Here is a 230,686-nt window from a genome sequence, read left to right on the forward strand (position 1 = left end):
AGGGTATCCTAAAATCTTAGGAGGAAACTTAAACACCAAACCTTTTAGAAGCTTCCATTTCTATAAGTGGGAGTAGTTCACTTACCTCATGGATAGATAGTCCTTTACTATATAGTCTAGCTATTGATACATTTCCATCTAGAACTATTCCCCCTCCTGTCGGATTGGGATCTCCACCAATAGCAAAATGAATATTAGGACTACTTACATTTCCAGTTGTAAAAGATGAGTTAATCTTTTTACCATCTAAATATATACTGACTTCTTTTCCATCATATGTAGCAACTATATGATAGTATTTATTTGCTTCTAGTTTGACCCCTACTCTTTTATAACTTCCACCTATATGTGCCCATATCTCTACTAATCCAGAACTAGTGGATTCAAATCCTATTCCCCCACTTTCAGTATTCATTAATATTCCTTGATTCTTTATCTTGTTCATTTTAAATACAGTTTCTAGACTAAATTGCTTTGATATTTTATCTCTTAATTCTTTAGGAAAAGGTACTTTAATTATATTGTTATTTTCACCATTAAATTTAGCAACTTGTTTCTTCAATTCTTCATCATATTCAACCTTTACATTTCCCATAGTCTCAGCTTTAATATTTGATGGAGAAGCATCTGTCACTTTGCCATCTAAAAAATCAAAATCAAATACATCAGCTTTAGGTTTTTCTACATTGTCGTCAATTATATCTCTACTTGTTTTGAATGTAGCTTTTAACGGTATCTCGCTTTCCTTTCCAAATGATTCTATAGCAGTTATAACAATATCGTAATCTGTATCTGCTTTTAAACTAGATATATTAAACGATAGTTTTTCTAGTACAGGATCAAAATAAAACTCTGAAAAAGCTAAAAATTCCTTATCAATTTTTCCTGTTATCTTATTTATGGCTTGTACTTTATAAGAGTGAACTAAATCCTCATGTTTTGCTTGATCAAAAGTTATCTTTATAGAATCTGGTTGAATATCTGATACTTGTACTTTTGCGTTACTATCAAAATAAGGCTTACTTCTCAAGTTTTTACGTGCATCAGTATATTCAAATTTACTTTTATCAAAAGGTGACTTTATTATCCATTTATCTTTTATATGTTTGTCATTGTGAAAGTCTATACGTTCTACTATTACATTATTATCTCCATCAACTTCCACCATGAGCCCTTGACTGAAGTTTCTAGCACCATTTGGAACACTTCCTTGTATTTTCCCTCCTTCAAGTTCTATATAACTTAACGAAGCTGTTCCTATAGATGTAAAATCTTTCTGATGAATTGATCGTTCGTCATTTAAAGGATAATGAGAATGTCCAGAAAAAGTAATAACCTGAGGATAGTCTTTTAAAACACTGTATAGTGCTGAATTTCCCCAAGCATCACTGCCATAAACTGTGTCTTTTATATGTTGATGTACTGTTAAGAAAATTGGTTTATTTGGATCATCTTTTTTGGCAATTTCTAATTGTTCCTTTAACCATTTCAACAGGTTTGAACCAAAAACACCATGGGTAGCCGATCCTTCTGTACTTACTTGGATAAAGTGATATCCCTTAATAACTTTATGCGAATTTATTTTCTCTCCTGTTTTTTCTTCAAATCTTTTTTGAGCATTGATCTCTGACAGTCCATTCCAATAATCATGATTTCCCATAACAAAAAGTTTTTCTGCATTCTTATTTGAGTATTGATTATAAATACTATTAAAGCGATCATATTCTTCTGATAGTCCATAGTCAGTTAAATCTCCAGCGATAACTAAGGCATCTAGATTTGGTGATATTTCATTTATTTTGTTTAATGCTTTTTTAAACTTTTCGTCCTCAACAGAATAATCCTTTTTTAAATGAACATCACTTATTACTGAAAATTTAATTTTACTTGAATTCGTATCTAATTCTGCATTTGCTAACCCTTGAATTGGAATAAAAGTTGTCATAATAGTACATAAAGTTGCCTTTGCTATAATTCTTAATAACATTTTTGATTTTTTAATCATTTTCTTCCCCCTTTCTTTTATAACCAAATATTAACATTTAAATGTTAACCTAATATTTATACTATGTTAAATAAATTAACCATATGTAAAATAACTTTAATAAATAAAAAATTATTAGCATCTCCATCTACTGTATCAACATTTCCACCTAATAATTTTTTTATTTTATATTTACTTGTTTTTATAAAAAAGATATTAAATAATCTAATAGGGTAATAATCTATTATAGTTCAAATTATTAAAGGGGGAACTCAAATGAAAAATGATCTCGAAAACAAAAAATGTGAGCCATGCTCACTAGGAACTGATTCATTAAAACACGATGAGATAGTATCTTTCATGGAGCTACTTAACAAAGATTGGGAAGTTATAGACGATGTAAAAATAAAAAGAATTTTTAATTTCAAAGACTTCAAAGAAGCTTTAACTTTTACAAACAAGATTGGAGATCTTGCAGAAAATGAAGGTCATCATCCTGACATTAGACTTTCTTGGGGAAAAGTTGTAGTTTATCTAACTACTCATAAGATAAAGGGATTGAGTGAAAATGATTTTATAATGGCAGTAAAGATTGATAAACTGTAAGTTCATATTTATATAATTAATAAGACCAGACTTCTTTTTTCCAAAGTAAGTCTAGTCTTATTAGTTATAAGTCATATTCTATTCTTTTTCATCTTCTTTTGTTTCATCACTTTTAAGTCCAAATCCATAACATTCAATAACAGGAACCACAAACATAAATCCTGTATTAGGATTTTTCATATAGTCTAGTTCCTCTTTTATTATATCTTTAGCTTTTTTTAGTTTTTCCTCTTGCTTTATAACACTTATAATAGTTTTATTAAAAGGTCTATCTCCATCTATTATTTTTCTTATGCTAGAAAATATAGGTAAGTCTCTATTACTTTCTGAAAGCATTTTTCCCATTCCTACAGTATCAGCAACTGTAGCTCCTACTCCTATTTCAAAAAGTTTTTCAAGTATTAAATCAAGTTTAGTAGTATCATTTAAAATTAAAAACAACGCATACATATGTCATCACCTTTTTCTAAAATATATTTAAAACATTATTTTTATATATTTGCTTCTCCAGACTTTATAATAGCATTCTTTGTAGCTATTGGTCCTAAAATCTCTGTAATAATTGTAGTTGCAAGAAGAATAGTTATAACGATGCTTCCTAAAGATGTTCCTGCAAATTCATTGCTTACTATAATCGCAAGTCCAACTGCAACTCCTACTTGAGATAGTAGTCCAAATCCTATATATTTTTTTACAACTTCAGGTGCATTTGAAATTTTTGCTCCTAAAGATGCTCCTATTATTTTACCAATAATCCTAAACACTAAGTAAAGTATACCTATTAGTCCTATCTTAGGAAGTAATCCTATTTGTAGTCTTGCTCCTGCTAAGATGAAGAAAACATTTATTATTGGTGGTGAGAAACTTTCTAAAGTTCTAAATACCTTATCTGATCTTGTAGAAATATTAGCAACTGAAATACCCATAGACATAGCACTTAATAAAGGAGATAATTGAAATTTTGTTGATAATCCTACTATTAATAGAATAGAAGCTATAGAAAATGCCAACATATCTGTTTCTTTTTTAGCTTTCTTTAGAAAATATGAAAGAACTATTCCTAAAATCATACCCATAATTATAGAAAATATTATTTCCCCTAAAGGATTAATTAGTATCTTATATAAAGTAACTTTTTCATGCTTTATAAATACCTTTGCTATAGATGCAGATATTGAATATATCATTAGACATATTGCATCATCTACTGCAACTACTCCAAGTAACGTACTTGTTAAACTTCCTTTTGCTCTATATTCTTTTAATACCATAACTGTAGCCGCTGGAGCAGTTGCTGAAGATACAGCTCCTAAAATAAGTGACATTGCTAAGTCTTTTGTTACTACAAACGTTACAGTAGTTACTAGTATAAATGCTCCTAAAGCTTCACATAAAGCTATTATAAAAATAGATTTACCCAATTTTTTTATTTCTGAAAACTTAAGTTCACTTCCTATATTAAAAGCTATTATTCCAAGAGCAAAATCACTTATAAATGATAACTTTTCCAGCAATGCTTGATCTATTAATTTAAAGGTTGATACTCCTATTATTAATCCACCTATAATATATCCTGCTACTGCTGGTACTTTTAGTTTATTCATAAACTGAGCAAATAACACCCCTATTATAAGTGCGATTCCAAGACTAATAAATGGATTTAAGTGACTTGCCAAATTAAAATTAAACATCTAAACACCTCTTTTTAATATTAAAATAAGTTTAAACTATAACTTTGACTTTTATAATGGCAATTCAAACAAGTCATTAAAAGTTTTTGATTTTACTTTTCATATATAATTTTAACGCTAATTTACTAATTATACAAATTTGAGTATAGTACCTTCTTGTTTTGGATTTTTTATATATAACAACTTTAATATTAGTTTTAAGTTATATCAGAATGAATTTTACTAAATTGATATATATACCATATTATGATAAAATCTAGAATTAATAGAAGTTTTAAAATTTACAGATAAAAAGGTGATAATATGATATTTAAAGAAGCTTACATTATACAGGTTCCAGATGCTGACAGATCGACCCATAGAACTGTAATTGAAACTGAAACATATAAACTTATTGCTGTTTTAGTAAAAGATCAAAACCAGGCTTTAGAAGAAAGCTTAGAGTTAGTCAAAAACGAAGATGTTAATTGTATTATATTATGTGCAGGATTTTCAAATGAAAATGTAGGTGAAATTTCAAAAGCTGTAGGTGAAAGTGTTGCAGTTAACGTAGTTAGAGGAGATGGAAGAAGTAATCAAATAGTTGCCAACTGTATAGAAAAAGCAGGTTGGTTTTAGACTAAATTATGAGTAAAATACTATCCAATATTGGATAGTATTTTTTGTTATATAACTTAGAATTATTTACCAATATTTTTTAGACTATATCTTTCAACAAAAGCCTTAAAATTAGGACTTTATTCATCTATATTTGTTTTGATAACTATGTAGAAATATGCAATAATGTAATTATATAGTTATTTTTGCCGATAAATATCTATATGATAAAAAATAAATATGGGGGGAAATCATCATGAAGAAAGAAGTAATATAATCTTTTATAAAAATTTATTAACAAATTTATAGTCATTGGAGGGAACAAAGTGAACAGTATAAAGACTAAAGTTATTGCATATTTTCTATGTACCGCACTAGTAAGCTATATTATATTAGGTTTTTTATCAATAAATAAATCCTCTGGTGCAATCATAAAAAACACCGATGAGAATTTGAATGCACTATCTATTCAAACAAAAAAGCTAGTTGAAGAACGTATTAGTTCAATTTTAAATAACTTAGAAAAAGTATCAAACTACGAACAAATAAAAAATCCTAATATTCCATTAAAAGAAAAGTTAGATGTATTAACAAAAGAGTGCAAAGATGGAGGCCATCTATTTTTAAGTATAATTGACCCTAATGGAAATATGACAGATAATAAAGGTTCAACTGTCTTAATAAAGAATAAAGAATACTTTAATCGAGCAATGAACGGTGAATCCGTAATGTCAGAACCATTTAATAGTACTGCTGTTAACAAAACTGTTATTACATATTCAGTTCCAATAAACTATAATAATCAAGTTATTGGAGTTTTACAAGCTACAAGGGATTCAGTTGGACTAACTAATTTAATAAAAGATATTAAAATTGGTAAAAGTGGCTATGCTTCCGTAATTAATAATGATGGTACACTTATTGCACATACAGATCAAAAGTTATTAAAACAAGGTTTTAATCTTTTTAAATCAAATGATAATTCAAGTGGACTTTCTAATATAGCAAAAAAAATTAAGAACAAAGAAAAAGGAATTGATGAATATACTTTAGATGGAGTTAAAAAAATAATGGCATTTGCACCTATAGATAATACAAATTGGTCTTTAGCTATAACTGTACCTGAAGATGAATTATTATCTTCTGTTGATAGCCTAAAAACTACGATGTTTATATTAATAAATATATTTGCATTAATAACATGTTTTATAGCAGTGTCCGTAGTGAGTAGAATTGTAGGTCCTATAAAAAAATTAGCTCAATATTATGATAAAATGGCTGCTGGAGATTTTACAATTGAAATGTCTGACACTTTAATATCTAGGAAAGATGAACTTGGAAATCTTGCTTTATCTTTTAGTACGATGGTAAATAACTTAAAATCATTCGTAAGCGATATACAAGATTCAGCAAATTATGTTGCCAATTCTTCTGAAGAATTAGCTACTACCTCAAATGAAGTAAGAATTGCATCAGAGGAAGTTGCTAGAACTATAGAAGAAATAGCTGGCGGAGCTACAGAGCAAGCTAAAGATACAGAAGTTGGAGCAGAAAAAGCAAGTGAGCTTGGTAATCTTATAAAGTTAAACCAAGATAATATGAATATGCTAAACGAAAATACTGATATCGTAGTCAATTCTGTAAAAGAAGGATTAGATGTAGTAAAGAAACTTACAGATAAAACAGAAGAAAGTGAAATTGCAATAAATGAGGTATATAACGGAATACAAGAAACTAACAAAAGCTCAGAAAATATTAGTAAAGCCAGTGAAGTTATCGCTTCAATTGCAGAACAAACTAACTTATTAGCATTAAATGCTGCCATAGAAGCTGCAAGGGCTGGTGAACATGGGAAAGGATTTGCAGTAGTAGCTGATGAAATAAGAAAACTAGCAGAACAATCAACTAATTCAACTAAGATAATAGATGTTGCAGTAAGTGAGTTACAATCTAATTCAGCTAATTCAGTAGAAAATATACAAAGAGCATTAGAATTAGTTAAAGAAGAAACTGAATATGTTATAACTACTGAGAAAAAGTATAATGAAATCTCAGAAATTATTAATATATTTGTTTCAGAATTCAACAATTTAAATAAATCAAGTATAGAAATGACAGAAAAAAGAGATGAAATATTAGGGGCAATAGAAAGCCTCTCATCGATTGCACAACAAAATGCAGCTAGTACTGAGGAAGTATCTGCATCTACAGAAGAACAATTAGCATCTATAGAAGGAATGCAAATGTCTTGTGAAAAGCTATCAAGTATAGCAAAAGATTTAAAAGACTCTACATTGAAATTTAAATCTTAGTAACTTTAATTTTACATAATAGCATAAAAATAAATCACTTAAATTACATATATAGCAATATATACTATTCTATTTTCATAATCAAAAAATACTATCAATATTATTGAGCTTTAATAATATTGATAGTATTTTTAATACTGTTAAATATCTAAGTAATATAATAGGTTAAGTTTTAACTAAATACTTTGATAACATTTCACAAATCATGTCAATTACTTCTTCTTCTTTATCATCAGAAAAATTTTCTTCACTTAAAATAGCACAAACTATCGCTCTAATCATTGCAAACATAATGGTACTGTCAACTTTTATTATGAGATCTTTTTGTTTCCACACTTCTATAATTTCTTGTGCAAAATCATAGTCTTGTTTATATAAATTATCTAAGCTTTCTTTTTCTATGACTTTAGCTGCCAGTTCTAAGTCTTTACTTTTAACATTATTAAACATTAATGAATTTATTGCTATTTGAAATGCTATTTTAAAAAATTCCTTAAACTTTTTAATATCTCTATCATTAATCTTTTTAGCTTCTAGCAATATCTTTTTTCTAAACTTTTTTTCTTCCTCATCAAAAATGTTTAATAGCAATTCTTCTTTATGATTAAAGAATTTATAAAAAGCTCCTGTTGATATTCCAACAGATTTCGTAAGCATATTAATAGAAGTCTTTTTTAATCCATATTTTTTAAAAAGTTCTCTTCCTTTACTAATAAGCTCTCTTCTAATTCTTCTTCTTTCTTGTACTGTAAAAGACTTCATATATACCCTCCCTATCTATTCCCTATTCTTTAATACTTCTGTAGCATGTATATTTAATATCTCTTTTTTTACTATAAAGTTACTTATAATATAGCTTATAAATATAAAAGTAAAAGCGATTAATATATTAGATTTATAAATATGTGCTTCAATGAATATGGAAAGGCCTTCTAATATCTTTTTGCAAAATATATTTATTAAAACTTTACATATAGGAATAGCCATTAAAAATGATACTATAACGAATACTATATTTCCCTCTATAAATAATCTACTTATTTCATTATTGTTGTATCCTAATATTTTAAAAAGTGATATACCTATTTTATTTTTTTCTATAACCATACTCATAATTAAATAAATTATTCCTATAGTTATAACAATTGAAACAATAATTAGAATATATATTATTATTTTAAACATTTTCATTAACTCTTCTGTAGAAGTTACTATCATCTTTTTTTCAATATCAGTAAATACCATTTTTTCATCTAAGTTTAATTTTTCATTACTCATTAATCCATTAAAAGAATTTTCTTTATTTAATAATTTATTCAACTTATTTATAGGCATAAAAATAAACTGTCCATTTGTATATTTAACTATTTTTTCTGCCTTTATAAAATAGTATTTATCTTCTATTTCATCATATAAAGTTATCTTATCTCCTTTATGTATGTTTAATTTTTTAGCAACTGTATCGGCAATCATAACTTTATTATAATTTATAGATTTCCCTTTGGTATCTTTCAAATCTAAATATCTAGAATCTTCTTCGATTCCTTGAATTGTAACTTTACTATTTTTAAGTTTAAGTTCTTTTATTAGAGTTTTTTCTCCTTCTTTTCTATCATCAATTGTTTCCGTTGTTATAAAATATAAATATTTATAATTTATATCTTCTTTAATATTTTTTACATATTTATTTATTGAATCCTTTAATCCAAATGATATAAGGATTATTAATGATGACAAAAATATTCCTAAAGTCAGCACTATTATACTTTCTATATCTCTAAGCATTCCTTTAATTCTAAATCTCTTATTAAACTCCACATTTTCAAACCTAAATATCTCCTCTAACTTATTAATCTTATTTGATTCTAAGCTATATAACAAATTTAATGGTTTCTTAGATAAGTCTTTTCTTATAATATGAATATTAACTACTAAAATAATAACTATTGGAATTATTAGTCCTTTTAACAATAAGTTATTAAAATTACTTAAAGTAATAATAGGAAAATTATATTGATTTGATTGTGTCATAATGAGTGGTTTCGAAATAATTATTCCTATCACATATCCTATTAAACTTCCTATTACCGATAATAAAATTGGTATTTTTATATAGTGAATTAATAGTTCTTTTTTATTATATCCTAGAGAATAAAGTGTCCCTATGATACTAGATTCATCTTTTATTCTTTTCTTAATTGATAAAGCTATTACAAATGCAACTACTATATTAAGCATTGTACATATTATCTTAGATAGTTCTTTTGGTCCTTTCAAATCATTTATTACATTATTTATTCTAGAATTGTCCTCTTTATTTATCCAATCTAATAATGTATAGTTTTCTTTTATATATTTTTTTAGCTTTTTTCTCTCTTCTTTACTAGATTTAAAAGAATAATAAAATTTAGTATCATTAAAATTTTCAAAATCATCTTCACTTACATAAGCAATCCCAAAATATTTTGGATTAAATAAAAAGTCATATTTTGTTTTCAATGTATTTACATAATCAGGGCTTATTGCAAATCCTTTTAGCTTATAACCATTTTTATTTATTTCTATTGTATCATTAACTCTGTAGTTATGTTTCTTCGCAAACCAACTGTCTATTAAAATTTCTTTTTTGTTTCTTAGTTTTTTCCCTTCAGTTACTTGATATCTATTTATGTTTTTTCTTTCTTTAAAAATCCTTATAGTTTCATTATCAGATAATTTATAATCATAATACTCCATTTTTTCAATCTTTATATTGAATTTATCCAAAATGTCACTAGCATCTATATCTTCCAACACAATAAATTGACCATCTTCGACGTTATATTGTTTATAAAATTTATTTATACTATCTATACTACCGTTCATAGATCTATTGAATCCTATAAGAAGTGATATACTTAAGATTATCAATAATGTAAATATAAGGTTTTTTATAAAATTTTCTTTTAAATCTCTTATAACTTTTTTATTTATTATCAATTCATTTCACTCCTACCATTGTATGTTCTGAGCTTCCTTTATTATTTTATTGACTTCATTTAATACTAGTTCTCCACTTCTTAATCTTAAAACTCTATGAGATATATCTTTAATTGATTCGTTATGAGTTATCATAATAATTGATGTATCAAAATCTTTATTTATTCTTTTCATTAAATCCAATATTTCAATAGATGATTTAAAATCTAAAGCTCCTGTTGGTTCATCACATAATAATAGTTTTGGATTTTTTACTAATGCTCTTCCTATAGCTACTCTTTGTTGTTGTCCGCCTGACAATTCCTTCGGAAATTTGTTCTTTTCATCTTTTAATCCTATACTTTCAATTATAAAGTCTATATCTAATGGATTTTTTGATATATTAGAACATACCTCTATATTTTCTTTCACTGTAAGATTTGGTATTAAATTATAGAACTGAAATACAAATCCCAAGTTATCTCTTCTATATCTACATAGTTGCTTATCACTTAGATTTGAAATATTTATTCCATCAACTTCCACTTCTCCAGAATTAATACTATCTAATCCTCCTATTATATTTAATAATGTAGATTTTCCAGAGCCTGATGGCCCTAAGATTACACAGATTTCTCCCTTTGTTATTGAAAAGTTTATGTTCTTTAAAGCATAGAATTCTTTATTTCCTACCGTATAAACTTTATTTAGGTTCTTAACTTTCACATGCATTGTACTCACCTCTAAATATGAATGAATTTATAATATTATTTACTGCATTTTTTTAATGTTATCAATGTTATTAGTAATCTTCAATTGGCTATTCAATTGCAATTCTCTTTTCTTGATTGTTTTATGTTAGATTTCGTGTGAATACATTAGCAAAGTATTCATTGTTAAATAAAACAACTAATACTTTCTAAATAATAAAGAGCTATCAATTGATAGCTCTTTAGAGTAATCGTTATTTAAATCTATTATCTGATAATTTAGTTTTTGCATTTTTAGATACTTTATCTAGCCATCCTATTTCAATATTTGTTTTAGGAATATCAAAGTCCGGAACAAGTGGCTTGATATCAAGTAGGGGAGTATTATCTAGGACATCTATATTTTTAATGAATATATTATTATCTTCTATTTTTTCTATCTCTACTACAGAAATTCCTATATGGTTAGGTCTTAAAGGAGATCTTGTTGCAAAAACTCCTCGTTCTACATCGTCAAGAAAAGGCTTAACAGTCAGCTTAGTTTTTTTAGCCTCATGAAAATTATATATCAGTATCAAATGAGAAAATTCTTCTAAATCTTTTATTCCTTCTACAAACTCTTCGAATATTTCTATTCTTCCTTGCGACGCTTTTTCCCCTATTGGTTGTATAGGCATATTTTCTAAGTTACAAAAATCAGTATGTATAATTCCAATTGAATTAAGACAAATCATTGAATCCATTTTTATCCCTCCAGATTTAGCTTATAATAAGTGCTAAGATGAATTTTAAAAGTATTCATCACATCTTAAAAGTAAGTAATCTACTCTTTTTAATTCTATTAATTTATATATAGCTTATAAGAAAATATTTATAAAATAAGCAACTCATTAGCTATAATCTCTTGATAAAATCATTAGAAAAGTCAGATAAAATTAAACTTATATTACGTTCTAATACTCTTCTTCTACTTTCGTACACAACAAATTCATATACTTTAGGTATAGTTATAAGTTCTTTCCACCCCATATAAATTCCTCTTACAAATTCTTCTCTCCACTTACTAGTATCACTTAATAATGGGCAATCATGAACTTGGTCTTTCTCTACCACTAAAGAAAGTGTATCATCTTCCAAATGAGGTTCAAATGGATAAGTTCTACATTGTATAGGCCTATACTCTCTAAGACATTTGCTTTCTACTCCACAAAAAATATAATGTAAAAACTTTATTTTTTTAGATATAAAGTAGTCTTTTGAGCTATGTTTTTCAACTTTTACTCCTTCTAAAAATCTACTATTTCTTAACATACTCTCATATTCATAAGGCATTAAATATATTCCTAGCTTCTCTCCGTCTGAATCAAAATCTCTACAACAATGATAATTACATAGTTCTCCACAATCACCGTCGATTATAGAATTATCCATATAGTCATAAGCCAACTTATAAATCTTTTTATAGTCCAAAATTCACATCTCCTTATTTAATTAAACAAACATAATAGAAAGATATCTACTTTAAATATCACACATTTCTTAAATACTAATATATCTATTTTACACTATATTAATAGATTTTTTGCCAAACTTAATAGGTCTTCCTACTAAAAATGTTTTATCTAATCCCTAATCTAGAACTAGTAAAAAATTATAACATATAACTTATATAGATAACATCTTTGGAATAGTAAAAAAACTAATAGAGTATTAGATTTTTAAATCTATCATGTATTAGTTTAATAAATTTATAAATAATTTCCTTAAATAAATATAAGGATGCATCAGTTTTAAATGATGCATCCTATTCTTATGCTAAAAGAAATATTTTCTAGTAATTCTCGTGTTAAGCTCCTATAACTTTATTCTCTAAGTTTTCTATTTCGTTACGTTCTTTTTCTTCATCTGCTAGTGTCTTTTTAGGCAATACTATATTTAAAACAAAAGCTACAATAGAAGAAATAACAACAGCAGATGTTCCAAATACAGTTGTTACCCATTGTGGGAATTGAGATAGTATTTCTGGAACTTGTGTAATTCCCATACCTAAAGCTATTGCTAATCCAACAATAGTGACATTTCTGTTAGAAAGTTCATCTTGTATTATTAGTTTAATTCCTGTCATAGTAATCATTGCAAACACAGTAATTGTAGCTCCTCCAAGAACACTTTGAGGAATTGTAGTCATTAATGCGCCAAATTTTGGTATAAAACCTGCAAGAAGGATAAATCCTGCTGCAATTGCAATTACAAATCTACTTACAACTTTAGTCATAACTACAATACCTACATTTTGACTAAACGTTGCTGTAGGTAATCCTCCAAAGAAAGATGTAACTACACTAGTCAATCCATTTCCGATAATACCACCAGATAATTCTTCGTCTTTAACTTCCCTACCTAATCCTCCAACAGTCGTTGAAGATAAATCTCCAACAGCTTGGACAGAGTTTACTATATAAATGATAACCATAGAAATTATAGCAGAAGGATAGAACTCCATTCCAAAATGCATTGGTTTTGGAAGTGCAAACCAACCAGCTTCAGCCACCGGTGAAAAATCTACAATGCCTGCAATTAAAGCAACTATATATCCAGCAACTATACCTACCAAAATTGAAGCAAGTTTAAAATATCCTTTAGTAAATTGATTACAAAATAGTACTACTGCTAATGTTATAACAGCAATACCTATATTCAAATAAGAACCAAAGTCGCTAGCTCCTGCTCCACCCCCGATATATTTAGTAGCTACAGGGTATAAAGAAAGACCAATAGTTAAAACTACTGTTCCAGCCACGATAGGTGGAAAATACTTTCTAAGTGGTTTAATAAAAATACCCACTAAAATGGCCACAATTCCTCCAATCAACTGAGCACCAAAAATTCCAGCAATCCCATAACTTTTTCCTAAACTAATCAGAGTTGGTACATATGCAAAGCTTACTCCCATAACAACAGGAAGTCTTGCACCGATTTTCCAAAGTGGATACAATTGAATTAGTGTTGCAATACCTGCAGTAAACATAGCACACTGTACAAGAAGTGTTCTATCTGAACTGCTTAATCCTACTACTCCAGCTACAATAATAGCGGGAGTAATATTTCCAACTATCATTGCTAATACGTGCTGAATTGCTAATGGTGTTGCTTTACTAATAGGTGGTTTTCCGTCTACATCAAAAACTGACTTACTTTTGTTAATGCTCAAGATAATCCCTCCAATAGTCTCATATTGTATTTGGCACCCCAAGACCTTCTTGTGAATACTTAGTATGTCCTTTACTCCCAATCTTGTGAAACTCTGAAGTATATTAAAATACTTCCAACTAACGCTTTAAGATTAGGAAATAAATATGTACTAGAGATACACTATGTACTCTCAATTACAACCTACTTATGCCAAACTCGACCAATTTAACAAAATCATTGCCAATTGTTTTTCTAAATTGTTTGCTCGATATCTGGCATTTGTCAGTCTTGCTTGTTTTGTCAAGGAGATTAAAACTATTAATAAGCGTTAGTGTAATACTTTGATTCATTATTATTATAACACCTAATTTTATTCATGACAACGTTTTCCCGGCATGAATTATAAATTATTTTGTAGTTTATGTTAATATTTGGTATTTTTCAAATTATCAATAAAATATATTATATTCTCATTATTTTACGTTTATTACTATTACTTAGTAAGATGCTATTATCGCCTCTTAATTAATTTCAGTTATTTCATTAAAATCATAGATAGTTTCTATTAGTTCATTTCCAGCGGTATCATCTATTTCTATACGTTTTACAATAGCTTGTCTCTTGCCGTCATATAGAGTAATACTATCATTTGAACTCTCTTCTAAAATTATTTTAGTACTATGTAAAAAATCTTCAAAATCTTTATTATGTACTATCCCTAGTTTAGTTATTTTAACTCCATTAGATGATAATTTCATAGTTCTATCTATTTTTCCTATTAACTCTACTACATTCATTCCCTCTTCTTTAGCTAAAAGAAAAGCTTTTAGAGATACTAGTTTACTTATAGTTAATACTGCTTTGTTTTCTTTTTCTGTTATAGCTAAATCAACAAGAACAGTATTCAGTTCTTTCTTTGGATAAGAAAAATTATTATTATTTATAATAGCATCATCTTCACTTAATGATAAACTAAATTCCTTTTTCAAAAAATCTAAAGCCTCTGACTTTTTACCAAATTCAAGTTCTCTAATTACTTTTGCCATTTTACGTTCCTCCTATATACAATATAACTTTATCAGTTTTTCAATGAATTTAAACCTTTAAATTTATCGAAGATCTTTTTCTATGTATATTTACTAGTAGGTCTAAAAACTTTACCGTAATAAACTTTATAACATAAGCACTAAATTATCAACTGCTATTTAGTCCTACTTTTGATACATTTTTTGTTTCTTTTAAAAATAATTTTCTAATAGTTATTAATTAAGAAAAAATGATAGATCATTTAATAGACAATAAAAAACCTCTTAAAGAATAATTCTTTAAGAGGTTAAGTACTCATTACTAGATAATATTAATATTTTCAGCTTGAGGTCCTTTAGGGCCATCAACTAAATTAAAAGTAACTCTTTGACCTTCTTCTAAAGTTTTGAATCCATCTCTATTAATTTGTGAAAAGTGAGCGAACACGTCTGTTCCATCTTCTGAAGTGATAAATCCAAATCCTTTGTCTGAGTTAAACCATTTTACTGTACCATTCATATCTTCATACCTCCGAAATTTTATTTTCTTTAATTCTCTGTAAAAAATGTCACCAATAAAATTTCAGAAATAACTACATCAAATTAAAAACTCAGCAATTATTGAAATATATCCGTGTAATAATAATTTACTTTTGAATTAAAGCTTACTATAGTAGTATACACTTTATTTAAAAATATGCAACCATTTTTCAAATTTTATTAAATTTATATTTTTTCTTTTAGTAATTTGATATCTAAAATAATTATTTTAGATATCAAACTCTTTACACTACCTAGTATGTGAAACTCAATTCATTTGAATTAATCAGGTAACTATAAAGTTCTTACCCCCTACTTAATAGAAGTGGAATATTAGGATCATTAGGTATAGGATAAATTTTCTTATTTATGTGCAAATTATAATACGATAAAACTATTGACTTTAAACTTCACTATAACAATATTAAAACGTAGGAATTGTCTATTAAAAAACTCTATAATGCACTTGAAATTTTATAGATATTGAGTTATAATGTTTATTATATTATAGATATGTTAAGGATGTGTTTATATGATAAATGTTTCAGAATTATTTTGGAATGCATCATTAGATGAACTAAAGCGTGGATATATTGAACAAGATGATTGTTATATATGCCTACTATGTGGCAAAAAAATTGAAAAAGGGATTATCTACCCTAATAAAGGTATTCTTTATGAAGCTGAAAGATATATACGTATTCATATTGAGGAAGATCATCAATCGGTGTTTGAATATCTAATACAACTTGATAAAAAACTTACGGGACTTACTGACCATCAGAATAATCTTCTTAAACTTTTTTATCAAGGAAAAAATGATAAAGAAGTTCAAAAAGAAATGGGTATTGGTAGTGCTTCTACAATTAGAAATCATAGATTCGTATTAAAAGAGAAAGAACGTCAATCAAAAGTATTTTTAGTAATGATGGAGCTATTAAAAGAAAAAGATAAACATTCTCCTACCTTCTTAGAACTTCATAAAACAGCAACTATGATAGATGATCGTTATAATATTACCCAAGAAGAAAATGAAGAGATATTGAAAAAATATTTTCCTAAAGGCACAGATGGTCCCTTAGACACCTTCCATTTGAAGGAGAAACATAAGTTAGTTGTTCTAAGAGAAATCATAAAAAAATTTGAAAGTGAACGAATCTATAGCGAAAAAGAAGTTAATGAAATATTAAATACTGTCTATGATGATTATGTTACCTTAAGACGTTATCTAATTGAATATGGCTTTTTAGATAGAAATCCTAATGGAAGTAAGTATTGGGTCAAAAAATAGTAATGGAAAGGAAAAGAGAAATATGGATCGAAAAAAAGAACTAAAACAATTATATAAAGAAATGAAAGTTGAAGCTGGAGTTTATCAAATAAAAAGTATCAAGAATCAAAAAATTCTTGTAGCAAGTAATGTTAATCTAAAAAATTTGAATGGTAAGAAGTTTCAATTAAAATCAGGATGCCATGATAATGAAATGCTTCAAAAAGAATGGAATGACTTTGGGGAAGATGCCTTCGTCTTTGAAGTGTTAGAAGTCTTAAAAAAGAAAGAAGAAGGATATTTTAACCTAAAAGAAGAGTTAAAAAAACTTGAAGAAAAATGGATAGAAAAACTTCAACCATTTGGTGAACGTGGATATAATAAATTAAAATCTGATAATGATTAATTATTTATTGTAAAATAATGTCAAAGACAATATAGCTAGTTTACTGCTAGTTATAGGAATAAATATATTGAAGCCCTGATATCAGGGCTTTAATAATGCAATTTATATTTTATCAAATACTTTTTATCATTCTTCTACATATCGTTTCAAAACCTTTATTTTCGTATAAATCTAAAGCACCTTTATTAAATTCCCAAACATATATCTCTATTTCTTTTATTCCTTTTTCTTTTAACCAAGTTTCAACAGTCTCAATTAGCTTTTTAGCAACTCCAAGTTTCCTGTATTCTTCTTTTACTATCAATTTATCTATTAGAGCATACTCTCTATTTATGAGAATAGGATTTGAAGGATTCTCAGTTATAATAACTTCAATTACACCTATGATTTCTTCCTCTAATTCTGCAATAAAAAAAGTTGGATTTTGTTTTTCTATACTATTTGATATGTATTCTCTTATATGTTCTATATCTTCTGATATTTTAAATATATTTGGTAATGCATTACCATGTAAATTTTCTAGTTCTTTTAAAAAAATTATTAGTCTTTCAATATCCACACTATTAATTCCCCTTATATTCAAGCTTTCCATAATAACACTCCCTTTTTATTCATTACAGTAAAGCTATATACTAACTATAGATCTTAATGTATTAAAGCAAATTATATATTCTTCATATAAAATTTGCAATTTTATTCTTATAATTTTAATCTTGATAATTTCTACTTTCTGAAATATACTTTATATTGATTTTTATTTCAAAAAATTACATTAAGGTGATATATATGAATAAAAAAAAGAAAGTAGCAGTAGGTCTTAGTGGAGGAGTAGATAGTGGAACTACAGCTATGATTTTACAAGAAAAAGGATTCACAGTAGTTGGAGTAACTATGAGGCTTTTTGATCATCAAGATAAAGAAATAGAATCTGCAAGACTTGTAGCAGATACTCTTGGAATAGAACATCATGTAGTAGATTTTAGAGATGAATTTGAAGATGTTGTTATAAAGTATTTTAAAGAAACTTATGAAAAAGGCAAGACTCCAAATCCTTGTTTAAAGTGTAATAAGTTTTTTAAATATGGTAAGCTAATGGATTTTTGTAAGAGCATAGGTTCAGATTTTTTTGCAACTGGTCATTATGCAAGAAAGATATATGATGAAAAAACTGATACTTATAAATTATTAAAAGCAATAAGTAGCAGAAAAGATCAGTCGTATAATCTATTTCAATTATCTCAGGAAGATCTTAAATATCTTATATTTCCTATAGGAGAATTTAACTCTAAAGAGGAAGTTAGAAAAAAGGCTCTAACTAAGCTAAATATAGTTTCTAAAAAGAGTGATAGTACTGGAATTTGCTTTATAGAGCATAAAAAGCTTGGAAGATATTTAAAAGAAGTAAATAGTTCTTCTGTAAAAGAAGGTAATTTTGTAGATAAAGAAGGAAACATTTTAGGTACACATAAAGGTCTAGCATATTATACAATAGGTCAAAAAAGAAAACTCGGAGAAAATCTTTCATTTAACTATGTAGTTACAAAAATAGATTCAGAGAAGAACGAGATAATTTTAGGTTCTGAAAAAGACTTAATCACAACTAAGCTAGTTCTTAAAGATACGAATTTTATAAATCCGAATATTGTTCTTCCTTTTGATTCAGATATAAAAGTAAGTCAGTGGTCTGAAGTCTATAGAGGAAAAGTTCTTGAAAAAGATGGTGATATAGTTATAGAATTTTATGACCCAGTAAGAGCTCCCGCACCTGGACAAGCTGCTGTATTTTATATAGGAGATGAAGTTATTGGTGGAGGATTTATAAAGTAAAGCCCTAAAAAACATCTAGGGTTTTATTTTATAATACTTATCTTAACTTCATTTCAGTTATTTTAACGTTTGGATTTGTATATCTTCCCTTTTTTTCTGTACTCTTTCCATATTGAATTGCATTAACAGGACACCAATTGATGCATCCCATACATTGAACACATTTATCATTCCATGTAGGTTTCCCATTGACTTTAATACTATTAACAACACATATACTCTCACATAATCCACAAGTTGTACATTTATCATTAACATGAAACTTTTTAGTGTTATTTAAGGCAAACTTATTAAATAACGGATATATTAATTTACTATAAAAACCATCTGAAAATTTATTAATATCAATAAAGACGTTCTTTTTCCTTTCTTCAATTACTTTGTTTATGTCTTCTAGTAATTTTTCTGCATCTTTAAGTTTATTATGTTCCGATGTTTTATCGTCAACATCAAACATCAAAAGATAATTATTAGGCATCCTTATAGAAAATCCACTATCCAAATTAAGTTTTCTATTCTTTAATTGTTTTTCTAATAATTTAAGTGTATTTCCTGTGTTATCACCACAAGTTGCTACCGCAAATATATAATTATCATTATAGTTTTCAAGTTTTAAAATATCTATAAAATCCAGCACAATCTTAGGAGGACCCCAAGCATAAACAGGAAATACAAATCCGATAGATTCACTTTCTTTTAAAATATGTTCATATGTTCCTTTTCCACTATTCATTATTGACGCAATTGAACTAATATTTTCCTCATTATACTTACCAATTTCTTTTGCTATGTGTAGAGAATTACCTGTACCTGTGAAGTAAAATATCACAATATCACTCCCTAAAAAATTATCATAAGAATTAAGCTTCATTTTGTTTATTATTTTATATTATTACACTTAATTTAGATTAATCCTTTTTTACTTAATAAATTTATGTATCTCTATACAATTTGTAACTTGTTGTTTTTTATACTCATACAATATATTGTGCTTGATTTTTATCAAATATCTTAATGGCAAGTTAGATTTAATATTCAAGACCTTAATACTATTTAATTTTGGAGGTTTTCATAATGCTTAGTCCATCTACTAGAATTTATTTTTGGTCTGGTATCATGAGAGATCATGCAGAATTTTTTTTAACTTCACTATCTTCTAGGGAAACAGAATTTATCAACGCAGCACATTTTTATAAGACAGCATTTATTAATATAAGAAAAGAAGCAAAAATGCTAAGAAATAAATGTGATTCTATAGCAACTAAAGCTTTAGTTAACAAAGTAATTTCCCTTCTTTCAGATTTTATAAACTTTAAAAGACTTGCTACAAGAGAGCTTCTCCAATGTAATATTGAACTTGGATTACCTCCTACATTTGTTAATCATATGATAAATGAAGCTATGGAATTTTATAGAGAGCTTAACATAATGAAGCTAGGTAAATCCATGAATTCTGTAGAAGAAAATATTTTACTTCACAAAATATGGCTTCCTGATGCAGCAGGTCATGCTTCATCAATAGCAGCAGAGTTGGATCCTACTGAAACAATTATGATAAAAGAAGCTGAAAAATTTGAAAAGACTTTTAATAATTTATTTATTAAAGCAAGAGAATTAGGTCAAATGCTAGAAAGAACATGTCTTAAAAATGGTTCTTTAGAATGGCTTAACAAAGAAGTTGAAATAGAAATTAATAATTTTATATGTTTCCTCGATAAAATTCGAATGTTAAGAGAAGAATGTAAGTTATTAGGCACTTTAAAGCCTCTCATACCAGATCATATGATTCGAGAAGAAAAATACTATTTATATAATGTTAAGAGTTTAAAACGAAAATAACTAAAAGACTGTAAGAAGTTTTATGAGTTTAGCAAAACTTCTTACAGTCTTTTAATATAAATATATATCTGAAAATTCGATATTAACACTTTCAATAATTTTATTTTCTTCAACTAACTCATCTGTGGTAGCACATACTTCATCGTAATAATCAGTTTTTGGAAAAGTAATCATGAATTCGCTTCCTTCACCAATTTTACTTTTTAATGATATATTTCCGTTCTGAAGCTCTACTAACGATTTTACAAGTGATAAACCAAGCCCACTTCCTTCACACTTTCTTCTTAAAGACTTATCTACTTGAGAAAATCTTTCAAAGATCGTATCTTGTTCATCGTCTGGAATGCCAATGCCATCATCTTTTACATTCAATATAACTTCATTATCTCTATCATAGATATCTACCGATATATTTCCATTTTCTTTTCCATATTTAACTGCATTAGATAGTAAATTTAGGATAATTCTTTCTATAAGATTTGGATCGCATAAAACATAACTTTCTTCAACACTAGTATCAAATACTATATCTATATTTTTACTTTTAACATAAAATGAAACAGAAGATACTATACTCTCAACTATGTAAACTATATTATGGTGTTTCATACATGGCTTAAAAAGTCCAGTATCTATTTTTGTAATATCTATTAGATTGTTACACATTCTAAGAAGTCTATAACAATTTTGTTTTACTATTTCATTATATTTTTCAATTCCACTAATATCATTCTTTTTAATATATATATCCTCTAGCTGTAATGCACTATATATTACATTTATCGGAGTTCTTAGTTCATGAGATAAATTAGCAAAAAATTCAGTTCTAATTTTTTCACTTTCTATTTTTTGATCTAATTCAGCCTTTAATTCATAAAATTTCTTTCTCTCTGACATATTTCTTATAACCATTAAGTTACATAATTTATTTTCAAATACAGTTTCTATTTCGCAAATTTCAGTATCCAATCGATTACCATCTAATGTCATAAGTTCTAAATTAAGAAAACGCTGTTTTTTATTTTCAACTGTAATAAAGTTTTCTTTAAACTCATCAATATACTTATCATGTATTATACTAAACATGCTATTTCCGATTATTTCACTTCTGTTCTTTGCATTAAGTAAATTTACTGTAGCATTATTTACAAAAACTATTTCTTCTCCACATCTAATAAGTATTGAATCTGGTAAGGATTTAACCAGCTGTTTGTATCTTTCTTTACTTTTTTCGAGTCTATCTCTTGTGGTTTCTAACTGATTATTTTTAATATTTAATTCCTTATTTATTTCTTCCAACTTACACGTTCTATCGTTTAATCCTTTAAAAAGTATATTATATGGCTCTCTTAATACTAACTTCATAATTGATTTATATAAAAAGTAAAAAGATAAAACCCTACATACATGAGCCAAAAATGCTATGATACCATTTGGATCAATATAAAAGATTAGGAATACTCTAGACAGTACCGTAAAAATCATGGAAAGAATAACTGTGTAATTATCCTTTTCAAAATCTAATTCATTTTTATGTTTATAAAGTAAATACGTTGGGAAAATAAATATTAAACAAGAAAAGATATTAATCCAATGATTAAGAACAGTTTGACCATATCCTTCTAAATAAAAGGCTGGAGATATATCCAACGTATATGTTACTAACGTTATAACTGTTATTGCAGTCATGTATATATAAGTGATTTTCCTACAATCAACTTTTTTATTAATAAACTTAAATGCAATTGCCATAGAAATAGCTTGGATATAAGTTGATATAGCACCTAGCTGAATAGATATGTTCAACGAACTTTTAGAGATTATGTTTATACCTTCATAGTTTATTACATGCAATAAATTAATAGCTCCTACATATCCAAAGCCTATTGCTAAAAAAGAAAAAAATCCATTTTCTGAAGCCTCAGAAACATTTGTAGCTACAACTAGCATAAGAAATCCAATCAAAACTGTATAACTCTCAGATAAAAAGTGAAATAATAATTTATTATACGAATATACTAAAGTACAAATCATTGTTATACCTAATATTAGTAATGTATTTTTGATATTAAAAGCTTTGCGAATATTTATATTAATCCAACTTAGTATGTCATTTAATCTCAAGATGTACACCTCCTTGTAAATAATAACATATTATGTCATTATTTTGTATAAAATTTTGTAAATATATTGTCATTATTTTTACTATATTGGTAAATAATAGAACATATATCTACTTTCAATCGTTTTATGTAGTTTTTTATTTTATATATACTTTATAAAATAAATATTTCCTCTATATAAAATAAAAAAGTCCGCTATTAATTATAGCAGACTTGATTAAAAAACATATATCATTTTTTTAATATACTATATAGCATTTAGAAATATCTTTACAACTCATCTATTATTTTCTGAAACTTTTTAGGATTAAGTTCATGTGTTATAAACTTTCCTCTATAAAAAAGTGAATAATTTGTACATGCACAAGGACTATCTATAGCCTTCTCTCTACTATCTAGCTTAATAGTTTCATATGTAAATCCTTTTTCTAGTGCAATTTGACTTTGAACAGTATTAATATAGTAATCATTAAAAGGACAAGTATCAGAGTAGTATACTTTAAATCCTCCATTATCATCACATATTCCATTTTTAACATTAGGCAGAAATTTAGGTATATCCGTATCATCATTAAATCTTAAATACAATAATTCAAAATAAGGTTCGGCTGTATCAGCTACTAAAAATCCATTTTTAATAAAAAAATTCTTATCACTCAAATATGGTCTTTTCTTATTACTACTAAGTACAATTATTCCATTCTTACCTTTGGATTTTGAATCAGTTATACATCTATTTAATAATTCTTTGCCATAACCTTTTTTAGAATATCTTCCTGATACCCAAAAACAGTTTATTACCATATAATTTACTGCATCTACTGGAAGATATGCTATTTCTGATGGACAATATTCTATAAATACCTTCGCTCTTTCATTTAATTTAGTAAATACATATCCTTTTTCAATTTCTTCTTTTAGCCAACTTTTTTTTGATTCATATCCATTTTTGCATTTTCTATCAGATATTGCACAGCATATATGTTCTTTATCTATATTTTCTGTTGTTAATGTAATAAAGTTCATCGTATTACTCCTCACCTATCTTTTCTTTTACAGGATGTCTTATAATCGTTCTTAATTTTTCAGGCAAAGTCTTTCTTGGATCTGACAAGTAAATCTCATGATGTTTGCCTCCATCCATAAGTCTTTCTTCTAAGTTATTTTCTACCATAAACGCTTTCATTTTTTCAACTGTCTCAGGCTCATTTTTATATGATCCTCTATGCATGGCTTGTACACATAATCCTTCATTATAAGTCTCAAATGATACTTTTGATAAATCTATAACTCCCTTTTTTCTCTTATATTCATTACAAGCCCATTGAAAAACACTATCTGTAACAAATTCAGGTTGTCTTATCATTATAGCCCAAACCCAATTATCTCTTTCTCTAAAACTAAATTCTCCATCCTCTATCCACCATAATCCTTCAAGAGGAGGCATTACATATTCAAAATATCCTTCTGGTTGATTCCCTTTCATCTTACTCATTTTTATAGTAAAGCTAAGTCCATAAAGAAGTTCTACAGCCTGTTGAAAAACCTCACTATTTGGATCGCCTTTTCCAGATACCATAATAAAATTCATTTCTGGAACATTGACTATAGATGGTTTAGATTTAGGTTGATATAAATCTTTGTATTCCTTCTTATAGTCTAATTTTTTATTCATTTTGATTTACCTCCTAATTGATAATATATGTTATACCCCTTAGTCTCTTAATTATATTTCATATATTTTAGTCTTATCTTAAGTTTATATTTTTAGTTGTTGCCACAATCTTATCAGAACAAACTTGACAACAGTATGTCATATTTAGAAACTATTTTTCATAAACTTCTATAGCTTTTCTCATTCTATCTATAACAATTTCTCTTATATGTTCTGGTTCAATAACCTCTACAGAATTTCCAAATGACATAATATAGCCATAAACCCATTCATCTTCTGGCAATGTCACTGTTACAATGCAAGTACCATCAGTATTCTTACTTATATACTCCTCATCATAATAATCAAATACACGATTTAAAACTTCTGGCTGAAAATGCAGTTTTAAGGTTACAAGAGACTTTGGCTTATCTACATATTGTCCTTTGTGAACTTCTTCTGTTTTTCTACGTTCAAAAGTTTCTTCTGTTATAAGTAAGTTTTTAATCCTGGATATTCTAAAAGTACAAAAACCTTGACGCTTTCTACAATAACCCCATAAGTACCATGCCTGGCCTTTGAAAATAAGTCTCATAGGTTCTATATAACGTTGACTTTTAATGCCTTCAGAATTTATATATTCAAAATAAATTACTCTTTTTCCAATTATGGAGTTTTTAATATCTATAAATTTATTATTTTCGTTAGGACTGCTTCCCCAATGAGAAAAATCAATATATACCCAATCATCTATATTTATGTTTTTAAATAACGCTCCTATCTTATCAAGTACGATATTAATTTCTGGATAGTTCGTTGCTTGTAAAGTTTTTAAGGCTAGTATTAGACTTTCACTTTCCTGATCATTTATAAGTGTATTATTAAGAGAATAATTATCTAGTAAGGATATTCCTCCACCATTTCCTTTATTAGTATAGATAGGTATTCCAGCACTAGATAATATATCTATATCTCTATATATAGTCCTTGTAGATACTTCAAATTTTTCTGCAAGCTCTTTAGCTGTTATGGTTCTTTTATTTAATAAAGTCATAACTATCTCAAACAATCTATTTATTTTCATTATTCTCACCCAAAAATAGTATATCAATCAAATATGACATCATAAAGTCATATTTGATCTTTAAAGTCAATTTTGTGAAAAAACTATTTATAGAATTATCTATTTTTTAATGATTCTTAAAATAATTTCATATATTAAGTTATTTTAATTAAATATAATGAATCAAATAACATTTAAAATCATAAAAAAATAGCTAGATGTTCTAGAACATCTAGCTATTTTTTCTTTCGGTATTCTATTTATATTAATATATAAGTCTTTAGAATCATTATAATATATCTATATTAATAGTTAGTTTGAAGTTTTATTAATTTGATATCTTATTTTTATCATCTATAGTAACATATTTACTATTTATAATTTATTCGATTTAATATTTCCACTATCATTTCAATTCTATCAAAAGGAGTTATAAAATATAAACCATCAACATGTTGTTTTATTTTATTAGCTATTTCTATTGCTATCTCAATACCAACTTTTTCTCCTTCTTCTCTTGTCATATTTTTATGAAATCTATTGACATATTCTTCAGGTATATGAATTCCTGGAACCTCGTTATTTAAAAACTGAGCATTTTTATAAGTAACTATTGGCATAATACCACCGAGTATCTTCACTTTATACTTTTCTCTTGTCTTTGCTAAAAATTCAACTGTCTCATCCGAAAAAATTGGCTGTGTAAAAAATGTATTGGCTCCTTTATCTACTTTCTTTAACATTCTATTTATCTCTGCCTCTTTATTTGGAACGTTTAAATTTACAGCTCCACTTATGTTAATCTTATCTGATTTAAATATTTCTTTATTCATTTCAGATATAAGTTCTATTAGCCTATATGAATTTAGGTTAAATACACTTTTAGTTGAGATTTTATCTATATCCAAAATAGGATCACCTGTGATCACCAACATATTTCTAATATCTTCAATGTGAGCTGCTAATAACCCTGATTTTAACGCATTTAAATTCTTATCTCTACAACACACATGTGGCATTACATCTATACCAACTTCTCTTTTAATTTTTGCAGCAATCATAATAGAATCTACCCTTGCTATTGCTCTAGGAGAATCTGCTATTGTCACAATATCTACTCCATGTTCTTTGCATGTTCTAGCATTTTCAATCATTCTTTCTATAGATGTATCAAATGGTGGATCTAATTCAACTGCTATTATAAAATCTTGTTTTTCTATTTTATCAACAAAATTATTTTCTTTTTTATTTTCAGATATTAATTTTGTTCTTTTTGTTTCAACATGTATATTTTCATCAGTTGTTTTTATTTTTAATCTTTCCACTAAACTTTTTATGTGATTTGGTGTTGTACCACAACAACCACCTATTATTTTAGCTCCTAGTTTACTAATATCTACTACAATATCTCCAAAATATTCAGGGTTATTTACATAAACCATTCTTTCATTTATGATTTCTGGATAACCAGCATTAGGTAATGCCGAAATTGTATCACTAAAAATATCCATATTCTTTAACAATCTATATAAGTGAGTAGGTCCTGATCCACAATTAAATCCATAAGCATCTATGCTTTTTATTAATTTTAATTCATCTATTATACTTTTGATACTAATACCTTTTCTAGTAAATCCATCTAGTGTAACTGCAAATTGAGTTAATATAAAAGCATCACTATTTTTACTTTTTATATATTCAGATATCTCTTTTAGATAATCTATCGTACCAAAAGTTTCAAAAACAAATATATTTTCTCCTAACTCCATAAATGTATCTATAATGAATTTATATTCGTCTAAAATATCTATATCATCTTCTTTTTTAAATCTAGATTCATGAATAGGACCTATACTAGCACCTATAAATACATCTGTTCCTTCTGTAGCTTTCTTAGCTATTGTATATCCTTTTTCTATTATTTCTTTCACCTTTTCTCTAGTTACTCCTAAAGATATTGTGTTAGCAGAAAAGGTATTAGTTCTAATTAATTTAGCCCCTGATTTAATGTAGTCTACATGAATGTCTCTTATCACTTGCGGCTTATTTATATTTGCAAACTCGCAGAAGGATACTTTATCTCCTGTTATTTCAGAATAATATGTTCCCATAGCTCCATCTGTAATTAAAATGTTTTCTTTTAAGTATTCCTGAAGCATTTGTTTCTCCCCTTTTTTAATAGTTAATCTTTAGCCTTTATCGATAATTTATAAATAATAGTAAAATAAAAAACTCTTTCAAGATGAAAGAGTTTTATTATCAAATGTATTTCACCTCATCTTCCGACAAATATCGCAGGATTTAGCACCACGTATCTAAATAGATACAGGTTGCTGGGTTTCACAGGGCCAGTCCCTCCACCACTCTCGATAAGAGATTTGTATTTTATTGTTATTTATTTATATCAAATTATAACATATGTCTGTTAAGTGTCAATAGTATTTTTCACTTTTCATGTATAATTAAACAATTATTATATTAGATATCTTCTTACTATATTAACAATTCATACCCATATTTCAAGTTTATAATCTGTAAATATTATAGTTTTCTTTTTAGTTATTTTGAATATATATACAATATATTCTTAGATCTTTCATATATCTATCTTTGAAATTTTTACTTTTAAAGTTCTTATAGTATATTCATTAAAATTAGTACTACTTTTATAAAAACAATATGTAATGTCTACTTGACATCAAAACAGAGTGATGATATATTCACATGTAAGGTTAACATTACAGAGGTGGTATTAATGAAAAATAGATTAAAGGAACTTCGTGAACGTTATGGATTAACTCAAGAACAATTGGGAGAACTTATAGGAGTATCAAGACAAGCAATTAACGCTATTGAAACAGAAAAATTTGAACCTTCTATATGGTTGGCTTATGATATTTCTAAGATATTTCACTGTTCCATAGAAGAAGTTTTTCTTTTTGAAGAAAGCGAAAAAAAATCAAGATCACAGCAAAGTAGAGGTGTCGTTTAAATGGCATTTAGACAAATTAGACTTTTTGATGACGAAATATTAAGGAAAAAAAGCAAAGAAGTTGAAGTAGTAGATGATAAAGTAAGACAACTACTAAATGATATGGCAGACACTATGTACAATACAGAAAATGGTGGAGGATTAGCTGCCCCACAAATAGGCGTATTAAAACGATTAGTTGTAATAGACATGGGACAAGGACTTATAAAATTAGTTAATCCAAAGATAATTAAAGAAGAAGGAAAACAGAAAGTTATAGAAGGATGTTTGAGTATTCCTAATACATGGGGAAAATTAATAAGGCCAGCAAAAGTAACAGTACAAGCATTAAATGAAAATGGTGAGGAGATTATACTAACAGGTAAAGGAGATTTAGCAAAATGCTTTTGCCATGAAATAGACCATTTAGAAGGTATTCTTTTTACTGATTTAGTCACTGAATATATAAAATAACTCTATTATGTTCATTAAAATTAGTCTATATCAATGAAATTACTAGTAATATCAAGAAAAATCACTTATGAATTTTATTCTAATTCATAAGTGATTTTTTAATGTTATTTATTAAATTTATGTCTCAAAATGAAATCCATTACTTACATAGATAACTTATTAAAAACTTAAATTTACTTATCTTTTCTTTTTACAGGCACTTGGACTTCAGTTAGCCAGTCCTCTTCCTTATCTTTATTCCATATACCGTCAATATATGATTCTCTAGGGTTATCAATGACCTCATACTCATTATCCTCGATCCATTTAAAAGCAAATGAATATGCAGATCCGATAGTTGCGTAAGAACCTTTATGCAATACACATACAGCAGTAGGAACGGCTTCAATTGTTTTAAATTTTAGTATATCTGTGTTTTCTTTTAGTTCTGTTATAGCTTCACATATTTCTACATCTATGTCTTTCTCCTTGTATTCACCATCGTGATAAATATTAAAGCAATAATTTGGAGTATCACATATACATCCAACTCTCTCCATCTCTTTTGCCATAACATTTGGACATAGTTCATATAGTGCATGGTAACTTGGTATTACTTGTCTCATAGAAGCTACTATTACCTTAGGTAATTCTTTGATAATCGCATTATACATAGAATACTTTTCTCCTTTCATACTACTTAGATAACTACGAATCTGTAAAAGCTTTGCTTTTTCGGCTATAATATTTTTTAAGATATCTTGTTCTTTTAGTTTTAAGAACACTTCGATTGTAATAGGATTATTTATCACTTCTTTTATTTCATCCAAAGATAGTCCCATTTGTTTTAATGTGATAATTTTATGAAGTTTGGGTAATTGTTGTGAAGTATAATATCTATATCCTGTAAAATCATCAACATGTTCTGGCTTTAGCAAACCTATTTCATCGTAGTATCTCAATGTTTTTGTAGTAATTCTATTAATTTTTGAAAATATACCTATTGAAAACATCAATATCACCTGCGCATTTGATTTGATATTTTAAGTATAATCTTTTCCCTAAGGTAAAAGTCAACTAACTAATTTAAACTTTTTATAAAATCAAAGTTATTATAATTTATTGTAACTCTTACGATTTCGATGGATCTTATTTATTTTCTTTTGTTCATTAAGAAACTTAGAGTAACACCCATAAACTAGTTTTTGTTTTTCAGACGACACACCAATAATAAAATACTGAAATACTTTAAGCCACTGTTTAAAATTTAAATCAGTTGGACTATCTGTAATTTTAAATTCTATATTTTTTGAAAGACGTTTAAGTTGTTCATTGGAAAAAATGTATTTAAGTCTTTCTCTTAGATTTCTCCCTTTCATTTTGAAAATATATGATATAAAGTCTTTGTATAAGTCAGTTTCCTGAATCTCAACTAAAGCATTACTTCTTTTCTCAATATGAAGCATAACACTATTAACTTTTGGAACAGGAGTAAAGTCAGTATTTTTAAGTCTATAAATAATTTTCAAATCAAAGTATGGTTTAAGAAGTAAAGATCGCATACTTTCCTTATTATATGGATCTCCAGCATATTTTCTTGCTGCTTCTTCTTGAAGAATAATATATGAATCCTCAGGAATATTAGATACTGATGTTAGTCTTGATAAAATTTCTGCTGTAATATTATATGGAATACTTGAAAAAACTTTATATTTATCATTACTCGGTATATCTGTTTTTAAAAAATCTCCATATATAATTTCAACGTTTTTTGTATCACCAAATAAATGTTTAAGCTTCTCATACAAACAAAAATCATATTCTATTGCATATACTTTCTTGCATTGTTTTGCAAGTTGTTTAGTTATAATACCTTTACCTGGACCAATTTCAATTACAGTATCATCTTTATTTATACTACTTTTTTGCAATAAATCAGATACTAACTTAGTGCTATGAAGAAAATTTTGTGAATGCCATAATTTTTTGTTATTTCTTAACTTTTTATTTTTATTAACCATTTTAGAATCCTCCACTATTTATAAAATTTAAATAATAATTTAATGAGGATTCTTGTATATAGACAATCATATAATATAACTCTTATAAATAAATTCTTGTAATGTTTATTTTACTTAATCAAGTATTATTTGTTTTCTTGGCTACTTCTTTATCTTTACACGAATTTAAAAACTTTTTAATTAATGTAAGGAAGTAAAATCAAAAAAAGGCTATAGATGAACAAACTATTCATCTATAGCCTTTTAAAATTAACTTATATCTACAAACCCTAAAAATAGACATAAAAATATCGTGGTCAGAGAACACGATTCAAAATTAAAATATATAATATAAACGTATGAATGTTCTTTACAAGAATCCCCTGAAATAAGGTACAATAAAATACACCTAAAATTCTAGGCACAATATACCTTACAACATATTTTATTGTTTTTATTCAACAATTAAAAAACGAATTCTTATAAAAAAAGTTCCCACACGCAATTCTCCTTTCAATAATAATAAGCAAATTATAACATAAGTGTTTTTGCTTATCAAGTAATGAAATATTTATTATTTTTATACAATTCACTTGTATTTCTTATTTTTACTAATAATTATAATATCTGATATTAAAAAAGGGGTTGAACTTAAACTCCAGCCCTTTTAATATGAGTTATTTACCTTCGTCTTGTGCAAAAATTTTAACTATAACATGTATTGTTAAATCTTAATTATAACTTTTATTCACATTTTTCATATTTATAATATTCACTGCGGTAACACTTTGTCATAATTCCCTCTTCACCATCTGATTTTGTAACCTTGTATTTTTCTCCCTCAGAAAAAAATCCTGATATATCTTCTAATGTATAATTCATGGAAAAAAAGTTATGAGTTTTAAGTTTTCCTGTAAATGTCTTACTTAACTTTCCACAATCATCATCAACAAATCTTGCTTTCCTAAATAAATGAATTTCTCCTTTTTTTATATCGAATTTATACATTTCCTCCATGTTAGACTCCTCCTAAGATTATTAGTATAAATACATTTTGTAACTATTATATAATATTTTAACAATTAAATATAGATATAATTGTCCATTTATAATTTATTTTGTCATTGATTGAAATATTTCAGAATTTAGCGTATATTTATTCAAGATAAACTTTCTTAAAAATATCTGTAACACCATGCTTTCTTGCAGTTTGTTTTATCTTATAATTTAAAAAAGCTGCTAAAGGACGATAAATAATTTTTGGAATTCTTAACGTTAGCAATTCCTGTGGTTTAGAAGATATTTTTTTCCCTTGAAAAATATCCTCTAAGGCAAGTTTAAAAGCTGAAGTAATCTTCTTTCCCTTCCTCCCTAGATTCTCTAGAAGTTCTCCATCTATTATTGAACCTCCTCCATAACTTAAGCCTCCTAGCCAATTCATACCAACAGTTTCAGCAAAATACCTGCAGGATTCAATCATAGGTTGACAAAGAGTTATATCTGGAAAACCACACTGCCCTATCATAAAAAAGTCTTTTCCCTGTTGTTCATTTTCTAATTCTTGATACAATTTATCAAAAAGCCAAATGTTAGGATACGGAAGTGTATCTACATATAAAGGCGCTACTAAGCCTATAACATCACTTGTTAAAATACTTGCTTTTAATTCATCCAATGTATACTTACCATCAAAATAATCAATTACATGAAAAATCTCAACGACACATCCTATATCTTCAGCTAGATTTTTAATTGTACGTGCAAAGCTATAAGAAGTTTTATTTTTTCGAGGACTACCATTTAAAAGAATAAGCTTTTTCCTGTCTAACATTTCGGTACCTCCTTTAGCATATTCAATATTTCATATTCAATCTCTTGATTTTCCTCTGACTTATTAAATATTAATGCTTTATGGTAAGGACACTGCATATTTAATGCGTTTCTTTCTAACAACAATCTAAAGTTTTCAGTCTCTCCTTTAATGTTCTTTTCTGTAGTTCCAATACTTATTATTGATTTATAACCGTAACGTGTAGGATGCAGTAGATGTCCTTCCTTCACAATAAATAATGGTACAGCCATCAACGAAAACTTATCAACTGCCTTTTTTAGTTGAAAGGAATATCCGCCAAAAACAATAGGTGTAAGAAGTACTATACAACTACTTGAAGCTATCGCTCTGATTATATCAGGCATGTTATCATCTACAATACATTTTCCTGGTGTATGGTAAGCACAAGCTCCACAAGACCTACATGGTAATATATTCATATCATTAAGATTAAAATAATAATAACTATCCCCTCTTTGTTTTATCATTCTTGTCAAAATATTTTTTATATTACTTATACTATCATTCTTACTTTCAGATCCATCAAGTATCACCCAATCCAAAATTATCGCCCCTTTTATATAGTCCATTTGGCTAAATCTCATATCTTTTAAACTATAATCTCTCATAGATACTTCATAACTTACGCCATTCAAATATATACTATTAACTCGTATATCTTCTACTTCTTTATATATTTAAATAAGTAGTCACATCCATTTCAATTATTAAGGCTAATACTATAATTAATGTTCTTCTAAGTTTCTTTCTAGTTATTTCTTGTCTGTCCCACTTTAATAAGAAATTCTATCTCATCTTTAATAGAATCAATCATATAATCTAGCTTTTCTATATTTCTTCCTTTTAAGAAAAATAAAAGCTTTCCATGAATGGATGATGCTATTAGATCTTCTAACAATTTAATATTCTCTTCTGCTATATAGCCTTCTTTAGCACATTCAACTATTGTTTCATGAAGAAGTAAACCAACTGAAGGCTTCATATCATTTTTTATAATTTCTTTAGGTGCTTCTCCAAATTCTTCTAGAAATATAAGCTGAAACATATCGGGATTTTCAGCAAAATATTTAAAATATGCTACACCATATATTACAATCTGTTCCCTACAATCTTCTGAATCATTTTTAAAACTTAATATATATTTATAACAATCTTCAAGAAAATCAAAAACACAATAGGCAAGTAGCATATTTAAATCATTAAAGTAGTTATATATAGTTGCATATGAATATCCCGCTTTTTCGCCAATTTTTCTAGCTGTAATTCCTTTTATTCCTTCCTCCTTAATGATCTCCTTTGTAGCATCTATAAAATATTTCATCATTCTCTGTTTTTGTATTTCCTTTCTATCCATTAGTAACACCCATTTCATTTATTTTATTTGTTATTCTCTTTATTGCATCATAATCAACTTTAGAATAACTTTCTTTTATCTTAAATATGCTTTTTAAAAGAAACTTTTCTAAAAAGTTCATTTTTTCTAGATTAATTTCATGTCCTAGATGTTCTTTTATAAATGCTTTTTGAATAATCAGGTCTGGAATATTATATTTCATATATTCAAGTGCCTTTTCTTTTTCTTCTTTGCAGCAAATAAACAGTCCTAAATTTTTTTCAAGCAAACATTCTTTATTGTCTTCGACAAACTTTCTTACTTCACTATGCAGTTTACCTGCATAAATAGCACCACAAATTAGCACAGTATCATAATTATCTACATTTTTACACTTCTGATTTTTTAAATTTATCATATTAACTTTGCCTTTTAAGTCTTTCATAATAAGCTCTGCACATTTTTTAGTAGATCCATACTTAGAACTAAATATAATTAGAGTTTTCATAAACTCACCTCTTTATGTTATTAACATAGTTAATTATATTAACATTGTTAATATAATTATATTTCATACTTCATTTTTGTCAACAATATATTCCATATAATATAAAAATGCAGAGAAAAGATTCTTTTCTCTGCTATGATATCGCTAAAAATAACACTAATAAAAATACTTGTTACTTATAATTTTCTATAATATATTCAACTCCTTTTAGATATAATAGTATTAATAAATATATAACAAAGCTATTTAAAACATACTTGAATTTCATTTTAAGTCATTAAAATTATATTGTATATATTTTAAAGCTTACAGCTTATATTATAAGCATAACTACTGTTACATCTAGTTATCCACTATATAATATTAATAGACACGTTCTGACAAACGTGATAGAATAAAAATATATTTTAGGTGTATCTTCCTTACATTTAATGTCTTCTTTTCAACCCTTTTGTATAAAATAATCTTTGTAGTATTTCCTGTAAATTGTGACTATTTTATAATTTATTAATAATAAAATTTAAAATGAATTGGATGGTGTCTAAAGTTGTTTGAGGATATTTATAAGAACCTATCAAATAAATTAAATCTCAGTAAAGATTCAGTCTTATTAACCATTATGGATCCTGTCGACGAAAAAAGTGGCTCTATTTCAGATAAACTTATTTTAACTGGAGACAATTTAGAATATGACTTTTCTTCCATTAGTAAAGATGAAAGTCTTAATCAAAAAATACCTTACTCTTTAGAAACAGGTAATGTTCAACTTATTAATACTCAAGATGAAAAATTAGTTTTAGTTGAACCTTATTTTCCTGATCCACGTCTAATTGTCTTAGGCGGTGGTCACATTGCTAAGCCTTTAGTTGAGTTTGGAACTAAATTGGGATTTTCTGTTACCGTTGTAGATGACAGACCTTCGTTTGCAAATTCCAATCGTTTTCCTGATGCAGATAAAGTTATATGTGAAAGCTTTGAAAACTCATTTAATTTAATTAATATAAGTAGATCTGACTTTGTTGTAATTGTAACAAGAGGTCATAGGCATGACGGTATTTGTTTACGTAAATCATTAGATTGCAATCCAGCATACATTGGTATGATAGGATCAAAACGACGAGTAAAAGGTATGAAAAATGAATTACTGAATGAAGGTTATACAGAAGAACAACTTAATAAACTTAATGCTCCTATAGGATTAGATATAGGCGCAATTACTCCAGAAGAAATAGCTCTTTCTATAATAGCTCAGGTTGTTAGTTTTAGAAGAACAGGTAGAAGTAGTTTAGATAGTAAAGCTGATAGAAAGAAATTTAATTGGCCAGAATTTGATAGTATCGTAATAGATGAAATGGCTAAAGGAATAGAAGAGCCTAAAGCACTTGTTACTATAATCTCTGCAAAAGGTTCTGTCCCTAGAAAAGCAGGCGCTAAAATGATTGTTTGGGGTGATGGTAGGACAATTGGAAGTATCGGTGGAGGTTGTAGTGAGGCAAGCGTAATAACTACAGCACGAGATGTTATATTAGATAAAGGATATGTCATTCAACATGTTGACATGACAGGAGATGTAGCAGAAGAAGAAGGTATGGTCTGCGGTGGAATAATGGATGTACTAATTGAATCTTTCTAGATTGATATATATCTAATTATAAATTATAATTAAAATCACATCTTAATGGATGTGATTTTTTTATCAATCATTATTATCTGCTTTACATTTTATGATCATTTAATTCATCTGTTTAATGTTTGTCAAAACATCTAAGAGTTTGTGAAAAAATACGCTGGCTTAAGAATTTTTAACATCTCAGCCAGCATATATAGAAGTCACACTATTTCATTATTTTACAGATACTATTTGTAAATTCTACAGGATCATTAACTGGTAATCCTTCAATAAGAAGTGCTTGATTATATAATAAATTTGTATAAAGATTTAATTTTTCTTTATCCTTTTCGTAAGCATCTTTTAATGATTTAAATACATCATGATTAATATTAATTTCCAATATCTTATCAGCTTTAATATTCTCATCATTAGACATTGTGCTTAGTACTTTTTCCATTTCTATTGAAATCTCACCATCATTTGAAAAACATACAGGATGGTGCTTCAATCTTTTTGATGCTCTTACATCTTTTACTTTATCTGATAATATATTTTTCATATATTCAAAAAGTTCTTTACTATCTTTTTCATTAGAGGAATTATCATTTTCGTTCTCTTCCATTTCAATTCCTAAATCACTACTTGATACAGATTTAAATTCTTTATCTTTATATGACATTAATACCTTAATTGTAAATTCATCTATATCATCAGTAAAATACAATATTTCATATCCTTTTTCTGCAACTAATTCTGTTTGTGGAAGCTTATCAATTCTTTCATTTGATTCTCCAGATGCATAGTAAATATATTTTTGCTCTTCAGGCATTCTTGAAATATATTCATCTAAAGTTACTAGTTTTTTCTCTTTAGACGAGTAGAACATTAACAAATCTTTTAATGTATCTTTATTACTTCCAAAGTCATTATAAACGCCATATTTTAATTGTCTGCCGAAAGATTTATAAAACTCTTCATATTTTTCTCTTTCATTCTTAAGGAGATCTAACAACTCATTTTTTATTTTATTTGTAATGTTTTTCGCAATCAGTTTAAGTTGTCTATCATGCTGTAGCATTTCTCTAGATATATTAAGAGATAGATCTTCAGAATCCACCATTCCTTTAACAAAACTAAAATAGTCTGGTAATAGCTCTGAACATTTATCCATTATAAGTACACCGTTAGAATATAACTCTAAACCTTTTTCATATTCTCTTGTATAATAATCAAATGGAATTTTTTCTGGAATAAATAAAATTGCGTTATATCTTACAAGACCTTCTGCTTTTATATGAATATGTTTAACTGGTTTATCAAATCCATAATGTTTTTCAAAATAGAATCTTTCATAATCTTCTGAAGTAAGCTCACTTTTATTTTTCTTCCATATTGGAACCATATTATTTATGGTCTCTTCCTCTATATACTCTTCGTATTCACTATCACTATCTTCTTTAAGCTTACTCTTAGTTAAGTCCATCTTTATTGGATATCTGATAAAATCAGAATATTTTTTTATAATGTTTCTTAATGTGTATTCTTCTAAATACTCATCATATTTTTCATCTTCTGTATTCTCTTTTATCTTCAATATAATCTCAGTACCAACTGAGTCTTTTTCACATGGCTCTATAGTATATCCATCAGCCCCTTGTGACTCCCATTTATAGGCTTCATTGCTACCTAAAGCCTTACTAATAACTGTAACAGTTTCAGCTACCATAAAAGCTGAGTAAAATCCGACACCAAACTGTCCAATAATATCATAACCATCTTTTAACTCAGTTTCTTTTTTAAAAGCTAATGATCCACTTTTAGCAATAGTTCCGAGACTATCTTCAAGTTCTTCTTTCGTCATACCTATTCCAGTATCAGAAATCTTTAGTAATCGATTTTCTTTATCTGAAACTACCTTTATGTAATACTTATCTTTATCAAAACTAAGACTATCATCTGTTAGAGCTTTATAATACATTTTATCAATTGCATCACTAGCATTAGAAATAAGTTCTCTTAAGAAAATTTCCTTATGAGTATAGATTGAATTGATCATTAGGTCTAATAATCTTTTAGATTCTGCTTTAAATTGTTTTGTTTCCAATTAAATCTCCCCTTTTAAAATATTAAAACTAGACTTGTATTTTATAGTTCATTTTTTATTAGCACTCTACATCATTGAGTGCTAGTCCTTATTTTTTATATATCACATTATATTTATTATGTCAATTTCTTTTTAGGATTTTTATATAGCTTATTAATTTATTAAACAATAAAAAAGAGTAATCTCTATCTTTAGGTAAATTACTCTCTATTCATTGAATTTTATTGAATTAAGTATAAAGTATTTTCTATATGATTACTCATCCTTATTCAGTATCAACTTCTTTTAGAAATTTCCATGTTAAACCTAAGTCATCCGAGGTATATAATGCATATCCTTCTCCTTCTTTATGATCGAGTTCCCAATGAGGTTGTTTGACTTGAAGATACCATTTTCCATTTCTAATATAAGGAGATTCTGCCTGAGTAAAAGGATATATATTAGACTTTTTCTTAAGTACTTCGCTTTCTATTTTTACTCCATATTTCTCAACTTGAACAGGACTCCATGATTTTCCTCCATCATCTGTTCTATATAAACAACCTCTATCATCTATTCCCCCATAACTGACAAAACCAATATCAGGATTTATGAATCCAACGGAGTGTATAATCCACGATTTAGGCAATATGCTAACTTTATTCCATGTTTTTGATGAATCTTTTGTCTTATAGACAGTGATTTCTTCACTGTGCATAGCATAATCACTAGCTATAAATGCATAACCTATTTCTTTAGTTGGAAAGCTTTTAAACTTTACATCAAGTCCCTCTAAACTAGTTAACTCTTCTTTAAAAGTTTCACGTTTTATTTTATCATAATCATTTGATTCATACTGATCATCTTGATCATCTCGATTATTTTGATTATCTTCTACTTTTATTCTATTACCTTTTTCATCAAAATAAATTGTTTTTTGTGGGTCATGTCCATACTCTGTATCAAATGGATCATATCCTCCTTCTCCATAATATTCTTCTGTCAAAACTGGCTTACCCATAACAAATAAATTATGATAGGAGTGATAATACACATTTACACTAAAAAAACTATTTACAACTGCAATCATCTTTTTATTATCTTTAATAATAAGATGTTCTGGATCATAACTAGATACTAAAATATAAAGTGATATAAAAAATACATATATACTTATAATAACGCATAATAAGGGACTTAGTGAAAAAATATATTTGACATACTTCTTCTTAGAACTCACTTCTTTGTATTCTTTATATGATTGTTGTAAAACAATAGCTAATAATATTAGAATAGCACATACCCCTATTACTCCAATCAAAGCTACAGCTAATCCAACCCATGGACGAAACATTAAATTGTATTTATCAAGTATTATTCTTCTTATTAGAAATATTCCTGAAAGAAGTATTAATATAGATAATAATAAAAATATAATTTTTATCTTTTTAGTTTTTAATATTCATAGCACCACCTCTAAATACATCTAATATAGATTGTCCCAATAGAATAATTACAGTTCTCTTATGTCCTGGAAATTTTAAAAATTAACTATAATTGTCTATAATTTAATTCATTACGGTTATTGTTGAACATAGTTTATAAGTCCTAACATCTTTTCTGAAACAAAACCATCACACATAAGTAAACTTTGTACCTGCTAAAAATTAGTTATACTATTTCAAGATTATATCATAATGAGTATAGAGAATATACCAAATAATTCCTCTCTTTAAAAACAAAGATACTTTTTATCTCAATGATAAAATCGAATATATAAGTCGAAAAACTTAAATTTACAATGAAAATTTATCTTGAAGCAATATATGAATTTTCAGATAGAGAAAAGGAAGTATGAGTAACAGATATTTCTATCATTCAAAGATTCATGAAAACATACAAAAATTAAAAAGTCCCCCTAATATAATTCATGCTCTATAATAGGAGGATTTTTTCTTTTAGTATCAGTTTTTTATATTTTTTATTACTAAAAATATTAAATTAATTAAAAGCTTTACTATAAGGAACACACATTGGAGTATTATATATTGGATCTTTTATAATCATACAATCCATATTAAAAACGTCTTTTACAGTCTCTTTTGTAATTACATCATCAGGTTTGCCCTTTTTATAAACCCCTTTATTCTTTATAGCAATAATATGATCTGCATATCTACAACTTAAATTGAGATCATGCAAAACCATAACTATAGTTTTTTTCTCATCCCTATTGAGTCTATATAATAAATCAAGAACTTCTATTTGATGCGTCATATCCAAGTAAGTAGTTGGTTCATCTAGAAGTATAATATCTGTTCCCTGTGCCAATACCATAGCAATCCATACTCTCTGTCTTTGTCCACCAGATAAAGAGTCCACATTCATATCTGATAATTCTAAAGTCTGAGTAGATTTTAAAGCTTTGTTTACCATTTCCTTGTCTTCATCTGTGTGTTTATTCTTCCAACTTTGATATGGATGTCTTCCCATTTCTACCAATTCTCTAACTGTAAGACTACCTGGAGCCATAGGACTTTGAGGTAGTATGGCTAGATTTTTAGCAATTGTTTTAGTGGGAATTGAAGCTATATCTTCACCATTTAAAATAATAGAACCATCTATTGGCTTAAGTAACCTAGCAAATGATCTTAGCATTGTAGACTTACCACATCCATTGGAACCAATAAATATACTTATTTTATTTTCAGGTATTTCGAAACTAACTTCATCTATAATAATGGAATGATCATATCCTAATTTTAATTTCTGTGCTTCAATTGATTTCATCTTAATTTACCTCCTGACTTTTGATGAAGAATGCATTAGCCATAAAAAGTAAGGACCACCAATAACAGCTACAACAAGTCCAGATGGGACTTCACTTGGATAAATTACTACTCTTCCAATAAAATCAGAGACTAGTAGTATTATTCCTCCAATAAGAGCCGTTAATATAATAACCTTTCTATGTTTTACTCCTACTAACATTCTTGACATATGTGGTGCTAATAAGCCAATAAATCCAACCGTACCTACAGTAGAAACTGCAACTGATGCTAATAAGATACCTACTAAAGATGTTAAAAGTCTTATTTTAGGAACATTAGTACCTATTCCAGTAGCAACATCTTCTCCTAACATAACAGCATCTAAATCTTTACTAAGGATCCACGATATTGGAAAAAATATTATTAGTGAAACTCCGAGAACAATAACATTACTCCATTTGCTTCCATAAGTACTACCTGCTAACCATGTTAATGAAGCTGCAGCACCTACTTTTGTATTCACTATTATTATGTTCACACCTGCAGAACATAAAGCTGTAACAGCCATACCTACTAACACAAGCATAGCTGGATTGAATTTTGATTTACGTGAAATTATAAAAATCACAGTAGCAGCAATAATTGCACCTAAAAATGCACTTATTGTTATTAAATAATTAGGAGAATGAGGAACAAAGTACATAAGTACTAAAGCCCCTAGTGCAGCACCTGGAGTAACTCCTAAAATTGAAGGATCTGCTAAAGGATTATTAAGTACAGTTTGAAGTAGAAATCCACTTAATCCTAGTACGATACCTGCTAGTAGTGCTGTAATCACTCTAGGAAGCCTAATATGATTTATAGTAAGATTAGAAACAGTATCACCTTTACCCATTAAAATAGAGATTATTTCTTTATAGCTGTATTCAACTCCACCAAATCTCAATGACATAAGTAAAGTTATAACCAATACTATTAGTCCTATCATTATAAGTAATTTATAGGAAATCTTAGTCTTGGCTTCTACGACATTCAATCCCCTAGATGAGTTTCTTAAATTTTTACCAGTTTTATATGCAAGATACATAAGCCAAGGCGCACCTAGTAAAGCCGTAAAAGCACCAACTGGAAGTTCATAACTACCACTTGTAAAAATTCTTGCAAGTATATCTGAGCCAATTAGTATAACTCCTCCCCATACGAAAGAAAGAATCGTATAATGGATATGTTTCTTAAATCCTAGTCGCTTAATTATATGTGGAGAAGCAAGTCCAACAAATCCAATAGGACCTACTACAGTGATAACAGCTGATGTAATGATAACTCCAATCATTATACCTACATATCTGTAAGATATAACATTTAGGCCTAAAGAAGTAGCAACATCATCTCCAAGTTCTAAAATATCTAGTTTTGAAGATATTATTATTGCACTAATAAGGCAAATCAAAACTATTGGAAAGCTAAAGTTAACACCACGCCAGCTACTTTGAGCTAAAGATCCCGATCCCCATAGAAATAGTCCAGATGTTTCCTTTTCAAATAATATCTGAAGTGCAGCCGTTATCGATGAAAAAACAAGAGATATTGCTACGCCAGCTAAAGCCATCTGTATAGGATTTGACTTTCTACCGCCTCCAAGATTATATACTATAAGTGCTGTTCCAAGTGCTCCTAAAAGTGCTGGAAAAAATGCAATTTGTATTAAGTTTGACGGTATAAATATTGAGAAAAATATTACAGCAAGATAAGCACCAGCGTTAATACCTAGTGTAGATTCAGATGCTAAAGGGTTTCTCATTAAGCTTTGAAATAGTACTCCACTTACACCTAAAGCTCCACCAGCAATAATACCAATAGCTAGTCTTGGTAATCTTAAATCTCTTATGAGATGGTGTTTCATAGTATCTTTCGGATTTAAAATAGATTCAATAATTTCTTTGAATGATATAGGTATAGACCCTTGATTAATATGAACAACAGATAATATCCCTAAAATAAACAAGCCTCCTATTAACATAGCTAATAGGAGAGTTTTTTCTTTCTTTAAAGTTAGATTATTCATTGTTTGTAAACCTTTCTACTACAGTATCAACAAAAGTTAGAGTTGATAGTGGTCCAAATGGCGAAGCATTTTTACCAATATAATATATTTTGTTATTAGCATAAAAACCTAAGTTATTTAATACATCTTTAGAGATCAGATTAGAATTAAAAACATTTGATTCCTTGTCTGCAATAAATATCAAGTTATGCTTATCTAGTCCTACTAAGTTCTCTACATTAATATTTGTCTGTCCATATTCCTCAAATTTATCTGGTTTGTATAAATTTTTGAATCCAATTTTCTCTAAAATAGCAGTATGAAGTGATGTATCTGTAAATAAATATAATGATGCAGTATCTTTTGTAGATAAATCTATAGCTTCAATATAATTAAAATCTATATCTTTTTGTTCTAACTTATTTTTTGCATCTTTATATGCCGTTTCCAATTTTGAAATAACCTCATCTGCCTTTTTCTCTAATCCTAAAGCAGTACCCATAGTCTTAAGTGATGAAATCATATGTCCATATTCACCTTCTCCACCTTTTTCTGGATAAGGATTTAGAATTATTGTAGGTGCTATTTTACTTAATAGCTCATAATCATATTCGTAATAAGATGCGCTAACTATTAAATCCGGCTTAAGTTTAGCTATTTCTTCTAAATTTGCAGCACCTCTTGTTCCTAAGTTAACTACTTCAGGGCTTAGTTTGCATCAATGTTAACCCATTCTTTAAATCCAGGAATGTCTGTCATACCTACAGGTTGAACACCTAGTGACAGTAAGTTTTCACCATAAATCCATTCCAAGACAACAACTCTTTTAGCTGGAGATTCAAGAACCGTAGTACCTGCTTCATGTTCTATTGTAATAGAACCTTCTTCTTTTTTAGACGTACATCCAACTAGAGATATTATTAAAATAATTAGTATAAATAAACTTGCAAACTTTTTCACGTCATTCCTCCTAAATAAGTATTCATATTATTGCATTTTAAGATATAATAAAACCATGGAAATGATATTCATTATCATTTCCATGGTATCATAAGAGAATATTCATGTCAATAAATTTAGTACTACTCTAGTACCTACCTTCTATTGCTAAGATTTCATATATTTTCTAAAACATCAATTTTTTTCATAGTACTTATCTCATACTGAATTTTCTAAATATCTCCATATATAAACATACTTAGAATAAAAATTAAATTAGAAATGATTATCCACTAAATCTGATGCCTTTTTTAAAAAATTCTCAATAATTTTAAGTTCTTTTTCATTTAAGCTATCTACATATTCAAATAAAGGTTTATCATATTTTTGATGATATTCATTATGAAGTCTATATGCTTCCTGTCCTTTAGAAGTTAAATATAGCTTCAATCTTTTTTTATCTTCTTCATCTTCTACTTTTTCTATCAATCCTCTTTTTTCAAGTTTCATTATAGTCTTTGAAACTACTGCTCTTGTTATATTCAAGTTTCTAGCCATTTCAGAAATATACACACCTGGAGCATCTCCTATTAATTTAATCATATGGATTTCTCCTCTATAAAAGCACATATCTTCCGATCCAAAGTCAAGAATATTAGTCTTTCCATTTGAAATTTTTTCTACCATTTTTATAAATTCACCTATTACTTTATTTGTTTTTTCCGTCATGTGCTTTTCCTCCTAAATTATTTATTTTTTTGATAAAACTCCCCTTGTATTCTTGATGTAGTTTCTTTAGAAATATCTTCTTTAATCTTTGTAAAACCTACCTTTTCTAAAGAATCTACTACTCTTTTCTTAGTAAGAAGTATGTCTAGTCCTTCCAAATGACTGGATAACCATCCGACAATAGCTTCTTTTGGTTTTAAATAATCCTCACTCACTTCATGGGATACTAGGTAAATAAGTCCTCCTGGATTTAATGCATCATACATCTTTTTAATTAGAACTTCCGGATTATTTCCTGAAAAATCTATTATTCCAGATGCTATAATAAGATCATATCCACTTCCAATATCATCTTTATTGAAATCTCCAGAAACTACTGTTACCTTATCCCCTATATCTTTTTCTTTGATTAATTGAAGAGGTACTTTTACAACTTTAGGATGTTCAAATATTACACCTTTTACTTGAGGATATTTATTTACAAATTCTATAGCCATGATACCTGATCCTCCTCCAAGGTCTAGAGCTTTCCCTATCTTATTATTAGAATATATCTTTTCTATAGACTTTAAAAAAGATTGTATTCTACCTGAATATATATCATTAACAGAAAGTCTTGCAAACTCTGAAAAATCATATGCATCTACCCCTTCATTTGTTTTCTCTAAAGCTTCCTGTGAACCTTTTATTATAAGTTCTTCGATATTATCAAGAGAAGTCATTTTTTCTCTAGAAGACCTATTGAAGCTAATGTATTTAAATAAAAACCCAAGCTTCTTTTATTATATCCAGTATTCATAGCAATCTCTTCTGCTGAAATAAATTCACTTAATTCTGAAAATATATCTAATCTTATTGCACTAAATAATAATTGAGTTTCTTTATAATTTTGAACCATATTATAGTAAGGTTTTGGATTGTATTTTATATCTTCCATATATAAACCACCTTTCTTTTTGTATGCCAGGATTACATTTAAAATATATATTAATTATGGTTGTATGTCAAGCATACAATCTTTGTATAGTTTTTATGTCAAAATAATCCTTATATACTAAATATAAAAATATACTCCAACTTACAGTATTCATTAGAAATTGATATTGAACTATAAAAAACATTGAAACTAGTTTTTATAAATCAAATTCTAAATGCTAGGTTACAAGCAAAATTCCCCCAAACATCAACCTGAGGGAATATAGAACACGCTTCGATTTTTACTTAAAAGTCAATAGGCTATTTATTTCTATGTTAATAAAATTCTAGAAATCTTATAAAATCTCTTTTTCAACTAAACGCTCTTTTTTTGTAGTTTCTTTTTTAATTGCATGTAATTCATCATATTCGTCAAGTATTTTACGGACTTCTTTAGATAATAGGAATAATGCTATTATGTTCGGTATAGCCATAATACCCATGAACATATCTGCTAATTCCCATACAAATGTAGCATCTATTAAAGTACCTATTACCAAGGCTATTATAGCTAAAACTTTAAATGTTCTTAGTGTTCTTGCTTTAGAATTAAATACAAATTTGACATTTGACTCAGCAAAGAAATACCATCCTATTATTGTTGTAAGTGAGAAAAATGATAAACATATTGATAAGAACATTCCACCAAATGTACCAAATCCTGATGCAAACCCACTTTGTGTCATTATAGTTGCTGATTCAGTCATTTTAACTGCTGATATGTTTGGGTTGTATGATTGTGATGTAATATTAACCATAACTGTTGATATACAAATCAAGAATGTTGATATAAATACCCCTACCATAGCAGTGAAACCTTGTTCGGCAGGATGGTCAGTATTAGCCACTGCATGTGAATGTGGAGTTGAACCCATACCAGCTTCATTTGAAAAAAGTCCCCTTGACAAACCATATCTAATAGTTTGTTGAACTGTGATACCAAGTGCTCCTCCACCAATTGCTTGTGGGGAAAACGCTCCCACAAAGATGCTTTTTATTGCAGGGATAAGGTTTTCTATATTAAAGAAGATTATTAACAAACTTCCAAGTATATATGCAACAGCCATAATTGGTACTACTGTTTCTGCAAATGATGCTATTCTTCCCATACCACCCATTAATATAAGTGTCACAACAATTGTAAGTACAATTGTAATAGCAATCTTTGGCACTCCAAATGCATCACTAACTGAACCAGCTACTGAGTTAGATTGTACCATGATACCAACTATTCCCAGTGCAAAGATACAAGCTATTGCGAAAAACATAGATAATCCTTTAGACTTTAAACCATTTTTTATATAGTAAGCAGGTCCACCTACTAGTTGTCCATCTTTAGTTTCTCTATACTTTTGTGCTAAAACTGCTTCACTAAATATAGTACTCATTCCAAAGAATGCAGATACTAACATCCAAAATGCTGCTCCAGGTCCTCCAGCAGCTATAGCCGTAGCTACTCCTACTATATTTCCTGTACCAACTTGAGCTGCTACTGCAGTTGATAGAGCCTGAAAAGGTGTCATCTTTCCTTCTTCTACTGTCTCCTTATTTTTTAATTGGGAAAACATTTTCCCGAGGGATGGAAATAATCTAGTAAACTGTAAAAACTTAAGTTTCACAGTCATAAAAATACCTATACCTATTAAAGCAACTACTAGTACATAATCCCATAAGACTGTGTTCACAGAACCAACTATCATTTTAATTGTTTCCATAGTATCACTCCTCCTCTATTTTACAAACTTAAAATAAATTGTTGTGAAATGTAAATTTAATTATAATTTACGACCTTCGGAAAACTTTAAAAAGTTTCAAAAATTAATTAAAATATTTATAATTTTTTTAGTTGATCTTACAATAATAAAAAAAGGTTGGATAAAAGTATCTACTTTTATCCAACCTTCTCATTCATTTTCATTACTATAAAAAATCAATCCATCAATAAATTTCTTTAAATTTACCGTTCCCCTTTTCTTGCTTTTACCTCTTATGTAATCCATCTCTATTTTTACCTGTTCAAAGTTATATAATCCATTGGAATATTCATAATATATTTCATTGGTGTAATCCTCAATTCCCATGTTTGCAAGATTTATCATTCCAACAGTAGCTGTTCTTCTAATTCTTTGTTCCATAGTTTTAGGTTGATCGGTGAATTTACTACAAAGCTCCTTTACAGTAAATTCAAATATACTTTGTTTTGTATCAATCAAATATTTTGTTATATTGATGATATCTTTACTTCCTGATTCACCTATAATTCCAATTCTCTGCATTATTTTTTTTATTTTTTCAACTCTATTACAGTCTTTTTTACCTTCCTGATTATTGTTGTCCTTAGTAAACAGACTTTGAATTTGATTTAATTTTTGATTCATATTTATTTTATCTTGTACCTTATGAATAACACTCTCAATCTCAATAGCATTAATAGGTTTTGAAATAAAGTACTCTACTCCACTTTGATAGGCCTTACCAATCATATCTTTAGATGACACTTGAGATATCATAATAAACTGTATATCAGGATATATAGACCTTGCCTCTCTTACTAAGCTTATCCCATCCTTACCTGGCATCAGTAGGTCTACTAGAACAATATCTGGTTTTTCAGTTTGTATTTTTTCTAAGCCAGTCATTCCATCATTAGCATAGCCTATTAGTTTGCCTAACTCTCTATCTCTTATTATTTTTTCTAGAATTCTAATAATGTTATTATCGTCTTCAATGATAAATATGTTCACTAAAATTCACCTCCACAGAGTTTCTTGGTATATAAACACAGAATGTTGTTCCTTTACCTTTTACGGAGTTTACAGTAATTCTACCTTCAAAATGTCTTTCAACCATTTCTTGAACTACACTTAAACCCAATCCTCTGTTAATTTGACCTGTACTATAATTTATCTTAGTTGAAAATCCAGGTGAAAAAATATGTTTTAAATCTTCTTCATCTATTCCACAGCCAGTATCAGAGATTATAAAAACATGCTGTTCCTTCTCAGTTTTATGAATAAAGCTAATCTTAGCAACTTTGCCTGAATCAGATATTGCGTCTATTGCATTTATAATAAGATTTCGAAATACTGACATAAGATAATAGTGTTTTGAAGTATAAAAATTTTCTCCAACTTCGAATAATAACTCAATATTTTTGCCCAAATGTCTTATTTCCCTTTTCATGGTTTCATCTAGTATAGTAATAATATCTTTAAAATTCATTCCTTCATCTTGAAGCTTATTTTCTGTAAGTTCTTTTATACCACGAATAGCTAATTCATATTCTTTTTTTATCTCATGAACATCCTTAGCAATAGTTACTGCCCTATCTGCCCAACTATTTTCATCTTCTTTAAGACCAATCTTTTCAAATAGTTCATAGGAGTTAGACATAATCCTTTCTATGTTGACCATATTCTTTTCCATCCAATACATTTCCGATTTTAGCTGTGCAGTCAACCATAAAAGCTTTGTATATCTTTTCTCATGATCTTCCTTCATAAGAAGCATTCTATAGTATCTAAGCCAACTTAATAAAAACCATACTATAACAGAACGTACTATAGCTACAAGTAGTAATGTTATAATAATTTCCCTATGAAAATGAGAATCTCCTACCATAATTCTAACAAATATTTCTATTAAGTTAGCACATAAGTCACTGGCAATCAAAATAAACACTAACTGATTGAGGTTGTCTCTATTACTTCTTCTGGTTAACAATGAATAAATAACTCCATAAAATGTATAAAATAATATCTCTAATTGATATGAAAATATGACCTCACTAAGATTACCTTTTCCTGCAAGGCAGATTATTAACCTAAGAAGATAAACAGCTATTCCTGATATTAATCCCATCAGAACTGGCTTTAAATCTTTATATTGAAAAAGGAATAGTACAAAAAATATTATACCTGCTGAAACTCTAAAATCTGTATCAAGTATTCCAATATTGATTTGTGAAGCTAATGCAACTATAGCTGAAGCACCTAATATCTTTTTCAAATGTTTCAAGTTACTCACTTCCAGTCTAACACACAGTGTTTTGATAATTTTTCTTATAGTCTATCACAAAGATTAATATAAAAAAAGCGATTAGTTACACTCATTTTCAAAGTCATTTCTAATCCTTTTATAAATATTCTTATATTATAAAAAACAAATTTTATTTATTCTAAAAAGCCTATACTATTTTATCCTATATAGAACTAAAATATAAATAGAGTAAATAAAGTGATTCAATACAATCTCTATTATAAGGATTATACATAATAAGACCGCCTTTCCAAAATGGATTAGCGGTCTTATTTATTATTCGGAACGTAATGCTTCAACAGGATCCTTCTTTGCGGCCATTTTTGCTGGAATAGCTCCTCCAAGCATTGTCAGTAAAACGCTGATAATAACAAGAAGAATAGCGTGAAGTGGATTGAGTTGTGCTACATTAGCTAAATCTGTAACATTTTCAAGTACTGTATTAATTGGGAATGTCAATAAATAGGCAATTCCTATTCCTAACAATCCTGAAAAAGTACCAACAATAAACGTTTCAGCATTGAACACACGGGTAATATCTTTCTTTCGTCCACCAAGAGCTCTTAAAATACCAATTTCTTTCGTACGTTCAAGCACAGAAATATAGGTAATAATGCCAATCATAATCAATGATACAACAAGAGAAACTGCTGCAAAAGCAATTAGTACCAATGTAATAGCATCCATAATCCCACCGGAAAGAGTCGAAAAAGTGTGAGCCATATCTGTATATATGATTTTATCATTATCAGATTTGCCTTTGTTCCAATCATCAAGATAGTTAAGAACATCTTCTTTTGCAGTAAAATCTGTAGGATATAATGATATCAAGTATGGAGTTCCCTTTGCTCCCAATACAGATAACATGCTGTCTTTTGTCATTGGTTTATTGATATTTCCAGTCATAGGATTATTACCTGATTGAACAGGCTGAGCAGCGTTAGCTGAATTATCAGAGAAACTTTCTCCAGTAAGAACATTGTAATCTGCACTCATTTGAGCTTTAACGATAGAAGAATTTTTTGCATTCTCTATAAAAAACTTAGAAAGCTCATCAGAGTAAGCAACTCCAGCTGAAAGAGTTTCTATTTTAGTATCTTTGTTTGCACGGATTATACCTGCAATTTTTAGTGTAATCGTATTTTCGTTGTCATATAATTTTTTCAATGCATCAGGTGCTACGTTTGTTACAAAATGAGAGCCATTTTGAACATAAAAATCATCATTTAAAACAACTTTAAGTTCACGTCCAATGATATCATCAAAACTAATGCTTTTTGTGTCACTATTGAGACCAAGTTCTTTTAAAACAGAACTATCAATTTTGTTATAACTGTCAGCAATAAGTACTAGCTCTTTCATATCTCTTGGATATTTTCCAGCAAGTAAATCATAATTTGTTTCAAGATAACTTTTCTTATTTTCATCAAGATTTGTAGGGTATGCTGCAAAATTAAGTGAAGATGGGTTTACAACAGACACTTTGTCTCCATCCTTACGAAGCATATTCATATTTACAAGTCTTGTATAAGAAATACCAGATAAAATTGAAGGATCTATTTTCTCAATATATTCTATATACTTATCTGTAAATACATTAGTATGAGTCTTATTGTTTTTACTAGGATCGTATGGATAGATCACTTTATCAGCTGGATATTTACCCTCTTTTTCAGATTGACCAAGCCTTTCTTTATTTTGCTCTCTCATTTCTTCCATATTAATATCTGTAGTTGACTGAGTAACCATAATAGGAAATCCTGATAAAGTACTAGACTCAAAGTTGTTTATTTGCTTATTGAAACCATTAGACAAAGACAATACTAGAGCAATACCAATGATTCCTATACTTGAAGCAAAAGCAATTAAAAATGTACGTCCTTTCTTTGTACGTAAATTTTTGAATGAAAGATTTAACGCCGTAAAAAAACTCATACTTGTTTTTTTCAGATTGAATTCGTCAGACTTTGTATCTTCCTGATATGGATTTGTATCTGATATAATATGACCATCTTTGAAACGTATTGTACGATCTGCATACTGTTCTGCTAACTCAGGATTATGAGTAACCATAATAACTAAACGGTCTTTAGCTACTTCTTTAATTAAATCCATAATTTGAACACTAGTCGCAGTATCCAACGCCCCAGTAGGTTCATCACATAGTAAAATTTCTGGATCATTGGCAAGTGCACGGGCAATGGCAACACGTTGCATTTGTCCACCAGAAAGTTGATTTGGTTTTTTATGAAGATGATCTTTAAGCCCAACCTGTTCCAATACTGTAATAGCACGTTCATGTTTTTTCTGTGCAGAAACACCACTTAACGTCATACCTAATTCAACATTGGCAACAATACTCAGATGTGGGATCAAGTTATAGCTTTGAAATACAAAGCCGATAGAATTGTTTCGATATGCATCCCAGTCTTTGTCTCTAAAATTTTTAGTTTTCTTTCCTTTGATAATAAGATCACCGGAATCATATCTATCTAGTCCTCCGATAATATTCAAGCATGTTGTTTTTCCAGAACCACTTGTACCGAGAATAGCTACAAATTCTTTTTCACGAAATGCAACACTGATGTCATCTAGTGCCTTTGTTTCGATATCACCTATTTTATATGTCTTTTTAATATTCTTAAGTTCTAGCATACGCATCTATCCTTTCTAATTGTATTATCAAAAGTGCATTGATCTATTTAACGAAATGATTGTGGGCACCATCACTGCGTTTTCGATGCTATGCTAAATTATAATTCATAAAGTTAAACTGAATATAAACTAAATAAAGATTCTTAATCATATTCTTCAATTGGGAGTACTATTTTAAAACTGGTTCCTATATGAGATCGGCTTTGAACTGTAATAGTCCCTCCACACAAATCAATAATACGTTTAACAAGAGCAAGACCAAGTCCATTTCCTTCTGTAGATCTATCATGATTTCCTTGATAGAATTTTTCAAAGATATGCTTTTGTACTTCTGCTGTCATGCCAATACCTGTATCAGAAATAATAACAGATATTTCATGCTGGGAAGCAATTAAGTCAGCTGAAATTGATCCAGATTTCTTGGTGAATTTTATTGCATTTCCAATGATATTTAACCACACCTGCATCATTAAATCAGCATTTCCATAATAGATAGCTGGACTCAATTCTGGATATATTTGAATATTCTTCTGACTCCATTGTGGCTCCAATATTAAAAATGCCTGTCTAATTTGCTCATCGAGTTGGAATGGATGTTTTTCTATTACAATTTCTTGATTCTCCAATTTAGACAGATTTAATATGTTAGAAGAAAGCGTAGAAAGCTGTTTAACACTATCAATAATCATTTGTGTATATTCATATCGTTCCTCAATTGAAGTATTTTCATCTTGAAGAAGGGTAGCATAGCCTTCAATGGAAGCAATCGGTGTTTTAAATTCATGAGATACATTAACAATAAAGTCTGACCGCAATGTTTCAATTCCTTTCAATTCTCTAGCCATTTTATTAAAATCTTGAATCAAATGATCAAAACTCGTATGCACACGATATTCAGGTACAGAAACATCAAAATTACCTTTTGCAATTTCCTCGGTTGCTTTTGTTAACAGAATAATAGGTCGCATGAATCGTTTTCCAACTATGGACGTTATAACTGTCCCAAGAAGAATACTAGTCATAGTAAATGCAATGATCACGACAGCAAAGTTTGGTTCTCCCACTGTGAACAGCTTAAGCTTTAAAAGTATAGTCCCAATTCCAGCCATAATCATCATTGACAATATCATTAGTATAAAGACATAACCAACCAATGTCAGCCACCAGTTAGCAAAAACTCTTTTAAATAGCCTCATTCGGATTTCACCACCTTATATCCTAGACCACGAACAGTTATAATCTCAAATTTTTTACATTCTTTAAAGCGTTCCCTAAGGCGATTAACATGAACATCAACTGTTCGTATATCTGTTTCAGAGTCTGGGCCCCAAATTTCATCCATTAGTGTCTGTCTTGTAAAAATTTTATTAGGATAGGACATCAATTTATATAAAAGTAAAAACTCTTTTTGTGGAAGGACAAGTTCCTCTTCATTTAAACATACTGTAAATGTATCGTAATTCAAAGTTGATTCTCCGAATGTTAATTTATGTTCATTTGTGATTTTTGCCCTACGAAACAAAGCTCCTACTCTAAGAATCATTTCATTGACATCAATAGGCTTTACCATATAATCATCCGTTCCAATGAGGAATGCTTTCTTTTTATCATGAAAAGACTCTTTTGCAGTTACTATCAAAATCGGCATATTATAATTTGCCGATCGCAAACTTTCGGCTAATTCATATCCATCCATATTCGGCATCATGATATCAGAAATAATCAAATCAATATACTGCTTGTCTAAAATATCAAGTGCCTCTAATCCATCCTTTGCAGGAAAAGGTTGATATCCATTTTTGCTTAGTACAGTACACATTAACTTTCTTAATTTATGATCATCTTCTACAACAAGAATATTGAACATTTTATTACCTCATTTTATTTTAAATTTATTAATTATTTTACTATGGTTTTATAAACTGAATATAAACCATGAATACCCTTAAAGTTTTTATATTTTTATCTTTTTCGTTCATTAAATACTATCAGATTTTCCTATTCATTACTTTTATTATATCATGCCTGTTTCTCTATAGTTATGTAAGTATCGCTAGTGAGTATAAAGGCTATTGTTTTAGATACCAATTTTTCAATACAAAAAACTGTCCTTTATAATCTCAAGGACAGCTCTTATATATTATTCTATTTTTAAAGATTACACTCCTTTAGTAATTCTTTATGTGTACCAGTCTTTATAACTAGATAGATTTAAGATGGTTGAACTTATTTCAAAAAAACATCATGTAATAAAACAATCTTTAACTGAAATTCTGAATATAGACTCTTCAGTGGCTGAAACTGATGCTTGTGCAATAGAACATGTAATAAGCAATAAATCCATTTCTGATATTCGAGAATTCATGAGAGCATACAAAAAATAAAAATCTCCCTAATATAGATTTCTATTATAATAGGAGGATTTTTTATTAAGTTATCTAATGTAAAAGCTGTTCTTCTGCCTTCCACATGCTGTAATATTTTCCTTTTTTTCTAATCAATTCTTCATGATTTCCTTCTTCTGAGATTTTTCCATCCTTAACTACAAGAATTTTATCTGCATTTTTAATGATTGAAAGTGTATGAGCAATCATAATAACAGTTTTCTTCCTCTTTAAAAGATTTATAATTGCATTTTTTACTGCTAATTCATTTTCAATATCTAAAGAAGCAGTTGCTTCATCTAATAGCAATATTGGACTATCTCTTAAAATAGCTCTTGCTATAGAAAGTCTTTGACGTTCTCCGCCTGAAAATTGATTTTCATTTTCACCAATTGTCGTATCATATCTTTTGTTCATTTTTTGAATAAATTCATCACAGTTTGCATGCTGTGACTATTTCATCATCTGTCGCAGATATACGGGCATATCGTATGTTATTTTTTTCTCCTATCTTCTCTAGGTGGGAGATGGATAATACTAATTTAGTAAATACTAGATGTATTTACTAAATTGCGACATTATAACTTCAATAACAACTAAAAACTGAATATATAGAGTTGCTATAAGAAATGCTCTATATCGTAAAATATTCAAGCACTCGCCCAGTTGGTATAGCGAAAACCAAGCATATATGCCAATATAGAAGTTCTTATGTTATATTTCGAGGTTGGTTCAACCTTTAGAGCCTAGATAAACTTGTCTCATTAGAGATATTGACTAGGAAGCCATCCACTTCTATAAGTGGTGGTAGTTCACTATTATTATAATAAAGATAAAATATTACATTTTAGATAAACTCTATAACGAGCATTCTAAAAAATTACTTTCTTGTATATCCAAAACTAACTTATTTATAGAAAAATTTTAAAAGAGCCTAATATTAAATTTAATATTAGGCTCTTTTCATTGTTTAGCTACATTTCTTCTTTAGAAAATCTATAACAATTATGCATTTGTCTTAAAAAAACTATATTTTTACTATGTTTCCTTGACTATCTACTTTATCTAAAGATTCAACATTTAACTTCATTTCATTTATTATATTTGATATAGTTTAATCACATTGTTTAATTTGTATCTCTTTTATAGAAAATACTTTCATATAATTTTGTATTTTTTATAACCCAATCATTTTTTTCTTACCTCTTACTATTATTTAAATCCCATTTATTAAATCTTCTAAAAAGTTATTAATTATGTTTAACTCTTCTTTATTATATCTATTTAAGATATTTACGAATTTTTCATTTTCTGCTTCATGAAGCTTTTCATGTATTTCAAAAACCTCTTTTCCTTGAGATGTTAGCGTGTAATAAATTTCTTTTTTATTGTTTTCTAAACGATTTTCTCTTATTAAATCTTTTTCTAATAATTTAGTAGTTATCTTCGATATAGCACCTTTAGTCATACTTAATTCTCTTGATATAAATGTTGTATTTGACAATTGGTTCTTTCCAATACAATCAATTACATGAAATTCTGAAAGCGTTAAGTTTTTATCATAAATATTTTTATAATTATATTTAATTACCAAATCCTTTAAAGACTTTTCATGAACTTCATCAAAGTTATTTAAGTAATTAAATAATGATAACAGTTTATTTAATATCATATCTGTCTCTATTTTGTTATGATTTTTCTTCATACTTCAAAACCCTTTCTATATTTATTACCTAGGAAACAATCATAGTATACCACAATTACCACATTAAGAACAATTTTTTTAAAAAATTGTTTACAAAGAAACAATTTCATGGTATTATATTATTGTTTCCTAGGAAACCAAATATGTTCTAATGGAGGTTTTGAAATGAAAATTGATTTGAGTTTTAAAGTAGAAAAAACAATATTGGACGAGACACTCGGTGCTCTTAAACAAGGTGATAAAAATATCGAAAAAGCTGGACACATAGGCACTCATTTTGATGTAATGAACAAGGAATTTTCTCTAGAAAATATCATAACAAATGGAAAAGTATTTGATATAAGTCATATTAAAACTAGACAAATTGAAGTAGAAGATTTAGATCTAAGTACAGTACAAGAAAATGATTTTGTAATGTTTTATTCAGGGATTTTAAAAGAACATAAATATGGTACAAAAGAATACTTTTCAACATATACAGAGTTATCTGATGAATTGATTAACTATCTCATTGACAAAAAAGTGAGCTTTATAGGAGTAGATATGGCTGGAGCAAAAAAGCCAGATGATCATCTACGTATTGATCAATACTGTGCTGATAGAGGTGTATTTATTATTGAGAATCTTAATAATTTGGATTTATTATTAAAAGAAACATCAGGCAAACCATTTACAGTATACACTTTTCCTGTAAATATGGGTGGATTTTCAGGACTTCCTTGCAGAGTAGTAGCTGAATTATAAAAAATAGCTATTAATTCACTATTTAATAAAATTGGATAACTTATATTTTTACATCATTTGATACATGCTGGAATAGTTTTTTGTAAAAATCATCAATAATATAATAAAGTTAATTCAATATATTATTATATAATTATCATGAATTATAACAAAAAACAAATCACGTATTAAAATATGTGATTTGTTTTTTTATTATTATTTATAATACATTTTATGATTCTATACTCCATCGACTTGATTTTTGTTGTACTGTCCAAAGATTATAATAAAGTCCTTCTTTAGAAATGAGCTCTTCATGTGTTCCTTCTTCAACAACTTTTCCTTCATCTAAAACAATAATATTATCAGCATTACAAATAGTTTTAAGTCTATGAGCAATGACTATAACAGTTCTTCCTTGGATAAGTTCATTAATTGCTTTTTGTATCTCTACTTCATTTTCTGGATCTAACGATGCAGTAGCTTCATCTAGAAGCACTACTGGTGCATCCTTTAGAATAGCCCTAGCAATGGAAACACGTTGTTTTTCTCCTCCTGAAAGAGTACAACCTCCTTCTCCTACCGGTGTATCATATCCTTTAGGAAGCTTCATAATAAAATCATGACAACATGCTCTCTTTACTGCTTCTTCTACTTCCTCTTGAGTTGCACCCTTTTTTCCAAATCTTATATTGTTTCCAATTGTATCTTGAAAAAGATATACATCTTGAAATACCATTGAAACTTTTTTAAGAAGGGCCTCCGGTTCTATACCTTTCATATCCTCATTTCCTATAAGGACCTTTCCTTCTTGTGGATCATAAAAACGAGCTATTAACTTTAGAATAGTGCTTTTTCCACTTCCAGAAGGTCCTACTAATGCTGTCAATGAGCCTTCTTTCATATCTACAGAAACATTTTTGAGAACCTCTGTATCTCCATATCCAAATGTAACATTCTGTAACTGAATATCATGTCCTTCTGGTGGCATTTTTTCTCCTGATAAAATAGGTTCTTCTAAAAGATTTACTATTCTTTCTCCTGCTTGCTCATCATAATATATTTCTGAGAAGTTCCCAAGAGCAGCCGTTAGAGGATCAAATACTCTTGTACCTACAATTAAGAACGTAACAAATGTTATAACATCTAATTGTCCTCCTAATAGTAAGTTAGTTCCAATAAACACCATTATCGTAAGTCCCGATCTAATAAGAGCTATAGCCGTTAATACTATAGGTTGCAAAAGTCCCTCAATTTTTATACTTTCAATCATAAATCTCTTAAAAGCTTTTTCAAGACGAACAAATCTTTCTCCAGTTAAATTATATGCTTTAATAGTACCTATTCCATTTAAATATTCTTGTAGCCTATTAGCAGCATATGTTTTAGATTCCATATGTTTTTTACCTACTTTTCTTTGTAGCTTCAGAGTAACCATTATGATTAAAATAGCTATAGGCAATGATATAAACATAGAAAGTGCCATACGCCAGTTAATAAACAGTAGTCCTACAAGGGCAATTACTGGCATTGCTAGACCTCCTATAAGTTGAGGCATAAGGTGTGATATACAATGTTCTATTAATGTAAAATCACCCATCATCATATTTCCAATATCTCCTGGATCCCTACTTGTCAAATATCCTAATGGTAGTTTTCTCAAATGCTCAGCTAATTTAGCTCTACCTTCAGCAGCAACCATATATGCACCTCTATAAGAGGACTTGTAAGCAGGTATTTCTCCTAAAAACATTAATATCATTGACAATATTAGCCTTCCACAAGTTAACCATAACTTGTGTATATCAATAGCTTCCCCAGTTGAAAAAGATTCAAAAATTATCTTCATAGCTTGAATTGCTAAAGCAAAAGGTAAAATATTTATAATATTAGATATAATTGAAAGAATAATAGGCTTTCTTAACTTCTTTGGATTTCCAGCAGTTATATTATAAAGAAGTTTCATCTATACTACCTCCTTTTTGAATCTTCCATTCTCCTGCGTCAGTATATGCGTCCCACATTTTCTTGTAGAGACCATCAGTAGATGTTAGTTCTCCATGTGTACCTTTCTCTACAATCTTACCTTCTTTTAAAACAATAATCTGATCTGCATCTTGTATAGATGAAAGTCTATGGGCAATAATTATAACAGTTTTATCCCTCATTAGTTCTTTAAGAGCTAATTGCATCTGATATTCGTTTTCTGGATCAGCAAAAGCTGTTGCTTCATCAAGAACTAAAATAGGAGCATTTTTAAGTATAGCTCTTGCTACAGAAAGTCTCTGTTCTTCTCCTCCAGAAAGATACGTTCCTCCTTCTCCTATTAAAGTGTCATATCCATTTGGTAATCTCTGTATAAATTCATGGCATTGAGCAGCTTTCGCAGCAGCATATACCTCTTCTTTTATTGCATTTGGTCTTCCTACTAAAATATTTTCATAAATAGTATCATAAAACAAGAATGAATCTTGAAAAACAAAAGATACTATATCCATTAAATCTTCTGATCTTATATTTCTTATATCAACATTTCCTATTGAAATTGAACCTTCTGCAACATCCCAGAACCTAGGAATGAGATTCGCTATTGTTGATTTTCCAGAACCAGATGGGCCAACAAGAGCGGTAACTTTTCCTTGTTTTGCAGTAAAGTTCACATCTGAAAGTGCTTCTTTACGTGTTGAAGCTTCTTCTGAATTATAAGCAAAAGATACATTATCAAATGTAATATTAAAACTTTTTGGAGTCTTAGAATCTTCTACTTCTTGTATTGGAGTTTGACTTAAAATATTATCTATACGTTCAACTCCCTCTGAAATATCTCCTATCATTGAAGCAAAGTTAGTAAACTTAAACATAGGAACTGATATTCCTGGAGCCATAATTAAAAAGAAAAGTAAAGTTAGTGAAAAAGCCATATTTTGGGGATTTCCACTCAAAAAATATACTCCCACTGGTAGAATAAAAGTTAATAGAGAACCTAAAATTACTTTAAACAAAATATAGCTATTTTGAAACTGATCTGTATATTTTACACAATAATCTCTATAACTTATCATATCGTCGTAAAACTTTCTAAAAGAATGTACTGTTTGTCCAAAAACTTTTATAACAGGCATTCCTCTTACATATTGAACTGTAGAAGCATTAATTTTTTCTAAATAGTCATGATAGTTCCTTAAGTTTTCTTTAGATTTTTCTCCCATTCTTGTAGCTGATTGAACAAGAAAACCTAAAATAATTGGTATAATACAGGCAATAGCCAAAAATGGATTAAGATAGAACATTGCTATTACCATTATTATCGTTGTAGCTAAAACATTAATTAAATCTGGTAATTGATGTGCAACAAAATTTTCAATTTTCTCTACGTTTTGTTCCATTATTTTTTTTATTATTCCTGTAGATGTATTTGTAAAATATCCAAGTGGTAGTTTCCCTATATGATTTGAAAGTTTTACCCTCAAACCGTATAATATGCGATAGGCAGCCGTATGAGAAATTAGTCCAGACAAATACATAGTTATAATTCCAAGTATTAATCCTATTAATGCTATAATACCCCACCTTAGCATTAAACTTTTATTAACTAATGCTGGATTTGAAACGTTTTTCAATAATTCAGCTAGAATAAAATAAACTGATACATAAGGTATAAGCATACAGACAGCACTAATAGATGAAAAAGTTCCAGAGAGAACTAATAATCCTTTTTTTTCTCCTGCAATTTCTAATAATCTTGGTATTCCTTTTTTATTATCATTCAAGATATTACCCCCTTTATGTTAAATATATTTCTCTTATCATAGCTACTTTTAATCTAAAAGAAATCAATATTAAGATCCTGCGATCTAGTTTAGATTACTATATTAAATTTAATCTACATTATTAGAAATTAATACTTTACTAATTAAAAGAAGTTATTGAGAATCATTATCTTTAGTAAACATTATAAAATAAAAAATCCTTATATCTCTACTCATATAAGGATTTTAAATGATGAAAAAAGGATAAAAAAACTGCTGTTAGTAATTATACTAATCAGCAGTTTTAAATAATCTATAATCTAATGTCTAACTATGTTTCTTAAATATTCTCCTGGGTTAATACCAAATTTTTTACGAAAAGCTAAAGCAAAGTGACTAGCGTTAGCATATCCTATTTTACTTGCTACATCACTAACTTGCAAATTTTTTTCTTCTAATAGTAACCGTGCTGTTTCTAATCTCTTATCCATAATGTAAGCATAGACTGTCTGGTTAAATATTTCTTTAAATCCATTTTTTAATTTAAATTCGTTAAGACATATCATTCTAGACAAAACAGTTAATGTAGGAGGATTTACTATATTATTATCTAAAATTTCTTTGGCTCTATAAATACTAGTTATATCTTCATTAGAAAGTCTTACTGAATTATGAGTTTTTTTCTGATAAATCATTTCATTAAAGTATATAGCGAAAAGTTCAAGTATCTTACCTTCCATATAAATATTTTTCAATCCTTTTTCATATGGACATTTAATTATTTGTTGCAAAATAACATTTATAGATGGAGTAATTTTATATCTATAAAATATGTCATCATGTTTCTTATGTGAAAACATGTCCCATTCTTTTTTAATATTTTCTACAATCTGTTCAAATTTTTTCGGATGTATCTTAATTTCCATAAAGTGAAAATTTCGTTCTGGTAAGTAAATGCATCTCTTGATATTCTCTTTGCTTTCAGCTTTAGCAAAAAGACTTTCTCCATTTAGAAGTTCAAAGTAATCACTTTTTCCTCTAAACTCCCATCCTATTTCATCTCCAATACAAAAAAACATATCAATATGAGAGGTATTTGATATTCCTTGAAACTCTACTTCTCTACTAAAAGTCATATCAAAGTCTACAATTTGAATATCTTTACAAGAAATAATTTGTCTAATATGCCCACGTCCAATTTCCTCAGGAATTTCGAATTGATACCTAGAAGTCTGTAAATTGTATACATTACTAAGTTCTTTACAAACAGGACAACTTTCATGAACTAGATTCTTTATTTCATATTGTTCTATTTTTCTATTAATCATGTTTCCTACACCTCCCCACACTTACTTTTTATGAATAAAATCATAAATAGAATTGTAAATTGAATGATTTGCTTAAAAACAATCAAGGTATTACTTTATTTTAACATTAGACTTATCTATAATTATAATTTACTTGATAATGATTAACATTATCATTCTAAGTTATTTCAATTTAACTTTAATACTATATAGTAGATTTGTCAAATTATACATTACTCTTTAAAATAGTATAAATTTAAAATACATCTACAAATTAATTTGCAGATGTATTTTAATAACTAGTTTTATTCTACTCTATTCCTTTTTTCTCCTTTTACAAAAGCTTCTATATTTAAGTTAACCTCATTTATTAGCTTAACTCTTGCTTCAAAACTAGCCCAAGCAATATGGGGTGTTATTAAAAGTTTATCTTTGTTCTTTATTCTTAATAATGGATTTTCTTTATCTATAGGTTCTTTTTCTAAAACGTCTAAACATGCTCCCATAATAAGATCTTCATCTAATGCCACACTTAAATCTTTTTCATTTATAATTTTTCCTCTAGCTGCATTAATAAGAAAAGCACTCTTTTTCATCATTTTAATCTTTTCAAGTGTTATTAAATTTTCTGTTTTAGAATTTAAAGGACAATGTATAGAAACTACATCACTTATACTTAAAAGCTCATCTAGGTCCTTTCTCTCATAACTAGAAGAAGTATTTCTTCCAGAAGTAGAATAGTAAACTACTTTAGCTCCAAAACTTTCTGCAACCTTTGCTACTCCTCTTCCTATCTCTCCAAGTCCAATTATTCCCCATGTTTTATTTTCAAGTTCGTAATACACTCTTGATATGTTTGTAAATATAGGACTATTTGAATATTCGCCATTTTTTACATATTCATCATAGTATTTTAGAGAATGAGCTAAGTAAAATAACATAGCAAATGTATGTTGAACAACACTTTTAGTAGAATATCCAGCAACATTTGTAACTGCTATATTTCGTTCTTTTGCATACTCTGTATCAACATTGTTTATTCCTGTAGCTGTTATACAAATTAATTTTAAATTCTTAGCTTTGCTTATGACTTCTTTATCTAATATAACTTTGTTAGTTAGAACAACATCTACATCTTTTGTTCTTTCAAAAATTTCTTCTCTTGATGTTGTTTCATATAACTTCACTTCTCCAAATTTATTAAAGCAGCTTAAATCAATGTCTTCCCCAAGAGTTTTTGCATCTAAAATTGCTATCTTATACATAGTTATCCTCTCCTTTTATCTTTTATATGATATTAGATTAACATATGTAAAATTAAAATAATTCATTAACTACATTTCATTTATCTTGAATCTTGATTATTTATAGTATATGTTTTCTTGTCTATGTACTTTATATGTAACTAAGTGTTACAAAGTCATTATATAATATTTTATTTATATTGTCTGCTTAAGTTAAAAACTCTTACTACAAATATGATGCTAGATTTTTCACTTAATAATCATCCTGAATATTTGACATAGTATAGATATTTTTATATAATGTCTATTAATGTGTAAACATTTATTTATTATGTTTACATTTATCTTTAATGTTTTATAAAAACTTATAAATTAGAATGTTGAAGAAAAAACACCTATGAATCTGTCATTTTAATTTTTCATAAGATTTCTAGATTGATGTATGACTGTTATAATATCATCCAAAAAAATATAAAATCAATATTCAATTAGTCTTTAAAAGAGCATTAAACAATCTTTTTAAATCAACAGTTTTAGAAAAGAGGTATATAAAATGACTAATAATAAAAAAGAATCAAGCTTTAATAATGCTAAGAATAAAAAAGTTGTTATTAAAACGACTATGGATACAATAGATGGTCATCTATTCCAATTAGAGCATGACAGTCTCGTTACTCTACAAGAAATTGCTAAGCTATTTAAGATTGGACTCATCTATAAAGAAAAGGAAGTTAATCAGATACTGCAAGATGTTTATGATGATTATGTTACTTTAAGAAGATATTTAATCGAACATAAATTTCTAGAAAGAAAATCCGATGGTAGTCAATACTGGCGAAATAAATAGTAACAAATGAAAGGGAGTATAATAATGAAGATAGTTGCAATTAATGGAAGTCCCAAAGGTATAAACAGTAATACTAATGTAATAGTTAGTTCTTTACTAAAGGGAGCACAAGAAGCAGGAGCAGAAACTGTAAACATCCTTTTAGCTGAAAAAGAAATTAAACACTGTAAAGGTTGTCACTCTTGCTGGTTTAATACCCCAGGACAATGTGTAATTAAGGATGATATGATGGAAGTTCTATCACTTGTAGGAGGGGCAAATATTATTATTTTAGCTACTCCTATATATTTTGAAAATATTTCAGGTATGCTAAAAGTCTTTATGGATCGATTAACGATGACGGGTAATCCTCATTCACAGGAAAATATAAAAAGTGAAAATCAAGATTTAAGACCGGCGGAAATACAACCTCCTAAGTTAATGATGATATCTAACTGTGGTTTCCCTGATAAATCTGAATTTGAAGTAGTTTCGCACTGGTTTAAAAAGGTAGTTCTTAAAATGCATACAGAGATTGCTGGGGAGATTTATGTTACACAAGGAAAATTCCTTACTTCTCAAGAAGAAAAACTATCATCTATTATATCTAACTATATAAATCATCTTGAAAAGGCCGGTAAAGAAATAGCTACCAACATGAAATTATCTGAGTTAACTAAAAAAATATTAGAACAAAATTTTATAATTAATTAAATGTTTATTCAAAAATTTATAGTAGTTTTAACATTAAAGAATCCACCTCTAATTAGAGGTGGATTATCTTTACACAGTTTTTTTAAGTAGATTTATAGTATTATCATAATATACATATCTACACAATTTCTTATTTATAGTTTTTGACTGCTAACAAATCTTTCTATTCTCTTTAAAGCCTCCGTAATATTTTCCATAGAAGATGCATAACAAGCTCTTATAAATCCTTCTCCACATTCTCCAAATGCATTTCCTGGAACTGCAAGTACCTTTTCTGATTTAAGAAGCTTTTCACAGAATTCATCTGATGTCATGCCTGTTGATTTAATACACGGAAATACATAAAAAGCTCCTAAAGGTTCAAAACAGTCTAAACCTATTTTTCTAAATCCATTTACTAATACTCTTCTTCTTCTATTATATTCCTTAACCATTTCATCAACACTGTTGTCACTATTTTTTAATGCCTCTATAGCGGCATACTGTGAAACTGTTGGAGAACACATTATAGCATATTGATGAATTTTCTTCATTGCTTCTATTAAAACTTTATGTGCACATACATATCCAAGTCTCCAACCTGTCATCGCATATGCTTTAGAGAATCCATTTATAACTATAGTTTTTTCCTTCATTTCTGGAAAGTTTGCTATAGAAACATGTTTACCATAATAGGAAAGTTCTGCATATATTTCATCAGATATTACGATTATATCTTTATCTTTCAATACTTCTACAATTCCACTTAAATCCTCTTTAGTCATAATAGCCCCTGTTGGATTATTTGGAAATGGAATTATAACTACCTTAGTCTTTGGTGTAATAGCTTCTTCTAACATTTTAGGAGTAAGTTTAAATTCGTCTTCTGCTCTAAGTTTTAATACTTTTGGAGTAGCACCTGTGAAAGTTGTGCATCCTTTATAAGCTACAAAACTTGGTTCTGGAATAATAACTTCATCTCCAGGGCCTACCAAAGCTCTAAGTGCTATGTCTATACCTTCACTACCACCTACTGTAACTATTATCTCATCTTCTGGATTGTATAAAAGATTAAATCTTCTATTTAAGTATTTTGAAATTTCATCACGCAATTCAATGAACCCTGCGTTAGAAGAATAATGAGTAGATCCCTTTTCAAGAGAATATATTCCAGCTTCTCTTATATTCCAAGGAGTAACAAAATCTGGTTCTCCTACCCCTAGGGATATTACATCATCCATTTCATTAATCATATCAAAATATTTTCTTATACCAGATGGAGGCATGTTCTTTACATTATCTAAGATCATATTCTCTATTATCATATAAATATTGCCTCCCTCTCATCCACTTGCTTTGTCTTAAACATTGTACCATGATCCTTATATTTTTTAAGGATGAAATGTGTACTTGTACTAAGGACATATTCCTGTACTGCAAGCTTTCCTGATACAAAAAGTGCTACTTCTTTCATGGTCTTTCCTTCAACAATAACTGTTAAGTCAAATCCTCCTGACATTAAATAGCAAGCCTTAACCTCTGAAAATTTATATATTCTTTCTGCTACTTTATCAAATCCTACTCCTCTTTGTGGAGTTATCTTAACTTCAATTAAAGCAGTAACTGTCTCTTTACCAGTATTTTCCCAATTTATAAGAGTAGTATAACCAGCTATTATACTTTTTTCCTCAAAATCTCTAATAGTCTCTCTTACTTCTTCTACTGTCTTTCCTGTCATAAGAGCTATTTCCTCATCTGTATATCTACTATTTTTACCTAAAACTTCAAGAATTTCTTCCATTCTAAAACCCTCCTATTCTTTAAAATAAAAAAATCCTTCATCCCAAAAAGGGACGAAGGATTTACTTCGCGGTACCACCCTAATAAGCAATAAAATTGCTCACTCAGAAGAATGTATAATTACATTCTATCCTTTATAACGCAAGGTAACGTCATTATCTACTTTAAGAGTATACACTCTTATTTCTCAATATGAGATTCAAAGGCTGCTTCCATAAAGTTCCCTTACCAAAGTTTCACCAGTCTTCAGCTCTCTAAAAAGTTCCCTTAATGTACTCTTCCTTATCATTATCTTTAAATATTAGTATTTTTTATATTATAATCATAATAGAGATCTAATTTCAATAGTTTTTCATAAATATACTAAAATTTCACTTTATATTAAGCTATAAATAGATCATATTAGCAAATAAGCAGACAATTGAATTAATCGCAATAATATTATCATAAATAGTAGATTTTCTTTTTTATTTAAGTCTTTTTCTATTTAAACTTTTTATTTTTAGTATACTTAACATAAAAAATTTAAAATAGTTATATTTTTTACGTTAAATCTGCTCAATTAAAAAGCTATAGATTCTTTAGAATCTATAGCCCTATTCTTAATATGTCTCAACAAATACTTCAAAGTAATCTATTGGATGAGCACAAGAAGGACAAACTTCTGGTGCACTTTTACCCTTGTGTATATATCCACAGTTATTACATTTCCATTCTACTTCTTCATCTTTCTTAAATACTCTGTCATTTTCAATATTACTTAGTAATTTTCTAAATCTAATTTCATGTCTTTCTTCTACTTCTGCTATCTCTCTAAATACATAGGCTATTTCAGGGAATCCTTCTTCATCAGCTATATCAGCAAAAGATGGATAGAGCTTAGACCACTCATCATTTTCTCCTTCTGCTGCCGCTTTTAAATTAAGTTTAGTATCTCCTAGAGCAACAGGATATGAAGCCTGTATTTCTACTTCATCTCCAGGTAAACTTGCATTTAAAAACTTATAGAACCTTTTAGCATGTTCTTTTTCATTTTCAGCTGTTTCATAAAAGATATTTGCTATTTGAACATATCCTTCTTTCTTTGCTTGTGAAGAATAGTACGTGTATCTAGTTCTTGCTTGTGACTCCCCTGAAAAAGATCTCATTAAATTTTCAGCAGTTTTTGTACCTTTTAAAGATTTCATTAATTATACCCCCTGTGTACTTTTAGTTTACAGCTTTTACTAACATCTAAGATTCTAAGTAAAAAATTATACTTTTACATTAAATATTCATCATTTATCATTATTTCCCTTTTTTTATTTATTATAATTATATTTTTAATATTATGGATATTGTATGTTTATTTGTAAATGTTTTACAATACTAAAAATATTGTATAATGCACTTAAACAGTTATATAGCGTAATTAATAACTTAATAATACTTATCTAAAAAGTAAAGGGGCGTATAAACATGAAGGAAAAGTTAGTTTTTATAGTACTAGTTATTTCAATGTTCTCATCTAACAGTATTGTCTTTGCTGAAAATGATATAGAAAGTCAAGTTTTACATAATTTATTTACTTATGACAATAGTGATATTAAAAGCTTATTCTCTCCGGAGTTCTTAGAGCAAGTTCCCATCAACACTATGATAGAGTATGTTGATTTTTATAAAAATAATCTAGGAAATTTTAAAAAAGTAAACAAAGAAAAAGATAATTATACAGCTTTATTCGAAAAAGGATTTGTAAAAATTAAAGTAGCTTTGAATAGTGATAGCAAAATTATAGGTTTATACTTTACAGACTATAGTTTAAATGATGATAATTTCGAAAATATTATATCAGAATTTAAAAAACTAGAAGGTTCTGTGTCTATATCTATTATAAAAAATAATAAAGAAGTGGTATTTGGATATAATGAAAATACCCCTATGGCAGTTGGATCAGCATTCAAGCTTTATGTTTTAAATGCTGTTTATGATAATGTTGAGTCTGGAAAGATATCATGGGATGATATAGTTTTGATAAATAATAACAATAAGTCCTTTCCTTCTGGAATACTACAAGATTGGAAAGATGGTACACCAGTTACATTAAAAACTTTAACAAATCTGATGATATCGATTAGTGATAATACAGCTACCGACCACTTAATAGATTTTTTAGGTAGAAAAAATATAGAGAAGTATGTATCAAAAATAAACAAACCATTTTTAAAAACAAATGAAGCTTTTAAGATAAAAGATGCTAACGTATTTTCTAAACAAAAAGAATATATAAATGGCAATATTCTTCAAAAAAGAAATTTGCTTAAAAGTTTAGATAGTATAGATACAAATAAAGTTCAATTACCATCTTCACCAAATCTAATCAACGAAGTTGAATGGTTCTTTACTACAAATGAGTTATGTAAAAAAATATATAGTTTAAGAAATTCTGATGAACTAAGAATTAATCCAGGACTTGTAGCGAAAGAAAACTGGTATATTGCTGGATATAAGGGAGGCTCAGAGCCTGGAGTACTTAACTTTACACATTTATTACAGAAAAATAAAGATAGTAATATATATGCTATATCAGTCACTGTAAATAACACTGAAAAAAATCTAGACACAAGTAAAGTAGTAGATTTAACCAAAAGACTAATTTCATTGATAGAAAAAGAAAGTCTATAAATTTATAAATAAATAAAAATAACAGAGATTAATCTCTGTTATTTTTATTTATTTATAAATTATCATTGTATATTTGAACTATCTAAATTCTGATTAACATTATTTATTATTTCACCATCTTGTATAGTCACACATACATCAGCTATAGCTGCTATACTATCATTATGTGTTATCATAACTAAAGTTTGTCCAAATTTTTGAACACAAAATTTTAAAAGATTAATAACTTCATCTGTAGTTTTACTATCTAAGTTTCCTGTTGGCTCATCTGCAAATATGATTTCTGGTTTATTTGCTAAAGCCCTTGCTATAGCTACTCTTTGTTGCTGTCCTCCTGAAAGTTCATTTGGAAACTTATTTATCTTATCTTTAAGTCCTAGTACATCTATTATTTCTGATATATACTTAGTATCTATCTTTTTATTATCTATTGATACTGGTAATGTTATGTTTTCATATACATCTATAACTGGTATAAGGTTGAAACTTTGAAATATAAATCCGAACTTTTGTCTTCTTAATCTTGATAATTCTTCTTCTGATAAATTAAGTATATTTTTATCATTTAACATTACTTTTCCTGTTGTTGGATTATCTAGTCCTGCTGCACAATGTAAAAATGTACTTTTTCCTGAACCACTAGCACCAACTATAGCTGTAAACTTACCACTCTCTATAGATAATGAAACATTTTTTAAAGCTTCTACCCTATTTTCACCTTTTCCATAAGTTTTGCTTAAATTAATTATTTCAAGTTTATTCATATTTAAACATTCGCCCCTTAAAATATTTTTTTATTCTGTCACTTTTAACCCTTCTACTATATTCATTTTTTCTATCTTTCTTTTAGATATATAAGCTACTATTATGCAAATTATTATTGTAATCGTAGTAAATTGTAATATTTCCACTATAGGTATATTGAATTGTGATATATTTTCTATATTAAATGCTTCTTTAATTTGATTATTATAAAATGATATAACTTCATAATACTTATATGATCCTACTATAGCAGCTACTATACTACTTAATATCCCGTATATTAATGTTTCTTTTATTATCATATTTCTAATACGTCTATTTGTCATACCAATAGCTCTTAATAGTGCAAACTCATTCGTACGTATTAGTAAACTTGTTTTTATTGTTCCAAATATATTTATTCCTGCTATAAAAAGAATTAATGCAACTATAACTTGATATTCTCGTTTTCTTTCATCTGGCCCTTGCTGATCAATCTTTTGTTCTTCTGTCTTACTTTCTATTTTTGCAAGTGGCTCGCCTTTGAATTTATCTTTTAACTCATTGTAAATATCATTTTCTTTTTCCTTTTCAGTTTCTAAGAAAATTTCATTGTATGTGTTCTTATTTGATATATCTGATACATATTTATCTGGAACTATAATTTCAAAATAACTTCCAAAAGAACTATCTCCTTCATAAACCCAGTTATCTTTTAGAAAAGCTCCTACTCTAACCTTCTGTTCTTTATATGAAACTTTTTCTTCTTCAATGACTGGAACTTTTATAGTCAATATGTCTCCTATTTTTAGATTCTTTTTGGTTTTGTCAGGTTTACTTGTTTTTCCATTGTAATAGTAATTACATACTACAGCATTAGGATATTCTTCCTCTCTATATTCTGGAACTTTACCGTTTTCAGTATATTTTTTCAACTTATTCCATGATTTATTATCGTATCCACTCATCAACATACCTATTTCTACGTTATTGTTAGCATTTTTAGGATCAAGGCGATATTCGACATAGTTTTCTTCTAAATTCTTAACTTCTAACTTTAAAAATCCGCGTAAGTTAATTTTTGTTTTTATATCCTTTACTCCATCCATTTTAGCCATTTTCTCTACATCTTTCTTTGTATATCCTGTAAAGTTATCATCTGAATTCATATCACTATATAACGTTAGTGAATAATGTTGCATTCTTAAATCTTTCGATCTTGTATACATATATGAATCATTACTAAGAACCGCCATATTATTTATGAATAAGATTCCTCCCATACTTATAGCTATAATAGATACTAGAGCCCTAAATTTATTTCTACCAATATTTCTATATGCCATTTCTCCTGTAGTTCCAAATAATTTTCTAATTGCTCTATGGTAGAATCTTTTCTTCCTATACCTAGGTAATTTATCCGTTTTTCTAAGTGCCTCTAGTGGAGATATTCTTCCTGATATCCAAATTGGAACTATACTTGATAATAATACTGTTATTGCACTAATTTTTATTGCTTTAACTATATGCTTCATACTCACATACATATCTGATCTTGATATATGTATATCTATAAAATTGCTATTGAACATTTTTATTCCGAAATATGAAAATGCTAGTCCAAATATTAATCCAAGTAAGGTTCCTATAATAAATATAACTACACTTTGAATTCCAATTATAAGCCTTATCTTCCTCTTAGATATTCCAACTACTCTAAATAACCCTATCTGCTTTATCATATCCATTAGAGATATATTAAACATGTTGTATATCAATATAATAGATGTAACTACAATTATTCTTTTTATGTTTTTGCTAACGTCATTTTCTCCAGATAAGCTGTATTCTGATAAGGCCATAACAAGTATCTCATTTTCAGTTAAATCTTTTGGGTTAATCTTATACTCTCCTAATATTTTATGTAATATTTTTCTCGCATTTGTTTTAGACTTTAATTTAACTATACTCTCATAACTTATAAGCTCTTGAGGTAATATTGATGTTTCACCTTCCTTAAAGTATGTAAAACCTCTAAATTGATACCAGTTTTTATAATAGTAATCTGGTTTACTTATTATCCCAACTAACTTAAATGACTTTGTTTCCATAAATATTTGATTAATGCCATTTTCATCTTTATATTCTTTTTTTACTTTAAATTCAATGTTCTGATTTAACTTTTCTTCTAACTTCATATACTTCATAGCTTGAGATTCTAGTACAATTTCATCATTTTTACTAGGCAGTCGCCCTTTTTTAATACTATATCCTGTCATTTCTATATATTTTTTATCAGATGAGTCTAATTTTATAAATGTTCCGTTTTCTGATACAATACTTCCAAGACTAGCAACTCCCGATGATTCCTTTACATCTTTGTCATTCTTTATTTTCTCTAATTTATCTTTACTTAAATTGCTATAAGTACCATCATATCCTCCATACATATGATATATCATTTTTAATTGTTTCTTACTTTGACTTTCATTTGTTACGTCAAATCCAAATACTAACATAACTGCCAAAGAAACTCCAAGAACCATAGCAAATGTTCTTCCCTTCTGTTTCTTTAAATATGCTAAAGCTAATTTTACATATGTCCTCATTTTTTCCTCCTTTATATAAATAGTTTACTATTATAGTCTTATAACAATAAAACCTTATGTTCTATAGTAATAATACTTCCTTTACCTTACAAATCGCTTTAATATTCCTTACAGTTTTGTAAAGTCATAAAAAAATAAAGGAAACTTAAATTAAGCTTCCTTTATTCAACATGTCTTATAGCTTCTGTTACTTCCATCTTATTAACTTTTCTTTTTGGTCCTATTGTAGCAATATACCCTATAAAAAGATTTATAAATATAACCACTAGGTAATCCCATGGATTTATAAAGAATTTCTTAAAAGAAAGTGGATTTTCGTAAATATATGCCCAATATATAAAAATTGATAATTGTATTATAAATATTACTATAACTGTAAATATAGAAGAAATAAGTCCATAGAATATACCTTCAAATACTATCATTTCCTTAAATTGTTTTGTCGTAAGACCTACTGCCTTCATAATTCCATGCTCTCTTACCCTAGACATTAAATTGTAGTTTATATTATTAAATATACTTAGTCCACTTATTATTATTAGAACTATAGTAGTTGAGTTCTGTATTAAATTATATGTATTTACAGACTTTTCAGTGGATACGTTAAAACCATATCTATCATCTAGCTCTGTTCCTGGTATAAGCTCTGATATTTTTTGAACTTCTTTTCTCAATTTTTCATATTCATATTTACTAGTCCTATTTTTGGCATATAGTCTAATAGTTCTATACTTATCTATACCTGAAAACTCTTTAAACATATTTTCTGATATTATGACATATGGTGATCTAGTACTATGCAACCAGGAAATATCTTCATCTGGGAAATACTCTATTATACCAACTATATTAAATTCTTTCTCTATATATTGTGACCTATATTTTTCGTGTTCATTTAAGAGTATGAGATTATCTAATGATTTATCGTATCCTTTCTTAGGTATAGTTAATTTCAATTTATCTCCTATGTCAAAGTTAAATACAGGTTTTAATTTATTATCTCCCGGTTCCCTATATAGCCTACCATTCTTATTTGACTTTGGAATATATATTATAGCTGAAGGCTCGTTTTTCATCTTTTTTAAATCTATACTTCCTTTTTCAAGTACTTGCTCTAATGATCTTAAGTCATTATCAGATAGTCCCAAAACTATATTCCTAACTAATATTTCCTCTTCATCATCTCCATTAAAAGCAAATCTCCCCATATCTTGAGGATGCCCCCCATTGTCCATATATTTTATATAGTTTTCTCCATTTATACCATTCATATATTTCTTATTTAGCTTTATTTTAGAGTAAAGTATTTGTTTGAAAGAAACAGATTTAACTTGTGGTAACTTTTTTATATCCTCTATTTGTTCTTTAGTATAGCCTTCTTTCATAGGAGTTTTGTCATTCAAGTCTAATCTAAAATCAGTTACTTCAAGTCTACCTGTATCTATTTGATAACTATGCTCTCTATCAAAAAGCTCACTTCTAAATCTTTCTGCCATAAACATGTTACAACCTATAGCCATTGAAATTATAGTAAAGATAACAGCTTTTTTATTTCTCTTTAAGTTCTTGTATGCAACTTTTTTCGATATCATTAAATGTTTTTCTATAAAACTTTCTTTTTTATTAATTTTTATATGTTTATCTTGAGTTGCTTTATTTATAGCTTCTAAAGGAGACATCTTATTAACAATCAATACCCCTCTAATAGCTGCAATTCCTATAGCTACAAAGTTCGTTATCATAGATAATATAATTGAAAAAGATGATATTACTTTTATATCTAGCTTATAAATTCCTTCTACAAATCTACTTGTAAAACTACCTTTAAAAAAGTAAAGAACAGTTGATCCTAATATTATTCCTAAAATCATTCCTATAATATATATAATTCCTATCTCTGAAAATATAATATATACTACTTGTTTATTTGTAGTACCTATTGATCTCATTATTCCGAATTCTTGAATCCTTTTAAGCACTGATACACCATATATGCTATATATCACCATTCCTCCAATGATCATTAATGTAACTGATCTTTTAACTAATTCCCAATCTATAGCATTTAATTGTCCCATGGCTCCAAGTAAATCTTTATTTAATATTATTTGATTTCTTCTTTTGATACCTATTTCTTTTCCTATTCTATTTGCTTCATTTCTATATTCTGTTTTATCTTTAAATTCTACATAAGAATTTATATGATTTTCTCTATTTATTAGATTTTCTTTATTAAATCCTACAAAAGCTTCAAGTTGTCCTTCTTTTTGTTTACATAATCTATTTTTTACTATTCCGACTATTTTAAACTTTCTCTGTCCATTTTCTTCTAAATTCATATTTAAAGTTTGACCCAGTTCATGTTTAATATTTAACCTATCTAAAACCCATTTTTCTATGGCAATTTCATTAGGTTCTTTTGGAAATCTACCTGATTCTAATTCTGTACTTTCCATATACAAAATCTTTTCGTCAGCTCCTAACATTTTAACTGTTAGTTTATTTTCAGTATTCCATGTATCATAGTAAAATGATGATGCTAATGTCCTTATATTTTTATTTTCTTTGATTTTTTCTATTTGATTTAAATTAATTTCATCATATATAGTATGATAAACTCCACTAAACTTTTTAGCTTCATTTACTTGTACTACTCTTGAGCTTTCCCATACAGATCCTGTAAATATTACTAAAACTGAACTTAAAACTATACTTAAAATCATAGAAATTGATCTTTTAGGATATTTTAATATGTATTTTAATGATAACTTAATGTATTTTAGCAAAGTTCGACCTCCTTATAACAAAGATACCAAATTTACCTTACAAGTTACTTTAACATTTCTTACAGTTTTGTAAAGTCACAGTAATAAAGGAAACTTAAAATAGTTTCCTCGAGCTGTATTCATCTCATAAATATCATAAAAAAGACTTATCAATTGACAAGTCTTTATAATTATCTTTTTTATTAAGTTTATATTTCTTAGTTTCTTTAATTAAAAGTAATTATGATAGTTCTTATTTTATCACTTTGAAAAGTATTTACTATATTAATACTTGTATATTTTTTATATTCTATTAAAATAGTCTACTAAATTCGTCTTGAATACATTTAATCTGTATTTTAAATAGTATAAATATCTATTTCGTTTTTTCATTACTTTTTCATATTTCCTACATAAGACCGTATTCCACCAGAAACATTAATCACATCAAATCCCATATCTTTTAATTTACTGCAAGTTTTTGTACTTCTTCCTCCTGATCTACACATAATATAGTATTTTTCTTCCTTGTTCAAGTATTTTTCAGGATTGGCTAATAAGTTATTCATTGAAATATTTTTTGCACTTTCTATACTTCCTTTACTATATTCAGATGGTTCTCTAATATCAATTAGATTTATTTTTCCTATTAATGAATCTATATTATTAATATTGATTTCTTTTTTATTGTCTTTTTTAAATAAATTAAACATACTGTATCACCTTCACTATTTCCAAATTTTGAATATCTAGTTATACTATTTTTATTATTTCTTCATAAATCTTTTAATATTCGTATTTATAAAAAAGACATGAGATAACATGATAGCTACGTTCTATAGTATAAACTACATTATTTTTGTTTACAATTTCAGTTTCTTTTAATAAAAAATATTGTTATATACACAATTTTTTTATTTTTTACACTCTAGCTTCAGAATCTGCTCTTCGAATTATTTCATCTACAGTCTCTTCTGGAGTTAAATCAGATGAATCCAACCATAATCCAATATGCGGTGTTTCTTTATGAAATGCATCATTAAGTTCATCGACAGTCCATGTTGTATAAGCTGTCTTGTTTCTTTTTGCTTCTCTTTCTGCTACTACATTAGCACTCGGACAAAGTACAATAATATACAATGGTCTACTTTTTATCATTTCAATGAATGTTCTCATTTCTTTTCCTAAATACGTGTCTTGTACTACTACTGTAAATCCAGCATTGTGGTATGTATCTGCTGTTTGTGCTGCAAGTTTATACCTTAATAATAGCTGATCAACTGCCTGTTGTTGAGCGTCAGGTGTCATATCTACACTTCCAGAAACGATCATTCTTCTAAATATATCTCCTCTTACATGAACTCCTTTTTCAAATCTTTTTGCAAGTAAGTCTGCTACTGTAGATTTTCCTGCTGCCATAATACCTGTTATTACAAAAACACCTTTTTCAAGTTGATTTTGTTTTTCTAATTCGTGTGATAATTTGTTCATATCTTTCTCTCCTAAATTATTTAACTTTATCTCTAACTTATAACAAAGTATTCGATAATAAAATTTTTAATTAATAGCTTACTGGAAATTATCTATCTTCTTAAAATTCTATAAAAGTTTCAAGCTACCTTTCACTTTTATTATCCAGTTTGTTTTTTATTATTCCTGCACATCTTCTATAAACAAAAGAGTCAAGAAAATCTTGACTCTAGTTTATATCCCCATGTAATTCTTCACTTAGTTCTTCTGCTACTTTATTATTTTCATCTAATATCAATATCTTAGGTTTTAGACTTTTTAATTCTCTTTCATCTATATAACAATAAGCTATTATTATAACTATATCTCCAGGTTCTACTAACCTTGCTGCTGCACCATTTAAGCATATAACTCCACTGTCCTTTTCTCCTTCTATAACGTAGGTTTCAAGTCTAGCACCATTGTTATTATTCACTATTTGAACTTTTTCTCCTGGAAGTATTCCTGATTTTTCTAACAAACATTTATCTATAGTTATACTTCCAACATAGTTAAGGTTAGCCTCTGTTACTATAGCTCTGTGTATTTTTGCTTTTAACATATTAAGTAACATTTTATACCTCCAGATAGATATTGTCTATAAGTCTAGTCTTCCCAAATTTAACTGCTAATGCTATGATAGTTTTGGTCTTTATGACATCTATTTCCTCTAAAGTTTTAGCATCTAGTATTTCAACATAATCTATCCTAGCTAAATTTTTAGAATTTATTTTATTTTCTATGAATTCCTTCAACTTTTTAGCGTCTTTTTCTCCATTTAAATATAACTCCTTAGCTTTAAACAATGACTCTGAAAGTATTAGAGCTTGTTCTCTTTCTTCTTTACTCAAATAGACATTTCTAGAACTTAGTGCTAGTCCATCATCTTCTCTTACTAATGGACAAGAAATAATATTTATATCAAAGTTTAAATCTTCTACCATTTTTTCTATAATTGCCACCTGCTGTGCATCTTTTTCTCCAAAATATGCATTTTTAGGTCTTACTATATTAAATAGTTTTGCAACTATAGTTGTAACTCCTTTAAAATGTGTTGGTCGAGATAGTCCACATAGCTTCTTAGTTAAATCTCCTTCTACATTTACAAAGGTACAACTATTTTTTGTGTATATCTCTTCTACTTCAGGATTAAATACAATATCTGCTCCTGAATCAACAGCCAGTTTAAAATCTCTATCTATATCCTTAGGATAACTATCTAAATCTTCATTTTTTCCGAATTGAGTTGGATTCACAAATATACTTACAACTACCAAATCATTATCTTCTCTCGCTTTTTTAATAAGAGACAAATGTCCTTCATGTAAATATCCCATAGTAGGAACAAATCCTATATTTAGAATTTTTCCATTTTGTATGTTTCTAATTTCGTTTTTTAATTTATCTATAGTTTTTATTAAACTCATTTCCGCACCCCTTAATAAAGCTTCTCTAAAATTCTGTTATCTACAGAAAAAGTATGTTCCTCACTTGGAAACTCTTTATTTTTAACTTCTTCTATATATCTTCTAACACTATTTTTAATATCATCTTTTAGATTTGCGTATCTTTTTACAAATTTAGGTGTAAAATCAGTATTCATTCCTAACATATCATTTATCACTAAAACTTGTCCGTCACATCCACTTCCGGCACCTATTCCTATAGTTGGAATGTTAAGTTTTCTAGTTATTAAATCAGCTAAGTCTTTTGGAATACCCTCAAGGACTATACCAAATACACCGGCTTCTTCAAGGCTTATTGAATCTTTAATTATTTTCTCGGCTTGACTTTTACTAGTACCTTGAATTTTAAATCCTCCAAACATATTTATAGATTGAGGAGTTAATCCTATATGACCTAGTACAGGTATTTTTGCATCTATGATAGCCTTTACTTTATCTATTATTTCTACTCCACCTTCTAGTTTAACACCTTGAGCAAATCCTTCCTTTACTAATCTACCGGCATTTTTAACTGCTTCTTTTGGACTTACATGGTAAGATAAAAACGGCATGTCCCCTATTATAAGGGCATTTTTACTTCCCTTAGAAACAGCTTTTAAATGATAAATCATGTCATCAATAGTTACTTGAAGAGTAGAATCATGTCCTAAAACTACCATGCCAAGGGAATCTCCCACAAGGATACATTCTATTCCAGCTTCATCTACAAGCTTTGCCATTTGGTAGTCATACGCTGTTAAAACTGTTATTTTTTGATTTTTCTTTTTGGATTCTAGAAAAGATTTGACTGTAAACTTAGTTTCCATACACTTCACCTCATAATATTATTATGATGGTAAGTTTCAAATAGAAGAGCATATCAGGGGTGTTTAAAATCTAAAAATCCTCTTTTTCTTATGACAAAAAGAGGATGTGATCTTCAGTTTTTTCTCTGTCTCAGTCTTAAAAGCTCTAAGCAGAACATTTATAAATACTAAACTTTTACCTGATAAGTGTACAGCTCTTAAAGATACCATCACTTAAGGCTATTATATACATGATTATGACTATATGACAAGAACTTTAAATAATTATATAAAATACCATATCGATATTGTATTTTTAATATATCCTTAGCATTTTTTATCTTTTATTAGGTTGTTGAATAATTAATTTTTTCTGAGTATAAGTTTCACTAACATAAATTGATTCTTATTTATTCCAAGGAAACTTATTATACTTAGCCCCTTGTTCTTTATCGAGTAATTTTTCAATTAAATACAATAGTAAAGTCCACATTACATGTGACTTATATTTATTAAAACCATATTATCCTATACTCATTTTTAATCGAACTATATGACTTAGCTTTACGAAGATTTATATCTGTAATTAAATTAATGGACATTTCATCACATAGCTTAAATAATTTCACACTATCATAAGAGTAAGACGAAGATGTTATGATTATATAATTGTTTAACTAGTTGCTCACAATTACTATCATATACATTAGCTGTTTTAAATTCTAAAGCTAAAGGCACTAAATCAGTAGAAGTAACTAAATGTAGCTTATATCCCTTATACCAGCCTAAACGAATTGACTTTCTTGATTTAGCTTGTGAATCAAATCTAGAACTAATACTGTAATTTCGATTTCTTTTAGTCTAATACAGAAAGTTGAATGATCTGGAATATCAGAAAGGCCTATAATGTTAGCAGATAAAATATCATTTTTTAAAGACTATTCTAATTCTCTAAGACAGTATATCTTATTCATTTAAAAAAGCGCTGATATTAAATTGCAATATGTATTACAATTTTTTTATTTTAATGTATCTATTTTTAAGAAAATAAAAACCACTTAACAAAAGTTAAGTGGTTAAAGTAGTATATAATTATTTATTCAAAACTCCAACTGCTAATTGTCCATCTTCTGAGTAATCAACTGTGAAGTAAATATCACTATCTTCCTTTGAAAATTCAAGATATTTTTTATTTGTGTCAATATTGATCCCATCTTTTTCCGCTGCTTCTAGTTTTTCATTTGGAATTTTATCATAAAAATCTTTAAACTCATAAGAATACGAATCAATATCTGAGTAAAAGCTTCCAATCATTGCTTTTGCTTGAAGAACAATATCTTCTTTACTCATTTCATTATAGTTTTCATCCCAGTTATATCTGCCAAAATGATGAAATTCACCTGTTACATTATCAATATCAAATACAAATTTAAGACCATCTTTTTCTAATTGAATTGAACTCCAATTCATTGTTTCATAATCTACTCTTCCTTCACCTGACTTAATACCTGTAATATCAAATTCTTTTAATTCGGGGAAAGCTGTATAAACTTTGTTTAAAGCTGTTTGTTGAACAGAAGTAAGGTTAGAACTATCTGGAAGATATTCTGACAATTTCATATCAACATTTTCCTCTTGAATAGTTACTGTTTTAAACGCTTCAATAACATGTGGTGCTGCGAGTGCTCCTAAAGGAAGTATTACTGCTATTGCTAAAGTTGTGGTACTTAACATAAATCTCTTTTTCTTTTTCATAAATCTTTGCTCTCCTTTTTTAATAATATTATTTATATACAAGTTTCGTGTTTTAAAATATGCTTGCTCAGGACACTCTATGCTATCAGCATAGTTTGACAATTGTTCTTTTAATTTCCTTTCAATATCCATTTTTTATTTTTGCGACCTCCATCCACATTATTTATTAAATCTATCCGCCTTTTTAACTGCTTCAAAGCTAAGTGATGTCTTGACTTTACAGTTCCCAAAGGTATTTCTAATATATCTGCAATCTCTTGCAATGAATAATCATAACAGTATCTTAAAACTATTACTGCTTTTAGTTTATCTGATAAACTATTAATTAATTCCATTATTTCACTTTCTAATTCAGAGTGAATAATGTTTGGCTCATAACTCATATCCTCTCTGCTTAGCATTGAACATTGTTTTTCAAAAATCCGAAAAATACGCCAATTTTTTCTTTTAAAGTTACTAATTTGCCGAACAGTTATTCCATGAAGCCATGCTCGAAAAGGTTTATCTAAATTATAATTATTAATTGAACTCCACAACTGAACATAAACTTCATTCATAATATCCTCTCTATCCATGTTATTATAAACAATCATTGAAATTAATCTATAAACATCACTACTGGTTTCATTATAAATAAAGTCAAAAGATTCGATTGAGCCATCTCTCATCTCTTTTATATGCTTATAAAGCTCGTAGTCTTTTTCTTTTGACTGGTCTGACAATATTTTTTCCTCCTCTCTAATCATTTAATTTGTAAGCTGCTTACATAATGTATTGGTTCAATTTATATGAAAGGTTCACTTTTTATTTATTTTTTATAGGTTATTGAATAATTAAATTTTTCTGAGTATAAGTTTCACTAATATAAATCAATTCCTATTTATTCAAGGAAACTTATTACACTTAGCCCCTTGTTCTTTATCGAGTAATTTTTCAATTAAATACAATAGTAAAGTCCACATTACATGTGACTTATATTTATTAAAACCATATTATCCTATACTCATTTTCGATCGAACTATATGACTTAGCTTTACGAAGGTTTATATCTGTAATTAAATTAATGGACATTTCATCACATAGCTTAAATAATTTCACACTATCATAAGAGTAAGACGAAGATGTTATGATTATATAATTGTTTAACTAGTTGTTCACAATTACTATCATATACATTAGCTGTTTTAAATTCTAAAGCTAAAGGCACTAAATCAGTAGAAGTAACTAAATGTAGCTTATATCCCTTATACCAGCATAAACGAATTGACTTTCCTGATTTAGCTTGTGAATCAAATCTAGAACTAATACTGTAATTTCGATTTCTTTTAGTCTAATACAGAAAGTTGAATGATCTGGAATATCAGAAAGGCCTATAATGTTAGCAGATAAAATATCATTTTTTAAAGACTATTCTAATTCTCTAAGACAGTATATTTTATTCATTATTTTGTATAGAAAGCATTGAATAATCTGCAAATCAGAGTACTTCTTAGGTATCCCGATTTGTGGGAACTTAATATTATTAGCAACTTTATCAAATATGTCTTGTAGTTTTTTACAAACAGCAAAAGGGATTATCTTTTATCATATTAAATGTTACAATCATTTTATGGTCATCCTTTCTAGGTGATTGTTTTGTGTGCGCTTAACATGATACTAGAAATTAGACGATTTTTTAGTGGTAGTTTTAGTTATTTAACAACCTATTTTATAATAAAAATCACTTCAATTCACATTAACCTACAATACAAATGATGAATTGAAGTGATTTTAAATAATATATCAAAATAATTCTATATTAAATGTTATATAATATTTTTATCTTTAAATATCTGCAAGTACAATTTCTCTATTAAGCTTTGTTTTTTTTACATCAATAATACGTTGATTTTCAGAACCTCTAAGCTTTAGCATCAGATTTTTCTTTTCAATTTCAAATTTTCCGTCTACAAGTACGTCTATATTATCAAGCAACTCTGTCCATCCATTTATTTCAGAAGAATTCCTCTCTATAAATTCGTAAGTATATCCAGTATATGTAACAATACTGTATCCCAATTTTTTTACTCGTTCTGCTAACTTTGCAAGAGGTTTTGCTTGTTCAAAAGGTTCTCCACCACTTAACGTTATACCATCTAACAGTGGATTTTCTTTTATCATCTTAATAATACTCTCAAAATCAACTAATTTTCCTCCCTTAAAAGAATGAGTATGTGGATTATGGCATCCTGTACAGTTATGTTTACAACCTTGTGTAAAAACTACAAGACGTATACCTGGCCCATCTACAATGGAATCTTGAACTATTCCTGCAACTCTCAACATGTTATCCATCTATATCACCTTACATTCAATAAATAAAATCTTCTATATCATTGATGCATGTTTTACTCTATCTCTTTCCTCAGATCTTTTAGCATCATTGAATCTCTCTAATGTTCCTACCAAATATCCTGTTATTCTTCTAATTCTTTCAAACTTTATATTGCCTTCTTCTCTACCACAGCCAGGACATTCATCTCCAATTATTCCAGAATAGCCACAAACAGGGTCTCTATCAACCGGATGATTTATAGAACCATATCCTATTCCTGTTTCTTTCATAGCTCTTATTATTTTTTCAAAAGCATCAATATTTTGTGAAGGATCACCATCAAGCTCTACATATGTTATGTGTCCTCCATTTGTAAGCTCATGATATGGTGCTTCCGTCTTTATCTTATTAAATGCAGTTGTATTATAGTAAACAGGTACATGGAAACTATTAGTGTAGTATTCTCTATTTGTAACTCCATCTATTTCCCCAAATATCTCTCTATCAATCTTTATAAATCTTCCAGCAGTACCTTCAGCGGGTGTAGCTATTAATGAAAAGTTCATCTTATAATTATTCGCAGCATCGTCCATGCGCTTTCTCATGTGCTCTATTATTCTAAGTCCAAGTTTTTGAGATTCATCTGATTCTCCGTGATGCTTTCCAGTTAAGGCTTTAAGACATTCTGCCAGTCCTATAAATCCAACAGTTAATGTACCATGCTTTAATACTTCTCTAATTTCATCTTCCCAGCTAAGCTTTTCAGAGTCAATCCAAACACCTTGCCCCATAAGGAATGGGAAGTTTTTAACCTTTTTTTCTGCTTGTATTTCAAATCTGTCTAATAACTGCTTTATTACAAGATCAATTTTTTCATCAAGCTCTTTAAAGAAATTTTCTAAGTTTCTATTACTCTTTAAGGCTATTCTTGGTAAATTTATTGTTGTAAAGCTCAAATTTCCTCTTCCATATACAACTTCTCTTGATGGATCATATACATTCGTCATTGCTCTCGTTCTACATCCCATATATGCTATTTCAGTTTCAGGGTGTCCTTCTTTATAGTATTTCAAGTTAAATGAAGCATCTATAAAAGAGAAGTTAGGGAACAGTCTTTTAGCACTAACCTTGCATGCAAGTTTAAATAAATCATAGTTAGTATCACCTGTATTATAGTTCACTCCTTCTTTCACTTTAAATATTTGTATAGGGAATATAGGAGTTTCACCATTTCCAAGACCTGCTTCCGTAGCTAAAAGAAGATTTCTAACTACCATTCTCCCTTCTAATGATGTATCTGTACCGTAATTAATAGAACTAAATGGTACTTGTGCACCTGCTCTACTATGCATCGTATTTAAATTATGAATAAAGGCCTCCATTGCCTGATATGTACTTTTATCAGTTTCAGTATATGCTTTATCTCTTGCAAATTTCTGAGCTTTTCTTATAACTTCTACATTATCAAAGTATTCTAATAAATGTTTCTCTTCAATTTTTACATATTCTTTCTCCATTTTTAAATTAGGCTCTACATTATATAGCTCTTTAATATCTTTAAAAGTTTTTTTTACTAACATCTCTGTATCAGTATTTTCTGTTAGTAACTCTATAGTATTAATAAGATTCTTAGTATAAAATTTTGCATAAGTTTTCGCAACACCAGGAGCTATACCATAGTCAAAGTTTGGAATACTCTGACCTCCGTGTTGGTCATTCTGATTTGATTGAATAGCTATACATGCAAGAGCTGAATAACTTTGAATATCATTTGGTTCTCTTAAATGACCATGACCTGTGCTGAAGCCTTTCTTAAATAACTTTTCAATATCAATCTGGCAACATGTAGTAGTAAGAGTGAGAAAATCAAGGTCATGTATATGTATATCTCCATCTTTATGGGCCTTTGAATATTCAGGTTTTAAAATAAACATATTATAAAACTGTTTTGCTCCTTCTGAACCATATTTGAGCATTGTACCCATAGCTGTATTACCATCTATATTTGCATTTTCACGTTTAAAATCATTATCCTCAGCTTCTTTGAAGGTCAAATCTTCATATATCTTCATAAGCTTAGTATTCATTTCTCTTAACCTTGTTCTTTCTGCTCTATATAATATATATGCCTTAGCAGTTTCAGCCCATCCATTATCTATGAGGACTTTCTCAACAATGTCTTGTATTTGTTCAACTGATGGAATAGTATCAGCAATCTCTTTTTCAGTGTATTCTACCATCTTTTCAGCCAGCCTGAAAGCAGCTTCATAATCTTTTACTCCTACAGAATTTGAAGCCCTAAATATAGCATTTGCGATTTTTTCAATATTAAAGGGTACTTCCCTTCCATCTCTTTTTTTAATCTTTGTAATCATTATAAAGAAATCCTCCTTAGGCTTTGTGATTAGTAATATTAGTATAAGTTCAAAATAAAACCTCCTGTTAAAATTCTCAGGAGGATGAATATATCCAAGTATATAACTTATAATATTCAATACCTTCCTATTCTCCGTAGGATTTAGGTATATAAAATATAGGCAGGTATTCTGACTCTGGCTCATGAATGTTTTACACCTTCCCGGAATACCAGTGGTAAAAGTAAAACATCTCCCCATTACAGCGGCGGGACCGTACAGGACTTGCACCTGATTCCCTTTTAAGTTGCATTTATAATGCAGCCACCTATATTTACACTATATGTTGTGTACTTAGTTTATCATATACTATATCTAGCGTCAACTAGTAATTCTTTTTCTATAGAATTATAATTTATTTATTTTTTAAGAGCCCATAAACATTAAATTTAAAATGAATTTGCATAAAATAGTCTCAAAAAATTAACTATATAATACATGACAAGATTCTATAATTTTCTTGTATTATATAGTTAATTTGCAAATTATTTTTTTATAATATTATCTCGCACTTCATATTTTATATCATTAAATATAAGTTGTACACATCCTATTGAGGGCAAAATGTTAAAGCTTTTTTCAATATAACTTTATAACTCCCAAATTCTATCTTTGATACATTATTTAAAATAAATCTACAATTAATAACATGATTATATATAAAATTAATATGGAATATCTAGCTTAGAGTTATTTTTTGATCTATTCTTATAATTAGCACAAATAGCTTATTTTCTTACGTTTAATGATAATATACCCATATACTAGCCTTCAAATCTTTTTATTTTAACAGACTGTGTGGAATTCTCCCATCCTCTCTAGGTGGGAGATGGCTAATACTAATTTAGTAAATACTGGATGTATTTGCTAAATTGTGATATTATAACTTCAAGAACAACTAAAAACTGAATATATAGAGTTGCTATAGGAAATGCTCTATAGCATAAAATATTCAAGCACTCGCCCAGTTAGTATAGCGAAAACCAAGCATATATGCCAATATAGAAGTTCTTATGTTATATTTCGAGGTTGGTTCAACCTTTAGAGCCTAGATAAACTTGTCTCATTGAGATATTGACTAGGAAGCCATCCACTTCTATAAGTGGTGGTAGTTCACGTATTCATCTTGAAGAATTCCCATATGAATTATATCATGCCATGTTCCTTCTCTAAAAAGACTTTGACGAGAACTTCCTTCGTATTTAAATCCTAATTTTTCATATAATTTGATTGCATTGTTGTTAAAAGAAAAAACCCTTAATGATACTCTGTGAAGATTCATTTCGAGAAATGCATAATCAAGAAGAAGTTTTAACGCTTCTGTTCCATATCCTTTTCCCCAATAATCTTTTTCCCCAATGTCTATAATACATTCGGCATTACGATTTTTATAATCTATATTTATTAATGAAGTAATTCCTATTGGTGTATCTGATTTCTTTTCTACTATAATATAACTTTTAGACGAATGAGATCCCAAAATAACTTGATTAATAAATTCCTTTGTCTCGTCTAAATCATATACATCCAAAAGTGGGTTAGTTGATTGCATAATTTCTATATTATTTCTCCATGAATGATAAAGTTCTGCATAGCTTGATGTCATTTTTTTTAAAACAATTCTAGAAGATTCAAACAACATAAAAAACACTCCTTTATTTTTCTATAATTGGACAAAGCATTTCCTTTAATGAAAAAACTAATACCTTAAGCTGATCATTTACTTTTGTTCTCTCTATACCTAAGTGAAATGTATCTAACATTAATCCATCTAAAAATGAGATAAGATAAAGAGCAATTGATTCTGAGGATAAACGAGGTTGAAACTCTCCTCTTTCACTTCCTTTTTGGATAAACTTTTTTATAGAATTCACTAATTTTTGGTACCGTTCAGTTACATAAGAATGGTTTCCCCTATTTCCCAAGTAATAAGTTGTTAAAAAGAACTCTGTCTTACATATCAAAAGAGATTCATTAATAGTCTCAATGTTTCTCTGTTGTGATTCAACCCAGTTTGTCAGTTGTTTCCAAAAATGAGTTTGATCATCTTCTTCAAAGAAATGAATATCTATTTGATCCTCAAATTTAAGAACTTCCATAAAAACATGCTCAATATTATCAAAATAGGAATATAAGGCTCCTCTTGATACTCCTGCTTCATCCATAATGTCTTGCATAGTAGAATGCGTATATCCTTTTTTGATAAACACTCGTCTTGCTGCTTTTAACAACTCGTTCTTTTTTTGTTTCTTATAGTTCTCACTTACTTTTGGTGCCATAATACATTCCTCCTCCGGTACAAATATCATAATAGAAATTACAACTGTGAATGATCATAAAGATTTATTTTTTTACATCTGTAAAATATACATTGGTGTCATTTTAGATTATATTTTCATTATAAACGACACCAATGTCGTTTTCAAGTTTTACTTTGGAAAATAATTAGTTAAAACATAGTTATTCTTTGATTTCATGATAAAGAAGTCACTATAAATAATTCAATTTTTAAGTTAGTTATGCAAGCACAAGCCTATATGTATTCCCTTACTCCACAATATTTTCACGGATTTCCGACCTTGAATGTAGGATTGAAGGATTTTTGAACTTTCACTTAATAATTTTTCCATAAAAAAAGGTACTAAAGTTTAGTACCTTTTTCTTTACTATTATTTATGTTTAATTAATTTTTTGAATAAATGTTAAGTTCTACATTTTTCTTATTAAAAAGTCCTTATTTTCAAAAGATGTTTTTTTGAATTATACAATTTATATTCTTAAAAAAATTCATGAATATTAGAAGTATTTTCATCTTCAAATCTATTTTCAAGCTTTATATTATTCAACATATATGCTATTTTTTCTGATTCTTCACGATATTCTTTTCGCCAATTTAAACTTCCCTATAGAAGTATCTACTGTTCCTGTTTTAGATATCGTCACAATTTATCACATTATATTTAGTGCTTTACAAACCCTATTTCGGGATAACGCTCTGATATATCTTCCATATTAATAGAATTATCTCCTTTGACATACTTATCAAAAAACGAAAGACTGACATCATTGATAATATGGTGGACATACCGTGGATCTTCATCTTTCAATTTTAGCAATGGAGAGATCAACTTGAGATCAGTATAACTCATGTGATCCGTATTTGGAATCGTCAGAGAGTAACCACCACCCGCCATAGCAAGCTGTCTTCGTCGTACTAATTCGTTCCATATATCCTCATGGCTACCTGTAGGTAAATCAGATTGTTTCTTATTAGCCTCTATATAATAATCTTCAGTGTCCTGTGTATCCATCATCATAAACGGCTTAGCAAGCCCCTTCTTTGGGGCAGACTTTCCATACAGACCACCATCCATATTAATTCCTGCTTTCACTCGATCATCTTCTAATAGTATCTGCATAGCTGTTGCTCCTCCATATGAATGACCGAACATGCCAATCCGTTTCATATCAATAGCACCATAAAATCGGTTGTTCACATCATTTCGATTCAACTGCTCCAATTTGTCTAGAACGAACTTCACATCTTGAGTCCATAGAGATATATGTTCGTCTAGTACTGGAAGACCGTCATCTAACTGAGACCGGTTAAGCGCAGTTCGTCCATCTGGAAACACAGTAGCAGCTGCATCATAAGTATGGTCAATCGCTGCTACTATATAGCCGTTACTTGCTAGTTCCTCCATCTGAAACGTATTTTGATTACGGAATTGATCCATACCATGGGAGAATATTAACAATGGCCAAGATGTCTTCTTTTCGAACAGCATTGCTTCCTGATGAGAATGAGTTTTCACCTGTCCTAGATGCTCAAAAGTGAATGCTGGAAACGGTAGCGTCAATGCTAAACCTGAAGCTAATTCTTTAGGATTAGCGATATAAGGAGCGATGGACTCATCACTTCCTGTCCTAGCAGGATACCAAAGCTGGACCATAAGTTCCCGCTTATCCTTTGGATCTTCAGTATATTCCTCTAATCGTTTGTTATCTATGAAATGAAACGTAGTTGTTCCTACTTCATAGGCTCCAGTAGGTTTGTTAAATGAAAATATCGGCATAAGAAGTGGTAGAGTAACTGCAGCAGCCAAGTATAAGCCTATGAAACAGCCCTTAAATATGCGTGTTACTAAAGAAGTAGAAGCTACATGTTTACGAGGATATATGAAAATTTGTAATAAAAGCACCATTAACACTGAATATGCAGGAATCATTTGCCATCGGTATCCTTCAAGAAACAGTTGTAATGATGTAACTACACTAGAAACTCCAAGCAGAATAATATTGTTACGAGTCAAACCTCTCCTAAATAGTAAGACTCGAATCAAAATTAAAAAATTTATTATAATAACAAAGAATTCTATAGTTCTCATAAAGCTTCCCTCCATTCTTCTACTTTTTCACCTACAATGATTCAGACTTAAAACTCAAACTCTAATGTCTTAAGCTTAGACTCAAACTTAAATCCCAGCTTTTCTCCTAAACTAATCGACTCAACATTTGTTTCAAGTGTTGACCAATGCGGTATTATCACATTTTTAATACAATGCTCCAAATACGCTACACATGCCCAAGTCGCTAATCCTTTATTCATTTCTTCTTCATAGTATGTTTCAACATTAATCTCATGCTCATTTTTATTTACGCAACAGGACAAGCAAGTGCTAATCAATCTGTTTCCCTTCATTATACAATAGCCAAATCCAAACTTAAGAAAATCATCTATTGAATACCAAAATTCACCTAAAACTTTAGAAATAATTTTATCAGGGTCATTGTTTATAATCTCAGAGTTAATTCTTTTAATCTGATATCCATTAGGCAAAGGCTTATAACTACGCTTTAATAAATTGAACCTCTCAGGATCAAATTTATAATAATACTCATAATCTGTTTCATACTTTCTGTGTGATATTACCTCTTCCAATGCTCTTTCCCAACTTTTATCATTTATGACCGTGATAAAATAGGTTCCACCGCATGATTCATATGTGTCTATTTTCAACTGATTATCAATAAATTCACGTAAACAAGAAGTAAATTCTTCATTATATACATCTCCAATGAAAATGCTACTTATTCCAACAACATCAACCAACGCTGTTCGTGGATACTCTAAATTATCAACATATATATTACCTCTATTCGTACCACTAATAATAGCATTTAGAGTTAGATCGTTGATTTGGTCTGGTGTTCGTAAGATTGTTCTTATCTTATGATAATCTTTTTTATCAAGTTTATAAATCATTATGTAAACCCCTCCTATTTAAAAACATTTTTTACTACAGGTTATACTCATCCACTGGAGTTATAGTATTTATAATTCTCAAACAGAGTTATCATTCAGCTACCAGAATCTTTAATTTCAAACACATATTAATGGTAAATAAGTAATCCTCACCTATCTTTCTTAATCCTCAATAAAGGGGTAGAATCGACTACTAAGCTTATCAAAATCCTTAAGTCGCTTTTGAGCATTCTCTGCATCCATCATCATCACACCGTTAATTAATATTTCCATTACAGAGAAAATCGTAGTTATCCCTTTTACATATTCTGGTTTAGGAGCATTCACTCTTATCATTAAGTCAGCTTCCGAAGCAATGGGAGATAATTCTCCATCAGTAATGGCAATGATTTTAGCTCCAATTAGTTTTGCTTCTTTCATAAAGGTAAGTGTCTCTTTTCGATGACGTGAGAAAGAAATTAGAATAACTAACCATTCTGTCTCTTTTTCAGTAAAAAAATAATTAGCATCATCCATCGCACCTGTATATAAATAGGTATTTCCCTTAATTGTATTCAGTATTGAAGAAAGCCATCTTGCTGGAATGTTAGCAGACATAAATCCAGCCACCATTACTTTCTCAGCATGGATAATCATTTCTATAGCCTTCTGATATATTTCTTTGTCAAGTTCGTATAAAACTTGCTGAATTGCGTCTATTTGAGTTTTCAAGGTATATTCAATAAAATTTTCTTTGTTCATCTTATTGATTGTAGAATTATGATACTTCTGAACCGGACCTTCTTGATGATTACTTGTAAGCAAAGACTTCTTGATATCCATTTGAAGACTACTATATCCTGAGTAACCAAGAGCATAGCAAAATCTAATTACTGTAGTCTCACTTGTATTTGTCATCTCTCCAATCTTCTTTGCTGGATGAAGTGCCACCAAATTAGGTTTATCCAATACAAACTTTGCGATATTTTTTTGACTCATCGTAAGTGTCGCATATTGCTTTCGAATTTGTTCTCTAAAATCAGACTCCAGACTCATAGATTAGCTTCCTTTCAGATAAAATTAATCTAATTATATTATTGGAAGTATTTATTGTCAATGTAAAATGCATAATGAAGTGTACACTTCATTATGCAGTAACCAAGAATTTTATTATTGAAAAATAAATACGAATCTTTATAGCGAAGATAAAATTTATATAGGAATTGAAGATAGAAGAAATGAGATACTTGAAAAAAGAATTTGAAAACTTATTTGAAAATTAAGTTTTTCAAGTTTAGATAGATTGTAATAATTCGAATAATATAAATAATATCATTACTTTGTACTAGTCTATGGATTTCTTTGCTCTTATGAATAAAAATTGGGGTCTTTTGGTTAATCTATCGTATATCTTAGGCTGTTCCATTTTAAATTGTTCTGTTGGCATAGGTTCTAATAATTTTTCTATTGTAAATCCTCCATCGATTACAGGTGTAATAACTTCATTTAGAGGTCTTGTATAGAACTGTACTTTTACTTTTCCGTTATTCGTTTCCCATTCATCATTCAATAACTCCGTCAAAAAATAATTTTCTCTATTAAATTCTATAAAGTCCGTAAATGGATGATGGACTGAAAAAATCAGTTGTCCTGATTTTTTTAATATTCTATTAAATTCATTCATAACAAAAACCCAGTTTTTAACGTAATGAAGTGCTAAAGATGACAAAACGATATCAATTGATTCATCTTTAATAAAATCTAGTGGCTCGTTTAAATCAGCTCTTATAACATTAGCTTTATTTCCAACTCTTTTTTTAGTTATTTCTATCATTTTAGGACTAAAATCTATTGATGTAACACTGGCACCTTTTTCTAGCAGGTATTTGGTATACCAGCCTGCTGCACATCCTGCATCTAAAACTGTCTTTCCTTTCACATCTGGAAGCAGTGATACAGTAGCCGGTCTCTCATAATAAGCATTAAATGGTTTTGTATCTACATATTCAAAATAATATTCTGCCATTTTCTCATAGGAATCAAGCGAAACTGAGTCCTCATTTATTATCATCTCTTTCTCTATTTTATCATTCAATATAACCCCTCCTATAAAAAATTACTTTTTAATATAACATATAAAATTAATATTATATATTGTCTAATCAATCATAATTTCTATATTATACATAGTACCAGATTTATTAATAAGTATTTGTCTTACTTTGTAAAGTCTTTAAAAAAATAAAACACCGGTTAGGATGGTTCATGCCACCTAATCCGGCTTATTTTTTACTCTTTTAAATCATGACAATTCCAAAACCTTTTTAGTGAAATATTCCTAGAGCTCCTGTCACTAAAACTATAACTGCAAATATCATTCTATATATTGCAAATATTTTCATTGGCTTTTTCTTTAAGTATGAAATAAATTTATTAATTACTGCTAAAGCCACTACAAATGAAACTAAAAATCCAACAGCAAGAGAAATCAATTCTACGGATGTAAGACTAAGTATACCTCCAACTTTTAAAATCTTTAAAAAGCTCATTCCAACCATAACTGGAATTGCTAAGAAAAATGAGAATTCAGCAGCTGCAACAGTAGAAAGCCCTGATACCCATCCACCTATAATTGTTGAAGCTGAACGTGACATTCCTGGAATTATAGCTAAACATTGGAATAGTCCGATTATCACTGCTTGTTTTACTGTAACATTTAATTCTTGTCCTTTTAAATTATTATTTCTGAATTTCTTTTCAGCATACATCATCCATATAGCACCTAAAAATAAAGTTGCGGCTACAGATACTGGTGTAAATAAGTATTTATCTGCTAAATCATCTAATAATATTCCAAAAACACCGCCAGGAATACAAGCAATAAATATCATAAACCAAAACTTAAATCCTGATTTTTCATATCCAACTTTTTGTGGAAAAAAATTCACAAGAGTTTCTTTTATCTTTTTCCAATAAAGTATAACTACCGCTAGTATAGCTCCAAGTTGTATTACATATGTGTACATCTCAACATACTTTGGGTTTATTCCTTTAAATCCTATTAAATTTTGAAAAATAACAAGATGTCCTGTAGAAGAAACTGGCAAGAATTCTGTTATCCCTTCTACAATTCCTAATATTATGGATTTTATTACTAAAGATATTGTCTCCATTTTTTAATCACCCTTTCTAAGTCTTATCATTTTTGTCTAAATCCTTATCTCCATCAGTTAATATCTTCTTTTTTAAAATAGACTATAGTTGCTATAAATCCAATAATAGACGTAACAAAAATTGAAATATAAGAATACATTAAAGGATATTTTGAAACAAATGTATTGTCTGTTATAATAACCGTCGCTGACCATGGAAATAAAGCAACATATCTTGAATTTGTAATCAATACATTCACCATAGTTATACCAATGGTAAATACAATAGTAGGTACAAAATTTTTAAATAAAAATGTTACAAATATAACTGGAGTTGTCAAAAGAAAAAGAAAGCTACCTCCTATAATATAATTTTTAAATGAATTTATCAATACTTTAATACTTAAACCTTCAAACTGTCCTATTAGTCCAAAAACTAGAGTTAATATCCAAGAAACTATAGTTAATACCATAATCCAGATTAATAGCATAATAAACTTACTAACAATGAAGCTTATTCTTGATACAGGAATAGTCAATAAGCCTTTTAATGTGTCTTCTATATACTCTCTATTAAATATATAAGCAGTAATTACCCCATATAGAAGTATTCCTATCAGTACAATGAAATAAAAATTTGTATCAGAAAAAAACTTCTTAAATAGAATAGGTATATCCGGTCTTTCCTTTCTCATACTTAGACGTTCTATAAAACACATAAAGGGGGTTACTGAAGCTCCAATAATACTAATTAAAAACATTTTAGATCGTTTAAGCTTCAAGATCTCTGTATATAATAAATTAAGCAATAGTACCACCCCCTATTAAATTTACAAAATAATCTTCTAATCTATCTTCACTCATATTAATCTTTAGTACTTCAATATCATTTTCTACAAACATTTTATTAATTTGTCCTTGCTGACCTAAATGCGAGTACACACGAATGTTTCCTTTTTCACGAACTTCATAATCATTAATATTAAAATGTTTTTCTATAAGCATAACTGCTTTATTCTCATTAGATACTTGAAATTCTATATACTTACGATTTCTTTTTCTAAGATCCTCAATAGTGATTTCTTCTAGTAGTTTTCCTTCATGAATAATTCCAATAAAATCTGCCAGTTGTTCAATCTCTGTAAGAATATGACTTGAAATAACAATAGTAACATGCTTTTCTTTACACAAATTCTCAAGAAAACTTCGCATTTCCTGTATTCCAATAGGGTCTAGACCATTAATTGGTTCATCTAAAATCAATAGTTCTGGCTCATGCATAATAGCAGCTGCAATTCCTAAGCGCTGTTTCATTCCTAGAGAATACTGAGATACTATTTTTCTAGGTTCTTTATCAAGACCTACTCTTGAGAGAGCATATTCTATAGCATCTGAACGATGGATTCCACGTAAACGAGCTAATATTGCGAGATTTTCTCTACCTGTAAGGTTTTGATAAAATCCTGGTGTTTCAATAATTGATCCAATACGGGGATAGATTTGTTTCTCATTTCCATTCAGTTTTTTTCCAAATACCTCAATTTCACCCGAAGTAGGTTTAACTAAATTCATAATCATTCGTAGTGTAGTAGTTTTACCTGCACCATTACGTCCCAAAAGACCATAAATAGATCCTTTAGGAACATGAAGATTTATACCATCAACTGCTACTTGTTCATCAAATTTTCGTGTAAGGTCTTTTGTTTCTAAAACCCAATCTTGCATCCTCATCGCTCCTTGTCTTACTTGTTTATTTTGTCTATATACTTATTCTAACCAGTAGATCTGACATGGAGCTTACGTGTTTCTTACTTTTTCTTACTTTTTGGAAGAGACACTCTCACAAAAGTTTTAATATAAGGAGTACTTTCCATAGAAATTTTTCCATTCATCTTCTGTACAAGCTCTTTTGCAATAGTCAGACCTAATCCATGGCCCTTCGTTGATCTTGAAGAATCGCCCTTATAAAGACGTTCAAATACTCGCAATATTTCATCTTTAGAAAGTCCAGGTCCCTTATCCCACACTTCAAAATAAACACAACTATCATCAGACCATGCAGATACTCCAATAAAATGATTGCACTTTCCATAACGCAAAGCGTTTTGAAGTAAATTACTGAAAATACGCGTTAATGCATGTTGATCTCCCATTACGAAACATTCTTCATCTGGAATTTCAATTTCCATGGTAATATTTTCTTTTTGTAACTGAGGAATCCAACCTATAAGCTCACTACGTAAGAGTTCAAATAGGTCAATATTCTCCATATTAAACTGCAATTCATCTGCATCTATTTGAGCAATAGTAAATAGTTCATCAATATACTCTTTTAATGCATAAGCTTTATCTTTTGCAATATGCAAATATTCATCTGCTTCTTGACCAGCCATTCCTTCACATAATGCATCTAAATAACCTAAAACTGATGTCAATGGTGTACGCACATCATGGGATAAATTAGATAGCATCCTTTTTCTTGCCTGCTCTGCTTGAAATGCATTTATTTTATCGTTTTGATAAGAATCTACTAGCTGATTGATTTTAAATATTAAAGGAGCAATAGGCTCTTTAGCTCCAACATGTATTTTAAAATTTTCATTACCTGAAATAATATCTTCTAATGTACGTAAAGTCTCACGAATTCGACAACGATACTTCCATTCACGATAAAGGAAAAAGACAATTACTATGATTAGTATTATGATAAACCAAATACTATCCCTATTCATTGCCCACATCTCCATTAAATTTATAACCCATCCCCCAAGCTGTTAAAATGTATATTGGATTTTCTGGGTCTGGCTCAATTTTTTTGCGTAACCTTCTAATGTGTACCATTATATTATTATCATCATAAGCATATTCATCTTGCCATACATTTTGATATATCTGTTTTTTAGTAAAAATTTGTCCAGGGTTAGATGCTAAAAAGTATAATAAATCATACTCTTTTCCAGTAAGTGAAATATCTTTTTTATTGTAAGTCACACGCATATATGAAGGATCAATAACAAGAGAGCCAAAAACCATACAATGTGGTTTTTTAGGTTCAGCACCAAGTACAACGTAACGACGAATTAATGATTGTACTCTTGCAGTTAGCTCAGACAAGCTAAAGGGCTTAGTTATATAGTCATCTGCTCCTAATTTCAATCCTAAAACTTTATCCATTTCATTATCTTTTGCTGTAAGCATTAATACAGGAGTGTTTTTCGTTTCTCGTATATGAGTTAAAGTAGAAATTCCATCCATCTCTGGCATCATAATATCTAGTATAATCAACTGATAGTCCTGGGTATTAATTAAATTTAAACCCTCTATGCCTGTATGAGCCACATCTGCATTGTATCCTTCAGTTTCCATACATTTTTTAAGCAATCTACATAATTCAATATCATCATCTATAATTAGAATACTCTTTTTCATATAATCTCCCCTATCTAAAGCAATTTGACTTTTTTCAAGCATATGACATTTTTATAGCATACAAAAAATTCAGTAAATATAAAGGTATCAAATAAAAAATATATTTAAAAATTTCTATTGTCATTTATACTTTTTTGAAAAAGCTGTTATAAATAAAACTAAGATTCATATTTAAATTAGACTTACAATATTTATTAAACCCTTAAAATTATAGTATATCTGTTTCATGTAATTTTTAGTAACTAGTAAATCCTCAAAACATAATAAAAACCCTCTAGTCACGTTTTAATTTTATCACAAATGATAGAGTATATCTTCCAATTCAATTCTTATGATGACGACAATCATAGTACCATATAAAAAATAATCCTCTTTCCGTTATTTTTAATCCCTATATAAGTAGATAGCATATAGAAATTTTTTCTATAATTGATAAAGATAATTACTATTAGAATACCCTAAAAATTATCATATTGCTTTGAAAGGAGGTAAGAATGCTTTGGATAAAGCTATAAATAAAGATTAGAATTTAAAGCTTAAACTTCTAATCTAAGAACATTGATACTAAACCATTTACGGTATTTACTTTAGATAATTATTTTATATGAATTAATCTAAGAAAAGGAATGATATTTGTGAATAAAAATCGTGAAGAATTAATTAATGGTAATATGTTTAAATTGCTTTTAAAGCTTTCTATTCCAGGAATTATAGGAATGTTAGTCATAGGATTATATAATTTATGTGACGCTATTTTTGTAGGAAAATTAGTAGGAGAGACTGCCTTAGCTGCTGTAAGTGTATCCTCTCCATTTACTTTTATAAATAATTGTATTGCTGTACTTATAGGTGTTGGCTCATCTTCAATTTTGTCTCGTGCCATTGGAGCTAAAAACAATAAGGTGATCGATAAAATTTTAGGTAATTTAATAATATCTATATTAGTATTATCATTAGCTGTTACTATATTAGGATGTCTTTTTACAGAAAACTTACTTAGATTTTCAGGAGCCAAAGGAGATATATTAAAATTAGGAATAAATTATTTAAGAATATCATACATTGGATCATTTTTTGTTAACTTTTCACAAAGTGCCAATATGCTCATAAGAGGCGAAGGAAAAATGAAAGAAGCTATGAGTATTATGGCATTAGGTGCAATATTAAATATTATCTTAGATCCAATATTTATAAAGGTTTTAGGTTTAGGTGTTGAAGGTGCTGCTATTGCTACAGTAATTGCTCAAATAATCCAGGCTTTAACTACATTTATATACTTTAAACGTAATAAATCAATAATACCAGTTAATAAATTAAAGTTTGCCTTTGATTTAATGCCAGAGATATTATCTGTAGGAGGTTCAGCAGCTATGATGCAACTTATGTATCTAGTACAACAAACTGGACTATATAAGCTTGCATCAATATATGGTGGAGATGAACAATTAGTATTAATGGGAGTAGCTCTTAGAATTTTAATGTTTACATTTATACCTTTATGGGGAATGGGACAAGGGCTTCAACCTATAGTTGGAATGAATTTTGGAGCAAAGAAGTATGATCGTGTTAAAGATGCAGTTAAAATATTTAGTGTAGCTTCTGTATTATTTATAGGGATATTATGGGGATTTTACATGATTAAACCTACAGTTGTTTTAAGCTGGTTCCTTAATGATAAATCAGTAATAAAAAATGGATATAATTTGTTTAGACTTATGTTTTTAGCCTTTCCAGTATCAGGAGTTATCGTTATGTCTATGACATTCTTCCAGTCAATAGGTAAAGGCGGGAAATCTTCAGTAATAATTCTTTTAAAACAGGTAGTACTTTTTATGCCTTTAGCTATAATGCTTACTAAAGTTATTGGAATTAAAGGAACTTGGGTCTCTTCTACAGTCACAGACTTAATAGTATTTTTAATTAGTCTTGTTCTTTTAGCAATTGAATTTAAAAAATTAGATAATGTAAAATTAGAGAAATCTTCTGTATTAAAATAGAATTTTCATAAAAATTTCTTGTAGAATTTAAATAATATCAAATAGAAAAGGTATGAAAGTTATACATAACTTTCATACCTTTTAATATTAAAACATACTTACAACAGACTATAATTATATAATTTAATATTTCTTAACATTAGCCACAGCATTAAATTTTCTTAAACAGCATTAGGGGTATTTTTAAATTGACTTTTGTAAAGTTCAGTATAAAATCCTTTTTTATTTATTAGTTCTTCATGATTTCCCCTCTCTATTATTTCCCCGTCTTTCATTACTAATATTAAATCAGCATCACGAATAGTTGAAAGCCTATGTGCTATAACAAAACTTGTTCTATCTTTCATCATAGAAAGGAATGCACTTTGTATTTTCATTTCAGTTCTTGTATCTACACTACTAGTTGCTTCATCAAGTATAAGCATTGGAGGATCTATAAGCATTACTCTTGCTATAGTTAGCAGTTGTTTTTGACCTTCTGAAAGATTTGCTCCTGCTTCTGTAATAACTGTATCATAGCCATCTGGGAGTCTTTTTATAAAGCTGTGAATATGTGCTGCTTTAGCTGCATCTTCAATTTCCTTTTGAGTTGCATCCTGCTTTCCATAAGAAATATTTTCTCTTATTGTCCCTTCAAAAAGCCAAGTATCTTGAAGAACCATTCCAAATAATGATCTAAGATTATTTCTTTTTATTTCATATATATCTATTCCATCAATTAAAATCTTACCCTTAGTTATATCGTAAAATCTCATAAGTAAATTAACCATAGTAGTTTTTCCTGCACCTGTAGGTCCAACGATAGCAATAGTACTTCCTTTTTTTATTTCTGCATTAAAATTATTAATTAAAGGAACTTCTTCTACATATGAGAAAGATACATTATCAAAAGTCACATTACCCTCACAGTTTGTAATTTCTTTAGTATTTTCTAAATCTTTTGGCTCTGGTGTTTCATCTATTATTGCAAATACTCTTTCACAAGATGCAAGTGCTGCTTGAAGTTGTGTTGCAACACTAGTTACATTATTTATAGGTTGTGAGAATTGTGTAGAATACGTTAAAAAACTTGATATTGTTCCTACACTAAGCCCTCCCAAAACTGACAATAGACCACCAACTACCCCAACTAATACATACGTAACGTTATTAATAAATCTAATTGAAGGATTCGTAAGTGATGAATAAAATTGTGCTTGTTGACCACATTTATAAAGTCTATTATTAATTTCTTTGAATTTTGCCTCGGAACGTTTTTCATAGCCAAATGCTTTAACAACTTTTTGATTTCCTATCATTTCTTCAATATATCCATTTAATTCACCTACAGTTTTTTGTTGTTCTTTGAACATTTTATTTGATCTATTTGTAATAAAAGAAGCTATTATAAAACATAATGGAGTCATAAACAATATAACTAAAGTTATTTTTACGCTTAAAGCAAACATCAATACAAGAGAACTTATTATAGTTATAATTCCAGGATAGAATTGAGTTATGCCTTGAAATAATCCTTCAGAAATAGCATCAATATCATTTGTAAGTCTACTCATTATATCTCCATGTGCATTTACATCAAAATATTTAAGTGGAAGAGTACTAATTTTGTCAAAAGCCTCATTCCTTATATCTTCAACAGTTCTAAAAGCTATGATATTTGCTATAATTGTAAATATCCACATAAACAATGAGCTAACTATATATACTATTGCCAAAATAATTATTATTTTTAATAAATTATTAAAGTCTACCCTTCCCCTTCCTATGATTTTGTCTATTCCCTTTCCTACAATAAAAGGGATAAAAGCTGTCAAAGCATTACTGATAAGTGCACATATAAGAGATATACTCATGTATATTTTATAATTTCCAATATACTCGAATAATCTAAATAAACTATTCTTTTTCAACTTCATCACTCTCCTTTGAAAGTTGTGAATTACATATCTCTTTATATACACTACAATTGTCAACCAATTCTTCATGGGTTCCAATACCTGCAACTAAGCCATCATCCAAAACTATTATTTTATCTGTAGTTTTTATTGTACTCACTCTTTGACTAACCATAATAATAGTCATTCCTTTTGTATTCTTCTTAAGATCACTTCTAAGTGCCGCATCAGTAGCATAGTCTAACGCACTTAAGCTATCGTCCATAATTAGTATTTCTGGTCTCCCTACAAGAGCTCTGGCTATAGTAAGTCTTTGCTTTTGACCTCCTGAAAAATTAACTCCTCCTTGAGATACATTAGTTTCATACTTTAATGGAAGCTTTTCAATAAATTCTGCAGCTTTACCGATTTCAGCTGCTTTTTTAACTTCCTCTATACTTGCATCTTCTTTTTCCCATCTTATATTCTCTGAAACCGTTCCAGAAAATAAAATTGCCTTCTGTGGCACTATCCCTATTTTATCTCTAAGTTCTTCTTTAGAATATTCTTTAACGTTAATTCCGTTAATTAGAACTTCTCCCTTACTAACATCATAAAGTCTAGGAATTAAATTTATAAGTGTTGTCTTACCTGCACCAGTACCTCCGATTATTCCAACTGTTTGTCCATGATCTATTTCAAAAGAAACATTACTTATTGAATATTCTTTTGAATTTTCATATGCAAAAGATACATTTTCAAATTTTATTAAGTTAACCTTTTCATCTGACTTCTTATCAGCTGAAAAATTATCATTATATTCTATACTTGGATTTGTATCAAATATTTGGTTTATACGTGAAGCACTCGCCACAGCTTTAGTAAATATTATAATAAGGTTAGCAACAATAGTAAGTGCTGATAAAATTAAAGTTGTATAATTTATATAAGCTATAATTTTTCCTCTTGTAATTGCACCACTATTTACTCTAACACCTCCAAACCATAATACAAATAAAACTGAAAAGTTCATTATTATACTTGTAATTGGAGACATTAAGGCTGAGATTTTGCCTACTTTAATTGAAGTATTTGTTTGATCTTCATTTGATTTTTGAAATCTCATTTTTTCATATTCCATTTTTGAAAATGCCCTTATAACTCTTATTCCAGATAAATTTTCTCTTAATATCAATGCTAATTTATCTAGTTTCTTCTGAACTGTTTTGTATAAAGGAAGTGATCTGCTCATTATCATATACAAAACAAAGGCAAATATAGGAATAGATAAGTACATTATTGTTGAAAGCTTAACATCTAAAAACATTACCATTATAATTCCGCCAATACATAAAAAAGGAACTCTTATAGCTAAACGAATAAACATCGCTAACGCTAATTGAAGTTGATTCACATCATTTATTACACGATTAATTAGTGAGGCTGTGCCAAACTCATCAATTTCACTATAAGATAGAGTACCTATTTTTTCAAACAACTCTTCTCTTAAAATTGTTCCGAATCCTTGAGATGCTATAGATGAATAATATTGACATATAAAAGAAAATATAACTCCCATTGTAGCAATAAGAAGCATTATACCTCCTATTTTCAGTATGTATGGTGTACTTTCCATCTTTATACCTTTATCCACAATCAAAACCATAATTGTAGGTATTGATATTTCAAGTATGGCTTCTAATAACTTAAAAATTGGTCCTAAAATAACTTGTTTTTTATATGGTTTAATGAATCTAAATAATTTAAACAAAGTCTAATCTCCTTATAATATAATTTATATTGAATTCTTTTTATATTTCGCCTATTATTATATCAAGCATAAATGTATATTAAAAATACATAATATGTATCGATTATATACAATTTTTATATGGGAAGTGGATATTATGGACATTAAGCAATTAAAATATTTTTATACAATTGCAGAAGAAGGGCAAATAACTAGTGCTGCAAAAAGACTTAATATTGCACAACCTCCTTTAAGTTACCAATTAAAAAATCTTGAAAATGAATTAGGAGTAAAGCTTGTTGAAAGAGGAAGTCGTAATATTAAGTTAACAGATGCAGGACTTATGCTGTATAATCGTGCAAAACAAATATTAAATTTAACAGAAACAACTATAGATGAACTAAAAGATTTTAAGAAAGGGATTCAAGGTACTTTATCTATAGGAACAGTATCATCTTCTGGTGCTGCACTACTAACTGATAAATTAAATATATTTCATAATAAATATCCATTTATAAACTTTGAAATATATGAGGGAAATACCTATGAATTATTAGAAATACTGAATAGAGGTATAATTGAAATTGCAATTGTTCGTACACCCTTTAATACTGCAGATATAAGTCATATTTACTTACCTTCAGAACCAATGGTTGCAGCGATGGTGGAAAGCTTAAATTGGGATAATAATAAAATTATTGATATAAAAGCCCTAATGGATAAGCCTTTAATAATATATAGACGATTTGAGAAATTAATATTTGATGAATGTCATAATTCAGGGTTTGAACCTAAAGTTTTTTGTAAAAATGATGATGCACGAACCACCTTATTGTGGGCAAATGCTGGTCTTGGTATAGCTATTGTTCCAAAATCAGCACTTAAACTTATAGGTTCATCAGATTTATTATATAAAGAAATTAATAATAAATCTTTATCTACTCAAATAGCTGCAATATGGATGAAAAATGGTTATCTTTCATCTGCTGCGAAGAACTTTTTAAATACTTTTGATAATGGATAATTATAAAAGACCTACAAGAGTAGCTATTTGTAGGTCTTTTTAATTAAGTACTTTTTAATCTATTCATTTTTTTATTAATGTAGTAATTACGTATGACTAAAATTCCAGTCTTTGTTTCTTCTCTTCCTCTTATAATTTGTTGTTTACATTTAGTTGTATTTTAAAAATTATCTTATACTCGGAAGTTTAATAATTGCCTTCATTCCTTGGTTATAATTGCTTTCTAATACAAGTTGTCCTTTATGAGCTTGTATGATTCTTGAAACCATTGGCAATCCCAGCCCATGTCCATTAGCAACAGTATGTCTTCTTTTTGATGAATATGGAAGCTCTATCAAATCTAAAAGTTTATCCTGCGGTATTCCTTTTCCATTATCAGATACAATTAAGTAGCATATCTGACAATCTGACGAAATACATGTTTTTAGGAGAATTTCACATCCATTTGGATTATGTGTAATGCTATTTTGCACCAAGTTAGTAATAGCACGAAGCAATAGTTTTTCATCAGCCTTTACCTTTACATCTTCATTGGAAACATCTAAGATAATTGTAAATCTTTCATCCAGCCCATTGTTAATAAACTCTGAAGCAATCTGTCGTACAAGAACAGACAGACGTATGATTTTTAAGTTTAATGGTTGCATTTCATATTCTAGCATAGATACAAGGTTTAAGTCATTAACAAGGGATCGAAGCTTTTCTGCCTGCTGTCGAATAATACCAGCTTGCTTCCGTTGCTCCACAGGTATAACCATACTTTCCTCCAACTGACTTGCATAACCAAGCACCATAGAAAGCGGAGTCCGGCTGTCATGAGATATACCTGCAATCCAGTTAGAACGTGCTTCATCCCGTTCCTTGAGTGTAGCATTTTTTTCTTGCAGTATATTGGAAGTATGGTTGATGCTTTTTGCAAGGTCACCGAAAATGTACTTTGATTTAACGTATACATTCTCCTCCTTGGCAAGAGCATGAATTCCGTCTACAAGAGATTTTATAGATTTAATAAGCCGTGTACCTATTAAAATTGATAAAAGTAAAGCCAATGCAATATTGCCTATTAATAAAGCAACTAACCGTATTGGTAAAGAGCTTATCCAACTAACAGGAAAATAAAACTGATATTTACCATAGCTGTTCTTTGGATAGCCAACAACTACAAGACCATCGTCATGCTCCCAAACAAAAACAGGGTAGTCCATTAAATAATTTCGTGAAAACTTTGCTACATCGTTTATGGTATAAGTAAGAGGAATTTCTTTAGGTAATCGGTAATTCCAGACTACCTGTCCATTATTGTCTAGAAGCATTGCCCATGCGTTATTTTGAGCTAACAGCTTTTCAGCAGACTCACTCAGATAGTACCTTGTATCCTTTAATTTAAGATTTGTTGCTACATTTTCGAGTACAGCTTTAGAAGAGTATTTTTCGTTCATTCCATTAAAAATAAATGAACCAAGTAGAATATAATTCAAAACCAGAATAAAAACAGATATTATAATTGTCGCACCTAGAAATCGTCTTAAAATCCGAATAACACCTTCCACTTTCTTACTCCTCCTTTATTATCAGCTTGTAACCCAGTCCTCTGACAGTAATAAGACTTTCTGGTTTTGAGGGATCTGTTTCTATCTTCTCTCGAATGCGTCTGATATGCACCATAAGAGTATTTTCATAACTATATAAGTCATCACCCCAAACTGCTTGACACAGAGCATCACTAGTCACAATACGTCCTTGATTTTCATACAACTTCAAAAGAAGCCCGTGCTCCTTTGCAGTCAATATCTGTTGTTTTTTATCTCTATATACTATAGCGCCTTCCAAATCAACAATACATCCTTTCAACATAAAAATTGGCAAACGTTCTGGCATTGAAGTAATATAAACACGTTTGAGTATAGCAGTCATCCGAAGAAGAAGCTCTCGAGGTAAAAAAGGCTTGGCAATATAATCATCTGCACCTAATCCAAGTCCCAATAAACGATCTTCATCCTCATTCTTTGCTGATAGAAAAAGCACCGGTATCTGTGAAAATTGTCGTATAGAAGAAAGCAACTCAAATCCGTCGCCATCAGGTAGCATAACATCTAAGATTGCAACATCAGGTTTATCTGAACGACAAATCTTCAAAGCCTCTCCACAATTTGCAGCAGAATATATTCGATAAAATCCTTCTTTGCGTAAAAAACTATCTATCATATTTCTAATTTCAAGCTCATCATCCACGATAAGTATTTTTTTGTTTTTTATATTTTCCATATCAAATCACCCATCTTTATTATACTTTACATTTATAAGATTTTTATTAATTCTTAACTTTTGCTTTAGATTTAAGGTTGCTGTAAGGTTTTCGTTAGCTTCAATAAAGGTACCGATGTTATGATGGTTTTCAAAATAAAAATTTAGATTGGAGTTGAAAATAAGATGAATACAGTTGTAGCAACCCATAAGCTGTCGAAACACTATGATGACATTTGTAGGGTGAACAGTATAAATTTGATGGTTCACGAAGGGGATATATACAGTTTTCTTGGTCCTAATGGAGCAGGAAAATCCACTACACTTAAGATGCTCTTAGGGTTGGTCAAGCCAACAGAGGGTGAAATTATGATTTTTGGAAAGGATTTTCATAAAAATCGTCAGTCCATTTTGAGCCAAACCGGGTCACTTATTGAGTCACCTTCGTATTATGGACATCTAACAGGTTTGGAAAATATGCGTGTTATGCAGCGCCTACGTGATGTACCAGACAAAAAGGTGCAAGAAGCTTTGGAAATCGTTCATCTGGAAAATCAGAAAAATAGAGAAGTTAATCACTATTCACTAGGCATGAAGCAACGTCTTGGAATTGCCATGGCACTGATTGCTTTTCCAAAGCTTTTGATACTGGATGAACCTACCAATGGACTTGACCCTGCCGGTATTGGAGAAATCCGTGAGCTTATCAAGTCATTACCTAAGCGTTATGGTATTACCGTTTTGCTCTCCAGCCACCTGCTCTCCGAAATTGAACAGATTGCTACCTCGGTTGGTATTATAAGCAATGGAAATCTTCTATTTCAAGGTAGTATGGACTTATTGCAAGCAAAAAGTAAAGCCTGTATTTCTATAAAAACGCAAAATGATAAAGTAGCAGAAAGGTTGCTACTAAGCAGGGGATATATGCCTGTAAAAAATAATGATTCCCTAATTTTAGAAAATCTAAAGGATGCACAAGTAGCACAGGCAAACAAGACACTTGTGAATGCGGGTATCGATGTCATCCGTATTGAGGAGCATAAAAAGAGTTTAGAGGATATATTCCTTGAACTTACAGGAAAGGAGGGAAACCTTTGATGAAAGTTTTATCTTTAGAATTTTTCAAACTTCGTCGTAAGTGGATATTTGTGATGATTACCCTATTTCTAGGCGCAGAAATTTTATGGACTTTTATATCCGTTGGCATGTCCATAGCTCGTCATCCCGACAGTACAGGATGGGAGGCACTTCTTGTAACTCTAGCCTCTATGAATGGGCTGTTTTTTCCTATCATTTCAGCTATTGTGGTTTCCCGTATCTGTGATATGGAACATAAAGGTAGCACTTGGAAGCTTTTAATACCAGCATCTGTAAAACTAAAAGATATTTATGCTGCCAAATATGTGTGTGCTTGTATATTGATGTTATATGCCGTCGTTTTACAAGTCATTGCTATAACAATCTTTGGCATTACAAACAGTTTTTCTAGTCCAGTGCCTTTATCTTGGCTTTTGCAATTCATAGTGGGGACAATGTTTACCAATATGACTATACTTGCATTGCAACAATGGGTATCACTGTCAGTTAAAAATCAAGCCTTTGCTCTATGTTTAGGAATGCTCGGTGGCTTCATTGGTATGACAGCAGACCTTTTTCCTACAGTGATAAGCCGTATCTTCATTTGGTCTTACTATACAAAGCTATGTCCTGTGACATATCACTATATAAATAATTCAGCTAAATATATTACTCAACATCTGAGGCTAGGTACGTTGACTGTAGTTTTCCTAACGGGAATAATCTTTTATATTGCTGGAAACCTTCAGGTTTCCAGACAGGAAATGTAAAGGAGGAATTTATATGCTGAAAAGAAGTATTTCTGCTGAATGGCTGAAACTACACCATTCTCGTATATGGCTTATACTCATTATGCTTCCCATTCTAAGTATATTGATTGGTTGTGCTAATTATTATTTCAATCAAGGTGTATTGCAAAATGAGTGGTACAGTCTTTGGACGCAGGTAACCCTATTCTATGGTGAATTTTTCTTGCCCATACTCATTGCCATTTGCTGTGCTTATATATGCAGATTGGAACATATGAACCAGAACTGGAACACCATAATGACAGCTCCTATATCCACTGGAAGCATTTTTATTGCTAAACTCATTGTTGTTAGTATACTAATTTTCATTGTGCAAGTTTTCTTTCTACTTATGTATTTTTTTGCAGGAAAATTTTTTGGACTATCATCACAATTTCCTATAAAAATCCTTGGGTGGATACTTAGAGGCTGGTTGGCTTCCGTAACTATCAGTACTATACAACTTGGACTATCTATACGTATTCGTAGCTTTGCAACTCCTATTGGACTTAGTCTTTGTGCTGTGTTTATGGGTTTAGGAATGTACGTAGCGAAACTAGGAATGTTTTTCCCCTACTCTCTTTTGACAATCGGGATGGGCGTACTAAGTCAGAAAGGATTAGCAGGTGATGAAAATATACTATTTCTCGTGATAAATATTCTATTTACAATTCTATTTTCATCATTTGCAATTCATAAGTTAAAAAAATCTGATGTAACAACTTAAATGCAAAAGGAGGAACTTTCTATGAAAAAAATAACTACAGTATTTAGTTTACTTTTAGTAATACTTGCTGCATTTTCAATTTTCTTTTTTAATCCGAGGATGCTAACCCCAGAAGACCCTACTGGAAAAACAATTTATTATACGATGATAGAAAGTGAAAATGTGAAACTAAACGATGAAAAAAGATACGAATACACCCTCAATTCATATGATGAGAAAGGTAATGAGAAAAAGCTTAATTTTACTGCAAGCAAACAGTTGCGTGAAGGTGCTTATCTGGAACTGTATGTAGCTACCTTCCGTGGCGTTACTTACTGGCAGGAGGTGAAATATGAAGAATTACCAGAGGTGATTCAAGAAATCTATAACAAATAAGACATAAAATAAAGGTGGAAGATTTCTACACAATCTGCCACCTTTGAATATTTACCTTATTAAAAAACAAGAACCACATTCTAACATACAGGTAAAAGCATATTTTCTGCTGTATTTTTCTCTTTTTCCATCATCACGGCTGTCACGTTTTTTATTTCTTCGTTTCAAGACTTCCTGTGTCTTTTCAAAGGTTTCCTCGCTACTAAGAACGGCGTCAGTTTGAAAGCAAAGTTCAAAAACACCATTGATAAAATCATTCTTTCATCCACAAATTTTGATGATTTCCTAAATCAGATGGAAGCTGCTAGATAGAAATAAAGAAAGGTAAATATATCTTTCAGAACAGCAGGATATGAGTATTTCACCCGTGCAAAGATACTGGGTGAGAATTAATACTGAGAAACGTACTTCAGCGCAAATACAGGACAAAACGCAAATTGTTAACTGAACCTAATAAGCTATATTATAATTTGTATATATCTATATAAACATAATACTAAAGATTTACTTCTAACCTACGTTATCATAAAACAAATGTATTATTAATTAACTATTTATTTAAAAATAATTATCATATTTTTTCCTATATCTATGAATTATATAATAAAAAAATCCCTGTAAGTAAATAACCCACAGAGATTTTCTATAACCGTACTTTACAAAATTTATTTTTTATTGATAAATACAAGTCAAAATCTTTTAAACATAAAAGCTTTAACACAAATTTCATCATAAAGTTTATAAAATTAAGCAAAGGATGTCATAGTTATATTAATAAAAAGCATTCTTTAATACTTTTTTGTAAAAATAATTCTATTAAAATACTCTCTATTTATCTCAAAATTTATTCAAAAAATGCCTTTGGATAAGTAACTTCTCCACTTACTCCATCTAAACCGCCATCTTCTAATTCTAATGCCATAAATGATTTTTCCGGTACTTCGAAAGGTGAAGTTATGTTCCAATAACTTGCCGGTCTAAATCCAAATTTAGGATAATACTTTTCATGTCCAAGAACAATGATGGATTTAAATTTCATCTTTTTAGCTATCTTTATACTTTCGCTAATTAGAGCACTCCCTATTCCTTTATTTTGGTACTCTGGCAAAACAGAAACAGGTGCTAATGCTAAAGATTCAAAAGCTTTCTCACCATTATTTATTGTTATTCTGCTCAATAATATATGTCCCACTACTTTTCCTTCTACTTCTGCTATCAAAGACAGCTCAGGAATAAAGTTCTCAGTTTTTCTTAATCTTGCTACAAGATATTGCTCCATATGGTCAGTAAATTCCATTTCTCTAAATGCTTTTTCAATAACATCTTCTGTAATACTATAATCTTTTTCAGTTTCTTTTCTTATTTTTATATTCATTTTTTACTCTCTTTCTATTGTTTTTTTAATATCAAAACATATATTTAAAGCTATATTCTTAAGTTATCAATATATTATGAATAATATTAATATCAATTATAAAAAGATCCTCTACTTCATTTTGAGTTTAACAGAAGTATTTATCATTAATATCAGTTAATTTCTCATAATTATTTTAGATTTAAAGGCACAATTACTCTTCTACTAATTATATCAGAAAAATAATTGTGCCTTTTAGTATAACTAATAATTTATTTTATTATTTCTCAATGTCTTTCCTCTGGGTTAAGTTATTCTTTATGTTAAAATAACTCATATTTTTATTGTTTTAAACTTAATCATCTATTCCATCAAATTCTACATATATTTTATCAACTACTTTATCTACGTCCAAATCTTGACTTATAAATTTTATTTTTTGAAGGTCATTGAAATTTTTTATTAAAGATTCTTTTCCCTTAACAACTGATGGAACAAAATTATATGTCTTTAAAATTCCCGAATTAAATGTTGGATCTCCCAAAGCTACTAATTTTTTGTCTATTTGAATTTGTGCTACTTCTTCTGGATTATTTTGTACATATTCTCCTGCTTTTTTCATAGCTCTAACATATTTTTTAGCTATTTCTGGATGCTCTTTAACGAAATCAGGTCTTAAAACTAAAACACAACAATACTCATTTTTATATTCTTTATCTACTCCATTATCTAGTATTATCTTTGCATCTCCACTATTTACAACTAAACTAGCTGATGGATCACTCATCCCTATAGCATCTACTTGTCCATTCTTTAGTGCAAGAGGCAACTCTGGTTGATTATATACTACAAACTCTACTTCCATATTTTCAGGTGAAACACCTATTCCAGCTGCTAGTAGTGCTCTTTGTGCTATTATAGTTTGTGAACTAGCTAGTCCCGGAACACCTATTTTCTTCCCTTTTAAATCTTTAACACCGTTTATTGGAGAATCAGGTTTAGTAAGTAATTTAAGACATCCTGTATGAACCCCCATAGCTATCCTAGCGTCTAAACCATTATCTATCTGCTGTATCATAGCTGGTAACATTTCTAAAAATGTATCTGATTTACCTGACATCATAAGATCCACACTTGATTTATCCGATTTCAATAGCTCATATTTTATTCCTTCTTCTTTTAAAAATCCTTTTTCTACCGCCATTTGAAGTGGTGCAGCACACAATCCTGTACCATAAGATATTTGCATAACATAATCATCATCTAATTTGGATGTCTCTTTCAATTTATCCTTACTTTTCGAACAACCAACTAGCATAGCAACCGATACTGATACTACCAAACAAAATATTCCAAGTTTTTTTAACTTTTTCAACCTAGATCCCCCCTCTATTTTAATCCTTTAAACTCAACATACACTTTATTTACTATCTTATCTATATCCAAATCTTGACTTATCAGTTTTAAACCTTGTAAATCTTTAAAGTTTCTCTTTAGCGCTTCTTTTCCACCATCAATAGAAGATATAAAGTTGTAGGATTTTAAAAGAGCAATATTCATCTCTAAGTCATCATTAGAAACTAACTTATTATCTATCTGAAACTTTGCTACTTCTTCTGGATGCTCTTCTACATATTTAGCCCCTTTCATAAGTGCTTTAGTATATTTTTCTGCAAGTTTTGGATGTTCTTTTACAAAATCCGGTCTAAGCAAAGAAACACAACAAAATTCATTCTTGTACTCTTCATCTACTGTAGTATCTAATATTACCTTTCCTGCTCCATTTTTAGCTACAATAGCTCCAATAGGATCACTTGCAGCTATAGCATCTACCCTACCTTCTTCTAAAGCAAGTTGTAGCTCAGATGGAGTAAATACTAGAAACTCAACTTGCATATTTTCTGGTGTAGTACCTATTCCTTTTGCTGCCAAAGCTCTATAAGTTATTATAGCTGGTGGAGTAGCTAGACCTGGTACTCCTACTTTTTTTCCTTTTAAGTCTTCTATCTTATTTATACCTGAATCAGCTTTAGCAACAACTTTGAGACATCCTGTATGAACTCCTACTGTCATATTTACATCTACACCATTATCTATCTGCTGTATTACTGATGGCAACATACTTGTAAAAGTATCTGCTTTCCCGGAAGCTATCAAGTCACTAGAATATCCTTCAGATTTTATAAGTTCATATTTAAGTCCCTCTTTTTCAAAATAGCCAAGTTCTAATGCCATTTGAAAAGGAGCTTGGCATAATCCTGAATTGTAACTCATTTTAACTACATACTCATCATCTTTAACGACGTTTTTGGTACCAGTTTTTTCAACTTCTTTATTGCTACAAGCAGATAAACTTATAGCAAGTAACCCTAGTATCAGACATCTCTTTATCAGTTTCATTTTCCCCATTTTTGAACACCCCTTATTTTAAAATCCATTAATTATATTAAGTATTTCACTTCTCAACTCTAAGAACTCTTTACAGTCTCTGACTCTTGGATAAGGCAGTTTTATATCTACTATTTTGTGTATTTTTGCCGGTCTAGGCGTCATCACTACAATCTTATTACTCATATATATAGCCTCTTCTACATCATGAGTTACCATTATCATAGTAGCCTTTCTTTCTTTCCATATCTTTATAAGCTCATCTTGCATATTGACCCTAGTTAGAGCATCTAAAGCTCCTAAAGGTTCGTCTAGCAACAGTACCTTTGGGTGATTTATAAGTGCCCTAGCAAGTGAAGCCCTCTGAGCCATACCACCAGATAAATGATGAGGGTATACGTTTTCAAAACCTTTTAATCCAACTAAATTTATAAATTCATCAACTTCATCTTTTCTCTCATCATATACCTTTCTAGCTCTTAGTCCAAAAGCCACATTATCATAGACGTTGTACCAGGGAAAAAGCTTAGGATTCTGAAAAACTAGTCCTCTTTCATACCCAGCATCTTTTATCTCAACACCATCTAATGTTATAGTTCCACTTGTAGGCTTATCCAAGCCAGTTATAAGTCTTAGTAAAGTAGATTTCCCGCACCCTGAAGGCCCTACAAGAGATATAAATTCACTAGCTTCTACCTCTAAACTTAAGTTATCAAGTGCAACTACATCTTCTCCAGATGGTCCTCTAAAAACCTTACCTATATTTTTTATCTCTATTTTCCCTACCATTTGATAACTCCTTTCTGCCATGTAAGAAGTTTATCTCTAACTCTAAATAGTAGCGTTACTACTAAAGAACAACTAATAGCAATAACTATAAGTCCCGCATATACATTCGCATATGACATAGTTTCACGTTGCCAATTTATATACCATCCTATTCCAAACTTAACTCCTATCATTTCAGCAGTCATAAGAGTTAAAAATGCTGATGTTATTCCGTTGAAAAATCCTATAAACATTGATGGCAAAGCTCCAGGTATAGCTATCTTTTTTATTTTATATATAGAACTTGATCCTAATGTACTTGCAACCTCAAAATACGCATTTTCTATGTTCTGAATTCCTGAGCTAGTAAGTACAGCTGTTGGGAACCAAACACTAATACCTATTATGAATGCACTTGCCTTAAAGGAAGTAGAAAAAGTAACTAACGCTATAGGAATCCATACAGTAGCCGGTATAGGTCCTACCAATTTTATAAGTGGATTTATCCAATAACTAGCTTTCCTATTCCAACCTATTGCTATACCTGTTAATACTCCAACTATAGCTCCTCCTATAACCCCTGTAACTAGAAGCTTTAAAGAGTATCCTAAGCATTTTAATAAAAATGGCCAAGAACTATAGAATACATCTAGTATCTTGTCTGGAAATGGAAAATAAACTGATGGTAGTAACATAAATTTTTCAGTTATTAAGTTATATATATTTAGTAATAAGATCATCCCAGCTACAAACCACGACTTATATCCATACTTAATTCTGAGTTTTTCATTAAAAACTGATAATACTGCTAATACAAGAAAAACTATAGATAACACCAGCAAAGCCCACTTAAAATAGTTAAAATCTTTAGTCATAATATCTTCGTGCCTAGGTATAAACGCATGAAGAATAAGTGCAAATACTGAAGATATAAATGGTAAAAGTGTTTCATATATAAAGCGTACTTTTTTCACATAATCCCTCCTATTTTTTATTAAATATAAATTTATGTAATATTTCAGTTAAAGGATACGTTTTTCTCTGAAGCAATTATACTTAGCTAGCTATATTTATTTTAATTATTTCTTTCTCTTCCTCTTTAAATAAGGATATTAGTCCACATATCATAGTTACTATACCACCTATGCGAATCCAAGTAGCAGTAATGTTACATCTCATAGTTTCTTTCATACATACTCCAATTCCAAGTTTTGACCCAAATGTAACAACTAAAAACATAATTCCTATCGTTATAAACGTCCAAGGTTTTCTTGAATTCGTAAGAAAAGACTCTATTCCAGCAACTATAAGTACTATAGATAATAATATAGATGCTTGTCCTGTATAATAACATCTCATATGACTCATATTGCCACTGGCTAACTCCATCATATTTTTACAAACCGGTGACCATATAAGTATTGAACCTATAATAATAAATCCAACTAACACTAAAATTCCACTAAGAATTTTGGAAAATTTTTTTTGCATATAAAAACTCCTTCTTGAATATTTATTTTCAAATCCCAAATTTTATAATATATTAAATTTTTTTACACTTCAAATAGTAGTTTCATATATATGTTACACATTTAATATTATTTTTCTATAAATAGATATACCTCTACATTTTTCCTGTTAATCCAAGTTTTGTATGCTATAATTTTATCATCTAAAATTTTATAAAGGAGCGTTTTGAATTAGATGAGTATTTTAAAATTAGCTTATCTTAACGTAATAAGAAGAAAAAATCGGTCTTTACTTACAGGAATCATAACAGCTTTAACTATCCTTACATTTGTATTAGTTTTTTCTATTTTTTCTATAGTACAAAATGGATTAAATCTTACGACTGAAAGATTAGGTGCAGATATCATAGTTCTTCCAAATGAAGAAGATTCAAACTCATTAGAAACACTTTTTACAGGTACACCAAAAGCTATATATATGTCAAAAAACATAGAATCTGGACTTAAAAATATAAAAGGAATAGAAAAAACTACATCACAGTTTTTTACATCTACTATAGATTCAGATGAGTGCTGTAGTTACTATAAGACGTTGCGTCTTGTAGGCATAAATCAAGATTCTGACTTTATATTAAAGCCATGGTTTGAAAAATACAGTGTTAATTCACTTTCAGATAGTGAAGTTATTATAGGTAGTGATATCCAAGTAATATTGGGTAATAAAATTTCCATTTTATCACATCCTTTTAAAGTAGTAGGGACTCTATATAATACTGGAAGTGGTATGGATGATACTATATTTATGAATATAGATAAAGCTAGATTATTGGCTAAGAAAAACTTCTCTAATAATTTATGGAATGGAAGTACACCAGAAAATCTGGTTTCATCTATACTGATAAAAGCTTCGGAAGGAGCAGATATAGAGGACATAGTAAATAAAATAAATAACTCTAATCCAGGTGTTAAAGCTACATCTACATCAAGCTCTATAACTATGATAAAAGAACAAATGACTTCTATTTCTAAGATAATATTATTTCTATGGTTAGCTTTATTGTTAATTTCGTCTCTAGCTCTTATAGGAAGATTTAATTCACTTGCAAAAGAGAGGAAAAAAGAGATAGGATTTTTAAGGGCTATGGGCATTCACAAGAAAGATATATTCAAATTAGTGATTTCTGAAGCTTGGATTATAGCTGGTATAAGTGGGCTTATAGGAAGTATACTAGGAGTTATTCTTGTAAATCCGGCTTTATCTATATTAGAGGAAGCTGTTGTAGTACCTCAAGGTCAATGGTCATTATCTGTATCAATAGTAAATATTATAATAGGTTTAGTAGCTTCTCTTATATTAGGACTTTTAGCATCTATCTATCCTGCATGGAAAAACTCTAGTCTAGCACCTCAAGAGGCTATTTCGAAAGGAGATATAGGATAATGGAAGTTTGTCGTTTAGAGAATGTTAAAAAATCATATGAAGCCGATGAAAATGTTACACCTATAAAACAAGTTTCTCTTTCTATAAATTCAGGAAATTTTCTGTGTATTGAGGGACCTTCTGGAATAGGAAAAAGCACACTTTTATATATAATAGGTGGACTTTTAAATATATCTTCTGGAAATGTCTTTATAGATGGTAAAAATATAAATACCATGACTGATAAAGAACTTACTGATATACGTAGAAATAAGATAGGGTTTATATTTCAAGATAGTAACTTGATACAGGCTCTAACTATTGAAGAAAACTTAATCTTTGTTCAGTCAATGGTTAATAAGAAAAAAGATTATGGTAAAGTAAAAGAACTTTTAACTCGTCTAGGTCTTTGGGAAAGAAAAAATTTTCTACCTAATGAATTAAGTGGAGGACAGCGTAGACGTGCTATGGTAGCTTGCGCACTTATAAAAGATCCTTTATTAATACTAGCTGATGAACCTACCAATGATTTAGATGAATATTGGGCAAATGAAGTTATAAATCTTTTATCTGAAGTTGTAGATAATGGTAAAAGTGTAGTTCTAGTAACACATAATACTCTCTGGGCTGAAAAAGCACAGCTTAGATTTGACTTAAGTAATGGGGTACTTCATGAAAAACAATGCTTATAACTTTACAAAAGTAATTAGAGATAACCTAATGAACATTTTAAAATAAATTAATTTAAGAACATATATTATTAACCTAAAAAGCTATGAGTTTATCTTTTAAACTCATAGCTTTCTATATTAGTATAAAAATGCCAACCTATTTTTCCTTTTTATAGCTTTATTACACATTTCATATTCTTTGAGCGATATCTCCAGTTAAAAACTCTAAAAATATAGTTTTTCAATACTAAAACGTATACATCCTTTTCTATTATAAGCTTAATCTTCTTAGTATAATTTTAATATATTGTCTTTTTCAAATTAAGTATATTTCTAAATCAATACAATGACTAACTGCTTTCATTTAAGTAATAAAATTGTTTAAATTAATTTTTGTAATGACTCTTTAATATTCTTAGTATATATGCCACCGTGATAGCATATGATTCTATCTATTTCATAGTTTAATAACTTCTTTATAGAATTTTTTGCCTCAATAATATCTAAAGTATACTGTAGATTTGCAATAACTAATTCATCATTCTCTATTACCAGTGCATCTCCTGAAATTAATGTTTTGCTATCTTTTATATAAATTGAGATATGTCCTGGCATATGTCCTGGAGTAGTAATTATTTCTACACCCCCACACCAAGAAAATGTGTCCTTGTCCCTTAAGCATACATCAACCTCAACATTTTCTATTGATTCAAGTAACTTTTGAAAATTCTTTGCATTTTCCTTTTGCTCTTCTGGTAGCTTATCATACATATTCTCTGCTTGCTGTAATCTTAAAGACTTTTCCTTACCACTAATATACTTCTCATCATCAATTGATGAAAGAACTTTAATATGTGGATACGCTTTTTTAAATTCTGCTAAAGATCCCATATGGTCAAAATCATGGTGAGTTATAATTATTTTTGTTAACTTATTAATATCAAGTCCATTTGCTTCGGCGGCTGTTTTTATTAAAGATAAAAAGTTAGGATAGCCACAATCAATTAAAATCATTTCTTCTTCATCACTTAATATAACTGGAAAAATAGCATTTGTAGCTCCATCAAAATCAAATTTTATTTCTAAAACTGTTAATGTACTCATTAGTTTAATCCTCCATAATTAATATAATATATAAGTTTTCTCAAATATATTAACCCTTTTCTCTAAACCTTATCAAGTTCACAAACAATTCTGTATTAAACTTATCTATACTTAACAACAAGACTCTAAATTAAAAACAGCATTAATATTAGTAAATATTAATGCTACTATTTTTTTATAATATTGCTATGTTGAATTTCAAATATTTTTAATTTTAAACTCAGCTCATTTTAATTACAATACTAAAAATTCTACTCATCTTTTTTTAATATTGTAGTCTTAACTTATGGTTTTCGTAGAATATATTTTGCAAAATCCTTTATAATATTTCTATCATCAATTTCCTCTAATGTTTTATTCTTCATAAGCGCTAACAATATTAGCATACCAATAAAAACATTTATATATAAATCTTTCAAGTCAAATGTAAAAAATCCTTTCAACTGTATATAATCTAAACTGCCATTCCAAAAAACTTTATCAATTAAAGAACATAGTGCACCAGAAAAAACAAATGCAAACATGATATTAATAACTCTATTAATTCCTATTCGATTATTTAAATAACTATAAAATAAATATATTAATAAACTCATAACAGCAGCTATTAAAATGTGTATCCACCTACCTATACCTAATTGTAGCATAGAATTAAACCATGAGTAATCTCTATTAAATATAGGTTTGAAGTATAATAATGGTGGCAATATTGGAATATTTTTATCTAAATAATTGCTATTAATAATTATTTTAATTATCTGCTCTATTGATATTAAAAAAATTACACTTATCCATGTCTTTTTATTTTTAATCTTCATATCTGAACCACTCTTCCCTTTAAATCACTTAAAGCTTATTTGAGTATAGTTATATTTATATATGTTTTTTATCAATAATATATATAGCTCTAAGAATAGTTATTATTCTCCTGATGGAGGGTTATATTTGTATTATACTTCAGTTAATCTCATTATCCTGCTTTAAATCCTAAAAGAAAATACAAAAATACGACCTCCTGAAAGTAAGGAAGTCGTAGAGTTTTTCTGATTTATAATTTCACAAAAAATATGAACTAATTCTAACTATATATTGTATTTATAATAGGAATAAAAATTAATTGAATTTTATAACAGTTCCATTAACTTTAACTGATTTAACCTTTGAAACATCTATCGGTAAAGAAGATGTATATTTAAGTTTAACTTCTCCATTTTTACTATAACTTCTTACTGATTCAAATGTTTGGACACTACCATCAGTCATATTAGCTTCAATATTTATATCTTGTGAACCTTTATATTCACCATTACCAGATAATGTTATCCCCATTGGTGATATAGAAATACTATTTGCAGTCCACTTGTCAAACTTGATGTTACATTTAGTTTGCTTTTCTTTATTAACTGATTTAATTTTAAATGTAGTTTTCCAATCTCCTGTTATATAGTTGCCATTGGATACAAAATCTCCCTTAAGTTTTACCTTATTAAGATCTATATTTCCTACATCAAAAATGTATTCAATATAATCACTACCATATTTGGTATTACCTAATTCATTTGTTCTGAAATTAATACTAGCTTCTTTAGCATCAATTTTATTTCCTGAATTGTCAAACAAATATAGGTATCCATGATCATCAATACTATTTCCAGTCCATTTAGTTTGGATATGAAGACGGCCATTAACATAACCAATATTAGAAATATGCACAAAATCTATTTCGGGCAAAGCTATATTCATTTCATCTGTCTTTAAAATTTTTATTATTTTCTGTGATCGAAGCTCTTCTAATAGCTCCCCACCTCCACCAGGAATATTATCCATATCAAGAGGTACTGTTTGAGAATCACTTTTTATTTCTATATCCGAAAAATTTATATCTGTCTCAACTGCATCAAATGTTATCTTATCACTAAGGAACGATCCAATACGAAAACTTACTTTTTTATCGTTTAGCTTTTCTCCGCCGTTAGCTTCCATACGCAATGTTGCTGTTTTTGTTTTTTCATCATAATGTACGATCTGACAATTAAACGTACGGGCTCCTGTTAATGAGTAATCATGAATATCAAGAGTCTTATCAATTCTGTTCCCTGTCAAATCTTGCATAGTCAAATAAATAACTGCCATTTCATCATCATTCATAGCTGCTACTACTTCCATTTTAATTCCATTATCTTCGCTACTAACTTCTATAGGTTGAAACATTAATTCTATATCTGGGCTAATAGTAAACACGAGATTTCTAAAACTTGGTATAGTTGCAGCCATTACACCAACAGATAGCATTAGACACAAACAAGCTGTTAATCCAATAGAAACAGCTCTTTTAAAGCCCTTAGTAGATTTTTGTTTTTTTATTTTCTTTTCTATTTCTAAACTAATATCACATTTAGGAGTCTGAATGGTATTAAGAGCATTTTTTATAATTATTTCATCAGAGTCATAATTCATTTTATTTCCTCCAATCGTTCATAATAAGAATTAGTTTCTCGTAATATGTTTGCCAGCTTTGTTTTCGCTCGTTCATAACGTTTACGTAATGTCACAGCAGAAACATTATAGATGGCTTCTAACTCTGTATAACTTTTTTCATCAATAACTCGGCTAAATATCAATGCTCGTTCCTTTGGAGATAGAGTCAAAAGTGCTGTTTTTAAATCATCATTTATAAAGGTTGCATCAGTATTTGCTTCAAACTTCATATTTTCTGAATCCATATTAGATCGTGGAAAGAAAAAGAATATTTTTTTCTTCCTTAAATAATCAATACAAGTAGTATAAGCAATACGATATAGCCATGCAGATAGTGATGTTCCTTTTTTAAAAGTTTTTCTTTTGTCATAAGCTTTAATAAATGTCATTTGTACAACATCCTGAGCTTCAAAATAATCGCAAAGTATATTATGACAATATCTTAGAAGTGATTGTCCATACAACTCTATAGCGCACTGTAACTCGTACTCCCCACCTGTAGTAAAGCTATAATCTAGATTACTAGCTTCCATCCCACCTCTCCTCTCATTAATTTAAAAATCGATTTTCACTTTTATAACGTAATTAGATATTATTTTGTGACATAATACTAAAATTTTTCAAAAAACATTGCTCAACAGGTAGTATATCTGTTGAACAATGCTGATGCAATTAATATAAATAATCTTTAATTATTTATTCTTTCATCAGAATACAGTAAGTTTATACTTATACTTCTCCTTAATATATAATCTATAAGTGTTTTACTTAATACCACGTTGAGATATGTAGAATACCTACCTAAATAAAACTATAATTTTTTCTATTCATTTTTCCTTTTATAAATAGCTGTATAGCACCAATTATAGTTTATAGAAATATTGTATAAAAAAATATAAATTAAAAGACTCTGATTATATAATCAGAGTCTTTTAATTTAAAAATTTTATAATCATATCATATTTATATAAATCATTTAAATTTAGTTTAAAAACTCCATAATATGGTTGCTCAAAATAAAAATTATCACCCTCTTTATAAATATAATGAGTCGTATAACCTCCATCTTCAGATAACTTAAAATGGCCTACTACAAGTTTCTCTCTATCGGGATAATCATGAGAATAAGTAGATATATTTTTTTCATCTACTTTCGTTGAGCTTTTTAACATATTTAAATATTCTTTTATATCTGAGAATTCATTAATAATATTTTCTTCAACAATTTCGTAATTAACTGTATTTAAAAGCTTAATCTCGATTATTCTATCTGATTCAGGTACTTTAACATTATTATTATTCGTATATAATTTAAAAAACAAAATTATAGCAATAATAAAAACAATAAAAATAATAAGTAGCCATTTTATTTTTCTACTAATGTAAATCCCTCCTATTTTTTCTTCAGCTTTATTTGTTTTAAAATTTAAAGCTTCTATCTAAATTTTATCTTCAAAATAGATCTTTGTAAAATATTTCCATATCTTAAACCAGATAATTGTATTGCTTAAAAAGTAAGTAAGTAAAAAATATAACTTTTATTTACAAGTATATATCATAACCAATAATTATTTAGTTTGTAGTGTAATCAAGGTGGAGAATAGAAAAAACTTTATATATCTATATATTGAATTCTTAAGAATCTCTTATAAAACACTTGATATTTTTAATAGACATTATCTTTAGAAATTTGATTATAGATAGTAAATGCATCTAAAATATTGAACTGCTTTGTTTGAGGATTCCCGTCTGCATTAGCAGTTACTAAAATGTATTCCTTACCATCTATTTTTGCTAAACTGGCTAGGCATAATTTAGCTTCTTTCGTATAACCAGTTTTTCCACCTTTGATAACACCGTCATTTACATCTTCTATATCCATATGTTTAAACATCGTACTTTGAAAAGTAATTCCATTAGGATGAAGATTCGTTGTCTTTGTAGTATGACGCTTTGAGGTATATATTTCTCGAAAAGTATCATTTTGTAATGCATATTCTAGTAATCTTGCAATATCACTTACAGTACTATAATGATTTATATGATGTAGTCCTGTGGAATTTGTAAAATGAGTATTCCTCATTCCTAATTTTTTAGCCTTTTTATTCATTAACTTTACATAGTTTCTTTCTGAACCTGCGATTGCATTTGCTAATCCTATAGAACTTTCTGCCCCAGAAGGTAATAATACTCCATAAATCAAATCGATTGCTCTTACCTTTTCATTAGGTAAAAAACCTGACATAGAAGCTCCTTCTGAATACAAGTCCTTAAACATATCATCTGACAGATAAATCGTTTCGTTTAAATCTGGTAGATTTTCAATTGCTAATATTGCTGTCATAATTTTTGTAAGGGATGCTGGGTAAATCCTTTCATTACTTGATTTATCTAGTAATATCTCATTATCATCTAAAGAAATAAGAATGGCGTTTGAACTATATATACCATTAGCTACAACCTGATTAACCCTATCATGGATTCTTATTTCTCTTTTTTTTATATGTGATTCTGTTTTCGGATCATTTTTACTTATTAGATGATTTGACAAAAATAAGGCTGTGGCACATACTGCACATATACATAGTATCCAGAGAACATATTGTATCTTTCCCTTTTTTCTTTTATATCTTTGTCTATATTCTGTAATTTTAGTATTCCTCCTCGAACGTAAATTAACAATATTGTCTTATAACATAATTTTAATAAAACTGAACATTTTTTATGTAAACAATGACTTATAGACTTATTAAGATTTTCTTATGGATTGCTTAATATTTTCAATATTTTAAAATATAGTGAAAACAAAAAACACCATTCCTCTATGAGTTTTCATATCATAAAGGAATAGTGTTCTTAATTATTTATTACTCCAGGTATTTTTATATGAAATATGGTATGATTATCGTTACTTTCTGCATAAATTTCACCTTCATGTAAAATCACAATTTCCTTGGCAATAGCAAGACCTAATCCAGCATTACCAGTTTCTGTTCCTCTAGATTCATCCAATCTATAAAATTTTTCAAATATGCTATCTAACTTTTGTGGTGGAATAGCTTTCCCATAATTTTTAAAAGTTATAATAGCATTATGAGCTTGTCTATGAACATCTATTATAATTTTGCTATTTTCATCACCATAAGCAATTGCATTTTTAAATACGTTATTGAATACTCTTGCTAGTTTATCTGGATCACCATGAAACATAATATCATCTTCTGCATTTACTACAACTTCTTGTTTTTTTTCAGAAAGCATTGGATAAAATTCATCTGCCATTTGAAATAACATATAAGATAGATTAAAGTCTTTTTTCTCTAATACAATAGTTTGAAGATTATATCTGGTAATTTCAAAAAACTCATTAATAAGTCTTTCAAGACGATTTGCTTTTTCTAAAGTAATATCAATATATTTTGCTCTTTGTTCAATAGGCATATCTGGTACTTCTGACATTAAGTCCAAGTATCCAATAACTGATGTAAGAGGAGTTTTTATGTCATGGGCCAGATAAACAACTAAGTCATTCTTTCTTTGTTCTGCCTGTCTTGCATCTCTTTCTCTTTTCTCCAAAATATGTTTGAACATATTTAGCTTAGTTTCCATGAAACTCATTTCTGGAGATAGTTCAATTTCTTTATCTGAACCTTTCATTAAATCGTCCATACCCTTATCAATTTCATCAAGATAACTTGTAACCCAGGACATAACAAACTGAAAAATAATTAAGAAAAAAATAACACATGAAACTAACATAATTTTATCCATGTTATTACGGAATATATAGTGGTGAATAATAGCTGCATCTGACTCAGATAAATAAAATGTATTTCGCAAAAATCTTACAATCCAATTACCAAAACGGCCTCGTAATAGCGAACTTAATAACATTAGAAATCCGCTGCCTACTAAGATAAGTATTACTACCTTAGAAAATATTTTTCGTTTGAACGCTAAATAATCATTTTTTCTAGTTTTATTAGTTTTCAATCTTATAACCAACTCCCCATACTGTTTTGATATATTTCGGATTTTCAGCGGAATCATTCATTTTTTCTCTCAAATGTCTAATGTGAACCATAATCGTATTGTTACTATTACTAAAGTATTTCTCTCCCCAAACTTTCTGGAATAACTCGTCAGAACTTATGACTTGTCCTTTGTTTTCACACAAAACCCATAGAATTGAAAATTCTGTAGGAGTCAAAGACAATGGTTTTTCATTTAAAAAACATTCATGAGTATTTTTGTCTACTACCAGTCCTCTTATAGAAATTAGGTTTTCTTTTTGAGCTTTGTTTAATTGATTGTACTTTGTAAATCTTCTTAATTGTGCCTTCACTCGTGCCACTAGCTCTAGTGGTCTAAAGGGTTTTGTAATATAATCATCTGCTCCTAATGTTAATCCTGTAATCTTATCTATTTCTTCATCTTTTGCAGTCAACATAATGATTGGAAAGTTATAAGAATCTCGTATTCTTTGACAAATGGAAAATCCATCTATATCTGGAAGCATAATGTCCAAAATAGCCATATCTAAATCTTCGTTTTCTATAACTTCTATTGCTTCTTCTCCTGTATAACATTTGAACACTATGAAATTTTCATTCTTTAGATATAATTCAATTAAATTAGCTATCGCTTTCTCATCTTCAACTACTAAAATTTTAGTACACATACATTCACCTTCTTTTTATATCTACTGATAAGAGTCTTTAAACCTTTACACTAACTTATTTTCATTTTCTAACTCTTTAATTCTTTTTATTTTTACTATTATAATAATGTCCTTGACTGATAAATCTATAATAATTTTATCCACTTTCTTCAAATCTATATTTGTTTTCTCTAGTTCATCTTTTATAGCATCCCATTGTTTTAAAAATACTTAATAGTCTAAAACTAACTCTATATAGGCTATATTTAACTAAAAAATTGCATAACTTGTTCAATTCTTTATGTCTAAGATAAGATATTGACATAACTCTAATATAAAAACTTAAAAGATCTAGAAGTACAAATATTTGTTGCACAAAATAAGCTACATTCTTTTTCAAAATGTAGCCTATTGATTTACCTGCCTCTATACTTTTCCTTTTTCTTTTGCTATCCCAATTCAAACCAACTCAAAATGGTTCTCCCCAAAATACTTTCAACTTGCATGTTACTTTGTCCATATCAAATTCCTCCTAAAAATATCTTAGCAAAAAATGGACAGACAGCCTTAGGAGGTAGATTACTGACAACAAGATGCTGAGTCTGGACTACCAACCAGAACTGTGTTTTTATCTTTGCACGTTCATTTTAACTCTTTTTAATGCTTATTACAAGTTTATCTAAAGTCAAAGTGTTCATAATCATCCTTTAAGCAACTGTATATCATGTCATAGCTTCACTAATTCTTTATAAGGTGGTGACCCCTATATTTATAACCTCTGGCGATCTTTTTTTCTAATGCAAATATTACTCATATTTGGTCTAATAAAAGAAAAGAGAGCATTCTGACGGATATGAAAAAAGAATTGAAGAAGTAGTTGAAAAAAATTAAGAATTACAAAGCTAAGTTTACTACCGATAAAGCTGAAGATTTATTAGGTGGTATAAATGATTTATTTAGGTAAAATAGACAAAAGCCAGTCGGGATTATAATGGTCCTGACTGGCTTTTGTTTATTTCTTTGCATAGTTGTAATAATATGATTTATCATAATCCACGTAAATGTCTGTTATATTGTTATCCTTTAGATTTTTCCCTATTCTTAGTTTTTCGGAAAGAGGCTCTGTTGCATTGACTGTATGTAAAACACCTTCAACGATATCTGCAAACTTATTGTAGGGGATTCCAATGGCAAAATCATTCTTAGACCATGCACACCAAAATCTTGTACCTGAACACAATACAGAAACATTTATATCATTACTTTCAAATGGATATGCGGTACATTCAGAGCAAATTGCCTGATTACCTCCTATCTTAAAGTTTTTTTGTGTACCATAGATGTAGCAATAGCCTTGAATAATTCTCATTGCATTATATGAGTTGGTAACAATAATTACAATATCTGGAGCCTCGGTAAATTTTTCAAGTGGTTTTAGCATTACACCATAAGCAAGATGGTTGCAAAAAGTTATATCATTTCTTGCACTTTTTGCAACAACAATATCCTGATAAAGCCCTAGTTTTAGTGATGAACGACCTGATCTTGAAAGCTCATCGGGAGGAGCCATACCTAATGCATTAATAGCCCCATTACAACCAAATTGTTCCAAATTGGCTTTTATGCTAACACCTATCATCGCACTCTTAACCATGACACAATACGGAGATTTATTGATAAGTGGTTTGGCATCTGCATTATCAAAATCCTCTTTTTCAAACAGAAATTTCACTCCAATTATTTTTCGTTCTATCTCCAATACTGAGTTTAGTTTTATAACAGTAGTCTGCAATGTTTCGGTACCCATAGTAATCATGCTCCTTCTATAAAAGCTAATTATTTATAATATTTATATAAGTCGGCATATTCCTCTTTGGATTTTTTTAAATATTCGTCTGATATAAAGCGTTCTGCAAGATATTTTGCCCACTCTGCTTCCTTGTCCTTATCTTGAACAATAAGACCTACTGGACACTCATCCTTATCAGTAGGATTCTCATAGAGATATTCATTAACATCAACGCCTCCTGCTTTCTTTACATAGAAGATAAAAGAAATTACAGCATCTGCATCATCTAAACTTCGAGCTACATTGATAGTCTCAGCCATGATTAGTTTTATATTTTTAGGATTCTCTACAATATCAACTTCAGTATAAAACTCTCCTGTCTTCTCACCTAGCTTAATCAAGCCAACATTCTGAAGCATATTTAATGCAATATCAAGATTGCTAGGATCGTTGGATACAGCAATTGTTGCATTCTTAGGGATATCATTAACAGTCTTATGTTTTTTAGAATACATTCTAATTGGAGAATAATAATAATATGGCTCGATCATCACAAGGTTGCTGTTGTTTTCCTTATTGAAGGTCTCTATCCATTTCTTATGGTTTACAAGGATACCGTCTACATCTCCATCTTTAAGTGCAGTAGCTGGCATACTATTACCATCGAACACAACAATTTCAACCTCGATACCTTTTTCAGCAAGGATTTCCTTTGCCCATTGAAGTCTCGGTTCAATGTTGGGAATAGTTGCAAGTTTAATAACTGTCTTTTGAGTTGAATCTCCTTTATCAGTATTAGATGATGGAGTAGTAGATTTACAAGCTATAGCTAAAATGCAAACTGTTACTAATAAAATTACGTAAAGTACTTTTTTAAACATAATAATTGCCTCCTTTGTTATTTTAACGATTTTTTATATAATTCACTTCCTATCCTTTGAATAATTAGCACCATAAAAAAGAGTATTATTACAGAGGTGTACAGTACTGTATTATTAAAACTTTGATAACCATAATTTAGTGCAACAGCACCAAGTCCACCTGCCCCAACAGCACCAGCCAAAGTGGTCGTCCCCAAATAGCTAATAGTACTAAGTGTAAGACTAGAAATCAGAGAGGGTACTGATTCTTTCAACATAATTCGAAATATAATTTGCATATCAGAGGCTCCAAATGAGCGTGCTGCTTCAATCAACTGTCGATTTACACCTATAAATATATTTTCAATTATCCGTGCGATATAGGGTGTAGCTGCAAGAGTAATCGGAAATATTGCAGCTTTTTCTCCTATTGTTGTTCCAACAATCATCTTTGTAATAGGTGAAAGTGCAACAATCAATATGATCATCGGAAAGGAACAAATTGTATTAACAATAAAGTTTAAAACACCGTATATCTTCTTCCGCGGTCTAAGTCCCAATGGTCCATACATAACCAGTGCAATTGCCAAAAGAAATCCAAAGAAGACTCCTAATATCATGCAAGCGAAAAGTATTTTTATGGTTGTTCCAATAGATGGGTATATTATCTTCGTAAAATAATTACTCCAATTTATCCAGAATGTACTGTCTAACAAGATTCATCGACTCCTTTTCCTATCTCCCTGCCTTCTTCTATTAAATTCCATTGAACTGTCTTATCTTTAAGGTATTGTGCTATTTTAGGTAAGTCTTTACTTTGAACGTTAATAATAATAGATCCTAAAATATCGTTTCGATAGTTTTCCATATCACCACCAAGTATTTTAAAATCAATCTCAAGTTCTCGAGCCATCTGAGTAATGATTGGCTTAGATGAATGTTCACTTGACAAAAGAACTTTCATGTTGATTCCAGAGTCTAATTGTGGGAGATCTTTCTGTCCAATTAGGTTTATAAGTGCATTTGGCTGTTGTAAAAATATGTCCTCTATATTCCCAACTTCTGCTATTGCTCCATCTTCCAATATTGCAATCTCCTCGCAACAACTTTGTAAGACAGACATCTGATGTGTTACAACTAAAATTGTAATACCAAAATCCTTATTAATTTGATTTAACAGTGTGGTAACAGACTGTGCTGTTTTTGGATCTAGTGCCGATGTGGCTTCGTCACAAAGTAATATCTTAGGATCCATCGCGATTGCACGTGCAATTGCAACCCTTTGCTTTTGTCCACCAGAAAGCTCTTTTGGTTTAGCATCTAGCTTACCGCCTAATTCAACAATTTCAGCCAATTCTTTTACCCTGTGGTCTATAAATGATCTCTTATATTTCCAACATTTAAGCGGTAAAGCTATGTTTTCATATACTGTCATCCTTTCCAACAGTGAAAAGTTTTGAAAAATCATACCTATATTTTTTCTAAATTCCCTTACTTCTTTATTCTTTAGAGATTTAACATCCACTCCGTCTACAATTACACTACCAGTATCATAGGTTTCAATACCATTTATACATCGGAGTAGCGTTGACTTGCCTGTACCACTTCTGCCAACCAATCCGAAGATTGTACCCTTTCTTATATTCAAACTAACACGGTCAAGAACCTTAATATCTCCGAAAGACTTTGTAACATTCTTAATATGTATCATATTATATCCCCTATATAAGTTATATTTTATATCGCAAGATTATTAATTAATAATCTTATAAATATCATCAAGATATTAATTAACATATTCGATATTTTTTTAGATTCTTAGTCTTTAATTCCACAATTTTCTCCAATATACCACCTTTCTAATGGAATATCAAATAGAGAGTTTTTATAGACAATCAAGGTATTATTCACTTTGGCTATGAATATTTACCCCAGTACTCATGCATTCTCAGGCCTTTAAAGATAAATTTTAAACTAGAATATCAGTTGCTGTTATTAATATCCTCTTAGATTTATAGATTAATCATTTTTATATCTACTTTGCAACAAGTAGATTAAATAAAAATCTCTTTGAAAGAGTTTCTGAGAATTTTTGCTTCATTGCTACCTTATAAGACATTATGAAGCGATAGACCTGTTTCCACAGATCATTCTTCCAACAAAAAAAGGTCTCCCGGATCTGCCACACTTAACACCCCAAGTGGTAAATCTCCGAAAAACCCATATCTATACCGTTTTTAAGCATTATTTATTATATTTTATAACAAGACAACTGTCTTCACGTAGGCAATCTACAGGAACATGTTTACTGGTTGCACTTCTGTGGTAGGTCTCCGAAAAGTCCGTATTTATTTGATTTTTGCCTTCGGTTAAATTTCATAAAGCAACTCTATCATCTATATTTGAAGGGGTTAATATATAGTCAGTTAAATATCTATCAAGTGTATTTAGTGTATGAAGTTTAAATCCATAGTAGGTTTCTTTTTTCGATGCACATCTGCCGTAGGTGGCTACGCCCTTAAAGGTTTTATGAAAATGTGTTCTACCAAACTTACATACGTAAATTAGCATACTATCTACTATGTTTAGACTTCTAGAGTGTGCCACTTTTACAGCAGATAGTTAATTCAGACTATATACCGCTTTTAATTATCAGCTACCAGTGAAGCTCTAAACCAACGCCCACTTCTTTTATTGGAATAAATTTATGAATTTCTGCCCGAACACTAAACGATGTACAATGGCATGGATAAAGCTCTTTTATACGATTCTTCTTCAAATATGCTATGGTTTCATCAAGTCGCTCACTTTGCTGAAACAAGTGAAAACCTCCAATAATACTGATAACTTTGTCATCGTTACATACTTGTTTTGCATACTCAATTATATTACAAATTCCACTGTGCGAACACCCTGTAATAATGTGCAAGCCATCTTTTCCTTGGTATACTAAAGCAGAATCGTCCATTACATAATCATCATACGTTTTACTATTTAAAGATGTTGTTCCAATGGGACTTCTGTTTTCAAAATCGTTTAACTGTGGTATTTGTCCCAAAAAGGTAATATTTTTACTAATACGAACAGGTTTTGCTGATAATTTTAAATTACAGTTCTGTGCAAGTGAGTCCTTCCCAATAGGGGAAGATATCTTCATTTCACCAAGACTTTTTTCATCAAAAGCATTCGGATGGGCAATAACTGTCACATCTTTCTTGATTTTATTAGAAAAATAATATGCTAATCCTCCTGTGTGATCGTTATGTCCATGAGAAATAGCAATAATGTTGACCCGGCTTAAATCTATTCCAAACGCTACAGAATTTTTTATAAATAAATCAGAATAACCAACGTCCAATAAAATTTTTGCATCATCATCCTCTATGTAATAACAAACAGCAGGTTCACCATAATAATATTGGTCAATGTATGTATTGTTATCTACAACTACTTTTAATTTCATTTAAACACTCCCTATTCACCAAATTTGAAAAACGCCAAAAGTATGATTAAAAGTAACTTCACAAAATTCTGCCACACTTACCTTAGTTGTTTTAATAATACACTCTTCTTTTCCATCAACACCAATTACTACACTATAATCTCCTACTCTAGGAATAGGTTCTCTTTCCATACTATAAAGTTGATAAGATAAATTAGTTGCAGTCCTAGTTCCTTTTTGATTAATTCCACAACTTACTATCTATCATTTATTTATGCGTCCCATCACAATTGTGTCATAGTATTTACCATCAGAAAGAAACTTATCCTCTTTAAGTATACCTTCTATTTGAAATCCTTGACTTTTATATAATTCAATCGCTTTTTTATTTGTCTCTAATACTGATAATGAAATTTTTCTGATATTTTGATTATCAGCCCATTTAATAGTTTCTCTCATCAGATTGTACCCAATTGCGTAACCCCAATATTTTTTCAGAACACAGATTCCAAACTCTACTTGGTGAGATAATCTTTTAAGATTGCTTCCTTCACATCTTGAAAACCCTAAAAGTTCCCCATCAGACTCAGCAACCAGGAACAGGTTATTAGTACTATCTAAATCATTTGTAATAATAGTTTTAAAGTCCTCTCCACTTAGAAAATCTTCTCCTTGTTCTCGATTCATATTTTCTGTTTCTCCATCAATTTGATATCGTATCCTAGAAAGTAAATCTGAATCCTCTTTTCGCGCACATCTGATAATATAGTCTATCCCTTTTACTGTAAAACTTTGATTAATAGACTTCAAATTAATTCCTCCTAAATATTCGTAATTATGTGCAAAAATTTTCTTGCTCATATACTTATCTTAATTATATCTTTCTTACAACCACCCTGTTTCCTTCAACCAGTTTTCTTGTTCGTTTCGCATTTTAATTATTTCTTCCTTCGATGGTACTCCTTCTCTATATACATACTTATCTTATTATAACAATCAATTAGTTATAGAAAAAGATAGACGAACTACCTTTTAATATACTGTATCTAAAACACTACTAGTAATCATAATAATTTTACTTTTTATTTAGTTAAATACTCTAATTTATAACCATCTCGTAAAATATAGTCTTTCTGTTCGTTCATTACTATATCTTCTTTCTTTATATAGTTTTTCTTCTACAATAAATTATCATTTATATTAATTAAACGAATAAGTTACCTTTACATTTCAATAGTTCTTACTTCTGAAATAGTTAAAATTATAAAATCGATATAGATTTTCTATTAAAGTGATTAAGATGACTGAGTCTTACTCTTTCAGATATGTTAATATATATATACCAAAAAAATTGGGGGGTAATGTAATGATATTTAGAAAAGCCCAAGCAACAGAAGTAGACAAAGTCAATGAAGTTATAATCCAAGCTGCTCATAGACTTAAGAAGCTGGGATCGAAACAATGGTCTAGTATGCTAAATGGGGAAAAACTTGTAGAAATTAAAGATCGAATTCAAAATGGTGAAGTTTATATCTACCAAGATAACAATACAACCGAGATAGCTGGTATCGTTTATGTGTATGACAATCAAAGTGAATGGGATAAACAGCTATGGGGTAATGACAATACAGCTAATACTTATTATATTCATAGATTAGCTATCGCTGATAAGTATTGTGGAAAAGGTATGGCAATTAATCTATTACAAGAACTGCAAGAAAGTGTTGAACCTCAAGCAATATTAAGACTAGATTGTTTAGCAGAACAAGCAGTTCTAAATAATTTGTATCAACGAGCTGGATTTTCATATTTAACTCGTATTAAAGATCATGATACAGGTGAACAAGTAGCCGATTTTAACTTATATGAGTGGCAAGCATCTAAAAATTCACAATACTAGTTACCAATATGACATTAGGGACGTTTTTATTTCATCACTTTAGAAGTGTACTAATAAAAACATCCCTAGATTTTTATATTATCCTAATGCTGGTATATCATTTTTTTTAACAGACTAGATATTCACCTTAATAGCATTCTCAATTGTTAAACCTTGAGATTTTAACATTTTTTTATATTTTTAGATGTATTTATCAATTACTTACTAAATGAATTAGGTGTAATATCATTTTCATTTACACCAATTTGACCTAAAACTGAATAAATATCTGCCCTTTTTGAAGCTTTAGTTACATGACTGTATTTACATTATTTTTTATATCTTTCTAAACGTTCATCTAAGGTACCAGTATGAAGTTCAAATAAATGATTATCATAATCATAGAAATAAATAGAATAAGCTTCTCCTTCAGCACGAGGTCTAGGTTCTTTGATTTCTACACCTAATTTCTTAATGCGATCAAAGTATTTATCAATATCCTTTTCTGATACTTTAAATGCAATGTGATTATACGTTTTTTCTAGTAAAGAATCACCTTCCATAATCGCAATCCAAATATTATCAATCAAAAAAAACGTTCCTTTGACAAAGAAAATATTTTATCTCCGCTATCATATACTTGAACAGCATCAAAAATAGTCTCAAAAAACAAAGTTGCTTTATTTAGGTCTTTGACTATAAACGTCATATGACTTAACTCTTCAATCATATTTCTATCCTCTTTATTATTTTTCCCAATCAGTCGTCATTAAATCGTATATTTTTTATAACCTCTCCTGATAGCAAAATATTCATTTAACAATCATTGATATTAACTATATTAAAAATTCTCTACATCTCCCACATGATAGAATTCCTTCTCTAGAATGGCATTGATACAACACCATTCTATCGATTACTTCCAGCATCAGTTATTAATTGTATTTGTATGATTTATAAAGCTTACTTCCATTTCTAACTACATTCTAAACTATAGTTTAACCCTAATGTCAACGTATATATATGAAAATTTTCGAAAAAAGTAAGCAAAACATTTTGTTCTGATTACTTATCTTTCATTTTTTATAAAAATATCAATCAAGGAATATTAATATAACAACATTTCTGAGAATAAGTAGTTCAAGGTATCAAATCCTAACTTATATAAATCAAATTAAACATGACTTGTTTCGACATTCTTTTTAAGTATGCAATGATATATTATATTGGAACTAACAAATAAGCTTATTAGTTATAACTAATAAAGTATAGTGAGCTAACTTGAATAGTAACCTATATATGGTACTATGAGTAGTTCATTAACTATAAAAAACATATAATAATATAAGGAGGATAAAATGAAAAAATTAGGGAAAAAAATAGGTTCGATTATTTTAGCTTCTTTAGTCTTAACACTAGGTTTATCAGGATGTCAAACTAAAGATAAACAAACTGTTAATAACGAAGAACGAAAGACATTAACTATATCAACATTTGGTTCTTTTGAAGATATGTATAGAAAAAATATTTTTGATCCATTTGAAAAAAAACATAATGTTAAAATAGTTCTTGAACTTGGGAATAACTCTGAAAGAATAAAGAAATTAAGAACTGACACTGATAAAGTTGATATAGCATTTTTCACAGATTATTATGCTATGCAAGCTATAGAAGATGGCTTATTTGAAAAAATGAATCGTGAAAATATACCTAACATAAATAAGCTTTATGATATAGCCAAAGAGCCTTTAGGAAAAGATTATGGACCTGCATATGCTATATCCAGTTATGGACTAATATACAATCCAGATAAGATTGAAGAACCTATTACATCATGGGGAGATTTATGGAAACCAGAATTAAAAGGAAAGATTGCATTAAGTGATATTACTGTTGCAGGAGGACCATTTATTCTAATGGCTGCAGCAGAACAAGCAGGAGTAGATATAAAGAAAGATGAAGATAAAGCTTTTGAAAAGGTAAAAGAACTAACTGAAAATGGATTGAAATTTCATGAAAAAACTTCAGAGGCTATGAATATGTTCTCTTTAGGGGATATTGCTCTTATGGATTCATATAGCTATGAAGTAGAATTTACAAAGGAAAATGTTCCAAACGCGAAATGGGTAAATCCAAAAGAAGGATCATATGCTTTATTGGAAACAGTAAACATAGTAAAAGGAACAAAAAATAAGGAATTAGCAGAAGAGTTTATAAATTGGCTATTAAGTGAAGATGTTCAAAAAGCTCAAGCTGTTGATAAGGTAGAATCTCCTGTCAATAAAGATGTAAAACTAACTGAAGAACAAGCTAAAGATATTGTGTATGGTAAGGAAATCATAAAAAATCTAAAAAGCGTAGACCTAAAATACGTTAATAAGTCCATGGATAGATGGATTGAAAGATGGAACAAAGAAATAAATAATACAACAAATAACTAAAAGGATATTAATTTTAAATAAATAGAATACAACTTTAGTATTTATTAAAAATCTATATACTTCATTTAAAAAACAAAAGCATCCTAATCTTTATATTAGGATGCTTTTGTTTAACTTAATTATCAATTTTGGAAGTAGAAGGAAAAAAGCCTTAAAACAAATCATAGTCTTAAGCTTTTTCTTTGAATTATATATATTATTTTTTCTTTCTGATACAATTAACATCATAGGACGACGCAGTTCATTTGATATTTCAGTAATAGTTTGTAATAAGTTCTCTGCAGATTCTGATTTGACAACTCCTATTATCTCAACCCCAGTTTTAATAAGAGTACTCAAATATGTTGCTAATGTTTTATCATACTTAATAGTTATATCAAGTTAAATTTTCCTTTTTAAAAATATTTAGTTATAGTTCCAAAATCATATGAATATCATAAGGCTCCAATTCATATAATTCTTTATTTATCTCATTCGTTACTTTTGCCCCTATAGCAAAATAAAAATCTATTGTATTTTTAAAGGGTGTAGCTGATATATATAAGCTTTTAGCGCCTACTTCTTTTGCTTTTTTAGATAATAAATTGACTAAATTTTTACCTATACCTCTTTTACGATAATCGCTACTTATGTATAGCATATCAAGTTTAAGCTGATCATTATTTCTACCAATAAGTTTACTTTCCAAAGCTCCTAATCCTACAATTCTTTCACCATCAAATGCACCATATATACTTCCATTTCTATCATATATATCTTGCAATCTATTAATATAATCATGAAGCTCTTTTAAATCCCAACCTTCAATATTATAAAATTCATTTACTAGTTCAAGTTTATTATTTCTGAAATAATAAACTTCACTTACAATTTCTTTTCTATCAATTTCACTCAATAATGAAAGTTCTGATCTTTTAAGTAATCTATATTCCAAAGTAATTGACCTCCTCTTATGTATAATTAATTTTTAAATTTCAATGTATATTTAATACTACTTAACTGCTCATTTTGAGAAACATATCATAAAGTTACAGCTAGATACGAGAACTATTGACCTATTGATGACGTCCTAATCTAATATTTTCAAATTCATAATGTTCTTAGAATAAAAACACATTGCCGAATACTATAAGAAAGTGGACTTTATCCCAAATTACTTTGGATATCATTAAGAGTTATTCCAGTTGACGGCAAAGACAATTCTTTTATCTCATCAAAACCTTTATCAGTCTTAATTTTTAAATCTTCAAAAGAAAAAACATATCGTTTTTCAAAATCTCCCTTTATCGAAAAAAATACCAACTTATCTTGTGGTAATGCTACTATAGAAAAGTTAGTCGCAAATTTGCCAGTATCCTGCTTTACTTTTTCCAAGATATTAAAACAGGATTCTATACTATCATTGATTTCAAGATTTAATAGCAATTGATGAGTCTTTTTATATCTATCAGCACCTATACCTTCTACTTCATCAATTTTTTTATCTTCAAAATCAGATAAGGCAAAATTAGTCATTATGTAAAATGGTGATTCATCACATTTATTATGTAGTATTTTTCGTCCTGGTTCTACAATTGTAACATTTCCTTGCTTATCAACAATCATATTATGTGTACTAGTAAATGGTGAATTAACGATTTCAATTTCACTTAAAATGTTTTTCAAATTATTTATTTCGATTTTCTCAGATAAAACATTTTCTATTAATGTTGTAGTAATCCATCTATTTTTACTCTGTCTCTTATAGCTGCCTTTACCATTTGAATCTACCATTAGATCATTGACAAACGTACCACTTGAATTTATTCCGAATGAAGTAAAATATTTTCCTTTGACATTTACCATAATTACAAACTCATTGTTATTTTTAAGGACAATTTTATAATCTATATCTCCGCTGTCAAAATTCATACCCACTATTGTCTTATTTCCCCTTACAGTAAAGCTTGTACACATATCTATCCACCTCACAAAATAATCTTTGTTTATAGAGTTCTCAAGTCTTACTTATTTTTTATACTAATCTAAATTAATTTACTATCTAATTCAAATAATTTCACTAACTAATATATTATAGAAATAAGATGTTATTAACAATGTAGGTGACAACACAACTAATATTTCACACGAAAATAAAACAAAATTAAGTCTATTTTTATTTTCATGCCATGTTTTAAAAATACTTAAAAAAATATTTCCTGACGTAAAGAACATAATTATATACATTGATAACTCTTTGGTTCTAATATTAGTAAAAAGTTTAAGGTAAATATATATAGAACATAGTATTAAACACAGTATTATGAATAATGTATTTAAGAACTTATTTAAATCATTTTTCATATTATCATCTCCTTATATTTAATACTATATAATTTACTATAATCATCACGATTGTTTTTTCTTCTTAATTCTACCATATATCAGACTAATATTACTAATTTAATAACCAATTTTAACATAATTATGAACTTGCCTAAATCCTATATACGCCTTTGTAAAAAATACAAGCTATTAAACTTTGTTTAATAGCTTGTATTTTTTACTAGTTATTTAATTATAAGATACTTAATATTTATCTACATATTCACCTGCACCATATCAATTTGATAATCTTATCCTTATTTCATTAATTCGCTCTTTATCTTTAAAATAATCGTTATTTATGTTAAAGCTATAAAATCTTATAAAGTTAGTAAATTTAACAATCATCAAAAATACTGTGAACATATTTTTACTACATAATTAACTTATATATTAAATAAGCTTCAATCATTTTTCATTTGTATTATACTATTGAAAATCCACCATCAACTAATAAGTACTGTCCACTTACGTATCCTGCACCTTCTGAAGCAAAAAATAGTATTGGTGCATTTAATTCTCCTCTAGATCCTGGTCTAGATGCCGGACACAATCCATTATACATTTTCATAAACTCCTCTGTTTTAAATAGTGTATTAGCCGTCATTTCAGACTCAAATAATCCTGGACATATTGCATTTGTTGTAATCCCAAACTGTGTATAAGATGCTGCCATACCTCTTGTAAGACCAATTACCCCAGCTTTTGTCATATTATAAGGATGTCTCCATAATGCCATTGGTTTATCTGCAAAAAGTGCATTAATGGATGCTATATTAATAATTCTTCCATAATTCTTTTCTTTCATAATAGGTACAACGTATTTACTCATATATATGATTCCTTTAAGGTTCACATTGATTGCTTTATCCCACTCTTCATCGCTTAAAGTTTCTATAGTACCTCCAGTTGCAATTCCTGCATTATTAAGTAAGATATCTATCTTTCCATAACGTTCTTTTACGCTATCAACTGCATTTTTAACACTTTCTTCATTAGATACATCGCATTGTACAGCAAATGCCTTTCCCTTACCCTTTGCATTTATCTCCTCTGCCAATGTATCTAATTTCTCTTTTCTACGAGCCATAATTACTACGTCTGCCCCATGTTCCGCAAATGCTCTTGCTGCATCGGCACCTAATCCGCTAGATGCACCTGTTATTACTGTTACTCTGTCTTTAAAATCAAATAAATTCATTATAAAATCATCCTCTCTAATAATATCAATTTTGTTCTATTATACCCTTCTTTTTCGCTTTCAATAATTATCAGAATAACTTTATAAATCCTGTATTTTTCTTATTAATGAAGAAGTATTGTAGATATATACGTTTACAATATTTCTTTTATTACTGTAAATTACATTTATAAAATCTCTTAACGATTTTTCCATGATCTAATTCCGTCTCATTTTTTGTAGACTTTTTTCTTTAGCAAAACTATAGTTTCCTTCATAACGGCTTATTTTATTATTTTTAGTCTAATAAATCACATCGAAAAGCTTATCTAAAAAATAGTAATTATGAGAAAATACAATAATTCTTTCTTTATTCATCTTTTTAGTACTTATATTTTGAGCTATACTTTTTGTATTTAGTATTTTATTTCCTAGAGTATTTATTAGCTCATTATAAATAACCATACTTTTATTTAGATTAATGTTTTTCGTTACCAGTTAGTTTTACTATAATATTATTCTTTTCAAGATTATTGATATTACTTATCCTTAGGGCAATATAAATTAGTATAAAAAATGGCTATCTAAGAATAGATAGCCTTTAATTAATTATTCATTTAATAGTTCCAAACCTGATTTAAATATAGTACCTATTGATTGATCCAAATCACAGTAACTACTTTCCATCATAATCATTGGATTTATTTTTATAGGATCAAGTTTCTGTTCAGTCATACATTGTTCATTCACATATACAGCAACTATTTCACCTAAAAACATTTCAAAATCAAATATAGGAATAATCCTAATAACTTTACAAAGATAGTTCAATGGACATTCTTTGATCATCGGAGCTTTCCCAAGTTCATCATAAAAGGCTGTGAATATACTTGACTTATCTACTGTCTTTCCAGATACTATGCCACAATAATGTGTTTTCTCAACCAAATCTGATGATGGTATATTTACACTAAAGTATCCATTCTTCTTTACTCCTAAAGTTGTATGATGGGTACTTTTCAATGAAATATAAAGTACTGGTCTCATGCTCACTACACCATATGCTCCAAGAGTAGCATAGTTGGGTTTGCCATTGACATCTGCCCCAACAATTACTGTAGGAAATGGACCGAATGGCTTATTCGGGACTTTTATTTTCTTCATCTTTATTCCTCCCACTTATATGGTTTTATTTCAACATTAACAATTATAAGTGAAATGTGAAAAAAGAATAGACTTTTTCTTACCTATGAGTTATTGTATTGTAATAGTGTGCCCCTAAGCCTATATGAATAGTTTTTTTATTTTTCTTCTAATTTTTTTAACATATAGTTTCCTGTATCTTGTTGTTCAGTTTCATCAATATGATTAGCTGCTTTTTCACGCAATTCTTTTTCAATCTTCTCTTCTAAAATTTTCGCCTCTTTCACCCAACTATCAAATTCTACACTAAGTAATTCCTGATTATATCTTGAAAAAGTTAATTGAGCTTCTTGCCCGTTATCAGACTTTACTATTATAGAGATACCAGGATTTTTGCCAATATCATTACTAATATAACTCTGTGACGAATATTCTGCAGATACTACTTGACCAGATACAAGCTGATACTTTTTAGCCGCTTCTTTGGCAAGAGCTATGTATTTTGATGAATCTTTTACAAGATCCATATCCATACCAACATTGATGTTTCCAGTCCAATATCTTGACTGACTTGTACTACGATGCTCGCCTGTTACAGAGTCTACAGTAAATGAATATAAAAGGTTTTCGTCAATAGTAATAATACCTTCCCATTGTGCACGAGGTTGATCAGATGTTGCTGCACTGTAAGTCATCTCGATTGTTTTGCCACTCAAATCCACTCCAAAAATTTTCCAAAGATTTTGAGCTCCAAGTTCAGCAGCCTCTTCTGCAGACATATCCTTCGCAGTTGGTTTTTCAGAATACTCTCCAATCTCTACATTATATGTTGCTTTTACATAACCTAATGGTACAACAGATTTTTTTACCTTACTAACTGACGATGAATACGCAGTCGGAATAATTTTTGTTTTGTTAACTACCTCAGCTTTTACTGATTGTGTCAACCCACTGAAAGACAGTGTACAAGTACCAATTGCTGCAACTGTTCCTATTACTACTTTTTTCAGATTACTACCTTTAATCATTTTACTCTCTCCTTTAATCTTTAATATTTGTGATCACATTACTAGGATAATCCATCATGATTATCAAACTATCATCAACTTATTGAAAAGTTGTAAAAGTTATTTTTACCGTAGTACCTTGATTAGGTTGAGAAGAAAATGAGATCTTAGCACCATGGCAGGTAGCAATCTGCTCACATAAGGCCAGTCCTAAACCAGCACCACCCTCTGCACAGTTACGTGATTTATCTACACGATAAAATGCCTCTGTAATATGACTCATTTGTTCTTCTGTCATTCCTCTACCATTGTCCTCTACTATAACTGTTTTTCTGTCGTCTTCATAAAAAGCATCTAACTTCACTATATCACCAGTCTTGCAAGCTTTTATCCCATTATCCACCAGATTGACTAACATACATTTTAACAATTCACAGTCACCTGCCAAGCTGTCAAACTGATAGTTATATTCCAACTTTACCTGTTTTTCCGACGCTTTTTTATGCAACTTTTCCACTGTGTTATGAAAAAGCTCTGGTACGCTAACCTTGGTAAACGTGATCTCATCATTGCGTAGCATAGCAAGATCTAATAAACGATATGCCAAATTCTGAAGTCGACGACTTTCTGACATAATATAGTCAGTCGCTGATAGCTTTTCTTCTTCTGTAATAACTGCTTTCTGAATATATTCCGCATATCCATAAATAGTCGTCAAGGGAGTGCGCAGTTCATGAGCAAAATTATCAATAAAACACTGTTTTTGCTCAGCTGACCTTGCAAGCTCTAGCATTTGGTTCTGAATTTCCTCTGCCATATCGTTGAAACTTTGAGCCATTTCTGAAAGTTCATCGTTGCCTATTATCGGAATTCGATTTTCATATTCTCCTTTAGCTATTTTCTGCGAAGCGATTGAAATTTGTTTCAATGGTTTGAAAATATAGTTAAGTAATAAAATTAAACAAAATGCAAGTAAAAAAGAAAGTATGATTCCAACAGTATATAAAATGCTTGTAACTTTGTTCCATGAAGCAATATTTTCTGATAAATCGTAAAGATAGGTTAGCGTATATTCATCATAAGGAGCGGGAAGCGTTCCAGCTACACTAATATACTCTTTTTCCTTTAACTTTACTGTTGACAGAATTCTATTTCCTGCTATCGGACTTTCCTTTTTACTAGAAAATGTCTTCTCCATGGGTATGCTAGAATAAAGTGTCTGTCCTTTCTTAGATATTTCTAAAAATAAATTTTTCTTTCCATAATAGCTAACATAGGATTGAAAAAGTAATTCCATTGCACTTTCTGCCTCTGTTCCTCTATTTTCTACTGCATTTAAGTCTTTGGCATAAGTAGTCGCAATAAAATAATGTTCTCCTAGGCAGCGTTCTCTGATACTGTTCAAATTACTATTCAAATTAACGAAAGAGATTAACAGAATGCTTCCATTAAAGAACAAAAGAAACAGTAGCAGTGTCATAAAATATGTTCTTAACTTCATGCTTGCACCTCTAGCCGATATCCTAGCTTGTATACAGTCTTGATATGCTTTTCCAGTCCTAATTTTTTTCGTAACCTCTGAATGTGTACATCAACCGTTCTGGTATCACCATCATAGTCGTATCCCCATGCAAGCTCTAAGAGTTTTTCTCTTGATAATGCGATATTCCTATTCTTAACAAGCACCTCTAATAGTTCATATTCTCTTGGTGTACATTCTATAATTTTATCATCTACAAATATCTGTCGACTGTCAAACTGAATCTTCACATTGTCCAATTCAAAACTTTCGTTTTCTTTTCTTGTTCGTCGAAGCACTGCATCTACACGTGCTAAAAGCTCTATCATTTCAAAAGGCTTTGTTAAATAATCATCTGCTCCCATATTTAAGCCTTTCACACGATCAGTCAAACTATTCTTTGCTGTGAGAAAGATAGTAGGAATTCCATCTATTCTTTCAAAAACATCAAATCCATCAAGTCCTGGAAGCATTACGTCCAATAAGATCAAATCAAATGAATGCTGATCAATAAAAGCCAGAGCCTCTCTTCCATCAAAGGCTGAAATACATTTATGTCCAACTAAGCTCATATTTTTTTTAATTAACTCATTGATGAACAATTCATCCTCTACGATCAAGATATTCGCCAATCTTCTCACCTCATTTACAATATATCATAAAGTTATTATAAAGTTGTAAAAGAAAATATAAATTTCTGTTTGGCAAATATCGATCAATTATAGATTTGTTTTTAAGCAAAATCTTTTAGAAGATAAATTATATCTATAAGCTAAGCGGTATTTCCTGAGATAGGTTCAAAGAAATTGTCAGCTAATGAGTTCTCTCAAAATACAAATTTACAAAACTAAGTCTAATACCATTGCCCTAAGATATATCTTTTTTATTACCACAGTTTTAAGCAACTTGCAAAATTATTTTTTAAGCCATCAAAATAGATATTGAATGCTCTTAACTAGGAATTAACGTTTTTTGTAACGTAGGATTATAATTCCGTTATCAACATAATATTCTTCAAGTTTTAATTTTATAGTAGGATTATTTTCAAGAAATAATGGCCTTCCTTTTCCTAAAATAGTTGGGATAATACCTATAATAAATTCATCAATTACGCCTGCTTTGATAAAGCTATCTATAAGAATGCCACCACCAAATAAGAAAATGTCTTTACCCTCTTTCTTCTTTTCATCAAGAATAACTTTACAAATATCATCGTTAATAAAATAAATATTTTCGTAGTTATCTAAAGATTTAGAAGTAGCAACAAATACAGTTTTTTCTTTAAATTCCTCGTGTAATTTTTGGTCATAGCAGTTTTTCCCCATAACAACTGTATCAATTCTATCTAAAAATTTCTCATAACTCCATTGTTTTTCAGTATTAAGTTTGTCATCTCCATCACCAACAATCCAATCAAAACCACCATCTTCATCAGCTATAAAGCCGTCAATACTCATTGCCAAATTCATTATAATTTTTCTACTCATCATAGAACCTCCTTTTAGTTAACCAATGTCATATCAATATAATTACTATTATTTGATATTAAATACATTATAATTTATAATAGTTGACATCCTATGTCATATTAGAAAGGAGATATTATGAAAGCAGATAGATTAATTTCTATATTAATGTTATTACAGATGCATAAAAAACTAACGGCTAATGAATTAGCTCAAAAGTTAGAGGTCTCTGTCAGAACTATTTATAGAGATATTGAAGCTTTAAGCAGTGTTGGAGTACCTATATTCGCTGATAGAGGAACAAATGGAGGAATAAAACTGCTAGGAGATTACAAAACTTCTTTAAGTGGAATAAATAATGATGAAATTTACTCTTTATTTCTTCCAACTGGAGATAAAGTTTTAGAAGATTTAGGATTTGAAAAACTCAAATACTCTACAATACTTAAACTTTTAGGAAGTTCTGCTCCAAATCAAATTAAGGAAGTTGAAAATATTCAAAACTATATTTATATAGATATGCATACTTGGAATGAGAACCCTGCAATTATAAATAAAGATATTCTTTCTTTATTACAGAATGCCATCTGGAACAGCAATATAATCAAGATAGTATATAGAAAGACAAACGAAACAAAAGAAGTAATCCTAAATCCACTGGGCTTGATATGTAAAAGGGGTATCTGGTATTTGATTGCAATGGATACTGAAATAATTAAAATATATAAAGTAAGTTCAATAGAAAGTGCCTTTTTGAAAAACGAACACTTCTATAGAACAAGTAATTTTAACTTAGAAGCTTATTGGAAGTCATCTACCAGCAATTATAAATCTCGAATTCTTAAATATACGTTCACTTTTATCGTTGACCCTTCGATTATAAATCATATAAAAGAAAGAAAATTTATCACTATAAGTAAAGAAGTTGTAAGAGACGATAAAATTTACTTAGATATAGCTTTTGAGGATATTTGGCTAGGCATTGAATTTGCTTTTGCGTATGGAAAAAATATAAGAATAATAAAGCCTGTTGAAGCAGTTAATGAAATTAAAGCAAAAGCTGCTGAAATCATTCAACTATATAAATAATTTTAAATATTGATAGTAAGGATAAAAAACACAACACAATTTTTTTGCAATGTTAGCTGGTTATAGCTCTGATTGGTCAGTATATTCATATAATGGGAGGTTTTAAAAATGTATGAAATTCGCTTAGCTGAAAGAAATGATATAAATTTGATTTATGACTTAATTTCTGAATTAGAGGGTGAACAGCTACCAAGAGATGCCTTCGCTGAAGTGTTTTTGAATAATTTGAACAATATGCATGTGAATTATTATGTTATTATTAATAATAAAAAAATTATAGGGTTTATTAGTATTCATATTCAAATGTTACTTCATCACGCGGCAAAAATAGCTGAGATTCAAGAATTGATTGTTTCGCTAGACTTTAGAGGTAAAGGTATTGGAAAGTTGCTTTTTGATAAAGCCAAAGAGATTTCTCAAAATAATAACTGCTCACAGCTTGAAGTATGTTGTAATCAAAAAAGAATATCTAGTCATGAATTTTACCTTAATCAAGGAATGACAAACCATCATTTTAAATTTTGTTTAAATTTAAAATAGAATTAGTCATAGATAATAAACAATAACTCTACGAGTCAATAGAGTAAATTTATCAACAAAATTCTATAGAATTGGAATCAGAGAAATCATTGTTGCCCTACTTTCCTTTCTTCCGTTTGCTATATACCGAAGATTTACCAGATATACAGCGTAACTACATCATGGTAAATACAAAACAGGAAACAAAGTAGCTAGAGCTACACATTCGAACTAACCATACTTTCGATAATAAAAATAATCTATACCAAATTTAACAAAGAAAAATATCACTATAATGAGGTTAATTACGAGGAACACAACCTTCCTATCAATGTCGAATTGTCAAACAGACTTTTTTATGCTCCTGTCTCCGTAAATTTGTCTTAAGGAGTTAAAAAGCTCTTTTATATTCACTTAAACAAATAAATTAATATGCTAGAATCTCATGTCCGTCGTCCGTTACTAGTACCATAACTTCACATTGTGCAGATGGTTTACCATCTACTGTATAAATGGTCCAACCATTTTCTTCATCTAAAAATACTTCATCAGTCCCAATATTCACCATCGGCTCTATAGTAAATATCATCCCCGGAACCATCAGCATTTCTGTTTTCGCCTTTGAAACGTAGCTCACCCAGGGATCTTCATGGAATTCTAATCCGATTCCATGTCCGCCAATTTCCTTTACTACAGAGTAACCGTTCTTTACAGCATGTTCATGTACCGCTTGCCCCATATCTCCAAGGAATTTCCAAGGCTTTACTTGTTCTAATCCTAAATTGACACATTCTCGCACGACACGAACTAGTTTTTGTTTTTCTTCATCCACATCCCAAATACAGAACATTCTGGAGGAATCAGAAAAATATCCTTTGTATATCGTTGAAACATCTACATTGATAATATCCCCGTCACGTAATACTACATCTTTGGAAGGTATTCCGTGACATACCTGATCATTTATAGATGTACATACACTCTTAGGAAAGTCTTTATATCCAAGCTGTGCAGGTATCCCACCGAGTTCTTTTGTTTTATGATAAACGAGCTGATCAATATCCTCTGTCGTAATACCTGCTTGTATATACTCTGCTAAACTATCTAAAACAGCAGTATTTATCTTGCCACTCTCACGTATTCCTGCAATCTGCTCCGTAGTCTTAATCAGATTTCTTGACGGGACAATATGTCCTTGTAACTTATATAATTTAATTTTGTCATCAAACTCTGCATGACACTTCTTATATTTTTTTGGCTCCCACACCAGCATAAATCATTTCTTCCCAATTTATTGAGCACTTCGCTTCCTCCTTTTATTGTTAATTATTTATCTCAAGGACTAAGACATTCGCTTTGATGGGACGGAAAAACATTAGGTTTCATATATAATTGAAGGGTGGTCATCTGCTTTCGACATTGATAGGGAGTACACCCAAAAGCATTCACAAAGGCTCTTGTAAAAGCTTCATGAGACGAATATCCGTATTTTAATGCAATTTCCAATAATTTGTATTGTGTATCTCTTACTTCTATTGCAGCAAGACTTAATTTGCGTTTCGATATATATTGTTTAAATGTAATTCCAATATTTTCGTGGAATTTAGCAGAACAATAAAAAGAGGAATATCCAACGTGATTAGACAAGTCTACTAATGTTGGATTCTCCATAATATTATTTTCAATCCAATCAATCATAATCTTTATCGTTTTTACAGGCAACGATAATCCCTCCTTTTATAATTATTATATCATTCGCTATAATTAAATACTTGATATGACTTGCAATAATAATCTCGCCAATTAATAAATAAAGAACATGTCCTATTTTTTTCATATAATCCTGTATAGTGTCGTTATTAACTTGGTAAACGAATTTATAACACCGAGAGAAATAATAAAGGATTTTTTAAAATTATTTTTCTCATTTTAATTCTTACATTTACAGAAATATAAAAGCTTCATTGACTTTTACGTCATAACAAAAAAACCCATAAATGAGCTTTAATAATAGTTAAACTAAAAAGGAATGTAACATAATAAAGTTATGATTATTTCATAGATAGTCCTTTATCTATTGCATCTTGAATTATTTGATGACAACATTTACCTAATGGATTATTCTTCTGACATTGAGCATTTTTCATTGCTCCAGTAAGTTTCAAAACATCTTTCATATTATTAGCACCATCTATTAAGATAGCATTTATAACTTGTTCTTCTGTCACTTTACTACAGTAGCAAACATATTTAGGATTGGCCTCTTTTTTGAACCATATAGGAACTTTCACTTGTTGTCTATTGAAATTAACTCCTGTCTTCTTGTCATAGTAAACAATATCACATTCTTCATTCATACATAAATAATAATCTGTATCATTAACTAATTCTACTAGAGTATCCATCACTAAATGCTTAACAGTAAAATTTTCTACTTTTATTCCGGATTCTTTACATACTGGACATAAATCATTATCCTTTACTTCATAAGTTAATGCTGTTTTGTCATCACAACAGCATTTATCTACTATCTCATTAGCCATTTTGTCTTTTCCTCCAAATTAAAAAAATAATAAAGAATCTCCTATATAATTCGTTAAATATACACCTTGGCAGCAACCTTCTTTACCACCTCATAAATATCGAGATTTTCTGTATTATCATTCATAAATTATATCCCTCAAAACATAGATACGCTTATCCCTAAGTAAACTGCTAAACTTCCGAATAAATCAAATATACCCCTCTGTATAGGATATTACTTCTATAAAATATTATTCTCCTAACCTTTTATTACAACTCTTTTTTGAAAAAATATTGTCCATAGTCACCAAAACATGGTTCGATTTTTCCAAATAATTCATAACCATGTTTCTCATAAAAGTCCGGTGCTTGAAAACTAAATGTATTTAAAATAATTCTTTTTGCAGACATACGCACAGCTTGCATTTCAAGGTAAGTTAATAACTTTGACCCATATCCTTTTTCTCGATATGCATCATCCACAAACAAGTAGTCAATAGTAATACAGTCTAAATCTCTTGATGCAACAATTCCAGCAATGCATTCTCCATTTTCATTTTCAATGCAGTAAGACAGATCTTCACAATCCGTAATATATTGACTATTGTACTCTTGTAAACGTCTGTGTATATACTTTGCATTTTCTTCGCTACAATTTTTTATTTTCTCCATGCAAATCACCCTCACAAAATATAAATTAGTTTTTAATGCTCAAAAGAGAGCCATCAACTTTTCAAGGATATTATCTTGGTGCAGATAGCAGGACTGCATACACCAAGTTATACTTATTTTCTCTAGCTTCCAAGTTTTCCACTATGATATCAATAATAATTATCTGCATCTATCGATATAAGTTTCTTAAACAAGAATCTTTAACCATGTCTAAATCTAGATAGTTTAGTTTCTTCTACTTCTTTATTTTTCCGGCTAAAACTGAGTAAACATTTTCAATATATCGCAACACGTACTAATCTGTTCATCCATATAATTTAATTCAATCGCACAAATAGCTTTATCAAGATATTATTCATACCAGTAATTCTCCACAACTTTAGGGACTAAAGATAAATAGTAGACCCATTTATCGTTGAAGCTTCGTGTTTTTTGAACCAGCCTTTGTTGAATCAACTCATTGATCCTGATTCTAACAACGAATTCTGAAATGTGCAGATACAATTTATTCAGTACGATATCATAGTAAAAACGGTGAATTATTTTTAGTAATAGCATAACACATAACACATCTTCTCATAAATAGTTAATTAAATATAATTATTAGATTAACCATATTGTGGACACATTGTTTCGTCAATGGTCAATCATTTAATACTTTTTGACTTTTTATATCTGTAAAAATAAAAGACTATTGACTTACGACTTAAAACTCATACAAAAAAAGATAAGTTTTGCTTAATTCAAATAACCTAGTTTAATTATTTTCTCATAAATAAAAATAGTCTAGTTTTTCTATAAAAACTTATCTCTTAAGTAAGTTGAAATTTAGAAGTCTTAGAAGTTCCTTTTATTTATATGATTATTTTATCAAATATAAGAAAGCAGATAGCCTTTTCCAACTTTTGTTACTTTAAGACTACCTGCTTTAGATTTATTCTCTTTTATTCTACTGTAATTCACTCTTTTAACCTATTTCGCATATCCTTCTCCTTAGAACGAATTATATGATACCGTTACTCCTATATCAAAACGTTTATCGTGGTATATATGAGGAACGCTCGTTTCATCTGGATAACCAATTGGCAAAAGCGCAACTGGAATGATGTTTTCAGGCAATTCAAAGGTTTCGCTCATCTTTTTGGGATCAAAATGCCCTACCCAAGTGCTACCTAATCCTAAATTGGCTACTTCAAGCATCATGTGAGTAGTCACAATGCTTACGTCAACATCTCCCATATCTTTGCCATCATATGATCTTTTCCAACTGATAGTATTATCGTAACAAATCAACAGAGCTAAAGGTGCATCAAAGTGATACGGTGTACAATCTCTTAGTTTACTTAAAGAATCCTCAGTATCCAGTACAAGAATACGCTGGGGCTGATAATTCACAGCCGTTGGAGCAACCCTACCTGCTTCCAAAATCAAATCTAGCTTTTCCTTTTCTACTTTTTTGCTACAAAACTTTCGAACAGAATATCTGTCCTTTACTAATTCTAAAAAATCCATAGTTCCGCCTCCATTCATTTTATTTTTAATCATCCTAAAGGGCAGTTTTGGCTTTTATTTGTGATGGTCATTTCTCCCCGCTTATAAACCATTGGCATTTTCTACATTCAAAACAAGACTTATAATCGTAATTTTTCAAGGACCTTGTAAGAAATGCTTCATCAGCTAAAAATGGTCTCCCATATGCCACAAAATCACACAGATTGTTTTCAAATAACTCATTTCTCCTGTTCAATGTTCCAATACTATTTACAACTGTTACAGGAATTCATACATGTTTTTTTATCTGTATACCTGTATATACAACCTCATTAAATATAAAGTCACTTGGGATTTCCAATTTCCTATCAACAGGTATGCCGGAGGAAATATGTAGGAGTTCTATCCCAATACGTTCTAATGCCTGTGCTGTTTGAATGTCAAGTTCTAAATCATCATTCCAGCCCATACGGTAAGAAATAATAAAATCATCGTCCGCAAATACTTTTACTTCTTCAACAATCTTTTTTACAAGTAGCAGTCTTCCATTGATATCACCACCGTACTTATCTCCTCGTTTATTTGATAAAGGAGATGTTACCATATTAAGAAAAAAGCTATGAGCACCATGTAGTTCTATCCCGTCACAACCAGCTTGTTTGCATAATTTTGCTGCTCTAACAAACTCGTTCTTGATTTCTTCCATATCATCTTCTGTTAATTGATCGATTGAATCTCCATTATGATAACCAATGCTAGGATAAGCAATTTGTGCGAAAAACTTGGTTCTGTTACTGTGACATGCTTCTACTAATTTTTTTAGATAGTCTATATGTGCATGTGAATAGACTTCTATACCTCCATCTTTACATGGCGACAACTCAAAATGAACCATTGGAGCCATTACTATTCTGTTCTTAAAATCAACATTTTTTATTCTAATTGAATTTAATATTTTCAATATAACTAACCTCCCAATAAAGCAACATATGAACCTTGTGTTTTTCACTTACTTTAATTATAATTAAAATAAAATCAAAAGAAAGTATGCACTTTTTAGTAGTATACTAACTAAAAGGAGAGTGTAATTGAATGGATACATTATGCAGGAGTAGACAAGCACCTTTTGAATATACCCTCTCTATAATAGGTGGTAAGTGGAAAATGAGGATTATATATGAATTAGGCTGCGAACGCATATTAAGATATGGTGAACTTAAACGAAATATTCCCTATATTACACATAAAATGTTAAGTACACAGCTTAAAGAATTAGAAAGTGATGGACTTATTATTCGTAAAGAATATCCACAAATTCCTCCAAAAGTAGAGTATTCTTTATCTGAAAAAGGGCTGTCATTGCTTCCGATTATTAATGAAATGTGCAAATGGGGTAGAGAAAACGCTTCAGAAGCGAAAGTCGAACTGATTACCTAATCGTTATAATTTGCATTTTCAAAAATATTAACTGGGTGCAGACAGAGAACTGACTGCACCCAGTTATGATATACGGTGTGTTTTATAACTTAATGCTTCGTTTTTCTTTCTTAAGTATTCTTTGTATAGCAAATTTTCCTGTAATTGCTGCACCAGGAAGTCCTCCTGGAGGGCTAATCCATTGACCTGCCAAAATTACATTTTCAAGTCCCTCAACATAAGCTGACGGATAAGGTCTCTTAGCGCTATATTTTGTGATCATAAATGCTTGGTTATAGCCTTTATAAGCATTACAATATCGCTTATAAGTCATTGGAGTCCAGATATCTAAAATCGTTAGTTTTCCCTTATATTCCGGAAATCTTTCCTCAACCTTTTTCATAATTTGCTGAGCAATTTCTTCTTTTCTATTACAGTATGCTTCTTTATCTTTATAAAGTTCAGACCAATAATCATAGGAATCTTCAGTAAGGCCTAATAAAATCTGAATAATTTGTTTTCCCTTTGGTGCAAAATCAGGCTCATATCCATAGGATTTAATCGTAAGCCTATCATTTACCCAAGATGCAAATTGCAAATCTCTAAAATCTATGATTGTTTCTGTGCCTACTACGTCCACATCGCAATCTACAGCAAAAGCTATTTGAAACATTCCATAAACAGGATATGCTTTTCTGTTTTCATACATTTCTTTCATAAGTGGCTCCATATAGGATTTTGGAAGCAAAGTTCCGAAAGTATAATCTGTATCACAAGCACATATCACATAATCAGCACTTATTACAGTACCATCTGACAACTGAATACCTTTTGCTTTATCATCTTCCAATACCACTTTTTGAACACTGGCATTAGTATATACCTTGCCACCATAGCTTTCAAATTTCTTTTGCATGCGAAAAGCTAAAGCTCTTGAACCACCTCTCGGCACACCACCATCTCCACTGGTAAAATTACCATATGCCATAGGAAAGGAGCTAGCCAACGATTCTTTCGTACAAAAATCAGAGATCATGCATCGAATCAACGGATGCTTAAACCGATTCATAAGATCATTGGTGTCCATACCTGCATATTCCTTAAATACTTTCATGGTATCTTTCATGGTAATACCCATTTTTATTCCATCAATTAAGCCAAACATTTCTGATGGTTTTTCTGCCGGAATCTGTACATTCTTCGACAGTTTAGTGAACTTCATCAGCTTCTTTATTTCCACTTCATCCTCTGGAGATAATAACATTAACTCTTGTTCAGTACGATTAATATCCTCCCATAAGGTGATTCTCTCCCCATCTAATTCTGATGTATACATTTTATCTGATTTTATAATCTCTATACCTTCTCCTATAGCACCTACATCTTGCCATATTTTATTAAGTGCTGTTCCCTCAGTAGTACCCATAAGCCAGTGAATACAGTTATCAATATGATAACCTTGTCTATCCCAACCTGTGCATTCTCCACCAACAATACTGTGTTTTTCATAAATCTCGACTTCAAAGCCTGATTTTGCTCCATAGACACCAGCTGTAAGACCCGAAATACCACCGCCAATAATCACTATTTTTTTCTTTTTCATAAAATAATCTCCTTTTGATTTTAACTACACATTACTGGAAATGTGTTTATTTGTTTTCATCAATTGGCTCTTGTACTTTCCGAACTTCTTCCGCAAATTGTATAAGTTCATCATTTTCAGTAGTATTTACCGAATTTTCCTTTGCAAGAAATATTTCATCGGCAATTTTATTGAAGAAATCGAGCCTGTGAATAGCAATTCCTCGTTCAACATCTGCAAGCAAAAGTAAAGTATCTCCAGGTTTAATGTCAAACATATCCCGTGCTTCCTTTGGAATGACAATTTGTCCTTTCGGGCCAACCTTTACTGAACTCATGTACTTACCTTCATCCTTAGTTTTAGGTGATTTTTTATTTTCGTTTTTCATATTCTCATATCTCCTTTTATCAATTATCAGTTGTATAAATAAGAAAAGTATAACTTGTTATACTTATAATACTTTATGTAGATGAAAATGTCAATTGAGATCGGGAAAAATTTTCAAGAGGTTTAAGCTCTGCTCTAATGTTAGCAAAATAAATTCCGTAACATTACCTATAGTTGGATGTATGTAGTAGTCATTGTATTCCAGCATTTCTTTTGAAGTATGTATATCTTAAATAAACTGTTTGATTAACTTTTTCTGATTCAAATTAACAGGAATCTCTAACTTGCTTTTGTTAATTTTCTCAATACCTTTATAAGTACTAACGTATCTCATATAGTACGCAAACTAATTTGATGTTCTCTCACATATATCTTAAGTTTTGAACACGTCACTCTACTCTCATTTTTTTGAGCAAAATAAAAAAGCGATCTTATTGATCGCTTGTAAGACTATTTTCTTTATTCTGATGTTGTTTCAATCAATGTTATTAAACGTATTGCTCGTTAGCTTGATATTTTATTCTTGTGCCATAGAATAAATCCCAATGCTGTAATAAAGTAGAATACAGCTAGCCATATAATCAAATCTACAATTTTTCCGATAAAAGCCACTAAAAAAAAGTTAAGCATAAAATGCATCCATATTGGAACAAACAAATTTTTACAACGATCATAACATATACCTATTATGACTGCAAAAGAAATAATACAAATAATAAATGATACTATGTATTTTATCAATTCAAGTCCAGCATATCCTGTAGATAGAAACCATAGGGGAGCATGCCAAAATGTCCAGATCAAGCCAACTATCAAAGAACTTTTAATTATGCTTGATTTTTCCTCAATGGCTGGCTGTAAAAAGCCTCTCCATCCAGATTCTTCTCCAGTTGCTCCTTGTAACAAAGTAAAGAAAAAACCAGATATTATTGTTGAAAATGAATAATCAAGTAACATTAGAAGTGGAACACCTTTTTGAAGTGATACAATGTATACACTTGTAATAAAAATCAGCATTTGTATTAGAGCAACGACCAATAATAAAGGAATACTAAGTGTTCTACCAAAAGCTTTTTTGTAAAAGTCTTTTACTGTACTTTCAGGAAAAATTTTTTTGAACAATACCAATAGTACAATCGTAGGTGTCCATGAGCATATTACAATTACCCATTGCATAATCCACGAATTTCCGCCGAGAAGTTGAACTATTCTACCTAATGAAAGTACCATTATCCAAAATAGTACATAGGTGTAAATCACAAATCGTTTTGTATAGTTCTCTGTTGTCTTAGATATCATATATTTTCCTCCAACATCAAGATTATATAAATTCACACTTATATGTACATGCTCATTCACTAAAGATTAATTCTGATAATCTCTAACAGTCATTATACCATTTTTTTGAAAATAAGTCATTGAATAAAAATGAACTAAATCCCGTTCATTAGCTTGTTATTTTCTTTATGTAATAAAAAATACTTTATATATAAAGTATTTTTTAAGATTTTTTATTTTTTGATGAAAAATCTTTTTCTTTATTTCTTTACTATCTTCTTTTACATCTTCAATAAGGTAGAATATGTCTATTATCCCTCCTAAAATCTCTAATTTAAAAAGAAAAATACTTATTAATAAATATTAATATATCTTCTAAAAAATATGAAAAGTGTCAAACTGATATGATACTTAAAGTAAATATAAATATAATTGAAATTATTAGATTAGCTACTACTTATACATGTATCTTGACATAATTATGATAATATTTCACAGAAATAATATAACAAACTCACCGAGATTATAACGAGTCTTAGAATTCACAAGTTTTCTAATTTAATAATTATTATCTCAAATACATAGTCCTTCTGTGAATTGAGTCACATCTCCTAAACGTAGGCCATATAATATTGGTAAAGCCTATGAAAGGAATGAATAATAATATGTATAGTTTTTACAATCCGTATCCATGTCCTTACTACTTTAACATGCCAATGTATTACCAGAACAATATGTATGATTATCCATATACATACTGGGCTAACACACCAATGTATTACCCAGACTCTTGGAGACAGTTTATTAAATTGAAGGATTATGGACCAAAACCCTTTGTAGTTAATATTGAAGAGGCTACTAAGCAAAATAATACTTTTCGTACTGCTTTATGGACGGGAAAATATCTGCAACTTACCCTGATGAGTATCAATGTTGGGGAAGACATAGGTTTAGAGATTCATAACGACCTTGATCAATTCATCCGTATTGAAGAAGGTCAAGGAATTGTTAAAATGGGAGATAGAAAAGATAAATTAGATTTTCAAAAAAGAGTCTATGATGACTATGCAATAATTATACCTGCTGGTAAATGGCATAATCTGATTAATACAGGTCGTAAACCACTTAAACTTTATTCTATTTATGCACCACCTGCGCATCCACATGGTACAGTTCATAAAACTAAAGAAGATGCTGAAGATCATCACTGATAATAAATATCAACCGACTTATTTCTTTTAAAGTTTTGATATAATATAAATAAAGGATGCTTAGTGTGATCAGCACTAAACATCCTTTATTCTCTATACTTTTTAGAAATAAACTTCTTATTATTAATTATCCTATATAATTACGTAAATGTTTTGCAGTATATGATTTTGTTGATCCTACTAAATCGACAGGATATCCTTGAAAAATTACTTTTCCACCTAAAGATCCACCTTGTAATCCCATATCAATAATCCAGTGAGCCTGACTAATAATTGATAAGTTGTGTTCTAAAATAATTAAGGTTGAACCTTTCTCCAATAATTTATAAAACAGTGACAATAAATTGTCTATATCAGCTTCATGAAGACCTGTACTTGGCTCATCCAAAATTAGTAAGTTATTTTCATTTTCATGTATTATTTTAGCTATTTTCAAGCGCTGAAGCTCTCCACCTGAAAAAGTATCTAAAGATTGCCCTAACTTTATATAACTTAGGTTCACATCAATTAAACTTTGAATAGCTCGATTTATTTGGTAATCATCGAATAAATCTTTGGCTTCTCCAACTGTTAATTGAAGAATATCATATATGTTTTTACCATGCCATTTGAAAGATAAAGCTTCATCGCTATATCTCTTCCCATTACACTTTTCACAAGTTTGTTCAATATCTCCCATATAGGCCAAATCTAGCTTAATATATCCTTTTCCCTTACAAACCGGACAGGCGCCCTTACTATTATAACTAAATAGTGAACGATTTTTATGAGATAGTTTAGCGAATATCTCTCTAATATTATCAAATACATTAAGGTAGGTTAGAATATTAGATCTATTACTACCACGTATAGGACTTTGATCCAAAAGTTTGGCTTGGGAGTATTTTTCTTTAAACAGATAACGAATAAGAGTACTTTTTCCTGAACCTGCTACACCTGTCACAACTGTTAATGCGTTTTTGGGTATTTTAACTGATGCATTCTTTATATTGTAGAGACTGACATTATTCAGGGTATAAAAGGAAGTAAATTCTATTTTTTCTTGATTCAAAGAATGTGTTCGTGATAATGTTTTTCCAGTGATTGTGTCAGAAGTCAGTAATTCTTTATAAGATCCTTCAAATGTTACGTAACCTCCATTAGCTCCAGCTAATTCTCCTATATTAATAATATAGTCAGCAATTTTTATAATATCAGGATCATGATCTACTAGAATAACGGTATTTCCCTTATGTTTCAATCCCTTCATGATTTTATTTATGCCTACAATGTCTTCTGGATGGAGTCCTACACTTGGTTCATCGAAGATATATAACACATCTGACAAAGAGCTATTTAAATGTTTTGTCATTTTGATTCTCTGAGATTCTCCACCAGAAAGAGTGCTAGTTGAACGGTTAAGAGATAAGTAATTTAAACCAACAGTCTGCAAGCTCTCTAGTTTTTTTACTAAATCTTTCAATACGATTTCTACACTTGAATTATTTATTGATTCAACAAAATCTAGTAGTTCAGTAATTGACATTGTAACACAATCAGCAATGGATTTTCCTTTAATTTTCGCTGATCTTACAACATCATTGACCCTTGTTCCATTACATTCAGGACAATGTTGAACTTCAAGAATATAATCTAAATCAGACGCATATTGTGAGTCTTCTTTGTCAATGAAGCTTTTTGTTATCCTTGGAATAACCCCAATATAAGTTGATGTTTTAGGCCAATCTTTTGTAGGATTTTTAGGTTTACTTCCAGTATCGTATAGAAGAAGATTTAATTCATCCTTTGAATAGTCAGATATCTTTTTATTATTATCAAAATTACCTGTTTCTGTATATCTAGTCAGTCTCCATCCACCTGGTTGAAATGTAGGGAATTTTATTGCACCTTCATTCAAAGATTTATCAAAATCAATGAGTTTTCTGATATTTATTCGTTTTGTTTCTCCTAAGCCCTTACATAAAGGGCACATTCCTTGAGGATTGTTAAATGAGTAAACCATTGAATAACCTATGAAAGGTTGCGCAATCCGTGAAAATAATAATCTAAGACTTGTGTAGATCTCTGTAACTGTACCTACCGTTGAGCGAGCATTGCCACTAATTTTTTTCTGGTCAACAACAATTGATACAGGTAAGTTATTGATTTCGTCAACATCTGGGGGAGCATAGTGAGGCATTAGCTGTTGAATATAGCTAGAATAAGTCTCATTTAATAATCTTTGAGATTCAGCAGCCAAGGTATCAAATACAAGAGAAGATTTTCCTGATCCCGAAACCCCCGTTATAACTGTAATCTTTTTCTTAGGAATCTTAATTGACAAATTCTTTAGATTATTAGTTTTAACACCTTTAATCATAATGGATTCATTCATTTTGAGTCATCCTTTCAGTTCTAAGTGCATTAGATAATTTGCTAGCTAGTTTCCCGAATTGCTCTTGTTCTTCTTCAGTAAATACTTTCTTAGCAATGAAATAAATTTGATTATGTCCATTGTGAATATTAGCTAATAGTTCTTGTCCCTCATTTGTTAGTGAAGTCAGCAACTCTCTTCCATCTTTATCACTTGGTTTTTGTTGAATATATCCCATTATTTTAAGTTCTTTGAGTGCTTTCGATAGTTTGGATCGACTGATTCCTAACGAAATGTTCAGATCAGATGGTAACATTAATTTATTTTGAGATATTAAATGTAAAATATCATATTGAAGCCAACTGATTTTCTTAGGATTAACTATGTTTCTTTCTGCTACAAGCTCACATTGTAGATTTATTAAGGCATTGTTTAGTAGTTCCAATATTTTCACCTCCGATATAGTTTCCATATAGAAATTATATCAAAATATAAATCTTTTCACAATATGTACGCAAAATTAGTATAAACTAAACACTTCTTTTTTATAAAATGTTCATGAAGATATATTATGATCACTTTAAAGCTAAAAAAACCTGTGCTCATTGAACAAAAATAAAATCTAAAAAAGCGTAACTGATTCACATATGAAATGCTCTCAGTTACGCTTTCAAACTATTTTTTCTTTGTATTCTCAATGTCTAATATGTCTGTCTATCTAGTTTATTCAGAAATTACATCCTTTTTTTACCCCGTCTTATTCCCATTTAAAGAAACGAATTGAAATAATAATACAAACGGCCGAAAGAACAGCCATAACAATAGTCGAAAATATAACATCTGCAGCAGACAAACCAAGTGAAGTTGCTTTCAGAAGTTTTATTCCCTGTGTTAATGGCAGGAAATCAGCTACTTTTTGCAGTGAAGATGGCATCACTTCATATGGCAAAGTTGCTCCTGAAAAAATAATCATAGGGAAGTATAAAATACTGGCAATCACGCTAGCGATTTTCATGTCCGGCGAAACTCCACCTACCATCATACCAATACTGAAAATTGACATCATAACTAACAAGTATGCTCCTAAAAATTGTAGTATAGAACCAGCAAAATGAAACTGAAAAAAGAGAGTTGCCACAACATAAATCAGAATAAGAGAAATAATTGAATAAATCATATAAATTGTAACTTGTACTATTAAAATCAATGCTGGGTGTATTGGAGTTACTTTAAACCGCTTCAGAATTTTCTTGTTTCGATAATCAGATATGACTAATGGGAGCCCCATGACTCCACCGGCACATATAGCAATTGTAGAAACTGCCCCAAATGACTGTTCTAAAAAAGTATATTGTGCTCCGTCAAACGCAGGTTTATTGCCATATATGATGCCAAGTATAATGACTACTACCACTGGCATACATATTGCAAATATAAACATATCCATTCCACGTAGAGACAGTTTAAGCTCTGTTTTTAACATGGTACTAAATGTTTTCATGATCTAATTCCTCCTCTCCCGTATACCAAAGATAAGCGTCTTCCAGTTTTTCATAAGGACTAGTGGCAATGGCTTCCTGCACTGTTCCACTGAAAATAAGTCTTCCGTTTTTTAAAATACCAATCCTATCACATAAGGTTTCTACCTCATCCATAAAATGAGAGGTCAAAAAGATTGTTAAGCCTTTCTTCTTCAATTCTGACAAGCTATTCCACACACTTCGCCTTGCTTTTGTATCAAGTCCTGTTGTTAATTCATCCAAAAACACAACGTCTGGATTAGAGATCAGTGCAAGTACAATAAACAGCCTTTGTTTTTGTCCTCCTGACAATTCATTCACCATATTTTTTATTTTATTTTCCAGACCAAATTGTTTCAGCAGAGCTTCATAATCAGCAGGCTTTTTATAAAGGCAATATGTTTCCTGACATAGCTCCATAACGGTTATTTTGTCCTGATAGTTTGCCTCCTGAAATTGAACACCTACCCTCTCGAACAGTTTTTTTCGCTCTGTATAGGGATTCATTCTCAAAATAGATACTGTTCCACTGTCTGGTTTTTTTGTACCCAGTATGCACTCAATTGTAGTGCTTTTACCTGCTCCGTTTGCTCCAAGCAAACCGAATACCTCACCGCGCGAAACTGAAATATCAAAATTTTCAACTGCACGGATTCCAGCATAAGACTTGCACAGCTTATCAACTTTAATTGTTGTTTCCATATTTCAAACCTCCTTTTTGTATATATAAAAGAATACCACCAGAACATAGTCTGGTGGAAAAGTGTAGGGTTTTTATTTGAATTGTTTTTTCATTTTCCTTAACTGACTCATTACCATAAGAGCATTGTCTTCCGCTTCCTTTAATGAAGTAAGAAGTTTATCACATACAGAAATGATATCGTCATCATGCCTAGGAGTATCAATTATTTTTCTTATATTGACGCTTGAATCATGGGATATAGCGGTTAGCATTCTCAAGATGGCAGCCAGAGAATAATTAGCACAACGCAGAGAACGAATAACTTTCAAGCGCATAATATCATCATCTGTATAAATTCGATAGCCATTCTGTTTTCGTCTTATGGTAATTAGACCATTTAATTCCCAATTTCTTAAAGTATCTATTGTAACCTGTAGATATTCAGCCGTCTGTTTTCTTGTAAGAGATAAATACCTAGATTCTTTTATACGATGTGAGGAGGATAACATTTGTTTTACAATTTCAATTGCTTCTTCCGCATTCTGCTGCTCTGTTCTAATCTGTGACAGATAACTTTCTGCGAGGCAAATTGCGGCATCAAAATTTTTTGTAGCAGAAGTCTTAATAATATCAACAGCTTTTTTTCGTAGTCCATTTTGTAATACTTCAACCTTTAATGCAGTTCTTGCTAGTTTAAATTGCTCAACATGTAAATCAGTAAAAACACGATAGCCGTTATCTTGCCTTTCCGGTTTTGGTATTAGCTGGTACTTTTCATAGAGCCGTACTGTATTGGGATGAATACCAATAATTTTTGCTACTTCTGATGTTCTATACCTATTTCCCATTATATCTTCACCTCCGTCAGCTTCTATCGTAACATATATTTAAAGTATGGTGTTATAGTGGAGAGTTTACTATAAGTGATAAGTTAAAGACAAACAAGTATAATATAAACACATTTCTAATAATCTTAAGTGCACATTTATTCAAACACTCCTACACATCTGTCGAATTAGTAAATAGTGTTGATTGCTTGCCATAATAACAGTCAAGATTTATAAATAACACTTATATCTCACCCTTTCCATAAATCTACAGACACAAAAAAGCTACACCATATCTAAAAGTGTAGCTTTCTAAAATACAAATGCCGTTCCCTATATTTCTTATTTACTTTATACTTCCTTCACAGGTTTATTATTGACAAAATCCCAAGGATTCTTTGCTAAATATCTATTTCCAAAAGGAGTTACTATGGATAGTATAGCAAATATAACTAATATAAAACAATACCATACATATGGTACTATTTGAACAGGGCTTACCGATCCATTAGTAAAGCTTCCTGCCATCAATAATTGAGCACCATAAGGTATCAGTCCTTGCATTGAACATGAAAAAACATCTAAAAGTGAAGCAGTTTTTCTTGGATCTACATTATGTTCTTTAGATATTTCCTTTGCCAATTGACCACTTACAATTATAGAAACTGTATTGTTAGCAGTAGCTGCATCTGTGAGAGATACCAATGTACTTATACCTAACTCAGCTGACTTTTTGCCTTTTACTGTTCTATTTATTCTATATAGCAGCCAATCAAGTCCTCCACCACTTGATACCATATTGGCTAAGCCGCCAGTTAATAAAGATAATAAAAATATATCAGTCATTCCTTTAAATCCTGAATATATATGCTGAACAAATTCTAATCCTTTAAAGCTTTCATAACCAAGTCCTATAGCTCCTGATATAATAATTCCGCCAGTCAAAACCACAAATACATTCATTCCCGATACGGCAGCTATCAATACGAATATATATGGAATTACTTTAATTATATTAAAAGTGTATTCTTGACTTTCAGGAATAGTTACTGGTTTTCCAAATATGAATAAAAGGACTATTGTAACTAAAGCTGCTGGCAATGCCAAACCAAAATTAGCTCTAAACTTATCTTTCATAGATACTCCTTGAGTTCTTGTAGCTGCTATAGTTGTATCAGATATAATAGATAAATTATCTCCAAACATAGCTCCCCCAATCAATGCACCTAATACTAAAGGTAAATTTAAGCCTGCTTTTTCTACTAATTGAACAGCTATAGGACCTATAGCCACAATAGTACCTACTGATGTTCCTGTTGAAATGGAAATAAATGCAGCTATTATAAATATTCCTACCGTAATAAATTTAGCTGGTATTAATGTAAGCCCTAAATTTACTGTAGCTTCAACACCACCCATAGCACTAGAAACTGAAGAAAAAGCCCCTGCCAATAAATATATAATACACATAATTATTATATTATCATCACCACAACCTTTGATAAATATATTAAACTTTTCATCTAATGAACCTTTTGTTAAAATAAAAGCAAATACTATTCCTATACCAGCCGCAATCGGAGCTGGAAATTGATAAAATGCCATTTCAATTCCTTTAACTTGTAATATAATACCTGAAATCAAATATATAAGTACAAAGATAAGAAAAGGTAATAAAGCTACCCCATTACCTCTTTTTTCATTTATCTTTTCCATTTTAATGTCCTCCTTAGTTTAAATTAATCTTTCATTAGTAACTCCATATCTATTGGATATGCTCCATAAATGTTACCAGCTTCCATAAACATTTCAATATTTTCCATTGGAGTATGCATTGGAATTTGACAGCCTGTACTTAAAATATATCCTTTTTTAGAATCATGGCCCTTTCTAATACATTCTTTAACTGATTTAAAAATAGATTCTTTATTACCTGCATAAATTACGTCAACAGGCGGAACATTCCCTGTAATTATCACTCTATCTCCCATTATTTCTTTAGCTTCTTCCAAATCCTCTATATTATCTATGCTAAAATTGGAAATGCCAGTGTTTACCACATCTTCCCAAATTTCTTTACTTGTCCCACATATATGTATCCCTGGAGCGCTACCCGTCTTTTCTTTTATTTTATCAACATTTTTTTGAAGAGCTGGTAAAGAAAACTCTCTAAATTGTTTTGGACTTATAAGATTTGTAGATGAAACTGGATCAGCAAAACTAATAGATACACCTAGTTTTGCCACCTCTTCTATATATCTATTATTAGATTCTACTACTATATCCATTAGAGTATGGACTTTTTTAGGATATTTGATCATCCATTTTAATAAATTATCTGTTCCTACTACAGAAGCTGCAACACTAAAAGGTCCAGACATCGAAGCACTAACATCTACTTCATCTATAAGTGCATCTTTTGTTAGTTTTATAGCCTTAATTAAAATTGGTAAAATGCCATCCTTTAATGGATCAGCAATCTTAAGAGATTCTATTTCATCTACGGATTTAATAGCTGGCTCCAATAAATAGGAAATATTGTAATCAGGATAAGCTACCTTAGAACCCATAGCCTCGGCAACACCTCTAAGACTTGTAGATATTCCTACGCTATCATGACGGAGTCTTTTAAACAAGGCTATTTCCAACTCTGCCATAAGCTCTGCTGAATGATAATAATCACTCACTTTTACACCAATAAACGGTGCCATAGTAGCTCCCATATCTGGAACACAGATTACACGGTCAATTTCCTGTCCCCTGGCAAAAGCATTCATTCTTTCTCTTGGTGTCATTTTTTCTTTTCTCACTTAAATCTCCTTCCTAATATAAAATAGTCATTTGAAAATCTAGCCCAAAATCCATTATATAATTTATTATAATATTATTGCTATTGAACTATTTTATAACAAATCTATCTTTATTGATATTTTCAATATACTGTAATATAATTCCATAAACTATAAGTAGCTATAGAAATTATATGAAAATTGAATTTCTCTGCTTGATTACCATAATAACAGTTAAAATTTATAGATAAAGCTTATATTTCATCCTTTTCATAAGTCTACAAATGTAAAAAGAGCTATTTAAAAATAGTTTTTAAACAGCTCTTTTTGTATAAAATAAAAAGGAAAAAGTCCGAAAAAGCCCTTTCCCTAGTAAAATCTAAGACAACAAAGAACAAGTTTCATAATAAGTACAACAAAAAATACGAGGCTTATATATCAATTAATGTTACCATCAGATCTCGCAGTAAATATCCATAATGATGCCTAATGATAATCCAATAAGATTGCTTAGAAATATCAAATAGGTTTAACTGTGACAAGCTTAATCTGTCCTTCTCTGATAAAGAAAAAAACTAGCAATCCCACGATAATCATATTAAAGATAATTATTTATGTATATATGAACAGTATTTATTCAAATAGTTTCCACAACTTTTTATAACCCGCTACAATACAGTTCAATATTGATGTGTGCTTCTTGAAATTTGATTCCAACCTCTTTTATTAACTCTATTGTAACTATATTCATCATACCTTCAAGGCAAATACATGATGGTCTATCAACTTGTTCCCTGCTGAGTACCTTATTCAATCATTCTATTAGGCGACAACATAGACTCTACCTTTTTCTATGCTATTTCAAGCAGTCCTTTTATTAACTTTACCGCCTCAACTGCGTTAGAAGAATATCCATCTGCACCTATAGTGTCAGCAAATTTTTTTGAAATTGGTCCACCACCAATGATTACTTTCACTTGTTCTCTGATTCCCGCTTCCTTTAATAACTCGATAACTGTACCCATTCCCCCCATCGTCGTTGTCATCAGTGTTGACATGCACACAAATGAAGCATTAACTTCCTTCACTTTATCAACAAAGTTCTGTAAAGGAACATCTCTTCCTAAATCAATCATATCAAACCCAGCCGTATCTAACATGATCTTCACTAAATTCTTGCCTATATCATGGGTATCCCCTTCTACAACACCAATTACACCTTTTGGCTTTTCTCTCTCCATTTCATTTGAAGGAATATGAGGTCTTAAAACAGATAAACCTTCATACATTGCATCTGAGCACAATAATAAATCCGTAACAAAATATTCTTCATCTTCATACAATTGACTTGCACGATTCATCCCATCTACAAGTCCTTCCATAATACCATCAAATGCAGGATATCCTGCTTCTACATACTCATTACAGGCCTCAATCACAGCTTCTTCTTCCATATTTAATACACCATCTGATAGTTTTTTTAATAATATCCCTTTTGATACTGACATTACTTTCCCTCCATTTTCGATTATACAAAATATTGATGAACTAAATGAAATTTTTTGGATCTAATGGCCCTTTACCATATTTTCTAGCAGAAGCCATAAATTGATCTATGTTTTCTAAAGGAATGTTTCCTGAAAGATCGCAGCCTGATGCCAAAATATATCCACAAGGACTGTCATAGGCCTTTTGAATACAATTTTTTACTGCTAAGTCAACATCATTGGTGTTTCCTAAGTATAGCACCTCTACTGGATCCACATTGCCAAGAATAGGTACTTTATTACCTACTACCTCCTTGGTGTATGTCAAATCTACCCTGTTGTCAATGCTAATCATATCGCAACCTGATTGCACCATATCCCCTACGATTGCTCTTGTATCTCCACAAATATGATAACAAACCATTCCCTTTGCATTGTGAATATCCTTCATCAAATCTACTGCATAAGGCAAAACAAATTCTAAGTATTGTTTTCTATGGAGAATTGTTCCTGAAGCAATAGGATCACAAAGTAAAATGATTGCACCTTCTTTAATAAATTCCCTATAAATCATTTTCAGCCCTTCATTGCAGAAATGAATTAATTGATGTACCTTATCAGGATTTTTTCTCGTTGCCCTTAATAAATTTTCTACTTTGAAGATACTTGATGCTGCAGTAAAGGGTCCAGATATTAAAACCCCTGTTGGTACTTCTTTTCCTACTTTATCAATTAAAATTTTTGTAGCTTCTACGTGTAATTGCAGCTTTTTATCATTTTTTAGTTCTAACTTTGACATATCTAATTGGTCCACATCATTTAAATCCTCTAAAACATATTTCAAAATTGCTGGTACCGCATCCTCAGGATCGCTCATTACACTTCCTAGGGCTGCACCTACACCGTGTAGTCCATAGTCAATGATCGTTAGATCATTTCCAAATCTTTCATAACATGCAACCTGTGCCATAGCTTCATTGAAAGCTGTACTCCTTTTTTCTCTATGAGTCATTCCTAGTGCTGAACCAGACATAGAGCAAACTACTGGCATTGCTAAAATTCTATCCATTGGTTTTCCTGTCATAAATGCACTCAATCGTTCATTTGGTGTCATTTGATCATCTCTATGCATATGAAATCCTCCCTTAATTACCCCTTTTAATGAAGAAACTGCTTTTTTAATCTTTTTTAGACTCAACACAATTATTAAAGCAAGTCAATACCTTTTATTATCCCATTTTTCAGTTGAAATGCTTTATTTTTTATGCACATTTGTCCAACAAATTTTGTTTTTCCAATAACCTGAACACAACCTTGTCCATATCCTATCGGAGTTCCTATATCAATATCACGCCAAACAGCTTTTTTAGTTCCTAATAAGGCAAAGGTAGTTTTGGGACAAAGCAACATAATTGCTTCATCATTTAGGGTCTCTTCTATTTTTTTAAATAACGGGTACGTAAACATCTCTACCACTTGTTCCGAAAGCTTAGGTCCTAAAATATTTAGTCCGCCAACAGAATCACCATAACTAATCATATTAACTCCAGATTTTTGGGCTTCCATCACAAATTTCAATATTTCTTTTTGTAATTTATCAAAAATATTCTGCATAATCTCTGGATTTTTTCTAAATATCTTAAAAATATGTCTTGGGTCGGCTAAAACGTTCATAATGGTAAAAGGACCTGAAATATATAAAACTACATTTTCTCCTTTTTCCCTTAGATACTTACAGGCCTTTAGTGTCTCTGATATACGTCCCTTTGAGTAATCTATTTCAGGTAAGCTTAGTATCTCTTCTGATGTAGTACAGATATAATCCTTAACTCTTGGGCCTATATTTTCATCTCCATAGGTAATGCTTCCTCCTAAGGCTTCTCCTTCTAGGGTATGACAAAATGGTAACTGACAAAAAGATGCATTATCTTGCTCTTTTATGGCTAAGGCTAGCTGTGCCATGCTATCCCAATTCTTATAAGCCTCTGGAAACTTTATACCTGTTTGTTGTATAGTTTCCTTACTAATTCCAGTAGAATTATCATAGGTGCATTGAAAGTCAATAATTTTACTCATGTTTATTCCTCCAAATTATTTTTGAAACCATTCTAATATTCTCTCATTATTTAAATTGCAACCAATGATAGTTGCTTTCGGTTCCCTAGGTCCTTCTATGTATTCCCAATGATAATGCTGAGGAGTAAAATTGAAGTGGATAAACTGATTGGTATTCAGTTCTAGAATTCCTTTAGCTCTTATAATAAAGCCCCATTCTTTATCCTTTAAAGCGACTAACATTTTCTCAATCTCTGCTTCCGAAAAAAATCTTGGATTAACAACAGATAAGGTACTAAACACTCTATTGGCAGGCATACAAACAGGCTGTTTTTTATAGTCAATTTCACAGTCCTGAATTGTATTTAATATTTCTATAATTTTATCTCCTCCGTAGGAATACCATTCTTCCTTAAGGATAAAGGCTGACTGATTATTTGACCTTATCTTGGAAATCACCTTTTCCACTTCTTGATCATCCATTTCATCAAAGTGGCTTAAAAAAATAATATGAGCATTTCTGATTTGATCTAAATAAAAGTTTCCGAACTCTTCAAAGTAATCATCAAAAGTGCTTATATCAACAATTGTTATTAAGTGTCTTATTTTTATGCCAAGTTGCGAGCTATCACAAATTTTTTTACAAATTTTAGTGATATCTGATAAACTTGCTACACCAGATGGCTCTATTAGAATATGATCAGGCTTATATGATAAGGTCAATTCTTCTATTGCTTTTTCGAAGTCATGTATGACACTACAACAAATACATCCAGCAGAAATCTCTTTAATAGGAAGCTTGTCATCTATTAAATCTCCATCAATTCCCACACTTCCAAATTCATTTTCAATTAAAGCGATTTTCCCGTTCATATGTGGGATGATTTTTTTCAAGAATGTAGTTTTACCGACTCCTAAAAAACCCGATATGATATTAATATTCGTACTCATTGTAAACCTCCAGGATAATTTTGTTAATAATCATCATATAATTATAACATTTTAAAAATTCAATTAATAATCGGTATTTCCCATCATAAAACATAAATCTATAGATATTATCTATGATAGAATTAGTTTCCTTACAGCTAATCTAAAAAACATTAAGTTTGCATCCTTCGTATAATATTCGAAGTAAAATTAGAACATATGGAAGTAAAATTTTAATATTTATACTCCATTATTTATAAAGAAAAAAGCCGGTAAAAATGATTAACAAACCACCCTAACCGGCATACTTATTATCCTATTCAATTTCGCATTCTATTTATATACCATAATATAAAGATACTATTATTCTATTTCTTTCAAATCTACTAACCAACTTTGCTATAATCAAATCAATTTTTCTATCTATTCAATCATATATCATAGCATTAAAATCTTATATCTTTTTTGAATATCGTACCTACAAGAATCAATTGCATTTCTATATCATCTATTGCAGAGAGAGATTTGGCTGATAAATGTTATCGGTATTATTCTCAGTTTGTACTTTTATGAAATGAGAAAACCCAAGTCTTCAATATCCGCTAGTTTATCTAGCATAGGTGCTGGATTTTTTGTCCAAAACACAATACAGTCAATAACCACTCAGAATAAAAGGCCGGAATATCCGTACAGCAACTTGCACTAAGAGTTATTTCTTATCTTTCCTTTTCAGGAAAAATCTTACATACTGTGTAGGCGACATACCTACTAAACGTCGAAAAAGCCTGTAAAATGTTGATAAGCTGCCAAAGCCACATTGCAAGGCAATATATAAAACCGTGTCCTGTGAGTTCAACAAAAGCTCCTTTGCTTTCTCAATTCTAAGTTTATTAATATATTGAACTGGAGTCATGCCTAACTGATCCTGAAATAATCGGATCATGCTGTTTTTGCTAACACCAAGTCCCTCAATCTCCTCTTTAAGCTGTTTTGGATCAGTATAAAACTTACCAATTACTTTTTTAATTCCTTCAATAGTTTCTCTTTTGGGTTCAAATTTCAAAAGATCCGGTCTGCACCGCTTACAAGGACGAAATCCAGCAGCTTGAGCTTGCTCAGCAGTATCGAAAAATACCATATGATCTCTTTTTGGACTTTTGGATTTACAAGACGGTCGACAGAAAATGCCGGTTGTTTTCACTCCATAGAAAAACTGACCGTCATAGGATGAATCACAATCAATGGCAACCTTCCATTTTTCTTCATCGCTGAGTAGCATGTATACCACCTTCTTTTTTTATTTTCGCTTCATATCACGGATTATCCCTTTGGTTTCCTTATCTATACGGTAGGATTCTGTTATTTTTTGCAATGCTTTATTATATGTAAAATCATCCAATGTATTCTGCTTCAAATAGGCCATAGTCTGCTCTGGCAGTTTAATATAACAGATGGAAATAGCCCAAGCAACAGCCATCTTGACATAATAACCCTCATGCTTGACGGTATCCAATATATCTAATACACGATTGATATATTCCTCGTCTATATAATAGGACAGCAACATTACCACAGCAAACCTAAGCTCATATTCCCGCATAGAGCGAAAATACATCTGTAAAAAGTCCCAAACACGCTCCCGATTTTTCACTGTAAACTTAAGCCCAGTGCAAAAGCTATCACATACTGACCAGTTGTCAATTTTGGGTACAAAGCTGTTTATATATAAGAGCCGTTCTTCCACTTCACAGGGCGCGTACCCAATCACCATGCCTTGCAACATTATCTCTTCGAAATAGTCATTTTCTGCGGTGTTCAGATACGTTCGCCAATCTGCCTTTGCAATTTGCTTTGCTAGTTTGCGAAGCTGCGGCAGACAGACACCAAGTATTGTATCAATATTAGGCAGAAGTCTAGAGGAAAACTTTCGATAATCTTCCTCCGCAAGGCTCATAAGTTGTTCACGAATCATTTCCATAATTGTATCACCTCGTTTTCTCTATATTTGACTTTGAAGGTAGATGTTTCCCCACGTTTAATTTCTATTTCTAGCAGACGCAATTCCTCGTAAACACTTTGCATCTCTTCAAAAATTTCATCAATTGATACACTGCATGTTAACCGTTGACATGGTTCTTTTCCATCTCTAACAGCTTTTCTTTAACTGCAAGTCCTGCAGCGTAGCCCACAAGCTTTCCGTATGTACCTATAACCCGATGGCATGGTGTAATAATTAAAATCGGGTTTTTGTTGTTGGCTGCACCTACTGTACGGGATGCTTCTGGTTTCCCAATAACCTCTGCCACCTGCTTGTAGGTACGAGTTTCACCGTAAGGTATATCCCTCAGAGCAGCCCATACTGTTTGCTGAAAATCTGTACCTTCTGGTGCAAGCGGTAGATTGAAAGATTTGAGCTTACCATCAAGATATTCCTCCAGTTGACGTGCCGCTTCCCTTAATACTGGGGTTTCCTGCTCCACACAGCCTGTGGACTTATGTTTTTTGCCAAAAAAGAGTTCAATGATTGCACCGTTTTTTTCCACAATGCCAATCAAACCGAGGGATGTCGGATAGAAAGTAATGTTTTTCATATGGATAACCTCCTTGTCTTATTATATCTTTAGTGTACATTTATTTTACCTAGGATGTCTTCCGAAATTTCACCATTCAATTTTCATTATGGTAATGAACTGAACCATGCGGATTGTAACAATGCAATACCTTCTCGTATCTGTTGTTCACTAAGTAAACTGTATCCTGCAAATATAATGTTTCTAGGACAATCATTCCTGTCTTTCCAGAATGGAATCATAGAATATACTTTAACCCCAACTTTTTCTGCCTCTTTAATAAGCCAATCTTGTTCTTCGCCACCCGGAAACTCCAAAATGAAATGTAACCCTGCTCCACGACCATGTAAGATTACTTTTCTGCCAAACATCTCCGTTGATTCCTTTATAAATACATCATGACGCCTTTTGTAAGTGATGCACATTTTTCGAATATGACGCTCATAGTTTCCCTCCGTCATATATGCGGCTAAAACACGTTGCGTCAACCACGATACAGGAGAATTATGTGAACAGAATAAACTATGATACCTCGTTAGCAGGCGTACTGGCAACACCATATAGTTCACCCGTAAAGAAGGAGAAAGAGACTTTGAAAAAGTTCCTATATAGATAGTACGGTCTTCGGTGTCTAGGGAACGGAGTGCCGGCACCGGATTGGCATCATATCTGAGTTCACTGTCATAATCATCCTCAATGATATACGCATCGTTAGCATTTGCCCAATTAAGAAGCTCCTTACGCTGAAAAATTGGCATCACAGTTCCGTAAGGAAATTGATGTGAAGGCGTTACATAAGCAGCACATGCGCCAGAACGATGAATGGATGAGAGGATAAGTCCATCTTTACTAGCTGGGATTGCATGCAAATTATAATTGTTGTTGATAAACACATCCCTTGCTCCATTATAGCCGGGTTCTTCCATAGCAATCGTATTATTTTCTTTACGCAAAATCTTGCACAAAATATCTAACGAATAGTATAGTCCAGAGCCGATAATAATTTGTTCTTCACAACAAACCATCCCCCTTGACCTGTACAGGTGTTTTTTGATTTCTTGTCGTAACAACAGATCACCTTGCTTATCTGGATACTGATTAACCACCTCTTTTTGCGATGATAAAAGAACTTGAGATGTATATTTTCGCCATAACTTGAAAGGAAATTGCTCATAAGAAAGCTCGCCATACTGAAAATCATATAGAATTACAGGTTGCTTCAGTTCTGATCTTTCCACAGATAAAGCATTTATATCCTGCGGCACATAATTCCTTTCCGTAAATTTAGTTGAAGTGTCTAGAACAAAAAAACCTGACCCATGTCTTGCTCGAATATATCCCTCCACAGCCAGCTGGGTATAAGCCTGACTGACAGTATTGCGTGCAATACCTAATGTTTGGGCTAGTGTGCGAATACCTGGAAGTCGTTCTCCAGGTGCAATATTTCCTTGCTCAATATCTTTTTTGACCTGATGATAGATTTGAAGATATATTGGATCATCTGAATTTTCTTGAATATAAATCATATAATTATAACCATCCTTACGCTAAAGTGTACCCTGTATTATATCACATAAGTGTATCTTTTAATGGGTTCACTTATATGATACGATATGTTTGATTGTATATCAAGTACATATGTATCTTGAATAAAAGTCAAATTTATATGATTAGGAGGATGATGAAATTATGCAATACAGAATGAAGAAGTTTCAATTAACGTTGGATCAGATCGACGAGCTACTTCATCGTGCGGATACCGGACGATTCGCTACTATCAATGAGAATGGTTATCCATATGTCATTGCCATGCACTTTGTTTACTACAATAACAAAATTTATATGCATGGCCTACCAAAGGGACAAAAAATCGATAATGTAAATCGAAACCCTAAAGTGTGCTTTGAGGTTGATGAATTGTTTGGTCTCTTGACTGACAATATCGAAAATGCTTGTGATACTGAGGCAGAGTACAATAGTGTTGTGATTATTGGAAATGCTTCGCTGATTGAGGACTTGGATTATAAACGTGAAGTGTTAAATAAGCTGGTTGAAAAGTACACGCCACAATTTGCTGGGAAAGAGCTCCCTGATAACATGATTAAGGGTACTGCCGTGATTGAGATTGATATTGTAGAGTGTACAGGAAAATATCATAAATAGCGCAAAAAGTAAACTTATTTTATCTAATTGCCATAAGAGCCAAATATGATTTCCTCAATAGAATTTATCCCGCTTTTCATTGCGGGATGCTTTTTTATTAGCGTGTTTTAAGGTTAAAAAGCAATTCCTGTCCGTTTTTTAGTTCGCAAAATCTAACAAAATGATAAAAACACTTTATTAATATATGATGTACTAGTTTACTTAATATTTAATTAATATATAAAAACAATTTACAACTAGTCTCTTTGACTGATATGTTTGCTGGATATATTTATACTATGTTTCTAATTTTGAATTTATTTTAATATTAACCTTAATATGAATTTACTTTAAATTTTTTATTTACTTATATCTATTAAGTATATCTTTTACATCCTCTTTAGTAACATCAGTATATCTATTTTCCATGTTTACACTAACAACAGGCGCTTTTCTACATCCCCCTATACATCCTGATGTGTATATGCTAAACTTACCATCCTTAGTTATCTCTCCTGACTTTATGTTGAGAAGTCTCTCAAATTCCTCGAGATTTTCAGCGTAACCCTTTCTAGTGCAATGAAAACCTGTACATATTCTTATATCATATTCGCCTATAGGTCTTTCTTTTAAACGATTATTTTTTACCAATCTTTGAATTTCAACTTCTGAAGCTCCTAATTTTTGCGATATATAGTTTTGAACCTCTTTAGATAAATGTCCAAATATATCTTGAGCTTTTAAAAGAATAGACAAATGATCTTCTTTATTTTTAACATTCTCTATATACTCATCAAATTCTTTATATTTTTTTTCTAACGACTCATTATACATAATATTTCACACCTTCTTTTAATTTTATATATATTATTACTTCTATACTAGATTATTACTTCTATACTAGTTTTCATCATTCCTTCTGACTAGTAATTTAAATTTGAACAACTATATAGGTATACTGGAATTTTTCCGTATTCTACGGCATACTGACTAACCGTCAATCTTTGGCAGAACAATATCTAAGATAACTAAATCAACAGAATTTGATTGAAATAGCTCTAAAGCTTTTTCACCATCTGCAGCCTCTAATACCTGATATCCATCCTCCATTAGATAGTCCATTATCACTTCGCGTAAAATATCTTCAACAACCAATATTTTATTCATCCTATACCTCCATCTGTATCCTTATAAGCTTAATTAGACTTAACATTGGTAAGATATAATTATAAATAGCAGTATCAAAGTTTGATATTTTCATTTCAAGTATGCCTTACAAGTAAAATCTTTTATATTTACACATTTAGTTTTATTATAACCTCAAGATTAATAGAAGCAACAAAAGGATTTTTCCTAAAAGAATATAATATAAAACATATTAATTATTTGAGGTTATGTATATCTGATGTCTCAGAGGAAAATATAAGCAGTATTGCTGATATAATTTCAGTAATCAGAAGCTTTAAGAAAACTTAAATGCTACTAAAAGTTTTTCACAATCTACACAGCAAACGTTAGCATTTCTACACATCTCATAAATATTTTTATGTTCTTTTTCGTTGAAAACTTCGTGATATTTGTTTACTGTAAATATATTGGAAAGCCTTGAAAAATCGCCTACTTTAGCCCTCCCTCTCTTTAATATACATAGATTATAGAGTCTCCAATTATGGTATGATCAAGAAGAGAATTAATTTTTTATCGAAGGCTTTTAATCATCTCAAAATACCACATAAACTTCAATGCAAATAAATCTAATTACACAAACATCTTTAGTCTTGCATAGAAGTTCACTCATCTTAACCAAAAAGTCCCCCAAACCTAAAGTTTGAGGGACATATAACATTCTTCAATATTTAATTAAAAATCTTCAAGATCTTTAAAATGAGACTATTTCTTTACTCAAATGGATATTTTTGAACTAACATCATTATTCATTTTCATAACACAACTGTCCGCAAGCAGCACTAATTTCAGAACCAAATTGTGTTCTAACAGTTACACTAATACCAGCTTTCTTTAGTGTACTGCAAAATTGCTTGATAGCAATTGAAGATTGAAATTCAAAAGTTGTTTTGTCCGTAGAATTATAAGGTATCAAATCAATGTGATATAAATGCTCCCACGAACCACGATTTTTCAATAAACCTATAACTGCCTCTGCATGTTCTTTCGAATCATTAATTCCTTCAAGCATAATATAAGCAATAAACACTCGTCGTCCCGTATGAATGATATGTTCATCTAATGTCTTCATTACCTCATTCAATGGAAATCTTTTATTTATAGGCATTAAATCGCTTCGTTGACTTTCAAATGGTGAATGAAGTGAAAAAGCCAGATTTACTTGTGGAAATTCTTTGGTCAATCTTTGAATTCCTGGTATAATACCAATTGTTGAAATAGTAATTCTTCGTTGACTTAACCCAAATAAATTTTGATCAGTTAAAATTTTTACTGCATCAAATAACTCCGGATTTGCAAAAGCCTCACCCATTCCCATAAATGAAATACTATTCAATCTATGGTCATTAAAATAGAAATAAAGTAATTGATCAGTTATCTCATCAGCAGTAAGATTGCGTTTAAATCCAGCACTTCCTGTTGCACAAAAACGACATCCAAAACCACAACCACATTGGGAAGAAATACAAAACGATTCCCACCCCTGTTTATACTTTAGTCCAACAGCTTCTATTCTTTCTCCGTCAGTCAATTCGAATAACAATTTTTGAGCTTGTTTAGAATCTTGTGAAAAAACAGGTATTACACTAGATACATTATTTCCAAACTCATTTACTAAAGCTATCCTTAACGCTTTTGGTAGTATATGCATATCATCAAAATTATCTATTTTTTGATGAAAAATAGCTTTTGTAAGCTGCTCGTATCTATAATCAGGTAATTTTAGATTTGATACTATTTGTTTCATTTTTCCATATTTCGTTTTTGTCTGTTTCATGTAGGCTTCCTCCTCACTATTAATAGTTAGGAAGCAAAGCCAGTATAATTAGCGACTTATACTACTCCATGCAAGCGTCGCCCAAAACATCTGGCTTTGCATGGAGCCTATTGTGTGTTACTTTTATATTCCCATTAAACATATTAATTACCATTTCTACCTTTACAATTTTATTATTTTTGTTGCAACATTTTCACAAAATGCACTATCATGCTCAACAAACAAAATTGTAGGTTCATGTTCAATTAACAGTTTCTCAATCTGCATACGAGAAATGACATCAATAAAATTCAATGGTTCATCCCAAATATATAAATGTGCCTGTTCACACAAACTTGCGGCAATCAATACCTTTTTCTTCTGTCCTCCACTAAAATCCCCGATATTCTTTTCAAACTGTTCTCTTGAAAAATCAAGTTTTCTAAGCATAGATTTAAATAAACTCTCGTCAATACAATGTTTATCTGCATACTCAGATAAGTTACCATATAAATCTGAAGTATCTTGCGAAACATACGAAATGATTAATTTATTATTCTTTCTTACAATTCCACTATGGGGGATATCTTCTCCATAAATTAATTTCAATATACTTGATTTTCCGCTGCCATTCTTTCCTTGAATAGCAATTCTTTCACCTTGCTCTATAGTGAAGTTTACTCCTTCACAGACAATTCTATCATCATATTCAATTGCAACATCTGTAAGTTCTACAAGCTTTTTATCATAAAAAGTAAGCGGTACTATTTTTAAACTTTCATTAGATTCAATATTTTTAAGAAGCTTTGATTTTTCCTCAATCATGTTTTGTTGTCTAGCTTCTATATTTTTAGCACGCTTCATCATTTTTGCAGCTTTATGTCCAACATATCCTTTATCTAATTTGCTCCCAGAATTAGTAGTTCCATACTTGCTGCTTTCAACACTATCTGACCACGTAGATGTACGTTTTGCCGAGCTGGAAAGTCTTTTAATATCCTTTTTCAATTTTTCGTTTTCTGCTAGCTCAAAACCATCTTGTAATTCTTTGTTTCTCCACCATGAAGAAAAATTTCCTTTTTGTATTTCAATATTAGTTTTATTAATAGACAAGATATGGTCAATACAATTATCCAAAAAAAACCTATCATGTGAAATCAGAATAAATCCTTTCTTTTTTTTCAAGTAATTACATAGTTTTTGCCTAGCTTCAGCATCCAAGTGATTGGTAGGCTCATCAATGAGTAAGAAGGAATTCTCCTTCAAAAACATAGCAGCCAACAATGCTTTGGTCTGTTCTCCTTTAGATAGTGTATAAAACTGTCTATATAAAGCATCATAGTTCATATCTAACAAAGATAATTCTTTTACTATTTCCCAATCCATTGAATTTGGACTAATCTCCCTTATGACATCTATGGTGAAATTGCTTTGCTCCTGCACCTGATAAGGAAAATATTCAAAAGTCACATTAGCTGAAATGTTTCCATTATATTCGTATTTCCCAAGCAAAAGATTTAGAAAAGTAATCTTTCCTCTTCCATTTCTTCCAGTAAAGCCTAATTTCCAATCAGTATCAATTTGAAAACTTACATTTTCAAAAATATTATCATAGCTACCTTCATAAGCAAAGGTTAGGTTTGTAACATTTATTAAAGACATATTTTTGTCCTCCTCTGTATTTAATAGTATAAATAACAAAGTCGGAACAATAGGCGACCTTGTTGTTACTCCATATAAGTGTCGCCTGCAGTATCCGACTCTATATGGAGATTATCATGTGTTAGCAAAGTGTCTTTATTTATCATAATATTATTTATCCTCCTTATTCGAATTATTTATAAAAAAATAAGAGCCGCAAGAATTAATTATTCTTACAGCTCATAGATATACATAGTTAAACTAATCATTATAGCATAACACAAGTGTATATATTAAGAGAAAAAAGAATAACTTTCTTGCATAAATACAACAAAACAAACAGAACACACCTGTTTATCCTTGTATTAAATGTACTTTAAAAATTAGCAAGAAAAATTAATCATTTTTTCACCTCAAATTTCAAATTTTTTATCATTGTACTACTATACGTCAAAAAAGTCAATAAAGAGTGAATCAAGAAAATCTATTTCTTATCTATCTTCACAACACACTCTACATGCCTTAAGGTGACAATAAAGATGCCTATTTCTGACACTACCCCCTTAGAAGGCACTACATTTTTTCGAAATATCTTCATTCTTTTTGAATGTATGTTTCAATGATTCCACTAAAAGTCTTTTAATCTTAGGTCTAATCAATGTAAGTTCAGCTTTGATGGTATATTGCTATTTTTTTGCTGATTTTAAATATTATTCTTCATTTGTTTTTAGTTGTTGTGTGGCATCAATCTTAAAATCACACTTCTCACAATAAAGGGTTGTCGAATCATATTCAATGTCTAATTCTAACTCCTCAAACACACCTTTTTCTTCGCACCTTGGACAGTATTTAGGTAGCTTTTCACCTTCTTCATATACGTCATCTTCAGCAATTAATTTTGAGCAATAATGCTCCTCGTAACAGCTCTCACAAAGCTCTAATAAGCACTCTGAGCACTCTCTAATAAATAATATCCACATCTTTCGCATTCTATCATTTTGATTCCTCCTAAAATTAGTATAGGATTAAAGATTTCCTTCTCCTACCACAACTATAACACGGAGATTTAAACTTTACTAAGTACGAATTTTAGGATTTTCTATATTTTTATATAATATTTCATAAAGTTGTCGTGCAGTTCTAATTTTTTTGTTATTCCAATCCTTTATCTCAACTATCGAAAACAAAGGATAGTTCTCAACCATCATTTTTAATAACATAATCTTATCCTGTTCAAGAACAAATGATATTATATTAGAATTTTTTATTGTTAAATACTTTATATATAGAATGTTAATAAGTCTATTCAACTCTATTGAAATACCCTGTTCATTTATAACTGGTTCTACAATTTCATTAATATAAAGATACCTATGTGCTAAAAATCTGTTCTCACAACTAAAGTTTTGAGAATTAAAGCTAAATAATAAGCTTAAAAGTTCAAAGTTAATATCTTCTACAGATAAATTCGTCTCACAAATATAAGATGATATTTTATAAATAAGTTCTATTGAATATTTATTTTCAATTTCATAGAAATGAATCATATTCTTAAAAATATTTTCATGGCTTGTATTTACTTTTTTTAATGAGAGAAAGTATTGTTGAATTTCGTTTTGCCTTTCCCGAAACTGTTTGTTAGTATAATTTTTATTTGAACAGACTCTTTTGCTTATGATGTCATCAAGCAATTGATATTTTTGCATATTTTCCAGTTGTATAAATTTAAATGAGTTAATTTTGTATCCTTCTAATCTGTTGTTTATCGTTTTCATATTAGGTGAATTTAGATCTTCAATATCACTAACATTAATTTTTAGAGATAATTCCGACTTTAAAATCTCTTTATAATATCTTACATACTGTTTTCTTCTTTTATAAGACTGATATTCACTTTCTTTGCAAGATGCAAGTAACCATGATGATAGTGATTTTATTTCATCATTTTTATAATATACATCTTTTAGTATTTCAAAAATAACCTGATTAACAAAATCTTTAAATTCTAACTTTCCTGCAAAACAATATTTAAATATTTTCTCGTCTATTTCATCAATGACTAATTTTTTTAATTTCTCGTACATTAAATTTCCTCCCACAGGTATTCAAGGAAATAACTATTATTATATTATTTATTTTCGTTGCAACAGGACTACAATTTCTGTATGCCTTGTGGCTACAAAAATGATGCTACTTTGGACCTGGTGGTGCCTTGGCGGAAAGGTAAATTTCTGAAATAGTCGACTATACAGGCTGTTTTTTTCATTGCTTTATACCTATTTTTACTTTTCAATTTGATCTAATTGTAAGAAACAAAACCTTCAAAAACGTTTTAATCTATTGAAGGCTTTATTCGATACAATCGTATTAAATCTATTCATTATACATAAGGATCGTTCAGTATTTCTTTGCCAGAACTTTCATCTTATAACAAATCCTTTAGATATGATGCCAAAGCATCAAAGCTCATTCCTTTTTTGAATCCTCTGTTTCTATATATCCACAATTATTTTGAGTATTATCGAATAGTAACTCACAAGTTCTTCTTGGAAATTTTCCGAGTGCAGAATCAAAAAAGTCATTCCATACAGAATAATGATGGGTATGTATAAATTCCTCCCACGATTGAATAACCTCATCTGCAGGCCTTATATCTATAATTTCTATTTCCTCCAGATTTCTATCATTAACTGCTCCCCATGCTTTTTTCAACATATCAATAGCTGCTTGGTCACTTTTAGGCGCACTATATCCAAAGATGGTCAACCTATATGCACTTTGCAGATACTGGCCTAATTGTTTCCAACTCATTGAAATATATGTGTTGTGATCATAATTTTTCTCTCTAATGGGATATAACAATTGTACTCTTTTTAGCATTCGCTCACACTTAGAGCAAATAGCATAAGGGCTACCCAATACCACTCCCCCCTTACCTATATGAAAATAGCATCTTAAGGAGTTTCCATTATTTCATAGGTAAATTATAGCATAAATTATCGCTATCTCAATATTTATTTTACATTCGTGAATTTTTATTGTGCCATCACTAATTTTGTGATACACTTCATTTTATAACTAAGGCGAGGTGATAATATGTCCATAAGTTATAAAAAACTATGGAAACTTCTTATAGACAGGGACATGAAAAAGAAAGACTTAAGAGAAACAGCTGGTATTAGTACAGCTTCAATGGCTAAACTCGGAAAAAACGAAAATGTTAATACCGAAATTTTAGTAAAAGTATGTAATGCTCTTAACTGCAACATTTCAGATATTATGGAAATTGTTGATGATGATAATTAATTTGTAATAGAACATTGGCTCCCACTATTCCAATTAACCAGCCAATTCCATGGTCAATTTATGATCATTGAATATGTATATTACTGATTCGGTTATAACATCGCAAAATCGATACTACATAGATACTACATAGAATTTGGTACATGGCACATTTGTAATGGGCAACAAAGACTTCAAATTGTAATCTATCAAAATAGAAAGGAGATTCAATGAATATGATTAATTATCTTAGTGTAATTAGTGGAACTTGCTGCAATAGATTAATAGCTACAACACATCTGATTCATTCAAGTAAGCAGCGGAGAAAATTGATTGTAGACTTAATGAAAGAGAGGAGGAAGTAAAATGCAGATTCAAACATTCAAAATTCATGGAGATAATATTGTTGAATGTGAACGTATTTTTAATTTTATATCTCGTAGGATTAATATCATTGATATAAATAAACAATTTATTTCGCAAGCATCAATCCAAATAAATGTTACTTTTATTTACAATAAGTCTAAATTTCAATGGAGACTTATTTATCATCCGGGTTTTAATAAATCTAATCGTAGACGCTGGAATAATAATATTTTTGATTCATTAAAGACAGCAGGTAGTTTTTTAGATGAAACACCAGATGCTATTATAACTCAAGTTAGCTCTGAGGAACAAAAAGAAAAAATATTGTGTGCCATTGAATTTTGTAGTGCTCTACAAGCCGGGAATCAAGCTTGGCAACGCAGTGGACGAGCATATTCAACTATTAGAACAGGTTGTCCTTATCTTTATATTGTTGATTTTGTGAAATATGAACTGGATTCCACGACAAGAAAAAGAAAAGCAATAAGGACACCAAATCCTGCTATACCTTACAGTTACATTAACAACACAAGACAAGAAAATGTATTTGGAGCCCAAGCGTTTGTTAAATCGGAGGAATTTGATGAAAGCAATCCTTTACTAAAAAATTTTGATGAATCAATTTTCTCAGAAGACGACATTGCAGATTATTTAATAAACTTGATGCTAGGGTATGATACTACCAAATACGAGAAATCTCTACTTGATAAAAACTTAAGAATGGTAAACTATTTCTCGATACATACCAATGGACAATATTATTTCAAACCCGACGACTGGAAACGTATTTATAAAGGTGAAACAACTGTTATAGAGCTATCCAAGGAAAAGAAATGGGAATTTAGCAAGAAAATTGCAGGAAAGTCTATGTCAGGAAAACTTAGTGAGTTTGTTAAATTATCAAAAAAATATGCTTACGGAATATCCTGCAAGGATTTGCCATTTGGAATTGTTCCAGCAACTAAAAAACCTAACTTTATTAAAGAATTAATTTCACTTTATCCAATTAGTCAAAATGACGCTCAAACAATTTTAGAAGATAATCAGGATCTTCTAATTTGCCTTATTAAAGGCTTCAAACCTAGAGGGGATGATAATCGACCTGATCGTGGCTTGCTACCGTTCTTGGCTATGCTAACGTCAGAACATGCCAGAATATTGACTTTAATTTATGGGCCTATGAACGCTACCCGTATCGAGCAGATTAAAAACAATCCAAGTGCAGTTGCACGAGTAAACGGTTTTTGGAATGTTTTTTTAGGATTAAGCGACTATCTATTACTTGATGTCCCAATACTAAATGAAAAAGGAAATGCAACACTTTTTAGAACTAATCGCACGTATAAACAACAGTGTACAGCTTTATCAGCTAAAGAGGTTATTTTTTCAGATGTTGTTTCACCTATTCCTAATAGTATACATGAAGATGATGTAGATTCTACAATTCATATGTTGTTTACCAGTTTGCCTTCTACTAAATGTTTTGAAGGTTTATGCAATCCACCTGGAGGCGATTGGAGCGGTCTCTCTGTTATTGTCAATCAATGTGAATATAGATGGGTATCCCTACCACGAGTTAGTGGTGAAATTAATGGAAAAAGACCAGACCATGTATTGCAACTTAACCCTTATGACGATAATTCTATAATTTTGTCGATTGAGTCTAAGGATAGATCCTTTGATTTAGAACCTAATGTAGGAACTCAGCTAAAACAATACATTAAATATTTATCTACGTTTATTCCCAGCTGTGAGAAAAATCTTAATGGTGACTGGTCAATTTCTAGTAGGAAAATTTCTCTTAACTCATGTAAGATTGTTTCTGTGGCTGCATTTATTGATTCTGGATCAGAAGATTACGATCATATTCATAGATTATCTGCATGTGACTTAATATTTGCACTAAGCCCTAAAGAAATTGGCTGGAACATTAAAATTATAAACTATATGCCTGACAACTCCGTATATACACAATTAAAAGAATTAATACTATCACACCCAAACAACATAGGAATTACTTGTACTTTTTTATAAGGAAAGAAGGCGCACTTAATAGGCGCCTCTTTTTTTAATAATTTGTATACAATGATTCATAGACCGTATTGCTCTGCTTATCCATTACTTTTTTAAACGCTGATTTTCCTGCGTGTAAATAATAGTGGTTAACATATAGATTATCTGGTAGCTGCACACTATAATCCTTATTAGTAGTTTTTCCATCAAAAGACAACGCCCACTTAACTCCGCGATTATTAAGCTCTTTTAGATAATCAAAAAACTCATCAAAATCGATTGTGGATAGATTATAATAACGGCCCTTTGTGTTAAAATACGGGGGATCAAGATAAATAAAGTCGCCTTCACTTGCTTCTTTTGTAGCCTCTTTATAATCACATGCTTTAAAGGTTACCATTTGTATACGACTCGACCAGTCTAAGATAATCTTTCTAAGGGTTTCTGGGTTAATTCCTTTCCTTGAGTAATGTAATGAATTGTTAAATTGACCATTACTGTTAAATCGAATTAATCCATTAACACATGTACGTGATAAAAATAACAAATTATACGGAGAGAATGAACTATTAAATTCATCTCTTATTTCATAATAGACCTGATAACCTTCCTCTTGCATCCTTTCCCATTGTTCACGATAATAATCTGCCAAACCAATAGGGTCTTTCTTGATAACATCCCATAATTTTATTAAAGGTTCACAAATATCTGAGCATATAGCGTTACTAGGATTCAAAGCATACATTATAGAACCGCCCCCTAAAAAGGGCTCGAAATATTTATTATGTTTTGGAATTTTATTAACTATTTCAAAAGCTTGACTGCGTTTGCTTCCACTCCATTTAATAACTGGCTTAATATTCATCTTCTTCTACCTCAACAATTAATTCATTTGGATCAGCTTCTAGAAACTCTGCTAATCTAACAAATGTAGTCTGCAACGGTGTTTTTCCATTGAGAAATTCGTATATTTTTGGTTTTGAAACCCCTGAGAGTCTTGAAAGCTCATTTATTGTTTTTATATTTTTATCAATCATGGTTTTCCTTATCTTTTTCTCATCAGCTATATACTTTTTCATTATTCTTCACCTTTGTTAATACTATCAAAAATATTCATTTGATTATTTAACATAGCATGTTCCAATCTTTTATGTGCAATATCTACATAATGAGGGTCAACTTCATACCCTACATAGTTTCGACCCAGTTCCTTAGCTGCTAAACATTCACTCCCAGCTCCTGAAAAGGGTGTTAGCATAATATCTCCTTCTCTTGATGAAAGTTGAATCATTCTTTTAAGAATCCTTAGAGGCTTTTGGGTAGGATGTTTCCCATATTCTAATTCACGTTTCTCTTTGTTATTAGATATATCCCATACAGTTCTCATCTGTTTTCCAGGCTGCTTTAAAGAATCGTAATCAAAATTACCATTTTTAGAATATTCATAGTCAAAATAATACTCACGCTTTTTACCGCCTTTATTACACCATAATATGGTTTCGTGGCTAGCAGTTAATCGCCTACCAGCTAAATTAGGAAAGGCATTACGCTTGTACCAAATAACTTCGTTAATAATTTCTATATTAAGAAGTTGACAAACTACATTTATAATTCCAATGTTGTGATATGTACCAAAAATCCACATAGAACCAGTTGGTTTTAGAATTCTTTGCGCTTCAGTTAGCCAAGTAATTGTAAAGGCAAAGTACTCCGATAAAGACATATTGTCCCAACTTTCCATAACCTTGTTCCAATTGCCACCCATGCCTGCAAGTTTTACACTATTATCCCATTTCCACTCGCCACCTTTTGATAAATTATAAGGCGGATCTGCTATAATCAAATCAACTATATTGTCTTTAAGGGTTTTCATTCCTTTTAAACAATCTTGATTGATAATAATATTTAACTCCATACATTTTACCTCCATTTAATCTTGTTGTAAGCATATCACTTCTTTATGTTATTGTCAATATATATTTACAAAAAAGAAATATATATTGACAATTTTACAAAATAGGACTTTTAATTACCTAAGGTAATGATTTTGTATCAATATTCATCTATTCTATCTCCACAACCCTACGAATTTATCTAATCTGTCAACTCAACTCTACGCACATTTTTGCAGTCGACTTGTTTCCTCAATAAATAAAAATAAGGATTTTCGAGGTTAAAAGTAACTGCCGAACAACTGGCAGAAAATCTTCCAATCTCGGAAACCCTTTATTTATCAGTGTTTTGAATAGCCTTATTTATCAATCCTTGACATCAATACCACGCACTCCACATGACTAGTCCCCGGAAACATATCCACAGGCTGAACCTCCAAAGCCTTATACCCATTCTCACTAAGGTACTTCAAATCCCTAGCAAGTGTTGAAGGGTTACATGATACATATACAACTTTCTTTGGTTGCATTTTTACTATAGTATCTAGTACTAATTCATCGCAGCCCTTTCTAGGTGGATCAAGTACAACTACATCAGCCTTTATTCCTTTGTCATATAGTTTTGGAAATATGTCCTCTGCTGTCCCATCATACAACTCTACATTCTCTATATTATTAAGCTTTGCATTCTCTCTAGCATCTTTAATAGCTTGTTCTACTACTTCTATTCCATATACCTTCTTAGCCTTCTTAGATAAGAATAGTGATATAGTTCCTATACCACAATATATATCAAATACAGTTTCATTTCCTTTTAGATCTGCATACTCAAGTGCTTTATTATATAGCACTTCTGTTTGAATAGGATTAACTTGAAAAAACGATTGTGGAGATATTTTAAATTTTAAATCCCCTATATAGTCTATTATCTTATCTTCTCCGTATATAGTTATATTCTTTTCTCCCATTACTAAATTTGTCTTTTTAGTATTTATATTTTGAACTATACTTTTTATATTTGGTATTTTACTTGTTAAAGTATCTATGAGTTCATCTTTATATGGTATTTTCTTAGTATTTGTAACTATTATAATCATAAGGTCATTTGTTCTAAATGATACTTTAGTTAGTATGTGTCTTATAACTCCCTTATTAGTTCTTTTATCATACCCTTTTACATCATACTTTTCCATGAATTCTTTTACTATTTCAATTACTTTATCATTTAATTCATGTTGTATTATACAACTTTTTGTATCTACTATTTCATGACTTCCTTTTTTATAGAATCCTATCATTGTTTTATCATTATATATTCCTACAGGAACTTGTCCTTTATTTCTATATCTAAAAGGACTATCCATTCCTATTGTAGGATGAACTACAGTATCCTCTAGTTTAGCAATTTTTCTTATATCATTAATAACTTTATTTGTCTTTATTTCTAATTGTTTATTATAGTCTAGTTCTTGAAACTGACATCCTCCACATAAATGTGATATCTTACATTTTGATTCTATTCTGTGTATTGAAGGTTCATATATATCTAGCATTTTTCCTTCAGCAAAGTTTTTCTTTACTTTAGTTATTTTTGCTTTTCCTTTATCTCCTACTATCCCGTCATTTATAAATATAGTGAATCCATCTATTTTTCCTACTCCAAGTCCCTCGTGACTCATATCTATTATTTCTATATCAACTACATCATCTTTCTTCACAGGTAAATCCATTTAAAGACTCCTTTCATTGAGCTTTCTTCATATTATATCTAGTAAATATATATCAGATATATAAATAAAATTAATAAAATATTATATATGTCACTATACAATAATTTAATATAATCTAATATGTTATATTTTTCAATGATAATGAGACATAATTTTATAATAGTATTTCTTAAATTATTTCAAAAAAAGAGCATACCTCATAGGTATGCCTAAATAGAATCAGTTTTCCCTTAATTTTTTGTGTCATACTATACATTTTATACCATATATGATAATTCTATACATGGCGTACTTTAATTTTAAGTTCAGATTATATCTATTATATATTCTACATAACTTTATTTCTACCTTTTAAAATAGAAACCTATTATATCTTTTTCTATTATTTTATCATAAAAAACTATTTTTATTTTATTTTTAGAAATAATATATCAATAAATATTGTTTTTTGCTACTAAAGTAAGTATATAATTACAATTAACTTTTATTAGATAACTTCTATTCGGTTATTTCAATACCTACCATTTTCATAAGATACCTTGCATTTGTAGTATACGAACGGCCTTCTCTTAACTTATAGTCAAAACCTATTTGACCATCGCTATAGCTTTCTGAAAAATGGTAGTTCTTTATTTTATCTCTATTTTCTAAATCACATAACTCAAAATCATGTGTTGACATTAATCCAATTACCCAATCCCGACTTAAATGTTTTATAACATTTTTAGCCCCAATAATTCTATCTTTAGAATTAGTACCTCTAAATATCTCATCAATAAGAAATATCATTGGTCGCCTTTTAGGTAAATGTTCAATTATCATTTTTATTCTAATAAGTTCAGCATAAAATGTTGATAAACCTTCGTTTAAATTATCGCTTATTCTCATAGATGTAAATATGTCCATAATAGAACACTTAAGGTCTTTAGAGCAAACAGGTGCTCCAGCATATGCCAAAATTAAGTTTACTCCTATTGTTCTAAGAAATGTAGTCTTACCAGACATATTTGAACCTGTTACAATAAAAATGTTGTTTTTTATGTTCACATCATTACATACACGACTTTCATCATCAATTAGTGGATGACCCATTTCTTCAGCAGAAAACATTGTGTTTTGTGTTGTGAATTTTGGGAAAGTCCATTTAGGATTTATTTGTAATAGTACTGCTAAACTAGAAACACTTTCAAATTCTGCTATTACTTCCGTCCACTTTCTTACTAATCGTCCATAGCTATCTTTCCATTTTTCTAAAGAAAACAAGCATCTATAATCCCACAGTAAAATAATATTTAAAATACCATAGAGAATAGCATTATATCTTAAATCAATCATATCAACAGTTTTGTTTAATTTTTTTATTGATTTAGAAGCTGATCCATCTTTACAAAATAAATCTGATTTTAATTTTTTTAAATAATTACTATTAAATTTCTCTTTTTCTATTAAAGCTAATATATTGGCATATGATTCTAAATCATTTTTAAACTTGTGTAACGAGTTTAGAATAGGCGATATCTTAAAAAAACCTATTATACAAACGACTATATGTAATATTGCAAAAAATAAGAGCAAATATGAAAACTGATACATTTTTAAACTTATTACTAGGAAAAATGTAAGTATCGTTATTATAGGTAATATATATATTATGCCTTTTATCCATTGTGTCTTTATAACTTTACTAGAATTCTCGTAATAATTTAACAATCCTGTCGGGTCTTGCATACTTTTTTCTCTGCATTGACCATAGTAATCCAGCTCTTGGCAAAAATCAATTTTTTCCGATAGTTCTTTTACTGCCTCTTGTCGCTCTAATATATCTTCAATATTTTTTTCTGGCTTCTTTAGTAATCTTATTAGCTTTTTCCTACCATAGAATGTATTTGTTGTATTTATCAATTGAAATAATGATTCCTTGCCAAATATATCTAAATCTTCTAAGTAAGGATAATCCGCATCTAAATTTTCTTCTCCACTATCACTAAAATCCACCCATTTATTATTCATTCTATCAATATATTTTTGATTAATAGCAATCATGCATTTTGCTCTCTTAAGTTTCGATGATATATTAGCATGTTTTATTATAAGAAATATAAATAATGCATATGAAGAAATCATACCGTAGGAAATATAAGGCGAACGTTCTACTTTTATGAAGACATAAGTAAGTGCTAATGCTAAAATTATAGTAACTAATCTCAAAGTACTAATAAAATCATACAATTTTTTGTATTTTGACTCTTTCTTTTCAAAATATTTTACACGTTTTAAAAATTTATTATTGATTGACATATACCCCTCCTTCTATATAGCTTTTATTAAATTATTTAATACACCATTAAAACAATAATAAACAAAAAAATATAGCAATAAATAAAACTAGGCTGGTAGTATAATTAAAAATTAACTTCTTTATGAATAATTCTATAAAATTTTTAGTTCTGATATTTTTTTATTTATATAGACTTATCATATTACTAAAAATTACATATATCAATACAATCCAATATAAATATTAACTTGTAATAAAAATTAGTTCTGATTCTAGTTAAAATAAAATTACCACCGTCTTAAAATTTATGGTGGTAATTTAGATTGAACAATAATATCTTTCCATTTTATAATAGACGTTAAATATTGTTTAGTCATATTTTGAAACTGAGTATTAAATTCATACTATATATATTTTACTTCCACCTTTTAAAATAGTAACCTACTGTACCTTTTCTTATCATGTTTGAAAATACTTTTTTTATTATTTTACCATAAAATCTTCTAGTAATAGGTAGAGCTAATGTAATTCCTACAATATCACTTATAATACCTGGAGTTATAAGTAAAGCACTACCTACTATAACACATAATCCATTGATAAGTTCAGTTCCTGGAATTCTACCTTCATTTAATTCTTGTTTTATCTTATATAGTATTAAGGTTCCTTCAGTTCTTGCTAAATAAGCCCCTGCAAGTCCAGTAACTAATACTATAGCAATTGTAGTTCTTATGTCTGTTACCTGTGCTAGTTTTATTAATAACGCTAGTTCTACTAATGGTACAATAGTAAAAACTAGTAACAGCTTAAATAACATCTTATATTTATTCCTCCTTGATATTTTGGTCTAATTTATCCCAAATATCTCTATACTTCTTTTTAAAGTTTACTGGCCTTAATTCTTTAGATACGAAAGCATGTATTGTATACCCTGTTGCTAAAAGTGATTCATCTTTTTTTCTCACTATTTCATATTCAAATTTTAGCTTTACAGAAGTCAATTCTTTTAACCTTGTTTTTATAATTAATTCATCATCATATTTAGCTGATATCTTATATTTACATCCTACATCTACTACTGGAACTAATATTTCTCTCATTTCTAGCTCTTTATATTCCATACCTAGTGTCCTAAAAAATTCAGTTCTTCCTATTTCAAACCATATAAAGTAGTTTGAATGATAGACTACTCCCATTTGATCTGTTTCTGCATATCTTACTCTAATTAAAGTTTCATTTATCATATCTTTTCCCCCTTGCGTTAACTTTAAAAGTATTTTATCAAATTTTTTAATAACAATATAACTTTATTATGTCTATAAAAGTCCAAGAATATCAAAAAACCTCTCTATCAATATGTGATAAAGAGGTTTCTTTTTATAATACTTTTGTTTCTCCTTTGTATACTACTCCTCTAACAGTATCTACTGTTACTATTTCTCCATCTTTTAATTCTTCAGTTGCTCCCTTTGCTCCTACGATAACTGGTTTTCCTAGGTTTAATCCTACTATTGCAGCATGTGAAGTAAGTCCGCCCTCTTCAGTAATCACTGCTCCTGCTTTTTCTATATATTTTGTTAACTCTTTATCTGTACTTATTGATACTAAAATATCTCCCTCTTCAAACTTATTTTGTAAGTCTTCTATATTTAAAGCTAAACAAACTTTTCCATTAGCAGATTTGTAACCTATGCCAGTTCCTTTTATTATAATTTCTCCTACTATATGAACTTTTATTAAGTTAGTACTTCCAGAAACTCCTACAGGTATTCCTGCTGTAATTACTACTAAATCTCCTTGTTTTACATATCCTTTTTCTAATGCACACTCAACTGATAGATCTATAAGATCATCTGTAGTATCTGCACTCTCTGATAGTATTGGATACACTCCCCAAACTATAGCTAATTTTCTCATTACGTCTTTTTTAGGAGTTGTAGCTACAATTGGTGATTTTGGTCTAAATTTTGAAATTGCTCTTGCCGTATATCCTGAAGAAGTTGGTGTTACTATAGCAGATGCTCCTAAGTCTTGAGCTGTTCCACAAGTAGCATGGCTTATTGCATTAGTTACTGTTGTATCTTTACCTATTGATTTACTTCTTAGAAGCTCCGAATAATTAATAGACTCTTCTATCTTTAATGCTATATTTGTCATAGTTTTAACTGCTTCTACAGGATATTTACCTATTGCAGCTTCTCCTGATAGCATGATAGAATCTGTTCCATCTAATATAGCATTAGCAACATCTGTAACCTCAGCCCTAGTTGGTCTTGGATTTCTTATCATAGAATCCAACATTTGAGTAGCTGTTATTACTGGCTTTCCTAATTCATTACATTTCTTTATTATCATTTTTTGAACTAAAGGTACTTCCTCAGCTGGTATCTCTACTCCTAAGTCTCCTCTAGCTACCATTATTCCATCGGAAAATTCTATTATTTCATCTATATTTTCTACACCCTCACGATTTTCTATTTTAGATATAATCTGAATATTATCTCCATCATTATCTTCTAGAACTTTTCTTATTGATATAACATCTGAAGCTTTTCTTATGAATGAAGCAGCTATAAAATCTACTTCATTTTTAATTCCAAATATTATATCTTCCACATCCTTATTTGTTGTTGAAGGAAGATTTATTTTTACTCCAGGTGCATTTACTCCCTTGTGATTTTTAACTGGACCACCATTTCTAACTATACATTTTATATCTGTATTATCTATAATTTCTTCTACTTCTAATTCTATTAGTCCATCATCAATTAATATCTTATCTCCTGCACTTATATCTTCTGGTAACCCTTCATATGTTATACTACATATGTTCTCATTTCCCATTATCTCTCTTGTAGTTAGTGTAAACTCTTGACCATCTTGTAGTTCCACACAGCCATTTTCAAAATCTCTAGTTCTTATCTCAGGTCCTTTTGTATCCAACATTATAGCTACTGGTAAGTCAAGCTTTTCTCTTACTTTTTTTATAGTATCTATTCTCGCCTGATGTTCTTCATGTTTTCCATGTGAAAAATTAAGTCGGGTTACATTCATTCCACTGACCATTAGTTTTTCTAATATTGATTCACTTTCTGATGCAGGTCCAATGGTACAAACTATTTTTGTTTTTTTCATATTCAAATCCACCTCTAAATTGAAAGTATTTTTGTTAGATTGTAAGTTGCATGATCAAAAACCTTTTCAATGCAAAGAGCTTCATCTATGTCCATATCTATTACTTTATTTTCTCTTATTCCTACTGTTCTTGATTTTGCACCTCTTAATAATAGTCCTACCGCTTTAGCTCCCATCTTACTAGCTATTATTCTATCCATAGCTGTAGGACTTCCTCCTCTTTGAAGATGACCTAATATAGTTACCCTAGTTTCTATGCCTGTATTTTTTTCTATATCATTACCTAACTCATATGGACTTCTTTTTCCTACTCCTTCTGCAAGCATAATTATACTATGTAGCTTTCCCCTATTTTTCCCTTGTATTAATTTTTTACATACATTTTCTATATTTAGTCCTTCTTCTGGAACTATAATACTTTCTGCACCTCCGGCAAGTCCTGCATGTAGCGCTATATCTCCACAATTTCTTCCCATAACTTCTATTATATTCGCTCTACCATGTGATGTTGAAGTATCTCTTATTTTACTTATTGCATCTAGAACTGTATTAATTGCTGTATCAAAACCAATAGTATATTCCGTATATCCTAAATCATTATCTATTGTTCCTGGTATTCCAATAGTAGGTATGCCTAAATCACTTAGTGATTGTGCTCCTTTAAGAGATCCATCTCCTCCAATAACTACTAAACCATCTATCTTAAACTTTTTTAACATATCAAGAGCTTTTTTCTTACCATCTTCTGTTTTGAATTCATCACTTCTCGCAGTTCTTAATATTGTTCCACCTTTATGTATTATATCTGCTACAGATGATAGATTCATTTCTTCTATATATCCATTTATGAGGCCCTTATAACCTTCTTTTATTCCCATTACTTCAGCTTTATTATATATCCCCGTTCTGACTACTGCTCTTATAGCCGCATTCATTCCTGGTGCATCTCCACCACTAGTTAATATTCCTATCTTTTTCATTAATATTACCTCCCATATTCTAGCTGGTCGAAATCTATCCCATTAATATAAAAAAATCATATATTTGTGTATATTTTAAATTTTAATAACCTAAATCTACTAGTACCTTATGTATTTCATAGGCTTCAAATTCTGGAGCCAATATGGTATATAATATTCCATTTGAGTCCTTTGAAAAAATCTTTAATTTAACTAAAAATCCCTCTTCTTCTAATCTTCTTTGAATAATTTTCGCTTCTTCTACTCCCTCTACTACATAAACAGCAGTCCACATAACTTAATTAACCCCCATGGCTAGATTTATTACTATATTATCAATTCATATATCGGCTCTATATTAATTATATATTATGAACAGTCTTAACATTTTAATCATATTATAACATATAGTACCAAAGTCTTCCTATAACTACTTTTATGGAGGTGATTTAAATGTTAGACTTTATAATTGATTTGCTTAAAAGCAGGGGAATAACATTAGATAATATTAATTTACTAGTTTCTATATTAAAGAAAGAAGAATATGTTCCTTATAGGTATAATGATGATATACTTAAAGTTCTATCGGTAAAAGAAATTCAAGATTTGATATCTTTAGGAGTAACCTTAGACATTTATTGTGAAAGTAATATACTGCCAGAGCTAATACAAGACTCCATTTCTAATGATTCTTTATTCTCTTTAGATAAGTCCCTAGCACTTAGCGTAGTCAATATATTTGGCCCTGAAGCAGTTATAAACTTTAGTTTTCTTCAAAAAGAAAAATCAAGCGATATAAAAAGTTTATTAAAAGAAGATAAAGTAAATACATTTTTAGATGATATACTTTGTGTTATTACTTCTGCTGTAGCTATAGGATTGTATTAACATACCTTAATACAATCCTTAGTTAAAATATTTTCAAGAGATTTAAATAATTCTTCATTTTTTACATCTATCCAATAATCTCTTTCTGCTACTATTGTACTTTTATTTTTTTCTATATATACATATACAGGTACAGATCCTCTATATTGGGTTAGTACCTTTTTTATTCTGTCTAATAATTCTGTAGGCTCATTTTTAGATATTTTTATATATAGTTTTTTCTTTTCTCCTTTTACCATAGGTTTTATACTTTCAGATATTATAGTCCTTGAGCCTTCTTCCTCACTTATACTTAATCTTCCACTTATTACAACTATACTATCTTCTACTAGATACTTATTATACTTTTCATATGTTTGAGGAAATACTATCACTTCAATAGATCCATACAAGTCTTCTAGTGTAATAAAGCACATCATATTGTTGTTCTTAGTTATTTTATTTTGCTTTTTACTAATTATTCCCCCTATAATTATACGACTACCATCTTTTAACTTTAAATCATGATGATTTACTTCTTCACTTTCATTTGCTTCATTTATTTCTATAGTTGTTGTACTAGATACTTCTCTTAGCTCTTTTTCATATGAAGATAATGGATGACCTGTTATATATATGCCTGTCATTTCTTTCTCCATAGCCAAGATAGTTTTCTCTGGAAATTCTTTTACATCTGGAAGACTATCTAAATTAAAGCTAGTATTATCAGACATATTCATACTATCAAATAGTGAAAACTGGCCTTGTACATTTCTTTTTCTATCTTGGTTAACTCCATCTATTACTTTTTCATAGACTGCAAGTAACTGAGCTCTTTTATACTTTAATGAATCAAATGCTCCTGATTTTATTAAACTTTCTACCATTCTTTTATTAAGAGCATTTGATTCAATTCTCTTACAAAAATCCATAAAGCTTTTATATTTTCCGTTTTCTTCTCTTTCTTTAACTATAGCATCTATAGCTGAATTTCCTACATTCTTTACAGCAGCAAGTCCAAATCTTATTTTTCCATTTGAAACTGTAAATTTACGATTACTCTCATTTATATCTGGTGGTAGAACTTCTATTCCAAGTCTCTTACATTCCTGTATATATAGCGAAACAGAATTTGTATTCCCCATAACGCTAGTTATAAGTGCTGCCATAAATTCAACTGGATAATAGCATTTAAGCCAAGCAGTTTGATAAGCTACGACTGCATATGCAGCTGAATGAGACTTATTAAATGCATACTTTGCAAAATCTATCATCTCGTCATAAATTTTATTTGCAACTTTTTCATCTACTCCATTTTTCATTGCACCCGGTATTTCCATTTCACCTTTTTCATTTGTCTTACCATATATAAAATGTTGTCTTTCTTGTTCCATTACATCCATTTTCTTTTTACCCATTGCTCTTCTAACCAAGTCAGAACGACCCATAGAGAATCCACCTATGTCTCTAACTATTTGCATAACTTGTTCTTGATACACCATACATCCATAAGTTACATTTAGTATAGGTTCTAACTTTTCATGTATATATTTTATAGCAGATGGATTGTTTTTGTTTTCTATATACCTAGGTATTTGACTCATAGGCCCAGGTCTATAAAGAGAATTCGCAGCAACTATATTTTCAAATCCTGTTGGTTTTAACTCTTTTAATACTTGTCTCATTCCAGCACTTTCAAATTGGAATATTCCCAATGTATCTCCTTTACTAAACATCTTATACACATTAGGATCGTCATAGTTTGAGTTTGAGAAATCTACTTTTATATCATAATTTTCTTCTACAAGTCTTATAGCATCTCTTATAACGGTGAGAGTTCTAAGACCTAAAAAGTCCATTTTTAATAGCCCAAGTTCTTCAAGTTCTGTCATTGTAAACTGTGTAGTTATACAATCATTATTCCTTGACAGTGGAACATATTCAGTTACAGGTTTCTTTGATATTACAACACCAGCAGCATGTGTAGATGTATGTCTAGGTAATCCTTCTACAGCTTTTGCTAGATCTATAAGTTCTCTTACTTTTTCATCTGAATCATATATATCTTTTAACGCTTTATTCATCTCTAAGGCTTTTTCTATAGTCATTCCAAGTTCAATAGGTATTTGCTTTGATATACTGTCTACTTCCCCATAAGGCATGTTTATAGCTCTTCCTACATCTCTTATAGACCCTCTCGCTGCCATTGTACCAAATGTAGCGATTTGAGCTACTCTATCTTTGCCATATTTTCTTACTACATAATCTATAACTTCTTCTCTTCTTTCATAGCAAAAATCTATATCAATATCAGGCATACTAACTCTTTCTGGATTTAAAAATCTTTCAAAAAGTAATCCATATTTAAGAGGATCTATATCTATAATTCCTAACACATAAGACACTATACTTCCAGCTGCTGATCCTCTACCTGGTCCAACCATTATTCCGTTATCTTTTGCATATTTTATAAAATCCCACACTATTAAAAAATAATCAATATATCCCATATTTTCTATAGTATTTATTTCAAACTCTAGTCTCTCTTTTATTTCATCAGTTATAACTTCATATCTTCTTTTTAATCCTTCATAACAAAGTTCTCTAAAATACTGAGAATTAGTATATCCTTCTGGTAGTTCATATTCTGGTAAATGTAGTGTTTCAAAGTCTAGCTTTACATTGCATCTCTCTGCTATTTTCACAGTATTTTCAATAGCTTCATCTATATTTGGAAATAAGCTCTTCATCTCATCATAGGATTTTAAATAGAATTCATCCGTAGGAAACTTCATTCTATTTTCTTCCTCAACAGTTCTTCCCGTTTGAATACAAAGAAGTACATCATGTACTTTTGCATCCTCTTTATTTATATAGTGAATATCATTGGTTGCTACAAGTGGTATATTAGTTTCACGACTTAGCTTTATTAAATGTTGATTAACTAGTTTTTGTTCTTTCATTCCATGATCTTGTAGTTCTAAATAGAAGTTATCTTGTCCAAATATATCATTATATATATTTGATATTTTTTTAGCTTCATTATACTCTCCATTTAATAAATGGTGTTGAACCTCTCCACCTAAACAAGCACTTAATGCTATTATCCCTTTACTATACTTTCTTAGCAGAGAATGATCCACTCTAGGCTTATAGTAGAATCCTCTCACATATCCTTCCGATACTATCTTCATTAAATTTGCATATCCTTCTTGGTTTTCAGCTAGTAACACCAAGTGGAATTGACCTCTTTCTCTGTTTAAATCTTTCTCTGTATAATTTCCTTTAGTAACATATACTTCACATCCAAGAATAGGCTTTATGCCTTTCTTAACTGCTTCTTTATAAAAATCTATTACACCAAACATACATCCATGATCTGTTATAGCTATGCTATCCATACCTAATTCTTTTACTTTGTCTATAAGTTTACTTATTCGTGCTGATCCATCTAAAAGACTATATGCAGTATGGACATGAAGGTGTACAAATTTACTTTTTAAAGAGTTCTCCATTTTATTCACATCCTTTGTATTTTATTAAAATACAAACAAAAAAAGATAGTAGAAATCCGCTATCTTAATTATATCAAAGTTTTATATTAAATTACCCAATAATTAAATACTAATTCAAATTTAAATTATCTTAATATATTATTCTTCTATACTTTTATTCTGAACTACTTGTTTTACGCATATTAACACTTTTTTTAAAGATAATAACATTATTGTAATAGTTCCCGTCAAACCAGAGATTCTGATTATATTTTCTAAAAGTATTCTATTGTGTTTTATGCTATCTTTAATCATAGCTAACCATGGAAATAAACATATAAAGCTATATAGTAAAAACATCGTTAAAATAATCGTTTGTAATATACTATTTATTCTTATACGTCTTAAATATAATATAGAAGCTATAATTATTGACATAGAAAATACTAAAAACATAGAAAATTCATATGTACTTATTTTAACGGGTATATCCTCTCCTGTAAATATAGCCCATATAATTTGAATAAACATACTAAAACATATAAAAACTAATAAAGATATATTTAAAGAGTATTTGAAAGCTCTTCTAAGTTTATTACCCATAACTCAATATCTCCTTTCTTATAGTAATCAGTATTCTATATTAAATGATTATTCGTTTTACACTATAATCATATATTTCATTAATACAAGTAGGCATATTAAAAAAGCTCCTGATGTAAATGATATTATTGGAAATATATCAAATCTATATTCATCAGAGTTACTAAAATGTAGTATAAATACAACCATTATGCATATTATTGATGGTAATAAAAGATTAACTAGAAGAAATTAAAATACTATAATTTCTCCAAAAACTACAGTGGATAAAGTTATTAGTGGAAATTTCTTATCTTTATTTTGTCGAAAATATTTCCAAGAAAATAAAATTCCCACCATAGAAAAAATCAGCCATACTAAATGAAATACTATATCTGAAAATTGAAATAATTTATTATTCAAAAACAAAGATAATAAAATTAATTGTAATGCTATACCTATAATTACACCAATGGGGACAATTTTTTTCACTCTATTCACCCTAAGATTTATTGTATTTAATTTCTTTTCTAATTTAATAATACATAATTTTATGTTAATATTCAACAAAATATGTAATTTTTATATTATTTTGTAAATAACATGTAACATATATTTTATATTAATTAATTTTCAGAACTTATAGTTCTATAAAATCTCAAATAAAATTTCATCTATCATTATATTAAATAGTTTCATCAATATCTATATTCTCCATATTCTGTTTCTTTTCCTTCATTATGTTAAATTTGGTTAATCTTTTTACTATAAATTATTCTACAAAGATTTCAATCCTCATAGAAGAACTTTTTGTTCTTTTATGTAAAGTCGAACTTTTTGTTATATAATTGTATTATAATTTTTAATATGAGGATGGTGATATTTTGTTTGGTAAAAGATTAAGGATGTTAAGAGAGGACGCTAAGTTAACTCAAAAAGAACTATCCAAAGTATTAGGAATTACTGATAGATCTGTTGGTTATTATGAAACTGATGAGAGGACTCCTCCGCCTGATATTTTAGAAAAGCTAGCTGATTATTTTGATACTTCAGTTGACTATTTATTAGGAAGATCTGATATAAAAAATATATATAAGGCTACTTCCTGTAACTTATCTCATAAAAATCTTAGCAAAGATAATCAGTTATTAAATGAAAGTTTTATTTGTTATGGTAAAAAAACAGGTATAAAACAATCTCTACTTAATGACATCAAAAACTTAAGTGACGATAGTAAGAAAGCACTAGAGGAATATGTCAAACTTTTAAAACTTAAGGATAAGTTTGATAGTAACAACTTTTAGGATTACGCTATGCTAAGTATATATAGACTTATATGTACTATTCTATGACATATAAGTCTATATATACTTTCGCATTAGAATTATCTTTATTAGCTCCTAATATTATAAGTATAATTCCTGCTCTACCAGTTTTGATAGCTATATTTTTATTATTAAATATTTTTTCATCGTCCTGTAATATCATTTCAAAGTTTAAAGTTGTACTAACTTTTCTTCCACTTCTTAAATATATGTATTTCTTCAGCTCTTTCAACTTAGGTATTTCTTCTCCAATTCTTAGTATTATTTCAGGTACACTTATTAATATCTGATCTTGAGGATTATCAAGAGAATCATATATAAAGTTATTAGCTACAGAATTCATATGTTCTGTATCACTTCTATATCCTATAAGTTGATTTGAGTATAATAATACAATTGGCAAGTTATTATCCTTGTTTAGTTCTATAATTTCATTTGGTATCTTTCCTGTTAGTTTATTGTTTTCTAAGTTTAAGTATTCAATATAAGATAATTGTCCTAATTCTTTTGGTATCTCTCCTACTAAATCATTATTTGATAAGTTTAATATTTTAAGTTTTTCCAATTTGCCTAATTCTTTTGGTATTTTTCCTGTCAAATTATTATTTGATAAATCTAATACTTTAAGATTACTTAAATTACCTAGTTCTTTCGGTATTTTTCCTGTTAATCCATTATTATTTAGCCTTAAAACTTCTATGTTTTCTAGTTTACCTAACTCTTTTGAAATATTTCCTATTAGGTTATTATATGATAAATCTAATATTCTAAGGTTATTTAAGTCACTTAATTCTTTTGGTATTTTCCCTTTTAGTCTATTATTATTTAAACTTAAATTCTCTATATCTAGAAGGTTTCCTAGTTCTTTTGGAATAATTCCTGTTAAATAGTTATTTGAAAAGTCTAGCGTTTTAAGTTTTCTTAGGTTACTTACTTGTATTGGCATATTTCCTTTAAATTCGTTATTATTTAGCTTTAGGACTTCTATATTTAAAAATTTATCTAATCCTTTTAATATTTGTCCCGATAACTTATTATGTGATAAGTATAGAAACTTAATCTTTTTTAATCTTCTAATTTCTTCTGGTATTTCTCCTACAAGCTCATTTTCTGATAAATTTAAAAATATAAGATCCGATAATTTTTCTATTTTTTCTGGAATTTTCCCATGTATTTTATTTTGAGATAAATTAAGTATCTTAAGAGAATATAACTTTTCTAGTTCATTAGGAAAATTTTTTAATTCGTAATTTGATAAATTTAGCTCTCTAAAAGAAAGAAAATTCTTTATTAACTTAGATACTCCATGTATATTAAGGTTATTTTTTACGCATATTTTCATAAAATACCTTAATTCATTCTCCTCTATTTCATTAACATCAAATTTCCATGTTTTCTTTAACAAATCATTTATGAATCTTAATTCTAGCTTTTGATTACTAGTTTTATAATTAAATGTTTTTACATCAAAATATTTGTGAATATTATTGTAATCCATTTTTATCACCTTTTATCATTCTAGATATTATTAAATAACCTTTATTATGACAGTAGTCGTCATACTTCATAAACATATACTATGTTTTTATTTGATTATTATAGTTTTAATAACTTATACTTTTTCATAAAATGCTTTTATAATATAAAAAATTAATTAAAGCATAACAAAATAAAAACACAAATCACTCACAAGATTTTTAAATCTTATTTACTAAGAGCTTTTCAATACATATTAAGTTATATATCTAGAATAATATTCGGTATTATTATCATCATTAATTTAAAATTATAAAGAAATTAAAATTTCCATAAAAATCTTAGAGATATTTATGGTTAATAGAAATAAATATATTATTGTTTTATATACTCCTTACTCATATATGATATTGGTAATTATATTTAAAAAACTATATTATGTTCTTTATCTTAGAAATAATTAATATAAAAATCTTATGTTATTTATTATGTTGTTTAATAAGGCACACAAAATACCTCTATTAAATTACTATTTAATAAATTATAATTTAAAATATTTTAGAAAATAATAGATTATCAAACTTAGCAACTATAAATTCTAATGTATTACAGTTTTATTGTACTTGATTGAAAAACTTGTAAATAAAGCTAATATATGATTCAATACAAATTTATTAATAAACAGTTATTTATTTTCGTTAAATATAAACATATAGTTTAATCATTCTTTCACACTTCCACTTTTTAATAGAGATCCTTATTATATATGACCTTATTTCTCAAAATAATAACATCTTTCTATATATATTTGCATCAAATTGCAAAAAATAACAAAAAGAATACATTAAATGCATTCTTTTCTTATCTTTACGAGCTAATCTTATACTTAATATAATCTATCTATAAATCGGTAATACCTTAAATAGCTATCTATATTAAAATAGAAATCATCATAAAACAATTAATGTTTATAATAATTCTTTTATTTATCATAAACTAAAGTGTACAAAATAAAGAACTTTTTTACAAATACTTTATAAAAACCTAATAAGATAAAGTATTCTCATAGACAGGATATAAAAATAAGCAAAATTATATTAATAATATGTAAAAATTATAGAATTGAAATATTTATAAAATATAAAGATTTGAAATAGTTTAAAAAAATTAGAGAAAATGCTCTATTTGTCCAGAGATATATCCTAAAACGATAGATTTTTAAAAATGAATTTTAATATCAAATTAAAAATCGTGTAGTAATATTTTATGTAGAGAAAAATAGAGCCCTTATTTACCAGATTTAATCTGGTTATATTTATTACATGGAAGTGATTAATGATTAGTTAATTAATATATTTTTTAGTAAACTTTGCAATATGTCATAAAGCTTAAATCAACTTATTCTTCAAGCTTGTAATAATGATTTTTGGAAAACAAACATGAGTTTTTATCGTCAAATATTATAATTCTGTTTTTCTTATCTATCTCTTTTATCTTTCTCTTATTTACTATAAATGACTTATGGCATCTTACAAATTCCTCTGGTAGTTCACTTAAAGAATTTTTTAATGTACCATAAAATAAATACTCATCGTTTTCTAATCTTAATTTTATTTTATGCTTATATCCAATAGACTCAAAATAAAGAATATTATTACATAATACCTTTATCTTTTTATTTCTAGTGTTAACGTAAAAAACATCTCGAACATTACTGTTTATATAATTGTTATATATCTCCTTACATTTTAGCAAAGACTTCTTCATTCTTAATTCTATATCATCTAAACCTCTTACAATAAAGTCTAAAGGATATATATGACTATGTAAAATTTCTAATATAAGTTCTGATCTACTTGATATAAATATAATACTAGATTGATAATCTATTTTTCTTATATTAATAGCACTCCTTATTCCTTTTAATTGTCCTTTGTTATCTTGAACATTTAGTATATATACACCATATTGATTATTATTTTTGGCATGATCTACTAGTTCTTCTGGATGCGTAGTTAAGATATCTACTTTGAAATCACAATCTAATTTCATCTCAAAAAGTATTTTATCTATTATTAATTCTGTTTCTTTAACCCTTTGTTGATTTATGCCACATATACCAATCTTTATCATGTATTAGACACCTCCAATAATTAATATTAAATAGCTTGTTAGATAATAAATAACTAACTATCTCTTAAATATAAATAACTGTTTATTTTAAAAATTTAACTAGATAGTTATATTAGCTTTATCTACAAGCTTTTCAATTAAATATAATAAGGTTGTCTATAATACATGAAAATTTATAGTTGTTAATTTTGTACAGTTTATTATTTTCTATAATAAGTTCGTCTTATACCTCTAATAATTCTAAGTTTTATGTTATTAACATAATATATAAGTTTTTAAAAATCAAATTGTTCTATTCTTCAATCAATGGTATTAAAAGATAGTATACATTAAATATATTATAAACACAATAAGTCTTTATTTAGTCTTAATATCGCATTTAAATTTAATTATAAAGTTATACAAAACAAATAACTAACATTCTTTTAGTACCCATAATTTATCTATATATTCGTCATATATAACTTTACTTATATATACTAATAAATAAAGAAAGATAGTGAATCTCACTATCTTTCTTTATAAGTACTATTTTAAATTTTCTAGAAACTCTGTAATTCCCTTTAGTGCATCTTCTTCATCATATCCGCTCGCAATTATTTTTATCTCTTCACCCTGATACACTCCAAGAGCCATTATGCCCATTATACTTTTAGCATTTACTTTATTATCACCTTTTTCTATATATATATCACTCTTATATTTACCACATGCTTGGACGAATAAAGCCGCCGGCCTAGCATGGAGTCCTAGTTCATTATTTATTGTAATAGTCTTTTCTACCAATACTTTACTTCCTCCCTTCTTTTATCTTTTCAGCTATTTGTTCTAACTTTCTTAATCTATGATTGACTCCTGATTTTCCTACAGGAGGGTTTAACATCATTCCTAGTTCTTTTAAACTAGCTTCTCTATGTTCTAATCTTAATCTTGCTATATCTATTAAATTACTAGGTAAATTATTTATTCCTATAGTCGTATCTATATATTCTATGTTTTCAATCTGTCTTATGGAAGCATTTATAGTTTTAGCCAAATTAGCGGTTTCACAATTAACTATTCTATTAACATTATTTCTAACTTCTTTTAATATCCTTATATCTTCTAATCTTAATAGTGCTGAATATGCTCCTATAATATTAAGTAGATCAACTATCTGTTCACCTTCCTTTAGATAAACTACATAATTGTCTTTTCTAGTAACTATTTTAGAATTAAGTCCAAATGAGTTTATTAATTTAGACAAATCTTTACTGTGATCTTGACTATGCGTAACAAACTCAAGATGATAGGTCTTTTCTGGATTACTTATTGAACCTCCTCCTAAAAAAGCACCCCTTATGTATGACCTCTTGCAACATCTATTTTTAACAATATCTTTAGGTATTTTATAGCTAATTGTATAGTGATCATTGTTATTTTGTTTAAGTATCCCTGTATCTATCAATATTTGTTGAGAATTATTTAAATAATCTACTAATATCAAATAGTTGTTATTTTTTTTCAATTGCTTATTCTTTCTGACCATAACTTCAGTCTGTATATTGTATAAATTTTTTAGCAAAGTGAAGATTCTTCTTGCTATAGCAGCATTTTCTGTTGAAACTTTTATGTTAACTTTCCCAACTCCACTTATTTGAATTGATCCACTCATACGAATAAGTGCAGCTAGCTCAGCTAACAAACAGCATTTATCTTCAACCTGCATTCTTGATAATTCATTTTTTGTAATTGATGAAAAAGAAGACATATTCATCTACCCCTTTTTTATCGTTAGCCACAGAAGTAAAAGTGTAAATGTTTTCTATTTATGTCACAAAGAAAAAATATCTATTTATAGAGGGCAAAATATATTCTACAACTCTTTTATAGCTTTTGCAATTATCTTTTTTTCGTCATCATATTTAGCAAGCTGAGTTGCTCTATTCATGTGAACAAATCTTGCTTCAATGAATCCTTCTTTTCTTTGAGGTATACACACCATACTTCTTGCTCTCATTAGAAACCAGTGTACAGTCTTATTAACTATTTCATTTTCTTCTCTCGAATTCCTAAAACTATAGTGTATTTTACCTAAGTATTTTATAACACTAGCTTTTACCCCACCTTCTTCAAATACTTCTCTAGTAGCCGCCTTTACTATTTCTTCATTGTCCTCTATTTTTCCTTTAGGTAAAACCCAATCTCCATTATATTTTTTTAAAAGAAGAATAGCATTTCCGAATACAACAATCCCTCCTGCACTAATTTCTTGTCTCACTTTTCCACACTCCCATTAGTTAAGTTATACATTAGTAAAAAGTACATAAGTTCATACATTAAAGTTATCATATAAGGTAAAATGTTGCAACTGTTAGCTTCCAAAGTAGTATAAAAACAATTTACCCCTTATTTCAAAATATTATTACTTATATATATTACGTATTTTATTATTTGGGTAATATATAATTAAATGATAAATAGAAATTCAAACTTTATATTCGTTAACTTTCATGATTATTTTAAAAAAATAGTTTATAATATATTTTATATTAAATTTCTTGTTTTTATTTTAAATAAATATTATACTAATAAATTGTGGTCTAATTTTTATCTTTATTTCAGCGAAATTCTTGACTAATATAGTATATTAACTTATTAATAGTATATTAATTTTTAAATGGAGGTTTATATGAGCGAGAAAATAGTTCCGGTTGTATCAAGTTATTTAAGAAAACACATGATTTATGTACCATCAGTAATAGAAAAAGCTTCCGGTATTAGGGTCAATGGAAAACTTATTCGTTCTTTAGTTTTCTCAACAGATGTTGCAATTATTAGAAACATAAATGCAGATGCTGTTATAGCTGTATATCCGTTTACGCCTCAACTTATCATTACTCAAGCACTAATGACAGCTGCAGATCTCCCTGTCTTTTGTGGAGTAGGTGGAGGTCTTACTACTGGAAAAAGAACTATAAACTTAGCTCTTCATGCAGAGTTTCAAGGTTCTTTAGGAGTAGTTGTAAACTCTCCAACATCTAATGAAGTTATAAATGAATTATCTAACACAATAGATATTCCTATAGTAGTTACTGTAGCTTCTGAAAAAACGGATATTAACTCTAGACTTCAAGCAGGTGCAAACATCCTTAATGTATCTGGAGGTCCTAGAACAGCTGAAATCGTAAAGGTTATAAGAAAAAACTATCCAGATGTTCCTATAATTGCCACAGGCGGACCAACAGATGATACTATATTAGCTACTATAGATGCTGGTGCAAATGCGATCACGTATACACCACCTTCATCAGCAGAACTATTTGGTGGTCTAATGAATAAGTATAGATCTCTTGAGGATTAAAAATAAACTGAAGGAATAATAGATCCTTCAGTTTACTATACTTTTCATTATATTTTGAATCTTTTATTCAGAACCAAATTTGTTATTATTTCACTAAGCTTTTTAGCATCGTGTCTTATATAGTTTTTTTTCACGTCTACAAGATTATCTTTTATCACTCCTATACCTCTTGATAAAAGCTCTTCCTCTTCTTCATCTGTTATAATCACAGGTTTTGCTCCATCTTCATGATATTTTATAAGTGTATAAGGTGGTATTCTTTCTATATTAGTTATCACATAGTCTATAATACTTTTTTTAGTATGCTTAGAAATAGCATCTATATGATCAACCACTCCATAATTATCTGTTTCTCCGGGCTGAGTCATGACATTTGTTATATATACTTTTATAGCTTGCGACTTTTCTATTTCTTTGACTAAATCATTTATTAACAAATTGGGTATAACACTCGTATATAAACTTCCTGGTCCTAATACGACACAGTCTGCTTCTCTTATTACATCTAGTGCTTCTTCTAAAGGCCTCAATTTTCTTGGTTTAATAAATACATGATCTATTTCACTATCGGCCTCTTTACTTTTAACAGGTATATTAGATTCACCCTCTATAACTTTACCGTTCTTCAACTTAGCGTACAACTTTACACTTTCTGTAGTCATTGGTAAAACTCTACCTGTAACAGCTAGAACATTACTTATTTCCTTTATGGCAACTTCAAAATTACCATATATTTCATTCATCGCAGCTATAAAAAGATTCCCAAAACTTTGTCCTTTAAGACTTCCTTCTTTAAATCTATATTGTAAAATTTTTTCCATAGTTGGCTCTGTATTTGCTAGCGCTACAAGACAACTTCTTATATCTCCTGGTGGAAGCATTCCTAAATCTTCTCTTAAAATTCCAGAACCTCCACCATCATCTGCTACTGTAACTATAGCAGTTATATTCGACGTGTACTCTTTTAATCCTCTTAACAATACAGATAATCCTGTACCGCCTCCTATAACAACTATTTTAGGTCCTTTATTTAATATTTTTTCCTTATAAAGTAGCTTATTAATAGTTTCTTTATCTAGTGCATTATATCCTTTATAGTTACATACAACTTTCAATATAGATTGAATAGATTTTTTTATACTAAATACTATTAAGATTACTCCTACTATTATTAAACATGTTATTATAATCCAGTTTTGAACTAGATTAAAAACAGTTTTATAAAATATCGTTGAAAGACCAAATGAAAAACTTATTATACCTATAAGTCCTAAGAAAATCCATCTCTTTATACCTAGACCTGGCTTTATCCATTTCATAAAACTCATATTTTTTCTCCTTTAAATCCCCTTATAACTTATGCAATCCCTGTGATTAGGAATCACCCTATATCCACTATCTCTTAGGTGTTCATATAATACATTTGCAATTGTAACTGATCTATGTTTCCCACCTGTGCATCCAACAGCTACTACTAATTGACTCTTTCCTTCTTTAATATAGAATGGTATCAAAAAATCTATCATATCTGTAAGCTTATTTACAAATGTTTTAGTTTGTTCCCATTCCATTACATAATCTCTAACTTCCTTATCATTACCAGTAAACTCTCTTAATTCAGGAATGTAGAAAGGATTTGGTAAAAATCTCACATCAAATACAAGGTCGGCATCAAGGGGTATTCCCTTCTTGAATCCAAAAGATACTATAGATATTGTTAAATTCTTTCCTTCTTTTCCTTCTAAAAAAATACGCGTTATCTCTTCTTTAAGCATAGCTATTGTAAAGTTTGAAGTATCTATTATATAATCTGCCTTCTTTTTAACTTCATCTAATACTTCTCTCTCTTTTTCTATTCCATCTAGTATCCTTCCGTCTAAACTTAATGGATGGGGCCTTCTTAATTCTTTAAATCTTTTTACGAGTATCTTATCTGAAGCTTCCAAAAATAATATTTTATACTCGAACCCTAGCTTGTCTATAGCATCTAGGCTACTAAACAAGTCATTTAAGAAGTTTCCTTTTCTTGTATTAATAACTAATGCTACATTACTCATCTTATCTTTAGATTGAAGATAAAGCTCAGCGAAATCAGGTAACAATGCAGGTGGTAAATTTCCCATACAATAAAATCCACTGTCTTCTAATATTTTTAATGACTGACTTTTACCCGCTCCTGAAAGCCCTGTAATTATAATGAATTTCATATTAAAAAGTTGCCCCCTTTCTTAATTTATTTATCTTATAACATTTGTTATTCTCTCAGGACTAAGACCTGCTTCAATAGCTCTTTCTATTCCTTTATCCACTTTGCCAATGTCTTTTGGACTGTGAGCATCACTATTTATCATAAATTTCACATCTTCCTCCATAGCTACTTTTATATAGTCTACTGTAAGAAATCCATGACTTGCATTAATTTCTAAAGCTGTATCTCTTTTAGCAGCAGCTCTTGCTAATTCTCTAGTATTAATGTCTACCTTTGCTCCTGGATGAGTAATTAAGTTGATATCATAATTATTTATAGCTTTTATTAAAGCTTCTGTATTTAGTCTTCTAGCCTTTTCTGCTTTAGATTTTGAATACTTAGCCATGCGATTTAAGAGAAATATTCTATAAGCATCTTTTATTGTTTTAGGCATAGCACCAAAATGAAATCCTACTAACAATATATCTAATAGATCCATAATTTTATCATCTACATCTATATAACCTGAATAGCTAATAATATTAGCCTCTACTCCCATAAGTATTTTTATATCTTTATATTCCTCATTTAAACGATCTATTTCTTCTCTCATCTTTTTAAAGTTTTCTTTTTTTACCCCAAATCCTATATGAGCTGGTCCATGATCACAAATAGCTATTTCTCTTAGTCCCTTTGATATTGCACTTTCTACATTCTCTCTAATAGTTCCAGTTCCATGACTATAGACAGTATGTGTGTGGTAATCCCCAAATATTTTCATTTGTATCACCTACTTTTTTATTGTTCTCCTATTATTTTAACCTCTGTTTCTAATTGTACTCCAAATTTATCTTTTACTGTTTTTTGTACAGTTCTTATTAAGTTGATAACATCACTACTAGTAGCATTTCCTAAGTTAACTATAAATCCACAATGTTGATCCGATACTTGTGCATCTCCATGTCTAAGTCCTCTTAGTCCAGAATCCTCTATTAATTTTCCTGCAAAGTATCCTTCAGGTCTTTTAAACGTACTCCCTGCACTTGGCAAATGTAGTGGCTGTTTTGTAGTTCTTTTTTTATTTAATTCTTTCATATATTCATTTATTTTATCATAATCTTCTTCTTTAAGAGTGATTTCTCCCTCCACTACTATTAACCTTTCTTTTTGTACTATACTCTGTCTATACCCAAAATTCATTTCACTATTAGTAAATTCTACAATATTTCCGTCCAAATCTATACATTTTACTTTAGATATTACATCTTTCATTTCTCCACCATAAGCTCCTGCATTCATGGCTACTGCGCCTCCTAGAGATCCTGGTATTCCACTCGCGAACTCTAATCCTCCTAATGAATGTTTTAAAGCCATTTTTGATACTACAGAAAGAAGTGCTCCACTCTGAGCAATTATTTTGTTATCCTCTACCTTTACTTCATTTAAATTCTCCGCTATTTTTATTATTACTCCTCTTATCCCTTTATCTGTAATTAGTAAGTTACTTCCATTTCCCATAACCATATATTCAATATCATTTTCTTTACAAGCTTTTATAGAAGATGAAACTTCTTCAAGGCTTCCTGGCATAACTAATATATCTACCGGTCCACCGATTTTAAATGATGTATGATTTTTCATAGGTTCATCTATTAAAACTGTTCCATTAGTTATTATATTTTTAAATAAATCATATATTTCTTGCTTCTTCACAATATCAACTCCTATGTTATAGTCTGTTTAATCTCTATCATATAATTATATATTATAATAATCAAAAATAATCCTTTAATGGCTAATATATAGATATAATTAAGTATTTATCATATATCACATCGTATTAAAATATCATATATTTTATTTAACATATATGATACTGCTTTATGTTATCATATTTTAGACATATTTATAATACATTTATTTATCCAATATATAGATAAAATTAAGTGTTAATCAATCTCTTACCGTTTCAAGATATGATATATTTTTCTACTATATAATTTTCACTTATAATAAATATAATCTTTTAATTGTTAATATACAAGCATAATTGAGCACGTATCCATACCTTAGATTATATTAGAATACGATAATGCTATTAACATGTGAGATACTATTTTATATTATCATATTTTAAGATAATCTTTTAGCAATTTAATTTCGTTAACTTATAAGTAGAGTTAAGTATTAGTTTCATATCTGATAGTTTTAGAATATGATACATTTTCCTTAAACTCTATCATATAATCATACTTATGTTATTTGCCCTATATCATAGTTAAGTATATCTTTTTTTAATATAATAAACAATACTTTATAAGTACATAAAGTATTCAGGATAAGATATTTACTAATTATTCATTAATTGAGTAATTTGTTTATTTGCCTCTTTTAAAGCTTCTTCTGCACTTTTTTCTCCTATTATTGAAAGTCTTATTTGATTTTGGAGTATTCTATCTACTTCTTTCCATTTAGCATGCTTTGGTACTGTTTGAGTATATGATAAGATATCCTCCATTTTTTTCATTTTTTCATTATTAGCATACATATCTTCTATTGTACTTTTTACCGTAAATACTCCCATTTTTTCTAAATCTTTTTGAGTTTCATCTTCAATCAAGAATTTTAAGAACTTAATAATCATATTTAACTTTTCTTTATCTTTCTGTTTAAATACTCCAAAAGCACTTACGCTATTATTTAAAGAAACTGGAAGTTTTTTATCTCCTATAGGATAATTTACAATATCATATTCAAACCCCTCACCACTTCTATTTAGTTCATCAAGAACCTTTACAGCCCAAGACCCAGCTATGTAAGAAGCTACCTTTTTATCCTTGCAAAACATATCCCATGCTTTATTTTCGTTACTAACTCCAAAATCTTCTGGAGTAACTTTATATTTGTTTTTTAAATCTACCACTTTATTAAGTCCACTAACTGCTTTTTCTCCGTTAAATATGTATTCATCATTATCTTCTTTTATTATCTCTGCTCCATCGCTAAGTATAAGTCCCCATATATTATAATAATTTGGTTTTACAAATGAATGAAAACCATATTGATCTATTTTCCCATCATTATCAGAATCATATGTTAACTTTTTCATTTTTTTTACGAATTCTTCATATGTCCAATTTCCATCTACTGGAGGTTCAACTTGTTTTTCTTTAAATAAATCGAGATTTATATACATACCATAAGTAGTCATCATAAATGGTACTCCCCACATTTTGTCATTATACATTACTGACTTTAATGCTTGATATTTAAATTCTTTTTTATCTGATTCATCAAAATATTGATCAAGGGGCTCTAATACTTTATCATTCATATATATATAATCAGTACCTATAGGAGCTATATCTGGTACATTTCCTGTTTCTAATGCAACTTCTAACTTTATAGGTCCTTTGTCCCAATCTATAGGTTGAAGTTCTATATATACTCCTGGATTTTCCGCTTCAAATTTTTTGATTTTCTCTTGCATCCATCCATATCTACTTCCTGTTGTAACATCTAACCGTGGAAAATCCCATAGTTTTATAACTCCTCTCCAATTTGAATCTTCATCTTCTATTTTTGTATCTTCAACACCATTGTCTATGCTAAAAAACAAAGCATATATAGGCCAACAAATAATAAATATAATTAAAATAATAGATATTATTTTTTTTATCTTCTTTTTCATGTATCCCCCTCCTACAAATATACATATTATTTTTTCGTATTAATTATGTTAGATACGCTTACTTTTTTAACTTAATTATGTATTCTCTTATCATAGAAAATAGCTAATTAAATATTTTGATGAGGAGGATAATATGAATCTTAGTTAGTCATTTAAATAAAAAAAATCCTCAGTAGATTTATATCATGAGGATATGAAAGAACTTACAATATTATTTTTATAGGTTGTTTTATTATTTGTATTTAAATAATACAACTTTCTATTATTATTTAAATACAACTTATGATATTTGCCTTTCGAATTATAATATATCTTAATATGCATATTCATACATTTTAATTTCTACTTTTATTATCTAATTTTTCAACTTTGAATAAGCGCTTTTTATCCTGTCTAGATAACTTTTTTATCTCATATTCTCTTCTCATGGCATCTTGCTTTGTTTCTAAAATTTCTAAGTATCTTAGTTCCACTGGAGTTCTACCTCGAGTATATTTTGCTCCTTTTCCTTCATTGTGTTTTTTGACTCTTTCCTCTATATTTGTTGTCCATCCTGTATAAAGTGTCCCATCTTTACATTCTAAAATATAAACATATGCCATATCTATTACCTCTAATATATTTTTTATTATTTTTAAACTTATTGTATTATATAACGAACAAAATATTGTTAAATATTTCCAAATACAATATCTATATCTTTAATAATATCATTATCTATTAATCCTTCTTTACCCATATTATATAATATTTTAATACAATCTTTGTGAAATGACGGTTTTCTATAAGGTCGTTCTTCTGTCAATGCTTGATATATATCCAAACAAGCCATTAGCCTTGAGTTAAAATCAAGATCTTTTCCAATCACTCCATAAGGATATCCTGTTCCATCTAACTTCTCATGATGATTTGAAGCCCATTCAGTAATATCTTCAAACCCATCAATTTCTTCTAAACATATTCTAGTATAATAAGTATGCTTTTTAATTAATTCAAATTCATCCTTACTAAGTTTACTTGATTTATCTAAGATATAATTTGGTATTGCTAATTTTCCTAAGTCATGTAAGTCAGCCGCTATCATTAACTTTATTTTTTCTTTTTCATCTTTACTATAATAATCAGCCATCTTAGATATCTTTTCAGATAATCCTTGTGAATGTCTATATGTAAATTTTGATTTGCAATCAATAATTTTAGAAAAAACTTTAGTTATACTCCTTATCTCTTCGTAACTCATTTCTTTCTTAAATTTAGGAATATGCCTCGCCAAAGCTTTATTAATAAACTTATCTTGCAAATCTAATTTAAAACTCGTCTTTCTGCTTATATCATAAAAAATATCAACTAATTTTGAAGCAAATAATTTATTCCTTCCTTGATTTAAATAATCAAATATTTCATCTTGATTTTCATCATACATTTCCTTTAAATTAAATTTAATATCTATCTTATCTGCAAAAGATATGATTTGTGACATGATAGGTATATTGTCTCCTTTTATATTGAAAAAACCTGTCCCATCATAGTTTTCATGGTGATATTTTATTACATCTTTAATTTGAGTTAGAAAAGGATATCCTTTAATATTATTTTCTCCAATAATACAGTGTTCCTTAAATTCTTCTAAATCTTTAATATTTAAGTTACTTGTATCAGTTCTTTTATTGTGAAAATTACTTTCACTTAATCCATTATCATGTAGTAACCCTAATGAAACTATATCAAAGACTTCTTCTGAAGTTAAATTAAGTTTTTTTGCTATGTTTAGTGCAATATATGCTACTCTTTTAGAGTGATTAGACGTAGTACCTATAACATCTATTTCAATAAAGTCTAGAGTATAACTTAGACTTAATAGCAAATTATTTAAACTTAAGTTAATCATATTTCCTCCAAAATAATAGATTTTTGTTGACAACATATCTTATAAAAAATCCTTTTGCTTAATATATATTAAATTTCTACTTTTATTTATAACTTCCTTTTAATTTTTATTTATATTATTAATTATTTTTATAAGCATATATTAAGTTATTTATTCTTAATATAAAAAACGAGTAGTTTTAAAACTACTCGTTTTTTTACTTATATTAGAATTATATTAGTTTGACTTCTCAGCCATGCTTTTATATAATTCATATCTTTCTTTTGCTTCTTTTTCTGCTTTTTCAAATAGAGCTTCAGCTGCTTCTGGGAACATCTTAGCTAGAGAAGTATATCTTACTTCACTTTTTATGAAATCCTTAAATGATCCTTTTGGTTCTTTAGAATCAAGAACAAATGGATTTTTACCTTGATCTTTTAATTCTGGATTGTGTCTATATAAATGCCAGTATCCAGAATCAACTGCTTTTTTCTCTTGAGCTACTGTACGTCCCATACCTTCTCTTATACCATGAGCGATACATGGTGCGTAAGCTATTATTAAAGATGGTCCATCGTATTTTTCAGCTTCTACTAATGCTTTCATAAATTGATTTTTATCTGCACCCATAGCAACTTGAGCAACATATACATATCCGTATGAAGCAGCTATCATACCTAAGTCTTTCTTCTTAACTTTTTTACCTGAAGCTGCAAATTTAGCAACAGCAGCAGTTGGTGTAGATTTTGAAGATTGACCTCCAGTATTTGAGTAAACTTCAGTATCTAAAACTATTACATTTATGTTTTCTCCTGAAGCTAACACATGATCTAGTCCGCCATAACCGATATCATATGCCCATCCGTCTCCTCCGACGATCCATGTTGATTTCTTAATTAGATAGTCTTTCTTTTCTTCTACTTCTTTTAATATTTCTTTAGCTCTTTCATCTTTTATATCATTGTTAGATAGTATATAAAGTATCTTAGCTGTAGCTGCTTTTGAAGCATCAGCATCTTCTTTTCCTTCTATCCATGATTTAAATGCTTCTTTTACTTCGTCTGAAACATCTAGTGTAAGAATTTCATTGCTTAAATCTTCTATTCTATTTCTCATTTGTTTGATTGCTATTGCTATACCATATCCAAACTCAGCGTTGTCTTCAAATAAAGAGTTAGCCCAAGCAGGTCCTTTTCCTTCTGCATTTTTACAGTATGAAGTTGAAGGTGCTGATCCTCCCCAAATTGATGAACAACCTGTAGCATTAGCTATAACCATTCTATCTCCGTATAGTTGAGTTATAGTCTTAATGTATGCAGTTTCTCCACAACCTGCACAAGCCCCTGAGAATTCAAGAAGTGGTTGAGCAAATTGACTACCTTTTACAGTATTTAATGACATTAAGTCATCTTTAATACTAACTTTATTTACTGTGTATTCCCAATTCTCTGCTTCTAATTCAACTTGTTCTTCAGCTGGTTTCATTATTAATGCTTTTTCCTTAGCTGGACAAATGTCAGCACAGTTTCCGCATCCTGTACAGTCTAAAGGTGATACTTGCATACGATATTCTAATCCTTCAAGACCTTTTCCTAATGCTTTCTTAGTTTTTAATCCTTCAGGAGCATTAGCTCTTTCTTCTTCGTTTAATAAGAATGGTCTTATAGTTGCGTGTGGACAAATAAATGAACATTGGTTACATTGAATACACTTATCTATTTGCCATTCTGGTACAGTAACAGCTATTCCACGTTTTTCATAAGCAGTAGTTCCATTAGGGAATCTACCATCTTCTGCTCCTACAAATGTACTTACTGGAAGATTATCGCCTTCCTGTCTACTTATAGGCTCTAGTACATTTTTAATAAAGTCTGGTTTATTATCATCTTCAACCTTCTCTTCATTTTCACTTAAAGATGCCCAGCTTGATGGTACATCAACTTTAACTAATGCATTTAACCCTTTATCAACTGCTTCGTAATTCATTTGTACTACTTTATCGCCTTTTTTACCATATGCTTTAACTATTGCATCTTTTAGATATTTAACTGCATCTTCTATTTCTATAACATTAGCTAGTTTGAAGAATGCAGATTGCATTACCATGTTAATTCTGTTTCCTAGTCCTATCTCTCCTGCTATGTCTGTAGCATTTATAATATATAGATTAATGTTATTTTCAGCTATATATTTCTTTAAGCTATTTGGTAATTTTTCGTCTAATTCATCAGCTGACCATAAGCAGTTTAATAAGAATGTTCCTCCCTGCTTTAGTCCTTTTAATAAATCATATTGATTAACATATGCTTGGTTTGAGCATGAAATAAAGTCTGCTTCTTCAACCAAGTAAGTTGATCTTATAGGTTGTTTACCAAATCTTAAGTGAGATATAGTTACCCCTCCAGACTTCTTAGAGTCATATGAGAAGTAAGCTTGAGCATACATATCAGTGTTATCTCCGATGATCTTAATAGCACTTTTATTAGCTCCAACAGTACCGTCTGATCCTAATCCCCAGAACTTACATCTGATAGTTCCTTCTGGTTCTGTTTTTATTGAATCTTTTATTTCTAATGATTTATTAGTTACGTCATCATTTATTCCTATTGTAAAGTCATTAGCTGGTTTTTCTGATTTTAAGTTATCAAATACAGCTTTTATTTGTGATGGAGTAGTGTCTTTTGAACCTAGCCCGTATATTCCTCCTACTACAAGTGGAGCGTTTTCCTCATCATAGAATAAAGAACGTACATCTAGATAAAGTGGTTGACCTATTGCTCCTGGTTCTTTAGTTCTATCTAATACAGCTATTTTCTTAACTGTTTTAGGTAATACATCAAAGAAATATTTAGAAGAGAAAGGTCTATATAAGCGAACTTTTATTAGTCCTACTTTTTCTCCTTTTGCAACTAAATAATCTATAGTTTCTTCTATAGTTTCATTTACGGAACCCATAGATACTATTATATTTTCTGCATCTTCAGCTCCATAGTAGTTAAATGGTTTATAATCTCTTCCTGTTATTTTGTTGATTTCTTTCATATAGTCATTTACTATATCTGGAACTGCGTCATAGAATTTATTTGAAGCTTCTCTAGCTTGGAAAAATATATCAGGGTTTTGAGCAGTACCTTTTGTAACAGGATGTTCTGGATTCAATGCTCTGTTTCTGAATTCGTTTATAGCCTCATAGTCGACTAATTTAGCAAAGTCATCATACTCTATTACTTCTATTTTTTGAATTTCGTGTGAAGTTCTAAATCCGTCAAAGAAATGTAAAAACGGTATTTTAGATTTGATAGTTGCTAAGTGTGCTACACCAGCTAAGTCCATACTTTCTTGAACACTACCTGATGCTAATAAAGCAAACCCTGTTTGTCTAGCAGACATAACGTCTTGGTGATCACCAAATATAGATAGTGCATGACTTGCTAAAGCTCTAGCACTTACGTGGAATACACTTGGAAGTAATTCACCTGCTATTTTATACATATTTGGAATCATTAGTAATAAACCTTGTGAAGCTGTATAGGTAGTAGTTAAGGCACCTGCTGATAATGATCCATGAACTGTCCCTGCTGCTCCAGCTTCTGATTGCATTTCAACAACTTTGACTGTTTGTCCAAAGATGTTTTTCTTTCCACTAGCTGCCCATTCATCAACTACTTCTGCCATATTAGAAGATGGAGTTATAGGATATATACCTGCTACTTCTGTGAATGCATATGATACGTATGCCGCTGCAGTATTACCATCCATCGTCTTCATTATTTTTGTCATATAAAAGAACCTCCTTAAAAGTTCAAACCTTTTACATATTACATACTGTATACAATATCTTTTTATACCTTAAGTATAGTAAACCTTATGATTAAAGTCAATAAGTATAAATCAAAATATACCCTTATATAGTATTTAAAAATACAATAATTCCTAAAGAGCTATAAAATTATTTTATATACTATATTTTAGGCGTAGATTCAGAATCTAAAAATCTTATTTTTTCTTTTGTCTTTAGATAATTTATAAATTTTTCTGGTGATAAATTCATTATTAAATTTGGTGGCATTTCTACTTTTTGTAATACTTCCATAGCTTTTTCACATCTTCCCACATCAAAGGCTATATGTGAGTCACTACCAACAATTATTTCAACACCATTTTCTTTACATAGTTTAGCTACATGAATACAATTTTCTAAACTACCTACTCTACTTGAAAGAAAAGAGCTATTGTTAATTTCTATAAGAGTAGATGTCTCTTTTGCACCTTTAACAAATGTTTCATAATCAATAGGAAAAATTGGATTACCAGGATGTCCTATTATATCTACATATTTATTTTTCATAGCCTTTAATAATGCTTGAGTATTTTCTTCTTTAGTTCCTGGATTTAAACATACATTATGAAGTGATGCTATAACAACATCTAAAGTTGATAGTATTTCATCCGAAACATCTAGCTTTCCATTATAGTCTATTATATTAGCTTCTACTCCCCTTAAAATAGTCACTCCATATATCTTTTCTGGAATAACTTTTTGATTAAATATATGAAAAACATTTGGACCCCCTGGCATATCTGGCCCATGATCTGTAATCCCTACTATTTCTAACCCCTTATTATGAGCTTCTTTAGCAATTTCTATAACAGTGCTATATGCATGACCACTTGAAATGGTATGACAGTGTGTATCTATTAAAAATTTCAAGATATTCACTCCTTTGTTTTACAATAAAATATTATTTTAACTGTTTGTACCTTCATTTAACATTTTCTTTCTTTTCTCAAGTTCTTCTCTTAGCTTTCTATCTAGTTCCACTGCTGCATTATATCCAAATTGTTTTTGTCTAGCATTTCTCGCTGCTACTTCTACAATCATAGCTAAATTTCTACCTGGTTGAACTGGTACCGTAATCTTCGGTATCTTTATACCTAGTATATCCATATAGGACTCATCAAATCCAACTCTATCATATTCTTTTTGTTGATCCCAATGTTCTAGTTCTACTACTAGATCTATAGCTTCCCATGTTTTTACAGCTCCAACCCCATATAATCTTTTTATATCTAATATTCCGATCCCTCTTATCTCCATAAAATGTCTTATAAGAGCTGGTGATGTTCCTTTTAACATTTCTTCTGTATTTGTTATTTCTACAGCATCATCTGCGACTAGCCTATGACCTCTTTTTATAAGTTCCAGTGCAGTTTCACTCTTACCAACACCACTCTTCCCCATAATTAATACACCCATTCCAAATACTTCTACCAAAACTCCATGTATAGTTATCCTAGGTGCTAACACATCTTCTAAATATGCCATAAGCTTGCTTATGAATTTTGTAGTTGGAAGATCAGTTCTAAAAATAAGTCTCTCGTATAATTTTGCTAATTCTACTATTTCCGGAAAAATATCTAGTTTCCCAGTAACTACCGTAGCAGGTATGGGATATTGAAAAAACTTTTCAAGTCTATTTCTTCTAGTTTCTTTATCTAACGATAATAGGTATTCTTTCTCTTGATTACCCATTACCTGTATTCTTTCATATATAAAGTAGTCTAAAAATCCTGTTAGTTGTAACCCAGGTCTATTTAATTCTATACCAGATATACTTACTTTTTCTACTCCCTCTGGTCTATATATTATTTCTAAATTCATATGTTTCATTAGTTCATGTATTGGAATTGATTGCATAAATACACCCCTATCATATGTTATTTTTTGAAAAAGTTATATACCTCTTCTGCCACCTTTTTATTCATTCCCTCAATGGAAGCTAGCTCATGTACAGAAGCATTTCTTATGTTTTCAATTGTTCCAAATTCCTTTAATAGAATCTTTTTTCTCTTTTCTCCTATTCCTGGTATATCATCTAATACTGATTGCATAAGATTCTTTGTTCTTAAACTTCTATGATAACTTATTGCAAATCTGTGTGCTTCATCTTGTATTCTAGTTATTAATTTAAATCCACTACTTCCTACCGGTAATATAACTTCTTTCCCCTCATATATAATTCCTCTTGTTCTATGAAAATCATCTTTCACCAAACCACAAGTTGGTATATTTATACCCAGTTTTTCTAATACTTTTTTTGCAATATTTACTTGTCCTTTTCCTCCATCTATCATTATCAGTTGAGGAAAAACAGAAAAGCTTTCTACGTTTATTTTATTTTCAAGTAGCATTTGTTTTTCTTTAAGTCCCCTATCGAATCTTCTATATATCACTTCCTCCATGCTACTATAATCATCTGGACCTATGACTGATTTAATTTTAAATCTCCTATAGTCTCTATTTTTAGGTAGTCCATCTTCAAATACTACCATTGATCCAACTGATTGTACTCCTTGAATATTAGATATATCAAATGCTTCTATTCTTCTTGGTATATATTCTAATTTTAACGCATCAGCAATTTCTCTTAAAGATTTTTCATTATCATTTTTTTTCTTTTTTATTCTGTCTGAATATTGATTAAGAGTATCCAAAGCATTTTTTCTTACCATTTCCATAAGTTCATTTTTATCCCCACGTTTTGGAACTTTCAACACTACTTTAGACCCTCTTTTGTCCCTTAACCACTTACTTATCGTATCGACATCTTCGATCTCTTCTTCTAACAATATTTCTTTAGGAATATAGGAAGTACCTAGATAAAATTGCTTAACGAATGAACTTAATATTTCTTCTCTTTCCATATGTTCAGTATTATCTATCATGTAGTGTTCTCTTCCCATAATTTTTCCCGATCTAACAAAGAAAACTTGAACACATACTTCATCTATTCCTCTTGCCATTCCTATAATATCTTGATCTATTAAAGTTGCTGATACTATTTTTTGTTTTTCAAGTATATGTCTTAATGAATTAATCTGATCTCTATATTTAGCAGCACTTTCAAAATCCAATTCTTTAGAAGCATTATTCATTTTTTCTTCTATTATCTCTATAAGCTTATCTTCTTTTCCATTTAAGAACATTAATATTTCATTTATCATTTCCATGTATTTATCATAATCAACGTGCTCATAACATGGGCCTAAGCATTTTCCTATGAAATAATTTAAGCATGGTCTTTGAAGTTTAGGTCCATCATCTAAATTAAGTTTACATGTCCTTATATGATATAAATTGTGTATAATATCTAATGTATCGTTAACTGCTCCTGTACTAGTATATGGACCAAAATATTTAGCTCCATCCTTAAGTATTTTTCTTGTCTTTATAACTCTCGGATATTTTTCATTAGTAGTAATTTTTATATAAGGATACTGTTTATCATCTCTTAATAAAATATTGTACTTTGGCTTATGTTTTTTTATAAGATTTGCTTCTAATATGAGTGCTTCTACTTCTGTATCTGTTATAATATACTCAAATTCTGATATATTTTTTACCATTGCATTCACTTTTGGCGTATGATTTTTAGAAGACTGAAAATATTGTCTGACTCTTTTTTTTAATGAAATTGCTTTACCAACATATATTATCTGTCCTTCATTATTTTTCATTAAGTATACGCCTGGTTTATCTGGCAGTTTTTTTAACTCTTCTTCTATATTAAACAAGTATTATCACCCTTTTTAAGGAATATTACTATAATTCATAATAACATAATTGATGAAAAAATAAAATTTGAATATAATTAGAAAGTAACACTTTAATTAACTAAGGAGGCTGTAAAATGTCAACAACCAAAAGAACAATCGTATTTATAGTATCTCTTTTTGCTACTATAATATTTACTTCAATATTGTCTACTTTTTTAGCAAATATGATTAATAATTTTAGTTTAGATCTTATAAATAATATTATAAACCCTTTATATCTAACGCTAATATTATTTTTCTTTATGTTATGTCAATCTTTCATTAAATATATGTTTTCAAAAAAGATGCTATCATCTAATTCGGTTCTATTATCTACTAATATTACAGGTGTTAGCAAAAAATCTAAAATAACTTTATATTTCATAGTAGCTTTAATTTACTTTAGTAGTTCATATAGAAATTTTAGCCTAGATTATTTATTTTTTATAAAAATACTAATACTTATATTAACATTTCTAGTCTTAGAAATGCTTTTAAGACTTTCTAATAAAAAACTTAAGGCCTATTTTTTATCAGACGGTATTTTAATCTCTGGATTTGACATAAAGATAGACGTTCCACTGGGTGTAAAGACAAATATATATAATGATTATGGTTTTTATGAGTATATATATATCGAAGGATACACTATGCAATCTAACTCTATTGAGTTTATTTTAAAAGATAGTATGGGAAAAATAAACGTTAAGATAAATGAAGATATAAAAAGAAAAATACTTGGAATCATGAACAAGCATAATATCCCTAAAAAGAAATTTAAAAAATAACTTATTAATAATTATTTATAAATTATAGCTTATATATTAGTTGAAAAATAAAGTAGCCTATAATATTAGTTTTATTATGGCTACTTTAAAAACTATAATAACTTATCTCTTATACCGTTCATATCTCTTTCTTATGACTTTCAAATCCAAATCATTACTTTTTCTATATAAGATTCCGTCTACAATACTCTTTTCAAATGTATTACTACACAAAAATATTTCATCTCTGACTTGCTCTTATCATTTATTAAAAATCTTTATATTTAAATCACATTATACATTTTTATGATAGGGTCTTTTCATAAAGTAGCTTTATTTTCTTTACAAATTCTTCTTTTTCAGTTTCATCTTTAAATGCTGAATTAGGAACAATTACTGCTGAAACGGCGCTAATATATATGTAAATATGTTTTTTATCTAATTCTATCGACTCTATTTCTTTTAGATTAATCTTAGCTTCTCCTTTATCGCTTTTTTCAATAATATAATCTTCCGTTATCTCTAAAGTTACACTTAAAGGTACGGCACTATTCTTTCCTTCATTAAGCATTTTAGATATTCTTCTCGCTACCATCCACTTAGCATATTTTTCATACAGAGCTATCCATAATATAGATGCAGGTATAAACCAACACAACCAATACCATATGGGTATTCCACTGGATAAAGAAAAAGGATAAGGTATTAATAAAAATATTATAGGAAATAAGTATTTCTGTATTATTAAAGATCTTCTCATTGTTCTAGAATGTTTAATGTGAAACATATTGAAATCTATGTGGTCTTGTTTTTCAATAATATAATTAAGCTGCATATTGTTCTCCTTAATAATTCTTGATTATATTCTTAGATCATTAATTTTAATAAAAAATATCTAAAACTTATTTTAGGTATTTCCTATTATTAAATCTTGTCTTAAAGCTCTTTTAATTGATATATTATTTTTATAGAGGATTAATAAAAGTCATTTATCTTTTTAATGACATTTTATTAATCACTCTATTATCAATAATCTTTATATAATATGATTTTAAATATTTAAGACAGTACCTTACTTAAAAAATGTCCTGTATAAGACTCAGGTACTTTACATACTTCTTCTGGTGTTCCTTGAGCTACTATAGTTCCACCTTTATCTCCACCTTCTGGTCCTAAATCTATTATATAGTCAGATATCTTTATTACATCTAAGTTATGTTCTATAACTACTACTGCATTTCCAGCATCTACTAGCTTATTTAATACTTTTATAAGCTTATGAACATCTGCTGTATGAAGTCCTGTTGTTGGTTCATCTAGTATATATAAAGTTTTTCCTGTACTTCTTTTACTTAACTCTGTAGCAAGTTTTATTCTTTGAGCTTCTCCCCCTGATAATTGAGTAGATGGCTGACCTAATTTTATATATCCTAGTCCTACTTCATTCATAGTCTCTATTTTTCTTTTTATACTTGGAATATTATCGAAAAATTCTAATGATTCCTCTACAGTCATATCTAAAATTTCAGATATTGTCTTCCCTTTATATTTTACTTGTAGTGTCTCTCTATTATACCTTTTTCCCTTACATACTTCACAAGGTACATATACATCTGGTAAAAAGTGCATTTCTATTTTTATGATTCCATCACCTTTACAAGCTTCACACCTTCCACCTTTTACATTAAAACTAAATCTTCCTTTTTGATAACCTCTAGATTTAGCTTCTGGTGTCATTGAAAATACATCTCTTATCTGGTCAAAAACACCTGTATATGTTGCAGGATTTGATCTAGGTGTTCTACCTATAGGTGATTGATCTATTTCTATTATTTTGTCTATGTTATCTATACCTTTTATAGTTTTATGCTTTCCTGGTTTCTGTTTTAGCCTATGAAGCTTTTGAGCTAATCCTTTGTATAGTATTTCATTTATTAGCGTACTCTTTCCTGAACCCGAAACTCCTGTTATAGATGTAAATACACCTAGTGGAATTTTTACATTAACATTTTTTAGATTATTTTCACTAGCACCTACAACTTCTATCCAATTTCCATTAGGTTTTCTTCTTTCTAAAGGTACCTCTATTTTTTTCCTTCCACTTAGATATTGTCCTGTTATAGATTCCTCACATTTCTTAATTTCCTCTACAGTACCTTGAGCTATTATATGCCCTCCGTGTACTCCTGCACCTGGTCCAATATCTACAATGTGATCAGCACAATACATTGTATCTTCATCATGTTCAACTACTATAAGCGTATTTCCCAAATCTGTAAGATTTCTTAAGGTTTTTAAAAGTCTGTCGTTATCTCTTTGATGAAGTCCTATACTTGGCTCATCTAATACATATAATACCCCTACTAAACTAGACCCTATTTGTGTTGCAAGTCTAATTCTTTGAGATTCTCCTCCTGAAAGAGTTCCTGCATTTCTTGAAAGTGTAAGATAATCTAATCCAACATCTACTAAAAACTTAAGTCTTTCTCTTATTTCTTTTAATATTTGATTTGCTATAATTTCTTCTTTTTCTGAAAGTTTTAGATTGTCTATAAAATCTAATGCTTGTCTTACCGATAATTTTGTAAAATCAGTTATATTTAATTCATTTATTTTTATAGCTAAGATCTCTGGCTTTAATCTTGAACCACCACATTTAGGACAGTCTTTTATACTCATAAAGCTTTCTATCTTTTCCTTCATATATTCAGAAGAAGTCTCTCCATATCTTCTTTCTAAATTAGGTACTACACCTTCAAAAGTCCCTTCATAAGTTTTCCATCCACTAAATCTACTATCAAATTCAAATTTAACTTTTCTTTCTCCTGTCCCATATAGTATTTCATCTATAAATTCTTTTGGAGCATCTTTTAAAGGTGTATCTAAGCTTACATTATGATACTCAGCTATTGATTTAAACATTTGAAAATAATATGTTTCATCAGAAGTATTTGAAAAAGGCGCAATAGCTCCTTGGTTTATAGATAAATTTTGGTTTGGTATAACCAATTCTGGGTCTACTTTCATATGGCTACCTAATCCATTACAAGTATTACACATTCCAAAAGGACTGTTAAAAGAAAACATTCTAGGTGAAATTTCATCTATTCCTATCCCACAATCTGGACATGAAAACTTTTGGCTAAATAAAAGCTCTCTTTCGCCTATAACATCTACTATAGCTAATCCATCACTAAGCTTTAATACTGTTTCTAATGAATCTGTAAGTCTTTGTTCTATTCCTTCTTTTACTATTATTCTATCTACTACAACTTCTATAGAATGTTTTTTATTTTTATCTAATTTTATTTCTTCTCCTAGATCTTTAGTTTCCCCATCTATTCTAACTCTGACAAATCCTTCTTTACGTATATTTTCTAATATTTTTTGATGTTCTCCTTTTTTTCCTCTTACAATAGGAGCTAAAAGCTGAATCTTTGTTCTTTCTTCAAGTTCTAATATTTGATCTACCATCTGATCTATAGTTTGAGAAACAATTTCTTTCCCACATTTATAACAATAAGGTGTCCCTATTCTTGCAAATAAAAGTCTTAAGTAATCGTAAATCTCAGTTACTGTACCTACTGTAGATCTTGGATTTCTATTTGTAGTTTTTTGATCTATCGATATAGCAGGTGAAAGTCCCTCAATATATTCAACATCTGGCTTTTCCATTTGTCCTAAAAATTGTCTAGCATATGATGAAAGACTTTCAACATATCTTCTTTGACCTTCTGCATATATAGTATCAAAAGCTAAGGAAGACTTTCCTGAACCACTTAAACCCGTAAATACTATAAATTTATCTCTAGGTATCTCTAAGTCAACATTTTTTAAATTATGTTCTTGTGCTCCCTTTACTATAATCTTGTCTTTAGCCATCTAAGTCACCTCATTAATTTAGTTAGTCATTTTCTTTAATTCTTCTATTTTATCTCTAAGTTCTGCTGCTCTTTCAAACTGTAAGCTTTCAGCAGCTTCCATCATTTCTGTTTCAAGCTTGGCTATAGCATCATTAATGTCTTCTACTGAAATATTTTGAGAAGTATCTACTCCATATTTTTCTGACTCTTCAGCTACTTTAGTTGCTTCTATAACATCTCTAATTCCTTTTTCTATAGTTTTAGGAACTATTCCATGTTCTTCATTATATTCAGTTTGAATTTTCCTCCTTCTGTTTGTTTCATTTATAGCATTTCTCATTGAATTTGTAATTTTATCAGCATACATTATAACCTTACCTTCGGCATTTCTAGCAGCTCTACCTATTGTTTGTATCATAGATGTTTCAGATCTTAAAAATCCTTCTTTATCAGCATCTAATATTGCTACTAAAGATACTTCTGGTATATCTAGTCCTTCTCTTAAAAGGTTGATTCCAATCAACACATCAAACTTTCCTAATCTCAAATCTCTTATTATTTCCATACGCTCTATGGTCTTAATATCTGAGTGAAGATATTTAACTTTAATACCTATTTCTTTAAAATAGTTAGTAAGATCTTCTGACATTTTCTTAGTAAGAGTTGTTATAAGCACTCTCTCATTTCTTTCTGTTCTAATATTTATCTCTTTAATTAAATTATCGATTTGATTTTTAGTTGGTCTTACCTCTATTTCTGGATCTAATAGTCCAGTAGGTCTAATAATTTGTTCTACTATTTCTTGAGAATGTTCTAATTCATAAGGTCCTGGTGTAGCACTCACATACAATATTTGATTAATATGATCCTCAAATTCATCAAACTTTAATGGTCTATTGTCTAAAGCCGATGGTAATCTAAATCCATAATCTACTAATGTCATTTTTCTAGAACGGTCACCTGCATACATACCCCTTACTTGAGGTATAGTAACATGTGATTCATCTATAATCATAAGATAATCTTCTGGGAAGTAATCTAATAATGTATATGGCTTACTTCCTGCGGGTCTTCCACTTATATGTCTTGAATAGTTTTCTATTCCTTGACAAAATCCCATTTCCCTAAGCATTTCTATATCATACATAGTTCGTTGTTTTAGTCTTTGAGCTTCAAGAAGCTTATCTTCACTTTCTAACTCTTTTAATCTCTCTTCTAATTCTATTTCTATAGTCTTTATAGCTCTCTCAACTTTATCTTGGGATGTAGCAAAGTGAGAAGCAGGAAATATAGATATATGGCTTCTAAGGCCTATTATTTCTCCAGTAAGTGCATTAACTTCTGTTATTCTATCTATTTCATCTCCAAAAAACTCAACTCTTATAGCATTTTCATTAGAGGAAGCTGGGAATATCTCTATAACATCGCCTCTTACTCTAAAAGTTCCCCTCACAAAATTTATGTCATTTCTTTCGTATTGAATATCTATAAGCTTCCTAATGACTTCTTCTCTATCTTTAGTCATACCTGGTCTTAGTGATACTACTAGATTTTCATAGTCAATAGGGTCACCAAGTCCATATATACATGAAACACTAGCGACTATTATTACATCTTTTCTATCAAACAATCCAGCAGTCGCAGAGTGTCTTAATTTATCTATTTCATCATTTATAGATGCATCTTTTTCTATATAAGTATCTGTATGTGGAACATATGCTTCTGGTTGATAGTAATCATAATAACTCACAAAATATTCTACTGCGTTATCTGGAAAAAACTCCTTAAACTCACTAGCAAGCTGTGCAGCTAAAGTCTTATTATGTGCAATTATTATTGTAGGCTTCTGAACTTTTTCAATTATATTTGCCATTGTAAAAGTTTTTCCCGATCCAGTAACCCCTAATAATGTTTGCTGTTTTACACCTTGCAATATTCCTTTACTTAATTTTTCTATAGCTTGAGGTTGATCCCCAGTTGGTTTAAACTCCGATTTTATTTTAAATTTATCCAAATTATCACCTCTATTTATGTGTGCATTTATTTATCAATAAAAATTCTGGTATATATTTTAAAAGTATATCATATACTTTTTTTATTCGTTATAAATAGATATATAAATCCATAAATTACAAAAAGTTTTTTAAATATATCCTCTGTATAACAAGTTAACTATATAGTATCTATCTATTATCAAAGTATAAAAATATATTATTAAGTAATCTCTCAAACATAATTATAAATAGTACAAGTTTTAAAAATAATAATATTTCTGAACATTTGTTCGTATTAATTATATATTTTGTTCCAGAATAAGTCAATATGAGTGATACAATAAAATATTAAAATACTTATAATAGACTTTTAAAAGGTATTTAATCTATTTTGTTGAATAATGTATATAATGATAGAAAGTGGAGGTGACGTCAGT

At 29.4% G+C, this 230,686-nt stretch carries 206 protein-coding genes, 3 pseudogenes, 2 riboswitches and 1 other annotated feature (1 of these 212 cut by a window edge); of the genes and pseudogenes, 37 read left to right on the plus strand and 172 right to left on the minus strand.

Annotated elements, in window-relative coordinates; translation table 11 throughout:
* Positions 1 to 28 precede the first annotated feature (28 nt).
* Positions 29 to 2,005, minus strand: coding sequence for a metallophosphoesterase (locus tag CLPU_RS04890; protein ID WP_050354538.1), 1,977 nt, complete (start codon positions 2,003 to 2,005; stop codon positions 29 to 31).
* 255 nt (positions 2,006 to 2,260) lie between these two features.
* On the opposite strand from CLPU_RS04890, the gene CLPU_RS04895 reads away from it, so the two are divergent.
* Positions 2,261 to 2,590 (plus strand): 4a-hydroxytetrahydrobiopterin dehydratase, encoded by a 330-nt coding sequence (locus CLPU_RS04895; protein ID WP_050354539.1) that lies wholly within the window; start codon positions 2,261 to 2,263, stop codon positions 2,588 to 2,590.
* A 78-nt stretch (positions 2,591 to 2,668) separates the two neighbouring features.
* Here the strand turns inward: CLPU_RS04895 and CLPU_RS04900 are convergent, their stop codons facing one another.
* Entirely contained in the window at positions 2,669 to 3,040 is a 372-nt protein-coding gene (locus CLPU_RS04900; RefSeq protein WP_050354540.1) for a hypothetical protein, read from the minus strand.
* Between the two features lie 41 nt (positions 3,041 to 3,081).
* Positions 3,082 to 4,281: a cation:proton antiporter gene (locus CLPU_RS04905; protein WP_050354541.1), complete on the minus strand. Its 1,200-nt coding sequence runs from the start codon at positions 4,279 to 4,281 to the stop codon at positions 3,082 to 3,084.
* Between the two features lie 303 nt (positions 4,282 to 4,584).
* On the opposite strand from CLPU_RS04905, the gene CLPU_RS04910 reads away from it, so the two are divergent.
* Positions 4,585 to 4,899 carry a DUF6506 family protein gene (locus tag CLPU_RS04910; RefSeq protein ID WP_050354542.1) on the plus strand — a complete coding sequence of 105 codons (315 nt, stop codon included), beginning with the start codon at positions 4,585 to 4,587 and terminating at the stop codon, positions 4,897 to 4,899.
* Between the two features lie 305 nt (positions 4,900 to 5,204).
* Positions 5,205 to 7,190 carry a methyl-accepting chemotaxis protein gene (locus CLPU_RS04915; protein ID WP_050354543.1) on the plus strand — a complete coding sequence of 662 codons (1,986 nt, stop codon included), beginning with the start codon at positions 5,205 to 5,207 and terminating at the stop codon, positions 7,188 to 7,190.
* A 165-nt stretch (positions 7,191 to 7,355) separates the two neighbouring features.
* Here the strand turns inward: CLPU_RS04915 and CLPU_RS04920 are convergent, their stop codons facing one another.
* The 8 genes from CLPU_RS04920 to CLPU_RS04955 form a co-directional block, all read right to left on the minus strand.
* Positions 7,356 to 7,952 (minus strand): TetR/AcrR family transcriptional regulator, encoded by a 597-nt coding sequence (locus tag CLPU_RS04920; RefSeq protein ID WP_050354544.1) that lies wholly within the window; start codon positions 7,950 to 7,952, stop codon positions 7,356 to 7,358.
* A gap of 15 nt (positions 7,953 to 7,967) precedes the next feature.
* Positions 7,968 to 10,169, minus strand: coding sequence for an FtsX-like permease family protein (locus CLPU_RS04925; RefSeq protein ID WP_050354545.1), 2,202 nt, complete (start codon positions 10,167 to 10,169; stop codon positions 7,968 to 7,970).
* A 12-nt stretch (positions 10,170 to 10,181) separates the two neighbouring features.
* Positions 10,182 to 10,880 (minus strand): ABC transporter ATP-binding protein, encoded by a 699-nt coding sequence (locus CLPU_RS04930; RefSeq protein ID WP_050354546.1) that lies wholly within the window; start codon positions 10,878 to 10,880, stop codon positions 10,182 to 10,184.
* Positions 10,881 to 11,112: 232 nt separating this feature from the next.
* Entirely contained in the window at positions 11,113 to 11,601 is a 489-nt protein-coding gene (tsaA, locus tag CLPU_RS04935) for a tRNA (N6-threonylcarbamoyladenosine(37)-N6)-methyltransferase TrmO (protein WP_082154082.1), read from the minus strand.
* Positions 11,602 to 11,752: 151 nt separating this feature from the next.
* Positions 11,753 to 12,328 (minus strand): hypothetical protein, encoded by a 576-nt coding sequence (locus CLPU_RS04940; RefSeq protein WP_050354547.1) that lies wholly within the window; start codon positions 12,326 to 12,328, stop codon positions 11,753 to 11,755.
* A 376-nt stretch (positions 12,329 to 12,704) separates the two neighbouring features.
* The gene (locus CLPU_RS04945) at positions 12,705 to 14,069 is read right to left on the minus strand and encodes a uracil-xanthine permease family protein (RefSeq protein ID WP_050354548.1); all 1,365 of its coding nucleotides are present in this window, start codon (positions 14,067 to 14,069) and stop codon (positions 12,705 to 12,707) included.
* 502 nt (positions 14,070 to 14,571) lie between these two features.
* Positions 14,572 to 15,096 carry a hypothetical protein gene (locus CLPU_RS04950; RefSeq protein WP_050354549.1) on the minus strand — a complete coding sequence of 175 codons (525 nt, stop codon included), beginning with the start codon at positions 15,094 to 15,096 and terminating at the stop codon, positions 14,572 to 14,574.
* A 301-nt stretch (positions 15,097 to 15,397) separates the two neighbouring features.
* On the minus strand, positions 15,398 to 15,595 hold the full coding sequence (locus CLPU_RS04955) for a cold-shock protein (protein ID WP_050354550.1): 198 nt from the start codon (positions 15,593 to 15,595) through the stop codon (positions 15,398 to 15,400).
* A 552-nt stretch (positions 15,596 to 16,147) separates the two neighbouring features.
* On the opposite strand from CLPU_RS04955, the gene CLPU_RS04960 reads away from it, so the two are divergent.
* On the plus strand, positions 16,148 to 16,906 hold the full coding sequence (locus CLPU_RS04960) for a DUF2087 domain-containing protein (protein ID WP_200898490.1): 759 nt from the start codon (positions 16,148 to 16,150) through the stop codon (positions 16,904 to 16,906).
* Positions 16,907 to 16,928: 22 nt separating this feature from the next.
* A complete protein-coding gene (locus CLPU_RS04965; protein ID WP_050354791.1) occupies positions 16,929 to 17,291 on the plus strand; it encodes a GIY-YIG nuclease family protein in 363 nt (120 codons plus the stop codon).
* Between the two features lie 112 nt (positions 17,292 to 17,403).
* On the opposite strand, the gene CLPU_RS04970 is transcribed toward CLPU_RS04965, so the two are convergent.
* Complete coding sequence (locus tag CLPU_RS04970; protein ID WP_200898492.1) at positions 17,404 to 17,883, minus strand: GNAT family N-acetyltransferase; 480 nt, start codon at positions 17,881 to 17,883, stop codon at positions 17,404 to 17,406.
* Between the two features lie 194 nt (positions 17,884 to 18,077).
* On the opposite strand from CLPU_RS04970, the gene mnmA reads away from it, so the two are divergent.
* On the plus strand, positions 18,078 to 19,118 hold the full coding sequence (gene mnmA / locus CLPU_RS04975) for a tRNA 2-thiouridine(34) synthase MnmA (RefSeq protein WP_050354551.1): 1,041 nt from the start codon (positions 18,078 to 18,080) through the stop codon (positions 19,116 to 19,118).
* A 37-nt stretch (positions 19,119 to 19,155) separates the two neighbouring features.
* Here mnmA and CLPU_RS04980 read toward each other — a convergent pair whose 3' ends face one another.
* Positions 19,156 to 19,947 (minus strand): EFR1 family ferrodoxin, encoded by a 792-nt coding sequence (locus tag CLPU_RS04980; protein WP_050354552.1) that lies wholly within the window; start codon positions 19,945 to 19,947, stop codon positions 19,156 to 19,158.
* Positions 19,948 to 20,192: 245 nt separating this feature from the next.
* On the opposite strand from CLPU_RS04980, the gene CLPU_RS04985 reads away from it, so the two are divergent.
* Complete coding sequence (locus CLPU_RS04985; RefSeq protein ID WP_050354553.1) at positions 20,193 to 20,957, plus strand: DUF2935 domain-containing protein; 765 nt, start codon at positions 20,193 to 20,195, stop codon at positions 20,955 to 20,957.
* A gap of 51 nt (positions 20,958 to 21,008) precedes the next feature.
* Here the strand turns inward: CLPU_RS04985 and CLPU_RS04990 are convergent, their stop codons facing one another.
* From CLPU_RS04990 to CLPU_RS05010, 5 genes are all read right to left on the minus strand, one after another.
* Positions 21,009 to 23,081, minus strand: coding sequence for a sensor histidine kinase (locus CLPU_RS04990; protein WP_050354554.1), 2,073 nt, complete (start codon positions 23,079 to 23,081; stop codon positions 21,009 to 21,011).
* A gap of 269 nt (positions 23,082 to 23,350) precedes the next feature.
* Positions 23,351 to 24,106: an N-acetyltransferase gene (locus CLPU_RS04995; RefSeq protein WP_050354555.1), complete on the minus strand. Its 756-nt coding sequence runs from the start codon at positions 24,104 to 24,106 to the stop codon at positions 23,351 to 23,353.
* A gap of 4 nt (positions 24,107 to 24,110) precedes the next feature.
* On the minus strand, positions 24,111 to 24,755 hold the full coding sequence (locus tag CLPU_RS05000; protein ID WP_050354556.1) for a GyrI-like domain-containing protein: 645 nt from the start codon (positions 24,753 to 24,755) through the stop codon (positions 24,111 to 24,113).
* A 151-nt stretch (positions 24,756 to 24,906) separates the two neighbouring features.
* Positions 24,907 to 25,818 carry a helix-turn-helix transcriptional regulator gene (locus CLPU_RS05005; protein ID WP_050354557.1) on the minus strand — a complete coding sequence of 304 codons (912 nt, stop codon included), beginning with the start codon at positions 25,816 to 25,818 and terminating at the stop codon, positions 24,907 to 24,909.
* 350 nt (positions 25,819 to 26,168) lie between these two features.
* Positions 26,169 to 27,956 (minus strand): bifunctional homocysteine S-methyltransferase/methylenetetrahydrofolate reductase, encoded by a 1,788-nt coding sequence (locus CLPU_RS05010; protein WP_050354558.1) that lies wholly within the window; start codon positions 27,954 to 27,956, stop codon positions 26,169 to 26,171.
* Positions 27,957 to 28,069: 113 nt separating this feature from the next.
* Positions 28,070 to 28,173: riboswitch (SAM riboswitch) on the minus strand.
* Between the two features lie 379 nt (positions 28,174 to 28,552).
* Here CLPU_RS05010 and CLPU_RS05015 point away from each other — a divergent pair.
* Both CLPU_RS05015 and def read left to right on the plus strand, forming a co-directional pair.
* Positions 28,553 to 28,789, plus strand: a complete 237-nt coding sequence (locus CLPU_RS05015) for a helix-turn-helix transcriptional regulator (protein ID WP_050354559.1) — start codon at positions 28,553 to 28,555, stop codon at positions 28,787 to 28,789.
* Positions 28,790 to 29,242 (plus strand): peptide deformylase, encoded by a 453-nt coding sequence (def, locus tag CLPU_RS05020; RefSeq protein WP_050354560.1) that lies wholly within the window; start codon positions 28,790 to 28,792, stop codon positions 29,240 to 29,242. It abuts the gene before it with no gap.
* 173 nt (positions 29,243 to 29,415) lie between these two features.
* Here def and CLPU_RS05025 read toward each other — a convergent pair whose 3' ends face one another.
* From CLPU_RS05025 to CLPU_RS05055, 7 genes are all read right to left on the minus strand, one after another.
* The gene (locus tag CLPU_RS05025; RefSeq protein ID WP_050354561.1) at positions 29,416 to 30,234 is read right to left on the minus strand and encodes a MerR family transcriptional regulator; all 819 of its coding nucleotides are present in this window, start codon (positions 30,232 to 30,234) and stop codon (positions 29,416 to 29,418) included.
* A gap of 99 nt (positions 30,235 to 30,333) precedes the next feature.
* The gene (erm, locus tag CLPU_RS05030) at positions 30,334 to 31,242 is read right to left on the minus strand and encodes a 23S ribosomal RNA methyltransferase Erm (RefSeq protein ID WP_050354562.1); all 909 of its coding nucleotides are present in this window, start codon (positions 31,240 to 31,242) and stop codon (positions 30,334 to 30,336) included.
* Positions 31,243 to 31,965: 723 nt separating this feature from the next.
* Entirely contained in the window at positions 31,966 to 32,238 is a 273-nt protein-coding gene (locus tag CLPU_RS05035; RefSeq protein WP_050354563.1) for a hypothetical protein, read from the minus strand.
* Positions 32,239 to 32,377: 139 nt separating this feature from the next.
* Positions 32,378 to 33,052 carry an NAD(P)H-dependent oxidoreductase gene (locus CLPU_RS05040; RefSeq protein ID WP_050354564.1) on the minus strand — a complete coding sequence of 225 codons (675 nt, stop codon included), beginning with the start codon at positions 33,050 to 33,052 and terminating at the stop codon, positions 32,378 to 32,380.
* Entirely contained in the window at positions 33,046 to 33,606 is a 561-nt protein-coding gene (locus CLPU_RS05045) for a flavodoxin family protein (protein WP_235436118.1), read from the minus strand. Before CLPU_RS05045 ends, CLPU_RS05040 begins: the two co-directional genes overlap by 7 nt.
* Positions 33,607 to 33,821: 215 nt before the next feature.
* Positions 33,822 to 34,427, minus strand: coding sequence for a TetR/AcrR family transcriptional regulator (locus CLPU_RS05050; protein ID WP_050354566.1), 606 nt, complete (start codon positions 34,425 to 34,427; stop codon positions 33,822 to 33,824).
* A complete protein-coding gene (locus tag CLPU_RS05055) occupies positions 34,420 to 34,914 on the minus strand; it encodes a flavodoxin domain-containing protein (protein ID WP_050354567.1) in 495 nt (164 codons plus the stop codon). Before CLPU_RS05055 ends, CLPU_RS05050 begins: the two co-directional genes overlap by 8 nt.
* Positions 34,915 to 35,461: 547 nt before the next feature.
* Between CLPU_RS05055 and CLPU_RS05060 the strand changes: the two genes are divergently transcribed.
* The gene (locus tag CLPU_RS05060) at positions 35,462 to 36,547 is read left to right on the plus strand and encodes an XdhC family protein (protein ID WP_050354568.1); all 1,086 of its coding nucleotides are present in this window, start codon (positions 35,462 to 35,464) and stop codon (positions 36,545 to 36,547) included.
* Positions 36,548 to 36,749: 202 nt separating this feature from the next.
* Here CLPU_RS05060 and htpG read toward each other — a convergent pair whose 3' ends face one another.
* The 15 genes and pseudogenes from htpG to CLPU_RS05135 all read right to left on the minus strand — a co-directional run bounded on the left by htpG (position 36,750) and on the right by CLPU_RS05135 (position 54,627).
* Positions 36,750 to 38,630, minus strand: a complete 1,881-nt coding sequence (htpG, locus tag CLPU_RS05065) for a molecular chaperone HtpG (RefSeq protein WP_050354569.1) — start codon at positions 38,628 to 38,630, stop codon at positions 36,750 to 36,752.
* Between the two features lie 265 nt (positions 38,631 to 38,895).
* The gene (locus CLPU_RS05070) at positions 38,896 to 39,963 is read right to left on the minus strand and encodes a beta propeller repeat protein (RefSeq protein WP_050354570.1); all 1,068 of its coding nucleotides are present in this window, start codon (positions 39,961 to 39,963) and stop codon (positions 38,896 to 38,898) included.
* A gap of 647 nt (positions 39,964 to 40,610) precedes the next feature.
* Positions 40,611 to 41,399, minus strand: a complete 789-nt coding sequence (locus CLPU_RS05075) for an ABC transporter ATP-binding protein (protein ID WP_050354571.1) — start codon at positions 41,397 to 41,399, stop codon at positions 40,611 to 40,613.
* A gap of 6 nt (positions 41,400 to 41,405) precedes the next feature.
* On the minus strand, positions 41,406 to 43,385 hold the full coding sequence (locus tag CLPU_RS05080; RefSeq protein ID WP_235436111.1) for an iron ABC transporter permease: 1,980 nt from the start codon (positions 43,383 to 43,385) through the stop codon (positions 41,406 to 41,408).
* Between the two features lie 52 nt (positions 43,386 to 43,437).
* Positions 43,438 to 44,115 (minus strand): annotated as a pseudogene (locus CLPU_RS05085) (ABC transporter substrate-binding protein); the annotation flags it as partial.
* A gap of 17 nt (positions 44,116 to 44,132) precedes the next feature.
* Entirely contained in the window at positions 44,133 to 44,384 is a 252-nt protein-coding gene (locus CLPU_RS05090) for an ABC transporter substrate-binding protein (protein WP_050354574.1), read from the minus strand.
* 255 nt (positions 44,385 to 44,639) lie between these two features.
* On the minus strand, positions 44,640 to 45,092 hold the full coding sequence (locus CLPU_RS05095) for a MarR family winged helix-turn-helix transcriptional regulator (RefSeq protein WP_050354575.1): 453 nt from the start codon (positions 45,090 to 45,092) through the stop codon (positions 44,640 to 44,642).
* A gap of 17 nt (positions 45,093 to 45,109) precedes the next feature.
* The gene (locus tag CLPU_RS05100; RefSeq protein ID WP_050354576.1) at positions 45,110 to 45,814 is read right to left on the minus strand and encodes a methyltransferase; all 705 of its coding nucleotides are present in this window, start codon (positions 45,812 to 45,814) and stop codon (positions 45,110 to 45,112) included.
* Positions 45,811 to 46,029: a methyltransferase family protein gene (locus tag CLPU_RS05105; protein WP_050354577.1), complete on the minus strand. Its 219-nt coding sequence runs from the start codon at positions 46,027 to 46,029 to the stop codon at positions 45,811 to 45,813. The genes CLPU_RS05100 and CLPU_RS05105 overlap by 4 nt, the downstream gene beginning before the upstream one ends.
* Positions 46,030 to 46,363: 334 nt before the next feature.
* Positions 46,364 to 47,782, minus strand: coding sequence for an alanine/glycine:cation symporter family protein (locus tag CLPU_RS05110; protein ID WP_050354578.1), 1,419 nt, complete (start codon positions 47,780 to 47,782; stop codon positions 46,364 to 46,366).
* 189 nt (positions 47,783 to 47,971) lie between these two features.
* Positions 47,972 to 48,811 carry a response regulator gene (locus CLPU_RS05115; protein WP_050354579.1) on the minus strand — a complete coding sequence of 280 codons (840 nt, stop codon included), beginning with the start codon at positions 48,809 to 48,811 and terminating at the stop codon, positions 47,972 to 47,974.
* Positions 48,792 to 50,093 (minus strand): sensor histidine kinase, encoded by a 1,302-nt coding sequence (locus CLPU_RS05120; RefSeq protein WP_050354580.1) that lies wholly within the window; start codon positions 50,091 to 50,093, stop codon positions 48,792 to 48,794. The genes CLPU_RS05115 and CLPU_RS05120 overlap by 20 nt, the downstream gene beginning before the upstream one ends.
* Positions 50,094 to 50,381: 288 nt before the next feature.
* Positions 50,382 to 52,760 (minus strand): ABC transporter ATP-binding protein/permease, encoded by a 2,379-nt coding sequence (locus CLPU_RS05125; protein WP_050354581.1) that lies wholly within the window; start codon positions 52,758 to 52,760, stop codon positions 50,382 to 50,384.
* A 143-nt stretch (positions 52,761 to 52,903) separates the two neighbouring features.
* Positions 52,904 to 53,956 (minus strand): HAMP domain-containing sensor histidine kinase, encoded by a 1,053-nt coding sequence (locus CLPU_RS05130; protein ID WP_050354582.1) that lies wholly within the window; start codon positions 53,954 to 53,956, stop codon positions 52,904 to 52,906.
* A complete protein-coding gene (locus CLPU_RS05135) occupies positions 53,953 to 54,627 on the minus strand; it encodes a response regulator transcription factor (RefSeq protein WP_050354583.1) in 675 nt (224 codons plus the stop codon). Before CLPU_RS05135 ends, CLPU_RS05130 begins: the two co-directional genes overlap by 4 nt.
* A 349-nt stretch (positions 54,628 to 54,976) precedes the next feature.
* On the opposite strand from CLPU_RS05135, the gene CLPU_RS18190 reads away from it, so the two are divergent.
* On the plus strand, positions 54,977 to 55,144 hold the full coding sequence (locus tag CLPU_RS18190; RefSeq protein WP_082154086.1) for an iron dependent repressor, metal binding and dimerization domain protein: 168 nt from the start codon (positions 54,977 to 54,979) through the stop codon (positions 55,142 to 55,144).
* Positions 55,145 to 55,198: 54 nt separating this feature from the next.
* Here the strand turns inward: CLPU_RS18190 and CLPU_RS05140 are convergent, their stop codons facing one another.
* Entirely contained in the window at positions 55,199 to 55,561 is a 363-nt protein-coding gene (locus tag CLPU_RS05140; protein WP_050354584.1) for an ATP-binding cassette domain-containing protein, read from the minus strand.
* Positions 55,562 to 56,360: 799 nt separating this feature from the next.
* The gene (locus CLPU_RS05145) at positions 56,361 to 56,849 is read right to left on the minus strand and encodes a MarR family transcriptional regulator (RefSeq protein ID WP_050354585.1); all 489 of its coding nucleotides are present in this window, start codon (positions 56,847 to 56,849) and stop codon (positions 56,361 to 56,363) included.
* Positions 56,850 to 57,014: 165 nt separating this feature from the next.
* On the opposite strand from CLPU_RS05145, the gene CLPU_RS05150 reads away from it, so the two are divergent.
* Positions 57,015 to 57,593: a cyclase family protein gene (locus CLPU_RS05150; protein ID WP_050354586.1), complete on the plus strand. Its 579-nt coding sequence runs from the start codon at positions 57,015 to 57,017 to the stop codon at positions 57,591 to 57,593.
* Positions 57,594 to 57,804: 211 nt separating this feature from the next.
* On the opposite strand, the gene CLPU_RS05155 is transcribed toward CLPU_RS05150, so the two are convergent.
* The 4 genes from CLPU_RS05155 to CLPU_RS05170 all read right to left on the minus strand — a co-directional run bounded on the left by CLPU_RS05155 (position 57,805) and on the right by CLPU_RS05170 (position 63,893).
* Positions 57,805 to 59,538 carry an ABC transporter ATP-binding protein gene (locus tag CLPU_RS05155; protein ID WP_050354587.1) on the minus strand — a complete coding sequence of 578 codons (1,734 nt, stop codon included), beginning with the start codon at positions 59,536 to 59,538 and terminating at the stop codon, positions 57,805 to 57,807.
* The gene (locus CLPU_RS05160) at positions 59,522 to 61,342 is read right to left on the minus strand and encodes an ABC transporter ATP-binding protein (protein ID WP_050354588.1); all 1,821 of its coding nucleotides are present in this window, start codon (positions 61,340 to 61,342) and stop codon (positions 59,522 to 59,524) included. The genes CLPU_RS05155 and CLPU_RS05160 overlap by 17 nt, the downstream gene beginning before the upstream one ends.
* Positions 61,343 to 61,641: 299 nt before the next feature.
* Positions 61,642 to 62,649, minus strand: a complete 1,008-nt coding sequence (locus CLPU_RS05165) for a helix-turn-helix domain-containing protein (RefSeq protein ID WP_050354589.1) — start codon at positions 62,647 to 62,649, stop codon at positions 61,642 to 61,644.
* Positions 62,650 to 62,933: 284 nt separating this feature from the next.
* Positions 62,934 to 63,893, minus strand: a complete 960-nt coding sequence (locus CLPU_RS05170) for a D-2-hydroxyacid dehydrogenase (RefSeq protein ID WP_050354590.1) — start codon at positions 63,891 to 63,893, stop codon at positions 62,934 to 62,936.
* A 532-nt stretch (positions 63,894 to 64,425) separates the two neighbouring features.
* On the opposite strand from CLPU_RS05170, the gene CLPU_RS05175 reads away from it, so the two are divergent.
* Positions 64,426 to 64,719, plus strand: a complete 294-nt coding sequence (locus CLPU_RS05175) for a DUF2087 domain-containing protein (RefSeq protein WP_050354591.1) — start codon at positions 64,426 to 64,428, stop codon at positions 64,717 to 64,719.
* A 24-nt stretch (positions 64,720 to 64,743) separates the two neighbouring features.
* On the plus strand, positions 64,744 to 65,412 hold the full coding sequence (locus CLPU_RS05180) for a flavodoxin family protein (RefSeq protein ID WP_050354592.1): 669 nt from the start codon (positions 64,744 to 64,746) through the stop codon (positions 65,410 to 65,412).
* 134 nt (positions 65,413 to 65,546) lie between these two features.
* Here the strand turns inward: CLPU_RS05180 and CLPU_RS05185 are convergent, their stop codons facing one another.
* The 3 genes from CLPU_RS05185 to rbr all read right to left on the minus strand — a co-directional run bounded on the left by CLPU_RS05185 (position 65,547) and on the right by rbr (position 68,378).
* A complete protein-coding gene (locus CLPU_RS05185) occupies positions 65,547 to 66,716 on the minus strand; it encodes an aminotransferase class I/II-fold pyridoxal phosphate-dependent enzyme (protein WP_050354593.1) in 1,170 nt (389 codons plus the stop codon).
* Complete coding sequence (locus CLPU_RS05190; RefSeq protein ID WP_050354594.1) at positions 66,713 to 67,192, minus strand: Lrp/AsnC family transcriptional regulator; 480 nt, start codon at positions 67,190 to 67,192, stop codon at positions 66,713 to 66,715. Before CLPU_RS05190 ends, CLPU_RS05185 begins: the two co-directional genes overlap by 4 nt.
* Before the next feature lie 45 nt (positions 67,193 to 67,237).
* Positions 67,238 to 67,489, minus strand: a binding site (T-box leader).
* Positions 67,490 to 67,793: 304 nt separating this feature from the next.
* A complete protein-coding gene (gene rbr, locus CLPU_RS05195; RefSeq protein ID WP_050354595.1) occupies positions 67,794 to 68,378 on the minus strand; it encodes a rubrerythrin in 585 nt (194 codons plus the stop codon).
* A 271-nt stretch (positions 68,379 to 68,649) separates the two neighbouring features.
* Here rbr and CLPU_RS05200 point away from each other — a divergent pair, with 271 nt between their 5' ends.
* Positions 68,650 to 69,855, plus strand: a complete 1,206-nt coding sequence (locus tag CLPU_RS05200) for a serine hydrolase (RefSeq protein WP_050354596.1) — start codon at positions 68,650 to 68,652, stop codon at positions 69,853 to 69,855.
* 62 nt (positions 69,856 to 69,917) lie between these two features.
* Here CLPU_RS05200 and CLPU_RS05205 read toward each other — a convergent pair whose 3' ends face one another.
* From CLPU_RS05205 to CLPU_RS05315, 23 genes are all read right to left on the minus strand, one after another.
* Complete coding sequence (locus CLPU_RS05205) at positions 69,918 to 70,619, minus strand: ABC transporter ATP-binding protein (RefSeq protein ID WP_050354597.1); 702 nt, start codon at positions 70,617 to 70,619, stop codon at positions 69,918 to 69,920.
* Between the two features lie 30 nt (positions 70,620 to 70,649).
* On the minus strand, positions 70,650 to 73,208 hold the full coding sequence (locus tag CLPU_RS05210) for an ABC transporter permease (RefSeq protein WP_050354598.1): 2,559 nt from the start codon (positions 73,206 to 73,208) through the stop codon (positions 70,650 to 70,652).
* Positions 73,209 to 73,369: 161 nt separating this feature from the next.
* On the minus strand, positions 73,370 to 75,994 hold the full coding sequence (locus tag CLPU_RS05215) for an ABC transporter permease (RefSeq protein WP_050354599.1): 2,625 nt from the start codon (positions 75,992 to 75,994) through the stop codon (positions 73,370 to 73,372).
* Positions 75,995 to 76,365: 371 nt separating this feature from the next.
* Positions 76,366 to 76,686, minus strand: a complete 321-nt coding sequence (locus CLPU_RS05220) for a rhodanese-like domain-containing protein (RefSeq protein ID WP_050354600.1) — start codon at positions 76,684 to 76,686, stop codon at positions 76,366 to 76,368.
* A 208-nt stretch (positions 76,687 to 76,894) separates the two neighbouring features.
* Positions 76,895 to 77,464, minus strand: coding sequence for a P-loop nucleotide/nucleoside kinase family protein (locus tag CLPU_RS05225; protein WP_050354601.1), 570 nt, complete (start codon positions 77,462 to 77,464; stop codon positions 76,895 to 76,897).
* 208 nt (positions 77,465 to 77,672) lie between these two features.
* A complete protein-coding gene (gene panD / locus CLPU_RS05230) occupies positions 77,673 to 78,056 on the minus strand; it encodes an aspartate 1-decarboxylase (protein WP_050354602.1) in 384 nt (127 codons plus the stop codon).
* Between the two features lies 1 nt (position 78,057).
* Entirely contained in the window at positions 78,058 to 78,909 is an 852-nt protein-coding gene (gene panC, locus CLPU_RS05235; RefSeq protein WP_050354603.1) for a pantoate--beta-alanine ligase, read from the minus strand.
* 11 nt (positions 78,910 to 78,920) lie between these two features.
* Complete coding sequence (panB, locus tag CLPU_RS05240; RefSeq protein WP_050354604.1) at positions 78,921 to 79,754, minus strand: 3-methyl-2-oxobutanoate hydroxymethyltransferase; 834 nt, start codon at positions 79,752 to 79,754, stop codon at positions 78,921 to 78,923.
* Positions 79,755 to 80,825: 1,071 nt separating this feature from the next.
* Positions 80,826 to 81,488: a hypothetical protein gene (locus CLPU_RS05245; RefSeq protein WP_131701608.1), complete on the minus strand. Its 663-nt coding sequence runs from the start codon at positions 81,486 to 81,488 to the stop codon at positions 80,826 to 80,828.
* Between the two features lie 110 nt (positions 81,489 to 81,598).
* Positions 81,599 to 82,210, minus strand: a complete 612-nt coding sequence (locus CLPU_RS05250) for a sigma-70 family RNA polymerase sigma factor (RefSeq protein ID WP_050354606.1) — start codon at positions 82,208 to 82,210, stop codon at positions 81,599 to 81,601.
* Between the two features lie 1,102 nt (positions 82,211 to 83,312).
* On the minus strand, positions 83,313 to 83,822 hold the full coding sequence (nrdG, locus tag CLPU_RS05255) for an anaerobic ribonucleoside-triphosphate reductase activating protein (RefSeq protein WP_050354607.1): 510 nt from the start codon (positions 83,820 to 83,822) through the stop codon (positions 83,313 to 83,315).
* 33 nt (positions 83,823 to 83,855) lie between these two features.
* The gene (locus CLPU_RS05260; RefSeq protein ID WP_050354608.1) at positions 83,856 to 86,177 is read right to left on the minus strand and encodes an anaerobic ribonucleoside triphosphate reductase; all 2,322 of its coding nucleotides are present in this window, start codon (positions 86,175 to 86,177) and stop codon (positions 83,856 to 83,858) included.
* A 144-nt stretch (positions 86,178 to 86,321) separates the two neighbouring features.
* A riboswitch (cobalamin riboswitch) is annotated at positions 86,322 to 86,503 on the minus strand.
* 809 nt (positions 86,504 to 87,312) lie between these two features.
* The gene (locus CLPU_RS05265; RefSeq protein ID WP_050354609.1) at positions 87,313 to 87,858 is read right to left on the minus strand and encodes a GNAT family N-acetyltransferase; all 546 of its coding nucleotides are present in this window, start codon (positions 87,856 to 87,858) and stop codon (positions 87,313 to 87,315) included.
* Between the two features lie 13 nt (positions 87,859 to 87,871).
* On the minus strand, positions 87,872 to 88,495 hold the full coding sequence (locus tag CLPU_RS05270) for a TetR/AcrR family transcriptional regulator (RefSeq protein WP_050354610.1): 624 nt from the start codon (positions 88,493 to 88,495) through the stop codon (positions 87,872 to 87,874).
* A gap of 681 nt (positions 88,496 to 89,176) precedes the next feature.
* The gene (locus CLPU_RS05275; RefSeq protein WP_050354611.1) at positions 89,177 to 90,604 is read right to left on the minus strand and encodes an alpha/beta hydrolase family protein; all 1,428 of its coding nucleotides are present in this window, start codon (positions 90,602 to 90,604) and stop codon (positions 89,177 to 89,179) included.
* A gap of 47 nt (positions 90,605 to 90,651) precedes the next feature.
* A complete protein-coding gene (locus CLPU_RS05280; RefSeq protein WP_050354612.1) occupies positions 90,652 to 91,482 on the minus strand; it encodes a GNAT family N-acetyltransferase in 831 nt (276 codons plus the stop codon).
* 162 nt (positions 91,483 to 91,644) lie between these two features.
* The gene (locus CLPU_RS05285) at positions 91,645 to 92,517 is read right to left on the minus strand and encodes a MurR/RpiR family transcriptional regulator (protein ID WP_050354613.1); all 873 of its coding nucleotides are present in this window, start codon (positions 92,515 to 92,517) and stop codon (positions 91,645 to 91,647) included.
* A gap of 289 nt (positions 92,518 to 92,806) precedes the next feature.
* Positions 92,807 to 93,556, minus strand: coding sequence for a class I SAM-dependent methyltransferase (locus CLPU_RS05290; RefSeq protein WP_200898493.1), 750 nt, complete (start codon positions 93,554 to 93,556; stop codon positions 92,807 to 92,809).
* 229 nt (positions 93,557 to 93,785) lie between these two features.
* Positions 93,786 to 94,634 (minus strand): undecaprenyl-diphosphate phosphatase, encoded by an 849-nt coding sequence (locus tag CLPU_RS05295; protein ID WP_050354614.1) that lies wholly within the window; start codon positions 94,632 to 94,634, stop codon positions 93,786 to 93,788.
* A 53-nt stretch (positions 94,635 to 94,687) separates the two neighbouring features.
* The gene (locus CLPU_RS05300; RefSeq protein WP_050354615.1) at positions 94,688 to 95,422 is read right to left on the minus strand and encodes an ABC transporter permease; all 735 of its coding nucleotides are present in this window, start codon (positions 95,420 to 95,422) and stop codon (positions 94,688 to 94,690) included.
* Positions 95,415 to 96,338, minus strand: coding sequence for an ABC transporter ATP-binding protein (locus CLPU_RS05305; RefSeq protein ID WP_200898494.1), 924 nt, complete (start codon positions 96,336 to 96,338; stop codon positions 95,415 to 95,417). The genes CLPU_RS05300 and CLPU_RS05305 overlap by 8 nt, the downstream gene beginning before the upstream one ends.
* Positions 96,339 to 96,421: 83 nt before the next feature.
* On the minus strand, positions 96,422 to 97,345 hold the full coding sequence (locus tag CLPU_RS05310) for a sensor histidine kinase (RefSeq protein ID WP_050354617.1): 924 nt from the start codon (positions 97,343 to 97,345) through the stop codon (positions 96,422 to 96,424).
* Positions 97,338 to 98,042, minus strand: a complete 705-nt coding sequence (locus CLPU_RS05315; RefSeq protein ID WP_050354618.1) for a response regulator transcription factor — start codon at positions 98,040 to 98,042, stop codon at positions 97,338 to 97,340. Before CLPU_RS05315 ends, CLPU_RS05310 begins: the two co-directional genes overlap by 8 nt.
* A 635-nt stretch (positions 98,043 to 98,677) precedes the next feature.
* On the opposite strand from CLPU_RS05315, the gene CLPU_RS05320 reads away from it, so the two are divergent.
* Positions 98,678 to 100,039, plus strand: coding sequence for an MATE family efflux transporter (locus tag CLPU_RS05320; protein WP_050354619.1), 1,362 nt, complete (start codon positions 98,678 to 98,680; stop codon positions 100,037 to 100,039).
* 161 nt (positions 100,040 to 100,200) lie between these two features.
* Here the strand turns inward: CLPU_RS05320 and CLPU_RS05325 are convergent, their stop codons facing one another.
* Positions 100,201 to 101,949: an ABC transporter ATP-binding protein gene (locus tag CLPU_RS05325; RefSeq protein ID WP_050354620.1), complete on the minus strand. Its 1,749-nt coding sequence runs from the start codon at positions 101,947 to 101,949 to the stop codon at positions 100,201 to 100,203.
* On the minus strand, positions 101,936 to 103,684 hold the full coding sequence (locus CLPU_RS05330; protein WP_050354621.1) for an ABC transporter ATP-binding protein: 1,749 nt from the start codon (positions 103,682 to 103,684) through the stop codon (positions 101,936 to 101,938). Before CLPU_RS05330 ends, CLPU_RS05325 begins: the two co-directional genes overlap by 14 nt.
* A gap of 136 nt (positions 103,685 to 103,820) precedes the next feature.
* On the opposite strand from CLPU_RS05330, the gene CLPU_RS05335 reads away from it, so the two are divergent.
* Positions 103,821 to 104,687, plus strand: coding sequence for a LysR family transcriptional regulator (locus CLPU_RS05335; RefSeq protein ID WP_050354622.1), 867 nt, complete (start codon positions 103,821 to 103,823; stop codon positions 104,685 to 104,687).
* 167 nt (positions 104,688 to 104,854) lie between these two features.
* Here CLPU_RS05335 and CLPU_RS05340 read toward each other — a convergent pair whose 3' ends face one another.
* Positions 104,855 to 106,237, minus strand: a complete 1,383-nt coding sequence (locus CLPU_RS05340; protein WP_050354623.1) for a sensor histidine kinase — start codon at positions 106,235 to 106,237, stop codon at positions 104,855 to 104,857.
* A gap of 4 nt (positions 106,238 to 106,241) precedes the next feature.
* Positions 106,242 to 106,952: a response regulator transcription factor gene (locus CLPU_RS05345; protein ID WP_050354624.1), complete on the minus strand. Its 711-nt coding sequence runs from the start codon at positions 106,950 to 106,952 to the stop codon at positions 106,242 to 106,244.
* Between the two features lie 165 nt (positions 106,953 to 107,117).
* Here CLPU_RS05345 and CLPU_RS05350 point away from each other — a divergent pair, with 165 nt between their 5' ends.
* From CLPU_RS05350 to CLPU_RS05365, 4 genes are read left to right on the plus strand one after another with little or no spacing between them, the layout of a single operon-like run.
* Positions 107,118 to 108,029 carry an ABC transporter ATP-binding protein gene (locus CLPU_RS05350; protein WP_050354625.1) on the plus strand — a complete coding sequence of 304 codons (912 nt, stop codon included), beginning with the start codon at positions 107,118 to 107,120 and terminating at the stop codon, positions 108,027 to 108,029.
* On the plus strand, positions 108,029 to 108,778 hold the full coding sequence (locus tag CLPU_RS05355) for an ABC transporter permease (RefSeq protein WP_050354626.1): 750 nt from the start codon (positions 108,029 to 108,031) through the stop codon (positions 108,776 to 108,778). The genes CLPU_RS05350 and CLPU_RS05355 overlap by 1 nt, the downstream gene beginning before the upstream one ends.
* 13 nt (positions 108,779 to 108,791) lie before the next feature.
* Positions 108,792 to 109,523 (plus strand): ABC transporter permease, encoded by a 732-nt coding sequence (locus tag CLPU_RS05360; RefSeq protein ID WP_200898497.1) that lies wholly within the window; start codon positions 108,792 to 108,794, stop codon positions 109,521 to 109,523.
* 21 nt (positions 109,524 to 109,544) lie between these two features.
* Positions 109,545 to 109,898: a YxeA family protein gene (locus CLPU_RS05365; RefSeq protein WP_050354627.1), complete on the plus strand. Its 354-nt coding sequence runs from the start codon at positions 109,545 to 109,547 to the stop codon at positions 109,896 to 109,898.
* Between the two features lie 844 nt (positions 109,899 to 110,742).
* On the opposite strand, the gene CLPU_RS05370 is transcribed toward CLPU_RS05365, so the two are convergent.
* The 6 genes from CLPU_RS05370 to CLPU_RS05395 all read right to left on the minus strand — a co-directional run bounded on the left by CLPU_RS05370 (position 110,743) and on the right by CLPU_RS05395 (position 115,899).
* Positions 110,743 to 111,273 carry a GNAT family N-acetyltransferase gene (locus CLPU_RS05370; protein ID WP_050354628.1) on the minus strand — a complete coding sequence of 177 codons (531 nt, stop codon included), beginning with the start codon at positions 111,271 to 111,273 and terminating at the stop codon, positions 110,743 to 110,745.
* Positions 111,274 to 111,607: 334 nt separating this feature from the next.
* Positions 111,608 to 112,627, minus strand: coding sequence for an ABC transporter substrate-binding protein (locus CLPU_RS05375; RefSeq protein WP_050354629.1), 1,020 nt, complete (start codon positions 112,625 to 112,627; stop codon positions 111,608 to 111,610).
* Positions 112,628 to 112,641: 14 nt separating this feature from the next.
* A complete protein-coding gene (locus CLPU_RS05380; RefSeq protein ID WP_050354630.1) occupies positions 112,642 to 113,661 on the minus strand; it encodes an ABC transporter substrate-binding protein in 1,020 nt (339 codons plus the stop codon).
* Positions 113,662 to 113,679: 18 nt separating this feature from the next.
* Positions 113,680 to 114,429, minus strand: coding sequence for an ABC transporter ATP-binding protein (locus CLPU_RS05385; protein ID WP_082154089.1), 750 nt, complete (start codon positions 114,427 to 114,429; stop codon positions 113,680 to 113,682).
* The gene (locus CLPU_RS05390) at positions 114,423 to 115,382 is read right to left on the minus strand and encodes an ABC transporter permease (protein WP_200898498.1); all 960 of its coding nucleotides are present in this window, start codon (positions 115,380 to 115,382) and stop codon (positions 114,423 to 114,425) included. The genes CLPU_RS05385 and CLPU_RS05390 overlap by 7 nt, the downstream gene beginning before the upstream one ends.
* An 82-nt stretch (positions 115,383 to 115,464) precedes the next feature.
* Positions 115,465 to 115,899, minus strand: coding sequence for a DUF4418 family protein (locus tag CLPU_RS05395; protein ID WP_050354632.1), 435 nt, complete (start codon positions 115,897 to 115,899; stop codon positions 115,465 to 115,467).
* Positions 115,900 to 116,112: 213 nt separating this feature from the next.
* Between CLPU_RS05395 and CLPU_RS05400 the strand changes: the two genes are divergently transcribed.
* Together CLPU_RS05400 and CLPU_RS05405 are read left to right on the plus strand one after the other, a co-directional pair.
* The gene (locus CLPU_RS05400; RefSeq protein WP_050354633.1) at positions 116,113 to 117,318 is read left to right on the plus strand and encodes an ABC transporter permease; all 1,206 of its coding nucleotides are present in this window, start codon (positions 116,113 to 116,115) and stop codon (positions 117,316 to 117,318) included.
* Positions 117,318 to 117,989 carry an ABC transporter ATP-binding protein gene (locus CLPU_RS05405; protein WP_050354634.1) on the plus strand — a complete coding sequence of 224 codons (672 nt, stop codon included), beginning with the start codon at positions 117,318 to 117,320 and terminating at the stop codon, positions 117,987 to 117,989. The genes CLPU_RS05400 and CLPU_RS05405 overlap by 1 nt, the downstream gene beginning before the upstream one ends.
* A 360-nt stretch (positions 117,990 to 118,349) precedes the next feature.
* On the opposite strand, the gene CLPU_RS05410 is transcribed toward CLPU_RS05405, so the two are convergent.
* The 16 genes and pseudogenes from CLPU_RS05410 to CLPU_RS05480 form a co-directional block, all read right to left on the minus strand.
* Positions 118,350 to 119,072, minus strand: a complete 723-nt coding sequence (locus CLPU_RS05410) for an MBL fold metallo-hydrolase (protein WP_050354635.1) — start codon at positions 119,070 to 119,072, stop codon at positions 118,350 to 118,352.
* 284 nt (positions 119,073 to 119,356) lie between these two features.
* Positions 119,357 to 119,890 (minus strand): signal peptidase II, encoded by a 534-nt coding sequence (locus CLPU_RS05415; RefSeq protein ID WP_050354636.1) that lies wholly within the window; start codon positions 119,888 to 119,890, stop codon positions 119,357 to 119,359.
* A gap of 295 nt (positions 119,891 to 120,185) precedes the next feature.
* Positions 120,186 to 121,529, minus strand: coding sequence for a DUF4179 domain-containing protein (locus CLPU_RS05420; protein WP_050354637.1), 1,344 nt, complete (start codon positions 121,527 to 121,529; stop codon positions 120,186 to 120,188).
* Complete coding sequence (locus tag CLPU_RS05425) at positions 121,526 to 122,083, minus strand: RNA polymerase sigma factor (RefSeq protein WP_050354638.1); 558 nt, start codon at positions 122,081 to 122,083, stop codon at positions 121,526 to 121,528. Before CLPU_RS05425 ends, CLPU_RS05420 begins: the two co-directional genes overlap by 4 nt.
* Positions 122,084 to 122,482: 399 nt before the next feature.
* The gene (locus tag CLPU_RS05430; RefSeq protein WP_050354639.1) at positions 122,483 to 122,872 is read right to left on the minus strand and encodes a DUF5301 domain-containing protein; all 390 of its coding nucleotides are present in this window, start codon (positions 122,870 to 122,872) and stop codon (positions 122,483 to 122,485) included.
* Between the two features lie 344 nt (positions 122,873 to 123,216).
* Complete coding sequence (locus CLPU_RS05435) at positions 123,217 to 124,101, minus strand: D-alanyl-D-alanine carboxypeptidase family protein (protein ID WP_235436112.1); 885 nt, start codon at positions 124,099 to 124,101, stop codon at positions 123,217 to 123,219.
* Between the two features lie 305 nt (positions 124,102 to 124,406).
* The gene (locus CLPU_RS05440; protein ID WP_200898499.1) at positions 124,407 to 125,555 is read right to left on the minus strand and encodes a sensor histidine kinase; all 1,149 of its coding nucleotides are present in this window, start codon (positions 125,553 to 125,555) and stop codon (positions 124,407 to 124,409) included.
* Entirely contained in the window at positions 125,533 to 126,231 is a 699-nt protein-coding gene (gene vanR / locus CLPU_RS05445) for a VanR-ABDEGLN family response regulator transcription factor (protein ID WP_050354642.1), read from the minus strand. Before vanR ends, CLPU_RS05440 begins: the two co-directional genes overlap by 23 nt.
* Before the next feature lie 991 nt (positions 126,232 to 127,222).
* A complete protein-coding gene (locus CLPU_RS05455; RefSeq protein ID WP_050354644.1) occupies positions 127,223 to 128,017 on the minus strand; it encodes a DUF169 domain-containing protein in 795 nt (264 codons plus the stop codon).
* Between the two features lie 29 nt (positions 128,018 to 128,046).
* Entirely contained in the window at positions 128,047 to 128,880 is an 834-nt protein-coding gene (locus CLPU_RS05460) for a MetQ/NlpA family ABC transporter substrate-binding protein (RefSeq protein WP_050354645.1), read from the minus strand.
* 17 nt (positions 128,881 to 128,897) lie between these two features.
* Positions 128,898 to 129,575 (minus strand): methionine ABC transporter permease, encoded by a 678-nt coding sequence (locus tag CLPU_RS05465; RefSeq protein WP_097677538.1) that lies wholly within the window; start codon positions 129,573 to 129,575, stop codon positions 128,898 to 128,900.
* Positions 129,569 to 130,570 (minus strand): methionine ABC transporter ATP-binding protein, encoded by a 1,002-nt coding sequence (locus tag CLPU_RS05470; protein WP_050354646.1) that lies wholly within the window; start codon positions 130,568 to 130,570, stop codon positions 129,569 to 129,571. Before CLPU_RS05470 ends, CLPU_RS05465 begins: the two co-directional genes overlap by 7 nt.
* A gap of 668 nt (positions 130,571 to 131,238) precedes the next feature.
* Positions 131,239 to 131,448 (minus strand): annotated as a pseudogene (locus CLPU_RS16580) (transposase); the annotation flags it as partial.
* A 67-nt stretch (positions 131,449 to 131,515) separates the two neighbouring features.
* On the minus strand, positions 131,516 to 132,322 hold the full coding sequence (locus CLPU_RS05475) for an MBL fold metallo-hydrolase (protein ID WP_050354647.1): 807 nt from the start codon (positions 132,320 to 132,322) through the stop codon (positions 131,516 to 131,518).
* Between the two features lie 15 nt (positions 132,323 to 132,337).
* Positions 132,338 to 132,562, minus strand: a complete 225-nt coding sequence (locus tag CLPU_RS16585) for an ASCH domain-containing protein (protein WP_321169968.1) — start codon at positions 132,560 to 132,562, stop codon at positions 132,338 to 132,340.
* Between the two features lie 3 nt (positions 132,563 to 132,565).
* On the minus strand, positions 132,566 to 133,111 hold the full coding sequence (locus tag CLPU_RS05480; protein ID WP_050354648.1) for a GNAT family N-acetyltransferase: 546 nt from the start codon (positions 133,109 to 133,111) through the stop codon (positions 132,566 to 132,568).
* A 490-nt stretch (positions 133,112 to 133,601) separates the two neighbouring features.
* Between CLPU_RS05480 and CLPU_RS05485 the strand changes: the two genes are divergently transcribed.
* Positions 133,602 to 134,201: a GNAT family N-acetyltransferase gene (locus CLPU_RS05485; protein WP_082154094.1), complete on the plus strand. Its 600-nt coding sequence runs from the start codon at positions 133,602 to 133,604 to the stop codon at positions 134,199 to 134,201.
* Between the two features lie 308 nt (positions 134,202 to 134,509).
* Here the strand turns inward: CLPU_RS05485 and fosX are convergent.
* Positions 134,510 to 134,910, minus strand: a pseudogene (fosX, locus tag CLPU_RS05490) (FosX/FosE/FosI family fosfomycin resistance hydrolase).
* A 628-nt stretch (positions 134,911 to 135,538) separates the two neighbouring features.
* On the opposite strand from fosX, the gene CLPU_RS05495 reads away from it, so the two are divergent.
* A complete protein-coding gene (locus CLPU_RS05495) occupies positions 135,539 to 136,621 on the plus strand; it encodes an ABC transporter substrate-binding protein (RefSeq protein ID WP_050354650.1) in 1,083 nt (360 codons plus the stop codon).
* A 409-nt stretch (positions 136,622 to 137,030) separates the two neighbouring features.
* Here CLPU_RS05495 and CLPU_RS05500 read toward each other — a convergent pair whose 3' ends face one another.
* From CLPU_RS05500 to CLPU_RS05540, 8 genes are all read right to left on the minus strand, one after another.
* Positions 137,031 to 137,555, minus strand: a complete 525-nt coding sequence (locus CLPU_RS05500) for a GNAT family N-acetyltransferase (RefSeq protein ID WP_050354651.1) — start codon at positions 137,553 to 137,555, stop codon at positions 137,031 to 137,033.
* 209 nt (positions 137,556 to 137,764) lie between these two features.
* Positions 137,765 to 138,577 (minus strand): hypothetical protein, encoded by an 813-nt coding sequence (locus CLPU_RS05505; RefSeq protein WP_050354652.1) that lies wholly within the window; start codon positions 138,575 to 138,577, stop codon positions 137,765 to 137,767.
* Between the two features lie 832 nt (positions 138,578 to 139,409).
* Positions 139,410 to 140,186, minus strand: coding sequence for an SDR family NAD(P)-dependent oxidoreductase (locus CLPU_RS05515; RefSeq protein ID WP_050354654.1), 777 nt, complete (start codon positions 140,184 to 140,186; stop codon positions 139,410 to 139,412).
* 588 nt (positions 140,187 to 140,774) lie between these two features.
* A complete protein-coding gene (locus tag CLPU_RS05520; RefSeq protein WP_050354655.1) occupies positions 140,775 to 141,329 on the minus strand; it encodes a flavin reductase family protein in 555 nt (184 codons plus the stop codon).
* Positions 141,330 to 141,466: 137 nt separating this feature from the next.
* On the minus strand, positions 141,467 to 142,336 hold the full coding sequence (locus tag CLPU_RS05525; RefSeq protein ID WP_050354656.1) for a hypothetical protein: 870 nt from the start codon (positions 142,334 to 142,336) through the stop codon (positions 141,467 to 141,469).
* Between the two features lie 79 nt (positions 142,337 to 142,415).
* Positions 142,416 to 143,816, minus strand: a complete 1,401-nt coding sequence (locus CLPU_RS05530) for a sensor histidine kinase (RefSeq protein ID WP_050354657.1) — start codon at positions 143,814 to 143,816, stop codon at positions 142,416 to 142,418.
* Entirely contained in the window at positions 143,813 to 144,466 is a 654-nt protein-coding gene (locus CLPU_RS05535) for a response regulator transcription factor (protein WP_050354658.1), read from the minus strand. Before CLPU_RS05535 ends, CLPU_RS05530 begins: the two co-directional genes overlap by 4 nt.
* Before the next feature lie 330 nt (positions 144,467 to 144,796).
* A complete protein-coding gene (locus tag CLPU_RS05540; protein ID WP_050354659.1) occupies positions 144,797 to 145,321 on the minus strand; it encodes a dihydrofolate reductase family protein in 525 nt (174 codons plus the stop codon).
* A gap of 117 nt (positions 145,322 to 145,438) precedes the next feature.
* Here CLPU_RS05540 and CLPU_RS05545 point away from each other — a divergent pair, with 117 nt between their 5' ends.
* Together CLPU_RS05545 and CLPU_RS05550 are read left to right on the plus strand one after the other, a co-directional pair.
* Positions 145,439 to 146,389 (plus strand): helix-turn-helix transcriptional regulator, encoded by a 951-nt coding sequence (locus CLPU_RS05545; protein ID WP_050354660.1) that lies wholly within the window; start codon positions 145,439 to 145,441, stop codon positions 146,387 to 146,389.
* 108 nt (positions 146,390 to 146,497) lie between these two features.
* Positions 146,498 to 146,929 carry a GNAT family N-acetyltransferase gene (locus tag CLPU_RS05550; RefSeq protein WP_050354661.1) on the plus strand — a complete coding sequence of 144 codons (432 nt, stop codon included), beginning with the start codon at positions 146,498 to 146,500 and terminating at the stop codon, positions 146,927 to 146,929.
* A gap of 210 nt (positions 146,930 to 147,139) precedes the next feature.
* Here CLPU_RS05550 and CLPU_RS18330 read toward each other — a convergent pair whose 3' ends face one another.
* The 8 genes from CLPU_RS18330 to CLPU_RS05580 form a co-directional block, all read right to left on the minus strand.
* Positions 147,140 to 147,226 (minus strand): hypothetical protein, encoded by an 87-nt coding sequence (locus CLPU_RS18330; protein ID WP_479691160.1) that lies wholly within the window; start codon positions 147,224 to 147,226, stop codon positions 147,140 to 147,142.
* A gap of 109 nt (positions 147,227 to 147,335) precedes the next feature.
* The gene (map, locus tag CLPU_RS05555; protein ID WP_422717871.1) at positions 147,336 to 148,124 is read right to left on the minus strand and encodes a type I methionyl aminopeptidase; all 789 of its coding nucleotides are present in this window, start codon (positions 148,122 to 148,124) and stop codon (positions 147,336 to 147,338) included.
* Positions 148,076 to 148,210 carry an SEC-C metal-binding domain-containing protein gene (locus CLPU_RS18195; RefSeq protein ID WP_422717870.1) on the minus strand — a complete coding sequence of 45 codons (135 nt, stop codon included), beginning with the start codon at positions 148,208 to 148,210 and terminating at the stop codon, positions 148,076 to 148,078. Before CLPU_RS18195 ends, map begins: the two co-directional genes overlap by 49 nt.
* A 33-nt stretch (positions 148,211 to 148,243) precedes the next feature.
* Entirely contained in the window at positions 148,244 to 148,630 is a 387-nt protein-coding gene (locus CLPU_RS05560; RefSeq protein WP_050354662.1) for a helix-turn-helix transcriptional regulator, read from the minus strand.
* Between the two features lie 329 nt (positions 148,631 to 148,959).
* A complete protein-coding gene (locus CLPU_RS05565) occupies positions 148,960 to 149,451 on the minus strand; it encodes a Csac_0668 family 2Fe-2S cluster-binding (seleno)protein (protein ID WP_050354663.1) in 492 nt (163 codons plus the stop codon).
* A 250-nt stretch (positions 149,452 to 149,701) separates the two neighbouring features.
* On the minus strand, positions 149,702 to 150,103 hold the full coding sequence (locus CLPU_RS05570) for a GNAT family N-acetyltransferase (protein ID WP_050354664.1): 402 nt from the start codon (positions 150,101 to 150,103) through the stop codon (positions 149,702 to 149,704).
* A 993-nt stretch (positions 150,104 to 151,096) separates the two neighbouring features.
* A complete protein-coding gene (locus CLPU_RS05575) occupies positions 151,097 to 151,615 on the minus strand; it encodes a nitroreductase family protein (RefSeq protein WP_050354665.1) in 519 nt (172 codons plus the stop codon).
* A 268-nt stretch (positions 151,616 to 151,883) separates the two neighbouring features.
* Positions 151,884 to 152,603, minus strand: coding sequence for an oxidoreductase (locus CLPU_RS05580; RefSeq protein ID WP_200898500.1), 720 nt, complete (start codon positions 152,601 to 152,603; stop codon positions 151,884 to 151,886).
* 83 nt (positions 152,604 to 152,686) lie between these two features.
* Between CLPU_RS05580 and CLPU_RS05585 the strand changes: the two genes are divergently transcribed.
* Positions 152,687 to 153,031, plus strand: coding sequence for a winged helix-turn-helix transcriptional regulator (locus CLPU_RS05585; protein ID WP_050354666.1), 345 nt, complete (start codon positions 152,687 to 152,689; stop codon positions 153,029 to 153,031).
* Positions 153,032 to 153,113: 82 nt separating this feature from the next.
* On the opposite strand, the gene CLPU_RS05590 is transcribed toward CLPU_RS05585, so the two are convergent.
* The 3 genes from CLPU_RS05590 to CLPU_RS05600 all read right to left on the minus strand — a co-directional run bounded on the left by CLPU_RS05590 (position 153,114) and on the right by CLPU_RS05600 (position 156,278).
* Positions 153,114 to 154,595, minus strand: a complete 1,482-nt coding sequence (locus CLPU_RS05590) for a phytoene desaturase family protein (RefSeq protein ID WP_157857703.1) — start codon at positions 154,593 to 154,595, stop codon at positions 153,114 to 153,116.
* Positions 154,596 to 154,659: 64 nt separating this feature from the next.
* A complete protein-coding gene (locus CLPU_RS05595) occupies positions 154,660 to 154,980 on the minus strand; it encodes an AbrB/MazE/SpoVT family DNA-binding domain-containing protein (RefSeq protein ID WP_050354668.1) in 321 nt (106 codons plus the stop codon).
* A 503-nt stretch (positions 154,981 to 155,483) separates the two neighbouring features.
* Entirely contained in the window at positions 155,484 to 156,278 is a 795-nt protein-coding gene (locus CLPU_RS05600) for a CPBP family intramembrane glutamic endopeptidase (RefSeq protein WP_050354669.1), read from the minus strand.
* An 899-nt stretch (positions 156,279 to 157,177) separates the two neighbouring features.
* Between CLPU_RS05600 and CLPU_RS17820 the strand changes: the two genes are divergently transcribed.
* Entirely contained in the window at positions 157,178 to 157,468 is a 291-nt protein-coding gene (locus CLPU_RS17820; RefSeq protein ID WP_235436114.1) for a cupin domain-containing protein, read from the plus strand.
* A 127-nt stretch (positions 157,469 to 157,595) separates the two neighbouring features.
* Here CLPU_RS17820 and CLPU_RS05610 read toward each other — a convergent pair whose 3' ends face one another.
* The 15 genes from CLPU_RS05610 to pdxR form a co-directional block, all read right to left on the minus strand.
* Positions 157,596 to 159,470, minus strand: coding sequence for an ATP-binding cassette domain-containing protein (locus CLPU_RS05610; protein WP_200898501.1), 1,875 nt, complete (start codon positions 159,468 to 159,470; stop codon positions 157,596 to 157,598).
* A 364-nt stretch (positions 159,471 to 159,834) separates the two neighbouring features.
* Positions 159,835 to 160,266, minus strand: a complete 432-nt coding sequence (locus CLPU_RS05615) for a MarR family winged helix-turn-helix transcriptional regulator (RefSeq protein ID WP_200898502.1) — start codon at positions 160,264 to 160,266, stop codon at positions 159,835 to 159,837.
* Positions 160,267 to 160,578: 312 nt separating this feature from the next.
* Positions 160,579 to 161,322 (minus strand): ABC transporter permease, encoded by a 744-nt coding sequence (locus CLPU_RS05620; protein ID WP_050354672.1) that lies wholly within the window; start codon positions 161,320 to 161,322, stop codon positions 160,579 to 160,581.
* Entirely contained in the window at positions 161,309 to 162,043 is a 735-nt protein-coding gene (locus CLPU_RS05625) for an ABC transporter ATP-binding protein (RefSeq protein WP_050354673.1), read from the minus strand. The genes CLPU_RS05620 and CLPU_RS05625 overlap by 14 nt, the downstream gene beginning before the upstream one ends.
* A gap of 72 nt (positions 162,044 to 162,115) precedes the next feature.
* Positions 162,116 to 162,871, minus strand: a complete 756-nt coding sequence (locus tag CLPU_RS05630) for a MerR family transcriptional regulator (RefSeq protein WP_050354674.1) — start codon at positions 162,869 to 162,871, stop codon at positions 162,116 to 162,118.
* 330 nt (positions 162,872 to 163,201) lie between these two features.
* Positions 163,202 to 164,566 carry a Na+/H+ antiporter NhaC family protein gene (locus CLPU_RS05635; RefSeq protein WP_050354675.1) on the minus strand — a complete coding sequence of 455 codons (1,365 nt, stop codon included), beginning with the start codon at positions 164,564 to 164,566 and terminating at the stop codon, positions 163,202 to 163,204.
* Between the two features lie 23 nt (positions 164,567 to 164,589).
* Positions 164,590 to 165,660, minus strand: a complete 1,071-nt coding sequence (locus CLPU_RS05640) for a uroporphyrinogen decarboxylase family protein (RefSeq protein ID WP_050354676.1) — start codon at positions 165,658 to 165,660, stop codon at positions 164,590 to 164,592.
* Positions 165,661 to 166,490: 830 nt separating this feature from the next.
* Positions 166,491 to 167,147, minus strand: a complete 657-nt coding sequence (locus CLPU_RS05645) for a corrinoid protein (protein ID WP_050354677.1) — start codon at positions 167,145 to 167,147, stop codon at positions 166,491 to 166,493.
* Between the two features lie 40 nt (positions 167,148 to 167,187).
* On the minus strand, positions 167,188 to 168,258 hold the full coding sequence (locus tag CLPU_RS05650; protein ID WP_050354678.1) for a uroporphyrinogen decarboxylase family protein: 1,071 nt from the start codon (positions 168,256 to 168,258) through the stop codon (positions 167,188 to 167,190).
* A 74-nt stretch (positions 168,259 to 168,332) separates the two neighbouring features.
* Entirely contained in the window at positions 168,333 to 169,202 is an 870-nt protein-coding gene (locus tag CLPU_RS05655; protein WP_050354679.1) for a uroporphyrinogen decarboxylase family protein, read from the minus strand.
* Between the two features lie 15 nt (positions 169,203 to 169,217).
* Positions 169,218 to 170,132, minus strand: coding sequence for a CobW family GTP-binding protein (locus CLPU_RS05660; RefSeq protein WP_050354680.1), 915 nt, complete (start codon positions 170,130 to 170,132; stop codon positions 169,218 to 169,220).
* Positions 170,133 to 170,820: 688 nt separating this feature from the next.
* On the minus strand, positions 170,821 to 171,390 hold the full coding sequence (locus CLPU_RS05665) for a bifunctional transcriptional activator/DNA repair enzyme AdaA (protein WP_050354681.1): 570 nt from the start codon (positions 171,388 to 171,390) through the stop codon (positions 170,821 to 170,823).
* Between the two features lie 18 nt (positions 171,391 to 171,408).
* A complete protein-coding gene (locus tag CLPU_RS05670; protein ID WP_050354682.1) occupies positions 171,409 to 172,089 on the minus strand; it encodes a DNA alkylation repair protein in 681 nt (226 codons plus the stop codon).
* Between the two features lie 139 nt (positions 172,090 to 172,228).
* Positions 172,229 to 172,702, minus strand: coding sequence for a methylated-DNA--[protein]-cysteine S-methyltransferase (locus CLPU_RS05675; protein ID WP_050354683.1), 474 nt, complete (start codon positions 172,700 to 172,702; stop codon positions 172,229 to 172,231).
* An 86-nt stretch (positions 172,703 to 172,788) separates the two neighbouring features.
* Positions 172,789 to 174,207, minus strand: a complete 1,419-nt coding sequence (pdxR, locus tag CLPU_RS05680) for a MocR-like pyridoxine biosynthesis transcription factor PdxR (RefSeq protein WP_050354684.1) — start codon at positions 174,205 to 174,207, stop codon at positions 172,789 to 172,791.
* Between the two features lie 163 nt (positions 174,208 to 174,370).
* Here pdxR and CLPU_RS05685 point away from each other — a divergent pair, with 163 nt between their 5' ends.
* Positions 174,371 to 174,844: a pyridoxamine 5'-phosphate oxidase family protein gene (locus tag CLPU_RS05685; protein ID WP_050354685.1), complete on the plus strand. Its 474-nt coding sequence runs from the start codon at positions 174,371 to 174,373 to the stop codon at positions 174,842 to 174,844.
* A gap of 342 nt (positions 174,845 to 175,186) precedes the next feature.
* On the opposite strand, the gene CLPU_RS05690 is transcribed toward CLPU_RS05685, so the two are convergent.
* From CLPU_RS05690 to CLPU_RS05720, 7 genes are all read right to left on the minus strand, one after another.
* Positions 175,187 to 175,657 carry an NADH-quinone oxidoreductase subunit NuoE family protein gene (locus tag CLPU_RS05690; protein ID WP_050354686.1) on the minus strand — a complete coding sequence of 157 codons (471 nt, stop codon included), beginning with the start codon at positions 175,655 to 175,657 and terminating at the stop codon, positions 175,187 to 175,189.
* A gap of 156 nt (positions 175,658 to 175,813) precedes the next feature.
* Complete coding sequence (locus CLPU_RS05695; protein ID WP_200898503.1) at positions 175,814 to 175,990, minus strand: response regulator transcription factor; 177 nt, start codon at positions 175,988 to 175,990, stop codon at positions 175,814 to 175,816.
* 763 nt (positions 175,991 to 176,753) lie between these two features.
* Positions 176,754 to 177,785 (minus strand): Cfr family 23S rRNA (adenine(2503)-C(8))-methyltransferase, encoded by a 1,032-nt coding sequence (locus CLPU_RS05700; RefSeq protein WP_050354687.1) that lies wholly within the window; start codon positions 177,783 to 177,785, stop codon positions 176,754 to 176,756.
* 162 nt (positions 177,786 to 177,947) lie between these two features.
* Positions 177,948 to 179,426 (minus strand): Lsa family ABC-F type ribosomal protection protein, encoded by a 1,479-nt coding sequence (locus tag CLPU_RS05705; protein WP_050354688.1) that lies wholly within the window; start codon positions 179,424 to 179,426, stop codon positions 177,948 to 177,950.
* 689 nt (positions 179,427 to 180,115) lie between these two features.
* The gene (locus tag CLPU_RS05710) at positions 180,116 to 180,385 is read right to left on the minus strand and encodes a hypothetical protein (RefSeq protein WP_050354689.1); all 270 of its coding nucleotides are present in this window, start codon (positions 180,383 to 180,385) and stop codon (positions 180,116 to 180,118) included.
* Between the two features lie 96 nt (positions 180,386 to 180,481).
* A complete protein-coding gene (locus CLPU_RS05715) occupies positions 180,482 to 181,489 on the minus strand; it encodes a hypothetical protein (protein ID WP_050354690.1) in 1,008 nt (335 codons plus the stop codon).
* A 382-nt stretch (positions 181,490 to 181,871) separates the two neighbouring features.
* Positions 181,872 to 182,324 (minus strand): hypothetical protein, encoded by a 453-nt coding sequence (locus CLPU_RS05720; RefSeq protein WP_050354691.1) that lies wholly within the window; start codon positions 182,322 to 182,324, stop codon positions 181,872 to 181,874.
* A gap of 177 nt (positions 182,325 to 182,501) precedes the next feature.
* Between CLPU_RS05720 and CLPU_RS05725 the strand changes: the two genes are divergently transcribed.
* Both CLPU_RS05725 and CLPU_RS05730 read left to right on the plus strand, forming a co-directional pair.
* The gene (locus tag CLPU_RS05725) at positions 182,502 to 182,711 is read left to right on the plus strand and encodes a helix-turn-helix domain-containing protein (RefSeq protein WP_050354692.1); all 210 of its coding nucleotides are present in this window, start codon (positions 182,502 to 182,504) and stop codon (positions 182,709 to 182,711) included.
* 345 nt (positions 182,712 to 183,056) lie between these two features.
* On the plus strand, positions 183,057 to 185,090 hold the full coding sequence (locus tag CLPU_RS05730; protein WP_050354693.1) for a hypothetical protein: 2,034 nt from the start codon (positions 183,057 to 183,059) through the stop codon (positions 185,088 to 185,090).
* 34 nt (positions 185,091 to 185,124) lie between these two features.
* Here the strand turns inward: CLPU_RS05730 and CLPU_RS05735 are convergent, their stop codons facing one another.
* The 10 genes from CLPU_RS05735 to CLPU_RS05780 form a co-directional block, all read right to left on the minus strand.
* Positions 185,125 to 185,934: a DNA adenine methylase gene (locus CLPU_RS05735; protein WP_050354694.1), complete on the minus strand. Its 810-nt coding sequence runs from the start codon at positions 185,932 to 185,934 to the stop codon at positions 185,125 to 185,127.
* Positions 185,924 to 186,148 (minus strand): helix-turn-helix domain-containing protein, encoded by a 225-nt coding sequence (locus CLPU_RS05740; protein ID WP_050354695.1) that lies wholly within the window; start codon positions 186,146 to 186,148, stop codon positions 185,924 to 185,926. The genes CLPU_RS05735 and CLPU_RS05740 overlap by 11 nt, the downstream gene beginning before the upstream one ends.
* Positions 186,148 to 186,999, minus strand: coding sequence for a DNA-methyltransferase (locus tag CLPU_RS05745; RefSeq protein ID WP_200898504.1), 852 nt, complete (start codon positions 186,997 to 186,999; stop codon positions 186,148 to 186,150). The genes CLPU_RS05740 and CLPU_RS05745 overlap by 1 nt, the downstream gene beginning before the upstream one ends.
* A 321-nt stretch (positions 187,000 to 187,320) precedes the next feature.
* On the minus strand, positions 187,321 to 188,691 hold the full coding sequence (rlmD, locus tag CLPU_RS05750) for a 23S rRNA (uracil(1939)-C(5))-methyltransferase RlmD (protein WP_050354697.1): 1,371 nt from the start codon (positions 188,689 to 188,691) through the stop codon (positions 187,321 to 187,323).
* 498 nt (positions 188,692 to 189,189) lie between these two features.
* On the minus strand, positions 189,190 to 190,989 hold the full coding sequence (locus CLPU_RS05755; RefSeq protein ID WP_050354698.1) for a MutS family DNA mismatch repair protein: 1,800 nt from the start codon (positions 190,987 to 190,989) through the stop codon (positions 189,190 to 189,192).
* Between the two features lie 395 nt (positions 190,990 to 191,384).
* Positions 191,385 to 191,786 carry an FxsA family protein gene (locus CLPU_RS05760; RefSeq protein ID WP_050354699.1) on the minus strand — a complete coding sequence of 134 codons (402 nt, stop codon included), beginning with the start codon at positions 191,784 to 191,786 and terminating at the stop codon, positions 191,385 to 191,387.
* 7 nt (positions 191,787 to 191,793) lie between these two features.
* Positions 191,794 to 192,213: an acyl-CoA thioesterase gene (locus CLPU_RS05765; RefSeq protein ID WP_050354700.1), complete on the minus strand. Its 420-nt coding sequence runs from the start codon at positions 192,211 to 192,213 to the stop codon at positions 191,794 to 191,796.
* Between the two features lie 133 nt (positions 192,214 to 192,346).
* Entirely contained in the window at positions 192,347 to 194,104 is a 1,758-nt protein-coding gene (pyk, locus tag CLPU_RS05770) for a pyruvate kinase (protein ID WP_050354701.1), read from the minus strand.
* A gap of 14 nt (positions 194,105 to 194,118) precedes the next feature.
* Positions 194,119 to 195,084: a 6-phosphofructokinase gene (gene pfkA / locus CLPU_RS05775; protein WP_050354702.1), complete on the minus strand. Its 966-nt coding sequence runs from the start codon at positions 195,082 to 195,084 to the stop codon at positions 194,119 to 194,121.
* An 82-nt stretch (positions 195,085 to 195,166) separates the two neighbouring features.
* Complete coding sequence (locus tag CLPU_RS05780) at positions 195,167 to 195,358, minus strand: hypothetical protein (RefSeq protein ID WP_050354703.1); 192 nt, start codon at positions 195,356 to 195,358, stop codon at positions 195,167 to 195,169.
* A gap of 158 nt (positions 195,359 to 195,516) precedes the next feature.
* On the opposite strand from CLPU_RS05780, the gene CLPU_RS05785 reads away from it, so the two are divergent.
* Positions 195,517 to 195,951, plus strand: coding sequence for a hypothetical protein (locus CLPU_RS05785; RefSeq protein WP_050354704.1), 435 nt, complete (start codon positions 195,517 to 195,519; stop codon positions 195,949 to 195,951).
* Here CLPU_RS05785 and CLPU_RS05790 read toward each other — a convergent pair.
* From CLPU_RS05790 to CLPU_RS05800, 3 genes are all read right to left on the minus strand, one after another.
* Positions 195,948 to 199,445 carry a DNA polymerase III subunit alpha gene (locus CLPU_RS05790; RefSeq protein WP_050354705.1) on the minus strand — a complete coding sequence of 1,166 codons (3,498 nt, stop codon included), beginning with the start codon at positions 199,443 to 199,445 and terminating at the stop codon, positions 195,948 to 195,950. The genes CLPU_RS05785 and CLPU_RS05790 overlap by 4 nt on opposite strands.
* Positions 199,446 to 199,583: 138 nt before the next feature.
* Positions 199,584 to 200,027 (minus strand): hypothetical protein, encoded by a 444-nt coding sequence (locus CLPU_RS05795; protein WP_050354706.1) that lies wholly within the window; start codon positions 200,025 to 200,027, stop codon positions 199,584 to 199,586.
* Between the two features lie 231 nt (positions 200,028 to 200,258).
* Complete coding sequence (locus CLPU_RS05800; protein ID WP_050354707.1) at positions 200,259 to 200,498, minus strand: hypothetical protein; 240 nt, start codon at positions 200,496 to 200,498, stop codon at positions 200,259 to 200,261.
* Between the two features lie 392 nt (positions 200,499 to 200,890).
* Here CLPU_RS05800 and CLPU_RS05805 point away from each other — a divergent pair, with 392 nt between their 5' ends.
* A complete protein-coding gene (locus CLPU_RS05805) occupies positions 200,891 to 201,310 on the plus strand; it encodes a helix-turn-helix domain-containing protein (RefSeq protein ID WP_050354708.1) in 420 nt (139 codons plus the stop codon).
* Positions 201,311 to 201,347: 37 nt separating this feature from the next.
* Here CLPU_RS05805 and CLPU_RS05810 read toward each other — a convergent pair whose 3' ends face one another.
* The 5 genes from CLPU_RS05810 to CLPU_RS05830 all read right to left on the minus strand — a co-directional run bounded on the left by CLPU_RS05810 (position 201,348) and on the right by CLPU_RS05830 (position 207,200).
* A complete protein-coding gene (locus CLPU_RS05810; RefSeq protein WP_050354709.1) occupies positions 201,348 to 202,829 on the minus strand; it encodes a leucine-rich repeat domain-containing protein in 1,482 nt (493 codons plus the stop codon).
* A 1,376-nt stretch (positions 202,830 to 204,205) separates the two neighbouring features.
* Positions 204,206 to 204,940 carry a response regulator transcription factor gene (locus tag CLPU_RS05815; RefSeq protein WP_050354710.1) on the minus strand — a complete coding sequence of 245 codons (735 nt, stop codon included), beginning with the start codon at positions 204,938 to 204,940 and terminating at the stop codon, positions 204,206 to 204,208.
* Between the two features lie 528 nt (positions 204,941 to 205,468).
* Positions 205,469 to 205,726, minus strand: coding sequence for an HPr family phosphocarrier protein (locus CLPU_RS05820; RefSeq protein WP_050354711.1), 258 nt, complete (start codon positions 205,724 to 205,726; stop codon positions 205,469 to 205,471).
* A 4-nt stretch (positions 205,727 to 205,730) separates the two neighbouring features.
* Entirely contained in the window at positions 205,731 to 206,690 is a 960-nt protein-coding gene (whiA, locus tag CLPU_RS05825) for a DNA-binding protein WhiA (RefSeq protein ID WP_050354712.1), read from the minus strand.
* A gap of 105 nt (positions 206,691 to 206,795) precedes the next feature.
* Positions 206,796 to 207,200 (minus strand): NUDIX hydrolase, encoded by a 405-nt coding sequence (locus tag CLPU_RS05830; RefSeq protein ID WP_050354713.1) that lies wholly within the window; start codon positions 207,198 to 207,200, stop codon positions 206,796 to 206,798.
* Positions 207,201 to 207,611: 411 nt separating this feature from the next.
* Here CLPU_RS05830 and CLPU_RS05835 point away from each other — a divergent pair, with 411 nt between their 5' ends.
* Entirely contained in the window at positions 207,612 to 208,283 is a 672-nt protein-coding gene (locus CLPU_RS05835) for a beta/alpha barrel domain-containing protein (protein WP_050354714.1), read from the plus strand.
* 47 nt (positions 208,284 to 208,330) lie between these two features.
* Here CLPU_RS05835 and CLPU_RS05840 read toward each other — a convergent pair whose 3' ends face one another.
* From CLPU_RS05840 to uvrC, 11 genes are all read right to left on the minus strand, one after another.
* The gene (locus CLPU_RS05840) at positions 208,331 to 209,611 is read right to left on the minus strand and encodes a gluconeogenesis factor YvcK family protein (RefSeq protein ID WP_050354715.1); all 1,281 of its coding nucleotides are present in this window, start codon (positions 209,609 to 209,611) and stop codon (positions 208,331 to 208,333) included.
* A 12-nt stretch (positions 209,612 to 209,623) separates the two neighbouring features.
* Positions 209,624 to 210,490 carry an RNase adapter RapZ gene (gene rapZ / locus CLPU_RS05845; RefSeq protein ID WP_050354716.1) on the minus strand — a complete coding sequence of 289 codons (867 nt, stop codon included), beginning with the start codon at positions 210,488 to 210,490 and terminating at the stop codon, positions 209,624 to 209,626.
* Between the two features lie 30 nt (positions 210,491 to 210,520).
* On the minus strand, positions 210,521 to 211,252 hold the full coding sequence (locus CLPU_RS05850; RefSeq protein ID WP_050354717.1) for a PHP domain-containing protein: 732 nt from the start codon (positions 211,250 to 211,252) through the stop codon (positions 210,521 to 210,523).
* A 17-nt stretch (positions 211,253 to 211,269) separates the two neighbouring features.
* Complete coding sequence (murB, locus tag CLPU_RS05855) at positions 211,270 to 212,184, minus strand: UDP-N-acetylmuramate dehydrogenase (protein ID WP_050354718.1); 915 nt, start codon at positions 212,182 to 212,184, stop codon at positions 211,270 to 211,272.
* A 637-nt stretch (positions 212,185 to 212,821) separates the two neighbouring features.
* On the minus strand, positions 212,822 to 214,162 hold the full coding sequence (locus CLPU_RS05860; RefSeq protein ID WP_050354719.1) for an ABC transporter substrate-binding protein: 1,341 nt from the start codon (positions 214,160 to 214,162) through the stop codon (positions 212,822 to 212,824).
* A 335-nt stretch (positions 214,163 to 214,497) separates the two neighbouring features.
* Positions 214,498 to 214,764: a GIY-YIG nuclease family protein gene (locus CLPU_RS05865; RefSeq protein ID WP_050354720.1), complete on the minus strand. Its 267-nt coding sequence runs from the start codon at positions 214,762 to 214,764 to the stop codon at positions 214,498 to 214,500.
* 68 nt (positions 214,765 to 214,832) lie between these two features.
* Positions 214,833 to 216,050: an HD-GYP domain-containing protein gene (locus CLPU_RS05870; protein ID WP_050354721.1), complete on the minus strand. Its 1,218-nt coding sequence runs from the start codon at positions 216,048 to 216,050 to the stop codon at positions 214,833 to 214,835.
* Between the two features lie 216 nt (positions 216,051 to 216,266).
* Entirely contained in the window at positions 216,267 to 219,809 is a 3,543-nt protein-coding gene (gene nifJ, locus CLPU_RS05875; RefSeq protein ID WP_050354722.1) for a pyruvate:ferredoxin (flavodoxin) oxidoreductase, read from the minus strand.
* A 181-nt stretch (positions 219,810 to 219,990) separates the two neighbouring features.
* On the minus strand, positions 219,991 to 220,740 hold the full coding sequence (locus tag CLPU_RS05880; protein ID WP_050354723.1) for a phosphatase: 750 nt from the start codon (positions 220,738 to 220,740) through the stop codon (positions 219,991 to 219,993).
* Positions 220,741 to 220,776: 36 nt separating this feature from the next.
* A complete protein-coding gene (gene hprK / locus CLPU_RS05885) occupies positions 220,777 to 221,727 on the minus strand; it encodes an HPr(Ser) kinase/phosphatase (RefSeq protein WP_050354724.1) in 951 nt (316 codons plus the stop codon).
* Positions 221,728 to 221,747: 20 nt separating this feature from the next.
* The gene (gene uvrC, locus CLPU_RS05890) at positions 221,748 to 223,604 is read right to left on the minus strand and encodes an excinuclease ABC subunit UvrC (RefSeq protein WP_050354725.1); all 1,857 of its coding nucleotides are present in this window, start codon (positions 223,602 to 223,604) and stop codon (positions 221,748 to 221,750) included.
* 116 nt (positions 223,605 to 223,720) lie between these two features.
* Here uvrC and CLPU_RS05895 point away from each other — a divergent pair, with 116 nt between their 5' ends.
* On the plus strand, positions 223,721 to 224,413 hold the full coding sequence (locus CLPU_RS05895; protein ID WP_050354726.1) for a hypothetical protein: 693 nt from the start codon (positions 223,721 to 223,723) through the stop codon (positions 224,411 to 224,413).
* Between the two features lie 283 nt (positions 224,414 to 224,696).
* Here the strand turns inward: CLPU_RS05895 and CLPU_RS05900 are convergent, their stop codons facing one another.
* The 3 genes from CLPU_RS05900 to uvrB all read right to left on the minus strand — a co-directional run bounded on the left by CLPU_RS05900 (position 224,697) and on the right by uvrB (position 230,269).
* Positions 224,697 to 225,227, minus strand: a complete 531-nt coding sequence (locus CLPU_RS05900; RefSeq protein ID WP_050354727.1) for a YcxB family protein — start codon at positions 225,225 to 225,227, stop codon at positions 224,697 to 224,699.
* A 224-nt stretch (positions 225,228 to 225,451) separates the two neighbouring features.
* Positions 225,452 to 228,274 (minus strand): excinuclease ABC subunit UvrA, encoded by a 2,823-nt coding sequence (uvrA, locus tag CLPU_RS05905; RefSeq protein WP_050354728.1) that lies wholly within the window; start codon positions 228,272 to 228,274, stop codon positions 225,452 to 225,454.
* A gap of 18 nt (positions 228,275 to 228,292) precedes the next feature.
* Positions 228,293 to 230,269, minus strand: a complete 1,977-nt coding sequence (gene uvrB, locus CLPU_RS05910; RefSeq protein ID WP_050354729.1) for an excinuclease ABC subunit UvrB — start codon at positions 230,267 to 230,269, stop codon at positions 228,293 to 228,295.
* A 415-nt stretch (positions 230,270 to 230,684) separates the two neighbouring features.
* Between uvrB and CLPU_RS05915 the strand changes: the two genes are divergently transcribed.
* Positions 230,685 to 230,686, plus strand: a 2-nt sliver of a protein-coding gene (locus CLPU_RS05915; RefSeq protein WP_050354730.1) for a putative periplasmic lipoprotein. Its footprint extends 1,576 nt past the window's final position; only 2 of the gene's 1,578 nt are visible here; its start codon straddles the right edge of the window (only 2 of its three bases are visible, at positions 230,685 to 230,686); the stop codon falls past the right edge of the window.

Origin of the sequence: Gottschalkia purinilytica (assembly GCF_001190785.1) — a bacterium.
In the GTDB taxonomy this organism is placed as follows: Bacteria; Bacillota; Clostridia; order Tissierellales; family Gottschalkiaceae; genus Gottschalkia_A; species Gottschalkia_A purinilytica.

What these genes read in the sequence shown, in the direction of transcription:
- CLPU_RS05745 (WP_200898504.1), bottom strand. Translation starts at nt 186,999, where the DNA reads ATGGAGGTAAAATGTATGGAGTTAAATATTATTATCAATCAAGATTGT.
- CLPU_RS05415 (WP_050354636.1), bottom strand. Translation starts at nt 119,890, where the DNA reads ATGAAGATTAAAAATAAAAAGACATGGATAAGTGTAATTTTTTTAATA.
- CLPU_RS05850 (WP_050354717.1), bottom strand. Translation starts at nt 211,252, where the DNA reads ATGAAAATATTTGGGGATTACCACACACATACTGTCTATAGTCATGGA.
- CLPU_RS05900 (WP_050354727.1), bottom strand. Translation starts at nt 225,227, where the DNA reads ATGCAGCTTAATTATATTATTGAAAAACAAGACCACATAGATTTCAAT.
- panD (WP_050354602.1), bottom strand. Translation starts at nt 78,056, where the DNA reads ATGTTACTTAATATGTTAAAAGCAAAAATACACAGAGCTATAGTAACA.
- CLPU_RS05690 (WP_050354686.1), bottom strand. Translation starts at nt 175,657, where the DNA reads ATGTATAATGAGTCGTTAGAAAAAAAATATAAAGAATTTGATGAGTAT.
- CLPU_RS05810 (WP_050354709.1), bottom strand. Translation starts at nt 202,829, where the DNA reads ATGGATTACAATAATATTCACAAATATTTTGATGTAAAAACATTTAAT.
- tsaA (WP_082154082.1), bottom strand. Translation starts at nt 11,601, where the DNA reads ATGGATTCAATGATTTGTCTTAATTCAATTGGAATTATACATACTGAT.
- CLPU_RS05505 (WP_050354652.1), bottom strand. Translation starts at nt 138,577, where the DNA reads ATGTGTACAAGCTTTACTGTAAGGGGAAATAAGACAATAGTGGGTATG.
- rlmD (WP_050354697.1), bottom strand. Translation starts at nt 188,691, where the DNA reads ATGGATTTACCTGTGAAGAAAGATGATGTAGTTGATATAGAAATAATA.
- CLPU_RS05395 (WP_050354632.1), bottom strand. Translation starts at nt 115,899, where the DNA reads ATGCAAAAAAAATTTTCCAAAATTCTTAGTGGAATTTTAGTGTTAGTT.
- CLPU_RS04965 (WP_050354791.1), top strand. Translation starts at nt 16,929, where the DNA reads ATGGATCGAAAAAAAGAACTAAAACAATTATATAAAGAAATGAAAGTT.
- CLPU_RS04895 (WP_050354539.1), top strand. Translation starts at nt 2,261, where the DNA reads ATGAAAAATGATCTCGAAAACAAAAAATGTGAGCCATGCTCACTAGGA.
- CLPU_RS05155 (WP_050354587.1), bottom strand. Translation starts at nt 59,538, where the DNA reads ATGAAACTTCTTTATAATATAACTGCTGGAAATCCAAAGAAGTTAAGA.
- CLPU_RS05665 (WP_050354681.1), bottom strand. Translation starts at nt 171,390, where the DNA reads ATGCTACTCAGCGATGAAGAAAAATGGAAGGTTGCCATTGATTGTGAT.
- CLPU_RS05860 (WP_050354719.1), bottom strand. Translation starts at nt 214,162, where the DNA reads ATGAAAAAGAAGATAAAAAAAATAATATCTATTATTTTAATTATATTT.
- rapZ (WP_050354716.1), bottom strand. Translation starts at nt 210,490, where the DNA reads ATGAAATTCATTATAATTACAGGGCTTTCAGGAGCGGGTAAAAGTCAG.
- CLPU_RS05530 (WP_050354657.1), bottom strand. Translation starts at nt 143,816, where the DNA reads ATGAAGTTAAGAACATATTTTATGACACTGCTACTGTTTCTTTTGTTC.
- CLPU_RS05625 (WP_050354673.1), bottom strand. Translation starts at nt 162,043, where the DNA reads ATGGAAACAACAATTAAAGTTGATAAGCTGTGCAAGTCTTATGCTGGA.
- CLPU_RS05270 (WP_050354610.1), bottom strand. Translation starts at nt 88,495, where the DNA reads ATGGCACCAAAAGTAAGTGAGAACTATAAGAAACAAAAAAAGAACGAG.
- CLPU_RS05475 (WP_050354647.1), bottom strand. Translation starts at nt 132,322, where the DNA reads ATGAAATTAAAAGTAGTTGTAGATAACAATACATACATTGACCAATAT.
- CLPU_RS04890 (WP_050354538.1), bottom strand. Translation starts at nt 2,005, where the DNA reads ATGATTAAAAAATCAAAAATGTTATTAAGAATTATAGCAAAGGCAACT.
- CLPU_RS05110 (WP_050354578.1), bottom strand. Translation starts at nt 47,782, where the DNA reads ATGGAAACAATTAAAATGATAGTTGGTTCTGTGAACACAGTCTTATGG.
- CLPU_RS05100 (WP_050354576.1), bottom strand. Translation starts at nt 45,814, where the DNA reads ATGACTTCTCTTGATAATATCGAAGAACTTATAATAAAAGGTTCACAG.
- CLPU_RS05865 (WP_050354720.1), bottom strand. Translation starts at nt 214,764, where the DNA reads ATGGCATATGTTTATATTTTAGAATGTAAAGATGGGACACTTTATACA.
- CLPU_RS05010 (WP_050354558.1), bottom strand. Translation starts at nt 27,956, where the DNA reads ATGCTTCAGGAATACTTAAAAGAAAACATTTTAATTACAGATGGAGCT.
- CLPU_RS05765 (WP_050354700.1), bottom strand. Translation starts at nt 192,213, where the DNA reads ATGATAAATGAAACTTTAATTAGAGTAAGATATGCAGAAACAGATCAA.
- CLPU_RS05470 (WP_050354646.1), bottom strand. Translation starts at nt 130,570, where the DNA reads ATGATACATATTAAGAATGTTACAAAGTCTTTCGGAGATATTAAGGTT.
- CLPU_RS05180 (WP_050354592.1), top strand. Translation starts at nt 64,744, where the DNA reads ATGAAGATAGTTGCAATTAATGGAAGTCCCAAAGGTATAAACAGTAAT.
- CLPU_RS05540 (WP_050354659.1), bottom strand. Translation starts at nt 145,321, where the DNA reads ATGAGTAGAAAAATTATAATGAATTTGGCAATGAGTATTGACGGCTTT.
- CLPU_RS05815 (WP_050354710.1), bottom strand. Translation starts at nt 204,940, where the DNA reads ATGATAAAGATTGGTATATGTGGCATAAATCAACAAAGGGTTAAAGAA.
- CLPU_RS04960 (WP_200898490.1), top strand. Translation starts at nt 16,148, where the DNA reads ATGATAAATGTTTCAGAATTATTTTGGAATGCATCATTAGATGAACTA.
- CLPU_RS05685 (WP_050354685.1), top strand. Translation starts at nt 174,371, where the DNA reads ATGCAATACAGAATGAAGAAGTTTCAATTAACGTTGGATCAGATCGAC.
- CLPU_RS05735 (WP_050354694.1), bottom strand. Translation starts at nt 185,934, where the DNA reads ATGAATATTAAGCCAGTTATTAAATGGAGTGGAAGCAAACGCAGTCAA.
- CLPU_RS05565 (WP_050354663.1), bottom strand. Translation starts at nt 149,451, where the DNA reads ATGGCTAATGAGATAGTAGATAAATGCTGTTGTGATGACAAAACAGCA.
- mnmA (WP_050354551.1), top strand. Translation starts at nt 18,078, where the DNA reads ATGAATAAAAAAAAGAAAGTAGCAGTAGGTCTTAGTGGAGGAGTAGAT.
- CLPU_RS05285 (WP_050354613.1), bottom strand. Translation starts at nt 92,517, where the DNA reads ATGAGTCTGGAGTCTGATTTTAGAGAACAAATTCGAAAGCAATATGCG.
- CLPU_RS05760 (WP_050354699.1), bottom strand. Translation starts at nt 191,786, where the DNA reads ATGTTATTTAAGCTGTTACTAGTTTTTACTATTGTACCATTAGTAGAA.
- CLPU_RS05495 (WP_050354650.1), top strand. Translation starts at nt 135,539, where the DNA reads ATGAAAAAATTAGGGAAAAAAATAGGTTCGATTATTTTAGCTTCTTTA.
- CLPU_RS05000 (WP_050354556.1), bottom strand. Translation starts at nt 24,755, where the DNA reads ATGAATAAAAAATTAGACTATAAGAAGGAATACAAAGATTTATATCAA.
- CLPU_RS05140 (WP_050354584.1), bottom strand. Translation starts at nt 55,561, where the DNA reads ATGAACAAAAGATATGATACGACAATTGGTGAAAATGAAAATCAATTT.
- CLPU_RS05055 (WP_050354567.1), bottom strand. Translation starts at nt 34,914, where the DNA reads ATGAAAACTCTAATTATATTTAGTTCTAAGTATGGATCTACTAAAAAA.
- CLPU_RS05025 (WP_050354561.1), bottom strand. Translation starts at nt 30,234, where the DNA reads ATGTTTTCAATAGGTATATTTTCAAAAATTAATAGAATTACTACAAAA.
- CLPU_RS05070 (WP_050354570.1), bottom strand. Translation starts at nt 39,963, where the DNA reads ATGTTTCGTCCATGGGTTGGATTAGCTGTAGCTTTGATTGGAGTAATA.
- CLPU_RS04905 (WP_050354541.1), bottom strand. Translation starts at nt 4,281, where the DNA reads ATGTTTAATTTTAATTTGGCAAGTCACTTAAATCCATTTATTAGTCTT.
- CLPU_RS05260 (WP_050354608.1), bottom strand. Translation starts at nt 86,177, where the DNA reads ATGATTACAAAGATTAAAAAAAGAGATGGAAGGGAAGTACCCTTTAAT.
- CLPU_RS05200 (WP_050354596.1), top strand. Translation starts at nt 68,650, where the DNA reads ATGAAGGAAAAGTTAGTTTTTATAGTACTAGTTATTTCAATGTTCTCA.
- CLPU_RS05335 (WP_050354622.1), top strand. Translation starts at nt 103,821, where the DNA reads ATGGACATTAAGCAATTAAAATATTTTTATACAATTGCAGAAGAAGGG.
- CLPU_RS05075 (WP_050354571.1), bottom strand. Translation starts at nt 41,399, where the DNA reads ATGAAATCAATTGAAGCACAGAAATTAAAATTAGGATATGATCATTCC.
- CLPU_RS05130 (WP_050354582.1), bottom strand. Translation starts at nt 53,956, where the DNA reads ATGAGGCTATTTAAAAGAGTTTTTGCTAACTGGTGGCTGACATTGGTT.
- CLPU_RS05525 (WP_050354656.1), bottom strand. Translation starts at nt 142,336, where the DNA reads ATGATTAAAGGTAGTAATCTGAAAAAAGTAGTAATAGGAACAGTTGCA.
- CLPU_RS05570 (WP_050354664.1), bottom strand. Translation starts at nt 150,103, where the DNA reads ATGGAGAAAATAAAAAATTGTAGCGAAGAAAATGCAAAGTATATACAC.
- CLPU_RS05150 (WP_050354586.1), top strand. Translation starts at nt 57,015, where the DNA reads ATGAAAATTGATTTGAGTTTTAAAGTAGAAAAAACAATATTGGACGAG.
- CLPU_RS05550 (WP_050354661.1), top strand. Translation starts at nt 146,498, where the DNA reads ATGTATGAAATTCGCTTAGCTGAAAGAAATGATATAAATTTGATTTAT.
- CLPU_RS05635 (WP_050354675.1), bottom strand. Translation starts at nt 164,566, where the DNA reads ATGGAAAAGATAAATGAAAAAAGAGGTAATGGGGTAGCTTTATTACCT.
- CLPU_RS05040 (WP_050354564.1), bottom strand. Translation starts at nt 33,052, where the DNA reads ATGTTAGACAGGAAAAAGCTTATTCTTTTAAATGGTAGTCCTCGAAAA.
- CLPU_RS05710 (WP_050354689.1), bottom strand. Translation starts at nt 180,385, where the DNA reads ATGTGGATATTATTTATTAGAGAGTGCTCAGAGTGCTTATTAGAGCTT.
- CLPU_RS05425 (WP_050354638.1), bottom strand. Translation starts at nt 122,083, where the DNA reads ATGGAAGCTAGTAATCTAGATTATAGCTTTACTACAGGTGGGGAGTAC.
- CLPU_RS05835 (WP_050354714.1), top strand. Translation starts at nt 207,612, where the DNA reads ATGAGCGAGAAAATAGTTCCGGTTGTATCAAGTTATTTAAGAAAACAC.
- CLPU_RS05895 (WP_050354726.1), top strand. Translation starts at nt 223,721, where the DNA reads ATGTCAACAACCAAAAGAACAATCGTATTTATAGTATCTCTTTTTGCT.
- CLPU_RS04985 (WP_050354553.1), top strand. Translation starts at nt 20,193, where the DNA reads ATGCTTAGTCCATCTACTAGAATTTATTTTTGGTCTGGTATCATGAGA.
- CLPU_RS18190 (WP_082154086.1), top strand. Translation starts at nt 54,977, where the DNA reads ATGGTTGAACTTATTTCAAAAAAACATCATGTAATAAAACAATCTTTA.
- CLPU_RS05755 (WP_050354698.1), bottom strand. Translation starts at nt 190,989, where the DNA reads ATGTCAATCAATAATAAATTTTTAAAACGTGTAAAATATTTTGAAAAG.
- CLPU_RS05400 (WP_050354633.1), top strand. Translation starts at nt 116,113, where the DNA reads ATGAGTATTTTAAAATTAGCTTATCTTAACGTAATAAGAAGAAAAAAT.
- CLPU_RS05165 (WP_050354589.1), bottom strand. Translation starts at nt 62,649, where the DNA reads ATGATTAATAGAAAAATAGAACAATATGAAATAAAGAATCTAGTTCAT.
- CLPU_RS05345 (WP_050354624.1), bottom strand. Translation starts at nt 106,952, where the DNA reads ATGGAAAATATAAAAAACAAAAAAATACTTATCGTGGATGATGAGCTT.
- CLPU_RS05790 (WP_050354705.1), bottom strand. Translation starts at nt 199,445, where the DNA reads ATGGAGAACTCTTTAAAAAGTAAATTTGTACACCTTCATGTCCATACT.
- CLPU_RS05645 (WP_050354677.1), bottom strand. Translation starts at nt 167,147, where the DNA reads ATGTCAGTATCAAAAGGGATATTATTAAAAAAACTATCAGATGGTGTA.
- CLPU_RS05175 (WP_050354591.1), top strand. Translation starts at nt 64,426, where the DNA reads ATGACTAATAATAAAAAAGAATCAAGCTTTAATAATGCTAAGAATAAA.
- CLPU_RS05455 (WP_050354644.1), bottom strand. Translation starts at nt 128,017, where the DNA reads ATGGGTACCGAAACATTGCAGACTACTGTTATAAAACTAAACTCAGTA.
- CLPU_RS05245 (WP_131701608.1), bottom strand. Translation starts at nt 81,488, where the DNA reads ATGAAAAAGAAAAAGAGATTTATGTTAAGTACCACAACTTTAGCAATA.
- CLPU_RS04995 (WP_050354555.1), bottom strand. Translation starts at nt 24,106, where the DNA reads ATGAACTTTATTACATTAACAACAGAAAATATAGATAAAGAACATATA.
- CLPU_RS05660 (WP_050354680.1), bottom strand. Translation starts at nt 170,132, where the DNA reads ATGAGTACGAATATTAATATCATATCGGGTTTTTTAGGAGTCGGTAAA.
- CLPU_RS05190 (WP_050354594.1), bottom strand. Translation starts at nt 67,192, where the DNA reads ATGGAAGAAATTCTTGAAGTTTTAGGTAAAAATAGTAGATATACAGAT.
- nrdG (WP_050354607.1), bottom strand. Translation starts at nt 83,822, where the DNA reads ATGGATAACATGTTGAGAGTTGCAGGAATAGTTCAAGATTCCATTGTA.
- CLPU_RS05695 (WP_200898503.1), bottom strand. Translation starts at nt 175,990, where the DNA reads ATGAATAAAATATTGGTTGTTGAAGATATTTTACGCGAAGTGATAATG.
- uvrA (WP_050354728.1), bottom strand. Translation starts at nt 228,274, where the DNA reads ATGGCTAAAGACAAGATTATAGTAAAGGGAGCACAAGAACATAATTTA.
- CLPU_RS05405 (WP_050354634.1), top strand. Translation starts at nt 117,318, where the DNA reads ATGGAAGTTTGTCGTTTAGAGAATGTTAAAAAATCATATGAAGCCGAT.
- CLPU_RS05785 (WP_050354704.1), top strand. Translation starts at nt 195,517, where the DNA reads ATGTTAGACTTTATAATTGATTTGCTTAAAAGCAGGGGAATAACATTA.
- CLPU_RS05620 (WP_050354672.1), bottom strand. Translation starts at nt 161,322, where the DNA reads ATGAAAACATTTAGTACCATGTTAAAAACAGAGCTTAAACTGTCTCTA.
- CLPU_RS05350 (WP_050354625.1), top strand. Translation starts at nt 107,118, where the DNA reads ATGAATACAGTTGTAGCAACCCATAAGCTGTCGAAACACTATGATGAC.
- CLPU_RS05675 (WP_050354683.1), bottom strand. Translation starts at nt 172,702, where the DNA reads ATGAAAAACATTACTTTCTATCCGACATCCCTCGGTTTGATTGGCATT.
- CLPU_RS05780 (WP_050354703.1), bottom strand. Translation starts at nt 195,358, where the DNA reads ATGTGGACTGCTGTTTATGTAGTAGAGGGAGTAGAAGAAGCGAAAATT.
- CLPU_RS05225 (WP_050354601.1), bottom strand. Translation starts at nt 77,464, where the DNA reads ATGAACAAATTATCACACGAATTAGAAAAACAAAATCAACTTGAAAAA.
- CLPU_RS05050 (WP_050354566.1), bottom strand. Translation starts at nt 34,427, where the DNA reads ATGGATAGAAAGGAAATACAAAAACAGAGAATGATGAAATATTTTATA.
- CLPU_RS05380 (WP_050354630.1), bottom strand. Translation starts at nt 113,661, where the DNA reads ATGGGGAAAATGAAACTGATAAAGAGATGTCTGATACTAGGGTTACTT.
- panC (WP_050354603.1), bottom strand. Translation starts at nt 78,909, where the DNA reads ATGAGTTTAATAAAAACTATAGATAAATTAAAAAACGAAATTAGAAAC.
- CLPU_RS05515 (WP_050354654.1), bottom strand. Translation starts at nt 140,186, where the DNA reads ATGAATTTATTTGATTTTAAAGACAGAGTAACAGTAATAACAGGTGCA.
- CLPU_RS05730 (WP_050354693.1), top strand. Translation starts at nt 183,057, where the DNA reads ATGCAGATTCAAACATTCAAAATTCATGGAGATAATATTGTTGAATGT.
- CLPU_RS05125 (WP_050354581.1), bottom strand. Translation starts at nt 52,760, where the DNA reads ATGCTAGAACTTAAGAATATTAAAAAGACATATAAAATAGGTGATATC.
- CLPU_RS05725 (WP_050354692.1), top strand. Translation starts at nt 182,502, where the DNA reads ATGTCCATAAGTTATAAAAAACTATGGAAACTTCTTATAGACAGGGAC.
- CLPU_RS04900 (WP_050354540.1), bottom strand. Translation starts at nt 3,040, where the DNA reads ATGTATGCGTTGTTTTTAATTTTAAATGATACTACTAAACTTGATTTA.
- CLPU_RS05520 (WP_050354655.1), bottom strand. Translation starts at nt 141,329, where the DNA reads ATGAAGAAAATAAAAGTCCCGAATAAGCCATTCGGTCCATTTCCTACA.
- CLPU_RS05035 (WP_050354563.1), bottom strand. Translation starts at nt 32,238, where the DNA reads ATGGAGGAAATGTATAAATTCGATATAAAAAAAGGAGAAATTCATTTA.
- hprK (WP_050354724.1), bottom strand. Translation starts at nt 221,727, where the DNA reads ATGCAATCAATTCCAATACATGAACTAATGAAACATATGAATTTAGAA.
- CLPU_RS04930 (WP_050354546.1), bottom strand. Translation starts at nt 10,880, where the DNA reads ATGCATGTGAAAGTTAAGAACCTAAATAAAGTTTATACGGTAGGAAAT.
- erm (WP_050354562.1), bottom strand. Translation starts at nt 31,242, where the DNA reads ATGGTTAATAAAAATAAAAAGTTAAGAAATAACAAAAAATTATGGCAT.
- CLPU_RS05295 (WP_050354614.1), bottom strand. Translation starts at nt 94,634, where the DNA reads ATGGAGACAATATCTTTAGTAATAAAATCCATAATATTAGGAATTGTA.
- CLPU_RS05280 (WP_050354612.1), bottom strand. Translation starts at nt 91,482, where the DNA reads ATGATTTATAAACTTGATAAAAAAGATTATCATAAGATAAGAACAATC.
- CLPU_RS05600 (WP_050354669.1), bottom strand. Translation starts at nt 156,278, where the DNA reads ATGATATCTAAGACAACAGAGAACTATACAAAACGATTTGTGATTTAC.
- CLPU_RS05135 (WP_050354583.1), bottom strand. Translation starts at nt 54,627, where the DNA reads ATGTTCAATATTCTTGTTGTAGAAGATGATCATAAATTAAGAAAGTTA.
- CLPU_RS05095 (WP_050354575.1), bottom strand. Translation starts at nt 45,092, where the DNA reads ATGACGGAAAAAACAAATAAAGTAATAGGTGAATTTATAAAAATGGTA.
- vanR (WP_050354642.1), bottom strand. Translation starts at nt 126,231, where the DNA reads ATGTGTACTAAAATTTTAGTAGTTGAAGATGAGAAAGCGATAGCTAAT.
- CLPU_RS05310 (WP_050354617.1), bottom strand. Translation starts at nt 97,345, where the DNA reads ATGAATAGGGATAGTATTTGGTTTATCATAATACTAATCATAGTAATT.
- CLPU_RS05700 (WP_050354687.1), bottom strand. Translation starts at nt 177,785, where the DNA reads ATGAAACAGACAAAAACGAAATATGGAAAAATGAAACAAATAGTATCA.
- CLPU_RS05650 (WP_050354678.1), bottom strand. Translation starts at nt 168,258, where the DNA reads ATGCATAGAGATGATCAAATGACACCAAATGAACGATTGAGTGCATTT.
- CLPU_RS05670 (WP_050354682.1), bottom strand. Translation starts at nt 172,089, where the DNA reads ATGGAAATGATTCGTGAACAACTTATGAGCCTTGCGGAGGAAGATTAT.
- CLPU_RS05630 (WP_050354674.1), bottom strand. Translation starts at nt 162,871, where the DNA reads ATGGGAAATAGGTATAGAACATCAGAAGTAGCAAAAATTATTGGTATT.
- nifJ (WP_050354722.1), bottom strand. Translation starts at nt 219,809, where the DNA reads ATGACAAAAATAATGAAGACGATGGATGGTAATACTGCAGCGGCATAC.
- pdxR (WP_050354684.1), bottom strand. Translation starts at nt 174,207, where the DNA reads ATGATTTATATTCAAGAAAATTCAGATGATCCAATATATCTTCAAATC.
- CLPU_RS04970 (WP_200898492.1), bottom strand. Translation starts at nt 17,883, where the DNA reads ATGGAAAGCTTGAATATAAGGGGAATTAATAGTGTGGATATTGAAAGA.
- CLPU_RS05595 (WP_050354668.1), bottom strand. Translation starts at nt 154,980, where the DNA reads ATGAAAAACGAAAATAAAAAATCACCTAAAACTAAGGATGAAGGTAAG.
- pfkA (WP_050354702.1), bottom strand. Translation starts at nt 195,084, where the DNA reads ATGAAAAAGATAGGAATATTAACTAGTGGTGGAGATGCACCAGGAATG.
- CLPU_RS05610 (WP_200898501.1), bottom strand. Translation starts at nt 159,470, where the DNA reads ATGGTTTACTCATTTAACAATCCTCAAGGAATGTGCCCTTTATGTAAG.
- CLPU_RS05360 (WP_200898497.1), top strand. Translation starts at nt 108,792, where the DNA reads ATGCTGAAAAGAAGTATTTCTGCTGAATGGCTGAAACTACACCATTCT.
- CLPU_RS05585 (WP_050354666.1), top strand. Translation starts at nt 152,687, where the DNA reads ATGGATACATTATGCAGGAGTAGACAAGCACCTTTTGAATATACCCTC.
- CLPU_RS05410 (WP_050354635.1), bottom strand. Translation starts at nt 119,072, where the DNA reads ATGAGTACATTAACAGTTTTAGAAATAAAATTTGATTTTGATGGAGCT.
- CLPU_RS05265 (WP_050354609.1), bottom strand. Translation starts at nt 87,858, where the DNA reads ATGTTGTTTGAATCTTCTAGAATTGTTTTAAAAAAAATGACATCAAGC.
- CLPU_RS04950 (WP_050354549.1), bottom strand. Translation starts at nt 15,096, where the DNA reads ATGGCAAAAGTAATTAGAGAACTTGAATTTGGTAAAAAGTCAGAGGCT.
- CLPU_RS05655 (WP_050354679.1), bottom strand. Translation starts at nt 169,202, where the DNA reads ATGAGTAAAATTATTGACTTTCAATGCACCTATGATAATTCTACTGGA.
- CLPU_RS05795 (WP_050354706.1), bottom strand. Translation starts at nt 200,027, where the DNA reads ATGGGTAATAAACTTAGAAGAGCTTTCAAATACTCTTTAAATATATCT.
- pyk (WP_050354701.1), bottom strand. Translation starts at nt 194,104, where the DNA reads ATGAAAAAAACAAAAATAGTTTGTACCATTGGACCTGCATCAGAAAGT.
- CLPU_RS05575 (WP_050354665.1), bottom strand. Translation starts at nt 151,615, where the DNA reads ATGGATTTTTTAGAATTAGTAAAGGACAGATATTCTGTTCGAAAGTTT.
- CLPU_RS05355 (WP_050354626.1), top strand. Translation starts at nt 108,029, where the DNA reads ATGAAAGTTTTATCTTTAGAATTTTTCAAACTTCGTCGTAAGTGGATA.
- CLPU_RS05840 (WP_050354715.1), bottom strand. Translation starts at nt 209,611, where the DNA reads ATGAGTTTTATGAAATGGATAAAGCCAGGTCTAGGTATAAAGAGATGG.
- CLPU_RS05485 (WP_082154094.1), top strand. Translation starts at nt 133,602, where the DNA reads ATGACTGAGTCTTACTCTTTCAGATATGTTAATATATATATACCAAAA.
- CLPU_RS05305 (WP_200898494.1), bottom strand. Translation starts at nt 96,338, where the DNA reads ATGCAAGATTGGGTTTTAGAAACAAAAGACCTTACACGAAAATTTGAT.
- CLPU_RS05185 (WP_050354593.1), bottom strand. Translation starts at nt 66,716, where the DNA reads ATGATAATAGAGAATATGATCTTAGATAATGTAAAGAACATGCCTCCA.
- CLPU_RS17820 (WP_235436114.1), top strand. Translation starts at nt 157,178, where the DNA reads ATGAGTATCAATGTTGGGGAAGACATAGGTTTAGAGATTCATAACGAC.
- CLPU_RS05870 (WP_050354721.1), bottom strand. Translation starts at nt 216,050, where the DNA reads ATGATTAACTTAAGTTTAAATAATTTGCTATTAAGTCTAAGTTATACT.
- panB (WP_050354604.1), bottom strand. Translation starts at nt 79,754, where the DNA reads ATGGAAACTAAGTTTACAGTCAAATCTTTTCTAGAATCCAAAAAGAAA.
- CLPU_RS05705 (WP_050354688.1), bottom strand. Translation starts at nt 179,426, where the DNA reads ATGTCTTTAATAAATGTTACAAACCTAACCTTTGCTTATGAAGGTAGC.
- CLPU_RS05205 (WP_050354597.1), bottom strand. Translation starts at nt 70,619, where the DNA reads ATGAATAAACTTGAAATAATTAATTTAAGCAAAACTTATGGAAAAGGT.
- CLPU_RS05365 (WP_050354627.1), top strand. Translation starts at nt 109,545, where the DNA reads ATGAAAAAAATAACTACAGTATTTAGTTTACTTTTAGTAATACTTGCT.
- CLPU_RS05420 (WP_050354637.1), bottom strand. Translation starts at nt 121,529, where the DNA reads ATGAATTATGACTCTGATGAAATAATTATAAAAAATGCTCTTAATACC.
- CLPU_RS05170 (WP_050354590.1), bottom strand. Translation starts at nt 63,893, where the DNA reads ATGTATAAGATAGCAATTTTAGATGCAAAAACTCTTGGGGAAGACATT.
- CLPU_RS05210 (WP_050354598.1), bottom strand. Translation starts at nt 73,208, where the DNA reads ATGAGGACATATGTAAAATTAGCTTTAGCATATTTAAAGAAACAGAAG.
- CLPU_RS05005 (WP_050354557.1), bottom strand. Translation starts at nt 25,818, where the DNA reads ATGAAAATAAATAGATTGTTTGAGATAGTTATGACTTTATTAAATAAA.
- CLPU_RS05370 (WP_050354628.1), bottom strand. Translation starts at nt 111,273, where the DNA reads ATGAATATAAAAATAAGAAAAGAAACTGAAAAAGATTATAGTATTACA.
- CLPU_RS05740 (WP_050354695.1), bottom strand. Translation starts at nt 186,148, where the DNA reads ATGAAAAAGTATATAGCTGATGAGAAAAAGATAAGGAAAACCATGATT.
- rbr (WP_050354595.1), bottom strand. Translation starts at nt 68,378, where the DNA reads ATGAAATCTTTAAAAGGTACAAAAACTGCTGAAAATTTAATGAGATCT.
- CLPU_RS04920 (WP_050354544.1), bottom strand. Translation starts at nt 7,952, where the DNA reads ATGAAGTCTTTTACAGTACAAGAAAGAAGAAGAATTAGAAGAGAGCTT.
- CLPU_RS05460 (WP_050354645.1), bottom strand. Translation starts at nt 128,880, where the DNA reads ATGTTTAAAAAAGTACTTTACGTAATTTTATTAGTAACAGTTTGCATT.
- CLPU_RS05385 (WP_082154089.1), bottom strand. Translation starts at nt 114,429, where the DNA reads ATGGTAGGGAAAATAGAGATAAAAAATATAGGTAAGGTTTTTAGAGGA.
- CLPU_RS05315 (WP_050354618.1), bottom strand. Translation starts at nt 98,042, where the DNA reads ATGAAAAAGAGTATTCTAATTATAGATGATGATATTGAATTATGTAGA.
- CLPU_RS05715 (WP_050354690.1), bottom strand. Translation starts at nt 181,489, where the DNA reads ATGTACGAGAAATTAAAAAAATTAGTCATTGATGAAATAGACGAGAAA.
- CLPU_RS05275 (WP_050354611.1), bottom strand. Translation starts at nt 90,604, where the DNA reads ATGAGAACTATAGAATTCTTTGTTATTATAATAAATTTTTTAATTTTG.
- CLPU_RS04910 (WP_050354542.1), top strand. Translation starts at nt 4,585, where the DNA reads ATGATATTTAAAGAAGCTTACATTATACAGGTTCCAGATGCTGACAGA.
- CLPU_RS05015 (WP_050354559.1), top strand. Translation starts at nt 28,553, where the DNA reads ATGAAAAATAGATTAAAGGAACTTCGTGAACGTTATGGATTAACTCAA.
- CLPU_RS05105 (WP_050354577.1), bottom strand. Translation starts at nt 46,029, where the DNA reads ATGGAAGATATAAAATACAATCCAAAACCTTACTATAATATGGTTCAA.
- whiA (WP_050354712.1), bottom strand. Translation starts at nt 206,690, where the DNA reads ATGTCTTCTTTTTCATCAATTACAAAAAATGAATTATCAAGAATGCAG.
- CLPU_RS04955 (WP_050354550.1), bottom strand. Translation starts at nt 15,595, where the DNA reads ATGAATGGTACAGTAAAATGGTTTAACTCAGACAAAGGATTTGGATTT.
- CLPU_RS05220 (WP_050354600.1), bottom strand. Translation starts at nt 76,686, where the DNA reads ATGTTTAATTTATTTAAAAAAGACAATAAAAAAGAAATCAATATTAAT.
- CLPU_RS05145 (WP_050354585.1), bottom strand. Translation starts at nt 56,849, where the DNA reads ATGAAGAAAAATCATAACAAAATAGAGACAGATATGATATTAAATAAA.
- CLPU_RS05545 (WP_050354660.1), top strand. Translation starts at nt 145,439, where the DNA reads ATGAAAGCAGATAGATTAATTTCTATATTAATGTTATTACAGATGCAT.
- def (WP_050354560.1), top strand. Translation starts at nt 28,790, where the DNA reads ATGGCATTTAGACAAATTAGACTTTTTGATGACGAAATATTAAGGAAA.